A 230,686-nucleotide genomic window follows, 5' to 3' on the forward strand; every position below is an offset into this window, starting at 1 on the left:
ACCGCAGCCTTCTTCTTTTGGAGGATGCCCGACTGACAAATGATCTGCCAGCCGTGCCGTTCCGTTTGCCGATGCCGGTTTTCAGTGCAAAAACAGCTTCAGCAGTTTTAAGTTCAGATCCGTATAAGGCAGGTAACGGAACGGCAGGTCGATCCAGTTGTATTTCTTCAATATGCTTTTATAGTGGCTGAAGGTGTCGAAGCTGAATTTTCCGTGGTAGCTCCCCATTCCGCTGTTTCCCACACCGCCGAATCCCATATGGGAAGTCGCGAGATGGATGATGGTGTCGTTTACGCACCCGCCTCCGAACGAAAGCGAGGTGAGTACCCGTTTTTCGACCGCGCGGTCCGTGGTGAACAGGTAAAGGGCGAGGGGCTTTTCCCTGTTGCCGACGAATGAAATGACCTCCCCAATCTCGTCGAAGGTGAGGACCGGCAGAATGGGGCCGAAGATTTCTTCCCGCATGACCGGGGAGTCCCCGTCGACCCCGTCCAGCAAAGTCGGCGCGATCTGCTCCTGGCCGTTCGTCTCCCCGCCCGTTAAGATTTTGCCGTCGGCCATCAGCCCTTTTAAACGGTTGAAATGCTTTTCATTGATGATTTTCGGGTAGCTGTCGTTTTCAAGAGGATTGCTTCCGTAGAAAGCGCTGATCTCCTGTTTCAAGTATTCTATGATCTGATCCTTGACGCTGCGGTGGACGAAAAGATAATCGGGCGCCACGCAGGTCTGGCCGGCATTCAGAAATTTTCCGAACGCCAGGCGCCTGGCCGCGACTTTCAGATTTGCGGTCTTGTCGATGATGCAGGGGCTTTTCCCTCCCAGCTCAAGGCTGACGGGCGTGAGATTTTTGGCGGCGCTTTCCATGACCAGTTTTCCGACGGAAACGCTGCCGGTGAAGAAGATGTAGTCGAAACGCTGGTCCAGCAGATCCTGATTCTCCCTGCGCCCGCCCTGCACAACGGCGACGTAATTTTGAGGAAAGCAGTCCGCGATGATTTCAGAAATAATCTGAGAGGTTTTTGGAGCGTAGGCGGACGGTTTCAAAACCGCGCAGTTTCCCGCGGCGATGGCGCCGATCAGCGGTTCCAGGCACAGCATGAAAGGATAGTTCCATGGGGACATGATCAGGACCACTCCGTAGGGCTCCGGCATTTGGAAGCTCCTGGAATGAAACTGAGCCAGGGGAGTGTGGACCCTTCTGTTTTTCGCCCATCCCGGCGTATGTTTCGCGACAAACCGCAGTTCGTCCAAAACCATTCCAAGCTCGGTCATGTAAGTTTCAAATTCAGACTTGTTCAGATCGGACTTCATGGCGGCGTAAAGTTCCCGCTCTTTTTTGAGGATGGATGCCTTCAGTTTTTTCAGGGCGTCGATCCGGAACGGAACGGACTTGGTGGCGTTTGTAGCGAAGAAAGCCCGCTGCGCCTCCATCGTTTCTTCGATGTTCATTTTTTTCATCCCCGTTTAAAACGCTTTTTCCAGGATGTTCAGTACGTCCTGTTGGCCGACCTGCTTTGGGTTGACGATCATGGCGCCGTCCTTCAGGGCAGCCTGCGCCACTTTTTCAAAATCTTCCCGTCTGGCTTTTGTTTCGCTCAGGCGCATGGGCAGGCCGCAGCTTTCGTGGAATTCGGAAGTCATTTGCCGGATGAGGGATATGGTCCCGCGTCCTCTTTCTTCCCTGGGGGTGCCGGCGTAGATTTCATCGCCCGCAAGATAGAGAAGCAGCTTTCCGTACAAGCCTTCCAGCACGTCAAAGTTGTACTCCATGCAGTACGGCATCAGAATGGTCATCGCCTCGCCGTGGGGGACATGGCATACGCCCCCGAGGGCGTGCCCGATCGCGTGGATCATGCCGACCATGGAGTTGGAAAAGGCGGCTCCCGCCATGAATGCCGCGTTTGCCATGGCCTGACGGGCTTTCACGTCCTTCCCGTTGTTTACCGCGGTCCGCAGATGGTCCCTTATGATCTCGAGCGCGCCCGCCGCGAACGCGTCGCTGACCGGGTTTTTCTGAAGGCAGGTATAGGCTTCCAGCGCGTGGCAGAGCGCGTCCATTCCGGTGGAGGCCGTGATGCGCGGAGGAAGCGTAAGGGTCATGCGCGGGTCGAGAACGGCGACGTCGGGAAGAAGATGGTAGGAAATAAACTCCATTTTGATATTTTTGATCGGATCGAGAATGACGGCGACCATCGTGGATTCGGAGCCGGTTCCGGCTGTCGTGGGCACGGCGATGAAGGGAACCCGCTCCCCGCAGTCGATGGTTTCGCAGCCCATGACGTCCATGATGTTCCCAGCGTTCTGTGAGATCAGCATTCTCACGCCTTTGGCGGTGTCCAGCACGGAGCCGCCCCCGACCGCGATGATGCTGTCGCAGCCCAGGCTGCGGAACAGCGCCGCGATCTGGTTGACGACCAGCGAGGAGGAATCGGCGGGGATTTCCGTGAAGCTTCCGCCCGGAGTCATTCCGCCCGAAAGCAATGCGTCGGTTACAGTTTGCAGAGTTCCGATTTTTTTCAGTATCTGGTCGCTGAGCAAAAGAGGTTTTTTCGCCTTTAAATCCGCAAGCGCCCCCGGGATGTTCTCCAGCGCGAAATTCCCGGAAAGCAGCTTGGGCGGGTTGTAAAATTCATAATAATCCGGCAGCAAATCACGTCACCTCAAATATTCAATATCGCGTGCCAATAGACGGAAACAGGGGAAATCTCTTTTTTAGGCATCGCTTTTAAAATCTTTCTGGCGATAAATCCGGGGAAGAGGTATGCTTCGATGATTTCCACGCAATGGACGAAGGACATGCAGTCGGCGATGCTGCCCCGCAGGGTAAAGCGATGCTGGGAATACGCCTGCGCCACGCCGATCTGGCCGCTCAGGACCAAAAATGCCGCGTCGATGTTCCGGAATTCGATCGTCATGTCGGCCTCGGAAAATTTCTGCTTTCCCAGCCGCTCGATTCCCTTTTCCGTATGGCTCAGGCAGATTCCGGGACCCTGCCGCGTCGCGTTCATGCAAATTTTAAACCCGGCTTTCCAGCCGTCCACTTCCCGGCGGACCGTTTCATCGTACCGGTAGAGGACCTGAAAAGCCCGGTACAAGAAAAAAAGCACGACTCGTGAAATTCCCCGTTTCATGCTGTTGCCAATTCTTTTTGACGTACTGATTCTGAAGTTGATAAAGATCCCTCACTTTCTGCATGCTGTGAAAACATATTTAAAATCAGGCTTCAAGCCACAGGCGGATCGCACCGCTCCAGTGTTCCGGCGGCATTTCCATCCGATCTTCCCGGAAGGAAAAGAAATCATTTCCAATTACGATTGTATACCTTTTTCTGGACAGGAACAACCGTTACCTGCTGTCGGGATCAAATTTATTTGTACCTTTCGCCGGCCTCCCGCCCGGCCGCGCGGCAACCGATCGCGCGTTTGGCAGGGCCTGATGCGTACGAATGAATGCAGAAAATTTTTTGCGGGAGAAATGCACGGCTGCCGATCGGATTCACTCCGAACGGCTTTGCACTCCGATCATTTTTTGCTATAATTGAATCATGATCTTTGAGGGAGGGATAATTCGATGTCATCCGACGAAATGAATGAACTGATACAAAAGAGGCAAAAAGCCAGAATTGTTCAGAAGAAGAATCAGATTCCATACGCGGCGGTTCTGTTGGTTCTTGCGTGCGCGTGCGCGGGCTTCCTCTGGGTGGATGTCCGCGAAGATACGGTTTTCTGGGTTCTGGGCATCGCGTTCGGATTTGTGATGCGGGATTCCCGCTTCTGCTTCGCGTCGACTTTTCGGGACGTCTTCCTTGTCAGGAATACGAAGCTGATGCGCGCTCTGATCCTTTCGCTGATGGTCAGCACCGTGGGATTCGCCGTGATTCAATCCGGTTATCTGAGAAGCCACCCGGACGCGGGCTATTCCGACATCCCCGGGATTCTGAACTCCGTCGGGCCGCACACCGCGATCGGCGCGTTCCTTTTCGGCATCGGCATGGCACTGGCCGGCGGATGCGCGGCCAGTGTGCTGATGAGAATCGGAGAAGGCCATGTGCTGCCGCTGATTACCCTTCTGGGGTTTCTGATCGGCACTGTGATGGGGGCGAGGGATTACCCGTTCTGGTACGACCGTATCATTCAGAACTGCGCCGTCGTGTATTTCCCTGAATACATGGATTTTGGTACCGCCGTCATGCTGCAGATCGCCGTTCTGGCCGGCTTGTATGGCTTGGCTTCGTGGTACCAGAAAAGAATGACGGAGACGGAACGATAGGAGAGTGTTCATGGAAGTCAGAGATTTGGATTGTTTGTATGAGGTTTGTCCGATTCCTTTAATCAAAGCGGTCAAGGAACTGAAAAAAATGGTCTCCGGGGATATTCTGGTGGTTCATTCGGACGAAAGCTGCGTCGGGGTGATGATGGAAGAATGGGCGGAACAGAATCACTATTCCATCAAAATCGTGGAGCCGAAGGACGGCGAGTGGGAAATTTATCTTCAAAAGCCATAATTTTTGGAAAGGACGGGACAGAGCCGATGAAACGATGGCTGAAAACGGCTTGGCCGTACTGGGCGGGAGGAATTCTGCTCGGCGCGCTGAATGTTCTGCTGCTTGCTTCAAGCGGAACCGTGTGGCAGGTTTCCGGAGGTTACCTTCTCTGGGCGGGAGGAATCCTCGAGTGGTTCGGCGTCAAACCGTTCCAATGGGATTATTTTCGGCTTTACAATACGAGATACGATGAGATTATCTCCGGCAACTCCGCTTTTTTCAACCAATATACCCTCTTGAATCTGGGAGTCGTTTTCGGTGCGCTCATTGCGGCACTGCTGGCTTCCCAATTTAAGTTGGGAAAAATCAAAAACGGAAAACAGGCCGCGTATGCTCTTCTCGGAGGAATTCTGATGGGCTACGGCTCCAGGCTGACCGGGGGATGCAATATCGGCAGCTTTTTCAGCGGGATTCCGTCCTTTTCCCTGCACGCCTGGGTGTTCTGGATCTTTGTCTCCCTGGGCGCGTGGGCGGGGACGAAACTCCTGATCAAGATTGTGACATAGGCCGATTCAGCAAAACCCGCGCCGGTTGGAGTGGATGAATTCAATAAAATTCTTCTCCTGCCCGGACAAAACGGAATCCTTTCGGTAAGCCATATTGTAATTGAAAACAATTTTCAGCCGGTCGATTTCAATCTGCTCCAGAGTGCCCTCCTTCAGCTCTTTTTTAATCATCAGCTTCGGCAGAAACGAAAAACCGTTCCCCGCCGAAACGGAGGATTTGATCGCTCCGGGGGAGTCCAGATGATAAATTACATGCAGCTGATCCAAGCTGACGCTTTCTTTCTGCAGGGCCTTTTCCAGCAGATACCCGGTGCTGGAGGTCTTTTCCCGCAGAATCAGCGGCAGCCTTTTTAATTTCTCCAGGTCGATTTTCTTTTGACCGCCGCAAGAATGTCCGACAAGAACAAGCTCATCCGAAATGATCGTCCTGGCGATGACTTCGCCCATTCTGGGATGGTCCTGAATGATTCCCAGGCCGATGGTATGGTCCAGCAGCCTTTCAATCACCTCGGTGGAATTCATCAGTTTGACCTGGATATCGACATCATCGTAAAACTTTTTGAAAATATAGATGCTGCAGGGAAGGGCAAACTCTCCGACGGCATAACAGGAGCCGATGTTAAGCTTCGGATGGTTCTCCTGCAGGTTTTTCAAGTCCCTTTTAATATTGCCCTTCAGGGAGAGAATCGTGACCGCGTAGTTGTAGACGACTTTTCCCTCTTCCGTCAGCCGCACTCCTTTATTGCTGCGGTCCAACAGCTTGGTCCCCATCTCGTTTTCCAGACTTTTCAGCTGAAGGCTCAGCCCGGGCTGCGTCAGATGGAGGGCGACGGCGGCCTTGGAAATACTGTTGTATTTGACCGTGGTATAAAACGATTCCAGGTATTGGAAGTCCATATGTTTCACATCCAAATGAATAATCAACTCTATTGTAGCATTGCTTTCCGAAAAAAGAAAGGCCGGGGGAAAAGCGCCATAGTGAATTCTTATGCAGGATAACAAAGGCTTATTAGGAATCGGAGTAACTTTGTACTATAATTAACAGAGAGATTGAGATTAAATTAACAAGGGCTTTGACCCCCGTTGTTGATTCTTATGGATTTCGGCGGGCGGAGGGGTGGAGGCGGTGAAGATGTATTCGGATCGTAAGATTGCGTTTGAGAAGCTTCTGACGGCGGGTACGATCGCAGTCATTTTCGCGGTGTGGTTTACGGCGACCGGTTTCGGGTGGGTTGACCCAAAGCTGGTACCGCCGCCCCAGTCCGTCTGGAGCGCTTTTCTTGATATTGCGCAGAACGGCTACCGAAATCACACTCTTTTCCAGCACATTGGGGCCAGTCTGGGGAGACTGCTTACGGCGTTTCTGCTTGCCGCTGCCGCCGCCGTCCCGCTTGGGCTGGCAAGCGGGTTCCATTCCGGGATACGGGCCGCTCTGGAACCTGTGGTCGAATTTTACAGGCCGCTTCCGCCTCTCGCGTATTATACGATTCTGGTCCTTTGGCTGGGAATAGAGGACCAGTCCAAGGTTGCGCTTCTGTTTCTGGCCTGTTTTGCGCCGATCTATGTTTCCTGTGTTTCCGCAGTGCTTAAAATCAATGAGGATTATTTAAACTGCGCGTACGCGGCTGGCGCGAGCCGATGGCAGGTGTTTGTTCACGTTGTTTTTCCGGCCTGTCTGCCCGATGTGCTGACAGGGCTTCGCACGGCTCTCGGAGTCGGGTATACGACTCTGGTGTCGGCTGAAATGGTCGCCGCGACTTCCGGCCTGGGCTGGATGGTCCTGGATGCAAGCCGGATTCTAAGGAGCGATATCACCTTCCTGGGAATCATCATTATGGGAATCACAGGGATCCTGATGGACAGAGGGCTCAGGCTTTTGGAGCGGGGGCTGGTTCCCTGGAAAGGAAAGGAGTAAAAGCGTGCGGAACTATTTACTCAGCGCCGCCGCCGTTGCGCTTTCGGCGGTTTTGGCGTTTACAGGCTGTTCAAAAACGGAAAAACCGGCAGGGGGCGAAGCCGGGACGGATTCGCCCGGTCTGCCCGAAATCGTGACGATCGGGACACAGCAGATGCCGGACGATGAAGGCGTCGCCATCGCGAAGGGCTACTTTCAGAAAGAGCTCGGCGTAAAAGTGAATATTATGGAATTTCAGGCCGGGGACATCCGGAATGCCATGATCGCGAAAAACATTGATTTTGCCCTTCTGGGTTCTTCTTCGGCCGCCCTCGGGATCGCAAGCGGAATGGAGGTCGAACTGATTTGGGTCCACGAGGTTTTGGGGGACGCGGAACAACTGGTTGCCCGGGACGGCTCCGGCATCCGGTCTCTTCAGGACCTGAAGGGGAAAAAGGTCGCGACGGCTTTTACCTCGACTTCGCATTACAGCCTTTTAAGGGCGATGCAGAGGGACGGCATTTCGGAAAAAGACGTCACGCTGCTCGATATGCAGATGCCGGACATTTATGCGGCGTGGCAAAGGGGAAATATCGACGCGGCTTACGCCTGGGAACCAACGCTCTCCAAGCTTCTGGAAAGCGGTAAGACGATCCTTTCCAGCAAGGATATGGCGGCCAAAGGGGTCGTGACGTCAAATGTGGAGATCGTCCGAAAAGAATTTGCGCGGCGCTATCCCGAAATTGTCAAAAAATATATCAAAGCCCTGAATGAGGCGGTCGAACTGTACCGGCAGCATCCCGATGAAGCGGTTGGGGCCGTCTCAAAGGCTCTGAGTCTTTCCGAAGAAGAGGCGAAGAAACAGATGCAGGGATCCGTCTGGCTGGATGCCAAAGAGCAGCTCGCTCCCGAATATCTCGGAACAAGCACCCAAAAGGGCGGCATTGTAAATTCGATGAAGGATACGGCTGATTTCCTGTATGAACAGAAAAGCCTGGCCTCTGAACCGAAGACCGGGACGTTTGAACAGGCCGTCAACCCGTCCTATGTGGAACAGGCGTTGCAATAGGACACAGCGGGAGGATTCTGTGTGGATCGGATACAGTATGAGCGGACGGGACCGCTGCTTTCCCTGACCGGCGTGGGATTTCGCTATCCCGGCAAAAAAGACGAGGTCACGGCACTGCGGGAGATCAGTTTTACCATGGAAACGGGAGAGTTCCTGTGCGTGCTCGGTCCGTCCGGATGCGGAAAAAGCACCCTGCTGAAGCTGATCGCGGGGTTCCTGAAGCCGACCGAGGGGGAAATCCGGATGGAGGGTCGTCCGGTCCGGGGACCGGACTGGCACCGCGGAGTTGTTTTTCAGGTGCCTACCCTGTATTCCTGGCTGAACGTGAGGGACAACATCGCTTTCGGTCTTAAAATGAGAAGGCTTCCAAAAGAACAAATCCGAAATGCGGCGCAAAAGTATATCGGACTGGTCGGCCTGAAAGGATTTGAAGAGAAAAAGCCCTATGAGCTTTCCGGCGGCATGAAGCAGAGGGTATCGCTCGCGAGGGCTCTGGCGAACCAGCCGGAGATTCTGCTGATGGATGAGCCGCTCGGCGCGCTGGACGCGCTGACGAGGCAGAACATGCAGGCACTGGTCCGCAGGATCTGGCGGGAGACCGGCAACACCGTTCTTCTCATCACGCACGACGTGGACGAAGCGCTGGCTCTTGGCACGAGAATCATGGTTCTTTCCAGCAGGCCGGGCAGGATCCTGAATGAATTCCACCCGGATTTTACCCGCCGGTACCTCGGCGAAGACGGCGAGAAGATCAGATATCTGCCGGAGTACAGGGAACTCCGGGGGAGAATTCTGAGTGAAATCATCGGGGAAAACGGGACGGAATAAAGCGGTCCGGCCCCCAAAAATCAGGCAGGCCAGCATACAAATTGTTAATTTGTTAACGATATCAGCCATAAATTCTGCCGCGAAAGGATGTGATTGGGGGACAAATCACGGTAAGACTGTCGGCCATATGAAAAGTTAGGAGTGGTGTTATGAGCAAAAAGGAACAGGTTCTTGGAGTTGTGGTTTTGGTTTTGTCACTGCTGCTCGGCAAGGCATTTTTAAAGCCGGGGATGTTGCTTCGGCTTGTCATCGGCCTGGCGCTGGGCTATACTTTGATGAGGGCCTATACGGGTTTTGCGGGCAGCGTCAACCGCGCGTACCGGACCGGATCGACAAAGCTGATGAGGGCGCTGATGCTCATGTTCTTTGTTTCCAGCGTGCTGACGGCCGCGTTTTTGCTGAATTCGGATGCTTCAGCATTCAGCCTGTGGGTCAATCCGATCAATATCGGCCTGATGCTCGGCGGGGTCCTGTTCGGGTTCGGCATGGCGCTTTCGTCCTGCTGCGCCACGGGAGTGCTGACCGACCTGGTGGTGGGTCTGCCGCGGGCATTTATCACGCTGGTGTTTTTCGGACTGGGCGTTTACCTTGGGTTCCCGGTTCAGAATACCGCGGGGTGGGTTAAGAATTCCTGGTTCACTTCGGCTTCTGGCGGAAAATTTGCGGGCGGAGTCTTCCTTCCGGATCTGTTTTCATGGGACGGTCTCAACGGATACCTGGGAGCTCTGGTTCTGACGGCTCTGCTCTGCGGAATCGTCGTTTATCTTTCCTACCGGTACGAGAAGAGTCGCAAGGAAAAAAATACATACGTGGGCAATGAGACGGAGATCATGCAGGAGCAGCCGGATCTTTTTGACAGCAAGAGCTATCAGCTGTTCAGCGGGGCGACTTTCGACCGGGTCTTCGCCAAACCGTGGACTCTGGCGCAGGGGGCGGCCGTCCTCAGCGTGCTGTTCGCGGTGCTGATGGGCACGACGAAAGCGGGGTGGGGGGCCTCCACTCCCTACGGCGTCTGGTTCGGCAAGCTGCTGCTTGTCTTCGGAGTTTCTCCGGATGCCGTGGCGGGATTCGCGAGAATGAAGCCGGATTCCTTCGTGCAGCCCTTTTTCCAAAATGCAGTATCCGTACAGAATTTCGGTATCATTCTGGGAACGATCCTCTATCTTCTGGTTGCCGGTGTGCTTGTCAGGACGTTCCGCGAGGGTTTGCACATCACGTTCCGCGAAGGGCTCATCTTTGCGCTCGGCGGCCTTTCCATGGGGTTTGGAACAAGACTTTCAAACGGGTGCAATGTGGGCGCGCTCTACACCCCGATCGCGAATTTTTCCCTTTCCGGCTGGATCTTTCTGATCTTTTTGGTCGCGGGCGGCGTTCTGGGCAACCTGTTCGGCAAGGCGGCGTTTGCAAAGAAAAAAAGCGGCGGCCTGTTGGGCTAAAGGGAGGGCGGGTCCGAGGCGGAATCCTGATTCCGCCTCGGAAGCCGATTCCCGGGTTCGCCGGCTTGAAAATATGATGGAGGAAGGAAGGAGTCGAAGTCATGAGCAAAAGGATTTTGATCGTCGGAGGAGTGGCCGGAGGGGCTTCCGTTGCCGCGAGGGCGCGCAGGCTCGATGAGAAGGCGGAAATCATGATGTTTGAGAAGGGACCCCACGTCTCTTTTTCCAACTGTTCGCTGCCGTTTTACCTGAGCAGGGTCGTAGATGACAGCAATGCTTTGGTCCTGATGAGTCCGGAGCAGTTCCAGAAACAGTACCGGATTGAGGCCAGAGTCAACAGCGAAGTCACAAAAATCAATCGTAAAGAAAAGAAGATCACCGTTCGGAACCTGAACACGGGGGAAGAATATGAGGAAACTTACGACACGCTGGTCTTATCCCCCGGGGCGGTTCCGGTTCTTCCCAAAAGCATTGAAGGGATTGACCGTCCGAATGTTTTCACGGTCCGGAATGTTGTCGATATCCGGAAGCTCGACGAATATCTGTCGGAGCGCGGAATTCAGGATGTCGCGGTCGTCGGCGGCGGATTTATCGGCGTGGAGGTGACGGAAAACCTGCGCGTGGCCGGCAGGAACGTCAGCCTGGTCGAGGCGCTCGACCAGATTATGGCGCCCTTTGACTATGACATGGCGCAGATTCTGCACAAGGAGATGCTGGACCATGGAGTCAACCTGATTTTAAGCGACGGGGTAAAGAAAATCGGCGAAGATTCCATCGAACTGCAATCCGGCAGAAAAGTTGCGGCAGAGGCGGTTGTTATGGCAATCGGCGTTCGGCCCGAAACCGGCCTCGCAAAAGACGCGGGGCTTGAAATCGGGGAGACCGGCGGCATTCGGGTGAATCACGATTATCTGACCAGCGACCCGGATATCTATGCCGTCGGAGATGCGATCGAGGTCTATAACCGGCTGACCCGCAAACCGTCCCGGCTGGCCCTTGCGGGTCCGGCTCAGAGGCAGGCCCGGGCCGCGGCCGACCATATGTATGGAATTCCCCACAACAACAAAGGGGTCATCGGTTCCTCCGTCGTCCGGATTTTCGACCTGAACGCCGCGTCCACGGGATTGAATGAGAAGTCCGCGAAAGCGGCGGGAATTCCCTGCGACTTCGCGTATGTCATCCCGGCGGACAAGGTCGGCCTGATGCCCGGAAGCCACCCGCTGCACTTTAAACTCCTGTACGAATATCCGACCGGCAGAATCCTGGGCGCGCAGGCCGTCGGAAAGGGAGAGGCTGACAAGAGGATCGACGTAATAGCGGCCATGATCACCATGGGCGCGACACTGGAGGATTTAAAGGAACTGGAGCTGTGCTATGCGCCTCTGTTCGGCACGGCCAAGGACGCCGTCAATCACGCGGCGCTGGTCGGCCTGAATCTCCTGTACGGAAGATTCCGTCAGGTCCCTGTCACCAAAGTCCGGGAACTGGTCGAGAGAAACGAATTTATTGTCGATGTCAGGGAAAAGAACGAATTTGACCGGGGGCACCTGATTAACGCCGTCAATATTCCTCTCAGCGGGCTCAGAGACCGTCTGGATGAGATTCCGAAAGACAGGCCGGTCTATCTGCACTGCCGCAGCAGCCAGAGAAGCTACAACGCCGTGATGGCGCTGCAGAATCTGGGATATGACAATGTCGTCAATATCTCCGGCTCCTACCTTGGAATCTGCTGCTACGAATATTATCAGGACCGGGTGACCGGGAGAAAGAAGATTGTCACGGAATACAACTTTACCTGAAAAACAGCGGAATGAAAGATTAAAACCGGCCTGCCCGCGCTTTCTAAAGCGCGGGCAGGCCGGTTTTTCATGCGTCCGGGAGCTTGGCGTTATTTCAGCTTTTGCCTGATTTCAAAAAAATCCTTCCACGGATCGCTTTTCTCCATTCTTGCGAGCGCGTCCGTCATGCCGATTCCGTTGGGGGCGACCGTGTCGAGTTCTTCCCAGGCAATAGGCATGGAAACCCTGGCTCCCGCTCTCGCCCTCAGGGAATAGGGGGCGACGCTTGTGGCTCCCCTTCCGTTCCGGATCCAATCAATGAAAATCCTGTTTTTCCGTTTTTCTTTTCTGATGTTGCTCGTATAGCGGTCGGGCCACCGCTGCTCCATGACTTCGGCGACCCGTCTTGCAAAATCGTGAAACAGGTCCCAATCGGCGGACGGCTGGAAAGGCACGACCACATGATACCCTTTGCCTCCGCTGGTCTTGAGATACGAGGTCAAAGAGAGCTGTTCCAGGACGCTCTTGATCTCTTTGACGCCTTGGCGCACCCGCTCCAGATCCATTCCCTCGTCCGGGTCCAGGTCAAAAACCATCAGATCCGGCTTTTCCAGCGTTTCGATCCGGCTTCCCCAGGCGTGAAATTCCAGCGTGCCCATCTGGACTTCGGAAATCAGCCCGGCAGCGTTCTCAATATAAAAGTAGTCCTCCTTTTGCCCGTCGTTGTTCACGACCGGAATCGTGACGACGCCCTTGTGATCCGGGCCGGGATGCTTCTGATAAAAGCAGGAGGAGGAGATTCCCTTGGGACAGCGTACGATGCTGAGAATCCGGTTTCCCGCGTAGGGCAGCATTCGCTCCGTCGCTTTAGCGTAGTACCGGACCACATCCGCTTTTTTCACTTCGGGATCCGCAAAAACCAATTTGTCGGGATGGGTTATTTTGATTCCCTCGACCGTCATGCCGCTGTTTGTTTCCATTTGCACCTCCGGCTCCTCGGCGGGCGGCAGATCCTGATCCGCCTGTTTCTCATTGGCCGCATCCTCTCTTTTTACTTCCCCGGGGCTCTTGTCCGTACGCAGCCCTTTATAACTTGCCTGCCGAAGCAGATTCTCATTGGTCCATTCGGCAAATTTGATTTCCGCGACCAGTACGGGTTCAAGCCATGTGATTTTCTCGTTCGATCTCGCTTCCGGCGCCTGTTTGAAAGGAGCGTCTTCTCTCCGGATGCTTTCAAATTTTTGCCTGAGTTCCTCCATGTCGTGAGCGGTCAGGCCCGTTCCGGCCCGCCCGGCATAGACGAGTTCGTTTTCTTCATAGACGCCGAGGAGAAGGGAACTGACCCCGCTCGCTTTTTTATCGGACAGCGTGTATCCCCCGATGACGAATTCCTGCCGCTTGCCGCATTTTAGCTTGATCCAGTCTCCGTTTCTCGTTCCGCTGTAAACGGAATCGGCCTTTTTGCCGACGATTCCTTCCAGGTTCGCCTGGCAGGCGGCGGAGAAGCTTTCCACTCCCTTTCCCACGACGTGTTGGCTGTAGCAAAGATTTCCGGGAGCGCCTTTCATCAAGGCTTCCAATGTCTCTTTCCGGTCGATCAGGGGGCGTCCTCTCAGATCCTCCCCATTCAGGGCAAGGAGATCGAAAACGATGTAAGCGAGGTTTTTCCCCACAGGATTTCTCATATAGTTTTGCAGAGCCTGGAAATCCGTCCTTCCCTGTGCATCGGTGACGACCATCTCGCCGTCCAGAACCATGGATCTTCCTGCGGCCCAGCCGGTCAGGGAGTCGGCGACGTCCTGAAACCGCTCGGCGTAATCGTTGCCGTTTCTGGTGATGAGGCGGGCACCGCCCCCCTCCAGAAAGGAGAGGATCCGGTAACCGTCGTATTTCAGTTCATACAGCCAGCCGCTGCCGTCGGGAACCGCGGCGGCGAGCTTGGCGAGCTGTATGCCGGTTCTGTCGAAGGGATTTCGCGTGATTTTTTCATCCGCCCCCGCTTCAATTTCCTCCATGGTGCGTCCGGTGCGAACGCTGGTTGTGAATTCGGCGATACTGTCGCCGGCTTTGGCGTAATCGTCCCGCTCCTTCAGTAAAAGCCAGTTTTTCGCCTCTTCACCGGCTTTGGCCTTCATTCGGACCAGAGCCCAATTTCCTCTGAGCCGCCTTCCCTTCAGGATAAATTTTAACGAACCCTGACGAAGCCCCTGATCCACCTCGGTGAAAGGTTCCCAGAAGCCCTCGTCCCAGAGCATCACGACTCCGCCTCCATATTCCCCTTTGGGAATCGTTCCCTCGAAATTCCTGTAATCGAGCGGATGATCCTCCACCCGTACGGCGAGCCTTTTGTCACGGGTGTCAAGGGAGGGTCCCTTGGGTACCGCCCAGCTTAAAAGAGAACCGTTCCATTCGAGCCGGAAGTCAAAGTGATCCCTGCGGGCGATATGGTGCTGGACGACAAACCTCAGGCGGTTTTCAGACTTTTCCTCTCGGCCTTCCGGCTCTTCCGTGTTTTCAAAATTTCTTTTTCGGTTGTATTCATTCAGACCGGGCGACATTTTCATACCATATCCTTCGTATTTTAATCGTTTTTATTATCCGCCGATTCAACGGGGGTTATCCATGTTTGGCCGGGTGAGCTTTGCGTTCCAGTCTTACTTATATTTGCCGGCGCTCTGGCAAAGCTAGTCCGGGAGGTGCATGACTATGCCGGCAGCAGCTCATCGGTCCGTTATTTCGTTTGGACTCGTCGCGATTCCCGTGTCCATGTACACGTCAACCCAGGACAATGATATTCATTTTAATCAACTGCACAAAGAAGACCAAAGCCGGGTGCGGTACAGAAAGGTCTGCGCCCATTGCGGAAAAGAGCTGAAAAGCGAGGACATTATCAAGGGCTACGAGTATGATAAGGACCGTTATGTCGTCGTGACGGAGGATGAAATTGAAAAAATTAAAACTGAAAAGGAAAAATCAATCCAGATCCTGCATTTCGCACAGCTGAATCAGATTTCACCGGTCTACTATGACAAGACCTATCAGGCCGTTCCAGAAGCGGGAGGGGAAAAAGCGTTTGAACTTCTCCGATCCGCACTGATGAAAGAGCAGAAAATCGCGATCGGCAAGACCGTCATGGGGACGAAGGACACATTGATGGCGATTATTCCGCGTGAGAACGGAATGCTGATCTCGACCATGTATTATCAGGATGACGTCAGGGATCTCCAGAAATCCTATCAAATCCCTCAACTGTCGGAACAGGAACTGAAAATGGCGCAGGTTTTGATTAACTCCATGGATACACCCTTTGACCCGGCTCTATATAAAGACGAATATCAGGGCAAACTCAGGGAGCTTATCGAAGCTAAAATAGCCGGAAAGGATGTCGCCGCGGCCGTGCCGGAGCAGGCCGGAAATGTCATCAATCTGATGGATGCCCTGAAAGCGAGCATTGAAAGGCAGAGTGAAGGGAAAGCAAAAGATGAGAATAAACCTGTTTCCCCAAAAACAAACAAAGAGAAAGGTGCGTGAAGGCACCTTTCTCTTTGTTATGGCAGCTTTTTAGAATAAACGCAGGTCTGCCAACCGTATAAAAAACAAAAAGAGCATACAAAATCTACCGCGTTCACATGGAGATGCCGCCTTACATAAATGATTATTTCTGACCGGAAAGCGCAATTGCTTCATGCGGAAAATTCCCTTCGGAGGAAAGGCGTTTTAAATGTTTCCACAGCGTTGTACGGCTGACGCCCAGCTTTTCCGCCATGAGTGTCCGGTTTCCGCCACAGTGCCGTTCCAGGTCGCACAATTCCGAGCAGCTGATCCACCGTCCTGCTACCGAGATACCGGTATCCTGAACAGTAGGCAAAATGGCGGGAGAGGTTTCCGGGTCCTTCTGAAGACAGGAGAAAGGATTGCCGCCATATTGAATTCTAACAAAATTTGCGTTAATCCTGGAACTGCGTGTCAGAACGGTCAATCTTTGACAAAAACTGAACAGCTGGTCGAGATTGCCTTCCCAAGAAAGATTTTGTAGCACTTCAAGTGCTTCCGGAGAAAAGGAGATCTCTTTTCCGTGAAGCGAAGACGCCCGGTTTGCAGCGTACTGTGCAAAAGCGGGAATGTCGGCGCGGCGCTGCCTGAGGGAAGAAAGCGGCAGAGGCAGGGTATTCAGCGTATGGTACAGGCTCTGATTGAAACGGCCGCTGCCCGCGAATTCCGACAGGTCCCTGCTGGAAGATGCGATGATGCGCACGTCTGCTGAAACGGTCTCGCCCGCGTCTGGGAGAACCATCCTCTTTTCCTCAAGAAAATCGGCCATCAGCGCTTGCTCTTCAGGCGGCAGCCGCCATATCTCGGCAAAGTATGCGGTTCCGCCGTCAGCGCTTTGCAGCAGACGGGACAGCGTCCTGCCGGACGGCTGATTATGACGTGAAAGCATGGAACAGTCAATGGAAACAAAGGGAGAGGAAGACCGCCGGCTTGCGCTGTGAATACATTCCGCCCAGAACCTTTTTCCGGTCCCCGTCTCACCGATCAGCAAAACAGGCAGATCCCATTCCGAATATTCCCGGGCGGTATCCAGAATCTGACGGGCCTGTTCCGACTGCCCGATTGCATCCCCGAAAGATGCCGCCGGGCGATCGCTGCCTTTGGAGGAGGACTGTTTCTGAATTGATACGACAATGCCCCGCGCCTTTTGATTTACCAGGATCGGGTTGACCGAAAGCAAAAAGAGGTCCCCGTTCCGCTTTAGCAGAAAATCCGGAGGTTTTTCCCCGGTGGAAAGGGCGGAGGAAATCGGCTGGGAGTCTTCCTGATCCAGAAGCTCCGTGAAATGTTTTCCAACGACTTTGAACGGAACCGTATGTAAGTAGTCTGCGGCAACCTGGTTGATGGAGGTGACAATCCCTGATTCGTTTATACTGACGACACCGTTTACGGCGGTGTTCAATATCGTGTTTTTTTCCTGCAGCCTTTTTCTTTGCAGATTGATGTTTCGCTGGACTTCTCTTGCGCGATGGTACGCTTCCCGCACGGAAGCAAGGGAAGATTCCAGAAGAACGTGCTTGACGTGGATGCTCTCAAGAATCTGACAGGTGTAAACGCCGCCGATCAATACGTCGACCTGTTCTCTTTGGGCCCGGATGATGCTCTTTTCGATTTCGGCGGAGCTGTTGGCCTGGTACAGCCGGGCCTTGATTTTCAATGTCTCCAGAAAATGGCGGACGCTGCTGACTACGTCCTGAAGCCCGATATATCCCACGATGGGGTCCTCTTTTGCGGCACTTTCCCGCGCCTGCCGGACGGCGGCCAGTATTTCGGAGTCGGAGATCGGAATCGTTACGACGGGGGCTGAAATTTTTGCATCCCGCAGCAGCTTGGCGGTGTTTCCCCGGGCAATCACGACATCGATATCCCCGTCTTCTTTTTTTAACAGGCTTCTTACGTAATAAAGGGCCTGTTCCATATGAAGATTGATAATTTCAAAATCCGGCGGAAAATTCAGCTCACTTTGCAGCTGATAGGCGTATTTGGCAATGTTGTCTCCGGATGCGACCAGAAGAATTTTTCCCATTTTTACTCTCCGTACTGTTGCAAATTTGTTCATAAATCAAAACAAGAATAACATAAATCTAACAAATATTTAATACAAAAAAGATTAATCAATAAAAATGAATTTTGATGATTTACAAATTTAGACCATATAGGGTATCATTCCAGACGAAAGAAATCGAAGGAGGCCAAAAATGTTCGACTATCAGGACAAGCTTACATTTTCAAAAGCGATCTACTACAATTTTAATCCGATCCCGCTTCCCAGAACATTTAAGGATGCGACCGGAGGCTTCGGCAATTTTGCGCCTTTGCAGGGGTGGATCCGGATCTATGATTCGGAAGGGTGCTGCGGGGAAACGTTCTGTTCCAAGGGAATGGTGGAAAACGTTCTTCCGCTGATCCTGACGGGAGAGACCCGCACTTACACGGAATGGTACCGCTATCTGTACTGGTGTTTCCGCAATTTCGGGTTCCAGAGCGGGCAGATCTGCGACCTGGGACAATTTGACCTGATCATGCTGGATATTCTGGCGCGCCGGAAAAAGCAGCCGCTCCACCGGTTCCTCGGTGCGAAAAAAGACTGGGCGGCCGTATACAAGGGCGGCGGAGCCATCATTCTTGAGGACCAGGCCCTTGTGGACGATATGCTTCGCTATGTGGAGGAAGGCTACAAGACCGTCAAGTTCAAGGTCGGCAGCGACTGGGGCAAAAACATGGAGCGGGACGCGCACCGCATGGAACTTGTCCGCAAGGCGGTGGGAGATGACATCGCGGTCGCCGTGGACGGAAACCAGGTCTGGGACGTGGATGGCGCGCTGAAATTCGCCGACATGATCCGGCCGTACCGCCCGGCGTGGTTCGAAGAACCTGTGTTTTCTCAGGATATGAACGCGATCAAAGAGCTGAAAGAACGCGGCATCAACATGAAAATCGCATTTGGGGAATCCATGCGGAACTATTATGCGTTTGAAACCTATGTGGAAAAGGGCGTCGATCACCTGATGCCTCTTGTGGGACGCATGGGCAGCGTGAGAGAACTTGTCGCGATCCGCGACCTCGCCAAACGGAACGGCCTGGATTTTTCCTCGGGCGGAACCACTTTTGTCAACGCGGCGCTGGGCGCCCTGTATGAAGAGAACGAGATGCTGGAGTACCATGAGCCGATCACCTACACGCTTGGCGAATGCCTGGAGGTAAAGTGCGAGGAAAGGGACGGACGCTTCTATCTGCCCGACATAGAAGGGGCCCCGTACCGGATCAACCTGAAAAAACTGGAAGCCGACGGAGCTCTGGAAAGCAAAAAATATTTTTACAGCGAAAACGCAAAGCTGAAATTTGCCGTCCGGGGCGCGTACTGAACCGGATAGAAAAAAACTCACATCTCGAAAGGAGGGTCGGAAATGTCCGCATTGACTGGAATGCTGGAAGATTATCAGATCCCGAAAGTCGCGCGCATCAGGCAGCACTTTGACAGAACGGTTTTGGAAAACCCGAGGGAACATCTGCTGCGTCAGCTGTCCGGCGCCCATATCCCCGTCAAACGGGGGGACCGGATCGCGATCACCGGCGGCAGCCGGGGAATTGCGGAATATCGGACGGTGATGAAAGCCGTCGTGGATTATCTCAAGTCCGCCGGGGCCGTGCCGTTTATCGTCCCGGCGATGGGCAGCCACGGCGGCGCCACGGCCGAAGGTCAGAAAAAGATGCTGTGCAATCTGGGGATTTCAGAAGAAACCGTCGGCGCGCCGGTTCTGTCTTCCATGGAGACGGTCGAGGTCTCGCGCACGGATTTCGGGCTGCCGGTCTACATTGATAAAAACGCTTTTGAAGCGGACGGCATTGTCCTTTTAAACCGCGTAAAAACCCATACCTCGATTCGGGAGGAATACCAGAGCGGCCTTTTGAAGATGATGGCGATCGGCCTGGCCAAACACAAGGGCGCGGCAATGACGCACAGCCTGGGACCGGTCAACCTTGGCCCCAATATGGTCCGGGTGGGAAAGGAGGCGCTAAAGCATCTCAAAGTGGTCTGCGGTGTCGCGCTGATTGAAAACGGCTACGAGCAGCTGGCGGACACCTACGTCCTGCGCAAGGATCAGATTCTGGAGGAAGAGCCGAAGATTCTCAAACGTGCGATTTCCATGATTCCGCAGCTTCCTCTGCGCAGCCTGGACTGCCTGATCGTTTACGAGCTCGGGAAGGACGTGAGCGGAACGGGCATGGACCCCGCGATTATCGGCAGGCCGATCAACAGAAGGCCGAACGAGGGCCCCGAAATTAAAAAAATCGGCGTTCTCCGCATTACGCCGAAATCAAATGGGAATGCCAGCGGATGCGGTCTGGCCGACTTTATCAGCGAGCGCATGCGAAGACAGATCAATGAAGAAGCAACCATGATCAACTGTCTGACGGGAATGCACCCTTCGATTGCGAGAATTCCCGCGACCATGCCTACGGACAGACTCGTATTCCAGGGCTGCCTGAAAACCTGCGGAAAGCTTTCCACCGACGAGATCAGGCTCGCCATTGTTCAAAGCACGAAAGCCCTGGAAACGATCTATCTGTCCAAGGCGGCCGTCGAAGCGGTCGAAGACCGGTCAAAAATCGAACTTTGTTCCGATTTTGCCGGCGTCCCGTTTGACGATGCCGGAACTCTGCAGCTGTACGGTTTCTGAAGCCACCCAGTAATCGGCGGCAAGCCGGATGAATTCCTTCGCCGGTCTGCCAAGGTAGCTTTGGCTGCCGTAGCTTGCACATATTTTCCAGGTCGGGCGGCCGGGAAGATAGCAGTACCGGATCTTTTTTTCTTTGCCTTTTAAATAAAGATAGGGGATGATGCCGCAGCAGATGCCCGATTCGATGATCGTCACAATGGCGGGAATCTGGGAGGTTTCAAACAAAACCTTCGGGGAAAAGCCGGCTTTTTGAAAAATGCCGTCGATCAGCGGACGAAACGAGGATTCCTTGTACATTAAAACGAACGGCCTGTCCCGGAAAGGCGTAATGTTGCTGATTTCCTCCGGAAAGTTCACAAGATCCGCGAGCGGGTCGTTTTCCGGGACAGCCAGGCAGATGTCTTCCTCGCAGATGTCGATGTATCGGTTGGTGCTCTTTTTCTGATTGTCGCTCAGCGTTAAAAAGCCGAGATCCAGATCGCCGTTTTCAATCATGATCTGCTGCTTTTTCACGCTGGCTTCGACCGGGGTCACTACGATGTCGGGATATAATCCGTGAAATTTCGGATACACCCTCGTAAACATGGGAATGCCCCGCCCGGGAGTAAAGCCGACGGATAGATTTCCTTTTTTCGTTTCCGCGATATCGCTGATGATCCGATAGGTCTCCCTTTTGATCCGCAGCAGTTCCTTGGCGTTTTTTATATAGACTTCCCCCGCGGGGGTGAGGCGCCAGTTTGTTCTGGACCGGTAAAAAAGGGGAGTCTGCAATTCCCGCTCCAGCTTTAAAAGCTGCTGGTTCAGCGCCGACTGCGTGAGGAACAGCTTTTCCGCCGCTTTGGTGATATTGCACTCGTTGGCTATTTGTACAATATACTCTACCTGTTTTAAGTCCATTTGACCACAGATCCTTTCCACTGTTGGGAAAATTGTCTTAAATACACTTCTGAAAATGCATATCTCATAGCGCTATTATACAATGGCGTAATGAAAAAACGATGAACTATTAGAAATAATAAGAGTTTTCATAAATTTATTAATTTCAAAAAGATTTTAAATTATTGTATACTGTAAACAAATCTTAAATTTTGTTGAGGGAGGAAATAAAAATTGTTTAAGAAACTTTTGTCCGTACTTTTGTCCGCGATGCTGTTCGCTTCGGCGGTGGGCTGCTCTTCCGGCGGGGGAGCATCAAGTTCCGGGGCGGCGTCCGCCGGCGGCAACGCCTCGGGTTCCGCTTCTGAGGTGAAATGGCCCAAAAATGTTCAGATCATCGTTCCTGCGAGCGCGGGCGGAGACAGCGACTACAACGCAAGATTGTTTGCAAACAAACTGTCCAAGAAGTTCGGCTGCAACTTCGTCGTGTCGAATGTCAACGGCAACGGCGGCGCGACCGGCACCCGTCAGGTAAAGGATGCCGCGGCAGACGGCAGTTCCATCCTGTTCTACCACTCGGCGTTTGTTGTCAACCAGCTCAGCGGCACGACCGATTACGGCTTTGATTCCTATGATTTTGCCTGCATTCCCGCCCAGAGCCCCGGGAATGTGGTTACGGTCAGCTCCAAACTTGGCGTTAAATCGCTCCCGGAGCTGTTCGACTACGCGAAAGCGCATCCTGGCAAGCTGAAAATGGCGGCTCAAACCGGCGCGACTTCTTACGCGGTTGCCGTTCTGCTGAAACAGGCCGGACTTGACATCAACATTGTGGACGCGGGCAGCGCTTCCGACCGCCTTGCCGCCCTGGTGGGCGGGCACGTCGACATCATCCTTGCCGGCTACGGTTCCATCAAGGACTATGTCACAAAAGGCGATCTTGTGCCGCTTGCGATGGACGGCGGCAATGACCTGACTGTGGATGGGACGACCATCAAGGCCATCACGAATCAGGGATACGATATCAAGCTTCCTTTCTACTACTTCTTTGCGTTCCCCAAGGGGACGGATCCGAATATGGTTCAGGCCTTTGACGATGCGGTAGAAGACATTGTGAAGAACGACAAGGATTATCAGAACTCCATTGCCACTACTTATTTCCAGGTTCCGACCTTCTACAATTCGAAAGACGGGCTTGCAAAGTTTGACGAAGTGAACAGTATTCTGAAAAATGTTGATTTCAAGGGCTGACGGTTCGTATTGAAATGAGCCCGGCAGACGGCGTTCAGCACCATCCGCCGGGCTTATAGATTGGGGTACATACAATGGATATAAGAAAAAATTTGGGCAGCAATCTGTTTAACATCGTTCTGCTTCTTGTGGGGATCGCGCTGTTCTGTTCGGCTCAGACGATTCAGGCCGGAGCCGTTCTGGGGCAGGGTGCGGACTTCATGCCGAAGCTGATGTCCATCGCGTGGATCGTGCTGAGCGTGATGAATCTGCTCAACGGCTTGAGAGAACCGGAGGGCAAAAAAGAAAACGGCAGCATTAAGCGGTTCCTGCTGACCCTCGCCCTGCTGTTCGTTTACATTTATCTTCTGGATCCGATCGGATTCACGCTGGCATCCATTCTCTACGTTTTTGCTCAGACGCTTCTGTTCGTGCCGAAGGAGAAAAGGAGCGTTAAAAATTACGTTCTGTTCGCAGTTGTTTCCGTGGTGCTTCCGATTGCGATCAATCTTCTGTTCCAGAATGTGTTTTCTCTGATTCTGCCTGAGGGCATGCTTTTTAAGTAAGGGAGTGTTTGTGTGGTACAGGAAGGATTACTGTCCGTTCTGAATGTCAACTGTCTTGTCATCATTCTTCTCGGCGTCGTGGTTGGCATTATATTTGGTTCGATCCCGGGCCTGACTTCGACCATGGGCGTCGCGCTTTGCCTGCCCATCACGTTTTCCATGTCGGCGCTCAACGCGATCGCGCTGCTGGTCGCCGTCGACGTCGGAGGGACATCCGGCGGACTGATTTCGGCCATTCTGCTGAAAATTCCGGGTACGCCGTCCTCGGTGGCGACCGTGTTCGACGGTGCGCCGATGGCGGAGAAGGGTGAGGCCGGTAAAGCGCTGGGAATCGGGATCCTGTATTCGTTCATCGGCACGGTGCTTTCCATCATCGCGCTGATTTTCATCGCCCCGTCGCTGGCGAACGTCGCGCTGAAATTCGGACCGTACGAGCTCTTCGCCATCTGCCTGTTCGCATTGACTCTGATCAGCAGCATGGTCGGCGACAACGTCGTCAAGGGCCTGATCAGCGCCGTAATGGGCATCACGTTTTCCCTGGTCGGCTATGCATCCATCGGCGGGGCGAACCGCTTTACGTTCGGCAGCAAGAACCTTGCAAACGGTTTTGACATGCTCTCCGTGATGATCGGCCTGTTTGCCGTCGCGGAGATTCTCAAGGTCGGCTTTGAAGGGCTGGACGGCAAAAAAGCGATCCTGATGAAATATAAAATGAAGGGCTTCGGCGTTTCGATGCGGGAATTCAAGGAACAGTTCTGGAACATGCTCCGTTCCGCCCTGATCGGCATCGGCATCGGCATTCTGCCGGGAATCGGCGGAGCAACCTCCAACATTGTCGCCTATACGGCCGCCAAATCGCAGAGCAAGTATCCAGAGAAGTTCGGGACCGGCATCATTGACGGCGTCGTAGCGAGCGAGACCTCAAACAACGCTTCGATCGGCGGTTCGCTGATCCCGCTGCTGACGCTCGGCATCCCGGGCGATACGGTCACCGCCATGATGCTGGGAGGCTTGATGCTACACGGCATCACCCCGGGCCCGCTGCTGTTCCAGAACAGCGGCGTTCTGGTGTACGGCGTGTTTATGGCGTTTATCCTCGCTACAATTATGATGCTGGTTGTCGAATACAGCGGAATCCGCCTGTTTATCAAGGTCCTTTCCGTCCCGAAGTACATTCTGCTGCCGGTCATCCTGACCCTGTGCGTCGTTGGTACCTACGGCACAAACCACCGTCTGTTCGATGTCTGGACCGCGCTGCTGTTCGGTGTCCTCGGCTATTTCATGGCGAAATATAAATTCCCCCAGGCTCCGCTGATTCTCGGGTTTGTCCTCGGCTCGATCGTAGAGGAAAATCTCATCCGCGGCATGATGTATGCAAACAATAATTTCTGGGCGTTTTTCCAGTCGCCGATCGCCGCAGTTTTCATGGTCCTCTCCGTCGCGGCAGTTATCTATACGGTTATTAAAGGAGTCCGTTCACACAGCGGAAAAAAGTCGGCGGTCTCCAACGGTTAAGGAGTTCGTGATTTGGCTATGAAAGTGACAAAAGGTGGAAAGGTTTCGGAACTGCTCCAGGGCGTCCCGATTCCCAGGATGTTTCACGCTTCGCAGAAGTTTCCCCGCCCTGCGATTGAGCCGGAGGAAATTCCGGGTGTTATAGCAAAGGAGCTGGGTCAGGAACAGTTTTCATCCCTGATCCGCCCGAAAATGAGAATCGCGATCACTGCGGGCAGCCGGGGAATCCGCAATGTTGACCTCATCACGAAAGCCATCGTCGATTTTGTAAAGGCGAGGGGAGCTTTCCCCTACATTGTTCCCGCCATGGGAAGCCACGGCGGGGCGACCGCGGAGGGACAGCTGGAGATCCTGGCGAGCTACGGAATTACGGAGCGGACGATGGGCTGTCCGATCAAATCCTCCATGGAGGTCGTTCAGCTGGGGGTTTCAGAGCTGGGCCGGCCGGTTATGATCGACAGGAACGCCTACGAGGCGGACGGGATCATCCTGTCCTGCCGGATCAAACCGCACAATGCGTTCCGGGGGCCTTATGAAAGCGGTCCGTGCAAAATGATGGTGGTCGGGCTTGGCAAACAGGCCGGCGCGGAGCAGGTCCATGGAGACGGGATGAACGTTATCTCGAAAAATATTCCCACGATGGCGAAGGTCGTGCTTGAAAAGGCTCCGATTTTATTCGCGGTTCCCTGTGTCGAAAATGCATATGATGAGACATGCCGGATCGAGGCGATTCCGGCAAAGGACATCCTGGCCCGGGAGCCGGAACTTCTGAAATTTGCTTTTGAAAATATGCCGAAGTTGATCGTCGGCGAGTGCGACGTGCTCGCCGTCGACGAAATCGGCAAGAATTACAGCGGGACGGGCGTGGACCCGAACATTACGGGCACATTTTCCACGCCGTTCGCAACAGGCGGCATCAGGGTCCAGCGGACGTGCTTTTTAAACCTCAGCAAAGCGTCGCACGGCAACGCGCTGGGCACCGGCCTTGCCAATGCCATTACAAGAAAGATTTTCGACGAAATGGATGTCGAAAAAATGTATCCCAACTGCATTACCAGCACCGTTCTGGCTTCCGCGCGGATTCCCTGCGTCGTCGCGGACGACAGGGAAGCGTTTCAAATCTGCATTCGAACCTGTACCGGCGTGGATCGCGGCAAAATGCGCATCGTTTATATTGCCAACAGCCTGCATATCGACAGAATCATGCTCTCCGAGGCTTATTATCATGATGTTGTGGCAGGAAAATACCCCGGCTTGGCCGCGCTGGATGAACCTCAGGACCTGCTTTTTGACGAAAGCGGCAATGTCCTGACTAAAATATAAGCTAACTGAGGAGGCATGGAGCCTTGATAGGTCCCTTGTGCATCAAGATCAAAGATGTTGATAATGTCGCCATAGCAGTCAAAAACATAGTGGCCGGCACCACCGTAATGGACGGTGTGGCCGCCAATCAGGATATTCCGCAGGCCCACAAAATCGCTTTGTGCGACATTCCAAAGGGCGGAGAGATCATCCGATACGGCGTTGTGCTTGGGTACGCAGTCGATCCGATCCGCAAAGGGGACTGGGTCAATGAAAAAATGCTGGTACTCCCGACGCCCCCCGATGTGGACAATATGCAGTTTGGAACCAATATTGTTACAAACCTCCCGGAGCCGCCGGTGCGAACCTGGATGGGGTACCGCAATCCGGACGGGGGATACGCCGGGACGCGGAACATCCTGGGCATCAATACGACGGTGCAGTGCGTCACGGGCGTGCTGAATGTCGCCGTTGAAAGAATAAGAGCCGAGCTGCTGCCCCAATATCCGAATGTGGACGGCATTGTGCCGGTCAACCACTCCTACGGCTGCGGTGTGGCGATCAACGCGCCGGAGGCGAAAATCCCGATCCGCAGCCTGCGCAATCTGTCCAAACACCCGAATTTCGGCGGCCAGCTGATGGTTGTGGGGTTGGGCTGCGAAAAATTTACGCCGGCGATGCTGATGGACGAAAAAGACCTCTCGCCGGAAAACCTCATCATTCTTCAGGAATACAAGGGCTTTGACGCGATGGTCGCGGCCCTGATGGAAATGGCGGACAGAAAGCTGAAAATCCTGAACGAGCGCAGGCGGGAGGAGCTTCCTCTGTCGGAACTTGTCATCGGGATGCAGTGCGGCGGCAGCGACGCGTTTTCGGGCGTGACCGCGAACCCAACCGCCGGCTACGCCGCGGATATGCTGGTAAAAGGCGGCGCCACCGTGCTGTTCTCCGAAGTGACGGAGGTCCGCGACGGAGTGTATCTTCTCGGACAGCGGTGCATCAGTGAAGAAGTCGGCAGAAAACTGGCGGCCGAAATGAAGTGGTACGACAATTACCTGATCGAGGGCAATGTGGACCGCAGTGCGAATCCGACCCCGGGCAATAAAAAGGGAGGACTTTCCAACATTGTGGAGAAGTCGATGGGGTCCATTGCCAAGTCCGGCGCCTCGCCGATTGTGGAGGTTCTGTCACCGGGCGAGCGCCCGACGAAAAAAGGACTGATTTACGCAGCCACTCCCGCGAGCGACCTTGTGTGCGGCTCCTGCCAGCTTGCGTCCGGAATCGGAGCGCAGGTGTTTATGACGGGGCGCGGTACGCCGTACGGCCTTGCCGCGATTCCCGTAATTAAAGTGTGTTCCAGAAACGAGCTGAAGGAACAATGGCCCGATCTGATCGATTTTAACGCCGGTCCAATCGCAACTGGGGCCGCGACGATTCCGGAGATGGGCGAACTGCTGTTCCGGCAGATCCTCGATATTGCGGGCGGGAAAGAGAAGAGCTGCGCGGAAAAATATAAAATACATAACGACTTTTGCATTTTCAATCCGGCGCCGATTACCTAAGCCGGGTCCATCGAAAACTGTACCAATTCAAAAGGCCGCTGTAAAGCGGCCTTTTGTGCGTTATTTTGTCCTCTGACCGGCGGCATCTTCCCCAAAGCCGGCTTTTCGCCGGAGATGCTGTTTGAAACCTCCCGGGATCCCCGGGTGAAGGGACTATTTCAACCCAACCCGATACAGTTCCCACGCAATACGGGCGCTTTCCTCCAATTCCTCTAAACAGTAAAAAGCGTCCATGATCGTCTTACCCGGAACGACCGGCCCATGATTTTTCAGCAGGAACCCTTCACTTGCGTTGATTCGTGCACGAAATGCTGAAAAAAGCGCTTCGGAGCCGGGTTTCTCATAGGGGATTATCCCCACCGTTCCGAGTTTCATTTGTAGGTAGGGTGTGTGCCGGGGGATACAGTCTGTCTCGCAAAGAGAAGGGACAAAGCTCCACAGCACGCAGTGGATGCTGTGGGTGTGAATGACTGCGCCAATTTCCGGGGACTTTTCATAAAGCGTCAGGTGCAGCGGCCATTCCTTGCTGGGCTTTTGGGAAGAAAGAGGTGTTCCATCCAAAGAAAGCGGCACAAAATCATTTTCACTTATCTTTCCAAAACACGAGCCGCTGACGCTAATGTAAATCCGATCGTTATGCCGAAAACTCATGTTGGCCGAAGACCCGCTGGTTTTTCCCCGCTCAAACAGGCTGTGCGCCGCCCAAACGGCAGTCTGTCGTTTTTCCTGCAATATATCCATCATGTCCTCCTGTCTCAGACGGTTGTCTTCCGTCGGATTTTTCACTGCTTCGCTGTCATGGCCAGAGCACGCCCAAAGAAGTCCTCTTGACCGAAGTTTCCGCTTTTGAGGATCAGTCGTATGTCCGGCCGCTCAACTGGGACCATGATTGGTACTCCTGGCGCGACGCTTTGCCCCATCCAGTAAGAAGAAAAGCCAAGCTTCTTCGTAACCGCGCCCGAGGTTTCACCTCCTGCGGAGATGATCCTGGTATATCCCGCAGTCACCGCGCGAGCCGCCAGTGCGGCGATGAGGTTTTCTATCGCTGTGGCCACCGCTTCAATGCCCAGTTCCTGAGATTTTTTCACCTTTTCGGGCGTATCGGAGCTATACACCAGAACGGTATTTGTGTCGCTGCTATGTGCCTGAATAAATGTCCAGACATCTTCTATGGTTTGGCGACCTTCCAGCACTTTCCTGGGTTCGAGCTGACAACAGGGCTGTCCCTGCCGCCGATACCACGCGATCTGGCCAAGGGTAGCCTTTGAGCAGCTTCCCGCCAATAGCAGGGCCCGGCCTGCTGTCGTGTTCTCAGGTATTTTCGCTGGCAAAGAGAGCTTTTTCGTCCAGATCTTCGCCAATGGCTCCAGCAATCCGCTGCCGCCGGACAAAAAGGGCAGATGGCTGAATGCGGCGGCGATCTTTTCGCCGTCTTCATCAACTTTATAATCGGGGACCAGGTAGAACGGCCCCTTTGAGGGAGCTTTTTGCGCGAAATCAGTCAGTTGGTCCACTCTCAAAGAGACACAGGGATATTGGCTTTGCGGTTCCATCAGCTTGTCGATTCTGCAGTCCCACATGGGAGTGAGAGGGTGGTCCTTCATGTGACTTTCATGCAGAGGCACCCCATTCACCATCAGCTTCCCATCTTCCACCGTTCTTCCGTTGACCGGAAGCGCGGGGCACAGAAGGGTATAGGGAGCGTCCAGATACTGCATCAACGCATCGGCCACCGGTCCGATATTTCCCGCTGGTGTGGAGTCAAAGGTGGAACAATATTTGAAATAGATCTGATTCACGCCCTGCGAAAGTAAAAAACGTGCGGCCTCAAGGCTGTCGGCCACAGCGTCTTGCGTCTTCTGTGTTCTGGATTTCAGCGCGATAACCAATGCTTGTGTTTGATCCGGCTGCCCTTGTCTGTCGCATGTCTCTGGGAGACTTCCTCGTGGAACTCCGTTATAAAGCCGGACACTCATGCCTCCCTTTACCAGAAAAGAAGCCGCATCACTGGCGCCGGTAAAGTCGTCGGCGATGCATCCCAACACTGCCATCGTATTCCTCCTTTTCAAACAGCGGCTTCACGCGGAAAGCGCAGGAAAAGCCGATGGAAGCGCATCGGCTTTTCTGATTTTCCATACACTTTCGTTTCTATTTTAATCCTATGGGCGGAAACAGATCTTGACCGCGGTGTCATCCTTATCGGCCAGCTCGAATCCCTGCCGGATCTCATCCAGTTTAAATTCGTTTGTAATCAGCGGCTTAATCTGTATCATCCCTTGGGCGACCGGCCGCAGGGCCTCCGGTGTCCACACATAGCGCTGCTGCCAAGTATGATGCACCAGACAGGTGTTGATGAATTCCAGCCCGTCGTCATGCCAGCGGCTGATATTCAGCGTAATCGGCGTCGTAACCCAGCTGTAAAATACAAATTTCCCGTTGTGGCGAAGCATCTCGGTCGCCGCGTTAAAGGAATCTTCGCTTCCGGCGGCTTCTATCACAACGTCGGCACCGGTACCCCCCGTCATTTTTTTCACTCGGGCAACGGGGTCCTCATTGCCCAGCTGGATCACTTCGTCCGCCCCTAGCTTTTTTGCAAGGCGCAGCTTGCCCTCCAGAACATCGACGACAACCACGCAGGAGGCGCCCTTCTTTTTTGCGCACTGGGCGATGATCTGGCCCGCGAAGCCGCCGCCCATGACCACGACAAAATCCCCCAGGTTTACGCCGCAGTGCAAACCGGAATACATGGCGCATGCGACGGGTTCCCCCAACGAGGCGATGTCCATATCCAGATTGTAGGGGACCGGCTGGAGTTGGAAGCTTTTTGCGCGGAAATATTCGGCAAAATTATTGCACCAACCGAAGGCCATCACCCTGTCGCCCACGGCGAAATCGCTTACCCGGCTGCCTACGGCCGCCACGGTCCCCCCGCTTTCATGTCCCAACAGAAACGGGAACTTTGGGTCCTGGCGGAATTCCGCCGTCTTGGGCGGCAGTTTTCCCCTGTAGAAGCTTTTGTCGGAGCCGCAGATTCCCATGCGGTGGTTCTTCACGATAATATCGTCTTCCCCGCATTCCAACTCGCGCTCGATCAGTTCGATGTCATACGGTCCATTCAGACGGGCCGCATTTGTGATGAATTTTTCCATAGATAGTTTACAATGTCCTTTCTGTCTTAATTTGTGAGGACCTGCCTAAATGACTTTTGCAAAACTCAGGATACAAGTGACAACGGCACCGGTGAAACCTGCGACCGTAGAGGCCACCCCCACGCCGCGAAGCCCCTGTTTCACGTCCATGTTTGACATGGAGACCGTGACCCAGAATCCGGAGGAATTGGCGTGCTTGAACATCAGAGCGCCAGTCCCGCAGCCGAGGAACGCCGCCAACGGCGAAATTCCGAACGCCCCCAGCATCGGCTGCACCAGGGCCGCCGCCGTCATGACTCCAAGAGCGTTGGAACCGGTGATCACATGGATCAGCGCCGCGATCAGGATGGGAACCAGAATCGCCGGGAAAGAAGAGCCGGCGACCATTTTGGCGATCGAGTCCGCAACTTTGCTTTCTTTGACAAACCATGCGAGCGCTCCCCCCATGCCGGTCACGATAATCGGCATGGCCGCGCTCCTGCAGGCCGTCTCCACCCAGTCGTTCAATACTTCTTTCGTTTTCCATTTCTTTCCCGTCAGCACCAAGGAAAAAATGCAGCCGCTGAACAACGCGGCAAGCGGGCTTCCAATGAAGTCCATAACGTTTGTGAAGCGGGAGTCTTTCGCCACAATATTCGAGACGGTGTCGATTCCGATCAGAACCAGCGGAAGAAGGATCGGCAGAAGCGACATGCCAAGGCTGGGCAGGCTCTTCTCATCCGTCTCTTTTGCGGCGTTGACATATTCGGGCTTCGGCAGAACCGGCGTTTTCAGGGTTCTGCAATAGAGAATGGCGGCGATCGTGCTGGGAATTGCGACGATGGTGCCCCAGAGGATCGCTTGGCCGAGTGGAACCTTCAGCAGGGCCGCCGCCGAAACGGGACCGGGCGTGGGCGGTACTAAGGAAGCCGTAATCAGTGCGCCCATATACAGGGCGGTCCCGTAGCTCATCATGGATTTTTGGGTTTGGACGGCGAGCAGGGAAACGATCGGGATCAACAGAATGACGACGTCATCCGCAAAAATCGGAATTCCGAGGATGAACGAGCTTAGTCCGATTGCCCAGATAATGTTCTTCTCCCCGACGAGGTTGACCGCCCACTTGGTGATGCGGACCGCCGCGCCGGTCTTCTCCAGAATCGTGCCGAGAATGCAGCCGAGAAATATGACGATTGCAACGCTTTGAATGGTACCGGCAAAGCCGGTATTAATGTCATCTTCGATTTCAGACCAATTGTAACCCAGGCCGATCGCCAGAACGATGGCGGCGATCAGAATTCCGATTCCTGGATGGACGTGAAATCTTGAGATCAGGACAATCATCATGACAATGACAACTGCAAATACAATTAAGACATATGCGCTTGACATTTGCGATTCCTCCTCCAAAGTCTCCGGAAGACAAACGTCATTGGCCGAATTTCTGAGATTTCCTCTGAATGGAGGCGGGCCGGACATCCATAAAGGCGGAAAAGGTAGATTCAGCATTCTGCGCGATTGAATCCGGATGATTTCATAATGGGAGGAAAGCAAATTTCGTGCCATGTCATATCTAATTAGATGGAGAATTCGCCGCGGCGCCATTCAAAATTTCGTCTGCGGGGTTTTTCATATAATGTTTTAATAATAACAATAACAAAAAATAATAAAAATATAAAAAATTTTCCAACCCCAAGCCCTAATCTGCGAAAAGAGAACGAAGCGCCTCACCAATTTCATTTATTGGCCTGTGGACCGCCGGACGGTGTTGCAGAATCGACGATTTTCCATGTATGCAGCATACATGCAACAGCCTATTCCCCTGGATACAGGCCCGGGTACTTTTTCATTTTTCGCCAGAGAGTCGTGCGATCCCAGCCGAGCAGCTGGGCCGCCTGGGTTCGGTTTCCACCGCAATTTTGCAATGCCTTGCGAATCAAATCTTTCTCTTTCCCGGCAGACATCTTTATCCGGGGATTCCGATCTTGAGCGGTCCGTTCCGCTATCGCGGAGTCGACATCCGGCGGATACAATGCCTGTTCCAGATCATCACACGAGATGATTTCCTTCCCCAACGCCCCAACACGTTCCGCAATATTTGCAAGCTCGCGGACATTGCCCTGAAAGGGGTAATGATACAGGAGGCTGAACGCCTTTGGATTGACACAAGGTTCTTTTCCGCCCTGATATTTTTGCAGGAAATGCAAAAACAACAACTTTACGTCTTTTCCCCTGCTGCGGAGGGGCGGGACGAAAATGCGCAGGACATCCAGCCGATAAAGGAGATCCCGGCGAAAACGGCCCTTTTCCACTAAATCGTTCAAGTTCCTGTTGGTTGCGGATATAATGCGCACGTTGACGGAAATAACCTTGTCGTCTCCGATCCGCCGGACTTCCCGCTCTTGCAGGGCACGTAGTAATTTTGTTTGGACGGACAGGGAAATTTCCGAGATTTCATCCAGAAACAGGGTTCCATTATGGGCCTGCTCGAACAATCCCATTTTGCCACCCTTGTGCGTTCCCGTAAAAGCACCTTCCACATAGCCGAACAATTCGCTTTCCAGCAGATTTTCCGGGAGGGCGGCGCAGTTGACGGCTACGAATGGTCCGTTGCTGCGGGTGCTCGCATTATGGATGCTTTGGGCAAAAAGCTCTTTCCCTGTGCCAGTTTCCCCCACGAGAATAATATTAGATTCTGTCATGGCATAACGTTTCGCGGTCTGGATGGTCCTTTCGATGGAAAAGTCTTCATGAATAATATCCTGAAACGTGTACTTCGCACATAGCCCTTTGTCGCTCAGCTTCCTTCGGATCTGTCCCTCTAATCTCTGAATCCGGGTGATATCGGAAAGATTGATGACGACGCCCGTCACCTGCCCGTGGACTACAACAGGGATAAAACTGCACGCCACCGTGATTTCTTTTCCGGGAATCCGGTAGATCTCATCGATGGATTCCATGCCCGTTTTTAACACCTGTTGACAACTTTTGACCAGAAATGGGAAACTTTCCTGGAGCGGATGATTTAAAACCGGAATTTCATCTGCAAATTCACGCGCAACGTGGTTATACACATGGATAATCCCGTCCCGGCCGACATGAAGGATCCCTTCTTTGGAGGAATTAATGATGGTCCTGTAGGATTCTGCCCGCTGCCGCTCCGCCCGCATCAGATCCATTGTGTGAACGGCTTCATTGACCGCGCGGTTGATATTGTCCTCCCCCAAGCGGATAATGCTGGAAGGGATTTTCAAATCTTCCGCGGCCTGCTGGATAAAATAGCCGCCGATCACGGCCTGACAGCCAATCTCCTTCGCCTTGATGAGAATCTGGATCAGCTGCCTGTAATTTTGAGTCTGGTAGACTTCCGCTTCGCACCCGAACATCCGGGCGATTTCCTGTACCTCATACAGCTCCGTAAAAAAACCGCAGATCGCGACACGTTGCGGTTTGTATTTTTCCCGGCATTCCGCCAGTGCATGGACAATATCGTAGCCAGACATCGACAGTTCCACGATTGGAAGCTCGGGATACAGTTTTCTTACCCGGATCGCCGTATAACCGCGGGCGATGACGATGTCGTATTCCTTAGGGTCCACCATCGGAGTCTTATCCACTCGTGTCAGTTCCGTCGTAACGGACAGACGCGAGCTGTCCGGGTGCCGACTGATCACATTGACGACTTTTTCCTTGAGTTCCGGATAGGGAACAAAAAATAGAATGCGAATCAATCGATTGCCTCCTAAACGCAAAAGTTGTGATAACGTTGCAATGCTACACCCCTGCAACAGAAAAGTCAAGAAGGCTATTGTTTAAATTCATAAAATATGTTATTTGCAAAGCTGAAATTTGTAATTTATATGAATCCACACCTGGATGGTGATCCGATTTTGCTCTCGGAGCCCTTTGGCATAAATCTTGCTCAGAATAACTAATGCGGGCCAATTTAATTTTAAGATAAGGAGCGGGGACTCTGATGTGTCGACATCTTTTTTAAAAATTCCAGGGGCAAACCGTCTAGGCGGCCGCCATTGGAGCCGGCCATTTGGGGGCTGTGGCCGTAATCTGTCGGAGGGGTCCCCATTCTATTAGAAATCTCTTATCGCGGCCGACCGAAGTCCGGAAAATGCAAAAAGGCGTTTCAGCGTACCATCATCCGCTGAGGGCGGAGTTTCTGACCGGCGCTCAGAGGCCGGGCAGATTTTGCTATATTAAATAACTACTAAATAGGAGATAAATCATTTATGGATTATACGAATCTGTTTCACCGCAAAGACGGCAAAAAATCAAAGGTGGGCATTATCGGGGCGACCCGCGGATACGGCTACACATTGCTTGCCCAGATCCCAAAGGTCAGACTGATGGAACTACGTGTCATCTGCTCCAGACATTCCGATGAATGTCTGAACGTACTCAGGGAAATCGGATACGACGAGGACAAGATCGTTGTCTGTGAAGATAAAGCGCAGGTCGAGAGTGCTCGCGAGGATGCGATTCTCATCGTAAGCGATTACCGCTTTGTTATGGAGAGCGGCATCACGGCGCTTGTGGAGTGCACCGGAAATACTGCGGTCAGTTCTGATGCCGCCCTTGCGGCCCTGAGGAAGGGGATTAATGTCTATATGGTTTCGAAAGAAACCGACAGTGTATGCGGGCCGCTACTGAATCAGGTGGCCGCGCAAAGCGGAGCCGTATATGCCCTTGTCAACGGCGATCAACCACGCAACCTTCTGGATCTTTACTCCTGGGCTAGGCTGCTGGGTTTGGATGTGGTAGCGGCGGGAAAGTCTAGCGAATATGACTTTGTTTGGGACAGGGAAACCGGAGAGTTTACCTGCACGGATGGCAGCGGAATCAGTGAAAACCTTCCCGAAATGCTGGAGCATTGGCGCTATCGCGGTCCGGAAACGCTGAAGGCGCGCCACAAGCTATTGGAAAAGTTCACCGGAGTGGTTTCTGCCGATTTGTGCGAGATGAATTTGGTCTCTAATATCACCGGCATGGTGCCCGCTTCGCCGTTTTTGAGCTATCCTGTCGCCAAAATCAGCGAGCTTGCCAACATTTTCGTTCCCGAAGAGGATGGCGGTATTCTCAAGCGTACCGGCGTTGTAGATGTGTTTTACAATTTGAGAGGTACCGACGAAGCCAGCTTTTGTGGCGGAGAGTTTATCGTCGTCAGATGCGAGAACGACAGGATGTGGGAGATCCTCAGGAGCAAGGGGCACGTCATGAGCAGCAACGGTAAGTACGCCTGCATCTATTCCCCCTATCACTACATGGGGATGGAGACGCCAACTTCCATTTTATTGGGAGATTTGATGGGCATTGGCACTCATCCGGAGTGCCGTCAGGTGTCGGTATTGGCGGGTGTGGCGCAGAGGGATTTCCCCAAAGGCACTGTGCTTAAGGTCGAAGGACATCATCATGCGATTAAAGGACTTATTCCGCAGCTTATCGAAAGAAAATTGAGTGGGAATCTGGCGCCTTTCTATCTTCTCAACAACGCTGTCTTGCTCAATGATGTGAAGAAGGGCGAGCCGATTACGATTCATGATGTCGATTTATCGCAACTGGAAACTTATAAGCTATATATGCAAGGCCTGGGTTTATAACTCCGCTTTGGAGCATGTCAGACCGCACGGTCCACCGGTCGGAATCGCTATTCCCCGATCTTCGGGCGGTTTTCCTGTTCAAAATATTCCTTTGCCAGCTCGGTGAAGCGCTTTGCCGGATTGCTCAGGTAACGGTTTGCCCGGTAGCAGGCGCACAGGGCCCAGGAAGGGCGGTCGAACAGCCGAAAACACGCGACATCCCGCCTGTTCCTGACATAATAGTACGGCAGGATGGAACAGCTGAGGCCGTTTTTCACCATGGAGATATTGGCCCGGTTGCTGGCCGTCGTGAGAAATACTTTCAAATCGATTCCGTGCTTGACAAAAAGGGAATCGATCACTTTTCTCTGCGTGGATTCCTTGTACATCAGGCTGAATGTCAAGTCTTTCAGCCGCTCCACTTCCAGTACGGTCAAAGGCTTTCCGGGCGGGGCGGCCAGCTCGGAAAGCGGGTGTGACAGCGGCACGATGAAAACGAACTCCTCTTTTAAAAGTGGCTTCAGGACCAGTCCCGGAAGATTCTCCGCTGTCAGAGAGACAAAGCCCAGATCCAGCTCTTCGTTCTGCAGCATTTCCAGCTGCTTTTTTACCCCTATTTCCCTCGGGCGAACCACAACTTCCGGGTAAGCCTGATAGAACTCCGGATAAACGGACATAAACATCTCCATGCCGCGTTCGGGCGCGAAAGCCAGGGACAGCGTCCCTTTCTGGCGATCGGTCAGGTCCTGGATCTTGCTGTACGCTTCGTTCTTGAGGCTTAACATGCGTTTTGCGTATGCAACATAGACTTCCCCTGCTTTCGTGAGGAAAAAGTTATTGTGGGAGCGGACAAAAAGCTGAGTGCCAAGCTCGTTTTCCAGCTTCAGCAGCTGCTGATCCAGCGCGGACTGGCTGATAAAGAGCTTGTTGGCAGCCTTTGTAATCCCGCCTTCCTCCGCGATAGTGAGGATGAAGCTGATCTGTTTCGTATCCATGGCATCTCTCCGTTCCGTTTTGAGCTGTCGTATCCCGATTCTATTTTGCCCAATCGACGCAAAAAGCGCAATATAAAAATCAATCCCGGCCGGAGCGGTCCGAAAGTCCGCGGGTCGGGTGCAGTTCACAGAAAAAACGTCAGCGCCGGAATCGTGAAAAGGCTGAGCAGGGTCGTGACAAAGATGCATTTGGAAGCAAAGCAGGAGTCCGCCCCGTACTTTTCGCCGAGGATCGCCGTCGTGGAACCGATGGGCATACCGGTCAGAACAACCGCCACGGCGGTCGCCAGCTGATCAAACCCGATTGCTTTCAAGGCGATCAGCGCGCACCCCGGCAGAAAAATCAGGCGGATGAAGGAAAGAAGCAGAGCGTCTTTGCTGAAAATGGTTTTCAGGTCGACTTCCGCCAGAATGGACCCCACGACGATGATGGAGATTGCCGTTGTGCAGTTGCCCATGCTGGAAATAGCGGTATCCACAAAGCCCGGCAGGGGAATTTTCAGCAGCATGCGGAGAAGGCCGAGCTCCACCGCGATGATTCCCGGATTCAGCCAGACGTCGCGGACCCAGTTGCAGCTCTTTCCCTTTTGGAACATGGAAACTCCCGCGCTCCACATAAAAATGCGGTTCGGAATAATAAAAATGGACGCGTAAAACAGCCCGGTCGCGCCGTAGGCGCTCTGAATCACGGGCAGGCCGGCAAAGCCGGAATTTGCGATCAGAGTTCCGTAGCGCAGAATGCTCGCCTTTTCCTGCGGGTAGCGGCGATAGACCAGCCAGCCTGTAAACCACGCGAAAAAGCTAAGGGCAAACGCCACGGCCAGAATCGCGGCGGCGGAAATCAACTGTTGAGCGGAGATCTCCTGATGAAAGGAGTTGAACACCATGCAGGGCAGGAGGACCGTGACCAGCAAGTTGGAGATCCCGCCGCGCACGGGCTGTGTGATCACTCCGAGCTTCTGCATCAGATATCCCACGGCAAGATAGACGAACAGGGAGGCCTGAACCTCCGACATCACTAAAAATTGATTCATTTTATAATACGAAAAGGAACAGCCCGGCAGAGAAGCTCTTTGCAGGCTTTCTCAGGCTGTCCTTGGGATGGGACCCGGAAAGCGGGATGAGCCTTTCCCGGATCGTGAATGACGGCGGAAAGCCGCAACGGCATTCCGGCGGTGATGGATTACCGGCCTATGTAAGACCGCAGGAAAGCTCCTTCCGTCCCGCCGGCGGAGGGAGTTTCCGGTGTGAAGAACCGGTGAAAATATGCTGGCAAAAGGATGCCGGGATCGTTCCCGGACGTTATTGCTGCGCCTGTGAAGCGGCCTTCCTTTTGTCTTTTCGGTCGGAAACAACTGCATATGCGATAGAAAGAATAATAAACAGCCAAAGGACCCAGCAAATTGGCCCGCGGGTGAAGAAGATGGACAAACGGCCGCTGGAACCCTTGATTGCGTCCACGAAATATTTCTCTAGATCTCCGCCAAGAATGAATCCGATCAGGAACGGGGTGGTAGGCAGCTTCAGTTTATCGAAAACATATCCGAGGATTCCGAAGATAATGAGGCTCCACATGTCGAACGCAACGCCGTTGTTGCCCGCATAAGCGCCGATGATGCAGGCCAGAATGATCACCGGATAAAGCCGCTGCTTGGGGACATAGACGATCTTTGAAATATACTTGATGGGGAAGAACATGACGACAAACATATAAAGGTTGCACAGAAGCATTGCCCATAGAATCGCGTTCCAAAGTTCCGGGTTCTGCGAGATAAACAGGGGGCCAATCTGCATGCCCTGCAGGGCGAACGCGCCGATCAGCACCGCCGTGGTGGAGTCGCCCGGAATCCCCATGGAAAGGAGAGGGATCATTGCCCCGCCTGTCATCCCGTTATTCGCAGTTTCACTGGCGATCACCGCTTCCGGAAAGCCGGTCCCATATTTTTCAGGATGTTTGGAAAAGTTCTTGGCCTGGGAATAAGAAAGCAGACTGGCCGCGCTGCCCCCGACTCCGGGGAGGAGACCGGTGAAAGTACCCAGCAGGGCGGAGCGAAGCACGTTGACGGTTTGGCCCTTGAAATCGCGGAAACTGAACTTTATGGTATTTTGCATGACGGAATCATCAATGACGTTCTTCTTCATGCCGGTTTCCGCCTCGGCAAACATCTGCCCCAGGGCGAACAGCCCGATGATGACCGGGAGCAGTGAAAAGCCGTAAATCAGGGGTTCGCTCAGAAAACCGGGAACCATGCGCAGTTTGTTGTTGTCGTCGAAAGTGCCCATCAGCGCAATCAGCACGCCGAGAAAGCCCATGAACACGCCCACCAGCATCTGCCCCTTGGACAGTGCGGCGATGATGGTCAGGGCGAACAGAATCACCAGAAATTTCTCCACCGCAGAAAATTTCAGGGCGAGCGCCGCCAGCGGAGGAGTAAACAGGGCGAGGCAGATCAGGCTGATGAGGCCGCCGAGCAGCGAGGCGGTGATGCCGAGCTTCAGCGCGCGTTCCCCTTCTCCCCGGCGCGCCATCGGGTACCCGTCGAAGCAGGTGGTGATGGAGGCGGGCGTGCCCGGAATGTTGATCAGAATGGCGGGGATCAGGCCGCCGGAGATGCCGCCCACATAGAGGCCCAGCAGAAGGAACAGGGAGGTTTGTATGTCGTAGGCGTAAGTAAGAGGCAGAAAAATGGCGACGGCCATCGTCGCGGTCATCCCCGGGATGGCGCCGAACACGAGTCCGGCGACGACTCCCAGAAGGGCCATTGTGATATGAGTAAATGTAAATATTTCCAGCATGGCGTTCTCCTTTATAATATTAACATGATCTTAACCTATTTGCAATCACGGAAGAGTGATATTGAACAGGACGCCAAAGAGATACCACAGCCCGAAGACGGAAATAATTGTGCTGGCCGCTGAAATCAAAAGCGATTTTGGTTTAAAAGTCCCGCAAAACAAGACATTGAATCCGAAAATGCAGAGAAGGCTGGCTATGATAAAATGAATCTGCTCCAGCAAAAAAACATAAATAATTAAAAGCCCGATGGAGCCGAACAGCTTCAGTTTATCATAGTTCTCCACAAAGAAATGGCGGCCTTCCGCTACGAGCGGCTGTTTGGCGCGAACAGCCCTGACCACTTTTGGTATCACAATGCAGATTCCTAAAACAATCAGAAGGGTAATAATAATCTTTGGGAAAAACATCTCTGAAGTGGCAAAATTGTATTTGTAAAACTCTATCATATACTCTCCTTTTTCCGAACAGCCCCCCTGGGGGTTTTATCCAAACGGGCGGACGGTGTCCGGTCATTCCGGACACCGTCCGCTTCAGTGCGGCGCGAATTACCCCACCAGCGTATTAAAGTCCGGCGCATTTTTCACAATTTCACGGTATGTCTCGCGTTTATGCTTGATATAGGAGTTTGCCTCGCTGGAACTCTGGTACTGAGCTTTATATCCAAGCTTTTCCATGGCTGAGATATAATCGCTGCTGTTGCAGATATCTTTCATTGCGGCGTCCATGGCGGAAACAAACTCGCTTGGAACCTTCTTGCCGTAGAACACAAAATATTCTTTCGTGAATTCAAACGGCTTTCCGTTCAGAGAGATGCCCTGCTCCGCAAAGGTGGGCCAGTCGTGTCCGGTCAGGCGCTTGCCGGCCATCAGGCCGATGATATTAAGTTTCAGCTGGGCTTTTACACCGTCTTTCGTGTATTGCTCCACAGCGGAAGTCGCAGCGTAAACGCCCTGGCAGTTTCCGTCCCAGAGGGCCTGAAGCTTGTCCTGCGTAGAGCCTGTGACAAATGCCTTCAGATTGCCGGCAACCTTGTCGCCGTAGGTATCCTTCAGCCACAGGTAGATCGCATCAAAGCCAATCTGGGACACGCCGCCCGCTTCCACCGCAAGCTTGACGGTCTTAGTCGGATTCTCGCTCATCCACTTGCCCATTTCCGCAATGGTTTTGTAGGGCGCGGAGGCGGAAGCGGCGAAGCAGTCTCCCGGATTATAAGCAAAGCTGCCGCCGACAGTCATGTTTTCCAGTTTGTACTGGTCCTCCGAATAGGCGCCGAACAAAACACCGAGGTACGTCATGTCGTGAAATATCATAATGGTGTTCTCGTTTTTGGCCTTGACGATTTCCTGAAGGGCACGGCCGGCACCGATCGCGTCGACCTTCAGATTGCTGCCGTACTTCTGATTGATGGATCTGCAGAGAAGATCCGCCGTCAGATAGGTGTCTCCGGAAACCGATGTGGACCCAATCACAACCCGGATGTTTTTCCCTTTTAAGTAACTTGCGGGATCCACGTTGGAAGCTGATGAAGCGGTGGAGGCCTCCGGTTTGGAAGAGCTTCCGGCACCGCCGCTACAACCCGCGAATGCTGTGACCATGACTGCACAGGCCAAGATGAAAGACAAAAGCTTTTTCATAAATACAACCCCTTATCATAAAATAATTTACATGCCAATGTGTCCGAGATCCTTCAGATTGCCGTCTTCATCGAACGGCATGTGATAAGGCTCCGTTTCCACAGCCAGGCATGGGTGGCTTTGAGCCATTTCAAAATACTGCTCGGACAACAGAATATGCTCAACCTCCGTCGTGTTCGAGATCCGGATCATCCGGGGAGACTTGCCTCCCAGCCCGGTGCAGGTCTTCAGGCAGACCTGGATGGCTTCCCTGTCGTTTTTCAGCACCATCGGGATCCTTACGTTTTCAATCACCGTAGAGGTAATCACATTGGGATAGGTGAGCTCGAACTGCATTTTTTCAAAGAAACGCCGCGTGGTGGCGTGCGCCATACCGCAGCCGGTCCCGTTGTGGTGGCTTTCGCTGCTCAGGTCAAGGACTGCGACTCGCTGGGATTTCAGCCCGCCCGACGCGTAGGGCGTCACAAAGGTGCCTGAAATGTTGGCGTCCATTCCGCTGCCGCTGAAATTTTTTCCGATGGTGTCGCAGACGAGGACGTCGCATTCCGGAGGATAGATGCAGGGCAGCAGTTTTCTTGCTTCTTCCAGGCAGGCAGGCTCGCCGTCGTATATTTCTTCACGCCGGAAAGCCACGAATTTCGCCGTTTGATCGAAAGAGTTTTCCAGAATTCCAAGGCCGAACAGGATGGGGGCTTTTTCGATCATTGTCTTCCCAAACAGGCGGAGATTCTTCGCCATATTCTGAAAACCTTCCTTATGGCAGTGATCTGCGCCGATCTGTTTTCCCAGCCCGATGACCATCATTTTGATGAGGCCGCTTTCGGACGGCCCCCGAAAGCAGGTGTGCGGCTTGATACGGTTACAGACAATAATCCCGTCGGCCTCCGCCGCATCGCGGCTGAGCAGGACATCCCCGCCCTCCGCATTGGTTCCGATTTTCACAACTTCCATACTGCTCCGGATGGGGCAGCCCATGAATTCCTCCGTAATTCCAAGTCCGCGGAGGATTTCCCTCTGCCCTTCCGAGGTCGCCCCGCCGTGGCTTCCCATAGCGGCAACCAGGAACGGTTCTCCTCCGTGTTCTTTTACAAAATGAACCAGAGTTTTCAGAATCAGGGAAATGTTGTCGATTCCGCGGCTTCCCGCCGTAATTGCCACCCGCATCCCGGGCCGGATCTTTTTCTCCAGATCTTTTTCATTCAGCCGGGCAATGACTTCCTCCGGGATATGCTCGGGGGCGATGTTTTCCCCCGAAAAGATCTGTTTTACCCGGAACATTTTTGGAACCGGCACGTCCTTGAGCAAATTGCTTACGATACTATCCATTTCTCCACCTTTCGTTTCTTTATTTTTTATTCGCGCACCAGACAGGGGCGCTTCGCGTCGAATTTCCATCCCGGAATCAGGTACTGCATCCCGATGGAATCGTCGCGGCCGCCCAGGCAGTTTTCAAGATAGAGCTGATGTGCTTTTTCCAGCTGGCCGCGGTCGATCTCCACCCCAAGCCCCGGCACGTCCCGCGGCACGGCGACGCAGCCGTTCACGATTTCAGGGCTTTTTTTGCAGAGGCGTTCGCGGCCTTCCTGCCAGATCCAGTGGGTGTCGATCCCGTTCAGTTTTCCCGGGACGGCCGCGGCTGTGTGCGCCACCATCGCAAGGGAGATGTCGAAATGGTTGTTGGAATGGCATCCCCAGGTCAGTCCGAAATCGTTGCAGAGCTGACCCACGCGGACGCTGCCGGTCATTGTCCAGAAGTGGGGGTCGGCAAGGGGAATGTCCACGCTGCTCAGGGCAAAGCTGTGGGCCATCTGGCGCCAGTCGGTGGCGATCATATTGGTGGCCGTCGGCAGGCCCGTCGCACGGCGGAATTCCGCCATGATCTCACGGCCGCTGAAGCCCTCTTCGGCTCCGCAGGGGTCCTCGCAGTAGGTCAGAACGCCGTGCATGTCCCTGCAAAGCTCGATCGCATCCTTCAAGAACCAGCCGCCGTTGGGGTCCAATGTGATGCGGGCCTTCGGAAATTCCTTCTTCAGCGCCTTGACGCACGCGATTTCCTCTGCGCCCGCAAGTACGCCGCCCTTTAATTTAAAATCCTGAAATCCATATTTTTCATAGGCGGCCTTTGCCAGTTCAACAATCGCGCCGGAGGTCAGAGCCTCCTCGTCGCGCAGACGATACCACGCGCAGCTGCCGTCTTCTTCCTGATCATAGGGCAGGTCCGTTTTTCTGCGGTCGCCGATAAAGAAAAGATATCCAAGCATCCGCACGCTTTCCCTCTGCTGGCCGTCCCCAAGCAGCGACGCCACGGGTTCTCCCAGATATTTTCCCAACAAATCCAGAAGAGGGGTTTGAATGGCGGTCAGAACATGAACTCCCACTCTCAGGTCGAAGGTCTGCGCGCCGCGGACGTCTTTCTCATTCCTGGCGGAAAGATACCGGTTCACGGCCAAAATCGTATTTCTGTAATCGCCGACGCTGGTGCCCTCGACCATCGGCTTTACTTCCTCCAGCGCCGCGGCGATCTTTTCACCGCCCGGCACTTCCCCCACGCCGGTCCTTCCTTCCGAATCCGTCAGTACGACAATATTTCTCGTAAAGTAAGGAGCGTGAGCGCCGGAAAGATTCAGTTCCATGCTGTCTCTGCCCGCCACTGGGAATATCTCCATCTTTAACACATTTGGTGTCAACGTATTTCCCCCTAATGTAAAATAAAAGTGTTGTCAATCAGGTTTAAAATAATTTAGGCAATATGTATAAAATAAATCAAATCTTATTGACGTATTTATTATATCGTTTCTTGTTTATTAAGTCAAAACGGATAAACTTATTAATGAATTAGTTTTTTCGAACGTTCTCTTAAATTTGGTTTCAGTTTACTTTTCTGGCTGGCTAGGGGGAGAGCCGGAATTTTAAGCGTGTGTTGACAGATGAAAAAAGGAATGCTATACTACTGATATACCAGATATCAGAAAAGAGATGCGCATGAAGGAGATTGTTGATTCCGTTCCGTTAAGGGATCAGATTGTTGATATTATGCATCAGATGATCCTGAACGGCGAACTGAAAAGCAACGAAAAGATCAGCGAAAGAAAAATCAGCTCCATGCTGAAAGTGAGCACTACTCCTGTCAAAGAGGCCTTCCGGATTTTGCAGGTGGAGGGGCTGATCGTCAGTTCACCCCGCAAAGGCTCTTTCGTTTCTGCGGATGTCGTTGAACACCTGAAACAAATCGCCTATCTGAGAAGCGCAATCGACGGGGTAGCCGCCCATTTCGCCGCCCGGTTTGCGACGGACGATGAAATTCAGAGGATGCAGAGTCTTCTGGATTGTGTGGAACCGTTGATCGCGTCACAGAAGAACGCGGATTTAATCAGCAAGAAGAATGATGAGTTTCATCAGGTGCTGCGGCATGCCTCGCATAACGGGTACGTCGTCAATCTGGGGGAAAATCTCCGTTCCATCGACAACTCCATACGAAGTGTGATCAACAAGGTTGACTTTCAGAATATCAAGGACAGGCACGAAGAGCATAAGGCGATTTTAAGAGCCGTAAAAAACAGGAAGGGCGATCTGGCGGAAAGGCTGATGGTCCAGCATGTCAGAGAGGCGCCCGTTGTGATAGACCATAAAGACTCGGATTCTGAGTAAACCAAACCTGTAAAAGGAGTACTGTAAATGGACAAAAACCTGGATTTCATGAAAGGCGTCATCGTACCGATCCTGACCCCGATTGACGAGGAGGAAAAGATCGATGAAGCGAAGCTGCGCGAGCAGGTCGATTTCGTGATCGGCGGCGGGGTCCTTGGCGTTCTGGCCTTCGGCAGCAACGGCGAATTCTACATGGTGGAAGAGGACGAGTACATTCGCGCCACAAAAATCATGGTGGAACAGGCAGCCGGCAGAGTTCCCGTCTACATGGGGATCGGGGCGATCAACACCCTGAAATGCATTCGTCTGGCGAAAAAGGCGAAGGAACTGGGTGTGGCCGGAATCTCTGTTCTGCAGCCCATGTTTCTCAAACCCACGGAGGAAGAATTATACGGACATTTTAAAGCCATTGCCGATTCGGTCCCGGACCTCCCCATGCTGCTTTATAACAATCCCGGACGCACCGGCTACACGATGAGCGGCAACCTGGTGGAGAAACTGGCCCATGAAGTCGACAATATCGTTGGGATGAAGGATTCTTCCGGCGATATGACACAGACGGAGGAATTTATCCGGCGCACGCGCGATGTGGATTTCCGCGTGTTCGGGGGCAAGGATACCCTGATTTTCAGCGCAATGATGCTCGGAGCGGCCGGCTGTGTGGCAACCACGGCAAATTTTGTTCCCGAACTGGTCGCCTCCATTTACGATAAAGTTCAGGCGGGCGATATCGACGGGGCGCGCGAGGCGCAGTTTAAATTGAATCCCCTGCGTCTGTCGATGGACAAAGCCAGCTTCCCGGTGGCGACCAAGGACCTTGCCAACCTGATCGGCCGAGACATCGGCAAGCCTTACACTCCTAATCTTCCGTCGTCGGGAAAGGTTCTCGAGGTGATGAAGTCGGAGCTGTCAAAAATCAACTAAGTGCAGTTGGCAATATCAAATGAATGATAGAATTCAGAAAGGAAGATTTGAATGAAAATCGGATTTATCGGACTTGGAATTATGGGTAAGCCCATGGTGCGCAATTTGCTGAAAGCCGGCCATGAAGTAATTGTTTATGATATCATTCCGGCTAACGTAGAGGACGCTGTAAAATCAGGAGCGGTTGCGGCCGCTTCCGCGAAGAATGTTGCGGAACAGTGCAAAACAATCATCACCATGCTTCCCAATTCTCCCCATGTCAAGACGGTCGTCATGGGAGAAGGCGGCGTTCTGGAAGGCGCCCAGGAGGGTTCCACGCTGATCGACATGAGCTCGATCGCTCCCGCCGCATCCCAGGAGGTTTCCAAAGCATGCGCCGCCAAGGGCGTTAAAATGCTGGATGCCCCCGTTTCCGGCGGAGAACCGAAAGCGATCGACGGGACTATGTCCGTCATGGTCGGCGGCGACAAGGCCCTTTTCGACAAGAACTACGATTTGCTGAAAACCATGGGCGGCAGCGTCGTCTACTGTGGACCTATCGGCGCGGGCAATACGACGAAACTTGCGAATCAGATCGTCGTGGCGTGCAACATTGCGGCGTGCGCGGAGGCTTTCACTCTTGCAAGGAAATCCGGCGTTGATCCCGCCGTCGTTTTCCAGGCGATCCGCGGAGGCCTGGCGGGTTCCACTGTCATGGACGCCAAGGTTCCCATGATGCTGGACGGCAACTTCAAGCCCGGGTTCAAAATCGACCTGCACATCAAGGACCTGAACAACGCCCTTGAGACCGGACATACCTTTGGTTCTCCCCTGCCGCTGACCGCGGAGGTCATGGAAATGATGCAGACCCTGCACGCGGATGGGCGCGGCCAGGAAGATCACAGCAGCCTTGCGAATTACTACGCCAAAGTTTCCGGCACAAAAATCGGCAAGTAAATTTTTAATTCCGCTAAAGTCACAGAGCATTTCAATGGAATTCCTGCAAAGCGCGCGGCAGCCGATTCCATTGGGAGTGCTCTGATTTTATAAACAGACTGAATCGGCTGGCCGAAAAACTGCCGGAAAGTCCGGCAGCCTGTTTTTTTGCACCCGTATCTGCATGGGTTCGGTGCAAAAAACGGCGTACATGAAAAAAATCTAAATCTGTCGAAGAGGAGGACGGAGCGATTGAAAAAATATGTCTTGATTCCCGATTCCTTTAAAGGGACCATGAGTTCGAAAGAGATCTGCGAGATTATGAGCCGGTCCATCCATCGTTTTGATCCTGAAGCGCAAACCGTTTCCATTCCGGTAGCGGACGGAGGCGAGGGAAGCGTGGATGCTTATTTGTCCGCCATGGACGGCCAAAAAGTTTATACGACGGTAAAAGGCCCCTATGGGGAAGATATGCAGGGCTTTTACGGCGTAGTGGACGGGGGGAAAACAGCGATTATTGAAATGGCTGTTTGTGCCGGCCTGCCCCTGGTGGGGGACCGGCTCCATCCGGACCAAACGACCACATACGGCGTGGGGCAGCTGATGGTCCACGCTGCCGAGCACGGATGCCGGAAGATGATCCTTGCCCTGGGGGGGAGCTGCACCAACGATGCCGGTGCCGGCGCGGCCGCGGCCGCCGGAACCAGATTCCTCGACGCGCAGGGCAATTCTTTTGTCCCGGTGGGGGCTACCCTTTCCAATGTTGCGAAAATTGATGATTCGGCGTTTTCCCCTTCTCTCCGCGAAGTTGAAATCCATGCCATGTGCGATATCGACAATCCGCTGTTTGGAGAGAACGGCGCCGCTTATGTGTTCGGCCCGCAAAAGGGAGCGGACCAGAACATGGTGCAGCTTCTGGACGAGGGCCTGAGGCATCTGTCCGAAATGATTTCAAAACAGCTTCATCTGGATATCTCTCAGATTCCGGGAGCCGGCGCTGCGGGCGGCATGGGCGGCGGCGCGGTCGCCTTTTTCGGAGCGCGTCTTCAAATGGGGATTGACGTGCTTCTGGATACGGTGAATTTTGAAAGCCTGGCTGAAAAAGCCGACTTCATCTTTACCGGGGAAGGGCGTCTGGATACGCAAAGCCTCAGGGGCAAGGTCGTGGTCGGAGTCGCCCGCAGGGCCAAGAAACAAAATATTCCGGTTCTCGCTGTTGTCGGGGATGTTGGCGATTCCATCGACTCCGTCTATGATATGGGGGTCTCCGCCGTATTCAGCATCAACCGCGTTGCGGTTGATTTTAAAAAAGCCAAACTCCGCAGCAAAGACGATTTGAGTAAGACAATGGATAATATTATGAGGCTGATTCAATTGGAGAGTTAAAAGAAAACCTCAACAATTTTTCTTTATAGCTGTTTTTGTCGGGCGGTTGCATACCGCCCGATTTTTTTATCTAAAAGGAGGCGCAGCGTCCATGAGAACCCAATCCCCGGCGTGACGGAACGAGGTCATTCGGTGGAATTTGGAGTTGCTTTAGGTACGGCGCTGTACGGAATTCTCAAATATTTCTCTCGTTATTTTGAGAAAAGATCCTGACAAAAGGGAATATTCAGATATATATAGAACATATATGATAACTATATTTAAGAAGGGAGAGAATCCGGCGATGAAAACTCCGATTCATTACAGCGGCAAAATGGATGGCATGATGTGTTTAATGTGCATCATGTGCTGTGGTATGCCCAAAATGAAACATGGCCGCTTCCTTCTGCTGTTTGGAATATATTCAGGCGCATGAGACGCCGCATTCAAACCAACAAAAGGGCTGTCAGGCCGTGAACCTGACGGCCCTTTTTATACCGGTTTTTCCTATTTATATCACGGCCCCCATTATAGGTGGAACTGTCGTAAAGAGGAACGGCCGCAGCGAAATTGATATGAAGGTTTCCCCTTTTTCATGCGCGGCTGGAAGGCCGGGCTCCTCTGATGCCCTCCACTCGCATGAAAAGCCGTGATAAATTCAATTTATTGTCAAGATAAGATATCAATATTTTACATCTGATGAGGATCGGTATATATTAAACACAATAAAGAAAGAAAACATCTAAATTATATGCACTATGGATACATGTGAAAGGAGCATATCCTTATGAAAATCTCTGAGATCAAGATACTTCCGGCAAACCGCTATCTGTTTGTACAGGTTTTTACCGACAACGGCCTGGTCGGCGTGGGGGAATCGGGCGCCTGGGGGTTCCTGGACGCGTCGAGAGAAGCGATTGAGACGTTAAAGACCTATTTGATCGGGCAGGATCCCCTAAGAATAGAGCATCACTGGCAGTACATGTACCGCTGCTGGCACTTTCGCGGCGCCGCCATTATGGGTGCGATCAGTGCGATCGACATTGCGCTGTGGGATATCGCCGGCAAATATTTCAACACACCCGTCTACAATCTGCTGGGGGGAAAATGCCGGGAGAAAGCCCGCGTATATTATCATGTCGGAGGCTCGACAACGGAGGAAATGATTGAAAACCTGAAAGAAGCGAAGAAGCTGGGGTATAACGCCGTCGGACATTTGTCTCCGTTCCTTGATGAGCCCAGAAGCAAACCGTACTTTGAAACGTATTCGGGGAAAATCGGAAACGCGGTCGGCAGGGTGGCGGCTTACCGGGAGGCGGTGGGGGACAACGTCGATTTATGCATTGAACTTCACCGGAGGCTGAGGCCGGCGGAAGCGATCAGCTTTGGGCGCGAAATTGAAAAATACCGTCCCATGTTCATGGAGGATCCGACGACTCCGGACAATTTCGATTCCATGGAATGGATCGCCAGGAATGTCCCGGTCCCGATCGCAACGGGAGAAAGATTGAACAATCCGCAGGAATTTGCGCAGATCATACGAAAAGACGCCGTTTCCTATGTCAGGCCGGACGTCTGCGCATGCGGTGGAATCACCGGGACGAAAAAAATAGCGGCCATTGCGGAGGCCAATGACGTCATGGTTGTACCGCATAATCCTCTGAGTCCGGTTTCAACAGCCGCCTGTTTGCAGATTGCGGCCTGCATTCCTAATTTTGCACTTTTGGAATACCCCGGAGACGACCGCCCCGCACTTTCTGAAAAGTTTGGGGCAACCGATGTGGAGAGAGGCGTTTATAAAAAGGACGTCGTCAAAAGGACCTTCTCCTGCAGCAACGGGTTCATGGAGATCCCCGAAGAACCGGGGATCGGTACGGAACTGACCGATCACGTGGAGGAAAAGTATCCGTACATCAGGCGTCCGGTTGTGACCCGGCTCCAGACAGACGGTTCCGTCGTAGACCAGTAATCCCGATTGAACATTCGGGTTCGGTGGGAAGCAGGCAAAATTTATTGATAAGAAAAATCCACATATCAACGGCCGAAAGGATTTATGGAACCCGCATGAATCCAATTTATAGAGACGAAGGAGTGAAAACAGGTTTTTCAGGGGTAAGAGGCTTTCACATTGAGAGGATGGATTGTAATGAAAAAGAAACTTTTCGTAAGATTAGCATCTGTATTGTGCGTTTCAACTTTGTTGCTGACGGCCTGCTCAGCGGGCAATTCCTCCGGCGGAAAATCCAGCGGAGCGGGTGCGCAGAGCGCCTCTTCAGCCGTGGATTACCCGACGAAACCCATCGAACTGGTCGTTCCGTACGCAGCCGGCGGGAATGTCGATCTTTCCTGCCGCATCCTTGCCTCCGAGGTTGGAAAGGAGCTGGGACAGTCCATAACGGTAATGAACAAAGAGGGCGGAGGAGCCGTGATCGGCCAGACCTACGTCATTAATTCAAAAGCGGACGGCTATACCCTGCTGGCGCAAACATCCGCGTATGTTTCCAATATTATCAGCGGCGACGCTTCTTTTAAAATGGACGCCATCAAGCCGATCTGCATGTACTGCTTCGACCCGGAGCTGGTGGTCTGTTCCGCCTCATCGGATATCAAGACCGTTGAAGATCTGATTTCCAAAGGGAAAAAAGAAACGCTGCTGAACTCCACTCCGGGTGCGGGAACGTCCCACCATATCGCCAGCATTCTGTTTTCACAGAAGACGGGTGCCCAGTTTAAATATATGCACACGAACGGTTCCGCCGAGCAGACGGTTCAACTGGCCGGCGGGCACGCCGAGGTAGGGATGACTACATATGCCGGAGCCCAGTCGCTGATCAAAGACGGGAAAATCCGGGTCCTGGCGGCCTGCGCCGACGAAAGAATCTCCGATTTGCCTGACGTCCCCACCCTGAAAGAAAAGGGAATTGATTTCACGTACGGGGCCTATCGGGGAATCGGCGTTCCGGCGGATACTCCCGACGGCGTCGTCAAGATTTTGCAGGACGCTTTTCAGAAGGCAATGGAATCCGATACGGTAAAACAGCAGTTCGTGAATTCCGGGTTCCCGATCACTTATAAAAACAGCCAGGAGTTCGAAACATACATGGAAGACGACTATAAAAGCCTTGAGTCCATCAAAGACCTGATTACGACCGGCAAATAGGCGGGGGGAAAATCGCTCATGAAAATGAAATTGCTCCTGAAAAAGAAAGATTCCGTTTTAGGCCTTTTCTGCGTCCTGCTCGGCATCATTGTTTTTGCCGGGTCGTTATCCCTGTCGTCGGGCGCGGCTTTTTTTCCAAAGATTACAGCGGCTGTCATCGCCGTTCTTGGGGTGCTGATTTTTGCCGACGCCCTCAAAGAGGGGGAAGTGCAGCCCGCCGCGGCTGAGGCGAAAGTTCCCGGCGTGAAGGAGGAAAAGAAGGCGGCCGCCCCCGAATACAAAAAGGTCGCCCTGATTCTTGGGTTGCTGTTCGCGTACTGTGCGGCGCTGCAATGGGTCGGTTATATCATTCCCACCATCCTGTTTGTCCTTGCGTGCTCTTTTACCCTGAACTACAGGAAAGTCAAAGTCATTCTCATTGCCGCCGCCTGCTTGAGCATCGGGCTTTACTTCATGTTTTCGATGGGGTTCAACGTCAGATTTCCCGGACTGTTTTAGGAAGGGAGGAACGTAAATTTGATCCAGAATATTTTACAGGGATTTGCAGGACTTCTTGATGTCAACCTGATTCTTATGCTCCTTTTAGGAACTCTTTTCGGACTGATTATCGGCGCATTGCCCGGATTGACCGGAAATATGGCAATTGCTTTGATGGTGCCGATCACCTTTGTCATGGAACCGGCGGCGGGGCTCGCGCTTCTCGCAGCGATCTACTGTTCCTCGATCTACGGCGGCTCCATCTCCGCGATTCTTCTGAATATACCCGGGACGGTATCCTCTTTCTGCACGACCTTCGACGGGTACCCGATGGCGAAAAAAGGAAGGGCGGGAGAGGCCCTTGGCATCTCCACCCTCAGCTCCGCGTTCGGCGGCCTTTTCAGCACGCTGGTGCTGATGTTCTTTACGCCTTTCCTCGCAGAGCAGGCGCTGAAATTCGGGCCGGGAGAATATTTCGCCGTGGCCGTCCTCGGCCTTTCCTGCATCGCCGGGCTGGGGGATTCACCCAAGAAGGGCCTGCTGTCCGGCGCGCTGGGGCTGCTGCTGGGAATGATCGGCATGGATCCCCAGAGCGGGCGCCCGAGGTTCACATTCGGTTCGGTCGAGCTGATGAACGGCATCGGGCTGGTCCCCTCCCTGATCGGAATCTTCGGGGTCGTCGCCGTCCTGAAGACGGCGGAGCGGGCGAGCCGCATTTCCAAGGTGGGAGCCATGCCGGAAGTCGGCTCCGTATGGATCGGATGGAAGAGCTGCAAAAGGCTTCTTCCCACATGGCTTCGCGGTTCCGTCCTGGGCACGATCGTGGGGATCATTCCGGGAACCGGGACCAATGTCGCGACTTTTATGTCTTACGACCTTGAGAAAAAGCTTTCGAAACACAGCGAAGAGTTCGGGCACGGCGCGCCGGAGGGCGTCGCCGCACCGGAATCCTCCAACAACGCGGTGACAGGAGGCTCGATGGTGCCTCTGATCGCGCTTGGCATACCCGGGAACGCAACGTCGGCTCTGTTCCTCGGAGCCATTATGATCCACGGCTTTCAGACGGGACCGGTTTTTATGTCGGAACACCCGGACGTGGTGTATTCTTTGTTCGCGGCGTTTTTTGTCGCCAATCTCATCATGGTGCCGCTTGGGCTTCTCGTGATGCGGTGGATGAAAAAGATTCTCTCCGTGCCGGAAAATCTTCTGGGAGGAATTATTCTGGTTTTCTGCGCGACCGGGGTCTATTCTCTGCGCGGCGACGCGTTCGATGTTCTGGTCATGATCGTTTTCGGTATGATCGGCTATGCTTTCTACAAATTCAAGATTCCGACCGCGCCGCTGATCGTTGCGCTGGTGCTGGAATCCATGACGGAAAGCAGCCTCCGGCAGGCCCTTGTCGCCAGCGACGGCTCCTGCGATTTTATGTGGACCAGCCCGCTGACCTGTGTCATTCTGATTGTGTCCCTGCTCAGTCTGTTCAGCCCGCTGATCATGAAGGCCTTCCGCTTCGCCGGGCGCAAAAAGGCAGGTGCGTGAAAAAAGAATGGGATATACTTACGAACTGTGCCGCTTTCTCTGCGGCCTGACTTCTGAAGCCGTTACGGATACCGTCCGGAACGATGTGGGAATGAAAACCCTGGACTGGCTGGGATGCGCCGTCGGCGCGCTGCGTTTGCCGGCCGCCCGCTCTTTGATGGAAGTCCTTTCAGACGTCGCCGGCGAAAAAGGATGCACCGCCGTCGGGCTCGGCGGGAAAGTGCCCGCGCCGTACGCGGCCTTTTCCAATGGGGCAGTCGGGCATGCGCTGGAGTACGACGATGTCAACAAGGTTTCCATCACCCATCCGGGCGCGGTTGTGATTCCGGCGGCTTTTGCCGCGGCGGAGAAATATGACCGCACCTATGAGGAATATGTCCTGGCCGTCGTTTCCGGATACGAGGCGATGATCCGCCTGGGGGCTTCCCTGAATCCCTCCCACTATGAATACTGGCACACCACCGGCACCTGCGGCGCGTTCGCGGCGGCCGCGGCGGCGGGGAAGCTTTTGAACCTTGACACGGAGGGGATGCAGAGGGCGTTCGGCATCGCGGCGACGATGGCGTCCGGGCTGGTTGCGGTCTTTGGAACGGACGCCAAGATTGTCAATGTCGGCAACGCCGCCCAGAACGGGCTGACCGCCGCCGAACTGGCCTCAAAGGGATTCACTGCCCCGACCGACGTGTTCGAGCGGAAAAAGGGATATGCTCAGGCGGCTTCCGGACCCGCTTCCGTTTCGTTCCGCGGCGGGGCCCTTGGGAAAAAGCTGATGATCGAGGACAGCTATTACAAAATTCATGCCTCCTGCGGGCATACGCATTCCGCCTTGGACGCCCTGTTCTCGCTGATGAAAACTTCGGATTTCAAGGCGGAGGACGTTCAGAAAATTGAGATCAGGGCGTATCGGAAGGCGGTCGAACTGACGGGGGAGTTTCGCAATGCCTCCGAAACGGAAGCGAAGTTTTCCATGCCCTACTGCATCGCGGCGGGGCTCCTGAGGGGAAAGGTCACTTTGGAAGAGTTTTCGCCGGAGCTTCTTCACTCCCCGGAAGTCGAATCCCTGCGGAAAAAAATCATTGTCCGGGAAGACTCGGACTATACCCGCCTGTATCCTGAAAAAAGAAAAGAATCCGTCAGGATTCTGCTTCCCGGACGGACTCTGTATCAGGAGGTCGACCTGCCGGACGGCAAGCCGACCCGGGAATTTCTGGTCAAAAAATTCAGGTCTCTGGCAGAGAGAAATCTCAGTGAAAAAAAAGCGGAAAATATTTTGCACTCCGTATGGTCCATGACGCCGGAAACCCCCGTCGGGGAACTTGGCGAAGCGATTACGGAAAACTGCGCGATTTAAGAAAGGAGATCAAATATTATGGCTTGCAATATGTTGGATTCTTTACTGTTCCGGAATGTTTTCAGCACACCGACCATGCGGAAGATCTTCGACGACAAGGCGATTCTGCAGAACTGGCTCGATATCGAGGCGGCTCTGGCGCAGACGCAGGCGGAGCTGGACATCATCCCGAAGGAGGCGGCGGAGGAAATCACGCGGAAAGCGAAAGTCGAGAATTTGAATATCAGCGAGATCGAAGAGGGGATCAATGCGATCGGGCATTCGCTGGTTCCGACGCTTCGAAATCTGCAGAAGGTCTGCGACGGAAATTACGGGGAATATATTCATTTGGGCGCAACCACGCAGGACATCATCGACACGGGTTTTATGATGGCAATCAAGCGCGGCTTTCAGGTGATTTATCAGGATCTTCGCGATGTGGAGGAAGCCGTTCTTCAGTTGACGGACCAATACGCGGATACCGTCATGGCGGGCAGGACCCACAGCCAGCAGGCGATCCCGATCACGTTCGGTTACAAGACGGCGGTCTGGGCCAGCGAGATCCGGCGCGACATCGAGCGAATGAAAGAGTGCCGCAAACGAGATTTTGTCGGAGAACTGGCCGGTGCCGTCGGAACCATGGCGGGGTTCGGGGACAGGGCGGTCGAAGTCAGCGACCGCACGATCTTAAGGCTGGGACTGGATATCCCTGAAATCGCGTGGCATTCAAGCCGGGACCGGATGGCGGAGATCGTCAGCGTCCTGGGGATGGTCAGCTGTACGCTTGGCAAAATAGGAAACGAGGTCGCCAGCCTTCAGCAGACGGAAACCGCGGAACTGGCGGAAAAGTTCAAAAAGGGCGCGGTGGGCAGCAGCACCATGCCGCATAAGCGGAACCCCGTGATTCCGGAAACATTACATACTCTTGCGAGGCTCGCAAAGTCCAGCATGTCGGCTTCTTTTGAATCCATGTTCTCCGAACATGAGCGCGACGGAGCCCTTTGGAAAATTGAATGGAAATCGGTCAATGAGGTCGTCATCCTGACCGGCGCCATTGCGGCGAAAGCAAAAAAACTGCTTGGCAATCTGACTGTCGACCCCGAAAGGATGCGCCGGAATCTTGATCTTTTAAAGGGGCTGATGATGTCCGAACCGGTGATGCTGAAACTGGGCGAAAAGGTGGGCAAGCAAACCGCTCATGAAATCATTTATGAAATCTCGATGGACACGTTTGAAGAAAACGCCGACTTCTTCGATAAGCTGAAAGAGAATAAAATCGTTTCCGACAACATTTCGGGAAAGGAACTGAAAGAACTGCTGGACCCGACGGCGTATACCGGAAAGAGCTCTTATTTCGCCCATCGGGTTTCCGAAAACATCAAAAGGGCGCGGCTGAACGATGAGAGCGCCTGAGGGAACCGCGATGAAATTCAGAATGGAACATGATACCCTGGGGGAAGTCCAGGTTCCCGGGGACTGCTACTGGGGGGCGCAGACGCAGCGCAGCTACAACAACTTTAAAATCGGATCGGAAAAAATGCCGGCCGAAATCATCCGGGCCTTTGCGGTGATGAAAAAAGCCGCCGCGGCAGCAAATGAAAAGCTCGGGATCCTGGATCCCAAGAGGGCGAAGACCATTCGCGATGTCTGCGACGAGATATTGGAGGGAAAATTGGACGATCAGTTTCCTCTGGCGGTCTGGCAGACGGGAAGCGGCACGCAGTCGAACATGAATATCAACGAGGTCATCGCCAACCGGGGAAATGAAATTCTGGGTGAAAAGCTTCTTCACCCAAACGACCATGTCAACAAATCGCAGAGCTCGAACGACACGTTTCCCACGGCGATGCACATTTCCGCTTTGGTCAGCATTGAGGACCGGCTCCTCCCCGCGGTCAGGATGCTGGAGGAAACGTTCCATGACCTGTCGGTCCGGTATCAATCGGTCATCAAGACCGGGCGGACTCATCTGCAGGATGCGACCCCGCTTACTCTGGGGCAGGAAATCAGCGGATGGGAAGAAATGATGCGGAAGAACGGTCAAATGATTCATTCCGCCGCGGAAAACCTGAAGGAGCTTGCCTTGGGAGGAACGGCGGTCGGAACCGGGCTGAACGCGCCGAAGGAATTCGGGACTCTCGCAGCGGAGGAAATTTCCAGACTGACCGGAAAAGAATTCATCTCCGCCCCCAATAAATTTCACTCTCTTACCAGCAAAGACGAACTCGTATTCACTCACGGAGCCTTAAAGGCGCTTGCGGCAAACCTGATGAAGATTGCGAACGATGTGCGGTGGCTTTCCAGCGGCCCGCGGTGCGGCATCGGAGAATTGACCATACCCGCCAATGAGCCCGGGAGTTCCATTATGCCGGGCAAAGTAAATCCGACTCAATGCGAAGCCCTTACCATGGTTTCAGTCCAGGTGATGGCAAACGATGTCGCCGTCGGAATGGCGGCCTCCCAGGGAAACTTTGAATTGAATGTCTTTATGCCCGTCTGCATCTACAATTTTTTACAGTCGGTTGTCCTGCTGACCGATTCCATCCTCTCGTTCCGGGATCACTGCGCGGTGGGAATCCAGCCGAATCTTACAAAGATCAATGAAAACCTGGACCGCTCCCTCATGCTGGTCACCGCGCTGAGCCCGCACATCGGCTATGAGAATGCCGCCAAAATCGCGCAGACCGCACAGCGGGAGGGCACCACTTTAAAGCAGGCGGCAGTGGAACTGGAGATGCTTTCGGCTGACCGCTTTGATGAACTCGTCCGGCCGGAAAAAATGGTGGCGCCCTTCTGAAAAGGTCCGGCGGCGTGTTTTTTCTCGAATTTTATAGATGAACAGGGGGTCCTTTTTTTGGATTATGCGAAAGAATCGCTCAGGCTTCACGCTTTCTGGAAAGGCAAGTTGGAGGTCGTTTCGAAAGTCCCCGTCACCAACAGCCGGGAACTGGCGCTGGCCTATACTCCCGGCGTGGCACAGCCATGCCTTGAGATTCAAAAGGACATTGGCAAAAGCTTTGACCTGACGGGACGATGGAACACGATTGCCGTTGTGACCGACGGCTCCGCGGTCCTCGGGCTGGGGGACATCGGGCCGGAGGCGGGAATGCCCGTCATGGAGGGCAAATGCGTGCTGTTCAAAGCCTTTGGCGGCGTGGATGCCTTTCCGCTCTGCGTCAGGACCAAGGACGTGGATGAATTCGTCAATACCGTCTATCTGATCTCCGGCTCCTTCGGCGGCATCAACCTGGAGGACATCTCCGCGCCGCGCTGTTTCGAGATCGAGCGCAAGCTGAAAGAGAAATGCGATATCCCGATTTTCCACGACGACCAGCACGGCACTGCGGTCATCACGCTGGCCGGGCTGACCAACGCGCTGAAAGTGGTGGGCAAGAAGAAGGAGAACGTGCGCATCGTCACCTCCGGCGCCGGCGCCGCGGCCGTTTCCATCGTCCGGCTGCTGCTGTCCGCCGGTTTCCGGGACATCACGATGTGCGACCGGTCCGGAGCGATTTACAAGGGCAGGGAAAAGGGAATGAACTGGATCAAGGAAGAGATGGCCGGAATCACCAATCCGGACCGCAGGGCCGGCTCCCTGGCCGACATGCTGAAGGGGGCGGACGTATTCATCGGCGTGTCCGCCCCCGGCCTCGTCACTGCGGAAATGGTCAAAACCATGAACCGGGACGCCGTCATCTTCGCCTGTGCCAACCCCACGCCGGAAATTTTCCCCGACGAGGCGAAAGCGGGCGGCGCGCGGGTCGTTTCGACCGGCCGCAGCGACTTCCCGAACCAGATCAACAACGTCCTTGCTTTCCCCGGCATTTTCCGGGGCGCGCTGGATGTCCGGGCTTCCGACATCAATGAAAAAATGAAGCTCGCGGCGGCGGATGCGCTGTCCGGGCTGGTTGGGGAGAAAGAGCTGAAAGCGGACTATATCATTCCTCAGGCGTTTGATCCGAGAGTGAAGGACGCGGTCTCAAGGGCGGTCGCAAAGGCCGCGAGGGAGTCCGGGGCGGCCGGAAGGTAGCCGTTCATGCAGACGGTTCCATTTCGCCGAAGGAAGGCTTTGTCGGACCTTGAGTCTTTTGAGGAATCATTTTGATGAACTGATTCAGTGTCAGGCTTCTTCTGTTCTTTTTGTCGTAGACGATGGCGAAAGTCCGCACGGCCCTTTGCGAATTGATCGAATAGTAAACGGGCCGCTGGTCGTGCGGGCATAAGGACTCAATCGCAATCGGAAGAAAGCCGACCCCCATTCCCTGTGTAATCATCGCGTTAATTGCTTCGCAGCTTTGCGTTTCAAAGACGATGTTGGGGGAAAATCCGGCTTCCCGGCAGAGCTGCAGGCTTGCTTTTCGCATCCTCCGGCCCGGCTTATACATAATGTACGGCTCGTCTTTAAAAAGGGCAAGGTCTATGGGCGGATTCTTTTTCCCGCCTTCGCCGGAGCCAAGACGGGTCGACCAGTGGCAAGGGGGAACGGCCAAAACGATTTTTTCTTTGAAAATAGGTACGAAAGATAAAGAGGGAACCGTCAGAGGCAGAGTCATAATACAAAGATCGAGTTTCCCCGCTTTCACCAGCTGCTCCAGTTCGTAGGTGTAATTTTCAATGACGCGGATATCAATGTCGGAATACTGCTTCTTAAATTCCGGAAGAATTTGCGAAAGGTAATATTTTTCATAAAACGGCGATACGCCGATGGAAAGCTTCTGGTTTTTCAACTGATCCGTTTCCTGAACGTTTCTTTTCATTTGCTTTGTCAGTTCCAGTATTTTCTTTCCATCCCTGCAGAAAGTTTCCCCCGCGGGCGTCAAGGCAACCTGGTGATGGCTGCGCTGAAACAGGCAGGTGCCCAGCTCGTGTTCCAGGCGCTGAATCGATTGGCTGAGCGCCGGCTGACTGACGAATAGATTGTTGGCCGCCTGCGTGAAATTTTTTGTTTCAGCGACATTTAAGACGTATAGAATATCTCGAAATTCCATATGAAATTTCTCCTTTCCAATAAGCCGCAGCCGAAATCTCGATGAAAAAGAACTTTCATAAAAACGAATCGTTTTGCGAATTGCTTGGCGAAATATTCGGTCATCATCAGGCGGGTAAAAATTCATCCGGTGATCAAAGCGAGTTTAATAAATTCTATCAGTGTTTAAAATTATTTATATTTTATAATGAACCTCTTTTCGAATTCTGTCTAATATGAATCATTTTATATATTTTTAATTCCGTACTTTGATTCAAAGGTGGGATAATCATTTTGAAAACAATTCAATTGCCGTATGGCAGATCAACGCTTGACCTTCACGTGGAAGAGCGGAATCTTGCGGCGGTCATAACGGCGCCGATGCACGGGTTTCGCGCGGAGAAAAGCGAACGGGAAATCATCCGCGACGCGCTGGACCATCCGATTGGTTCAAGGAGCCTGCGCGAACTGGCGGAAGGAAAGAAGAAAGTGGTGATCGTCACCAGCGACCATACGAGGGCGGTGCCCAGCAAAATCACTTTGCCGATTCTTCTTTCCGAGATCCGCGCGGGCAATCCGGAGGCCGATATCACAATCCTCATCGCGACCGGCCTGCACAGGCCCACAACAGAGGAAGAGCAGAGAAAAATGTTCGGCGATGAAATCGTGGACCATGAAAAGATCACCGTCAACAACGCGTTTCAGCCCGGCGATTTCGTGTCCGTGCGCAAGCTTCCGTCCGGCGCCGATTTTAAGGTCCATCACCTCGCGGCCGAATGCGATCTGCTCGTGACGGAAGGCTTTATCGAACCGCATTTCTTCGCCGGGTTTTCCGGAGGGCGCAAAAGCATTCTGCCGGGCATCTGCTCTCAGGAAACCGTCAACGAGAACCACAGCTTTCAGGCGATCGCAAGCCCCTGCGCCAAGGCGGGTGTGCTGGAGCGCAACCCTATCCACGAAGACATGGTCTGCGCGGCGCGCGCGGTCAACGTCCAGTTCATTCTGAACGTCGCGCTGGACGGTGAGAAAAAGGTCATCGCGGCGTTTGCGGGCGACCTGGAGCAGGCTCATGAAAAAGGCTGCGATTTCATCCGGAAGCTTTCTCAGTGTCCGGCCGTCACGGGGGATATCGTCGTCACAAGCAACGGCGGGTATCCTCTGGACCAGAACCTGTACCAGGCCCCGAAGGCCGTCGCGACCGCCGAGGCCTGCGCCGAGGAAGACGGAGTCATTGTCATGTGCGCCTCCTGCGTCGACGGCATGGGCGGCACCCATTTTGAAAAATTGATCGTTTCCGGAACCGCGGAAGAAATCGAGGACCGCCTTTCGAAAATCCCGCCGAAGGAGACCATCCCCGAACAGTGGTGTGCGCAGATTTATGCCCGCATCCTGAAAAAGCATAAAATCATTCTTGTCACCACCTATCTGGACCATAACCTGGTCCGGAAGGCCAACATGATCCCGGCCTCCAGCCCGGACGAAGCGCTCGCCATCGCGTACGGCATCAAGGGGAAGGACGCAAGGGTTGTGGTCATTCCGGACGGCGTTTCCGTGCTGGCGGTCAAGTGACAATACCGCGAAGGGGGAATCTGAAATGAGCGTGAAGCTGGCTTTGAAAATCAACGACCGGGACAACGTGGCGACAATTTTTGCCGATGGAATCGTTTCAGGCAGCGAGGTGGAGGTGCGCGACAAACAGGGAAATGCCGAACGAATCAAGGTCGGGGGCGACATCCCCTACGGCCACAAAATCGCGCTGAAGGACATCCATCCGGGCGAGAAAATTTTTAAGTACGGCGAAGAGATCGGGGTTGCGACCAAAGAAATTGAAAAGGGAGAGTATGTCCACGTCCACAATCTGGACAGCATGCGGGGACGCGGCGACCTGGAAGGAGAAGCGGTCAAATGAAGTTTATGGGATATGTGAGGCCGGACGGCAGAGTCGGCGCGAGAAATCATGTGGCCGTCATCCCGAGCGTGATCTGCGCCAACGACGTGGCGCAGGCCGTCGTCGGCCAGGTGCAGGGCACGGTCGGCTTTTTCCACCATCAGGGATGCTGCCAGCTTCCCCCGGACCTTGAACGCGTCACGGATACCCTGATCGGTCTGGGGTGCAGCCCGAACGTCGGCGCGGTGCTGATCGTCAGCCTCGGGTGCGAGGGCACCGACCATGAGCGGATGATGGAAACCATCGCCAAGACAGGCAAGCCGGTCAAGATCATCCGGATTCAGGAGCTCGGCGGGGCGAGCCGCGCGATTCAGGCCGGAATCGACGCGGCACAGGAACTGGCCGGGCGGATTTCCGGGCTGCAGCGCGAACCGGCCGATCTGTCCAATGCGGTCATGGCAATCAAATGCGGCGCCTCCGACACGACGAGCGGAATGGCCTCCAACTGCGTGGTCGGCTATGTCGCGGATAAAATGGTGGACCTCGGCGCGACCGTAGTCTTTGGGGAAACGACCGAGTTCATCGGCGCGGAGCATATTCTGGCCCGCAGGGCCGTCAACAGGGAAGTGGCCGACAGGATTTATGAAATCGTCGACCGAATGGAAACGAGGGCGAAGTCCCTCGGCTGCGACATGAGAAAAGGGCAGCCGACCCCGGGAAACATCGCCGGTGGATTATCCTCCATCGAGGAAAAGTCTCTGGGAGCCATCGTCAAGTCCGGGAACAGGCCGATTCAGGGCGTTCTGGAATATCCGGAAATGGTGACGACGCAGAAGGGCCTGTGGATCAAGGACACCCCGGGCCGCGAACCGGAGATCCTCACGGGGATGGCCTGCACGGGGGCGCAGTTCATGATGTTTTCCACCGGGCGCGGGGCGCCGCAGGGCTTTCCAAGCATGCCGGTCGTCAAAATCTGCGGCAACCCGAACACCTACGAGCGCATGAGCCATGACATGGACCTGAACGCCGGCCTGATTATCAAAGGCGAAAAAACCATCGAGCAGGTCGGGGAGGAAGCTTTTCAGAAGGCCCTTTGCGTTCTGAACGGTGAAATGACAAAAAACGAAGCGATCAGATATTTCAATTCCATCGACATCCACACGCTGGGGCCCGTGATCTGAGCCGCCCGGAAAGCTGAAAATGGCACTATGCGAGAAAAACAGTGTGGGCCATCCCTTTGGAGATGGCCCACACTGTTTTTGATAAGTTGATTTCCTGCCGCGCCGCGGAGGAATCAAAGGGGATTTCGACCGCTACTTTCCCGCAAGCCGGGCCCCCATTTCAAACGCTTTCCGGCAATCGATGGGGAACTGTTCCGCTCTTACCTGAGCCTTGTGCTTTTCGTTGAACATGGAAGCCTCATAGAGGGAATAATCGTCAAACTGATAGGTGTCGTTGCTGACGAGAATTTCCGAGGGACCGCCCAAACGTTCCAAAAGGGATTGATAATGGTCGAACAGCGCGCGGTATCCGAGCTTCTCCATTGCGTCCGCCGGAACGTTCATCGTGTAGATGAACGCGGACGAAATCTTTCCCGGGAAAGTGCAGCGTTCCCCGATGTTGTAGGTCATGCTCGAAAACAGCAGGCGCTCAAGAAAAGAGAGCATTTCTCCGGTGATATTTGAAAAATAGATCGGCGTGCCCAGCAAGAGGACGTCGCAGCGGGTGATTTTTTCCAGAACGTCCGTCAGTTCGTCCCGCATGGCGCAGTGCCCTGGGATACCGTCTTTTCGTTTGCAGGCAAAGCAGCTGGTGCAACCCCTGTATTTCAGGTCATACAGGTGAATCAATTCTGTTTCGGCCCCGGCGGAAGCCGCGCCGTCCAGCGCTTTCTGAAGTAGGGTCGCCGTGTTCCAGCTTTTTCTCGGACTCCCGTTTACAGCAATCACTTTCATGAAAATCATCCTTTCCTGTTCCGTTTATCCAAAATGAACCTGCCGTCCGTTGACCGGCCCGGCAAACCTTTTTTCAGCCGTCACCTGACGATATGGACCGTATTCGGCTTGCGCGCCGGCGGTGCGGATGCCTTGCCGATCTGCCCGATTGCGGCCGCCGAGCAAATGGTGTGCTCTTTCGGGATGCCCAGCTCAAAGAGATAAATCCGAACGCCCGGGTCGTCCCTCAGCCAGTGAAGCTGGTTGAGATAGCAGCTGCCCAGTCCCATCGACTGCGCCGCAAGAAAGATGTTTTCAAGGCCGAGCGAACAGTCGGCCATCGCGTTTTCGTAGTCCGGCTTGTTCGAGGCGATGATGACGGTGGGCGCATGGTAGTAAAAATTGTAGCTTTCCTTTTGCGAAGCGGTTTTGGCTGCAAGCTTGCCGGGGTAGCTGTCATCCGGCGCCCAATGCCGGAAGCCCTCGCGCACCAGTTCATTGAGCCTTAGAAGAGCTTCCCTGTCCTGGACGGCGGTGAACAGCCAGCTCTGGTTGTTGCCCCCGCTTGGAGCCCAAACCGCGGCGTCGAGCAGTGTTTCAAGCTGCTCCGTTCCGATCTGCTCCCCGGTGAAACTGCGGGTGCTCCGGCGCGAATGGATCGCGTCCAGCACTTCGTTTTGAATCATGGCGTTTCCTCCTGTTCTGCGTTTGGCTTCCTTCCCGCGGCGCGGCTCTTTTCCCGGCGAGAGCTTTTCAGCCGGAACGTTTGGCGGAAAGAAGGTGACTTTGCAAAGTGATGCGCGGCGCTTTACATTTGCCGTGCGATTGATTATACTCAAGTATAGGATGCAAGGGACAAATTAACAAGTACGCACATTTTTGTGCCTTAAATCAGGAGGCAGTATGGGAAAGGAATGCGGAAAGTCAAAGACGGTCCACGCAAAGAAATGCGCGGTCACGCGGGCGCTGGAGGTCATTGGCGGCAAGTGGCGGCTGCCGATCATTTGGGAGCTGTCCGCTCAGGAAAGCATGCGCTATAACGAGCTCAGGCGGCATCTGGACGGAATCACGAACATTATGCTGACCAGGGCGCTGCAGGGACTCGAAAAGAACGGGCTGGTCCAGCGGGTGGAACTGGAACGGATCCCTCCCCATGTGGAATACTCTCTAACCGAAAGCTGCAAGCAGCTGCTTCCGGCGCTGGAGATCATCAACGAGTGGGGAAAGAGCCGGATGCTCGACGCCGGATGTGAGGAGACCGGCTCGGACAAAAATTTAATTCATACAGATATAAAATAAGAAGACAGGAATGAGCAGAAATATGATGAATGAAAAAGAGATCGCAGAAATCCGCCGCCGTTTTCGTCCGGATAAGAGCAACATCAATCGAATTCGGGGCTGTTACGTCAATGACCAGAAGGAAATCGTCTCTGAGTTCCGCCAGTCTCTCGGGCTGATGCCTCAGGAAGAGAGCGAAGAACTGTTGACGATTCTGAAAAAGACCCTGTCCGGCGCTGTCGGAAAGAATCTGATCGATATCGAGTTCACGACTCAGCAGGTGCTGGAAGGCGGGGAACACAAGCTGCTGATGCGGCTCAGGGATTCCTCTCTGGAAGATGACGCCGCCGTTCGTCAGTTCTATGAAAATGCGATTCAAACGCTCGACGTGGAGGGCAATTACCTCATTCTCTTAGCTTACGACAAATATGACGTGCCTTTCTATTCAAAGGACGGAGAAAAACAGGAGGATTCGTCGGAAGTGTTTTCGTACTTCCTGTGCAGCATTTGTCCCGTGAAGATGTTAAAGCCTTCGCTGGGCTTTTATGTATCCGAAAATGAATTCCGCAACATTACATCGGATTGGATCGTATCGCCTCCCGAACTTGGGTTTATGTTTCCGGCTTTCAGCGATCGCAGCGCCAATCTGTATAATGCTGTCTATTACACCCGCAACCTTGCGGAAAACCATAAGGAATTCGTGGAAGCTGTGTTCAAAAGCGAAATTCCCATGCCCGCTGCCGCCCAGAAGGAAACATTCGAATCCATTTTGGGCGATGCGGTTGCTGACGACTGCAGCATCGACGTGGTGCAGACAGTCCATGAACAGTTGTCCGAAATGATCGAGGAGCACAAAGCGAACAAAGAAGATCCATTGTTGATTTCCAAAGAAACAGTAAAGGGAATTCTGCAGTCCTGTGGTGTTTCGGATTCCCATATGGCCCAATTTGGCGAAAAGTACGATTCCGAATTCGGTGCCGGCACGGAAGTCTGTCCGCAGAATATTATCGATCATAAACAATTCGAGATTCGAACCCCCGACGTCACGGTCCGCGTGAACCCGGAGCGAAGCGACCTGGTGGAAACAAGAGTCATTGATGGCACGAAATACATCCTGATTCGTGCGGATGAGGGCATTGAGGTAAACGGCGTGAATATAAATATTTCATAACGGCGCGTTTCCTTTCCGGCATCCTGCGCAGTCTGTAGATATCGGTACATCGATAGACTTCCTATCGCGATATTCTGCGAGTGTCCGGCTGCTCGGATACAAGCCTAATCTCCTGCGTACTTTATAAATTGATTCTGCAATCAGAATTCCAGTTTCATGCGAAGTTTCAGAGAGCCATCTGAACTTCGCATTTTTCGTGCATAAATAAAAAAATGCCCTCGCTCGTACATGCCCCCGGACGGGCATGCCTTAGAACCGGAGAGGGATCATTCTCATATTTTGTACTGATGCTTTTCTGAGGCGGCCCAATTGGCCGGAAGGCACAATTCTGTGAATCGCGGTATATCTTCGTATAAAGGAGGTCCTTCTTTTTGAACTATAATCTCTGCGGCCTTACCGGCCGCGTTGTCATACCGGAAGATCCCAGCTATGACGAAGCGAGGCAGAACTACAATCAGGCCATTCAGCAGTACCCGCTGATCATCAATTACTGCCGCGATAAATGGGATGTCGCCAACGCCGTGATCTGGTCGGAAAAATATCATGTGCCGATTCGGATCCGCAACGGCGGCCACAATTATGAAGGCTACTCGAACGGCGACGGCGTTCTGATCATCGACGTGAGCGAAATGATTGACATGGACCTGGATGAGAACAAAAATCTTCTGTATGTTCAGGGCGGCGTGACCAATGGACTGGTGTATGAATTCGTATCCTCTAGAGGATATCCTTTTCCCGGCGGCACCTGCCCGACGGTTGGAGTCGGCGGCTACGCTCTGGGGGGAGGATGGGGACTCTCCTGCCGGCTTCTGGGGCTCGGATGCGACAGCCTTGAGGAGATTGAGCTTGTAAATTACAAGGGTGACATCATCAAGGCGAACCGGACCTGCAACGAGGACCTGTTTTGGGCCTGCCGGGGGGCCGGAGGCGGAAATTTCGGTGTTGTCGTGTCGATGACATTCAGGCTTCCTCCCAAGACGGGGAACGTAACCCTGATCGAAATCGACTACCTTCATGTAACCTCTGGAGAGCAGGAGGAATTTCTTGGGATCTGGCAGGAATGGCTGAAAAGCGCCGACCCCAGGATTACGCTGATTGCAAGAGTGTATCACTCCGTCAACGACGGCCTTGCGATGCTGGCGAGGGGCATCTTTTACGGCGGGCCGGACGAGGCAAGGCAAATGATGAAGCCGTTTCTCGAACTTGCCGGGGCGGAATCCAGCTTTGAGTTTGTAACGTTTCTTGAAGCGGTTACCATGATCGGGAACACTTATCCGCCTTTTGAAAAATTCCAGTCTGCCAGCCGTTTTGTGCTTCAGGATTTCAGCAGGCGGGAGATTTCAGGGCTCGTAGGGTTGATCCGCAGCCGTGCGGAAGGCTCCGTCTTTGCGGGTTTGTCCCTGTATGCGCTCGGCGGCAGAGTCCGCGAAATTTCGACGGACGAGACGGCCTTTTTTTACCGAAAGGCGCACTTTATCATCTGGTTGGAAACCGTTTGGGAGGAAAACCGGTTTGCCAATGAGAACAGGAGCTGGGTAAACGACCGTTTCCCTGCTCTCGCGTTCGTGACAACGGGCTCCTATGTCAATTTTCCTTACAGCAGACTGCCAAACTATCTGGAAGAGTATTATGGAACGCATGTCCGCAGGCTGGAATGGATCAAAAAGAAATACGACCCGGATCATGTTTTCTCATTCCCGCAGGACCTCCGGGGCGAGCCGCCGTTCCAGGCGCGGATCCCCGAAAATCACAGGGATGAGGTCCCGGCGAAAGCGCCGGGTGACGCGGCTTATCGCGGTTTTCGTTATGTTGGGAACCACACCGGCTGAAAGCCGTTTGCCGCGGCCATCCGCCAGTGCTCCGAGCGGGCCGGCGTGAAGGTTCAACGCGGAGCTGCCGATCCCCGAAAATCCCGGCAAGTCCCGTTTTAAACCGCAGAGTACAGCCAGTGCCCGCCGGGCCCCGGCACACATCGGGCTTTTCCCTTGTGAACAAGGTAATCCAAGTGGGATTTTGCTTCCCCCAGGGCGAACATTTTCTGCGCGGGCGGAAAATCGGCCCAGCTTTTCGCCCTGATCTTCCACGACATCTGAGAGGCGGTTTCATAACAGGTCTGTTGAGGCCGGCGGACGAGAATGGAGTGCGTTTCTTCCAGCCGTTTTTCATGATGTGCCAGAAGCTGCTCCACGCGGGCAGCCATGGACATACCTCTGGTTGTGCGGTGGCCTGGAAGGGGGATCCGCACGTCGTAAGCGGCGATTTTTCTCAGGCTTTCCAGATAGTCTCCAAGGCTGTCCTCCACTCCCGGCCAACAGGTGATATTTGGAGTGATGTCAAAAAGGACATGGTCGCCCAGGAACATCAGCCGATTCGCGGCATTGTAAAGGCAGAGATGGCCCGGCGTATGGCCGGGCGTGGAAATACAGGTGAACTGATAACCGCCATAGAAAAGCGAATCGCCGTCCTGAAGCAACTCGGCCCGAAAAGGGGGAGAAATATATTTCCACGCGGGCGTGCTGGCCATGATGGCTTCCATTTCCTCATCGGAAGCGCCCAGGCCGACGTACTCCGGGAAACATTCGCGCCATGTCTTGTCATGCCTGTAATTCTGCTGCAGGCTGTAATCTGTTTTTCCCATAAGGATATGAGCGCCGGCAGCCCCAAAATCCGCGGCGAGGCCGCTGTGGTCGGAATGCATGTGGGTCAGATAAAGGTCGGTTTTGGACACGTCCGCGTTCAGTTCCCTGAGCCCGTCCCGCAAATCAGACCGGCATTCGTCCATGTTGAATCCGGTGTCGATGAGCAGATTCCGCTCATCACCCCGTCCGCGGATGAAATAACTGTTCAGGACCCTGAGCGGATTTCGTGGCAGATTGACCGGAATACGATAGATTCCGTCGAATACTTTGGCGATCATGTTTATGTTTCCAGCTTTCATTTCATGCTGTGGCGCCTGATGCGCAGGCTCCGATGAAAAAGAAGGGATACCCCGGATCTTCATCACGGGATACCCCGACGGAAAAAAGACATGCCAGTTTTTTCCGGAGTTGCGGTCTGTTCCGGATCAGGACGGAGAAAATGGCGACGCTTCCAAGCTCATCAGACGGAGGGTTCCGGAATATTGAAATCCTTGGGTGATTTGGTGGTGGCTCCCGCGCGGTACAGGGTCCAGCAGGTCATGGACTGCCATTTTTCGATGAACGTGTCCGCCTCGTCGCCGGTATAACCCAGAGGCTGCAGGGAGAGGTTCTGACAGAATTTCTGGAAGGTATCGGTTTGATAAGCCTTGTAGAAAGCGTCCTGAAGTGCTTTCACTACGGTGTCCGGAGTCCCCTCCTTGACGAACGCTCCATAGAATGGCCCCCAGTTGTCCAGCATTCCTTTATACTTGCTGTTGCATTCCTCCAGGGTCGGAACGTCGGTAAGCTCTTTGTTTGCACAGCGTTTGTTGGTATAGACTCCGAGGGCTTTCATCTTCCCGGTAGCGATGTACTGGATGGCGGCGGACTGCGCGATCACAGAAGCGTCCACTTCGCCGCTGATCAGAGCGGGCTGCAGCGTGCCGTCTCCATCATAGGTAATGGAGTTGTATTTAATCCCCTCGACCATGCAGGTCAGCGCAAAGCAGTTAAAAGGCAGGCCGCCCACACCGGTCGTTCCGACGTTCAGTTTGCCCGGATTGGCCTTGGCGTAGTCGATCAGGTCCTGGTAGGAGTTAAACTTCGAGTCGGCCGGAACGACTAAAATCCCCACGTTTTTTGCCAAAACGATAACGGGAATATAATTGCTGTAGTCGATGTCACCCAGATTGAGCAATTTATAGAGGGGCGGATTCTCCGCGTTCAGCAGAAGGTTGTATCCGTCGGCAGGCTGGTCGTGGACATATTTTGTCGCGATATAGCCGGTGCCGCCGGTCTTGTTGGTAAGAACAATGGTCGTGCCGAGGTTCTTCGCCGCCAGCGGGCAAATGGTGCGCATGACGTTGTCGGTACCGCCGCCGGCTGCCCAGGCGATGAACCCGTTGATGCTTTTGCCTTTATCGGGATAGGTGCTGTTTCCGCCCGCTGCGTTGCCCCCGCCCGTTGTGCCGCTGCAGCCCGTCGCAAGAATAAGGATTGTCATGGATGCCAGAATGATGGACAAGATTCTTTTCATATTTTACCCCTCCTAAAGTTTCACCGGTTCAGTAAAGGATTGCGGGCCGGTCCCGCCGCCCTCTTCCGCCTTTCAGCTTTCTGTGGCGCTTTTTTTGCGGAATAGGGCCAAAAACCGCTGCTTAGTGCTTTTGGGAATCGCTATAAAAATAACGAACAGAAGAAGAATCAGGGAAATCGGATGAGTAAAGAAACCGGCGACGAATTCACCCAACTGGCCGTGTGCGATATTCATGGCCCTGCGCCAGTTGGTGTCGAGAATGTTGGACAGGATAATGCCGAGCACCATCGTTGCGACGGGAAAATCGTGCATTTTAAAGAGATATCCGAGGATTCCGAAGAAAAACATCCAGTAGATGTCCGTGACGCTGTTGTTGATGGAGTAGCTGCCGATCACCGACAGAATTACAATGACGGGAATAATGACATGCTTCGGCACCTCGACCACTTTGCAGAAAAGATGGATGCCCGTCAGGCCGAGAACAAGCAGGAAACAGTTCGCGAGAATCAGAGCGCCGACGATCGTCCAGAAGAACTCCGGCTGATCCTGCATCAGGAGCGGACCCGGGCGGATGCCGTGGATGGTCAGGGCGCCGATCAGGATCGCCGTGACCGAGTCGCCGGGGATCCCGAGCGTCATCATGGGGATAAACGCGCCGCCGATGGCGGCATTATTGGCGCTTTCCGGAGCGATCACACCGGCATAGGCCCCTTCGCCGAAGGGGCGGTTGGGATTCTTTACCGAGCGCTTGGCGTGATCGTAGGCGATCAGGGCCGCAATGTCCCCGCCGGTGCCGGGCAGCGCCCCCACGAGCGTTCCGAGCGCGGAGCAGCGCATCGCAAGGGGCATATAATGTTTCATGATTTTCCAGTCCGGCAGAATTCTCTGAATCTGCTGCTTCACCGGCTTCAGGTTAAAATGCAGCTGGTACAGGGCCTCGGACATGCCGAACAGGCCGATCATGACCACGACAAAATTGATGCCGGCCAGGAGGCTGGGGATGCCGAACGTCAGCCGGGGCTGGGCCGTGACGGAGTCCATTCCGATCATTCCGACCACCACGCCGAAAAAGGCGGTGATCAGCGCCTTCGGCAGGGATCCCTTGCTCAGGGAGCCAACCAGGAACAGCGCCATGATCGCCAGCAGCAAATAATCGCGGGCGGCGAAATTGATGGCGAGGCGGCCGATCAGGGGAGAGAGCAGCGTCAGGCACAGCAGTCCGACGAATCCGCCCAGCACCGATTCGGTGGTGCTCAGTCCCATCGCGGTCCCCGCCTCTCCCTTCTGGGCCAGCGGATATCCGTCGAAGCCCGTCGCCACAGCCGCGGGGGCCCCGGGGATGTTCAGCAGGATCGCGGAGCGGCTCCCGCCGTATACGCCGCCGGTGAAGACGCCGATCATCAGCGCCAGGGCCGGATTGGTATCCCAGGAAAAGGTAAAGGAGATCAGCAGTGAGACCGCCATCGTCACGGAGAGTCCGGGAATCGCGCCGATGTAAATTCCAAGGAAAACGCCCACTGCAATCCAGAGAATCATCGTGATGGAAGTGTAAGCTGTAAAAAATCCACCAAAGCCGTTGAAATAACCGGAGAATAAAGATGCCAGAGATGCCATGGACGCATCGCTCCTTTCCAAAATTAAGGCAGAACGACCTGCATGAGATAGTGGAAGATCACCAGGATGGCCGCTACCACGCCCACGGAAATAAAAACCTTATGAAGCGGTTTTCTGCGGTCGAGCAGGTACATCGTGCCGAAAAGAAAGACCAAAGAGGTCACGGTAAAATGCGCAAACGGCAGCAGCACCCCATAGGCCAGAACCATAGCCAGCAGGACGATCACGTCTCTGGAAACCACATGCCTGACGGCCTCTTTCAATCCCCGCTCCCTGAATTTATCCCGGAACAGGATTCCGCACGTCACCAGGATAATCAGGAAGAATATCGCCAAAATGAAGAGCTGAGGCAGGGAATTGGGGTTCGTCAGGCCGGTAAAAATGCCCTCCAGCTTCAGCGAATCGGCAAACAGCGCCAAAGTGATGAGAAACATCAGTCCCAGAAGCCAAATTTCACCCGGAGCATGCTTTGGGGTGCCCTCGTCACCCGGCTTGACTGCGGCGCTGTCCTTTTCCCGCTCCGCGGCCTCCGCTTCTATTTCCTTGTTTTCCATGATACTCCTCCCTTCTTTTAAAACCTTCCCCGGCAGCTTGAAAGTTCTATGTATGCTTCCGCGCTATATTGTTTCCAAGAAAGCGCGTACCGATTCAAACATGCCGGATCAGGTGTGGTCCGGGGCCAGAAATCCGAGCCGTTCCAATGTCAGCAGGACGTTGCGCCCCGCCTGAACGCCGCTGATGATCTGGCCGGCCTTCAGACTGTCGCCAATATTGAGAATTTCCACGGAGCCGGAAAAATCAGAGCGAAGCCCGTCCAGTACCGGCGCATAAGGGCGCATTCCCAGACAGATGAATCCATAATCCAGCGGAAGCGCAGACTGCTTCCCATCCGTTTCCACAAGAAACTGCGTTTTCCGGACCTCCAAAAGTCTGGTGCCGGTCAGCTGCCGCACTTTATATTTTTCCATCATGTTACTGTCGCATACCTTGGTGATCGGATCAAGGTCGCTGCCAAGGGCGGGCAGCAGTTCCACAACCGTCACCTCGGCGCCGCGCTGCGCGAAGAATTCCATCATATCCAATCCGACCGCTCCGCCGCCGGCAATCACGACCTTTTTCCCGGTCATATCCGCCGGATAGCTGTCCACATGGTCGATCATGGAGAAAACCGTATGGATCGGACTGCCCTCCTGATCGGTCGTTTCACGCAGGCCCGGGATATTCGGCAGGACCGGAACGGAGCCGGTGGCGTTGACAATGACGTCCGGCCGCAGATCACGGATCTTTCCGGTGCTTGCCGGAGTGTTCAGGAGCACGGTCAGATTTTTGAGATTGGAAGCCCGGCGGATCAGATAGGCTGTAAAGTCGCCGATCCTCGCCTTATCCGGCAGCCGGACAAGGTCCGTCGTGTGGCCTCCGAGATGATCGGACTGCTCCAGAAGAGAAACGGTGCAGCCGACTTCGGCGGCAGTGCAGGCGGCTTCCAGCCCGGCCGTGCCGCCGCCGGCCACGACAACGTTGCATGGGCGTGAGACCTTCCGGCTGCGGTAGGCGTCCCCCTCCACGACCGCCGGATTGACCGTGCAGCGCAGAGGGCGGTTCTTTCCGATCCGGTTTCCCGCGCAGCCGATATTGCAGGAAATGCATTTGCGAATCTCATCCTTTTTCCCGTTTTTCGCTTTCCAGGCCCAATCGGGGTCTGCGATCAGGCAGCGGCCCAGTCCGATCAGGTCTGCGTCGCCCCGCTCCAGAATATCCTCCGCCACATGGGGATCACGGATGTTGCCCATGGTGATTGTGGGTTTTCCAAAGCGGTCCCGGACCGCGCGCGCCATGTAGGAGCGCCAGCCGTCGGGCCGGAAGCAGGAATCGATCTGATATTCCAAAGAGTCGTTCAGGCCGCAGGATACATTGAATACATCCACCAGGCCGGCGACATACTTTAGGTATTCCAAAGTGTCGTCCAGAGTGTTTCCGCCCGGGACAAATTCGTCCGCAGACAGCCGGAGCATGACCGGGAAATTCGGGCCGACCTGGCTGCGGATCTCTTCGGCGGCCTCGCGGAGGAATCGGGCCCGGTTTTCGGGAGTGCCTCCGTATTGATCCGTGCGGCCGTTGGTGGTGGGAGAGAGAAATTGGCTGAGCAGATAGGAATGCCCGCCGTGAATCTCCACGCTGTCGAATCCCGCAATCTGCGCCCGTTTCGCAGCCGCGCCGAAATCCTTCACGATTTTCTGAATCTCTTCCACAGTCAGGGGACGGGGGATTTCATTCCCCCGCTTGCTGGGGCGGCTGGATGCGGAAACAGGCTGCATTCCGATCCGGGAAGAGCGGGCGGAAGCGCCCGCGTGATTGAGCTGAATGGAAACGGCGCAGCCCTGGGCGTGAAGGGCTTCGCACAGTTCAAAGAAGCCGGGAATGAAACGATCCTCGTCCAAACGGAGCTGGGTTGTTCCGTTGGAGCCGGCGGGGAAGGAGACATTGGCGTTCTCGACAATGATCAGTCCGGTGCCTCCCCTGGCTCTTTGAATATAGTAACGCATGTGTTCCCGGCTGATAGAGCCATCCGCACAGGCAAAATTTGTTCCCATAGGCATCATAACAGTGCGGTTCTGAATCGTCAAGTTTTTTATCTTAAGAGGTGAGAAAAGGACCGGAAAGGAACAACCTTCCATGACAACGGCATCTCCTAATTTTAAAAATCATGAAACCTGGAAATAGTACGGGATGGTGTGCTGATAGGCCTGATTACTTCTTTTCAAGGATTTTGGCGATGGTCATCCGCTGGATCTGATTGGTGCCCTCGAAGATCTGGAAGATCTTGGCGTCGCGCATCAGTTTTTCCACCGGATATTCGCGGCTGTAGCCGTAGCCCCCAAAAATCTGAACCGCATTGGAGGTAACCTCCTGCGCCGCGTCGGTTACAAATGTCTTGGTAATGGAACCTTCCATGCGCAGGTCGCGGTGTTCGTCCTTGTCCAGCAGACGCATGGTATTGTTGACCAGGACACGGGAGGCTTCGGTCTTGATGGCCATATCCGCCAGCATGGACTGCACCATTTGGAATTTGATGATAGGCTGCCCGAACTGTTTGCGCTCCTTGGCGTAGGCCACGGATTCGTCCAGAGCGCGTTGCATGATGCCCACGGCCAGCGTAGCGACGAAAGCGCGCGAGATGTTCAGGGCGCCGAGGGCGACTTTAAGGCCTTTGCCTTTTTCACCGACAATGTTCGTTGCGGGAACGCGGACGTTGTCGAAGATCAGTTCGGTGGTGTTGGAAAGGCGGAACCCCATCTTTTTCTCGTGGGCGCCGACGGAAAAACCCGGAGTGTCACGGTCGATCAGGAAAGCCGTAATGCCCTCTTCCGTCCGGAAAAAGCTGACATACAGGGAAGCGCAGGCGCCGTTGGTGGCAAAGGTCTTGGTGCCGTTCAGGATGTAGTCGTTTCCCTCTTTGGCCGCGGTTGCGCGCAGGGCGCCCGCGTCCGAACCGGCGCCGGGCTCCGTGATGGCGAAGCAGGCGAACTTTCCAGAGGAAAGCACATCGGCGAAATACTGCGCTTGCTCTTTGGTTCCATAGAGCATAACGTTTCGGAACGCTACGAAATTCGTTACAAGAGTGTCGGCATAACCGGCGTCGACTTTGGCCAGCTCCTCGAAAAGCATTGCGGTCGTTTCAAAGTCGAGGCCCATTCCGCCGTACTCCTCTGGGATTTCCGCCATATGCAGACCCATATCGAGAGCGGGCTGAAACAGTTCGACGGGGCATTCGCCCTTTTCGTCACATTCCGCGACATGAGGTTTGACCGCCTTTTCCGCCAGGTCGCGGACCATTTCAATCAGTTCAGTTTGCTCATCAGTATAAAGCAGAGCCATTTTGATAACATCCTTTCCTAAAAAAACTAAAGCGATGGGAAATAGACAATTCGTACAAAGCGGGCGCAGTAAAACCGGTTTTTTTTGGACCTGCTGGACTTTGTTTATAATATAACACGTTTCATTGGTTTCAACAATTGAAAACGGGTAGCGATAGATAAGTCCTATAGGTTCCTACTAAAGCGCAGGATTTTCCGATTAGTATTTTAGAAGAATTGATGCTACAATAAACAAAAAATCAGGTGCTACAGCTTACAGAATCAGCATTTTAACAACACTGTATGCCTGCTTTTTTGATCAAAGCATGGGTTGCGGTGAGCGCAGTCCATACGCACACACCTTTGGGTTAAAATTTTCACATTCATTTTAGGAGGTAAAAAATGAGCAAATTGAGCGATGAGCAATTTCAGGCGTACCTAAAGCAGATTCGTGAATTGGCCGAGGGCCCGTTCGACGAGATGCAGAAAGAAATCGAGGTCACGAACAAGTTCCCTCAGGAATTTTACGATCTTGCAATCAAAAATGATCTGTACCGTTTTGCACTGCCCGAAAAATACGGCGGGTTCGGCCTGACCGAGAAGCAGATCCTGATGGTACAGGAAGAGTTTTCCCGCGGCCCCGGCGGCATGCGCATGCATCTTCATCATGCGGCCGACCTCGACTGGCGCATTCTGGACGACTTTGGCAGCGATGAACTGAAAGCCCAGTATATGGACAAATTTCAGGATAAGACCGTTTACTCCAACTTCGCCCTGACGGAAAAAACCGGCGGAACCGGCGCCGACGTTCATACCACCGCGATCAAAGACGGCGACTACTACGTCATTAACGGGGAAAAGACCCTGATTTCCCATACGGACTGCTCCGATTTTACCTATCTCATTGTGAGTACGGACCCCACCTCCGACAAAGACAGCCGTCTGTCCGCGTTCTTTGTGGATGTTCATACCCCCGGCTACGAGATCGTCCCGATGCCCCATATGATGGGCTGCCGCGGCGCCGGCCATGCCGGGCTGCGCTTCACCAACATGCGCGTCCACAAGAAATTTCTGCTGGGCAAAGAGGGTATGGGCCTTGAGATTGCGATGCACTCGCTCGCTGTTTCCCGCGCGCATATCGCCGTCAGCAACCTTGGCATGGCGCAGAGAATGCTGGAAATGACGATCAAACGCGCAAAAGACCGCGTCACGTTCGGCAAGCCCCTGATCAAGCGCCAGGCGATCCAGCAGACCATTGCCGACATGGGAACCGAAATTCATGCCCTCCGCCTGATGATTTATGATTTCGCCGAGGACTACGAGGCCGGCCGCGACATTGAAATGAAGGCCGCAATGTGCAAACTGCACAGCATCAACACCGTGAAGATGGTTTCCGACGCCATGCTGGAAATCTTCGGCGGCATCGGCTACTTCGAGGACTGCGAGTACGGCCCCACCGAGCGCCTGTACCGCGACTGCCGCGCCATGTGGCTGGAGGAAGGCCCGCGCACGGTCCAGCGCCTGACTGCATTCCGCGGCCTGGAGAAGAACGGCGGCGTTATTTCCTACAAGGACAACGGATACCGGACCGTCTGAGCTTCGGGGACGCCGCCCTGGGCGGCGTCCCGCATCTGGGCAAACAACAAAGAAAGAAAGTGATTCCATTGAAGCCTTTGGAAGGAGTCAGGGTTGTTGATCTGACGACGTTTCTGGCTGCGCCGACCACTGCCCGCGTGCTTGGCGAGTGGGGAGCGGACGTGGTCAAGGTGGAGTCGCCCAAGGGCGACCCCGGACGCACGCAGGGCGCGGTGTTCGGAATGCCGTATGAGGACGATGAGAACCTCGGCTTTGACATGTCCAATATGAACAAGCGCTTCATCACCCTGAATCTTAAGACCGAAAAGGGCCTTGAAGTCATGCACAGGCTCCTTGCGGACGCCGATGTGTTCATCACAAATATCCGAAGCAAGTCTCTGGCCAAGCTGGGTCTGGACTATGAGACGCTGAGCGCAAAATATCCGAAACTCGTTTGGGCGCAGTGCCTCGGTTACGGTGAGAAGGGTCCTGAAAAGGATTCCGCCGGATTCGACGTGACCTGCTATATGGCCCGCGGCGGCGTTTTCGGAACAACTGTGAACAAGGGCGACGCCCCCATGATTCCCACCAACGGCTACGGCGATTTTCAGGTTTCCATGTGCGTTGCCTCCGGCATCAGTGCGGCGCTGTTCAACCGGACCCGCACCGGCCGGGGCGAAAAGGTTACGGTCAGCCTGCATCACGCGGCCGTCTTCATGCTGAGCACCGCCGTCGTTTCCGCCCAGTATGGCAACAAATACCCCAAAAGCCGTTTTGAGGTCATTTGCCCCACAAACAATGTCTACCGCACCAAAGATGACAAGCTGATCGCGATGTGCGCCCCCGAGTACGACCGGGACTACAACAAGGTTATGAAGCTCATCGGCCGCGGGGATCTTGTCGGCCATCCGGATTATTCGAATTGCGACCACATGAATGCTTTACATAAGAACGCAGAGGTCGTAAAGATTTTTGATGAGGCGATCGGTCAGTTTAACCGCGCCGAGATCCTGAAAATCTTTAAGGAGAATGACGTTCCCTGCGAAGCATGCTACGAGCCTCTCGATATGTACGAAGATGAGCAGGTCTGGGCGAACGGGGTTATGACGAAGCTGGACTGCCCGTCCGGCGAGCGCTGCATTGCGACCAACCCGGTTAAATTCGGCTCTTACGCCGAACCGAGCTACAAAGTTTCTTCCGCGCAGGGGACCGATACCGTGGAAGTGATGAAAGGAATCGGGTACAGCGAAAGCGAAATCAGGGAATACCTGACCGAAGGCGCCGTTCAAGGCAAGAAGGCGCTGAAATAACCGCTGGAATTACCGACGATTTTTAATTTTGAAGAGGAGTATGAGAACGTGAAAGCAAAAAAGTACTTGTGGGTTTTAGCTACCGTTTATTTGGCTTACTTTACCCAAGGCATCCAGGCTTTGGTTCTTAGTCAAAACAAGGTTTCATTTTATACTCAATGGGGATTCACAAACGCCGATGCCGGTGCGGCGGCAGTCAGCGCAGCCATCGCTTTCACCGGTCTCGGCAAGTTCGTATCCGTATGGGTTTGCGGTGAAATTTCAGACAGGATCGGCCGCAAACCGATGGTATTTGTCGGCGCCCTGGCCTATGTGCTCAGTTTCTTAGGCCTGCTGGTTACTTCCAACGTTGTGGTTGCTAACGTCTGTGCCTTCGGTTTGGGTGCCGCAACTTCCTGCTTTGACGGAGCCAGCTATCCCGCCGTGCAGGAAAGCTGGGTAAAGGCCCCCGGCACCGCGCTGATCCTGATCAAAGGGTTTATCTCCGTGTCGGGCCTGATGTACCCGCTTCTGGTCGTTTCCCTGACGCAGGCCGGTAATTGGAAGATGGGAATCATTATTCCACTTATTTTGTCTGTTCTTACTTTCCTTATCGCAATTATTACCCCGTTCTCTTATGATGAGGAAATGAAACGTCGCAAAACGGATCCGGCAGCCAAAGCTGCTTATGAAAAGGAGCTTGCCGAAAAGAAGCACGTTCTCGATGCGGATGCCAAGAAGGCCGCTGCCCGCTTCAAATCCACCCCGCCCAAATTCGTCGTTGTCGGCTGCGCTGTTTATGGATTTATCGCTATGGCTACCATGTACTCTGCACAGCAATACATCAAGGCGTTCGGCAAGGTTGTTGTCGGAATGAGCGACATGAGCGCCGCCGGGCTGACCAGTGTCTATACCGCCGGTTCACTGATTGCTGTCATTGTCTGGGGCTTCTTTATGGCAAAATTACGTTGGCGCACTTTGAAAGTTTTGCTGATTGATCTTGCCGGTTCTGTGCTGGGTTATGGCCTGGTCTGTATCGTCCGCGTTCCCGCCATGGTTTACCTTGCCACCTTCATGATCGGCCTGTTTGCTGCCGGCGGCGCCCTGCAGTGCGGCGTTTCCCTCATGCAGGAATTCCATCCCGGCAACAAGGGCAGAAACCTCGGTATTTACTACACATTTATGGGAGCTGCATCCTACGCTATTCCCTATATTCAATCTTGGCTGATTGGTTCAAGCTCCGAGGCCTCTGCTACGGTATCCTGCTTACTGCTCAATCTCGGCATGGCTGTTGTCGGACTCTTCTTCATGATCTATCTGAGTGTTAACTATAAGAAGTGGTTCGGCGTCAGCGTCATGTCAAAAGCCGGCGGAGACGATTAATTTCGATCAGCTTTCTTTTCGCGATAGCGGTTTGGGTCTGGTCGGAAATTGACGTTTCTCGTTAAAATTTGAAGAATTCCAACGAAAGGCATAAAATCTCAGGGGAAGCTTCCCTGGGATTTTATGCCGTCATTACAGAACGTGCTAAGAAAGATTTTCCTCGACTTTTGCCGCAAAAAGGCCGGAATCTGTAAGTTGTTCTCAGCAAAAACAAGACATAGCTTAAATACTTCAAAATCTGTTTTATTAAAGAGAGGAGAAGATATATCATGGCAGAAAGAATTACCGGACATACGGAACTGATTGGTCTGATCGCTTATCCGATCCGCCATTCCAGTTCTCCGAAAATGCACAACGAAGCATTTGCAAAATTAGGTCTAGATTATGCCTACCTGGCGTTTGAGGTGGACAACGATACTCTGGAGGATACTGTGAAGGGCCTTCGCGCGATGAAAGTACGCGGCTTTAACGTATCGATGCCAAACAAGACGGTTATTTCCAAATATCTCGACAAACTGACTCCTGCCGCCGAAATGTGCGGAGCGGTTAATACCGTCATCAACGACAATGGCGTATTGACGGGAACAATCACAGACGGTATCGGTTATATGACCGCGCTCAAAGACGCCGGCATCGATATCATAGGAAAGAAGATGACGATTGTCGGAGCCGGCGGCGCGGCAACTGCGGTCGAGGTGCAGGCTGCGCTCGACGGCGTGTCTGAGATGTCCATTTTCAATGCAAACGATAAATTCTGGCCGAGAGCCGAGCATAATGTTCAAACAATCAATGAGAAAACGAAATGTAAGGCAACACTGCACAGGCTGGAGGACCTTGACGATCTAAAAGCCGAAATTGCGTCGAGCCCCCTGTTTGCCAATGCGACAGGCGTAGGTATGAAGCCGCTGGAAGGCCGGACTTATATCCCGGATCAGTCTTTCCTGCGCCCTGACCTGATCGTTACCGATGTTGTTTACGCTCCGACAGAAACCGCGCTTTTGAAAATGGCGAAAGAGGTCGGATGCAAAACAATGAACGGCCTGGGAATGATGTTATATCAGGGTGCCGCCGCGTTCAAGCTTTGGACCGGGAAAGAAATGCCGATCGATTATATAAAAGAAGTCCTCAATATCCATTATTAAGCTGCGGCTGATTGCTGTCAATCCTAGCCAAAATGGTGAAAGGATGAGTAAGCCATATGAAAACAGTTACTGTAAAAAACGTTGTTCTCGGTGATGGAATCCCGAAAATCTGTATCCCGATCGTCGCAAGGACCAAAAAGGATATTGTCGAGGAAATCAAAGGTCTCAAGCAGTACCATGCGGACCTTGTCGAATGGCGCGTGGACTGGTTTGAAGACGCCGACGATATCGAAAAGATCAAAGAAGTACTGCGAGAGCTTGCTCCTGTTGTTCAAGAGCTTCCCCTTCTGTTTACATTCCGTACCGCAGAGGAAGGCGGAAACCGGCCGGTCGACCCGGAGTCCTATGTCAGGATCAATCAGGAAGCAGCGGCGAGCGGAGTTGTAGATCTGATCGACGTCGAGTTGTTCAAGGGCGATGAAGTGATGAAAAAACTTGTCGAAAGCGCTCACCGCTCAGGCGTGAAAGTCGTGGCTTCCAGCCATGATTTTGAAAAAACTCCGCCGAAAGATGAAATCCTCTACCGGTTAAGAAAAATGCAGGATCTGGGGGCCGATATCCCAAAGATAGCGGTTATGCCCAAATCCAAACTGGACGTTCTGGAACTGCTTGAGGCCACCGCCGTTATGTCGGAGAAATATGCCGACAGGCCAATTATCACGATGTCCATGTCCGGCCCTGGTGTGATTTCACGCCTGTCAGGGGAACTTTTTGGCTCCGCGCTGACTTTCGGCGCAACCAAAACAGCCTCGGCGCCAGGTCAGATCGGCGCAGAGGATCTTTACGGAGCCCTGCACCTCCTGCACAACAGCCTGTAAGGGCCCCGATGACGGGGGTTCATTTCCTGAGAGCTAGAGTATCGCTTTTACGGAGGAGCCCGTTTCGTCTTTTATCCTGGGTGCTGGTGGGATAGTCTGCGGCTTTGCGTCTATTTTACCAGCGTCAGGGCAAATGCGGGAATATAAAAAATTACGCATAAAGGAGATTTTCCATCATGGGAGACTGGATTGACGGCCATACAGTGCCATTCGGGCTGCTCGGCTCGCCGGTGGGACACTCGGGTTCGCCGGCCATGTATAATTATTGTTTTGAGAAAGACGGGTTAAACTGCGTTTATCTCGCGTTCGATATCGACCTCAATACGCTGGACGCCGGAATGAGCGCGGTCAAGGCCCTTCATTTCAAAGGAATCAACGTCACGATGCCGTGCAAGAGCGCCGCGTTGAAATATGCGGACGAGTGCACCAAAGCCGTTCAGCTGATCGGCGCAACCAACTGCATGGTATGCGAAGATGGAAAATGGATCGCACACAATACCGATGGGATCGGTTATGTGAACAATCTGAAGGCGCACGGCGTCGATGTCGCGGAAAAGAAAATCACGCTGATCGGCGGCGGCGGGGTCGGCATGGCAATCCTGGTCCAGTGCGCGCTCTCCGGCGCAAAGGAAATCTCCGTCTTCAACATCAGGGATTCTTTCATGGGAAATCTGGAGAAGCACGCGGAGCTGGTCAACCGCGAAGTTCCCGGCTGCACCGTCCGCGTCCTTGATCTGGCGGATAAGGATAAACTGAGCGCGGAGATCGCAAGCAGCCAGATCCTGACAAACGCTACCCGCGTCGGCATGGCCCCGCAGGAACAGTCCACGCCGATCCCGGATGCCGGCGTATTCCACAAAAGCCTTACAGTTGCGGATACGGTATACAATCCGCGTGAGACCCGGCTGATCCGGGAAGCAAAAGCCGCCGGCTGTCTTGGAATCGGCGGGATCGGCATGCTTGTCCGCCAGGGTGAAGCGGCGTACCGGATCTTCACCGGAAAAGCTATGCCCGTCGAGGAAATTCAGAAAAAATTCTTCGACAACTGACCAATGCCCCTATCCAAATATTATCTAAGTTAAGATCGGCTCATTGTAAAAATCACCTCTATTTGTTATAATAAATAGAGATGATTTTTATCATGTAGAGATTATTTCTATTTTTCGGGTGTTTAGCGTGGTGACGGGAAGAGGGACTTTTATGAATTTGTCTCAACTGTATTATTTTAAGAAGCTTGCAGAGGTTCAGCACTATACAAAGGCTGCAAAGGAACTCTATATCACGCAGCCCAGCCTGAGCGAGGCAATCTCTTCCCTGGAATCGGAGCTTGGCGTCCGGCTGTTTTTGAAGAACGGGCGCAATATCAGGCTGACCCAATACGGACAGGAGTTTTATCAATACGTTTCAGCGTCGCTCAACGAACTTGACAAGGGCGTCAATGTAATCCAGGAACAGGTTAAGGATATCGGAGGGACGATTGAAATCGGCTGTATCGCCACGCTGCTGGTTGGATTCATGGCGCGCGCGATGTATTCCTATCGCGAGTCTGTGAGCGAAAAGACGGTTTTCCACGTTTTTGAAACCCCCACCGCGGTGGCGATTGAAGGCCTGAAGTCGGAAATCTACGATATCGCTTTCTGCTCGAAGGTGGAAGATCCCGATCTGCGGTTTACTCCGATTCTGGAGCAGGAGATCCTGGCGCTGGTGAATCAACAGCATCCGCTGGCAAAATGCGAAACGATCACGCTCAGGGATCTGGCGGGCTATAATCTGATCACTTATCGCCCGGATATTCAGATCGGCAGGGATGTGGGCACACTCCTGGCTGAAAACGGCCTGAAGGCGGAACAGCCTTTTATGGAGGAAGGCTCCATAGGAGCCAGCGTGCAAATGAATCCGATCGTTGGCATCGTTGCCAACACCGTCTGGCTCAGCCAGTATCCGAATCTGGTGAGGATCCATTTCTCCGATGTTCCAAGGGGGTTCCGGAAAGTCTGCATGGCGTATAATTCAAAGCACTTTATCAACCGGCCGACGGAGCGCTTTATGGACTTTGTGCTGTCCCACCTTGATACGCTGGTGTCGGAGGAATACAGGCTTGAGAACGGCTGAGGTTACGGCGACTTTCTGCTGCCCTGGGGAGCCGGCGCTTTCATCTTATCCATGGGAACCTGCAACAGCCCGAGTTCTCTGTTCCAGGCGAAGAGAGCGAAGCCGCGCTTGCAGCGAAACGTGCATTCCAGACAGGGGTCCTCGTCGCAGTAGCAATAGGCGTCGGTGTCGGCAAGGGCGAACACAATGGAATGCTTGGACGGCGGGATGTATTTCAGCTGCCCGCCGGTAAAAGTCTTCAGGCAGATCCATTCGGGCGCGAGCGCGTCCGTGCTGGAGTACCAGGTCACTTTGACGGCATTTTCATTGAACCCGCCGACAATCTCATAATCGATCATCAGACCGCAGCCGGCTTCCAATGGGACCGGCTGCAGTTTTTTCATCGGCGCGGAACAGCACCGCACCTCCGCGTCCGCGGTTCCGATCAGTTGAAAGACGCTGCCGCATGACTCGCAGAGAAAAAACTGCGGATCGCCGCAGATCGGTTCCGGCTTTCTGGTTTCCCGAGCACGCCTCGGCCCAAATCTCTTATCCGGCATCGTTTGAACTCCTTGCCTGCATCTGCCCGTGGGAATCCCGCCCCGTTCGGCGGGCCAGTTCCTGCGCGAGCAGATACTTTTTTATCTTTCCCGATTCCGTCATTGGAATCGCGTCTATATTTTCTACCCGTTCTGGCCAGGCATACTTGGAGACGTTGGATTTGCGCAGGAAATCCGTCAGCATTTGCAGTGTGACCGGCTTGGCCGGATCGGATGGCACCACAAATGCGCAGATCCTTTCTCCGAGCCGGGGGTCCGGCATACCGATCACGGCGGAGTCCCGGACGGCCGGACAGCGGAGCACGTTTTCGTTTAGGGAATTTGCGTTCAGGTTCACTCCTCCGCGGATGATGACGTCTTTCATTCTGCCCACGACCCGGATATTCCCTTCCGGATCGCGCGTGCAGATGTCTCCGCTGTGAAACCAACCCTCGTCGTCCAGAACCTTTTCTGTGGCGGCGGGATCGTTCATGTAGCCGACAAAAACGTTGGGACCGCGGGACCATTCCTCCCCTTCGGTGCCGTCCGCGGCGTCCCTTCCGTCCCGGCCGATGATGCGGACTTCAATTCCGTCGATCGGTCGGCCGGCGGAGGGCTTGATCTCTGCGGACCATTCGGCCGGCCGGATCAATGTGTGTGGAATACTCTCCGTGGAGCCGTAGCATTCACACAGGCGGATCCCATATTCAGATGCTTCCCTGACAAGATAGGACGGCACGGGGGCGCCTCCGCACATAAATAGCCGAAGAGTCGGCATTTGCTTCCTGGTTGACTGGAGATACTTGAGGATATCGTATACGAACGTGGTGGTTCCCATGGAATAGGTACAGCGCTCGCGGTTGATCAGCCCGACGGCATCATCGGCGGAAAACTTCTTTTCGAGCACAAGCCCTGCGCCCGCAAGCATGGTTGCCAGCACGCCGTGCGCAAAACCGGTGGCGTGGTACAATGGAGCCGGCATAAACATAATATCCTCCGGAGTGACCCCGACCGCCCGGTTGAACCCCTGTTCGCAGAAGATCAGGTTATTGTGGGTCAGCATGGCGCATTTTTTGGCGCCGGCCGTACCGGACGTGCAGATCACCGCAGCGACCGATTCGCTTCCAACGGGACCGGCGCCGCGCAGCGTGTCCATGTTCTGGGGAACATCGACAATTTTTCGAAGGGTTGGGTAACCGGCAGCGGCCGTCCCCTGAGTTTCCTCCACCTGGATCACGGCGCGGATGCCCGGATGCCGGGAGTACATCTGCCGCGCAAGTACCGTGTAATCCACGCCTTTATAGGCCGTGGGGCAGAAGTATGCCCTGGTTCCAACGCGGTCAAAGATCTCAGATAGCTCTTCCGCCTGAAACGAAGGGGACAGAGGGTTTGCAATTGCGCCGATCTTCAGGCAGGCGACCGTGATGATGACGAATTCGCTCCAAACGGGAATCTGGAAGGAAACGGCATCCCCGGGGCAGATGCCGGCGGAGAGAAGGTATGCCGCCAGTCTGCCGCTTTTCTCATCCAACGCTCGGTATGTGTACCGAAACCCGCGGTCGTCTGCAATGTATTCACGATCCCCGAATCTAACAACGGCGTCGTTCCAACAGTCCAGCAGCGTCCGCGCGGTCCAGTACCCCTTTTTGTAGTAGAGTTCTTTCTGACGGCCGTTGACCTTTCCCTTGTCTGTCATCTATTTCCGCCGCTCCTCTCTGGGCATTTTAAACTGTTATCATTATACAATAAGATGTACAAAATACACAATGATCATGGTGAAAATAATGTATCGTTTTGTGCTATTTATATCGAAGCAAGCATAGGGAAAAACTATCATTTCTGCGGTAGATCGATTTGCTTCCGGTTATCCGGAACTTGAGGAAGATGATGCCGTATACTATATATAGAAGAAGAGCACTGCATGATTGTGCAGTACTCTCTCTTAACCTTCCGGACCCGGCGCGATGACGCCTCATTTCAAGCCGGGGTGATTTCGATCCGGTCCAGAACATACAGCAGAACGCTGGCCACAGTGACGACCGTGTCGGACTCGTCCCGGATGACCGCCCGCACGTTGCACAGAGTTTTTCCAACCTTTTCAGGCGTTGCGGTGCAAATGAGCCTGTCGCCGCCGGCCGGCCGGAAAAACTGAAGATTCATGGTTGCCGTGGTCACGTCGAGCCCGCGGCTGAAGCAGGAGAACGCCGAAATCACATCGACGAGAGTGCTGAGCGCTCCGCCATGGCAGAACCCGTGCAGGTTCCGGTTCTTATTGGAGAGGAGAATCTCGCCCTCTGCCATGCCGTCGCCGAGGCGGGTCAGGTTGATATCGGAGAGAAGGGGGTAGTTTTCTTCCGTGTTGAATTTTTGATGAAGATACCGGTCCCAGGATTCTTTCGTCCAGGGTTTGCCGCCGTTTGTTCTGTCAAAAGCCATCATCAGTCATCCTTTTCTGCATTTGGCAATTCGCTGTTGATTAGAAGCGTGGATTTATAAATTATTCTATAATAAAACACGGGAATAAAGCAAGCGGCAAATGATCGGAGTTTTTGCGCATTGTAAAAATAGCTATAATTTTTCCCTATGAGTCCGGTTTTATAGCCTTTTAATTTCAAAATCTTGTCGCTGCATTCCGAAATTGCGGCTGCAATCCTTCTTAAGGACCTGTTGTGGCCCGCGGCGGGTGGAATTTGTCGGTTTCTTAAAAATAAGACGCAATTGACTGAGGATAATTGGATGTTTCAACAATTGAATTTAACAATTTAAAGTGCTATATTATATGTAATCTAAAACTAAAAAGGAGGCCCCCGAAAATGCGCGGCAATTTTTCCTCCAAAGTTATCGCTGACGATGTTCGCACAAAGGCGGGCCGATTTTATTATGCCTATTATTACTTTTTTACTTTTGCAAAACATAATAGGCATGCCATTACGGGACGATAGTCTCTTCTATATTTTCAGAGAAACAGTGGCTTGTCTTAAAAAGGCAGGCCACTGTTTTTATATTTAAATGGATTGACAAGAAAGAGGGATAACATGAGAAAGAGAATTCCGGCATTCCTGTTGGCCGCAGTGATGGCGCTGTCGCTGACGGCGTGCGGAGGCGCTCCAAATTCTTCCAAAGCGGACTCGTCGCCGGCGGCTTCCGATGGATCCGCGCCGGCCGCATCCAAGCAGTCGGAAGCAAAAAGCTATACCGTTGGAATCTGCCAGCTGGTGCAGCATCCTGCCCTTGACGCGGCAACAAAGGGCTTTCAGCAGGCGCTGACCGACAAGCTGGGAAGCAAAGTCACCTTCGATGTGCAGAATGCGTCCGGGGACACGGCTACCTGTGCCGTTATCAGCAATCAGTTCGTTTCTTCCAATGTAGACCTTATTATGGCAAATGCCACGCCGGCCCTTCAGGCTGCCCAGACGGCGACAAGCAAAATTCCGATCCTCGGCACTTCTGTCACCGATTACGGCACTGCTCTCGGCATTGACAACTGGACCGGCGCGAGCGGAAAGAATGTCTCCGGTACCTCCGATCTGGCTCCTCTCGACCAGCAGGCGAAAATGTTGAATGAGCTTTTTCCAAAGGCTAAAAAAGTCGGCATCCTTTACTGTTCCGCGGAGCCGAACTCCAAGTATCAGGCCAAGGTGATTACGGAAGAGCTTTCAAAGATGGGTTATACCTGCAAAGAATATACCTTCTCCGACTCTAACGATGTGCAGTCCGTCACCAAGACGGCGGCTTCCGAAAGCGACGTGCTGTATCTTCCCACGGACAACACCGTCGCTTCAAATACCGGAATCATCAAAAACGTCTGCCTTCCTGCGAAAATCCCGGTGATTGCCGGAGAGGAGGGCATCTGCTCCGGCTGCGGTATCGCGACGCTTTCCATCAGCTATTATGATTTGGGGTACACGACGGGTGAGATGGCCTATGACATTCTTGTCAACGGTGCGGATCCTTCCACGATGAAAGTAAAGTACGCTCCCAAATTCACAAAAGAGTATAACCCCGATATCTGCAAGGAGATGGGGATTACTCCCCCCAGCGGCTACCAGGCGATCCAGAAAGCGTCCTGACGAGTTTACGCGAATTGAAGTCTGCGGTGTCTCCGAACGGAGGCACCGCTTTGCCCTTTTGATTTCTCGGCACAAAGAAAGGAAAACGCTATGGAACCAATGGCCTATCTCTCCTCTCTCGACCCCATGAATTTTCTCACAGCCGTTCCGGGCAATGTCGCGCAGGGCATTATTTGGGGGATCATGGCTCTGGGGGTATTCATCACGTTCCGGCTGCTGAATTTCGCGGATCTGACGGTGGACGGCACCTTTGCAACAGGCGGCGCCGTGGCGGTCGTTCTGATTCTTGCGGACCTGCCGGTTCCGCTGGCTCTCGCCGCCGCTGTGGCCGCGGGGTTTGCCGCGGGGCTTGTCACCGGCCTGCTCAACACCGTTCTGGGAATTCCGGACATCCTCGCGGGGATTCTGACTCAGATTTCGCTCTGGTCGGTGAACCTGGTTGTCCTGAGCGGCGCAAACAAGGCGGTAAACGTGGATAAATATCCGTTGATCGTGACACTGCGGAATGTTGAAAGCTCCATTGTCACAGCGCTTGTTTTCGCGGCGGTTTTGATCTGCGTCCTGTACTGGTATTTCGGCACAGAGCAGGGAAGCGCCATCCGGGCCACCGGCAGCAACCCTCAGATGGCAAAGGCGCAGGGAATCAATATTGATTTTATGAAAGTGCTTGCAATCAGCTTATCCAACGGGCTGGTCGGGCTTTCCGGCGGACTCCTGGCACAGTATCAGGGATTCGCTGACATCAAAATGGGGCAGGGGTCCATCGTTATCGGGCTGGCCGCCGTCATTATCGGGGAGGTCCTGGGGGACGCGCTTCTCGGCAAACACATGAATTTCGCTTACCGCCTGATTTTTGTCGTGTTCGGCGGAGTCGTTTACTATCTGGTCATCGGCCTTGTCATGTGGCTGAAAATGCCGACGGACCTGCTCAAACTGCTTACGGCCGTGATTGTGGCGATTTTTTTGGCTGTCCCGTATCTCAGGGCAAAGTCGAAAAATTCTTTTGCCCTTGCCGGCAGGAGGGGAGCGCGGAAAAATGCTTGAGTTATGTAAGGTCTGCAAAACATTCAACATTGGCACGGTCAATGAAAAAACAGCTCTCTGCGGAGTTGATCTCCATCTGGACGAAGGGGATTTTGTCACCGTGATCGGGGGCAACGGCGCGGGGAAATCCACTTTGCTGAACGCCATCGCAGGGGTCTGGCCCGTGGACGAAGGGACCATTTCCATTGGCGGCGCGGACGTGACCGGCCTGCCGGAATATAAGCGCGCGCCGTACATTGGCCGGGTTTTTCAGGACCCGATGATGGGGACGGCCGCCAATATGGAAATCGAGGAAAATCTGGCTCTGGCTTTTCGCCGCGGCAGCAGGCGCGCATTGCGGTGGGGAGTCACCAGATCCGAGCGCGAACAATATCACGAAGCGCTGAAAAAACTCGGGCTTGGGCTGGAGGAACACATGACCGCCAAAGTAGGACTGCTTTCCGGCGGCCAGCGACAGGCTCTCACGCTGCTGATGGCTACGCTGCAAAAGCCGAGGCTTTTGCTCCTCGATGAGCACACTGCGGCGCTGGATCCCGCGACTGCCGCGAAAGTACTGGAGCTTTCCGATCAGTTTGTCGCGGAAAACAATTTAACGGCTATGATGATCACCCACAATATGACGGATGCCATCCGTCACGGAAATCGGCTGCTGATGATGAATGCGGGAAAAATTATCCTTGATATTTCCGGAGAGGAGAAAAAGAAGCTGAAAAAGGCCGATCTGCTCCAAAAATTTGCGGAGATTGCCGGTGTGCAGGAAGAGACGGACGAAGTCCTTTTGTCATAACGGTGCATGGAACACTGGTAACGGGAAACACGGCAGCTGATGCATCAAAAACAACAGTCGAAAGCAAATTATACCCAATCCATATGGGGATGGACAAGCCAGCAAACGGATTGCGGATATTTTGGACCGATGAAAAAGACCCTTTCCCAAATGACTGGCTTAACCAGCGTTTTGGGAAAGGGCCTTTTTTACTTGACTTAGTTTACCGGCATGTGATGTGAAGGTGTATGATCTGATCCTTTTCTACCGTACTTCGAGACGCCTTTCAAACTTTCCAAGGATCATGTTCGGAGAAACAACAAAAGCGAAAACCTTCGGATCTTCCTGAAGAAGGAATCTTTTCAGAAACTGCCATTCGTATTTGTTGATGACCATCATATGAACCAGCTGTCCCTGCCGGGTAAATTCTCCCCAGCCGCTCCAGCTGGTCATTCCTCTGCCCGTAAAATCTATCAGCTTTTTGCCGAGCTCCGGACTTTTGGATATGATGAACACCGTAAGCTTGATGTTTTGGTCGTGCACTTTATCCATGACGACAGCCGCGATGAATGAAAATACAAGCGAATAAGCGGCTGTCTCCAGATTGAGCTTCACAGCCGCGAAGAGATAGACACAGATGTTTATGATGAGACCGATCTTTCCAACGCTGAAACCAGGATACTTCTTGGAGCAGACCATTCCCACCACATCTGTCCCGCCTCCGGAACCACCTTCCCTGAGCGACAGGCCCACGCCATAGCCGGAGATGGCCCCGCCGATCACGCTGTTTAGCAGGGCGTCTGAAAACAGAGGCGCCGGCGGAGACGGAAGCACCGTCATCAGGAAGGACTGAACGCACACGGCGATGATCGTGCGAATAATGAATTTGCGTCCCACCACGCTCAGGCCCATGAATACCAGCGGAATATTCATCAGCCAGACGATAATGCCCACGATATCGATATTTGCGGGCACGGGAATCCCGCACATATCGGAGATCACCCACTTGATTATCTGCGCGATTCCGGTAAAGCCCCCGCTGTAGAGTCCTGCGGGAACTAAAAAGAACCTGTAAGCCGCGGAAAACAAGGCTACGCCGGCTAAGACATACAGCATATGTAACCATTCCTTGTTTTGCGCTGCTTTTTTCATGTTTTTTATGTCAGCCTTTTCCAAATATTTATTTAGAGATATCCGTCTTCCTCACGGCAAGATTTTAGGCCTTCAAATTCTCTGCTTGTATAGAAAAAACAAGGATTAGTATTCCAGTTTCCACATGTATCTTCTCATGGTCAGCGGATGGCTGCGGGCAATCGCGATCTGTTCCGCATATACTCTCATCACGGCGCTCAGCACCATGGGGTTAAAATACTCCGCTACGGACGGCGGAAGAGATCCCACTCCGAAATCCTTCCCGTCCACGATAGTCGCCTTGGCCTGAAAGCGGAGAAGAAATTCCATGGCGCGTGCGTCCAGGGCGCGCGTGCGGCCTTCGTTCATCAGCAGGATGAAAGGAACGTCCTTATCCACGATTTCGAACGGGCCGTGGAAAAATTCTCCGTCGTGGAAACAGCCGGAGTTGATCCACTGCATTTCCATCATCAGGCACAGAGAGAACGTATATGCCACGCACTGTGTCGCGCCCGAGCTCATCACATATACGACCGGGGCGTCCTTGTAATCTTCCGCGAACTTCTTTGCGGCGGGGACAACAAAGGAAACGGCGTTTTCGATCATGCCATAGATCTTGCCGAAAGCCGTCTGCATATCCTCGTAATGTTCATATCCCTCATACTGATTTAAGATTTCCACGGAGAGATCGAGCACATTTACCATCTTTTCCAGTTTTGCCGCGTAGCTCTTTTCAAAACCATGCACGATCACATAATCCGCGTTCTTCGCGAGGGGTGAATCCGCCTTGTGGGTAACCGCTATGACTTTAGCGCCCTTTTCCATCGCCAGCCTGGACGCGGCTACGGTCTCCGGCGTGTTTCCGCCGAGGGAACAGGTGATTACAATAGCGGTACTGTCCACGGCGGCCGGTGTTGCGTGTACAAATTCATTGGCCGTAAAATGACCGATGCGAAGCGCTTTTGAGTTTTCCTCAAGAAAGTATTTCCCGGGATAGAGCTCCGCTTTCGATGCGCCGCAACCCACATAATACACGGACTTGATGTCCGGGGTCTCTTTTTTAATTTCCGAAATAATTTTTTTTGCTTCCATTTTTATCCCTCTCAGTATTTTGTGGTCTACCCGCCCGGCAGACGCAACAATGGTATTATTTTGTTATAACTATTATAATACAATTGATGGCACATGTCAAACATTACTGCGCGCTTTTTTCTTTCCGCTCTTTGCTCATCAGCGGAATCGCGTCCGCGACAGAGGCGATCTCAACGTCCGCTTTTCTGCGGTCGAACGGAAACCGGTGGTCGATCAGCGCCGCTACCCTTGTCCCCGCCTGGTTTGCGGCTTCTATTCCGACGGTGGAATCCTCAATGACCAGGCATTCTTCCGGAGCTACCCTCAGCCTTTTGGCCGTCTCAAGATAGACGTCCGGATACGGCTTCGGCCTGATGCAGTCCTCGCCGCTGACGACCACATCCAGGCTGTCAAAGATCCCCACTTCCGTAAGGATCGCTTTCACTTTTTTATATTCCGTTGAAGAGGCCACCGCCGTTCTGATGCCGTTTGTCCGGGCATAGGAAAGCACGTCCCTGACAGCCGGCCTGAAGAGCTTCAGATAGTCGATGTTTTCACAGTGGCGGGGGATCCACTGGAGGCGGTACTCTTCTTTCATTTCTTCCGCGCTTTTCCCGGATCCGGATACCTTCGCAACGATATCCCAGACCTCTTTCGTCCCTCTCCCTACGATATCGTTCAAATCCTCCTCTTTTGCCGAAGAATTGAATTTCCGGACATATTGAAGAATGCGCTGCTGATTCACAGGCTCCGTATCCACAATCACGCCGTCCATATCGAAAATTACCGCCTTCATCCTCATCAGCCTTTCACCGCTCCGGCGGTAAGCCCGCGTACGAATTGCTTCGACATGCAAAAGAACAGGATGATTAACGGCAGCGATGCGATAATCAGGCCGGCCAGCGTCGTCGTGTAGTCGATTTTCAGGTCTCCTCTAAATGTCATCAGGCCGATTGGGATCGTCTGTATTGCCTTATTGTTCAGGAATACATTCGCAAAGAGGAATTCATTCCATACGAAATTCAGGTTTACGATGGCGCAGGAGGCAAAGATCGGCTTGCTGATCGGAACGATGATCTTTGTGAATATCTGGAAGCTGTTGTACCCGTCCACAATCGCCGCCTCTTCCAATTCGGCCGGGATCGATATGAAATAAGCGCGCATCAGGAACACGGTGAATGGAATCCGGAATGCGATATACGGCAAAATGACCGCAAAATAGGTATCGTAGATTTGCAGCGCTTTCAGCATTTTATACAGCGGAACCAGCGCCACCTGCTCGGAAAGCGCCATTCCGCCGAGCACGATGATGAAGATGATTCCGACTCCTTTGGCTTTGAACCTTGTGAGTCCGTAAGCGAGAAGTGAAGAGAAAATGAGGATTGCGCAGAGCGAGATCGAGCTTACCAGGACCGAGTTGCCGAAATATTTGTACAGGCCCAGCTTCCACGCTTTGGCATAATTGTCGAATCTCCATACCTGCGGCAGGGAAAGGGAGTTCTTGAATAGTTCCTGATTGGTTTTCAAGGAGTTCAGAATGATCCAGAAAAGAGGAGCAAAGATCACGACGCACAGGAGGATGCAAAGCAGATTGAGAAGAACTTTGGATGTGAAATGATGATTCATAGTTTTCATATCTCTTTTGCCACCTTCAGTCCTTTCCCGATCTCGTTACTTTTAACTGCAGCACGGAAAGCACGACTGTGATCACAAAGATGAATACGCCGGTCACGGCGGCCATTCCGAGGTCGTCATGCAGGAAAGCCTGCTGATACAGGAACAGTCCGAGAACCTGGGAACTGTTTCCGGGCCCGCCGCTCGTTGTGGAGTAAACTTCCGTGTACAGCTTAAACGCGCCGATAACCGTAATGATGGAGCATACCAAAAGCTGTTCCTTGGCCTGGGGGATCAGGATGCTGACCGCTCTTCTCACCGGACCCGCCCCGTCGATCGCGGCCGCTTCGGCGTAATCCTCCGGGACGTTTTGAAAAGCGACGGCCATCAGCAGGGTGATATATCCTGTAAACTGCCACTGGCTCATGGCGATGATGCAGTAAATCGCAAGCTTGGAATCACCCAGCCATGCTTTCCCGGGCAAGTGCATTGCTTTCAGCAGAGAGTTTATGAAGCCGACGTTGGGCTCGTAGATAAACGTAAACATCAGGCCTACCGCCACCAGCGAGATAAGCGACGGCATAAAATAAATATTGCGGAAAATGCCTCTCATTTTTTTCCCGATCGCGGAGCCTTCCAGGATCAGCGCCATGACCGTTCCGAACCCGACCTGAACGATCAGGGAAATGATGCAGTACAGCCCGTTGTTTTTAAGCATGACGGGAAAGGTATCGTCTGTAAAAAATCTCCGGTAATTGTCCAGACCGACAAAGGTCGCCCCGGCGGAATAGGAGGAAAGCCGGAAAAAGCTGTATCCTATATTCATGAGAACCGGGATATAGACAAAGAACAGAACCATGATGAGTCCGGGAAACATGTAGAGATATGGGACATATTTCCTTGTTTTCAAATTCTTCACCTGCTTTTTTGAAATACGGGCAGGTCTCCTTGAGGAAGCCTGCCCGCAGTTGCTTTATATCAGGGGGTTACAGCTGTTTTTCGTTTTATTTTAATGACACATACTTCACGCCGGGAATACCGGGCATTCCAGAGACATACGCCGGAAACTTGTGTTTACTGGCTTGAGCTTCCGGTTTGAACCAGTTTCTGCGCTTCTTTCGCCTTATCCTGGATCTTTTTCAACGCGTTTTCCGGTGTGACGGAACCGTTTGAAAGGTTGGATACTTCCTCCTGGTACTCTTCGGATACGGTGGAGTACAGCGCATTGTCGAGCCACTCGCTCATGTCTTTCGCTTCGCTTACGACCTGATAGCCATCGATCAAAGACTGATCCTTCAGCCCGTTCGTCGTGTCCTTCGCAGCGTTGAACCAGCCGATCTTCTGGCATTGCTCGGTGCCTACGTCTTTCCCGAGGAACCACTTTAAGAATTCCACGCACTCGTCCGGGTACTTGGTTTTTGAAGAGATGACGAATCCTTCGGGGGCGCCCGTCAGAATATCCTGGTTGCCCTTTGCGCCGGCGATCTGCGGGAATTTGAACATGCCGAATTTCAGATCCGGGCCGTCGGTCTTGATATACGGAATTTCAATCAGCTCTCCGTAATAGATGGCCGCCTGACCCATAGCGAACATGGATCTTGCCATATCCGGCTTTACGCCGTCCGGATTCTCCGTCATGTATGGAAGGAGCTTCTGGTAATACTGCATGGCCTGGACATAGCCGGGGTCCGTGAATTTACCGGATGCAGGCTCATAGTCCTTCGCTCTGATCTCGTCCGGAACGAAAATCTGGTTCAAGGTTCCAATGTAGTGGAGACCCGCCCATGGCTCGGAATTGCCGTATGCGATCGGCGTTACGCCGGCCGTCTTCAGCTTCGCGCAGGCAGCGAGCAGATCGTCGAAAGTCTTCGGAGCTTCGACCCCGTTCTTCGAAAAGAGCTCCGTATTGTAGAAGAAGAGCTTGCAGTCAAGACGGAACGGAATGCCGTACACCATACCGTCTTTATTCGTATAGATACTCATTTGGTTCGCAAGCAGTGAATTCTTCCACTCCGCGTCTTTATCCAGATAAGGCGTCAGATCCAGGATCAGTTTTTCACGAATAAATCTCTCCGTGAAATCACCCGCCCAGCTGAAGAAGATATCCGGCGTGTCATCGCCACCCACGACGACTTTGATCTTTTCCTTGTAATCCTGGTTCTGCGCGCTTGAGATCTCGAACTTGATGTCGGGATGAGACGCTTCATACTCGTGAAGCTTGCCTTCAATGAAACTGTTGTAGGGCTCGTCCGGGAAACGATGGAAGAACTTGATCACTTTTTTTCCGCCCGTGGAAGCCGTGCTTGCCGCCGAGCTTCCGCCGGCCGATGCGGTTCCGGAGCCAGAGCTTCCGCCGCATGCGGCAAAGGAAATTGCCATAATACAGGCCATGGTTAATCCGACTGCTTTTTTCAGTATCCCTTTTTTCATACTTACCTCTCCTTTCGGGTCCTTACTTTGAATATCCCTTTATTCTCACACGCTCTCCTTTTTCATGACCTTTCTATCTTCTTCCGTCAAATCGATCTGTTTTCCGAATCCGAAGGAACCGTCTCTCTGACATTGAGCGGAAGAAAAAACCGAAGCCCTGTAAAGGCTTGAGCGTATCAGACAATCCTTATATTCTGCGGCGGTCGTGATTCCCCGGTTTCCGGAATCCGGGCCGAAATCAACAGCATCTTTGATTCCATCGATATAATTTGTCAGGAAACATGCGATAAAGGCATCTCCGGCCCCCATGGTATCCCTGGCCTTGACCAGGAGGGGGGACTGCTCATAGAAATTGCCGTCGACCTGAACAAACGCGCCTTTCGAACCCCGTGTTGCGATGACGATATGTCCGCATCCGAAATCCATGATTTTTTTCATTGCAGCCCGGATCCCGGCTTCATCCTGATCGCCGCAGGAAATCTCCGCGCAGTCGATATAGGGACAGCAGCCGCGCAGGTAGTTGTCGTCCGTCCGATTGGAAAAATCCATGGATACGAACTTCGCCGCCCTCCGGATCGCCGGCAGCTGAGGCTCCAGATAGCTGTACACGCTCGTATGGACCAGATCGAATCCGCTGATGTACTCCTCGTCCATCTCCGTCAGCGCCGGAGGCTTCTCTCTGGAGATTCCGCCATGATTGCCCGTCAGGAATACGCGGTCCCCGTTAACCAGCTGGACGCGGGCACAGCCGTTGTTTCCATGCTCGAAGCGGCAGTGCGAAAGATCAAGGCCGATTTCCGCCGCGGTCTCGTAGACATGCTTTCCGACCATGTCGTCCCCGAAGGTCCCGAGGTATGCTGCCTGTGCGCCGAACATTCTGCTGAATACCGCCACGTTCAGGGCGTTGCCGCCCGGATAGATGGTTGAGATATGAAGATATTTATCGCAGACGTTATCACCGATCCCCAAAGTTCTGATCATAGTAGAAACTTCCTTATGACATATTATAATGTATTGCTAATTCATTTTATATTGTTATATCATATATATAATAAATTGACAATAGCTATTCAACCGCCGGAAGAAAAATTGTTAATTTGTTAAGCTTGTACATGGAATTTTTGTTGGATATTGCCTGAGGGCTACTTTGAAATTAAAGGAAAAAGCTGCCGCACACTTTGTTCTATGGACTTCCAGGGCTCCATATAATACCTCCCGTCGGTAATCTCGAGGGAGAGATATCCTTCGTAGCCGTATTCCTCCAGTTCGGACAGATACTTCTTCCCATCCAGAATTCCGTCGCCCCAGGCCAGATGCCCTCTGGGCGCGCCGTCAATAAAATGGATATGTAAAAGTTTTTTGCCAAGCGCCTGAAGGTACATGGCGGGCGTTTCTCCCGCCAGGGCCATCGGAATGGTGTCGACCATCCCGCACACGGAATCCATATTGATTTCGGAAAGCATTTTGCTGAGTGTTTTAAGGTCGTAGACCAGATTGCTCTCGTCGTGCCGGAGCACCTCAAGCGCCAGCCTGAGGCCGTAGTCTTTCGCCATTTCTCCCAGCATGGAGAGATTTTCTTCGGCGTATTTCCAGGCGTTTTTCAGGTCGCTTCCGTCAAAATAGCCGGTCCCGGAAGTGACAAGCACCTTGTCGCTTCCCAGCTCCGCCGCGACGCGGATCGCGTCTTCAAAGAATTTAAGGCTCCGCCGGCGCTCCGCTTCATACGGCGCCGCCAGGTTGATGGGATATACACACTGTTCCGGGGTATAACAGACCAGCTTTAACGCGCGGCTTTCGATTTCTTTTCTGACGTTTTTGACATCGCGGTAGGTCATGTCCTCCGGATGGAAATGCGGAGCCGCGCCCCACAGCTCGATGCAGGACAGGCCGGAACGGACCGTGTCGTCCAAAAAACGTGTCAGCGGATAATACTTATACTGGATATTCATGGCGGAAATCTGTTCTCGCCTGATTTTGTTCATTATTTTTCATCCTCGTCCACATTCAGTTGCAGGATATAGGTGTAGCGGTCGGCGTTAATGATATTCTTGCCGTAATAGATGGGGCTTCCCTCGGTATCGGAGCAGGTATCCCTCATATAAAGAAGGGCCTCGTTTTCCTTTACGCCCAATTCCTGTGCCTCTTCCTTCCTCGCGTAACAGATCCCTATTTTTTTGGTTCCGGTTTTCATGATAACATGATGCGCCGCAAGCGTGCTGAACAGCGGCTGGTTCAGGTCCTCCGAAAGGAGGAAGGCAAACTTTCTCGGGAAATGGTTTTCCTCCAGCATGACCGGCACGTCGTTGCAGTAGCGCAGCCGGCGGATCCGTATGACTTTTTCGCCTTTTTGGAGGCTCAGGAATTTCACATCGTTGGGCATCGCATTGACGATATCCGCGGACAGAAATTTTGTTCCCGGCTTCTCTCCGTTTTGAATGCAGTTTTGGGAAAAACTCATAAGCGTATTCAGGCTCCTGACCAGTTTCTTGCCGGTCACGAACGTGCCCATTCCCTGCTTTCTGGTGAGCAGATCTTCATCCGAAAGAATTTCCAGCGCTTTCCTCACGGTGATCCTGCTGACGTCGTACTTCGCGCTCAGCTCCTTTTCCGTAAGGATCTTCTCATTCTCCTTCAGGATTCCTTCTTCAATCTGCCCTCTCAGTTCGTCTGCCAGCTGCAGATAAAGCGGTGTGCCGTTCTCTCTTATCAGTTCCCCCATACTTTCTCCTTTTTTCTTTTCGGGAATCAGTAATCCAGTCTCCGGTAGTATCTTCTGATTCCGAGCGGATGTCTTCTGCAGTGTTCCAGATGCACGTTTACTCTCTGGAATGCGGAGCGCATCACGATCGGCGCCAGAATCCACCGAAACTCGTCGCGGATTCCGTTTAATTTGAATTTCTTCGTGTCAAATACAATCACTTTCGCGCTGATTTGGTTCACAAAGCTCTCGACGCGGTCCATCTCGGGACGGGTCTTGTCTTCACCCTTGATCAGAATGACCGGAATATCTCTTTCAATCACTTCCAGCGTTCCATGAAAGAAATTAGCCGCCGATACCGGCCTTGTGCGCATCCACTGCATTTCCTCCATAATACACATTCCGTGGCAGGTGGCCCAATCCTCAAGGTTTCCGGAACCGATCAGGTATGTAAGCGGTTCATCGCAATATTTCTCGGCGTATGCCTTTGCGTCCTCATCCGCATCCTTGTAGATCTGAACGGCGTTCTCAGGCATATTCACAATCTCGGAGAAAAAATTGTCATATGCGTCAAACTGTCCGGCATTCTTAAGAAAACGGAGCGTCACGGTGTACCAGAAGTAATAAGCGGCCCCGGTTGTATTAATAACATTATCACACATTTTAAATAGGATAGAATCTTTTTTCTCAATATATCCGATAATTTCCGCCCCGATTTTGTGGACTTTTTCCATGGCCTCTACAATTTCTTTTGTATCCCCGGAGACAGATTCGATCACCACCACGGAATCTTTGTTCAGAAAAGGGTTTCCTTCCAGGCAGAAGTCAGCGGCGTTCTCCAGGTAAAACGGAACCGTGGCCCCAAGCTCTTTTACGATATGCATCATCTGTCCGGCATACAGCACGGTCCCGCCGATCCCGATATAGAAGATGTTGGAATATCCTCTTTTACAGATCCGGTCCACAATCTCCTCGGTCTGTGGAATCAGTTCGATTCCATTTTTATGGTCCTGCAACACTTTTGCCTCATCGAAATTGATCATATTGCCCCTCCTGTAATGTTATATAATTGTAATATATTATATCATGACATTACATGACTTTCAATAGGGCGCCGGATTAAAAACTGAATGGGAACGATTTCCGCCTTTCGTGAAGGCTGGGAAAAGATCCGCTCCTATTATTGCGAAAATATTCCCGGAATCCTTGACTTCCGCGTTGGACAAGCATAGAATACAGATATAGACAATTGTCTAAAAAGGAGATCAATGCCATGAATCAGCTGAAAAGGCTGCCGGACACAGAGTTCGAGATCATGAAGGTGGTTTGGGCGAACGAGCCGCCCATCACGACCAATATGGTTATGGAGCGGCTGGGCAACGAGCGGGGGTGGAAAGTTCCGACCGTTATCTCGCTGATGAACCGGCTGGTCAAAAAAAGCTTTCTGAGGACGGAAAAAAACGGCAAGGAACGGACCTATTTTCCGATGGTGGCGAAAGAGGACTATCTGGAATTTGAAACGGGCAATTTCATGAAGCTGTATCATGAAAATTCGTTTCTCAACCTGGTCAATACCCTGTATGAAGGGAAGAGGCTCAGCAACAGCGATGTTGAGGAGCTGCTGAAGTGGGTGAAAGAACGGAGGAACTGATATGCGCGAATTTTTAACGGCGCTGATTGAATGCTCCGTTTCCATGTCGGCGCTTGCGCTTGTCTTTATGGCCCTGATCCCGACGCTGTCAAAACGGTATGCCGCAAAATGGATTTATTACGCATGGCTGGTCATCGTGATTGGGCTGATCGTTCCGTTCCGGGTCCGTTTTCACACAGTATTCATCCGGGCGGATGCCATTCCGTCCCCGCTCCGGCAGGTTCTTCCCCGGACTGCCGGAAACGCCGCTGCCGCCCAAGTTGTGACGGCAAACCAGGGTTTTCCGGCGGTCCCCTGGGTTCCGGCCGTTCTTGCCCTGTGGCTGGCGGGTGCCGCCGCTTTCCTCCTGTACCACGGATTGAGGCATGCGCGTTTTCTCATGATGGTAAAACGATGGAGTGAACCGGCTGACGATCCGCAGATGCTCGAAGCGCTGGAGAGCATTAAAAGGGATATGGGGATCGCAGGGCGGGTGAGATTGCAGCTATGCCCCTGCGTTTCCACCCCGATGATGACGGGATTCCGGGATCCCGTCCTTTTGCTGCCCCGGTCCCGCTTTTCTATGGACGAGCTGCCGTATATTCTCAGGCATGAGATGGTGCATTTCAAGCGGAAAGACCTATGGTTCAAGAGCCTGGTGATTCTTGCAACCGCACTTCACTGGTTTAACCCTGTGGTTTACTTAGTGGCGAGGGCCGTCGCGTTGCAGTGCGAAATCTCATGCGATGCGGAAGTCGTGAGCGGAATTGGTTTGGACGGCAGGCGGCGATACAGTGAAACCATACTGGGCGCAATCAAAAGGCAGTCAAACCTGCAGACGGTGTTCTCAACCAACTTTTACAGCGGCAAGGCAGGGATGAGGAAAAGGATTTTCTCCATTATGGATACAAAAAAGAAAAAAGTCGGAGTTGTTGTTCTTTGCTTGATCCTCATAGGAACTTTGGGAACCGGGGCGGCGCTTGCCGCAGGTAATCAGGGAGAGAGCGAACCCGGTTCATCCCGGCAGGGCTCCGTGAGCTCGATCCAGACGATTGCCGGGAAATGGGCGGAGGCGGTTAAAAAGCGCGACGGAAAAGCACAATACGACCTGCTGAGTCCGAAGTGCCAGTCCGCCGTTTATGACGCATACGATTCAAACGGCTGGACCACCGGCACATCCAGCCCGTGGGTGGAAAGCTATGAGGTTTCAGCGTATCAAAACGGCGCCACGGTTACGTATCAATATGCCACCTCGACCGGCTTTGCAGGCGCTTACGAACAGGCCCTGTCCTTTGTAAATCAAAACGGTAAGCTCTGCATCGACGGTTTCTCCGATCCGGAGGAAGTCCCTCAGGCTGGATCAAACGCCGCGTCCGATCCGAAAGGAAAAGCGTTTTTGGACAGCGCAGACGGAAGCAGTTTCCAGCAAACCGCAAACAGATTTGTAAAAGCCTATCTGATCGGGGATGTCAGGGAAATGAAAAGGAATCTCTCCGATCCGGGAAGCAATCAGAACGATTTCAGTATGGACGGCAAAACCGTGAATTGGAAGTCGCTGACCTTAAAACTTGATTCAAAAGAGATTGGAGAAAACACGGTATCCGCAGAATATGAAATTGCTTTGGCCGAAACCGGCGGTTTTCAGAAACTCTATTTAAATATGGGGAAAATCCATAACGAATGGAAAATAAACTCTTATAAGATTGAAAAATAGATGAATATTTTCAAAACGATTGACTTCTTTTTAGGCAGGCGTATAATATGAATATAGGCAATTGCCTAACATATTCCGGTCACTGTGTTTCATTGATCGGAAGAGATCCCCTGATCTAATTTCAACTGCGCGTCTTGAAACAGACTCAGGGGGAAACGGGGGGTGAGTCAAATGACCGCATGAGAGAGGGACAGACTCCTCTCTCCCGTTTTTCCGCACGTAAATCTGTGACCGGGTCCGGAAAATTGGACCAAAGGAGGAAATGGCAGTGGTTCGTAATTATAAAAAATTCGTCAGTATCGTTCTGGTCTTGGCGCTCTCCGCAGTTGTTTCTCCGCCGGCATTTGCAGAACAGATTAATTCCCCGGCCTCCCCGGCTGCCGCGCCGGGAGAAAGCGCGAAGGCCAATCCCCTCGACACGGGAAAAAATATTCTTTATTACCTGTTTTGGACGAAAGACGCTAAATTGGAGAGCGATCTCGCAAATCTTCAAAAGAGCCTGGATCTGTCGTCCAAACAGATGGCCGAACTGGAAGCAGTCGGGCTAAGTCAATTTCAAGCGACAAGAAGCCCGGGCAATTCTGCGAAAAGCGGCGATGTCAAAGCGTTCAACGCTTCTGTCGAGGCGCAGGCCGCCAAAACGAATCAAGAGATTCAATCGGCTTTGAAAGACAGCTATCCGGGTTTCAGAAATTGGATTAAGGCATGGTGGCAGGGCGAAAGGGATTACAGGAACAACGCCGTTGAAAGCGCCATGAAGCCGGACGCCGGGATTACTACGCATACGATATACGCAACACAATATGTGCCGGATACATCAGGGGCAACAGAAGTCGCTTTGCCGGACAAATATATTAAATCCGCCAACCTTGGCTCGTCAAGCCCCTATAAGAATCCGCCATATACCGTAACGGTACGCTCATCCGCGGCGACCCTTTCAAACGTGAGGGTGGAGGAAGCGGGTCCATGGAACGAAAATGATAACTATTGGGACACAGCGAGAAGGACCTGGAATGGTCGGCTCACTCTGGGGACGCCGGAAGCATATGCCGCATTTTATGATAACTTTAACAATGGGAAGGACGAATTCGGAGATACGGTATTAAACCCTGCGGGTATTGATCTTTCCACCGCGGCGGCGCGGGCGATTGGACTGGGCGCCAATAAAAGCGGCTGGATAGTTGTAACCTTCAGCGACCTCCCGTAACCAAATCAAAGCCGCAGGGGGGACCGCTATATATGGAAATGACAGCGGCCGCGTCCCAACGGCGCAGGATGGATCGGCGGCAAGGCGAACGAAGCATGCGCGGTTGAGCAGCAGATATGAGAACGGCTATGTCAACATACATAGATATTTTTATGTTTAGGGCCGTTCATATTTAGTTTAAGATCAACGACGCTGATGGAATGGCTGGAGGAATTACTGTATGAAAAAATTGAGTACAGAGAGGGTTGTACTCTCTATACTGGTCTTGCTGATCGCCTTGATTCTGGTCTTTCTGATTGCGCTGTTGGACGGAGAAATCGGAATTTCGGTCAGACAAAGCGGCAATGGAGGAGATCAGTCCTATTCATTTATTACAATGAATAGCGGACCCGGTGTAATGAGCGAGTTTGAACCCATTTTCCAAAAGACATCGGGTGAGGCGGTTTTAAATACAGCCATTCTGAAAAGACAATATCGGCGGTTGGTCTGAACCTGCGAAATCCGAAAAGCCCGACTGAACTCCGGTTGGGAGGTCAAGCCAGTCGGGGGTTCCGGAAAAGGGTGGCGGGTATGTTATAACAAGGCGAAGCCCTACACGCAATTTTTAATTTTTAATTTCGCTATTTTTTTATAAAGAGCGCTCCGGTGGATCCCCATCTCCTCGGCCGCCAGCCTACAGTTGTTGTTCTTTTCCCGCAAAATCTGCCGGATGAGCTGCCGTTCATAGTCGTCCACCAGATCGGACAGCTTCTTGCCGCCGTGCACCGCCTGGCCGGACCTTTGCCTGGCAGCCATCTTTGCCGGCAGGTCGGTCAGGTCGATCGAGAGCCGGTCGCAAATCGCGTAGGCCCCCATAATCACATTGTTCAGCTCCCGGACATTGCCCGGCCAGGGATAATTGTAAAAGCAGCGCTTCACATCGCCGGACAGAACGATGGACTGATTGTACTGCCGGTTGAGCTTGGCAAGAAAATATTTCGCCAGATCCAAAATATCTTCCCGGCGCTGGCGGAGAGGCGGCAGCTCGATGTTGACCACGTTGAGGCGGTAATAGAGGTCCTCGCGAAATTCCCCGGTTTCGATCATCTTGTTCAGATCTTTCCGGGTGGCCGCAATTACCCGTACATCCACTTTTTCGGGCCCGGACCCGCCCAGGGGCTCCACCTCCTCCTCCTGAAGGACCCGTAGGATTTTTGCCTGCATGCAAAGGGGCATATCGCCGATCTCATCCAGAAAAATCGTACCGCTGTTCGCCAATTGGAATTTTCCCTTTTTCCCGCCTTTTTTGGCGCCGGTGAAGGCCCCCTCGTCATAGCCGAAAAGCTCGCTCTCCAGCAATTCCGCGGGGATGGCCGCGCAGTTGATGCTCACCATCGGTTTGTCCTTCCGGCTGCTGGCGTTGTGGATCGCCCTGGCGAAGACCTCTTTCCCGGTCCCGGTTTCTCCGGTCAAAAGCACGGCGAAATCGGTCTGGGCCGCCTTGATGCCGGCCCTCTTTTTTTCCACGAAGCATTCGCTGCCGCCCACGATGGAATCAAACGTGTAGGCATTTTCCGTGCTTTTGCGATACTCTTCCCGATAGAACTCCAATTCGGCGTATTCGTTCATCATTCTCTTTGCCGAGGCCAGGGCCTGAAGGCGGAACTTCACCTGCGCCACGCCGGCCACCACCTCGCCCTGGTCGTTATATACACAGGAGCGGCTGACCAGGACGAAGGTGTTGTCGTTTTCCTTGGTGTCTCCGCTCACATATTTATGAAGCGCCAGCTCTTCGCTGTACAGGTTCGTCACGATATCCGGCATTTTTGAGTTTTTAATGGTTTTCTTGATCGGGTAGCCCACGATCTCCGATTTGGGCTTTCCCAGAAAATCGCAGTACTGATCGTTGATGTCGGTAACCACGCCGTTTTTGTCCACCACGATAAACCCGTCGTCCGTGATTTTGAGGACCTCGTTGAAAATATACTTATATCTTTCGCTTTCGGCCGAATCACCCGCCATTGCATATCCACCCCTTCCTGTGCAGTCTGCCTTGTTTTCCTCTTGGTTACGCGGTTTCCATGTGTTAATTATACTATGGCGGAGCAGGAAATAAAAGAGAATCGAGGGGCTTCCGGTCCCCGCGTTCCCCGTTTCCGCCCGCGCGCGGAACGGGGAACAGGGCGCGGCAGACGCCGCGCCCTGAACGATCGCGAGCAGCCTGGACCGGTTACTTCATGGCTTCCCTGGCGATCACCAGCTTCTGGATCTCGGAGGTTCCCTCATACAGGGGGATGATGCGCGCGTCCCGGTACATGCGCTCAATGGGATAATCCTTCATATAGCCGTAGCCGCCGTGAATCTGGAGGGCTTTGTTGGTAACCCAGACGGCATTTTCCGAGGCGAAGTATTTCGCCATGGAGGCCAGCTTGCTGACCGGCAGCCCGCGGTCGTACAGGTCGGCCGCCTCCATGATCAGGGCCCTGGCCGCCTCGGTGCGGGTAGCCATGTCCGCGATATACCACTGCAGGCCCTGGAGCGCGGCGATGGGTCTGCCGAACTGGACCCGCTGCTTCATATAGGAAGCGGAGGCCGCGATGGCCTCGTCGCAGATTCCCAGCGCCTGAGCCGCCATGCCGATGCGTCCGCCGTCCAGCCCGATCATAGCGATCTTGAAGCCCTCGCCTTCCGCGCCCAGCCGGTTTGCCTTGGGAACGCGGCAGTCCTCGAAGATCAGCTCGGAAACCGACGCGGCCCGGATGCCCATTTTATCCTCCGTCTTTCCCAGGGAAAAGCCCGGGGTCCCCCGGTCCACCAGGATGGCGGACATGCCCTTTACGCCCTTGCCCGGATCCGTCAGCGCGACGAGCACGACGAAATCGCCCTCCTCGGGCCCCATGTTGCTGATGAAGCATTTGGTGCCGTTGATGACGTAGTCGTCCCCGTCGGAAACCGCCTTGGTCTTGGCGGAGGCGGCGTCGGAGCCGGCGCCCGGTTCCGTAAGGGCAAAGGCCCCGATCTTGCCGGAGGCCGCGGCGGTCAGATATTTTTTCTTCTGGGCTTCGTTTCCGAATTTCCGCAGGATGTCGGAAACCATCGTATGCACGGCCAGAACCTCGGCGGTGCTGGCGCATTTCCGGGCCAGCTCGGAGACGACGAGCACCTTGCAGACCGCGTCCATATCCGCGCCGCCGTAGGCCTCCGGGACATTGATTCCCATAAAGCCGCTGTCCGCCATCTCCGCAATGATCTCTTTGGGAAAACGGCCGGTCCGATCCAGCTCGGCCGCGATGGGAGCCAGCTTGGCCCCGGCGAAGTCCCGGGCCATCTGCTGAATCATCTGCTGTTCGTCGGTGAATTGAAAGTTCATGATTTCCCGCCCTTCCTCTTTTTCATTGAATAATTTAATACCGGTCCACCGTGATGACGTTCTCCTTCAACAGTCCGGCGACCTCGGAGTCGGAATAGCCGCACTCTTTCAGGATTTCCACGGAGTGTTCGCCGACCAGGGGCGCATGGCACCTCACGGTGGGTTCAATATCGTCCGCGGAAGCCGGTTCCTCGGCGGCAAAGCGGACAGGGGTCATCGCCTGCTTGGTCACGCTCCCGTCCAGGTTGGCCACCGGGACGATGTATTTGTTTTCCAGCGCCTGCGGGTCGTCCAGGACATCCTTCACATGCTGGATCCGCTCGTGGGCGATATCGGCGGAGGTGAGCAGCTTGACCATCTCGTCCTGGGTATGCTTGATGAATTCGCCGCCGATCACCTCGATGAGCGCGGGGCCGTTCTGTTTGCCGGCCGCCGCAGTGCAGAATCTGGGGTCGTCCACCAGGTCGTCTCTTCCCAAAACCTTCATCAGCGTATTGTAATATCTGTCATGCTCCAGAATGCTCAGGAAGATCCACTGGCCGTCCGAACACTGGTAGGAGTTGATGACGGGGGACACGGCGTTTTTCCTCGTTTTGGGATACTCGTCGCCGTACTGGGTGGACACCACCTCGGCGCTGGTGTTCCAGATCGCCTGAGCGAACAGGGAAACCATGACCTTGCAGCCCTTGCCGGTTTTGGCCTTCTGATACAGCGCGGCGCAGATGCCGCCGCTGAGGGAGCAGCTGGTGGCGGCGTCGCCGAAGCCGATGGGGGGATTGATCGTAGTGCCGCGCTCGGCCACGTCGATCATGCAGCCCGACCTCGCCCAGAACGCGACGGTATCAAAGCCGGCGTTGTCCCGGGCGGGGCCGAAATCGCCGAAGCCGTTGATCTGCGCCCAGATGATGTGGGGATGCTTCCGATGGAGGGTCTCGTAATCCAGCCCCATTTTCCTCAGGGCGCCCGTCCGGTAGCTGGACAGAAAAATGTCGGACTTTTCCAGCAGCCGGTCCAGAATTTTGAGGCCCTTTTCGCTTTTCAGATTCAGCGAAAGGTCCCGTTTGTTTGCGTTGTAAGCGGTGTACCAGGGGTTGCACCCCCGTTCGATGGGCGCCGACATGGTGCCGCCGGTGCCCCGGCCCGGATCGCCGAAGCTGGGCTCCACTTTAACGACATCCGCGCCCCAGTCGGCCAGGATCTTCGCCGTGCCGGGGCCGGCGACAAAATAGGTCAGGTCCAGGACCTTAACGCCTTCCAGCGGTAAAAACATAACGATTCCTTCTTTCATTTTCATCGGTTGGCCGCCGCCTGCGGCCCGTTGCTGCGCGGCGGCGGCAATTCGTGGATCGGCATCTCTTCGGTTACGGCCCGCCTACGGCAGATTGGGGAACAGCGTGAACAGTACGACCCCCACCAGAGAGCCCAGCAAGGGGATCACCACGGTCAGCCAGAAAGTCAGCGGATAGGAGTCGCGGTGCGTCTCGTGGCACAGGCCGTTGGTGACGGTGACGATATAGCCGTTGTGGGGCAGGGAATCCAGGGCGGAAGAGGCCAGCGCCATGATGCGGTGCACCGTGGCGGCCGAGATGCCCTGCGCCACATAGACCGGGCCCAGAATCGGCACCGCGATGCCCAGGCCGCCGGAAGCGCTGCCGCAGATGCCGGCAATGACCGTGGTCCCGACGACCAGGCCCAGAAGCTTCGGGCCAGGGATGTTCACCATCGCGTTGGTGATAATGGAGAACACGGGGCTGTTGGTGGCGACGCCGCCGAAGCCGTTGACGGCGCAGGTGTTCGTAATGGCGAAAAGGGCCATCGCGGCGCCGTCCGCAAAATGTTTGGGCAACTCCTTGGCATTGATGAACTTCCACATCAGAAGAACGGCCGAGACGGCACCGCCCAGGACGCCGGTCTCGACTTTGGCGATATTGACGCCGTTGATCTTGAAATTGACCAGGAAAATGGTGATGACAAGCGGGATCAGGGCCACAACAGGATTCGGCAGGTTCTCGTTGGGGTCCTCATTGATTTCGTCGCCTTCTTTAGCGAGGAAGTGCTCCCCGCGGGTTTTTGCCTTCTGCAGCCAGATGCGCAGCAGGGCGATACCCGCCACCAGCATGAATCCGCAGGAGATGAAACCGTTGACGGCGCCCGCCATAAACGAGGTGCCCAGAATGGTGGACGGCACCGCGTTATGGATCTGCACGGCGCCCGGCGCGATCATCGCAAAGGTGGAACATCCGAAGCACAGCGCGCCGGGGATATAGTTGCGGGGCAGGTCCGCGGCGTGAAAAACCTGCAGCGCGATGGGGAACACGCAGAAGGAGCACACGAAAGCGGACACGCCGCCGTAGCACAGCACGCCGCAGGCCAGAGGCACGGACACAAACGCCCACTCGGTGCCCATGATCTTGATGATGAACTTTGCGATGGACTTCGCGCCGCCGGTGATCTCCATGGCCTTGGCCATCAGAGTCCCCGTCAGGAAAATCAGGTAATAGTTTTTAAAAAACGTGGTGAAGCCGGTCATGAAATAATCCTTGTACGCATCGTACACATTCATCCGGCTGGTCAGGGCCACCACAAGCGTGCAGCAGAAAACCGTCAGATAGATGTTGAACCCTTTCATGATCATATACATGAGCAGCGCAAACGCGAGGATGATGCCAATAATGCCGAAAGCGGTCATTGATACTCCTCCTCATTTGATCCTTTTCATCCTTTTCAGGCAGACGGGGAATGGAAATCGGAGAATTCGTGAATTCTGCCCTGCGCTCAAAAAAGCGGGGACGCGAAAAACCTGAATGGATCTTATTTATTTTTAAACACCGGCGGGCGCTTTTCCAGAAAGGCGTCCATGCCCTCCTGCTTATCTTCGCTTCCGAAGGTGATGGCGCAGACGTCCTTTTCCAGCTCCAGCCCGGTTTTCAGGTCCACTTCCATCCCGCGGTTGATGGCCACTTTCGCATAGCGGACGGCGATGGGGGCCATCGCCAGAATCTGTTTCATCACGGCTTTGGCTTCCTCCAGCAGGGCATCTCTGGGGACCACCTTGTTGACCAGACCAAGGGCGCAGGCCTCCTGGGCCTTTACCTGCCTTCCCGTGTAAATAAGCTCTTTGGCCCGGCCTGTGCCGATGATTCTGGGCAGGCGCTGGGTGCCGCCAAAGCAGGGGATCACCCCAAGTTTTACCTCGGGCTGGCCGAAAACGGCGTTTTCCGAGGCAATGCGGAAGTCGCAGCTCATGGCCAGCTCGTTGCCCCCGCCGAGCGCAAAGCCGTTCACCGCGGCGATGACCGGCTTTTCAAGCGCCTCGATGTGATTGAAAACGCCCTGGGCATAGGCGGAGTAATTTCTGCCCTCTTCCGATTTGTAGTAATGCATCTGCACAATGTCCGCTCCGGCGGCAAACGCTTTTCCCGCGCCTGTCAGAATCACTCCGAAAATGTCGTTTTCCCGTCCGAGGCAGCCGAACAGCGCGTCCAGTTCCCCCAGAGTCCGGTTGTTCAGCGCGTTGAGCGCCTGGGGCCGGTTCATGGTGACCAGCGCAATTCCGTCTTCCGCTTCGACGGTTATATTTTCGAATCCGGCTTTTAATTTTTCTAAGGTTTCGCCCATGTTGATTCCTCCTTACGATCTGTACCACCGTGTGATGGTTTTTTACGGCAGTGACCCGCCGGCCGGTCAAGTCACTTACTTTCTGTTTACCCATGAGCAATCACGATACCAATTTTGTACGCGCGGACATTTTTGTGCATACCTGTCAATGCCAGGCATGGATTTTTATCCGTAATGGATAAAATTCCTTTCAGAATCCCATCGCCCTTTTCATCCCCACCACGTTTTTGTCTCCATTTTTATATATCTGCCTCCATTTGGAGACAATCGGCTTTTCGGAGGCTTCGCAGCGAGGAAAATGCGTATTTCTGATTTCCGCTTGTCTCCATTCGGAGACTCGACAGGAGCAGTTCTTTCGGCAGCTCAGATTGAGCATGACTCACAGCGCCGAGCGCAGAAAGACGCGGGATGTGGATTACACCCCGCGTCTTTCTAATGCCTATCGGATTTCAATGATGATTGTACCGGCGAGCTTGCATTTTTTCAGGTTTTGCCTCGACGTGCAAACGATTCTTCCTCTTTCACATAACCGGTCAAATCGGCTGCGGGAAATGCCGAGCTTATTTCGGACGGCTGTTGCCGTCTTGTATTCGGAGGGCCATTCGGCAGTCAGCTCGATGCAGACTGGTTCTGTGAAATCAACAGTATCGCCCAGAATTTCAATTTCCGGGATTCCCGGTTCAGCGCCATTCCTTTTGAGCAGCGCCGCATCCGTCGCATAGCGCATTGCCAGTTCCCCGTCATTTGCGTGAAATCCTTGAAGCAAATCCGGCGGCAGCGAGCGCGGATTAACGCGGGACATAATTGTACAATTCCATGTCGTATCGCAGTTCCAACACTTGAAAATCAGCCAGACGTCCAGAGCTTTCTGTTGAGCGTTCACCCGAAAAAGACCGCTGGAGGCAAAGGCGGTCTTGGCGCCGCAATGCTTGCAGTACCTAACCGCTGTCGGCGCACTGAGATAATGCGCCGTCCATGTTGCTTTTTTCAAATATGATTTTCCTTCCTGTAATGAGCGTTTTAATCAGGAAGGAACAAAAAGGCGGACTGTAAACATGAAGATTTCTCATAAGTTTTCCCCCTGCACACAGAAAAAGCCGCGTCAAGGCATAGATACCCTGGCGCGGCTTTCCGGTTTTTCAAAATTACAGCCATAACGGCGTTGAATCCAAACCAAAAATCCGGCGATATCCATTAACCCTTAAAATCGCCTGACACAAAACAGGCCGCGCAACACGCAGCAAGTTTTACAAAGCGAATTTCTTTGATTAACGGATTGTAGACATTGGCAGTCTCCCATCGGTTTGGATTCTGAATACCAGTATATATCCGGAAAGATTTATCGTCAACCGTTTTTGAGACGATTTCATGGCTTGTGTGAACGTACATTTGTCTAGAGTTAAGCTTTATCGCCCCCCGGTGCGGCTTGCAGCCTTTTCACCGCGGATTATTTAATGATTCGTGCAATATGGGCTGTCAAATAGAGCATTTCTTCGCTGCTTAACTCAAATTTGTACTTTTCTGATACGAACTGTTTGATCTTTTCAACACACTGGTATGCGCTTTTATGCTTGTGTTTTATAACCTCCAGCAAGTCCGTGCTGTCGTCATCGTAGTGGGTATTATTTAAAAGCCGTTGTGCGAAAAACTTGAGATGCGTAATAAACCGGTAATAGTTCAGAGAGTTCTCATCAAATTCAATCATAAAATACTGTCGGACAATCTCGCTGATCTCCTGCATGATGCGCGTAATGTCATACATGTTGGAGATATCTCCGTTTAATTCAGCGTTGACGAAATGTAAGGCGATAAATGCGGCTTCATCATCTAGAAAATGGAGCCCGGTTTCTTCCCCTATCATCTGGTTTGCTTTGAGGCCGACTTCGTACTCGTCTTTGTAGAACCGCTTAACATCCCAGAATAAAGGATTTTTAATCGCGCAGTTGTCTTGATAGCGCTGAATGGCCCCTGAAATATGGTCGGGAAGTGTGACGTAGATGCTGTCGTTGAGTTTTTTCCCCAGCTTGATTTTCGCATAGTTGATAATGCGTTCGGATAAAAGGATATGCTCCATCGGGATGCTTTCCAGAAGCTCCTGAAAGCGCGAGAAAGCTCCTTTATCCGACAGGGTAAACGTCTTGTCGATTTTAGAAGCGTCCAACTCATCGCCGATTCGGCGCTGAAAAGCAAGCCCTCGTCCCATGACGATGGTTTCCTTTCCCCTTTCGTTTGTAGTAATCGCCACATTGTTATTCAGGATTTTTGTAATTTTCACGGCAATCACCTCATCAAAACAAAAAGGCAAAACCACAGCCTCAAACGGCTTGGTTTTGCCTGCATGACCAGTCACAATCCATTGATTTAGTTTTATTTAGTAAATGATAGCAAAAAATTCACGTGGAGTCTATAGCCAAACCTTACGATAACGAAACTAAAATATTGTATAATTTACTTAATTCCACGCTGGACATCCTCCCGGCTGTAAAAAATCGCAAAAGCAATATTCACAAAAAGCTGGCATGACGCGGGCTGCCATTATAATTTCATCAACAGCAGCCTGGTCCTTCGCAAAGGCCCGTCTTTCTGCAAATATAGGTATTGTACGAAAAAATCGTTTCATATTTGTAAATCTTGGCGTGTTGACAATAAAACCGGATAGAGATAAAATAAGAGCCAATCTAATACGCGTATGGATTGTGACTGGAAACAGGCAAAACCACGAAGTACTGGTAAGTATTGTGTGGTTTTGCCTTATTTTTATGCTTTTTTGAAATGGAAGGAGGAATTCTGAATTGGAACAATTTCCCAAGGATTTTTTGTGGGGAGGGGCCACGGCGGATTTTCAGTATGAGGGGGGATACGGAGAAGGTGGAAGAGGGCTTCTCAGCCATGATTTTGAGACAAAAGGCAGCGTGACGCAGACCCGTCAGATCACGCTGAAACTCCGCGACGGAGGCCGCGGAAGCGTCGGCTGCCGGGCTTCGCTTCCGGATGGAGCGGAAGCGTGCCTTTACGGTGATGTCTATTATCCGAGCCATAAGGCCACGGATTTTTATCACCACTGGAAAGAAGACATATCCCTGATGGCTGAAATGGGTTTCAAAACCTATCGTTTTTCTATTTGCTGGTCAAGAATTTTTCCCACAGGTGACGAATCGGCACCCAATGAAGAAGGTCTGAAGTTTTATGAGAATGTTATTGATGATTTGATTAGCCGCGGGATTGAGCCGCTTGTCACAATCTGCCATGATGAGCTTCCCTATTATCTTTGCGAAACATATGATGGCTGGAGCAGCAGACATACGATTGATTGCTATGTAAAGTATGCCGGAGCCTTGTTTGAGAGATTCCGAGGGAAAGTAAAATACTGGCTGACTTTTAACGAGATCAATGCGGTCGGCGGCTATGCCCAGATCGGTACGCACAAGCAGGACCATCAGACACATTATCAAGCGGTTCATCATATGTTTGTGGCCAGCGCAAGGGCAATTCAGTTAGCGAGGAAAATCATTCCGGAAGCAAAATTTGGAACGATGTTTGCCCTGAGCGAGATCTATCCGGCGACCTGCAAACCCGAAGACATTTTTGCCGCATATCAAAAAAGGAGAGAATCGCTATTTTTTGCAGATGTGATGTCGAGAGGGTATTATCCAGGGTATTCACATGAGATCTTCCAGCGCAAGAAGGTGGTGATTCACAAAGAACCTGGTGATGACGAGCTGCTCAAAAACGATACGTTGGACTACATTTCGTTCAGCTATTATCGCTCCGCAATTGCGGATGTATCTTCGGAATTCGACATCATGGGGGGTGACCCAAATCCATATCTTGAGAAAACCCCATGGGGATGGCCGATTGATCCATTAGGGCTTCGCTATTGTCTCAACGAACTGTACGACCGCTATCAAAAGCCGCTCTTTGTCATCGAAAATGGCCTTGGGGCGGTTGACACGCTGGAGAAAGACGGAACGGTTCATGATTCTTACCGCATCAGGTATCTCAGGGATCATTTAGCCCAGATCAGAGATGCCATCAACATTGATCACATTCCTTGTTTTGGCTATACCATGTGGGGATGTACGGATGTAGTGTCTTTAAGCACAGGCGAGATGAAAAAGCGCTATGGGTTCGTTTATGTGGATATGGATGATGACGGACAGGGTTCATTAAAGCGTTACAAAAAGGATTCTTTTTACTGGTACAAAAAAGTAATCGAAGAAAACGGCGGCAACCTGGACGAATAGCGATATGCTGACACCGATGCCACAGGCTTCAAATCGCATGAAACAATCTTTTTGGGTGAGTTGTGTGAAAAATGTAAAGAAGGAAATCGAGAGGGTGTATTATGGATTATATTAAAATTGCCAACGAAATTGTAGAGGCGGTAGGCGGAAGCGGGAATGTCCTCTCTGTAACGCATTGCATGACGCGTCTTCGCTTTACGCTGAAGGATAAGAACCTTGCAAATGTAGAGGCAATCAAAAAAATAGAAGGCGTCCTTGGCAATACCTTTAGTGCCGGGCAGATGCAAATTATTCTGGGCAAGAACCTGCTTCCAACATTTGAAGAGATTGTGAAGAACAATCGCTTTGAAGTCGGTGAAACGGTAGACGAAAATCTGGACAATATTGATCCGGGCAAAGGAAACGAAGAGAAAAAGCCGAAGGATCTATTGAAAAAATTCGGTTCCGGAATATTGAATTATATCGTTTCTTCCATTACTCCAATGATTCCGGGCTTGATCGCGGGCGGCATGCTGAAGGTTTTCCTGCTGATTTTTTCCCTGATCTGGCCGTTTATTACGAAAACTCAAAGTTACCAACTGATCAATTTTCTTTCGACGGTTCCGTTTTATTTCATGCCGATTTTCGTCGCTTTCGGCGGGTCGAAAAAAATGGGCTCCACGCCTGTTTACGCCATGATTGTTGCCGCGGGGCTTATATATCCTGATTTTGTAGCTTTGGTCACGGCGGGCAAGCCGATTACTCTTTTTGGGATGCCTGTCATGCTGGTGAAATATTCCAGCTCGTTGTTGCCGGCGTTGCTTTCTACCTATGCCGTTGCAAAGCTGGAGAAGCTCTTCAATAAAATTATTCCGGGGATTTTCAAAGCCATATTTGTTGGAATGCTTACCATAACCGTAGGTATGGTATTGACTTTAGTCGTACTAGGGCCTCTCGGCACTTTTGTCGGCAATTATGTGGTCGCGTTTCTCCTTTGGCTCCAAACGGTAATTGGGCCGGTCGCCTTGGCGTTGGTTGCGGCAATCTTGCCTTATATGATTATGACTGGCATGCATAACCTTTTCAGCCCGGTTATGGTTCAGCTCCTTTCATCAACCGGGTACGACTCCCTTTTCCGGCCTGCGTTAATCCTTCATAATATGTCCGAGGGCGGAGCTTGCTTTGCTGTTGCGTTGAAGACAAAGAGTAAAGACCTACGCTCTGAAGCTGTGAGCTGTGGAATAGGCTGTATTTTTGCCGGTGTTACCGAACCTGCGATATATGGTATCACTCTCCGGCTGAAAAAGCCTCTTTTCGGAGTGTCGGCCGGCGGCGCTGCAGGAGGTCTGGTCGCAGGTGCTTTGGGTGCAAAGGCTTTTGTTATGGGATATTCGACCATTCTTGCGGTGCCTATATTTGAGAACACCATTACCGCAATTCTCCTTGGAATCGCGACTGCGATTGTAGTTTCCGGCGTGGTTACATATATTCTTGGATTTGAGGACATCAAAAAATAGCAGCCTTTGGGATAAAGCGATTCACCGGTTGCCAAAGTGCATTTAAGTCGTAATAACAGCTTAGATACGCAAAAACTCATACACCCAATATGGCGGGAAAGGATTTTATTTTGTTTAATTTGTTTTCAAGAGAAAAAAGGAGATATAAAGATTTCTTACCTTGCAATGCACTTTTGGCGGTTGCAGATGGTTATTTGGTTCCAATGGAAAAAGTCCCGGACGAAGTCTTTTCCCAGAAGATTTTGGGCGACGGAGTCGCGATTCAAATTTCCAGCCAGACGATTTGTTCCCCTGCCAACGGGATGATCGATACCCTGGCACCTCATGCCTTCGGGTTGGTATTGCCGAATAAGATTGAAGTCATGGTGCACATTGGGGTGGATACCGTTTCCATGGGGGGGAAAGGATTCAAAGTTCTGGCGGCTGAAAAGTCGCAGGTGAAACAAGGTGATCCGGTCATCCGGGTCGATAAAGACTTCCTGGAGAACAAAGGATTCAATCTCATTACTATGGTAGTAGTGACAGATGCGCGGGATTTTCAATTCCGATATTCCGCGGAAGGAACCGTTCAAGCGGGGAAAAGCGTGCTTGCCACTTACGAAAAATGCGTATAATGCCGTCTTCACACGTTGCGACAGTCCAGGCCTACCCGTTTATCGGAACGCACAGTAAAATGCTGTGCGTTCCGAAATGTTACAGGAGTTCACTTTAATATAATAAAGGAGGCGAGTGATGATGAAAGAATTTGAATATGTCATCAAAAATGAAAGTGGAATCCACGCAAGACCCGCAGGCCTTCTTGTCAAACAGGCACAGCGGTTTCAGTCACAGGTGACGGTTATGAGAGGTTCAAAAAATGCCGATGCGAAAAAATTGTTTCCTTTGATGGGCTTATGCATAAAAGGAGGAGATAAAGTTAAAGTCAAGGCCAATGGGCCGGACGAGACAGAAGCCATACAGGTCTTGGAAGACTTTTTCAAAAATAATCTTTGAATACCGAGGAAATAAGGATGTTTGTTTTAAGTGGGAAAAATGCCTGCGGCGGAATCGTATCCGGTAAAATCCTTTTTTATAGGAATGATTCGATTGAAATCCGCAAGTATCAGATTACAAATACCGGAAATGAAATTGCGCGGTATAAACAGGCGTCTGAAAGAGCTATCAGCGAACTTGAAGAACTATATGAACAAGCACTGCATGAAACCGGAGAGGCAGCTGCGCAAATTTTTCAGATCCATCAAATGATGCTGGAAGATGACGATTACCGCGATTCCGTTGAAGCGATCATCAGGACACAGAAGGTAAACGCCGAGTATGCCGTTCGGGTAACAAGCGAGAGCTTTGCAAAATTGTTTTCCAGCATGGACGACGATTACATGAAAGGCAGAGCCATGGATGTAAAGGATATTTCGGAGCGGTTGGTTGCTGCTTTATCCGGTATAGCGCAGAGATCCATTTCGTCTGACTCGCCCGTTATCCTTGCCGCAGATGATTTGGCACCCAGCGAAACGGTGCAGTTGGACAAAACCAAAATACTGGCATTTGTTATGAAAAACGGCTCAGTCAATTCCCATACGGCTATTCTCGCGCGGACCATGAATATTCCCGCAATCGTAGGAGTCGGCGAAGAGCTGCAGCCGGAATATGACGGCATGGATGCGATTGTTGACGGATTTACCGGAAAAGTCTACATTGAGCCGGACAAAGAGACTTCAGAAGCTTTCGAGAAAAAGCTCAGTCAGGAGAATGAAAAAAAGAAGCTGGTCGAGCAGTTTAAGGGAAAGGACAATATAACTCTGGATGGACGGCATATTGATATCTACGCCAATATCGGAAGCCCGGATGACCTTGGCAAAGTATTGTTAAATGACGCCGGAGGAATTGGTTTATTCCGAAGCGAATTTCTGTTTCTGAAAAATCAAACGTACCCCACCGAAGATGAGCAGTTTTCAGCCTACAAAGCGGCGGCAGAAAGTATGGGTGGAAAGCAGGTTGTTATTCGGACCTTGGACATCGGCGCGGATAAGCAGGTGAGTTATTTTAATTTACCCAAAGAAGAAAATCCTGCAATGGGGCTGCGGGCCATCCGCATCTGCCTGACGCAGGTTGACATTTTTAAAACGCAGCTGAGGGCTTTATATAGAGCTTCCGCATTCGGCAAAATAGCCATCATGTTCCCTATGATCACTTCAGTGGAGGAGATCGTAAAGATCAAAAGAATTGTGGATGAAGTCAAAAAAGAATTGAATGAAGGAAATTATGCTTATGACGGTGACGTACAGCTTGGCATTATGATTGAAACTCCTGCTGCCGCCATGATCAGCGATAAGCTTGCAAAGGAAGTGGATTTTTTCAGCATCGGCACGAATGATCTGACGCAATACTCCTTAGCGATGGACCGTCAGAATGAAAATCTGGGTGAATTTTTTAATCCACATCATTTGGCGGTCTTGCGCTTTATAAAAATGGCGATTGACAATGCCCACAAGAATGGGATCCGGGCGGGAATCTGCGGGGAACTTGGCGCCGATTTGGACCTGACAGAAATATTTCTGGCACTCGGTGTGGATGAGCTGTCTGTATCGCCCTCGATGATTTTGAGGCTTCGTAAAAAAATCAGAGAAACGGACACAACCCAGATTGATGATAAAATTCTGATTGATTTAGACATGAATTAGAAGATGAGGATGGAACTTTTCGCTGTCTGGTCTGCTCAATGTCCAGGGCAATAAACAGATCTATTTTCATTAGTCGCGGTCGATTGGTTAATAATAAATTTAAATCTGAAAAGCAGTTCTATCCTTAACGGCTCATTTGATTTTTGGAATACATAGTTTCAGCTTTAATTGGATTCGTTTTTGCCGTCATCGAAAAAACAGGCCCGCCGGGATTTATTCCCGGCGGGCCTGTTTTTTATGATGGCCGCTTTTTAAGGAGGGAGATAGGGCGGGGTAGCATTTAGCCAAATCCATAGGATCTACCGGTTTAGGTGTGGGAAAGAAGCGGCTGCGTTAAGTTTTATGGATCATACCTTCGGCGAATGATTTAAGCTGTGAAAGAGACTCGAATTTGACTCCGCTTTGTTCGATGGATTCCTGAACAATCGAAGGCAGAGAAGAAAAATACTGTTTCATATCCGGATCCGTAAATGGATTCTGTTCGTTTTGCATGGAGATCACCTCATGAAAAGTATCTGCCTTAATTTATCGATTATGCATTCGCGGAAAGAGCGGGAAGAGTCTCTCGGCCCAACCTATTGGCGTGTCGCTTTTAGTCGGAGGCAAAACCGGAAACGGCTGCGCTTTCAATCCTCCATTGGATTTTTGCCGAAATTCTTGAAAAATTCATCAATAAAGTAAAGCGAAGCGCCCGTAGCTACGGATTCAACTTTGTTTTTGCAGGGCAGTAAAAATTCATGGGCATTTTCTCCAAACGGATTTTTTGCATTGACTCGCTCACATAATAAATCCATATAGTCCTTCATGTAAGCGCCTACGTAACCGCCCAGGATGATCTTACAGCCGAACAGCATCCGGATATCATGCACTGCGATGGCGAGATAATCCAAATATTCATTCCACACCTTCTGAAGCATTTCATCCCCTTGTTTGAGTCGGAGGAAAAACAGGCCCAGGTCGTCGTTGGAGTAATTCGCCAGCCTTTCCGCGTTGCAGTACGCGTCAAAACACCCCCGCTGCCCGCAATAGCATGGCTTGCCGTTTGGAACCAGATTCATATGCCCGACTTCTCCGCTGTACAGTCCGTCTCCCATATATACTTTATCGTTCACAAGCACGGAACCGCCGATGCTGTTGCACAGGCTGATGTAAAATGCGTTGTGGATCTCGGGCGACATCCATATTTCGGAAAAGCCGGAAGCGTTGGAGTCATGGACCAGTTTGGTGGGATAAGGAATGTACTTTACAAAGTCTTTATTGCTTATGCCCGTATTGGAAATGACCCTGCCGTCGACGACAAGGCCCTGCTCTTCATTGATCAGGCCCGGCATGGCGATCCCTATTCCCAATAATTTCTGCCGGTCCAGATGGATGTTGTCAATCATGTTCTCTACAAGATTTCCCAATAAGATGAAATATTCGCCGTTGTTTCGGAAATCCCGCTTCAGGAAAATACGGTTGATGACATTGCCCATCAGGTCCATGACCACACCGTTAATGCTGTGCTTGGTTATATCCAACCCGATGGCGACCTTTGCATCGGCAATGTAGGAATAGGCGATCGGATTTCTGCCGCCTGATTTTGTCGACAGTTTCTGGTTGGAGCCGATCAGCTTGGCTTTGCATAAATACTCCAAATTCTGTGTGACTGTCGGCAGGCTCAGCTGCAGGTCGTAAGCAATATCCTGCTTTGTTGCAAAATTGTTCTCGCGTATGTAAAAATAGATTTTTTTCCTGTTGTTTTGTTTGATATCAACGATATTCATACGTCTTTTTTTCTCCCGTTTTTATTTCTTTCATAAAGCCGCCGGCGTTTTCGGGGGTGTGCTTCAAACCTGCGTAATGATTGCCTAAAACTCAAATGATTGATTCATATCAATTTTACTCCTTCTAAGAAAAAAGCCAACACTTGGGCGAATTTTATTTTCATGGCTAGACCTACGCAGCGAAGTTAGCTGTTCATCCTTTCAGCTTTCCGTGTTGGTGATACTTTTGCGCGTCGTACTCGTTTATTAGCATAGAAGAAAAATGATGTGCGATGTGGAGACTGATTCATGGGTGGTGTGAAAATCTTTGTTTATATGTAATAAAAATCTTGACAAAGGAAAAGGATAGCGTATAATATAAATACATTTTGTAAATAGTTTTTATAAAATGTATTATAGCACATCACCACAATATTATGCAACAAAAGGAGAAAAAACAATGAAGAACGATCTTTTTTCACTCGGTGGAAAAGTCGCGGTGGTAACCGGCGGCAATCAGGGGATTGGGAAAGTCGTTGCCGGGTTTATCGCAGATGCCGGGGCCGACGTCGTTATCATTGACTTAAACGATGCCACGAAAGTTGCGAGGGATATCGCCGAAGAATATGGAGTGCGGACGGCGGCGGTCGCCTGTGATGTTACAAAGCCTCAGGAAGTTGAAAAAGCGATAGAGGAAGCAGCCCGTAAAATGGGAACGCTGGACTTGCTGTTTAACAATGCGGGGATCTGTTTACATAAAGATGCGCTGGACTGCACCCCTCAGGACTGGCTGAAGGTCGTTGACGTCAATTTGAATGGGATCTTTTTTGTTGCGCAGGCCTTCGGAAAATATCTTGTCCGCAACGGCAAAAAAGGAAACATCGTGAATACGGCTTCGATGTCCGCCACCATTGTTAATATTCCGCAGGGCCAGGCGTCTTATAACTCGTCGAAGGCCGGCGTCGCGCATTTGACAAAATCCCTGGCCGTCGAATGGGCCGGGAAAGGGATACGCGTCAACTCGATCAGCCCGGGGTATATCATGACGGAAATGACCGGAAACGTCAGAAAGGATTGGCAGGAGCTCTGGGTAAACTCGATTCCGTTTAAACGGATGGGCAGACCGGAAGAGCTGGCTGGAGCGGTTATCTACTTCCTGTCCGATGCATCCACTTACACTTCCGGCTGCGATATGCTGATTGACGGATGCTTCACGGTTGTTTAAGATTGTCTGTATGAGCGCAAAGTTTTTGGGATTGCTGGATTAATGCTGCATCCGGCCTGCTGAATCAAAATCTTGCCAGGATGCGGCCGATCATATCCTTAATATTCGAGAAAAAGGGGTGATTTAAAAATTTGTTTTGTCTGAGGTTTATATTGGTTGGACTTCAGGCAGAAAGAATGCAGGCAGCAGTCTAAACATTTTGAAAATGAGAGTTTGGGAGGAAAAAAGATGAAGAAAAGGTGCTTAGCGATTTTACTGGCAGTAAGCATGGTGGTACCGCTTGCGGCGTGCAGTTCTCAGAATTCATCTTCCACAACGTCCGGCGCGGCAGCCAATACGGCTTCCACTGCGGAGACATCCGGCGGCGCCGCTGCGGCGAACGGCGGCAGCAACGAGATTTGGTATTCCACAAAAAACTCCACGGAAACGGTGCATGTCGCAATGGCGAAGGGCGTTACCGACGCCGCCAAGATGCTCGGCTATGACGGAAAAGTCACGGTAGCGGAATCGGATGCGGCCAAGCAAAACGACCAGATGAACAATCTGATCGACAATGTCAAGCCGAAGGCGATCATCCTGAATCCTTACGACAGCGACAGTGTCTCGGACGTCATTACAAAATGCAACAACGCAAAGATTCCGCTCGCCGTAATCGACAACCAGGCGAACAATGCGAATGTCGCAGTCTCCGTTTTGTTTGACAGCATTGCTTCCGGCAAGGCTGCGGCGGAGGAAGCGATCCGTTTGCTTACCCAAAAGTATGGCAAGCCCAAGGGTGTTGTAGTGGATCTGTACGGCGAAGTCGTTTCTCAGGTGTTTAAAGACAGGGCAAAAGGATTTGAAGACGAAATCAAGAAATATTCCGACATCAAGCTGATTTCCGTGCTCGGCGCGCCTCAGGCGGATGTGGCCACAAGCGCTTTGAACAACATTATAGCGGATTCAAAGTCCCGCAATGAGACGATCGACCTGATCAATACGCCGACCGACACCGCAACTCTCGGCGCGGTCGAAGCGCTGAAAACCAACGACATGTGGTATCCGATCGGAAACGACAAGCATGTTTTTGTTATCTCCCACGACGGCGCGTCGCAAATTCTTGACGATATCCGCGACAATTATGTGGATTCTGAAATCGTTATCGATGTCCTGGGCGTCGGCGGCATTGCCGCGGAAGTATTGAACGAGTATACGGTGAAGGGAAAAGAAATTCCCACATCCGGAACATTTGAACCCCGGGGGAAATACCTTAACAAAAAAGTTGAGTTCTCAAAGGGGAACTGCGGCCCGACGATCGTGCTGGCTCCTCTGAAAGTAACGAAGACGAATGCGGACGATCCGCTCATCTGGGGAAATGTCGTCAAATAGAAAAGCCCTGCGTTTCCCTTGATGTCCCTGGCAAGACCGAACAGTTTTCCAGAGCAGTGCAAGTGTATGGCGAGCGGTGGATAAATCCGGTACCCGGCTGGCCGAAACGGCGCTTTTAAAGGAAGCCCGGTGAGGAAGGTCAGCTGCGGGCCATTGGTTTGAGGTTTTACATAACGGCCAGCTCATTTAGGTGATGATTTGTTCTTGAAAATGCCTTTTTGAGTTGGCTGTTTTGTTATTGGATGAGTTGATACACGTTGGGAAACGGTTTTTATATGGAAAATGAGAAGGTGAAATAAGTTTGGATGATGATATTCTTCTTGACATAAAAAAGATATCGAAGTTTTTCGGGACCACCCAAGTTCTCAAGGACATCTCCATTCAAATAAAAAGTGGAAGGATCCATTCGTTTTTAGGACGGAACGGTGCCGGAAAATCCACATTGGTAAACATTATCGCGGGGGTATATCCCCAAACCTCCGGCGAAGTGTTTTTTGAGGGCGAAAATGTAACCTTACCGTGGCGGAAAACATATTTGTCGGCTTGCTGCCGAAGTCCAAGCGGGGAATGGTGGATTGGAAGGCGATGAACAAGGCCGCCGGAGAAGAACTGGCAGGGTATGGCCTGGACATTTCGCCGGCGGAAATGGTCCGCAATCTCAGGTCGATCGATGTAAGAAAACTGAACATCATTCGCGCGATGCACAAGGGCGCAAAGCTGATTATCCTGGATGAACCCACTACGGCGCTCACCAACAGGGAACGGGATGAGCTGTTTGCGTTTATCAGGAAGCTGAAAGAGGGAGGAATCGCTTTCATCTTCATTTCGCATTATCTGGGCGAGGTAAAAGAACTTTCGGACGAGATCACGGTACTGAGAGACGGATGTATGTATCCCGTGGAAAATCCAAAAGAAGTTACGGAGGAATACCTTTCAAGACTGGTTGCGGGCGAAAAAGTACAGCTGACGCAGAGACAGAACAAAACGGATTTTGAGGATGAGAACAAACTGTTTGAATGCAGGCATCTGACTGCCAAAGGGCTTGACGATGTGTCGGTTGATATTTATAGGGGAGAGATTCTGGGGATCATAGGTTTTCCAGGGTCCGGCGCGCGTGAGATGTGCCGCACTCTGTTTGGCGCCAACAAGCTCTCAAAGGGCGAAATATTGTATCTGGGAAAGAAATTGTCCATTAAAAGCCCCAAAGAGGCGATCCGAAACGGCTTAGCCTATGTTTCCTATGACAGGCAAAGGGAAGGCCTGATCCCTCAGTTTACGGTAAATTATAATATCGGCATGAGCGTGCTTCACAGCAAGCTGAAGAAACCGTTTGGGTTTATCAATATGAAAAAGGAGCGCGAGATATCGGATCATTATAAAGACGTACTCAACCTGAAGTGCAATGGGATCGATGACCCGATCAGCAGCCTGTCCGGCGGAAATCAACAAAAAGTGGTAGTAGGCCGTGCTTTGGCCGCGGAACCGAAGCTGCTGGTATTGGATGAGCCCACGATTGGAATCGACATTAAGAGCAGGGAAGAAATCATCGCCACCATCGACAAAATGACGCAGTCCGGCGTAAGCGTTCTGTACCTGACAAACGACTATGAAGAGCTGCTTCGGGTGGCGGACAGACTGATATTCTTCAAAGATTCGAAGATTGTGGCGCAGATGGACAATAAAGACCTGGACGTCGTTCGCGTTACGGAGATAAGGGATCATGCGAAAGGGGAAATTTAAGTGAAAGCAAATGGCCTTCAAAAAAGAAGCACTGTATTGGATATTTGCATGAATAATATCGTATGGATCCTGCTGGTTGTATCCATACTGATTATGGGAATGTTCCAGTCTTCGTTTTACTCATTCGGAATCTTATCGAACATTCTGGTTCAGGGCACGGTTTTAGGCATGCTGGCGCTTGCCGTGGCGATGGTAGTGCTGCTGGGAGACATCAATCTGTGTACGGTGGGAACAGCGGGATTTTCAGCGCTGATCGGTGTAATGGCAATGAAAAGGGGGTTCCCGATTCCTCTTTCCGTCCTTGTCATTCTCCTTGTAGGCGGCGCGGTCGGTTTTATCAACGGACTGATCGTGACCAGGCTGAAGGCGAATGCTTTCATTGAAACCCTTGCGATGAATCTGGTCCTGGAAGGTGCGCTGCTCGCCATTACAAACGGAACCACCATTTCGCAGCTGCCGGATTCCTATAAATACATAAGTCAGGGTAAGATCGGAATCTTTCCCGCCCTTCCGCTGGTCCTGTTCGGCATCTTCATCATCTTTTATTTTCTATGGAATAAGACTTCCTTTGGAAGAAGCGTGTTTGCGGTCGGAGGAAATTCGCTGAGCGCCTACATCGCCGGAATCAATGTGCGAACCGTCAAAGTCGGAGCGTATGTGCTTTCCGGTTTTCTGTCAGGGCTTGCGGGATACCTGCTTTCCGGATATATGGGCGCCGTGACGTCTTCCTTCGGAAGCTCTTATGAAAACCTGTGCATCGCGGCGGCGGTCATCGGCGGCGTCAGTCTGACCGGCGGCAAAGGCTCCATCGTGGGCGTCCTGGGGGGCACTTTACTGCTGACGGTGATTCAAGTCGGCCTTGCGATTCTGGGAATTCCTTCGACAATGATAACGCTGGCAGGCGGCGTGATGATTTTTGTCGCCGTCATTATCGACTCGATCCGCAATATCTACCAGACCGGGAGATAGAGGCCGGCCTGGATGGAGCAGGGATGGAGTCTCGGACTGTTTTACTCAAAGTGGCGCTGCAAAATTTCAAAAGTAATTCGAACATGATGGGCGGGGGAATAAGGATGAACTATTTGATCGGAACGGACATTGGAACTTCCGGCACAAAAACAATCGTGATGGATACGCGGGGAAACCTGATCGCATCCGACCTTGAGGAATATGATGTGTTGACTCCGCATGCTTTGTGGGCGGAACAGTGGCCGGACGTATGGGTGAGCGCAACGGAGCGTTCCATCCGCCGCGCCTTCGAGAAGGCGGCAATCAGGGCCGGAGAGGTAAAGGGCATCTGCGTCAGCGGGCTTTACGGGGGAAGCGGGATTCCGCTGGACCGTAATATGGAACCCGTGCGCCCGTGCCTCATCTGGATGGACCGCCGCGCGGGAAAGCAGCAGCAGTGGGTGCTGGAGCATATTGGAGCGCAAAAGATCCATGAGGTTTCCCATAACGGGACGGACCCCTATTACGGGTATACGAAAATCCTGTGGATAAAAGATAACGAACCGGAAAACTGGGCAAAAACGAAATTATTCTTACCGCCCAATGCTTATGTTATTTATAAGCTTACCGGAAAGGTGGCCGTTGATTACTCCTCCGCGGGAAACATCGGCGGAATTTTCGATGAGGAAAAGAGATGCTGGTCCACAGAGATGCTGGATGCCATGGGGATTCCACGCAGCATGATGCCGGAGCAAATCGTGGAATCGAGTGCGGTGGTGGGCGGTTTGACGGAATCGGCCGCCTCTAAGCTGGGGCTTTGCTCAGGGACGCCCGTCTGCGCGGGAGGGGTCGACTGCGTCGTCGCAACGCTCGGACTCGGGGTGTTTGAACCGGGCCGTTATGTTGCGGCAATCGGAACCAGCATGTGCGCCGCGCTGGTGCATGACCAGCCTCTTCACGCAAAAGGGCTGATTGAAATGCCTTATACCTTTGATTCAAAGCACCTGTCCTATTCCTTTGGCGGAGCGGCGACCGCCGGCGCGCTTGTGAAATGGTTCCGCGACAATTTCGCTCAAACGGAAAAACAGGCGGAAGAACAAGGCGGCGAAAGCGCCTATAAGGTTCTCGACCTTGAAGCGGAAAAGCTTAACCCGGGGAGCGGCGGGCTGATTGTTCTTCCCTATTTTATGGGCGAGCGCAGCCCCGTGTGGGATACAAATGCGCGCGGTCTTGTTCTGGGCCTGTCTCTCAATCATACAAGAGCCCATGTTTACCGTGCCTTTTTGGAAGCAATCGCCTATTCTCTGCGCCATTCGATGGAGAGTACGAACACAGACCTTGGCGATCAGATCATTGTGGCGGGCGGTGTGACGAGATCCCGAATCTGGAGGCAGATCATTGCCGATGTGACGGGGCATACGATTGTATGTCCTGCCAATGATGTCGAAGCGAATCTTGGCGATGTCATTCTCGCAGGCCTAGGTACCGGCTGTCTGACTTCCGACGAGGTAAAAAAATGGCAGACAATGGGGAAGGAGATTCCCTGCAACAAAGAGCGTCATGAAATTTACAACAAATACTATGCCGTTTATCGTTCGGTTTACGAGGACCTGAAAGGCGACATGGCTCGAATGGCGGCTTTCGACCAGTAAAAAGAACAGAGGGCAAAAGGAATCTCCCCGTCCGGCGGACACCGGACGGGGAGATTCCTTTCTATCCGATTGAAAAATTCCCCGGTATTGCCGGAGGAACCCGGCTGGCCGGGGAATTGATTTTGCACGATACTTGTCGTATTCCAATCCGGTTTCCCGGAAAATGGTCGGAATAAGAATTTTCAGTTTTGCTTTTTGTACAGATCGTCATAGTAGCTGATGCGGTCAACCTTAGGCTGGGAGCGGCCCCCGGAGAAATCAGAAGCCAGCCAGATGTCGGCAAGCTGCTTGGCGAGCTCCAGACCGATGACGCGCGCGCCCATGCATAGGATCTGCGCGTTGTTGCTCTTTCTTGCCCGCTCCGCCGAATAGCAGTCGTGGCACACCGCCGCGCGGATCCCCGGCACCTTGTTGGCGGAGATCGACATCCCGATCCCCGTGCCGCACATCAGGATGCCCCGGTCCGCTTCGCCGTCCGCGACGGCCTGGGCGACTTTTACGGCAATGTCCGGGTACAGGACCGGCCGGCCGTCATAAGTCCCTTTATCCACGATTTCATAGCCTTCCGAAATCAGGTACTCCTTGATCTTTTCCTTGAAGTCATACGCGGCTTCGTCGCTTCCAACGATCAGCTTCATAACAGCGCCTCGATTCCGTCCGCCATCGCTTTCAAAAGAATACAGCAGGATACCGCGCCCGCGTCCAGAACGCCCCGGGAGCGTTCGCCCAGCCGACTGGAACGGCCGAACCGGGCGACCAGATTTTTGGTGGAATTCATCCCGTCCTCCGCGGCTGTTTTCATTTTTTCAAGGGCCGCTTTGAACTCCTCGCCCTCCTGGGCGGATTTTTTCAGGGAATCGCCCGCGGGGCCGAGGGTATCCACCAGCGTCTTATCCCCGACCTGCGCCTGAACGATTTCCCGCAGCCCGGAGAGACCCTCTTCGACCATTCCGGAAAAATCACGGAGGGAAATCTCCGTCAGATCCCGGCCCCTTTCCGCCATACCCGCAAAAATCGTGCCGTAAATCGGCCCCATGGACCCGCCGATCTCCGTCATCAGAACCGTACTCAGTTCGTCCAGGCCCTCCGCAAAAGAAATGTCACGGTCCGCGATCCGCTGACCGAACAGGGTAAAGCCTTTATTCATATTCATTCCGTGATCGCCGTCCCCAATCAGGCCGTCGATGTCGCCGAGATACTTTTTATTTTCCTGAATCGCCTTGACCATCCCGAGAAGAATGCTTTTCCCCTCCGCATTTTGAAAGGTTGACATGTTTTTCCTCCCTTAACGCCAGCCGATGGATTCCCTGCCTGCCGCCTTCTTCCGCCCGCGGCCGGAGGGAATCGTGCGCGCCAAAAGTTTTTGGGTTAAAACTGCTTCAGGCCCACGGTATTGACTGGCAGATCCATCAGCGTTTTTAATTCGTCGTCCAGCTTCATCACCGACAGCGTCGCACCCATCATCTCCATGGAGGTAAAGTAGTTGCCGACATACGCGCGGTGGACCTTCAGCCCCTCGGCGTTCAGGATTTTTTCAATCTCGCCGTACAGGACGTAAAGCTCCATGACCGGGGTGGCGCCGAGGCCGGAGACCAGAACCGCCACTTCGTCGCCGGCTGTGAACGGATAATCCGGCAGAACGACTCCCGTCATGCGTTTCGCCATCTGCGAGGCCGTTTCCAGTTTGCAGACTTCGATTCCGGGCTCGCCGTGGTGGCCGATGCCGACTTCCATGGTCCCGTCTTCAATCGTGAAATTGGGGTGCCCGACGGCGGGAAGCGTGCAGGGGGTCAGCCCGATCCCAACGCTTCTGGTGTTGTCGATCGCCTTCTGCGCGGCCGCGATGACTTCCTCCAGCGACGCCCCGGTCGCCGCTTTCGCTCCCCCGGCCTTCCACATGAAAATCTCGCCCGCAACGCCGCGCCGTTTTTCCCTCTGATCCTTTGGAGCCGAGGCCACGTCGTCGTTCGCCACGACCGTTTTGACCTCAAGGCCCTCCTTCTTCGCCATTCTGACGGCCATTTTGACGTTCATGTTGTCTCCCGAATAATTGCCGTACAGGCAGGCGACGCCTTTCTTTCCATCCGCCGCGCGGAAGGCGTCCAGAAACGCGACCGCCGTCGGCGAAGAGCAGATTTCCCCGACCGCCACCGCGTCGACCATGTTTTTTCCGCAGTAGCCGATGAACGCGGGATCGTGCCCGGAGCCTCCGCCCGTCACGACGCCGACCCGGCCGCCCGTAAATCCCGCATACCGGATCGCCCTCCGATTCTCCGTCCCCGCGATCAGATCCGCATGCGCTTTCAGAAACCCTTCCAGTTCTTCGTTTACAATATCGTCGGGATTGTTTAAAATTCGCTGCATAGTGATCCCTCTTTGTTACTTAATCGTGTAGCCGCCGTCAACCAACAGGTTGTGGCCGGTTATCATTCCGGCCGCGCCGCTGCAAAGAAACGCGATGACCCCCGCAATCTCGTCTGTTTCGGCGAAACGGCCGGAGGGCATTTCTTTTTTCAGCGCATCGCCGACCGGACCTTCCCAGGCCTTTTTGCCGAGGGCCGTCATGACGACCGTGGGAGAGACGGCGTTGACGCGGATACCGTATTTGCCCCATTCGTATGCCAGTACTTTTGTCATGGCAATGATGCCGCCCTTGCTTGCGGCATAGGCAACGTGTTTGTCAAGGGCGATGACGCCGGCCTGTGAGGCCATGTTCACGATCGAGCCGGGCCGTTTCGCATCAATCAGGTATTTTCCGACGGCCTGTGCCATTTTGAAGGATGCCGAAAGGTTGATGCTGATGGTCTTTTCCCAGTAATCATCACTGAGGGTTTCCGCCTTTTCCAGCGCGACGATTCCGGCACAGTTGACCAGAATATCGATTGCGCCGAATTCCGTGACTGCCTTTGCAACAACGGCCGCCCGGTACTTCGCGTCCGTAATGTCTCCGGCAATGCCGATGCAGTTTCTGCCTGTTTTTTCGGCAATTTCATTCACATCCGGATTCAGGTCCGCCAGAACGCAGTTCACGCCTTTTTTTGCCAGAAACTGCGCGGTCGCGTTCCCGATTCCTGCCGCTCCGCCGGTAATGACGGCCGTCTGGCCCTCCAGAGAATAATTGACATCCGCTCCGCTGTATTTCAGCATGGTAATACCTCCATTGATCAGATTGCACCGCAGCGCGGGTAGCTGCAGGGAACAGCCTGCAGTTACGGCCGCTGTGATGCATTGGATATGATTTCGAATTCCCGCTATTGTTCAGGAAGATATCTCACTGTGTTCTCTTAAAGTAATCGGCGACATTGTCCTGGGTCACTTTTTCAAAGTCGATCCAGTATTCCTTCTCAACGGTTTCGCCCTTCACCTTCTGAACGGCCACATCCAATGCCTTGGTACCCTGCCCGGCGCCGTCCTGGAAGATCGTTGCGATCAGGGTTCCGCTTTGTACCGCTTTCAATCCGTCCGTAATCCCGTCGACGCCGATGCAGGGGATCGTCTTGTCCTTGGATTTAACTGCTTGCATCGCGCCTAGGGCCATCTCGTCGTTTTCACCGACAATCGCGTCGATCTTATCGAAGGACTGCAGCCAGTTCTCCATAACCGTCATCGCTTCCGAACGGGACCAGTTCGCGGTTTTTTCCGCGAGGATTTTGATATCCGGGTATTTTCCCAGAATGTCTTTAATCCCTTTGCTGCGCTCGAGCTGAGCGGACTGCCCGAGGGGTCCGTCGAGGACGACGATATTACCTTTTCCGCCGATCTTGTCCGCGATTGCCTGCATCTCAAGCTGGCCGGCGTATTCGTCTTTTGAGCCGACGTAGCTGGTGAGCTTGTCGCTGTCGACACGGGTGTTGACGCCGATGACCGGTATGTTTTTCGCCACCGCCTTATCGACGCAGACCGCACAGGCCTTTGCATCCTGCGGATTGAGGATAATCGCGTCCACTCCGTCGGAAATCATGGTTTCCACCTGGTTGATCTGGGTGTTCGGGTCGTAGTTGCCGTCGTAGATTTTCAGTTCGACGCCCAATTTTTCCGCTTCTTTTTTGGCTGCATTTGAAAGACGGACCGTGAATTCGTTCTTGAGGCTGTACAGTGTCATACCAACGACAATCTTTTTATTGCCTGTGGCGTTGGAAGTTTCCGCTGCCGAATTGGCGGCGGATGCGCCTGAGGCCGCGGGTGCGCTGGATGAAGTGCCGGAAGAACAGGCCGCCGTTGTCAGGGCCATTGTCCCCGTCAGGATGAGCGCCAGTAGTTTGTTTACCCTTTTCAAATAACTCACTCCTTATAAATTTGTAATGCGTAAAGCCGGCAATCGGCTTTATTCTTTAGAACTGTTGACGCTGTCCACGATAACGGCGGCAACGATGATAATACCTTTGATAATCAGCTGCCAGTAGGAGGAGACCGCCAGCATATCCAGCCCGTTATTCAGGACCGCGATGACCATCACGCCGACAATGGTCCCCCAAAGCCTGCCCTTGCCGCCCGAAAGGCTTGTGCCGCCCATTACGACCGCCGCAATGGCGTCCGTTTCATAGTTCTGGCCGGCCTGTGCGAGTCCGGACGATACGCGCGATGTCAGGACCACACCGGCAAGCCCGGCCAAAACCCCTGAGAGCATATATACGGACCAGATAATATACCTCACGTTAATGCCGGAGACTTTCGCCGCACTGATATTGCCGCCCACGCCGAATACGTACCTGCCGTACTTTATCCGGTACAGAAGGAGGTAGCAGATGAGAAACGCCGCCGCCACGATAAAAACCGGGATCGGAACGATGCCGACGTTCCCTCCGCCAATCTGCAGAAAGTCGTCTCCCAGCCCCGGAACCGGCTGTGCGTCGCTGGCCAGATAGGTGATGCCTCTTGCGACGCTCAGCATGCCGAGCGTCGCAACAAACGCGGGGACGTTCAAGAACGAGATGACAATGCCGTTGATACTGCCGAGGAGAAGCCCGATCCCGAGCCCCACCAGCACGGGAACAAACCACGGAAGCGCGTGGTTCTGGGCGACCAAAGCGGCAAAAATACCGGAGGCGCCCAGAATGGAGCCCACCGAAAGATCAATGCCGGCCGTTAAAACGACGAAGGTCATTCCCAGGGCAAGCAGCCCGTTGATAGAAGCCTGACGCATGATGTTGAAGACATTGTCGATGTCCAAGAACTTCGGCTTGATGACGCCGAAAATCAGAATAAGCGTCAGCAGGCCGATCAATGTCGCAAAGTTCATCAGGTAATACTGCATAGTCAAACTGCGCCTTTTTTGTAACCTTTCCATTTGATTCATTACCCCGTTTCGAAAAATATTACAGCTTAGATACGGCAAGGCGCATGATCGATTCCTGATTGAATTCACCGCGTATCAATTCGCCTGCGAGCGTGCGGTTGCTGAACACCATAATCCGGTCCGACATCCCCATAACCTCCGGCATTTCGGAAGACACCATGATGATTGCATTGCCCTTCGAGACGAAATCGCCCATCAGTTTGTAGATTTCCGTTTTTGCTCCGACGTCGATTCCTCTCGTGGGTTCATCCAGAATCAAAAGCTTCGGCGCTTTAATCAACCATTTTGCCAGCACGACTTTCTGCTGATTGCCGCCGGAAAGGGAGAGTACCTTTTGCTTCGGAGAGGAGGTCTTAATCCTTAACGACTCGATTTGTTTATCGATGGTTTCCGCCTCGCGTTTCCGGTTGACGAACCCGCGGCTGGTGAACATTTTCATGGAAGCGAGCGAAATGTTCTGCAGGACGCTCATCTGCGGAATGATTCCTTCGCCCTTTCGGTCTTCCGTTACGTAGGCAAGTCCGCACTTGATCGCGTCGATCGGTTTGTGCGGATGGATGCGTTTGCCGTTCAGAATGATTTCCCCCGTATCCGCGGGCGTGATACCGAACAGCGCCTTCATCACTTCGGTTCTTCCCGCGCCGACCAGCCCCGCAATTCCCAGAATTTCCCCTGCTTTTACCTCGAAGCTGATATCAGAAAACTGATTTTCCAGAGAAAGGTTCTTGACTTCCAGAATCTTGTCGCCGATGGGTACCGGCATTTTGGGGTAGTAATCGTCCAGCTTTCTGCCGACCATGCTGGTAATCAAGACATCCGCCGTAATATCAGCGGTTTTCCATGTGTTCACAAAGACGCCGTCTCTCAGCACTGTAACCGTGTCCGAAATTTTAATGACCTCGTCGATCTTATGTGAGATATAGATAATGCCTTTTCCATCCTTTTTCAGGTTTTCTATGATCTCAAACAGGTTTTCCGCATCCTTATCCGTAATGGCGGAAGTGGGTTCGTCCATCACGATGATTTCTGCATTCCGAGAGACGACCTTCGCAATTTCGATCAGCTGCTGATCGGCGACTTTCAATTTTTTCATCTTTGATTTTGGGTCGATATGGATATGAAGGCCGTTTAGTATCTCTTTTGTTTCTGAAAACATTCTGTCGTAGTCCAGAAAGTGATTCCTGCAATATTCCCGGCCGAAAAAGATATTTTCCGCCACGGTCAATTCCGGTATTGGCGACAGCTCCTGATGGATCATTGCGATTCCGCTGTTCTGTGCTTCAAAAGGAGAGCTGATCTCCACCCGGCTGCCGTGTACCGTAATTTCTCCCTCGTCGCATTTATGTATGCCACATAAAATATTCATGAGCGTTGATTTTCCGGCGCCGTTTTCTCCCATCAGTGCATGAACGGAACCTTTTTCCAGGACCAGGTTTACACCCTCCAGAACGCTTACGCCGTTAAAACTTTTTTTGATGTTTTTCATCTCCAGCAGGCTCACGAATAGGCACCTCTCCTTCTATTATTTTCACGCAGCATATTTCCGCAAGCGGGATGCGCTTCTTTCAGTTTTTATTATACTTGAAATGATTTGTAAAAATAGGTTTAATTTTTTTAAAAACGGTATGATTTTTCATGTACTTTTTCTATAATTGCCTATCCGAACCAATGATTGCGTATTTAGTATTAAGGTGAAGAAAATACAAAGCAATGAAAGTGATAGAGATTTATGGTGAAACATTTTTGGGAAGGTTTCCGAAAAAGAAGTATTGTGTGGCAGGTGACGGTCGTCTTTTCTTTGATTACGCTGATTCCCTCTATCGCCATCACAATTTCCTATTTTCACATTATTCAGAATTCCATTTTGGAGGAATCTCAGAAAAACCTGAAACAGTATCTGAAAAAAATGAGTTCCAATATGTCTGCAAACATTAACATCGCGAATTACACGTTCAAGGATCTGAACTTCAGCCAGGAATTCACCTATTATCTCGACCCGGGCAATCTTCTGAGCAACCGTGAAAAGAACCATTATATAAACAGCATTCAAGTCGAATTGTTAAATATTCATAACATGTATCCGAATAAATTCAGCAGTATCCTTATTTATTCGAAAAACAAACAGATTTCGCAGATCGGCGGGTGGTCCTACCCCTTGGAATCCCTGTATAAAACGGATTATTACCATGAGATTACGGACAATAGCGGCGATATTATTTACGGGAATATCCGGATTTACGACAATGCATACGGGAACCTGGCAAAGTACCCAAATCTGGAAAATGAAAAAGAACAGGTGCTTCCTGTTTACAATAAGATTTACAATATCAGCACCGGCGAATTCATAGGAATGGTGGAATTGGATATTTCGCTGAAAAGGCTAATTGATATCGAGTCACTTGCCACGGAAAATCCGTCGATCACCTATATGCTGTTTAACGATAAAAATAAGCTCTTATATTCCAACAATAAAATTGACCCCAAAGACTGCAGCTCTCTGTCTTTTCCGGGTAACTCCGGCCTCAGCAATGAGGTCCTGAATCATACGAATTACATGGTCGCTTATGATAGAGATGCCGAAACCGGCCTGATGCGCGTGGTTGTCATAAACGAAAAGGAGGTTTATTCAACCTCAAAAGGCATAAAATTAGCGCTTGTACTGATCGCCGTCATCTGCCTGATCTGCATTATTTTGCTGACGAGCCTGACCGCGCATATCATGTTTCGCAGGCTGAAAGATATGATGAAAATGATTTCACAAATCGAATCCGGAAAATTTGACGTGCGGATTGAAACCTGCGGCTTTAAAGAAATTTCCTCAATTGCGGAAAGCTTTAACCATATGGCGAAAACCCTGCAAACGACGATTCAGTCCATGATCGAAAGGGAAAAGGCACAGAAGGAGGCTGAACTTTACGCGCTGCAGGTACAGATTAATCCCCATTTTCTATATAACACTTTGGACAGTATGAGAATGAAGTGCGAGATCGATTCCAATTACCAGATGGCGAACAGCATTCAGATCTTGGGAAGCCTGCTGCACTACAGCCTGAACTGGGAATCGAAAAGTGTTCCGCTTAAGGAAGAAATGCAAAATGTCCGCAATTACATTCAGATTATGAGAATGCGGTTTCGAAATAAATTCCAATATGAAATAGAATGCGAGCCGGGCTGCATGGAAAATTTAGTTCCCAAATTCATCCTTCAGCCGCTCGTGGAAAATTGTTTCAGCCACGCTTTTTCGGACATGAACCCTCCCTGGAACATTCTGGTGAAGGCTGTGGGAAACGAAAATCGGCTGATTATTAAAATTATCGACAACGGAATAGGAATCGAGCCCTGCAGGCTTGCGCAGATCAACGAATTCCTGAACGGCGATCAACCGAATATCGGGAACCGGAAATCCCGGCATTCTATCGGGATCGCAAACGTCAGGCAACGGATCGAGCTTTTATGTAAGGAAGGGAGCAAGCTCACGATCAGCTCGGAATTAGGCCGCGGCACGCAGATTACAATCATAATTATTCTTGAAGAAAAGGTTGATTGATTATGATTACGATTTTAATAGCTGATGATGAAGAACTCATCCGAAAAGGCCTCATTTCGATTTTAACGAAAGCGATTAAAACCGATGTCACGTATCTGGAAGCGGAAAACGGTCTGGAGGCCCTGAAGATCTGCAGGGAACAGTACCCAGAGATTATTGTCAGCGATATCCGTATGCCGTTCTGCAGCGGATTAAAATTTATTGAAAAGGTTAAGGGGTTCGGGTATTCTCCGACTTTCATCATCATCTCAGGCTACAGTGAATTTGAATATGCGAAACAGGCAATAAAATGCGGGGTAAAGGAATATGTTCTGAAACCGATCCAAAAAAAACAGTTCGTTCGTTTAATTAAATCCTGCATCGATGAAATAATGAAAAAGAAAGCCGCGATGCATGACGAGTTTGTAAACACCCGGACCAACGTCAAAACGATCAAAGCGATCAGGAAAAAACTTTTGATTGATTTGCTGAATTGCAATGATGAAAAAAAGATCCATGATATTAACAATATCGAAACCTACGAATTCTCATTGGATCGCGGATTCTCGTTGTGCTGCGTGATTCAATACAAGATCGACAAGGGCAATCTCGATTATATCGATCTTGCAATCATAAATATTATTGAAGAAATTTTGGGCCGGGAAAACCTTTTGCGAAACGCGACGATAGAAACCTATTCCAACGGCCAGATTGTCCTTGTTTTTGAGGAGTGCAATCAGGAAACGATGCTGAATTCCATCGTTTCCGCCATTTCAAAAGCTTTTCATTTGATAGAAATCTATCTGAAGATTGATGTTTTTGCCGGAATCGGCGATATTCAGTTTGGCTCTAATCGGTTGTACAAATCGTTTTGCCATGCCTGTGAGGCTGCAAATTGCAAGCTTTATCAGCTGGGAAACAGCATTCAGCGATATGCGAAAGAAAGTTCCGCGGAAGACGATTCTCTCCATTTTGAAACGACTCTGCTCAGTCCGGATGATCTGGACCCGGTGGAAATTATTCATCTGTTCGATCCTATCATTCGCAGAACACCTTCTATTCAGTCGGTGAATGCCGTCGAAAAGAGCTACCGGAACTTGATGGAAACCGTACGGGAACAGTTTGGAAAATATGGTGCCGGCGCGGACCAGGATCTGCCTGAGCCAACCCCTTTCTGTAATTATTGGAGTTTCATTCAGATGAAGCATGGGATGGAAAGTTATCTCACCCAGGTCAGGGCATTAATAAATAAATCAAGCTCTGATGGTCCGAACAATAAATTGATTCAGTGCATGATCCAATATATCAGGGACAGTGCTTTCGACGACATCAATCTTAACTCCGTAGCAAGTCATTTTTCTTACACGCCTGCCTATATCAGTTTTCTATTCAAGAAACAGATCGGCGTCGGTTTTAATGAATTTGTAACAAAGACCAAAATGGAAATGGCAAAGAACATGCTGAAGAATACGGAAATCCCGATCGGTGAAATCAGCAGATTGTGCGGATACGGAAATTCCAAATATTTCGCCACAAGTTTTAAAAAAAGCTTCGGGATGAGCCCTTCCGTCTTTCGGCAGAATTAGAAGTTCCTAAAATATTATATTTTTCATGGTTATTTAGTTATTGTCAAAATGATTTAATTGAAAAGCATAAAAAAGCCGCATAAATACCGAACTTTCAGCATTCATGCGGCTGTCTGACGCAGCTTTAACGCAATCATTATGGATTCCATGTCGCAAATCAATCTGAATAGCAATAAACAAAGACCACGGTCCGTCTGGATGCAATGGATCGGGCGGCAGGACAAACAGCTTGAAAGCCTCGACAAAAGGCTTGCCACGGGTATTGCCGGAGCAATCTCAGGCATGATCTTTGTTAAATGGATGAGTAGCGATAGAAGAAGCAGTACAACGCATCAACGTGCAATTTTTAGAAATTATATAACATCTATGACACTGACGAGAAAAACCGCAAAGCTTAGTGCTCATGCGGCTTTTTGGGAAGTTCGGTTATAAAAGATGCAGGCAAAAGGAATGTGCCCCTTAACTGCTTTGGGATTGCGGTTTTTCATATCATAGGGGCAGCATACTTTCAACCGCTGTCCGCTTGTCAAACAGGACACAGCCGCCGGTGTGTCCTTCCGTTTGGATGCCGCTTTGTCGGATTCTCTGGAACAGTGCGGAGTCGAGCGCCTGCCTGATGCTTCCGACTTTGAGATTTGTATCGGTATACGGCGAGAACGGGCATGGCTCCGCCCCGCCGAAAGGGTTGATATGGAAGAAACCCCGCCCGGCGGCCAGACATCCTCCCATTTGTTTTTCGTCGCCGGGGAAGGAAATAAACATGATATCCGTAAAGCGCATGCGAAGCGTCTCCTGGCGTTCGGCCAGGACCCTGTGTTCTTCTTCCCCGGGTTCCAGCCCCCTGTTGCCATCGACAGGCACATATTCCACAAACACAACCACATTGCATCCTTTTTCCCGAAGTCCCGCAATAAACCCTTCGTTTGTCACGGCAGGCAGGTTCTCTTTGGTTACCGTGATGGAGACACCGTAAAAGATGCCGCGGCGTTTCATCTCATCCATCGCCCGCGCGATCAGCCGGAAGGTCCCTTCCCCGCGCCTGCTGTCTGTCTGAAGGCGATCGCCCTCGATACTGACAATCGGATACAGATTCCGATTGCGGTCAAATTGCCCGAGCGCTTTCTCGGTGAACAGCGTCCCGTTCGTGAAAACGGGAAAAATCAATCCGCGCGTCTTCGCCGCCTTGTCGAGAACCTCGGGCCTTTCCAGAGGTTCCCCGCCCGCCAGCAGAATGAAAGATACGCCAAGCGTTTCGGCCTCCGCGAAGAGCTCCCCCCACCGCGCCGCACTCAGCTCCTCGGCTGCCGCCGCATCTGCACAGACGTGGTTCGCCCGGGCGTAACACCCTGCGCAATGTAAATTGCATCGGGTCGCAATGCTTGCAATCAAAAAAGGGGGAATCGGGTCGCCCTCCCGTTCCGACTGAAGGCGTCTTTCGGCGGCTTTTCCTTGTAATATCATGGCCCGAATCAGAAAACTGCTTTCCCTTGCATTGGTAAGGGAACAACGCAGGGCCTGCCGAAAAATCCTGTCGATAGAGATGTTGAGATATTCCGTCAGATTCACGATTTCTTTACCTCCGGCAAAAAGAGTTCCAGTTCCCAGTCAATCAGCCAATTGGATGCGTTTTCGTCCGACAGGTTCATGCCTACGTAGCGCAGGAATGCATCAGAGCGGTAAAATGCCAGCTGCAAAAAGGAGATCATTTCGTAGGCGATGACGCGGCATTCCATGTCACTCCGGCGATTCCCGAAATGCTCCCGGATTTCGGGAAACACATACAGGGGCAGGCTGATCTCATCCTCCAGCAGAAGGTGGGGCACGTAGATTTTGGTGTATCGCTGGTATTTCAAAACGACCCGGCAGATTTGTTTGAGGATTTGCCGCAGCCGTTCTTTGGGTGGGTCGGATGGATTGGGAGGCATTTGAAAGATTTTTGCCGCCTCGTCAAGAATTTTTTCAACGGCCTGGGATTCCAAGTCTTTCTTGGACCTAAAGTAGTAATTAATCATGGCGGTGTTCACGCCGGCACAGGCAGCTATTTGACGTGACGTGATTGCCTCCGGCCGATCGGACTTTTTCAGAAGCTCCACGGTCGCATTCAGCAGAGCCTCTTTTTTGTTTTCTTCCACAGATTTTCATCCTTTATTAAACGCGTATTAAACATGTTTAATTATACGCTTTCTAACTTTTTTGTCAATGGAATCGCGAAAATATTCTGCTCGCTTAAGGCACCTGAGTTCGGAAGCGTCTGGACCTGGTCTGGTGCGCGGTGTTATATACGGCGTATCTTAAAATCTGGCATAAAAAAGACAAACCCACTTTTAACTATCGTTAAAAATAGGTTTGTCTAGTTTGGCAAAGGACACGAGTTTGATACAAAATGCACCCACCCCCGGACTTCCGTTTGAGGTGTGTGCATTTTTGACTTGTTTCCGTTTGTTTTGTGCGTTTTCCATTTGTCGAGTGAACACACCCCTGTACATTTAGTGTTTGCTGTATGATGTGATTAATAATTGCTCATTGCGGGATTATCGCCTTCGAAAATAGCGGGCTTACCAATATTTCACTGCATCAGCTTAGGAAACACTTTATTTTGATACCATCCACTTTTTTACCCCTTGCGCAGTTTCTTCCCCAACTTTACAACCTCGTACCAAAACACTGCGATAACTGCAATAATAACAGCCTTTAATAACAGAGAAGCAGAAAGTGGCGCCAACTTTAATAAGCCATTGAGTGGCGAATACAAAACAATGCCAAGCATAGCCAGTGTACCAAGGTTAACTGCCCACATCACTTTGTCTTTCACAAGGCGCTTTATCGACTGAAAAGCAAAATCGTGATCAGAACTATTGACTTGTACAAGAAACAAGTTGGACAGCATGATAATTGCAAGCCCCATTGCCCGGGCAACTGGTGCATTATCAACATTTCCATCGAGGATTACGTAATACGTTCCAAAAGAGGCCGCAAAAATGATAAGTCCCTGCAAAATGCTTTTGGCTAGAGTTTTTGCGGTCAACAGTTTTTCTTTTGGATTTCGAGGGCTGCGCTCCATAATGTCTGCTTCGGCAGGCTGACGCTCCAGTACAATCGAGCAGGTAGGGTCAATGAGTAGCTCGAGCAAAACAACGTGGAGAGGAAGTAAAAGCAGTGCTGAAGGGGCAATGCCAAGGATTGGTGCAAGTAAGGAGGCAAAGGCAATGGGAATGTGAATAGTGAATACATAGCCTACAGCTTTGCGAATGTTATCATAAATACGGCGACCGTCTTTTACCGTTTCTACAATAGTAGTAAAATTGTCGTCCATTAAAATAAGGTCTGCTGCTTCACGGGAAACTTCGCTGCCGCGTTTACCCATTGCAATGCCAATATCGGCATATTTGAGAGCGGGTGCATCGTTCACGCCATCACCGGTCATCGCGACAATTTCACCGTTATCTTTTAATGCTTTTACAATACGCATTTTATGTTCAGGAATGACACGAGAAAAAATGCTGACATCCTTCACTTTTTCACGCAGTTCTTCATCGGTCATTTCGTTTAGCATATCGCCAGTAATGATATGGTCGCTGTTTTGCATACCGATTTTCTTTGCGATGGATGCAGCGGTGATGCCATTATCTCCTGTAATCATAACAACACGAATACCGGCCTTGTTGCAAACGGCAATATCTGCTTTTACACTTTCACGAGGTGGATCGGCAAGCCCGATCAGTCCGCAGAGTGTTAAACGGCAGTCTGTAATCTGAGCAGGAACTTCAGCTTCACTTTGTGGTTTTGCAGTGGCAACTGCAATTACACGCAAGCCTTGCTTTGACATTTCGGTGATCTTCTGTTCTGCTACTTGCTTCTCTAAATTTGTAAGCTCACAAATGGCCAAAATACGTTCAGGAGAACCTTTTGCTGCAATAGTTATTCCGTCATCCCTGCGCCAAATATGTCCCATCATTTTCAACTCATTTGTGAAGGCATATTCGCGAATCATCTCTCCGCCAAAAAGATATTCATTTGAAAACCCAAGGATTTTACAATGCTTGAGCATTGCCTTTTCCATGGGGTCATAGGCATCGGTCTCACAGCCCATACCCATTACTTCACAAAGTGCTTTGGTGTTGCCATCAGTAGCCCACGTATCCTGCACGGTCATCTGATTCATCGTGATGGTACCTGTTTTATCTACGCATAGCACAGATACGGCGCCAAGCGTTTCCACTGAAGGCAGCTTGCGCACCAGTGACTGCTTTTTGGCAAGCCGCCAAGCTCCCATTGATAAAAATACCGTGAGGATGACAGGAAACTCTTCTGGAATCATTGCCATGGCAAGGGTTATGCCCGACAAAATGCTCTCAATCAGCCTGTCGCCAAAGCTGTGGTCAGGAATATTCAGCCATGTGAATATTCCCACAAGGGCAAACAAGACTGCAGCAATTCCTGCGCATAGTTTAACAAGACTTCCGGTTTGCTTTTGTAGGGGTGTGGGTTCCTCCGGTGCGGATGCAACATTGACTCCGATTTTTCCATACTCAGTGGTGTTGCCAATTTTATCTACCAGTACCGTTGCTGTGCCCTGTGTAACCAGCGTGCCGGCATAACAATAATCACGCCGCCAATAGTCGCTTGTTGACTCTGCACTCTCAGTGTTGATTTTCCACACACCTTCCGCTTCGCCGGTCAACGAAGATTCATCGACACACAGGTCGTTACATTTTATTACAACTCCATCTGCCGGGATCTTGACGCCCTCATAAATCATCATTAAGTCACCGGGCACAAGGTCGGCACTAGCAATAGTCCGCTCCTTTCCATTACGAATAACAGTGATATGCGGGGCAGATAAATCTTTCAGGGCATTTAAGGTTTTATCGGTTTTCCATTCTTGAATTACATCAATGCTGATTATGCCCACCACAAAAACCAGCATAATTGCACCATCTCTGGGCTCTCCCAGAATAAAATAAATGGTTGCGGCGACAATGAGCAGTAAAAACATTGGTTCACAGATAATATGCAGAAGTTTTTTGAAAAAGCTCTCTTTCTTCTGTGTGGTCAATTCGTTTTTACCATATTGCTCCTGCAATCGTTTTGCTTCGGTGGCAGTTAAGCCAGCCATGTTTTGCTTTTTGTCTGTCATAAAAGTTACCTCCGTTTTAGCCTTTCGGCAATCGTTTGATAGCTCTATGGCACTCCATTTCGGGGTCATGTGTTCCATTGGGGGTATAAAAAAGCACGCCTATGGAACATACTACTGTCCCACAGATGTGCTCAAATTGCAATCTGTTGCCGCTCATTGGGCGACCCGGCCCCACACCCTTGCGGGCATCGCCTGCTCAGTTTGTACTGTTGATCTCGCATTCATGCTGAATGTAATGCAGTGCAAAGAGATTCTGTATATTATATGCTGGAGATGCATGTTTGTCAAGCGCTTATAAAAATTTGTTATGATAACGGTTGTTGTTTTACAATCTCACTTCCGACCTTAAATTTGAAGCATAGTCTTACCGTCTCGGTAAACCGGCTGTGTCAAGGAGTGTAATCCAATGCGCATTGCGTGCTTTTGATTCCGTTTCATGGCAATTCTTCTGTGCTACGGCATAGGTTATTTTTTCTCAAGATGGATGTTTCTTTTGCAATACCCTTTCCGGATTTCTCTGCCTTTCTTATTTACGATTGTCCTACCCGAGAGAAGTAAAGCTCGCAATTCACCATCGAATGAAAATGTTTTCAAACACATTGACAAAGCTTGATTTGACGCATATAATAATGATATATCGAATATTCTTGATATGAGGTGAAGAATTGGTAGCGGCTTATGAGGAACACGCAAAGGTGTTCAAAGCATTTTGCGATGAAAAACGTCTGAGGATACTCGGGCTTCTGCGCGGCGGCGAAAAATGCGCCTGCGTTTTGTTGGAGCAGCTGGACTTGGGACAATCGGGGCTTTCCTACCACATGAAAATTCTGGTTGAGTCAGGCATTGTGGAGAGTCGGCAGGAAGGCAAATGGACGCATTACAAAATTAGTGAAAAAGGCAGTGCTAATGCCTGTGCTCTATTAAAGAAACTGACAACGCCGGACTTGGTTAGAGAAGAAGGTAATTGTTGCGAAAGATAAAAGCCATCTGAAGGATGGCTTTTAACAGGCACAATACATCAAAATTTATTGATATGATTGTCCTATTTTGAAAGTGAGGTTCATTGGTGTGCAGCTATTAAAAGCAATCTGGGATTTCTTTCAAGGCCAAATACTTGGAATGAAGTGGTTGAATAGTATCATCGGCAACGGTTTATCGGCCTTGGGACTGGACCTAAACAACCGCTGGATTGGGAGCATTCAATTTTTTATTTATGACGTTATAAAGATTGTACTTCTTTTATGCTTCCTAATTTTTATTATTAGCTATATTCAGAGCTATTTTCCTCCTGAGCGAAGCAAGAAGATATTGGGTCGTTTTCATGGGATTGGGGCGAACTCGGCGGCGGCGCTGCTCGGGACGGTGACACCGTTCTGTTCATGTTCATCAATACCGCTTTTCATAGGTTTTACATCTGCAGGTCTGCCTTTGGGAGTAACTTTTTCATTTCTTATATCCTCTCCGATGGTAGACCTTGGCTCCCTTGTCCTTTTGATGAGTATCTTTGGCGCAAAGGTAGCTAGCTTTCATCGGAAAGAGGGCTGATCGTGAGTTTACTCATCGACAGCCACCTCCGTATATTTCATCGTGACACCGTCACGGATAACAGAGACGGCATCGGCGCTGGCGACTTGCTCGATATACCGCTTTACAATGACATCGCAGTATTTTTCATCAAGCTCAATAGTGAAACAAATCCTGTCGGATTGCTCACAGGCGATGAGTGTAGAACCGCTGCCGCCGAAAGGGTCGAGCACGATGCAGTTTGTTAGACTGCTATTCATGATCGGATATGCCAGCAACGCAATCGGCTTCATGGTCGGATGGTCAGCGTTTTTCTTTGACTTTTCGAACTCCCAAATGGTGGTCTGCTTGCGGTCTGTGTACCAGTTGTGCTTACCTTTTTTCTTCCAGCCGAACAACACAGGCTCGTGCTGCCACTGGTATGGGGAGCGCCCAAGCACCAGCGACGGCTTTTTCCAGATGCAGCACCCGGAAAGCTGAAAACCTACGTCCGAGAATGCCTTTCTGAAATTCAAACCTTCGGTGTCGGCATGAAACACATAAATGGAAGCGTCCTGCGCCATCGCCGCTTCGGTGTTCGTAAACGCCGCAAGCAGGAAGTCATAGAACGCTTGGTTGCCCATGTTATCGTTTTTGATTTTACCTGCGGCACCTTCATAATTGACGTTGTATGGCGGGTCGGTCACCACCAGATTGGCGAGCTTCCCATCCATCAGAGCGGTAAAGGTGCCGGCTTTGGTGGAATTACCGCAGACCAGCCGATGTCGACCGAGCAGCCACACATCGCTCGGCTTGGTCATGGTGGGCTTTTGTAGTTCTGCGTCCACATCAAAATCATCGTCGTGGATACCATCTTTTAAGCTGTCCTTGAACAGGTCGTCAATCTCTCCGGGGTCGAAGCCCGTGAGTGAAACATCGAAGTCCGCACCCTGCAAATCCGCAATGAGTAGAGCCAGCTTGTCTTTGTCCCAGTCACCGGATATTTTATTGAGCGCAACATTGAGCGCCTTTTCCTTTTCGGCGTCCATCTCAACGACCACACACTCGACTTCGGTAATGCCCATGCCGAGTAATACTTTCAACCGCTGGTGGCCGCCGACGACATGGCTTGTGGTCTTATTCCATATAACGGGTTCAACATAACCGAACTGCTCGATGGAGCGTTTCAGCTTTTCATATTCTGGGTCACCCGGCTTGAGGTCTTTTCTGGGGTTATAGTCGGCGGGGATGAGCCGCTCAATCTGAATTTTTTCTATCAACATATTTCTCCGCCGCCTTTCTCAGTTCTTTGTAATGCTCACTGCCGTCCTCCCACGGGAATAGACAGGAATTGAAGTGTCCGTAGGCCGCCGTGTCCTTATAGATGACATTGCGCAGTCGTAGCTTTTCGATGATTGCCGCCGGGCGCAGATTGAACACAGACAGCACGATTTCACGCAGTTCATCATTGGTGAGGGCGTTCGTACCAAAAGCGTCGATGTCTACTGCCACAGGATCGGCCTTGCTGATGGCATAAGAAAGAGCGACCTCGCATCTCTCAGCCAAGTCGCTCCATACGATATTTTTTGCGATGTACCGTGCCATGTAAGCGCCGCTGCGGTCCACCTTTGTGGGGTCTTTGCCGGAAAACGCTCCGCCGCCGTGAAGAGCAAGCCCTCCGTAGGTGTCCACCATCATCTTTCTGCCCGTCAAGCCTGTGTCGGCGGCGGGACCGCCCTCGACAAATCTGCCGGAGGGATTGATAAGGATTTCGGTGTCATCGTCAAAGGGAAAGTCCTCAAAGCACTGCCAGAGCACGTTTTGCTTGATGTCGGAGTAAAGCTGCTCCTGTGTTTTATCCTTGTCGTGCTGAACGGAAACCACGATAGTCTTTATGCGCTTGGGCTTGCCGCCCTCATATTCAACCGTGACCTGCGCTTTGCCGTCCGGCAGAATACCTTTCACGATTTTATCCTTGCGGACGGTATCCACACGCTTGACGATGCGGTGCGCCAGCACCAGCGGGAGTGGAAGCATCTCACGGGTTTCATTGGTTGCATAACCGTAAACCGTGCCTTGGTCGCCGGCACCCATGGAAGCATAGCGTTCCTCACTGCCGTTTCGGGCTTCAAGAGCGGTGGTCACTCCGGCGTCGATATCCTTGCTCTGTTTATGGACGAATACAAAAATCGTAAACTTCCACGGATTGTAGCCGACCTTGCGGAGGACTTCACGCACCTCCAAGCGGATGTCAACTTTGCCGTCGCAGGTGATCTCGCCCGCAACGATGATTTTTCCTTTTGTCGCCATGACTTCGCAGGCAACACGGGAGGACTTGTCTTTGCGCAGACAGGCATCAAGGATGCTGTCGGCAATGAGATCGCACAGTTTATCCGGGTGTCCGGCACAGACGCTTTCTGCTGTTTTATAAGTAATCATAGTTTATTTTCCTTTCCGAGCGGAGAGAAGCCGCTCCATCACATCGTCCTGCGGATTGGCTCCGTTGTATTCGCCGGTGCAGTTTTCCTTTACGATCTGAAATATTTCCATCCACAGGCGGTTGGTCTGGTTCATATAGTTCTGGCCCATCGCCACATAGGGGCTTTGGATAGCGTTGCCGGTGGTAGGGTGCTTTGCTAAAAACCCGTACTCTGTCACGGCCTCCTCACATTGAATCCATCGGGCCACGCTCATGGCATAGCGTTCCAGAAGCTGCGGAGAGACAAGCGTCGAGCAGCCCCGCTCGTTCAGCCATACCCATGTGGATTTATATATTTCACTTGCGACGAGCGTCTTGCCGTCCTTCTGCACAGCTTCAAGCATCTTGTTAGGCTCGGGCATCGTCTGACCCTGCAAGTCCGCCGTATCTGAAAACTCCATCACAGTCAATTTTCTGCCGCCGGGGTTACCGGCTGATATTTTGTCGGCGAGTGGTTTCTTTTTTGCACCCGCACCGACACGAGCGCCACCTCTGTTGGTGCCGTCTTTCGCCATATTCATCACACTCCTTTTGGGCTGGGTCTATTCCCTTGTCTGATTGTGCGTTTTTCAACACGAAGCCCCACGCCGCTGTCCGTAAAAATTAGTTGTAGAGATTTGATTACCCCCTGGGATGTCTTGTGCGTTTGTGCTTTCTGTATTTATTGCATTCAATTGCACATACTATTAACAATAACTAGAGAAAACTCACGATTAGGAGAATTATGAATTTTATTGTAATATGCGCAACAAGCATCTTTTCTTATTTGTCACTCTTTATCTTGACCAAGCTGATGGGGCACAAGCAAATCTCACAGCTTGACTTTTTTGATTATATTACCGGCATTACCATTGGATCAATAGCCGCGGAGCTTGCGACAGATTTGGAAGAGCCCTGGAAACCTCTTTTGGCTATGATAATATACGCAATGGTCACGCTCTTGCTCAGTGTTATAGCAAGAAAGTTTCCACGAACCCGCAAATACCTCAATGGAACGTCTGTAATAATCATGGATAACGGGAAACTGAACCGAGAGAGCCTCAAGAAAGTGAAGTTAGACGTCAATGAATTTCTAGTAATGTGCCGGGAGCAAGGGTATTTTGATCTAAGCAGTATTCAGACGGCATTGTTTGAATACAACGGTAAATTGACTATTTTACCTATAAGCTCACGCCGTCCGACAATACCGGAGGATTTTCAATTAAATCCGAAACAAGAAACCTTATTTGCAGAAGTAATTATGGACGGGAGGATAATTCAGAAAAACCTGCAACAAATCGGTTTTGATCTTAATTGGCTTTCAAAACAATTAAATCAGCATGGGATCCGTTCTTACGAAGACGTATTTTTAGCTGTGTGTGATAGAAATCAAAATATTTCCTTTTATAAGAAAGAAGACAAATAACAACTCACCACCGGTCACCGCTCTCGGCTGTGATTCGGGAGTGACAGGATTTGCAGAGAGCCATGAGGTTACTCTTCTCATTGCCTCCACCCTTGGAGAGCGGGAGGATGTGGTGTACCTCCTCGGCAGGCGTGAGCTTACCTTGCTTTTGGCACTCCTCGCACAGTGGGTGCGCTTTAATGTAGCGGTCACGGATACGCTTCCATGCACGACCGTATCGCTTGTTGGAAGCAGGGTCGCGTTCGTACTGGTTGTATTGTTTTGTGACAACCTTTTGATGTTCGGCACAGTATTGCTCGCATTCAGCAAGCCGACCGCAGCCGGGGTAGGCACAGGGACGTTTGGGTTTGTATGGCATGGGGCACCTCCTTTGGGCATAAGAAAAGCCCCCAAGGATTGCTCCCTGAAGGCTCATCTCTATTCTTCTTCGCCATTATAATACTATCATAAGAAACAGGTGTCTTTCAGTGTCTTTTCGTGTCCACTTCAGAAGAAGCAGGGACTTTGCATTCCTCCAGCGCCCGAATGTGGAGCTTGTGAGTGTAGCGTAGGTCGTAACCCATGTCCACAGCAATCTTCTCCCAAGAGAGGAAGCAAAGGTAGCGTTTCTCCAAAAGGGTCTGATGCTCCGGGTTGGCCACAGCTTTTACAACACCCATGATTTCTTTTTTGAGGTCAACAAGCGTGTCAATATCGCGGTTGATTTCGTTTTGCAGGTCGACAATCTTACAAATGGCATCAGCCATACGAGAGGTAGAAGCACTGGGGTTCCTGGGCATACCTGTCAGGACGGATGTGCAGTTCGTTGCCAGCTCGTTCAGAGAATCAACCTGCTGGAGCTTAGATTTGATACGCATATCCAGATAACGCGCTTGAGAAAGGTAGGTTTTAGTATTCATAGCGCACCTTTTCCTTTCTCAGCTTGGCGATAAGCATTTCCGGATCGATATTCGTCAGGACGCCAAACCAGCCGGAACGGAAGAAGCGCTCGATGCTGGCAAGCTCTTTTTCATCGTCATGCAGCCGATAGTCTTTGACCGCCTGCAGTACGATGGCATTTGCCAATTCTTCATAAGGATTCATAATCTGTACCTCCGATATTTTTAGTTCCCTCGGATCGGATTGGCACGGATTGTCGTATGTTGTCAAAGATTGTCTTAGATTTTCAAGTCCGCTTTTACTGCATCAATTAATGCGGACTGTGTTTTGTCCTTCTTGGATAGCACTTTCAGAATCCGCTCGTCGATGGTGCCTTTGGTAACGATGTGCTGCACAACAACCGTAGAAGCCGTTTGTCCTTGCCGCCACAAGCGGGCGTTAGTCTGCTGATATAATTCCAATGACCAGGTCAGCCCGAACCAGACGATGCAGGACCCTCCGTTTTGAAGGTTCAGGCCATGACCGGCAGAGGCAGGGTGAATCAGCGCCACGGGAAGCTCTCCAGTGTTCCACCTACGGATACTGTCGGTGCTGTCCAGCTTGGAAAACGGGACATGGAGCTTTTGTAGGCGCTCCGTGATGCGGGCAAGGTCATGCTTGAACCAGTAGGCTACAAGAATCGGCTTGCCACCGGCGGCCTCGATGATATCCTCCAGTGCATCCAGCTTCCGGTCATGAAGATTGATGATGCCGCCGTCGTCTGTGTAGATAGCGCCGTTTGCCATCTGGCAGAGCTTTCCGGAGAGCGCGGCTGCGTTGGCGGCGGTGATCTCGCCATCGGGAAGCTGCAGCACGAGATCTTGCTTCAAACCGTCGTAACGCTGTCGCTCCTCGTCGGAGAGCCGGACGGTGAATTCGCTGCTGATCAGCTCCGGCATTTTCAGAAGGTCGGAAGACTTCATGGAGATGGTGATGTCGCTTATCTTGTCATAGATCCGCTGTTCTGCTCCGGGTAGCGGCTTGTAACTGAAGATGACTTGCCCGTTGCGCTTGTCCGGCTGGAAATAGTCAAGCCGGTAGTGGCTGATAAACCGTCCGAGCCGAGCGCCCATATCCAGCAGCCGGAACTCTGCCCATAAATCCATGAGGCCATTTGCGGAAGGGGTCCCAGTAAGGCCGATGATGCGTTTGACTTTGGGCCGTACTTTCATCAGCGCCCGGAAGCGCTTTGCCTGGTAATTCTTGAAGGAGGACAGCTCGTCAACCACAACGGTGTCGAAGTCAAACGGTAGCTTGCTGTCCTCAATCAACCACTGGACATTTTCACGGTTAATGATGTAGATATCGGCGGGCTTCATCAGCGCCGCACGGCGCTCCGTTTCGGTGCCGACCGCCACGGAGCAGATGAGGTTCTGAAGGTGATCCCACTTATCCGCTTCAGCCGTCCATGTGTCCCGTGCCACTCGAAGCGGCGCAATCACCAGAATGCGGTGTGCCGCGAAGCTGTCAAACAGCAGGTCGTTCAGTGCCGTCAGTGTAATGCTCGTTTTGCCAAGCCCCATATCCAAGAGGATAGCGGAGATGGGGTGCTCCTCGATGTAGCGGGTAGCGTAGGTTTGGTAGTTATGTGGCTCGTATTTCATTAAGAATCCCTCCAATCTGCTGCTCATCGTCCAGCACATATACTTGAAAACCCAACCGACGAAGCATTCCATGCCTTGCAAGCTGCAAAGGTCTCGGTTTACATCCCGTTGCCTTGACTTCAACGAAAGCGATGCGACCGCCCGGTAAAAGAACGATGCGGTCGGGCATTCCGTCAAAGCCAGGGCTTGTGAACTTCGGCGCGATGCCTCCCATGTTTTTTGTAGCTCTCACGAGCTTTTGCTCGATCTGTTTTTCTCTCATGTGCTTACCCCCATTGGACAAGAGGACTGATTTTTGCTCTCAATGTCAGAAAAATCACTCCTGTCGAACACAGTATAAATGCCTTGGAAGATTTGTACAGCACGGCGAACAGTGATGGCGGCCGTTCTTATCCGAAATTCAGATTGATTGGCGAACCAAGCAAACTGGCCGAGTTTTCCAATGCTTTTGCTCTCTTGGGACAGCCCATCACAAGCAGCAGCGATACGGAATTTGCCAGATTCGTTAAGGCAATGAATGCCGCATCGTGGGTCACTCAAGGTCATGAGCATTATCCGAATACGCCGGATGGAAAATGCCCGTATTGCCAGCAGCCGCTACCTTCGGACATTGAAGAAAAAATTGCATCGTGCTTTGACGAGCAATATCAGGCCGATTTAGCCTCACTGAATCAGCTTCTCTCCGTTTACACGGAAGAGATGAACGCCAACATTGCCGTTTTAGACAATAATCTTCAAATGGACTTGTATTCCAAGATAGACACGGAAGCATACAAAACGAAAGTTGAGTTGCTTAAGCGGATAGTCGAAGGAAATATAAAGAAAATCTCCGAAAAAATAAAGGAGCCGTCCTCCGTGGTTACGCTTGACGGCATCCAAACTATCCGTAACGAAATCAATGTGCTCATTGCAGAATTTAATAATCTGATTGAAGCCAACAATGCCATCATCGCGGACAGACCGACTAAGCAGAAGGCTTGCACCGATGAGGTATGGGAACTAATTGCATTCACGCTTGCCAGCGAGGTTTCGGATTACAACGCAAGGAATGTCGCTCTCTCCGGGGAAATCACACGGTTTGAGGGTGAAATCACAACGGCAAAAGATGCCTCAGATAAGTTGGCAGATGATATAACCGAACTGAGCCGTCATACCGTCAGTACCCAGCCGACAATTAAGGGCGTCAACAACACCCTGCGCGATGCGGGTTTTCAGGGCTTCACGCTGCACGAAAAGGATGGTCATCCGAATGTTTATGAGGTGCGTCGGCAGAACGGTGACATTGCCGAAAACCTGAGCGAGGGCGAACTGAACTTCATTGCGTTCCTGTATTTCTACCATCTGGTTCGCGGCAGCCTTGATGACAGCGGCGTAAGAAAAGACAGAATCGTAGTCATCGATGACCCGGTATCAAGCATGGACAGCGGTTCGCTGTTTATCATAAGCGCCTTGGTGCGGGATATGATTCAAGTTTGCCGCCACTACATACATCCCGAAGACGGAAGCGTTGGCGGAGAGTTTATTCGGCAGATTTTCGTCCTAACTCATAACACCTATTTTTTCAAAGAAATAAGCTACAATCAGGTCAGATATTATGATTCGGTGTCATTCTTCCTGATAAGCAAAACAAATAACATTTCTGCGGTAATTGAATGCACCCGCCCGGCGCAAAACGAAACCGCCGAAAGAGAGAATTACACGCCCGTTCAAAACTCATATGCGGCACTGTGGAGCGAGTTCAGAGAAGTTTCAACTGTAATACCAACCTTGAGCGTTATCCGCAGAATATTGGAATATTACTGCATCCAGCTTTGCGGGTACGATGGTAACGAGCTTCGTGATACCGTCCTCAAGGAAAACCTCCCCCGCTTGGTGGACAACCCCGAGGATGAAAAGGCCGACCGATCAAGATATCACCTCGCCGATTCCATGCTTGCGTATTTGAGCACCCAGTCCCTCGGTTATAATGACGGAATGCACTTCGTGGAAATCGCCGGTGATGCGCAACAGTGCAAAGATGTATTCAAGCTGCTCTTTGAATGCCTCGGTCAAGATCAGCATTACAGGAAAATGATGGATGAGGAGCGATGCTGTACATAAAAGAGAGGATAAAATTTATGGCTATTTTTTATAAATTTACATATTGGGGAGGAAACCGCTAAAATGTCTCTCGATATTTTGATGTAATGGATTTTCGCGTTTTCTCTGGAATGATGGGAGATATCTCTCGGCTGAAGCCAAGAGGACGGGGCGCAGCCGCTTTTGCATTCCGTTCAACCGTCAGGAACTTGCAGACTATCTTTCTCCGTCGAGCGCAGCGCTAACACAAAAAAGAAAAGGTCAAATCGTGTATATCGATGACTCAGTTGCAAAGACCTTCTGGACCCGCTTATCAAACAGGACATTTTCCGAGTGTCTTATCACAAGACCATATACAACACCGTCAAATCAAAGATTTGCATAACTAAGCTATAACTCATATTGCCCAAAGAAAATCAAAAAAAGTGGAAGCGCAAAAGCCGCAAGGCCAATAATTGCCGAACCTATTGCCGCAAGCCGATTCTTTTTTACCCAGTTATATTTAGCGAAACTTAACAGATAAATCAATTCGGCAAACAGAAGCACAACTATAATATACTTCATCTAATTCACTCCTATCGGATCTTTTATAGGGTAGCTTTTTATTTGCGTTCCAGTCCTACGGATAGCAAAGTTGACATCGACAATCACTTCAGCTTCTTTAAAATGTCTGTTCCAATCATAGCTTTCAAATGCATCAATGGTTAAAAAGTTTTTCGCGGCATAGTCACCAAAATGAAAAACATCAGTATTTAAACCCTGGCATTTTTTTATAAGCATTGTGATTCCTTCTTCTACGCTTTTCTTAAAGGTCTCTTCCAATAGTGACTGAAGTTCTGGTTGTTCGTAATTTATCATGCTCTGTACGGCAAGTAAATCCGCATCCAGTTGAACCTTGAGCCGAATAACAGGCTTTTTATCTTTAATATCTATATCAATTTGGGGCTTTTTAGAGACTCTAACATCCAAAGGTATAATCAGTTCGGGTTTTTGGGGGTCTTGCATTGTAAAGGAGCCTTGCTTGAACTCGCCTCGTATCATGAGCAAAAACCGGGTCTCATCCCCGTTCAGTTCACCCACCATCTTATCGCCGTTAAATAATGCAGTACCCCATACCTCAATTTTATTTTGGCCGGTTCGCGGAAGCTGGCCTGCAAAATAGTCTCCTCCTGTTTTAAATTTTGTCCCCCAAGGTTCACCGTTCTCAGCAAAACTTTTTGAATCATTTACCGAGGCCATAGCTGCAATGGCCTGACCGCAGGGGGACTTGAGAGCTTCATAGAAGTTCTCAAGTGTAATGTTTGGGAAATAACCGATATTTTCACTTGTATGTGCAAGCACTTGAAAACTTTTTGATATAGTCGTCCCAATCACAGGCTTATTCTCCTTTATAAAATCTATTGCGTTCCCCTTCACAACAAATACACGGGCGCTTCTGCGTATCTCACGGAATCTGCTTAAGGGCGCTATATATTCCCCGATCAGCCCTTCTTTAGCCAACTCTTCAGAAAACACAATGATCTGCGCATGTGAGAAATTAAGCTTTCTTGGCAAGGAGGCATTTAACATGTCGATGCCTGTAAAAAACGAAGGCGCGTCAATAGAAGCATAACTGTGTCCGCTCTGCTCATCTCCGCCGCTGCCGGATTGTGACTGCCCGCCGCCGCCACTGCCGGATTGTGTCTGTCCTCCGCCTTCTTTCATGGTGGGAAACTGTATCGTTAATCGCCATTTGTCGGATATCCCCTTATCTACTCCTATGGAAACAACATACAGCATATCGTCCATTTCGTGAGCATCATAGCAAGCTGTTAAACTTAGCAGAAAAGTGCCTAAAATCAATATGATGATTACTTTACGCATTCAAATTGCCTCCTTTTTTCCTGATCAATGCTGCAATCAAGGCTATCAAGGGCAATACAAATAGCGGCAATGAACCAAAATTTCTTATCAGCACAACGTACCCCAAAATTATGGATATGATATCCTTGTGCATTAAAGCGGTTGCATAAAGGATAGTACAACTGCCGATTATGATTGGCTTTTTGTCCTGTATTCTAAATGTTTTACAGAATATCCATATGAATGAATAGAAAACCAAGGTTGCCGATATAAAACTACCGATAATCCATACATACAAAAATAATGGCTCAACTCTCTGCACAAACCTTCCATAATCAATAAGTGTTGACATCGCATACATAGGCGCGGTTATTTCTTGGACTACGTAATACGGAAAAGTCAATGAATAAGAAAGAACCGATACAGAAATAATCGCAGCAGACAGCAAAATACCGGTTATGCCCTCTTTTTTTATAAACTTAACACCCTGAAAGGATTTAGCAAATATCGCGAGTATAATCACTTCACCGTAAACAGAACTTCTTACAATACCTTGAAAAGCAATTTTATCTAATCCATATCCAAAGATGGGGAACAAGTTATTAATATTATAATTCTGTATACCCAGAAGCAGTACGACTAAAAAACCGGCTAACAAGGCATATATTAAAAGCTTTGAAAGCCTTGCAATACTCTCTAAGCCCAACAAAGAAAGAGTAAAAATGCAGGCAATAAAAATACCGATAATGAGCCAGTTGGGACTTAGAGGAATAACGTAAACCTTAAGAAATTCCGATAATTCATTTACTCTGGTAACAGAAATAAAAAGCATGTATATTCCTAATATACCCGAAAAGATAAATCCAACAACTCGTCCTAAGGCTATATCAAATATTTCCACGATGTCTTTGCCCGGGAAACGCTTCAATAGTAAATAAATAAAGCAGAAACCTGCAAGAGCAACTGCAGCTGAAATTAAGGTAGTATACCAGCCTGCGTTGCCTATAAGTCCTGCAATTATTGCCGGGCTTGAGAAAAAAACTTTAGAAGTTATTGTTACCGTGATAAGGCATACGGCTTCCTGAGCACCGAATTTCCCCTCTTTAATCATTTGCCGTTACCTCTGTTAGCTTGCTGTATCCAACCCCGCACTGTGCCGCTCGTTCTTTTTCTGTTGTTTGTATTAAGAAAGTCCGGTCTTTCTTTGAGCGTCCAAGGAGGTGCCATGATACCAATATCATGATTTGCTTTCGTTTTAGGTGCAACAGGACTGAAGTATGGCACACCAAAGGATTTCATGGAGCAGGCAAGGCCGCCAAAAATGATAATACCCGCCGCAATACCGTAAAAGCCTGCAATCGCACCAAAGAAAATAAATATAAACCTCATTATCCTGACCCCAAATGCTATGCTATAATTAGGAATTGCAAAGCTGCACAATCCGGTAATTGAGACAACCATAATTAATATAGGGCTCACAATACCTGCGGCAACAGCCGCCGAACCCAGGATAATAGCGCCGATAATGCCTAAGGTTTGGCCAATAGCCCCAGGTAACCGTACACCTGCTTCCCGCATAAGCTCGAAGAATAACTCCATGACCAGAAGTTCCAATATTGTAGGGATGGGGATATTTTCTCTTGCCTTCGAAAGTGAAAATAGAAGTTCGGTGGGAATCATCTCCTGATGATATAAAGTAAGGGCAATAAAAAGCCCGGGTAAAAATGTTGCCAAAAAGGCGGCAACCATTCTAATAAGCCTCAAAAATGTACCAAATTGCCAACGAAGGGTTGTATCCTCAGAGGTGTGGAAAAAACGAAAAAATGTTATCGGGGCTATACTTGCATATGGTGAGCCATCACAGATAATGGCGACCTTTCCATCTATTAAAAAGGATGCCGTTTTATCGGGTCGCTCGGTGCTTAATATTTGAGGAAACAGAGAAAAGGGGTGATCCTCAATCAACTGGTCTAATCCACCATCCCCCGCTATAAAATCAATATCAATGCTGCTGATCCTTCTCTTTACTTCCTGCACAATTTTGGGATTGGTGATACCCTTAATATGCATAATCGCGCAGGTTGTATTTTCTGCCTTTCCAATAGGCATCATCTCGGTAACAAGGTCTTTATTTTTAATGATTTTACGCACTAATGTCAAATTGGTGCGCAGATTCTCAGTAAATGCCTCTTGGGGCCCCTTGATTACCGATTCATCTAACGGCGTGGAAACACTTCTTTTTTCATATCCGCGGCTTTCGATGAGAACACATTCTTGATTACCTTCAACAAAAAGTGCGGTAAGGCCGTTTAGTATCTGCTTGATAATTTCCTCATAATCTGTCTGCCTAATAACCTGATTAATTGCAAGAAGATTATCTGTGATATAATCAACACTTATTTTCGTGTTTTTGTTGTTTTTTTGCTCTGCCATCAATTGACGCAGAATATAATCGTTTATGGTGTTCTTATCGACCATACCATCAACATAAACGATAAAAGCATTAATTTTCTGCATGATTTTAAATTCTCTGATGACAATATCCTGATTGGTGGGGACATGAAATTCCTGCTTAACCTTTTGCATGTTATTCTTTAATTCTTTGCATATATGATTGACATCATCTTTATTTTGGTCCGATTTCACGTCGGTTGTTACTTTTGAACGATCCTTCGGTTCTCCAGTTTTTATTAGTCCTCTAATTAGCTTCTTAAACTGTTTAGGAGGAGACCCGGCGCTATCTTTCTCATCGCTATTACAGTTAGAATCGGTTGCCTCCGGTGTTTCAGCAGGCTTGCTTATCTCCATATCCTCTTTTTCGTCTTCAAGCAATTCAAACCTTTGGTTATTTTTTGGTTCTTTATATATGATAATATTTTTAACAGCGAAAAGAAGATTCATCTACTCACAACCTTTGCACTTTTGGTTTATTTTACCCTGGATCGTCATTATCATACTGAAAAAGGCGCCAATCCTTTTTATCATTTTAGGCTATCCCGTTAACTCCGCAGCGCCAAATTCCTGAAAAAATGACAGTTCCCATGCCTGACTATGAGTCAGAAACGATGGGAAAGGTGGAGAGGCTATAGACGGAACTTCCCATTAAGTTGCTGAAAAGCCCCGTCTACACCATACTATTTATATTTTTCTTACTCTCCGGCTACCATCAGCGCTTTGACCCTTCGCGCTTGACGAGTCGCCCGTCGATAAACTCCGTGCCGATAAAGCCTGTTACACCATTAACGGCATATTTCTCATGTAGGGCTTTCAATGCAATACCACCACGCTCGATAAGCCAGTAGAAGCTGAAATCCCCGAACGCGATGGGCTTGCTCTCAGCTTCCATTCCCGGCATATAAAGCGATGTATACACAAGCTTGCCAAGGACGGTATGAAGCTATAGAACGCACAAAGAATACTTTCGGAAACAAGTCCGGTGTGTTTGAAGCCCAGAAGAATAAAGGCAATTTAATTATTTGTAAAGTGGCAAGAAGCTCAAAATGCAATGTTAGCAAAGGATCAGAAATCTCAGATAAAAGCAGAAAAAGCCGCCGTAGATAAGCCTAAGACACCTAAAGATCGTACAATAATTCAGATATCTGATGATATGACCGTCATAAAGGTATTCCATTCGTTAACAGAGGCTGTAAAAGAAACAGGAATAAACTCGATGAGTATTCGAGATGCCTCAAATGGTGTCCAGAAGAACGCAGGTGGATATGTGTTGAAATACGCGGATACTGAGGAAGTCCAAGACGAATTGAATTAGCCGCTACTCACAGTAACGATCAACTGGCGATATTGCTTCCGTTTGTCGAGTGAACACAGTGTTCAAATTCGATTTCTTTCCGTTTGTTGTGTGAACACCCCACCAGTATCCGTTTGTCGAGTGCAAGGCAAAATCAGCTAGTACACTTCGCAAACGGGTATTTTCATTCTCACTCGACAAACGGCAGAAAGCAAAAAAGCCGTCAAAAAGCCTTGAAATCAAGACCTTTTGACGGCGGGTGTGTGCAAAATAAGAACGCTAATGTTGACACTCTTCGTATCAATATTAGCGTTCTTATATGGCGGAGAAAGAGGGATTTGAACCCTCGCGCCGGTTACCCGACCTACTCCCTTAGCAGGGGAGCCCCTTCACCACTTGGGTATTTCTCCTCATATGGTGAAATTAATTGTAATTGATTGGCGGAGAGGAAGAGATTCGAACTCTTGGTCCCTTGCGGGATCACTAGTTTTCAAGACTAGCTCCATAAACCACTCGGACACCTCTCCATAATAGGAATTTATGCCCGTTAAGTGCGAACCTAATCATAACATAACATGGTGCGGGATGTCAAGAAAAACTGAAAAAATACAGGAAACCGCGTCGCTGGAAAGGAATTTCCCGACGCGGTTTCGCTAATTCTTTATTCTTTCTGAAACTTTTGCAGTAAGCTGGTCATATAAACCGCAAAGCTGCATGGCCGGTATGGTGATGATGCTCCATAAGAGTGAAAACGGCACGCATATCTGTCCCATGAAATTCATCGGAAGCTGAGAATAGTCCCAGACGTTCAACTTCAGTACAAGGTTGACCAAGATGCCGGTTATAAACTCTACGGTTGTAATGATCATCGAGCCGGCCGCGCATTTAACCGCCAAAGGCCGGAATTTAAGGCGGCAGTTACAGAATTTATCGATCATGCATAAACAGACGCCTCCTGCGACCGCCATTGAGAAGTCACTGTGGCCGCGGCAAATAATTTCCAGAAAAGGATAAATCACTCCTCCTGTGATAAATAGTGATATCTTTTTCTTCATAATTCCGCCTCCCGCAAAAATTGTTTGCAGCAGGACAGATTTTATTCGAAATTACATTTTGTTTTATTTTTCCAATTATTATGACAAAAAATGTATTTATATTTTTATAGGATCATTATATATTTCTAAATCATGTATAATAAAAAGAAATACCGGTTGGTAAGGGTGATGATATGTTTTTTCAAAAAAATAAAACTCTCTTTTCCATAGCAGCCGTTGTAATGCTTTTTTTAGGCTTTGGTATTTTTTTTATGTTTCATCTTTACGGAGTCTTGTCGAGGGAAAGCACTGATTCTTTGAAAAAAGTGACAGAGCAAGGAGCATCGGCAATTTCTATTGAAATTTCAGCCGGCCTGGACTCTCTGAACGCGCTGTCAGACCAGAAGGTTTTTTCCGGCGGGGCAAATTCCGCCGATGTCGTCAGCGTCCTCTCTCAGGAAGCGAAAAAACAACATTTTCATTCTGTGATATACTCCGATCCATCAGGTTCCGGAATATCGGATACAGGAAGGCGTCTGTCCGCCGCGGACGAACCTTATTTCATACAGGCCATGAAGGGAATTCCCAATATCTCAGGCAGCCAGGAGACATCCGGGCCGGCCGGGAAAATTGTTTTGGCCGCACCGATTTTACGCGGGGATTCCATAAAGGGCGTGCTGATTGCCTTTTTAAACGGGATTGATCAACTGCGGCTGACCGGCGGCATCCTAACCGGAGAAACGGATTATTTCTGTGTTTTGAAAAAAGACGGAGCAATCCTGTCCGGAAACCTTTCTGGAGAGGATAACCTTTTTAGCCTTTTGCAGCCTGACGGACAGGAAGAGAATCTGAACAGCCTCAGGGCGGATTTCAAGGATGGCACCTCCGGAATCAGCGAACTGCGGATAGAAAATTCATCTATCTTTGCAGCGTATTCCGAGATTCAGGGCACGGATGGCTGGATCTTCCTCACAGCGGACGATTACGGCCGCATTTTTTCGCGGGCAAACAGCATCCTTTTGCCAAGCGCAGTTCTCTTTTTGCTCCTGACCGCGGCGCTTTTTTTGGCTTTCTTTTATCTTTTCAAATTGAAGAAATTAAATAACGAAACGAACATCCGCAATGAAGAGCAAAAAAAATATTTTACTTTTTTTGATCCCCTCACCAATCTGCCGAATCGAAAGGGCATTATCAGGGAGTTTGACGATTGGGTTGAGAAATGCCGGAAAGACAGCCGGAACGGCGGCGTGCTGTTTTTAGACGTCGATAACCTTCGCTCCATGAACAACACTTTCGGACATGATGCCGGAGACAAGCTGCTCTGTGAGTCGGCGGCGCGGCTGAAGAAAACCGTGGGAAGTCAGGATCTGGTGGGGCGTACGGGCAGCGACGAATTCGTCGTTCTGGTCCATGGGCTGAATACGGAAGACAGCCTTGAGTTTTTCGCGAAAAAGATTGTCAGGATCTTTCGCGAGCCGTATTTGGTGAATGGCATGGTTATACAGCTTTCCTGCAGCGTCGGAGCGCTTTTGCTTCCCCAACGGAAAGAAAGTCAGATGGCCCAGCAGTTTGAAGATATCCTCGGCAGAGGGGAATTTATTTTGAACAAAGCAAAACAGACCCGCAAGGGGAGCTACATCCTTTTTAATGAAGACTACGGGAACCTGATCGACCGGCAGCTTCGCCTGGAGCGTGCTTTAAAATTTTCCATTGAGAATAACGAGCTGGCATGTTATTTTCAACCCCAATTTAACTGCCTCACCAAAACCATTACAGGATTTGAGACCCTGGCGCGGTGGAAAAGCTCGGAATTCGGAACGATTTCTCCTGTCCAGTTCATTCCGATGGCGGAGAAATCCGGATTTATCAAAGAGATCGGCCGCCATGTCGTCGAAGAGGCGTTCTCTTTTGCGAAAAGCATGGAAGGCCGCAAGGTGACGGTTTCCTTCAACGCTTCGCCCATGGAACTGCTGGAGGCAAATTACGCCGACTACATTATCAGCAGATTCCAATATTATGGACTGGCTCCGAACAGCGTTGCGGTCGAGGTTACCGAATCCAGCCTGATCGAATCCTTTGAGAAGGTTACAAAAAAGCTGCAGATGTTGAAGCGGCATGGCATTTTAGTTTATCTGGATGATTTCGGAACGGGATTTTCCTCCCTGACCTACCTGAAGGACCTCCCGATCAACGCGGTGAAAATCGACAAAAGCTTCATTGATGAAATCGTGACGAAAGATGTCGAGAAAGACATTGTGCGCATGATCATCAAGCTTGCCTACAGACTGAACCTGGAAGTCATTGCGGAGGGGGTTGAGACCGAAGACCAGATCCGCTGTGTTTTGGGAGCGGGGGGCCATTTGGTGCAGGGATATTTCATCAGCCGCCCCGTTCCGCGGGAAGAAGTTCCTCTGCTTTTTGCCCAAATGGAAAAACAGGAGGACGACACTGCCGGCGGGGGGAAAGGCACCCCGAAAAAAGGGCCGAACATTCACCGGATTTCGCCTTTGCCGCAGTAGAATATAAGTTTTCAATCCTTAACCAAAACGTGTTTTTTTGATGCGCCCCCTGTGATATAATGAAAAAAATGACAGAATAAACAAGGAGGTTTGATTTTATGATATTTGGAACCGAAATTCTAAAATACCGGGAAGCAATTCTGAAAGATTTAGCCGACCTGGTCGCGGTTCCCTCCGTGCGGGGAGCGGCGCGGGAAGGCATGCCTTTTGGGCCGGAACCGGCCAGGGCGCTGTGCCTGATCCTTGACAAAGCGGAGAAAATGGGGTTCGCCGTGAGAAATGTGGAAAATTACGCGGGCCATGCGGAGTTTGGCTCCGGTGACGATCTGGCGGCCGTGGCCGCCCACGTTGACGTCGTTCCGGCCGGGGAGGGCTGGGACACGGACCCGTTCACGCTGACGCGGAAAGGAAATCTTTATTTCGGGCGTGGAGCGGCGGACGACAAGGGAGCGGCCGTGGTCGCCCTTTACTGCCTGAAGGCGATAAAAGACGCGGGGATCAGGGGAAACCGGCGTCTGCGCGTGATTTTCGGCGCGGGGGAGGAGACCGGCATGGAGGACCTGGACTATTACTTCCGGAAGGAAGAGATGCCGTCCATGGGTTTCACCCCGGACTCAGACTACGGAATCTGCAACCGGGAAAAGGGTATCCTCCGTCTGGATCTTCTTTCAGGTGAAAAAAATGAAAGCGTCGTTAAGGAATTTCAGGCCGGGGCCGTTTATAATGCCGTGCCGGACCATGCGGAAGCCGTTCTGAGCTGTTCCGCGAAGACCGCGGACGCGCTGCGAAAGGCGGCCCGGACGGCGGAGGGCGGCTTTGCCTTTGAACCGGTTCCGGAAGGAATCCGGGTGACCTCGAAAGGAAAAGCCTCTCACGCGATGCAGCCGCAGGAAGGATTCAATGCGGCCGCCGCTCTGATCCGCCTGCTTTCCGCAGTGTTTTCCCGCGAGGAACTCGGCGGCTTCTTTTCCTTCCTTGACCAAAGCGTCGGCTTCCGCTACGACGGATCGGGGATCGGTGTCCGGCAGAGCGACGAGGAATCCGGTCCGCTCACGCTGAATCTCGGGATCCTCCGCGTGAAAGACGGGAGCGTCAGGGCGGGAATCGACATCCGTTACCCTGTTACCTCCGACGGGGATAAAATCTTCGGTGAAATCAGGCGCCGCGCGGAAGAAGCCGGTTTTTCCGCAGAGCTTCTCGAGGACTCCAAGCCGCTTTATCTTCCGGGGGACAGCCGCCTGATTTCAATCCTTCGGGACTCTTATTCCGAGATAATGGGCAAACCCGCGGAACTGTACGCCACGGGCGGGGGGACTTACGCGCGGGCCATGAAGGGAAATGCGGTCGCGTTCGGACCGTTTTTCCCGGATGAGCCCGACCGCAGGCTGCACAATACCAATGAAAGCATCGACATCGAACGGTTTATGGTTCACGCACAGATCTGCCTGGAAGCAATGTACCGCATTTTTACGGCCTGACGGAGGAAATAAATGCCGAATTACAACCACATCACATTTGAGGACATTCTGAAAAACGAGGAGATCAAGGCCTATATCGAAACAGGGAACCGCAATCTCGGCGAGATCGGATTTACCGAACACGGCTTTCCTCACGCGAAACGCTCGGCAAATTATGCAGGGAACATCCTGCAGCAGCTTGGATTTGACGACCGCACCTGCGAACTGGCGCGAATCGCCGGATATATGCACGATATCGGAAACGTGGTAAACCGCTACAATCATGCGCACAGCGGCGCGCTGATGGCATTCAATATTCTGAACCGGCTGAACATGCCTCCGGAGGAAGTCGCCCTGATTTCAGCCGCGATCGGGAATCATGACGAAGAGACGGCGGCCGCGGTCAGCCCGATCGCGGCCGCTCTGATTCTGTCCGACAAGGGGGATGTCCGGCGCACCCGCGTCCGCGACCGGGAAACCGTCACCGCGGACATCCACGACCGCGTCAACTACGCTGTGGAGCACGCCGCGACGGTAATCAACCTTGAACGGAAAACCGCGACGCTGGACATCACCATCGACACCAGCATCTGCCCCGTGATGGAGTATTTTGAAATTTTCATGACGCGTATGGTGCTGTGCCGCCAGGCGGCGCAGTACCTCGGTCTGCAGTTTGAATTGATTATCAATGAGACCCGGCTGCTCTGACATTCACTCCACAGCGACCGCCTGACAGGAAAGCTGGCGGTACCGCCTTTCGAACAGCTTGAAGTCGCAGCGGACCGTGCCCTGCGGATCAAGCGGGTCGCTCAGCACCACGTCGCTTCCGGAATATCCGATCAGAACGAGGCAGTGTTCCTGCGCGGGCCACCGAAAATATTCGCCGGTGTCCTCTAAAAACCATCCGTCGCCCGCATAAGGCTCTTTCATGGAGATGGTGGCCCAGACGATCACCGGAATTCCCGCGTCGATGAAAGGAATCAGGCCGGATGCTTTGGTTCCGCTCAGATTGATCGCTTTCAGCCACCAGCCCGCGGAGGAAGCGTATCGGTTCACCGCCAGCGTCACAACGGGCGCAAAGCAGCCGTAGCCGCTGGCGGTGGGACTTCCGGCGAAGACCTTCCACGGGTCCGGCCCGACCATTTTTCCGCCCGATCGGCGGGGCATCCCGCCGACCGGAAAATAGCCCGCCAGTTCCGTCTTGCTGATTCCGCAGCCGAAATAATTCAGGACCATCGCCGTCGACGTGATTTCACAGCCGGACGGCTGCTCCGGCAGCTGCTGAATGTTTCCGACCGGCAGAATTTTATCCCCTTTCCATGGCGCGCCGGCCGTTACCGCCTCTTCCGTCAGCGCGTTTTGCCGGCATCCAGAGGCGAAAAGCAGGAGAAAGAAAAAAATGGACAGCAGGGCTAAGGAAATCGCCCGCCGATGCCAGTACTTTTGCAACCGGTCCCGCCCCCGTTTCCCATCAGGTTTATTCAACAGTATTACGGGGAAAATGTTTTTATGACACGGAACCGGGGGCCGGTGCTCCAAACTGCTGAAAACCCCTTCCGCTGGACGACGCGGAGGGGGTTTTCAGTTTTGCGGTTTTTCGGGTTTTGCGGCAGAAATTACTTTGTGATGAGCGGAAGAGTCTTTTTTCTCAGCCATTCCAGCGTTTCGCCGGACAGCAGGGGAGACAGCGTCCGGTATACGCGGCTGTGATACTCGTTCAGCCAGGCGATTTCTTCCTTTGTCAGCAGTTCGGGCAGAATGGGCTCCTTGTCGATCGGGAAGCAGGTCAGAATCTCAAACCGGAGAAAACGCCCGTATTCGTTCTCCATCGCGTCGGTGACCAGCATCAGGTTTTCGGTGCGGATCCCATGCTTTCCCTCTTCGTAAATGCCGGGTTCGTTGGTGACGTTCATGCCGCTGCGCAGAATCACATCGTTTTTCGTGCGGATGCTCTGCGGGCCCTCATGCACGCCTCCGAACATCCCCACGCCATGGCCGGTCCCGCAGCGGTAATCGATGCCGTGCTTCTGAATCTGCCCCCGGCAGACCATGTCGAGGTTTCCTCCGGTCGTTCCCTCAAGAAAGACGGCCGTGGCCAGCGCGATATGGGCCTTCAAAACCCAGGTGTAGTGCTTTTTTTCTTCCTGTGTGACCGGCCCCAGCGCAAACGTGCGCGTGATGTCGGTGGTTCCTTCCGGGTACTGTCCGCCGCTGTCGATCAGAAGCAGGCCGCTTTGTTCCAGCGTTTTGCAGGTGTCCGGTTTCGGGGAGTAGTGCATCATCGCCGCGTTTTCACGGTAGGCCGCGATGGTCGCGAAGCTCTCCCCCCGGTTGCTTTCCTGACGGGCCCTCGCTTCCCGCAGCAGATCGCAGACCGTGCATTCCGTCACCGTCTCTCCCTGTTTCAGCCTCTTTTCCAGGTCGGCGCAGAACTCGGCCATCGCGCACCCGTCGCGGACGTGGGCTTTCCGGAAGTTCTCAATTTCCGTCCTGTTTTTTACCGCTTTCAGGCCGATGACAAGATCGGCGCCTTTTTTCACCTTGCAGGATGGGTTTTCTTTTAAAATGCGGTAAAGTTCATAATTCGTGCCTTCCGGGTCGACCAGGACGGTCTTTTCTCCGGTCAGATTTTTCAGAAAGGGTTCGATTTCCCCATATTCCCGGAGGGTCACGCCGTTCTTTTCCAGATACTCCCGCACGCCGGGCCGGAGGCGCGGGGCGTCGAGAAACAGGACGGCGCGGTCCATGAAAACCGCGGCGTAGGAAACCGCCACTGGGGTGTATTCGATGTCGGACGCGCGGATGTTGCACAGCCAGGCGACGCATTCGAGCCGGGAATAGATCTGGCAGTCCGCCCCGTCCTTTTTCAGTCCCGCACGGACCTGTCCCAGCTTCTGCGCGCAGGAGAGGCCGGCGTATTCGTCCCCGTGGAGATAGACCGCCGTCGCCGGGGGGAGAGGGCGGTTTTTCCACAGCGGAGTGATCAGGTCGGCGGAGCGGACGCCGATCCCCTTCTCTTCAAATTTCTCTTTCATGGATTCCACGTCCGCGGCCGAGAGCATGCGGCCGTCAAAGCCGGCCGTGTCGCCTTTCCGGAGGGATTCCGCCAGAAATTCGGAGCAGGCGGGCACGCCGCGGACCCCCATGCGGAACAGTTCGATCCCGCTTCCCGCGAGCTGATGCTCCGCCTGGATGAAATACCGGCCGTCCGTCCAAAGGCCGCATCGGTCCCGCAGGACCGCCAGCGTCCCCGCGGACCCCGTGAATCCGGAGAAATAGCTTCGTGCCTGCCAGAAATCCGGAACGTATTCTCCCATATGCGGGTCGGAGGAGGGAATGAGATAAGCCGAGAGGCCGTTCCGCTCCATTTCCGCCCGCAGCGCTGAAATCCTTTCTGTTACTTTCTGCATTTGTCCGATCGCTCCCCGTTTCTCAAGATTAAAAAAAGTATAGGCTCTGTGCAGCCGGATGTCAAGGAATGCGGCGTTGACGCTTGTTATTTAATGTTTTGAATGATATAATGAAAACTGCAATTCCATGGACGGGAGGGTCTGGATTGAGAATACAGGAATCCGGAGAAAATTATCTTGAGACCATTCTGATTTTGAAACACCGGAACGGATATGTCCGCTCAATCGACGTCGCGAACGAGCTGGGATTTTCCAAGGCGAGCGTCAGCCGCGCCATGAGCATCCTGAAGGAAGCCGGCCTTCTTGTCATGGAACAGAACGGAAACCTTGTTCTGACCGATTCGGGCCTGCAGCGGGCCGACGCCGTTTATGAACGCCACACCCTGATCGCGGAGTTTCTGGAGCAGACGCTGGGTGTCGACCACGAAACGGCGGTGGGAGACTCCTGCAGGATGGAACATATTATCAGTGAAAAAAGTTTTCAGCGGATGAAGGAGTATGTCGGAAGCCATTGCGAAGACTCGTGAGCCTTGAAGGACGGGGGGATTTTTAAAATGAGCGGACGTGCCCTGCGCTGCCCGCATTGCGGCAAAGAGTTCCAGATTTCCGAGGATGCGGGAGAAAAGGTCTTCTGCCCGTACTGCGCGCAGCCGCAGGAGCCGGGTGTGCCCGCGGTTTCCTCCGTGCCTTTGGGCGGGGCGGCGCACCTGCTTCCGCCGGAGGCGTTCTCCGCCGTGATCCAATTTGACCGGCTGAACGCGAGCCATTACGCCGAAAGTTTTGAGTCTTACCGCCGGGCGGTTCTTCCGGCCCTTCAGGCTTATCTGCGGGAAGAAGCCGCTTACGGGGACAAGGCCGCGGAGCTTTTTTCCGGCGCCCTGTTTGACGGCTTTGCAGGGGAGGAAAAGTCCGCCCGGAAAAAATCGGTGCGGGAGTTCGACCTGCGGATTTCCATCACGACTCTGGCGATTCCCGCAATCCTTGACCTGAACACGGCGGCCGCGGACCGCTTGGCGGATCTTTTTCTGCAAAAGTGGAACGCCGTTCACAAGGAGCCGCTTGGCAGGGCAACCTACTCCGAAATTCAGAAAGGATTCCGGAAAAAGCTCTGCTTTATCACGACGGCTGTTTGCGCCGAGCTCGGAAAAGGCGACGACTGTGGGGAACTGCAGGCGCTCCGGGCGTTCCGGGACGGATACCTGTCCAGGACCCCCCTGGGGCGGAAAAAGATCGGCGAGTACTATCTGTTTGCCCCGCTGATCGTGAGCTCCGTGGAATCTTCCGGTAAGGCGGAAGCGGAATGGAACCGGGTTTATCGGGACTACCTCTCTCCCTGCCTTGCGGCGCTGAAATGCCGCAGACCGGAAAAATGTGAACGGATCTACGAAACGATGATGTCGGAACTGGAACAAAAATGGCTGTAGGGCGGGGCAATTGCCGGGACTTCTTTTTTGTTCGCCCCGCTTTCAGGCAAAGAACGAATCGAGGATAATCATCCAGGGGAAACTGTATGGAACGGACGATTCTGCACTGTGACTGCAACGGATTTTTCGCATCCGTGGAATGTATGCTTCGCCCCGAGCTGCGGGAGGTCCCAATGGCAGTCTGCGGCGACCCCGACAGCCGGCACGGAATCATCCTGGCGAAAAACGAGCCGGCCAAGGCCTATGGAATCCATACCGCCGAAACCATCTGGCAGGCGAAGCGGAAATGCCCGCAGCTGATTCTGGCCGCGCCGCGGTTTCGGGAGTATCAGCTTGTTTCCCGACGGATCAACGAGATTTACCGCCGGTTTACCGATCTGGTGGAGCCGTTCAGCATCGATGAAAGCTGGCTGGACGTTACGGGCAGCCGGGCGCTGTTCGGCAGCGGCGAAGAGATCGCGAACACCCTGCGCGAAACGGTCCGCAGTGAAATCGGCATCACGATTTCCGTGGGGGTTTCGTTCAACAAGATCTTCGCAAAGCTTGGGAGCGATTATAAGAAACCGGATGCGACGACGGTCATCAGCCGTGAAAATTACCGGGACATCGTCTGGCCGCTGCCGACCGATACTCTGATGTTCTGCGGGAAGAAAGCGGCGCAGACCCTGGCGGGGCTTGGGATCCACACCATCGGCGACATGGCGGGCAGCGGCCCGGAATTTCTGTCCTCCAGGCTGGGGAAAATGGGTTTGCAGCTATATGAATACGCGAACGGCCGGGACGATTCCCCGGTCTCAGACGGCCGGACCATGCGGGGGGTCAAAAGCGTCGGCAACAGCGTGACGTTCCGCCGAGACCTGAGCGGCCCGGAGGACGTCCACAAGGCCGTGCAGGCCCTTGCGGACAGCGTATCCTCCCGCATGCGCGGGCAGAAGCTGAAATGCTGGGTGGTGCAGGTCGGAATCAAGGACCCTTCGTTCCGCTACATCACCCGTCAGAAGACGCTTGCCGCTCCCACCCATCGATCGAGATTACTGGCCGCGGCGGGGGAAGAGCTGATCAAAGCCTGCTGGAACCCCGGAGTGCCGATCCGGATGCTTTCGCTTTCCGGCTCCGGCCTGGTGCCCAACGACGCGCCGGGAGGCCAGCTCTGCTTTTTCGGCGGGGAGAGCGGGGCGGACGAGGAGAGGGAAGAGCGGCTGGAGACCGCGATGGATTCCATCCGCGGCCGGTTCGGCAGCGGAGCGGTCACATTCGGCGGGCTGCTGAAAGAAGATATCGGCCTTGACGGCCTCCATCGAAAATAAAACTGCAAAGAGGTTGATTCGAATGAAATGTAAAAAAATCGGGAATACACTGGTTCTTCGCGCCGACCGGGGAGAAGAACTCCTGAAGGCGATTCAAAGCGCCTGTGAGCAGGAAAACGTGAAACTTGGCTTCGTTACGGGCCTGGGCGCCGTCGATCACGCCGTGGTCGGGCTTTACCGTGTTGCGGAACAGAAATATTATTCCAACACCTTCGATGGGGAAATGGAACTGACCTCACTGATGGGAAACGTAACCGAAATGAACGGCAAGGTTTATCTTCATCTGCATGCGAACCTTGCAAAAGCCGACGGTCAGGTGATCGGCGGGCATCTGAATGAAGCCGTCATCAGCGGAACCGGTGAAATCTTCATTCACATTCTGGATGGCAGCGTGGGCCGCCGCCGCGATGAAGTGACCGGCCTGAACCTATTTGACCTTTAAAGGAGACAGAGCAATGATCAGGCATCTTGTCCTATGGACCCTGAAACCGGAGGAAAAAGCCCGTGCGGACCGCATCGCGGCGGAGCTCAGACAAAGATTTCAGGCGCTGCTCGGCGTGGTGGATGGGCTGGAAAGCGTTGAGCTCGGCCGGAATTACGCCGGCGGCGACTATGATCTCGTCCTGAACTGCGCGTTTTCCACAAGGGAGGCGGCGCAGGCCTATCAGACTCACCCCGCTCACCTTGCCGTCAAATCGTTGGTTCATGCGGTGATCTGCGGAAGAACGAGCGCGGACTATGAAATCTGATGACAGCGGGCTGGACCGGCGCGGGGATCACCCGCGCCGGAATCTGTCTGAAGGGGTCCGCGTCGGGCGGTTCCCCCTGCCTTTTTCGAGGTGGATATGAAAATTGCCGTTTTGGGATACAGCGGGAGCGGAAAATCAACTTTGGCCGGGAAACTGGCGGGATATTACCGGATCCCTGTCCTGTTCCTCGACACCGTCCAGTTTCTGCCCGGCTGGGCGGAGCGCGGCCGGGAGGAGGGGCGCTCTATCGTATCCGATTTTTTGAAAAAGAACGATTCCTGGGTGATCGACGGAAATTACGAATGCTTTCTTCAAAAAGAACGCCTGGAACAGGCGGACCGGATCATCCTTCTCTGCTTTCCCCGAAGGGTCTGCCTTTACAGAGCGGTTAAAAGATATCTGAGGTTTCGGGGAAAATGCCGGGAAAGCATGGCGGCCGGCTGCGCCGAGAAATTCGACTTGGAATTCCTATGGTGGATCCTGCGGGAGGGAAGGACCGGGCAAAGGCGCGGCCATTACCGGGAGATCGCTTCGCGCTATCGGGAAAAGACGGTGGTTCTGAAAAAGCCAGGCCAGTCTGATGAATTTCTGAAGCGGATTCTCAAAAACTGATGTGCCGAAGCGGTTGGCGTGGGGAGAATATCCTTTTGCATAGTAAGCATAGTTAAAAACTATTACAATGAATAGAAAGAAAGTATTTTTTAAGTCTCCTGTGAACGTTTATACTGAAGATGAAACGGTTCAAATGAAATACCGAGATTCAGGAAGGAACGTGATTACTATGGCGAAACGGAACACGGCGCCTTTTCGCGCGGACATTGTGGGGAGCTTTCTGCGCCCTGCGGAACTGAAAAGAGTCCGGGAGGCTTACGGGCGCGGTGAAATCGGCCCGGAGCAGCTCAAAGAGGCGGAGGACGGCGCGATCCGGGCACTGGTGGAACAGGAGAAGAAGGCCGGCCTGCAGGCGGTAACCGACGGGGAATTCCGGCGCCGATACTGGCATCTGGATTTTCTGGCGGCTTTGAAAGGGGTCAACGAGGTCAAAGCCGAGCACTGGTCGGTCGCATTCAAAGAACGCCAGCCTAAAGCCGCCACCTTGGAAATCGTCGGGAAGGTGGATTTCGGGGACCATCCCTTCGTCGGGCATTTTGAATACCTCCGCTCCGTGGCCGGCGGTACGCTGTGCAAAATGACCATCCCCTCCCCCTCGATGCTGCATCTGATCTGCTGCGTCAGAGCCGAAAACTACCGGCCGATCCCGGAATATGAAGACCCTCGGAAGCTGTACCGTGATATTGCAGGGGCTTATCAAAAGGCGATCCGCGCGTTTTATGACGCCGGATGCCGCTACCTGCAGTTTGACGACACATCCTGGGGCGAATTCTGCGATCCTCAGAAGCGCCGGGCTTACGCGGAACGGGGCCTGAATCTGGATGAAATCGAAAAAGAGTACGTCGCTATGATTAATCTGGCTTTGGAAGCCAAACCGAAGGACATGGTGATCACCATGCATATCTGCAGGGGGAATTTCCGTTCTACATGGTTCTCTTCCGGGGGGTATGAAGCGGTGGCGGAGATCCTGTTTGGAAACTGCCATGTTGACGGATTCTTTCTTGAATACGATTCCGACAGGGCGGGAGGTTTTGAACCGCTCCGCCATATTCGTAACCAGCAGGTCGTGCTCGGTCTGATTACTTCAAAATTTCCGCAGCTTGAAAAAGAAGAATTTGTCAGGAAGAGAATCGAAGAAGCAGCCGGGTATGTGCCGCTGGAACAGCTTTGCCTGAGTCCGCAGTGCGGTTTTTCTTCCACGGAGGAAGGAAATATCATGACGGAGCAGCAGCAATGGGACAAAATCCGGCTGTTGCAAAAAATCGCGGAGGATGTCTGGGGCTGAAATCCGCTTCATTTGGTGCTTTTGTTATACGAGGACGAGGATGGTGCCTCTTCGGGGCGTCTGATTTCGCCCCTTGTCTTTTTTGAAGTGTGAATGATTCCCATTGCGGACGAAGGAGCCGTGGAATATAATACAGATAAGATGCCGATTCGGGTGCGCGGTTTATATCCGGCGGTAAAAAATCATGAAAGGGAAACAGCAGGGGAATTTAGGATATGGGATGCCTTGGAAATGTGATCTGGTTTCTTTTGGGCGGATGTGTGATGGGTCTGAGCTGGCTGGTGCTCGGCGTTCTTTGGTGCTTGACGGTCGCCGGGATTCCGGTCGGCGTTCAGTGCTTTAAATTTTCGGAGCTGGCGTTCTTCCCATTCGGGAAGGAAGTCCGGTTCGGCGGCGGCGCGGGGTCCGTGCTGCTGAATCTGCTCTGGCTGATTTTCGGGGGCCTCGCGCTTGCAGCGGAGGCGGCTGTCATCGGAGTGCTGTTCTGCGTTACGGTGATCGGAATCCCCTTTGGAATCCAGTGTTTTAAGATTGCGAAACTCGCGCTCATGCCTTTTGGAGCAGACATTTTTTGAATGAATACACAAAAAATATGCAGAAAATTTAAAAAAGTACTGCATTCTGGGATTTTTTTGCTTGACTGAAAAGGAGAAATGATTTATTCTGTATGTTAGTTCAGCAGGGTTGTTTCCTTGTCTGAAAAAGGTAGTACGCTTGTAAGCGTTATTTTTTTTTAAAGAGGTATCTTTCATGAACGAGACCGTCTATATCACCGGACATAAAAATCCTGATACAGACTCCATCTGTTCTTCCATCGCTTATGCCGAACTGAAAAAGAGGCTGGGGGTCAAGGCGGTGCCGGTCCGGATCGGCAGCATCAATAAGGAAACGGCGTTTGTGTTGGACTACTTTGGAGTCAAGGAACCGGAATATCTGGAAACTGTCAAAACTCAGGTCTCCGATCTGGATCTGGATGTCATTCCTCCTGTATCGGAGGACATCTCCATCAAAACGGCTTGGAACATCATGCAGAAGAACAATAAGCAGGTCCTGCCGGTTACCGACGACGGGGGAAAATTGCTCGGAATCATCTCGCTCTCCGACATCACCAACAGCTATATGGCTTCCCAGGGGAACAACGTGCTGTCCAAAAGCCACACGCCGCTGCGCAATGTGACAGAGACCCTGAACGCGAAACTGGTTTATGGAAATATAGATGATGTGTTCCGGTCCGCGGGTAAGGTAGTGATTGCGACCATGGCTCCCGACAGCCTGGAGCCGTTTGTGGAGAAGAACGATATCGTATTGGTCGGCAACCGGAAAGACAGCCAGATGAAGGTGCTGAAAGCCGGAGTCGGCTGTATGATCGCCACCTGCGGCGGGCGGGTGGACAAAGACGTTCTGGAGCTCGCGGAGCAGGAAAAATGCATCGTGATGGAGACAAACCACGATACGTTCACCGCCGCGCGGCTGATCAACCAGAGCATTCCCGTAGGTTACGTAATGACCAGGAACAACCTGATCTGCTTTAACCTTCATGATTTTATTGATTCCATCCGGGACAAGATGCTTCAGACGCGGTTCCGCAGTTATCCGATCGTCGACGACGACGGAATGGTCAAGGGATTTGTGTACCGTTACCATTTGATCTCCCCGCGGAAAAAGAAGGTCATTCTCCTGGACCACAATGAGAAGTCCCAAACGGTGGACGGGATCGACCAGGCTGAAATCATGGAAATCATCGATCATCACCGCATCGGAGACATCCAGACGGGGTCGCCCGTCTATTTTCGCAACGATACGGTGGGAAGCACGGCGACACTGATTGCGAACATGTATGTGGAAAACGGAATCCGGCCGATGAAGGAAATCGCGGGAATCCTCTGCTCGGCGATTCTTTCCGATACCCTGAACCTGAAATCGCCCACGACCACTTATCTGGACCGCGAAACGGTCTCTCAGCTGGCCGAAATCGCCGGATTGGACGCGGATTCCTTTGCGGCCGAAATGTTTCAGGCAGGTTCTTCCCTCGCGGATATGAGCCCGAATCAGATCCTTTACAGCGACTTCAAGGATTACAACCTGGGCCGGTATAAAATCGGGATCGGACAGATCAACGCCGGGGACCCCGGAAACGCGAAGGATCTGAAAAACAGTCTTTTAAAACGCATGGAAGAAGTGCAGCAACAAAAGGGCTACAGCCTGTTGCTGCTGATGATGACGGATATCGTCAGGGAAAGCTCCCACCTGCTGTATTCCGGGAAAGAGGAGGAACTGATCCGGGATGCCTTCGGGGCGGAGCCGAAGGACAGCGAAGTGTATCTTGACGGCGTGGTCTCCCGAAAAAAACAGGTGGTTCCGCTTTTAACCAATGCGATTCAAAATATTCCCTGAGAGAAACTCAGAAAGCCGCCGGCCCGAATTCGGGCCGGCGGCTTTCTCATTTGGGGGGCTGCCCCGGTTTTTTGCCGGGCGCCGCAGTGTCATTTACTGAAGCGCTTATTTAGCGCTGCGAGCGATTTCTTTTCGATACGCGATACATAGGAGCGGGAAATGCCGAGCTTCTGAGCCACCTCCCGCTGGGTCAGCGGCTCAATGCCGTCCAGGCCGTACCGGAGGCGGATAATGGTCCTCTCGCGGGGGGACAGCACATTGTCTATGTATTTTTTCAGCTGTTCGGACTTCATCTTGTAATCCAGATTGTCAAGGATATTGTCTTCCGTCGCCATAATGTCGATCAGAGTAAGGGTGTTGCCGTCTTTGTCGGTGTCGATCGGTTCGTTGATGGAAATATCCTGCGCGCTTTTTTTGGAGGAACGAAAATACATCAGGACTTCATTTGCTATTCTCCCGCTGTGGAATCTCCGCCGTCGGCAGTGGCCTCGGGGCCGGCGCCGAACAGACAGATGCTGACCGTTTCCCCGTCCCAGACAACGCGGTCGATCAGGGAGCGCAGCGCGCAGCGCTTTTCATCGACGGTCATGGAGCCGAAAGCTGACGAAAAGGAACGAAGCGCGTCCGCTGCCATTTCAATTTGTTCGTCCGGCAGAAAGCGGATTTCCGCCCGGTCTTTCAACTGCTGAATTCCCGCTTCAAGGGAATCTTCTTTTTCCTTCCATTCGTCGATCTGCCTGATGATGTACCGGCTTGCGGCGCTGCTTCGGCCTTCCGCGAGAGCGGAGACGAGGTTTGAAATTGCTTTTTCCGCGTTTTGGATGGACTGGTTCAGCCGTTCCAGCTCTGTGTCCAGATCATCCCTGTCCTCCTTCAGGGCCTGACAGCAGGCTTTCAAATGCTGAAGAAAAGCGGAGCCGTCCTCCGGAAGGCTGATGATTTCGGAGCAGACGGCCTGATCGAGAGAATTGCCGTTGATATTCGGAACGGAACATTTCCGGCCCCGGCTTTTTTCCTTGAGCTCGCACAGGTAGGTGTAGACCGGCTCTCCATCCCGATTTTTCCGCCGGGTCAGCTTGGGACGCAGGTAGGAGCCGCATCTCCCGCATCGAAGCAGCCCGGAAAGCAGAGCGGTGTTGTTCTTTGGTTTGCGGTAGGATTTCGACTTATTCCGTTCCAGCATCTTCTGCACGCGGATCCAGTCCTCCCCGGACAGGATCCCCTGGTGCCTGCCGATGGCGACGATCCAGTTGGACATTTCCCGCGCCCGGTTCGCTTTGCCGTGCTGCTGAAGCGTCTTATTGTAGGCCATGATGCCGTGACTGCCGTCAAAGTCTTTCTCCGCCGCGCAGAGCTCGGCGCCGGAACCTGCAAAATAGCGATAGGCGTCCGGATCGGCGGCCATGTAAACGGGGTTCTCCAGAATGTTTTTGATTGCGAACCGGGTATATCGCTTCCCGGTTTTTGACGGAATGCTGTTTTGGATCAGGAACGTTTCCACCTGGGTCAGGGAATCCGTTTCCAGGAATTTCTGAAAGATCAGCCGGACCGTTTTGATTTCGTCGGGCTGAAAGACCAGCCGAAAGGCCCTGCGGGTCTTTCCATCTGAGGCGGCCTTCTCGATTGGCTGGGACCGGTATCCCGTCGGCGTTGTTCCTCCCAGCCAGCGGCCGGTCTTGGCAAGTTCCCGCATGTTGTCCCGGATCCGCTCCGCCGTTGTTTCCCGCTCCAGCTGTGAAAACACGGAAGCGATATACATCATGGCGCGCCCCATGGGCGAAGCGGTGTCAAATTGCTCCCGGATGGAAACAAAGGAGATCGACAGGGAACCCAGTTCTTCGATCAGTCTGGCGAAATCTCCGATATTGCGGCTGATCCGGTCAAGACGGTAGCAGACAAGGATGGAGAATTTTTTCCCCCTGGCATCCGCCATCATTTTTTTAAACTGCGGACGGTCCGTGCTGCCGCCGGAGAAACCCTCGTCCTCATAGACGAGGAGGCTGTCTTCCGCCGCGCCGTAATCCTGCGCGATATACTGCCGGCAGAGCTCGATCTGGTTTTCAATGCTCTCGCCTTTTCCTGTAAACCTCGACTTGCGCGAATAGATCGCGATCCGCGTTTGAACCTGCTTTTCCATCTCTCCCCAACCTCGCCCGTTCCGTACTTTATTCCAGTATATCACGGCCCGAAGTCACAGCCGGTCGAGAAACGGGGACGGCTGACGGGCGGAAATCCGCACGGAGAAGGGGGGAGGGCGCCGCCCCAACCGGCTTCGTTGCCGGTTGGATCAGGAAATTTCCTTCATGAGGATGTGGCAGATCATGTCGGACGCTTCGTCGATCCGGTCCGCACAATTGCTCAGGTGCCGGTACAGCTCGCGCATTTTCAGGATATATTTGATATCGTCCCCCATCAGCAGAGCGGCCACGGAGTGGCGGTAGATGGATTCCACCTTGTTTTCACACTTTTTCGCTTTGACGGCGCACTGAACCGCCGCTTTCGGCTTTTTTTCCATGCAGCACACCGCGTTGTGAATGTTCACGCTCGCATCCTTTAAAACGGCGATGAATTCGGCCAGTTCAGGACTTTGGCCGATCTGATAGATTTCCATTTCCTTTACGGTCGTCTTGTAATAGTCGAGAATGTCGTCCAGCGATTTGGAGAGCATGTAGATGTCCTCCCGGTCGTAGGGGGTGATAAAGGTGCTGTCCAGGCCCTGCACCAGCTCGAATCGTTTCCGGTCCGCCTGCTCCTCCAGGGATTTGACCTCATCCGCATCGTCGGGGTTGAGGCTCTGCACATAGGAGTCAAGCGCACGCACGGCTTTCAGGATATACTCCGACTGCTCCCGGAGCAGTTGGAAAAAATCGACGTTGCAGCCGAAGATCTTCAATAATTTCATGTGCGTTTACCCTCCTATTCTGTGAATGATCCAGTAAAACACGGAAGAAATGAAAAAGGAAGCTGGAATCGTGATCAGCCACGCGGTCAGCATGTCTTTCGCGTAGAGCCAGCCGACCGCGTTGGGCCGGTCGGCCGCGCCGACGCCGAAAATGGAGGAATTCACGATTTGCGTTCCGCTTACGGGAAAACCCATGACCGACGCCCCGGTGATGACGAACAGGGATGAAATCTGGGCGCTCAGGGAGTGCAGCGACTTGACGTTGTAGATTTTCGTTCCAACGCTGTTGATCATTTTCATCCCGCCAAGCACCAGGCCGAGAGAGATGGTCAAAGCCGAGAGCAGCATGACGTTCTGTGACGCCCTGAATTCGGAGGAGCCGGAAAAGGCCATCAAAAGCAGGGCAAGAACTCCAATCCCCTTCTGGGCGTCGTTTGAACCCTGAAAGGCGTTGCTCAGAATGCAGGTGCTGGCCTGCATTCCTTGAAACATCTTTTTGATTTGTACGCCGCGGCCTTCAAAAATCACTTTATTCAGCTTGAAAATAAAATATCCGAAAATAAATCCGATGATCGGCGATGTGAACAGGGGGAGAAGCACGCTGAGCAGAAGCCCCCTGACATTGATCACGGAAAACCCGAACTTCATCACAAACGGCCCCAGCATCCCGCCGACGATCGCATGGGACGAGCTGGAGGGGATTCTTATGATCCATGTGACGATATTCCAGACGATTGCCCCCAGCATTGCCGCGGAGATCATTTCCGCGGTCCCGCCCGGGTTTTTCAGAATCGGGTCGACATGGAACAGGCCGAACACCGTGCTTTCCGCGACCTTCGTTCCCAGCAGGGCGGTGCCGAAAAACTGGGAAAGAAAAGCGAGCGCGAAAATAAACGGGACGTTCAGCGAACGCGAGGCGATGATGGTGGCGATCAGATTTCCCTCGTCGTGAAAGCCGGTGATGAAGATATAGAGAAAAATCAGGAATACGGCGCTATAAAAAAATACAATGATAATCGCCTCCTAAAAATATTTCATCTGACAGTCCCGCCTGCAGAAGAATCCCATCCGGGGGGTGGAGCGGATGGCCGGAGGGCCGTCATTCGACGTCCTTTGTCGCGACCAGATCCACGCCGGTTCCGGCGACGTCCGGCCGTATGACATCGCCGATATGGACAGGCGCGGGTATCGTGATGTCCTTTATGCCGCGGATCACCTCGAAAATTTTCTGTTTCGGGACGTCCGTCCGGGTCTTGCAGGAGACGGTCGCCGCGCCGGTGATGCTTCCGGAAACCCGGACCGTGCTGGTCACGATGCGGGTCGGGTTTGTCACTTCCTTGCGGGCGTAGGCATCGCCGCGCGGGCAGGTGTTTCCTGTGACGGAAACGATGTTCCGGCCGTCCAGCTCCACCGTGACCGGGCAGCCCAGCGGACAGCCAATGCAGATCAAATTGCGCTTTTCCATGATAAAATCACACACTTTCCACGCAGATCCTGATCTTGGAAAGACCGGGGTGGTCTTCGAAATTTTTTCTGGTCAGTACAATTTCCTCCATCTCGCCGGGGGCCATTACGGGGCGCCTGCGGTGAATGATGCGGTCCTCTCCGAAGTAGACGCTGACGGCCTTGTCTTTGATGACGCCGCCGACCCGGAAGCGGACCGTGAGTTTTTCCGGCATGCGGGAGGGGTCGATGGTGCAGGGCACGGTATAGCGGGGGCCTCCTGAGGTTTCGATCGGGATTTCCCGGCGAACAGCCTCCGCTCCGCCCGCAGCCGCGTATCCGGCCGCGGCCTTGCCCGCGGCTGCGGCCTCTTCACTGACATAGTCCACCAGGTCGTGAACGTGCAGTACGTTTCCGGCGGCGAACACGCCGGGGATGCTGGTCTCCAGGCTCTCGTTGACGCACGGGCCGTTTGTGACGGAATTGATTTGCACGCCCATTCCCCGGCTCAGCTCGTTTTCGGGAATCAGGCCGCAGCTCAGCAGCAGCGTGTCGCAGTCGTAATGCTCTTCCGTGCCCGGGATGGGTCTGTGGTTTTCGTCCACCTTGGCCAGCGTGATTCCGCTGACGCGCTCCTTCCCTTCGATATCCACGACGGTGGTGCTCAGCTTCAGCGGGATATGAAAGTCGTCCAGGCATTGGACGATGTTGCGCTTCAAACCGCCGGAATACGGCATTAGTTCCGCCACGGCCAGAACTTTCGCACCCTCCAGCGTCATGCGCCGCGCCATGATCAGGCCGATGTCGCCGCTGCCGAGGATGATCGCGCGGCGGCCGGGCAGGTAGCCCTCGACGTTGACCAGGCGCTGCGCCGTGCCGGCGCTGTAGATGCCCGCGGGGCGGTAGCCCGGGATGTTCAGCGCGCCGCGGCTGCGCTCCCGGCAGCCCATGGCCAGGATAACGGCTTTTGCCTGAATGTCGATCAGGCCGTCGGAGGGGTTCACGGCGGTCACCACCTTTTCGCGGGTGATGCCGACCACCATCGTGCCGAGCTTATATTCGATCTTCCTTTTGCGGACCTCGTCGGCGAACCGTTGGGCGTATTCCGGGCCGGTCAGCTCTTCATGGAAGGTGTGCAGGCCGAAACCGTTGTGAATGCACTGGTTCAGAATGCCCCCCAGCCGGGAGTCGCGCTCCAGGATCAGAATGCCGCGCGCGCCGGCGTCGCGGGCGGAAACTGCCGCGGCGAGGCCGGCGGGGCCGCCGCCGATGATGACGATATCGTATTGTTTCATTTGGCATTCCTCCTCACAGTACATCCTTGTTGGCGCCTACGATCAGGTTGGACGCGCCGCCGCATTTTGTAATTTCGGGCTGGGGGATTCCCAGCTCGCGGGCGAGAATTTCCATGGTGCGCGGGGTGCAGAACCCCGCCTGGCACCGGCCCATCCCGGCCCGGGTGCGGCGCTTGACCCCGTCCAGGCTTCTGGCGCCCAGCGGGCGGTGGATCGCGTCCAGAATCTCCCCCTCGGTGATCATTTCGCATCGGCAGATTAGATTGCCGTACTCCGGCTTTTCCCGGATGAGCTGCTCATATTCCTCACGGCTGAGCCTGCCGGGGTCCAGAACGCCCTTGCGCACGCCGTTAAAATCAGGATTCGGCTGTAGCTCCAGCTTGCCGCGCAGCAGGTTCGCCACCATTTCGCCGATCGCGGGCGAAGAGGTCAGCCCCGGGGACTCGATGCCCGCGCAGTTGATGAAGCCCGGCGCGTCCGGGGCCTCGCCGATGATGAATTCATGGCGGTCCTCGTGCGCCCGCAGGCCCGCAAAGCTGGTGATGACCTGGCGGATCGGCAGATTTTTGACCATTCTACCGGCTTTCCCGATCAGTTCCTGCAAACCCTCGGCGGTCGTGTTGTTCCCTTCGCGGTCGGAAATATCGAAGGCGGTCGGGCCGATAATCGTATTCCCGTGCACGGTGGGGCTGACCAGAACGCCCTTGCCGTATTTTCCCGGAAGCTGAAAAACCGTGTGCCTGACAAAGCCGCCGGTTGATTTGTCAAGCAGGCAGTAGTCGCCGCGCCGCGGCGTAATATGGATTTTGACCCCGCTGACCAGATTGTTGAAAATATCGGCGTAAACGCCGGCGGCGTTTACGATATATTTCGCCGCCAGCGGCCCCTTGGAGGTGCTCAGTTCCCAACCTCCCTTGACGGGCCGCAGATTTTTCACTTCCGTATTGAACCGGAATTCCACGCCGTTCGTGCAGGCGTTTTCCGCCAGAGCGATCGTCAGTCCGAAGGGACACACGATGCCGCCGGTCGGAGCGTAAAGAGCGGCGACCGCTTCCGGCGCGACATTGGGCTCCATGGCGCGCAGTTCTTCCCGGTCCAGGATCCTCATTCCCTTAACGCCGTTTGCAAGGCCGTTCCGGTACAGCTCGGTCAGGCTGGGCCGGTCTTCCCCGCGCAGCGCGGTGACAAGGGAACCGTTGCGGCGGAAGAGAAAATCCAGTTCCCTGGAAAGCGGCTCCATCATTTCGTTTCCGCGCACATTCAGCTTTGCCATCAGGCTGCCTGCCGCTGCGTCAAAGCCGGCGTGAACGATCGCGCTGTTTGCCTTGGATGTGCCGCAGCAGACATCCTCGCATTTTTCAACGACACAAATTTCGGCGCGATAGCGTGAAAGTTCCCTCGCTATGGAGCAGCCGGATACGCCGGCTCCGATAATTACAATATCGTACACAAAATGACAGCTCCTTTTCCTGCAAATTACAAGGCCATGGATGGCGGATAATAAAAGAACCGAACAGATTCCGCCGCCCCGTATGAAGCGCAGCGGAATCCATTCGGTTCACGCATTTCTCCAGCTCGTCGTGAGACCGGTATCGAATTGAAATCCCGAAAATACTTACATTTCCCAGATTGCCTGATTGGTTGTTGAAATGGCTACGGCGCCGGCTTCCAATGCGGCAATGACGTCCTCCTTGTCGGCGATCAGCCCGCCGGTCAGAACCGGCACGGAAACAATGGAACAGACCTTGCGGATCGTTTTCGGCATGGTTCCCGGCAATACGTCGATAAAATCCGGATGGGCGGATTCCAGCTTTTCCAGGCTGGAAAGAGCGATGGAGTCCAATACGAATACGCGCAGGATGGAATTCATATCAAGCTCTTTCGCGCGGTGAATAAAGGTCTGCCGTGTGGAAATGATTCCGTCCGCCTGCGTGCTGTGGTGAATGAAATCGACGGCCACTTCCTTATTGGAAAGCCCGATGATCAGGTCGACATGCACAACCGCAATTTTGCCGGCGGCTTTTAAGCGGCGGACGATCCCGGGAATATTGCAGATATCCCCGTAAAGGACAAAGACAATTCGGATATTATCGCAGACAAGGCATTTTTCCAGGCCGTCGTCATCTTTAATTGCCGCGATGATCGGGTTGGCAACGACAGCGTTCACAAAGGCGGCGGTATCCAATCCGTTCAGAACTCCTCCCCTGGAACCAGCCGCAGCGAAGAACCAGAAAACAAAAAAGAGTAACGCAAACGAACCGAATTTACATTCCGTTTGCTTTACCCCTGCTCTGATCTCTGAGGCTGTGCTGGCACGAATTATGTACTGCATATTTTAATTGATTTCTGTCATTTATCCTAACACTTTCCTTTGGGAAAATCAACCGATAAAAATAAAATCATCAAATAGCACAATGAAACGGAAAATAGTTTGTAAAATTTAACAAAATTTTTCATGAAAACAAATTTTTATTTGACAAATACACCATGGAGGTGTTAAAGTACTGACAGCGCCGTAAATATCGGGCAACAGAATGCGCCTTAAGAGAAAAGAGCAGGGGCGACAGGATCAGGGAGAAATCCCTCAAATTCTGTCAACCTCTGCTTTTTGTTTACCCTTTTCCCCGCCGGAAAAGGCGGTCGCGCCGGTTCCGGCTTCGGACTATTCCTGCATGCCGCAAAACAGGGAAGGAGGAACATGTTTGGAGAACAGGATGGAGCTGCTGCGGAGCACGCGGCTGTTCGTGCTTGATCTGGACGGCACATTTTATCTTGGTGGCCGGATCCTTCCCGGCGCGGCGGATTTTCTGCGGGCGGTGAAACGGACGGGAAGGGATTATTTGTTCTTTACCAATAATTCGTCGCGTTCTCCCGGGGACTATATCCGCAAACTCGCCGGGATGGGCTGTCCCATCACAAGAGAACAGATTATGACCAGCGGCGACGTGACGATCCGTTACCTGAGGACGCATTATCCCGGCAGGACGGTTTATCTGGTGGGCACGCCGCCTCTGATCGAGAGCTTCCGGGAAGCGGGGATCCCGCTCACGCAGGAGCAGCCGGATCTTGTCGTTATGGCGTTTGACACCACACTGACCTATGAGAAACTTTCCAACGCCTGCACTTATATCCGCAACGGAGCTTTGTTCCTTGCAACGCATCTGGATATCAACTGTCCCACGGAGACGGGATTTATCCCTGACTGCGGCAGCTTCTGCGCGGCCGTCAGCCTTTCCACCGGGAAGAAGCCGAAATATCTGGGCAAACCGTTCGCGGAGACCGTCGAAATGATTCTGGATCAAACGGGTTATGCTCCTCCACAAATCGCTTTTGTCGGCGACCGGCTTTATACCGACGTGGCGACGGGCGTTCAGAACGGGGCGAAAGGGATCCTGGTGATGACCGGCGAAACCCGGCCCGAGGACCTGACAAAATCAAAAGTTATTCCGGACGGTGTATATGCTTCATTGGGAGAGATGGGGCAAATTCTTCTGAAGCTCTAAGATTTTTGGCAACATAAACATATTTCGTTATTTTTTATAAAAAATTATATAAATTATGTGTAATCTTGTGCCTTGCTATCGCAGGAAGATTATGGTATTCTAAATTTGGTAGTTTTGGAAACTGAATATGCAGAATGCTTTAAGAGCTATGAGTAAAAAGCAGAATGCGACGGGGGCAGGGTATGTCCTCATTCGCAGGATGCTTTTTTTTAATGCTCATAAGGGCTTTTTGCGGTGTCAGCTTCTTGAACCGTGCAGGTTATAAGCGCAACAAGATTTAGGAAAGGAATGATTTCGTTATGAAAAAAGCAAGAATCTCTTTTCGCAGCCTGCTGAAAACGGCTGTGAGCGGTGTTCTGGGCATGGCGCTGATTCTGGGTACAATGAGCGGATGCGGCGGATCTTCGACCAGCACAGGAGGCGGAGCCGCCTCGGCCGGCAGTTCCGCGGCGGCCGGCAAGTCGGATGATGATAATTTTCACATTACGATCAAGCTGAGCCATGTGTTCCAGCCGCAGGAGCAGGTTTATAAAACCATGGAGGCGATCGGAAAAAGCGTAACGGAAAAAACGCAGGGGCACATAACAATCCAGGTTTTCGGCCAGGGACAGCTTTCCGTTTATAACGACAGCATGGAGCAGGTGAAGCGCGGGGCGAACTGGATCGCCGTCGAAGAGCCCTCCTACCTGGGCGATTATGTTCCCGATTTCGCCGCGCTGGTCGGCCCGATGCTTTATCAGAACAACGACGAGTGGGAGAAAATGCAGGACACGGACCTCTACAAGGAGATGCAGAAAAAGGCCGAGGATCTTGGATTCCATTTCCTTTCGATGAATTATGAATTCGGATTCCGCAGCCTCTGCACAAACAAGGACGTCAAGACTCCGGACGATTTAAAGGGCATGAAACTGCGCAGCACGGAGAGCCCACTGTTTGTCAAGACGATCGAGGCCATGGGTGCCGCCGCCACTCCGATGGCGTTTACCGAGTGCATATCGGCGATTCAGACCGGCACGGTCAACGGATTTGAAGGTTCCGAATCCACCCTGCTTGGCACCGGCGCTTACGAGGTCGTCAAGAAAGTCGCTTTGACCCGCCATTTTATCGCGACCCGCGGCGCGTTTATCAATACCAAGGTTTACGACAGCATTCCTGAAAAATACCGCAAGATTCTTGACGAAGAGTTTGCTCAGGGCGCCAAGGACTGCCGCGCCGCGTCGGAGAAGGACGAGGCGGGGACCGTCGAAAAGCTGAAGAGCCTTGGCGTCACATTCAACGATGTCGATATGGACGCCTTCACAAAATCCTGCGACAAGGTTTATGACTGGCTGGTTTCCGACAAGAAATGTTCGCCGGACATCCATGAAAGGCTGCTGGCCGAACTCAAGAAAATGCGCGGCTGATTTTCATGAAAAGTTCCGTACGCAACCCGATACATAACAACTGAGAAGGAAACTTATGAAAGCTAAACTGAAACTGTTTTTGTACAATCTGGACTCCATTATCACCGGCGCGGCGATGATCGGAATGACGCTGGTTGTTTTGCTCAACGTGTTCTGCCGCTATTTTGCAAACAAACCGCTGGTTTGGGGCGAAGAAGTTGCGACGACGCTCTTTGTCTGGAGCATTTTTGCGGGCGGCGAGGTCTGTTTTCGCCAGGGAACGCACCTGGGCGTGGACTTTCTGGTGAGGCTTCTGCCGGATCGGATTCGCTCCGCTTTCGCCTGCGTGATCAACGCCGTCGTCATTCTGATCATCGGGACTCTTGCCGTGGTTAGTCTGACCTATATGTGGAATTCCCGCATGAATCTTTCCAAGGTCATGCAGGTAACCGTCCTGTGGAACACCGTGCCGGTAGCCGTCAGCTTTGTGGTTTCGCTGGTGTGGGCCATCCTGTTTTTTATCCGGGATTTAAGAACGATGACATCTTTTGGAAAGGAGGCTGAGCAGCTGTGAGTTCTTTGGCATTCCTGCCGATTTTGCTGGTGTTTGTCCTGTATTTTGCCGGCATCCCGATTGTGTACGCCCTGCTCGGCTCCACTTTTTTCTACTTCGCGTTTATCGATACGACATCCCCGATGGATCTGATCCTGCAGAAGGTGCTGACAAGCTCGCAGTCTTTTAACCTGCTGGCGATTCCGTTCTTCGTCATGGCCGGGTCGATCATGAACTATTCGGGCATCAGCGAGAAGATGATGGATTTCGCGGAGGTGCTGACCGGGCATATGCGCGGAGGGCTCGCGCAGGTCAACGTTCTGCTGAGCATGCTGATGGGCGGCTGCTCCGGCTCCGCGAACGCGGACGCCGCGATGGAAGCAAAGATGCTTGAGCCGCAGATGGAGGAACGCGGGTATTCCAAGGCGTTTTCGACTGCAATCACCGCCGCCTCGTCCGCTGCAACGCCGGTGATCCCGCCCGGAGTCAACCTGATCGTCTACGCCGTGCTTGCAAGCTGCTCGCTGGGCCGCATGTTTGCCGCCGGGTATATTCCGGGGATCCTGATGGGCCTGTCCCTGATGGTGGCGGTGGCTTATATCTCCAAAAAGCGCAATTATCAGCCGAGCCGTGGAAAGCGCGCGACTTTGGGGGAAATCGGCCGCCAGGCGCTGGTTTCCTTCTGGGGACTGTTTTTTCCGTTCGGCATCATCCTCGGCATGCGGGCCGGCATGTTCACGCCGTCCGAAGGCGGCGCGATCGCGGTTCTGTACGCCGTGATCATCGGCAAATTCGTGTACAAGAAACTCAACTTCAGAAGGGACTTCATCCCCATCATGAAGGAATCGATCGCGGGCAGCGCGGCGGTCGTCATGATCATGGTATCAGCCAGCGTGTTCGGCTATTACCTGACCTGGGTGGGCATTCCCCAGATGGTGGCCGTCGGGATGACCACGCTGACCCAGAACAAGTACGTCATGCTGCTGCTGTGCAATCTGATCCTGCTGATCATGGGCATGTTCCTCGAAGGCGGAGCCGCGCTGATGATCATCGCGCCCCTGCTGGTGCCCGTGGTCACGGCGATGGGGGTCGACCCGGTCCATTTCGGCATGATCTGCATCGTGAACATCATGCTCGGGGGCCTGACGCCTCCGTTTGGTTCCATGATGTTCACCACCTGCGGCATTACGGGATGCAAGATCAGCGATTTCGTGCGCGAGTGCTGGATCTTCATGTTTGCGCTGCTTGTTGTGCTGATCATTATCACCTTTGTCCCATTCCTGAGCCTGGTCCTGCCAAACCTGATTTACGGCGTGCAGGGCTGAAAATTTGCAACCGGCCGGTTGCCTGTCTGCCTCCCTTGATTGTCTGCGCGGGCCGAACTCCTGCGGACGATCAAGGGAGGTTTCTGTTCCCTGATTTCGGTATCAAATGGACCCTGGAATCTGCAAAGAGCCTTTCCGTTACATAAAATATTTCGGAGAAGAATATAAATGCTCTGGAATTTATGCAATGGAGGGGAGCGGTTGAATATCCTTGTTTACTATCCGGCCGAAGGGGAAAAACAGAAGGAACTGCAAAGAAGGGTCGCCGCGGTCCACAGCAGCGCGATTGCGAAGTACATAGAGCGGATTCACTGTCCGGTGGAACAAAAGAAAGAGATCGCAACTCGGATTCTTCGGGAACGGCAAAAAGAGGGGACGGCGTAGCAGCCGCCCCTCTTTTTGCCGCGTCACCGGTGTCCGAAATGATAGAATAGCATTTTCAATACATCTTGCCGCGTAGCTGGAAAGCCGGATTCCCTTGGAACTGTCAAAGGTATTCACCGCTTTAATCAGCCCGATGGTGCCAATGGAAATCAGGTCGTCCTGTTCGCTGGAACTGGAGTAATACTTTTTGATGATGTGTGCGACCAGTCTGAGATTATGTTCGATCAGTGCTGCTTTTGCTTTCGGATCCCCGTTCTTCATTTTTTCCAGGCATTCCTTCTCCTCCTGCGCGGTTAACGGCCGGGGAAAAGACCCGGAGCCCGCGACGTGAAGCACGAAAAAGAGGAAGCCGGAAAGAGCCAGGCTCAAAAGTGCTTCGAACAAGATGTTCGCCCCCTTGGAATCATGTATCTTCAGTATATGCGGGACATCCCCGGCTTGTTGCAAGTCCGACGGGGTTTCCGCCGCCGGGAAAGGATTGGCCGCCCAGTGCCGCCCCGTATATTTTCATTTGCATGGTTGTAAGTTTCGCCGGAATCAGATAAAATAAGAGAGAATTTAAAGGAGGGTAACCCATTTGGAAGAAAATCGGCAAAATAAGATGGGCACCATGCCCATTTTTCGTTTGATTGTCACGATGTCTATTCCGGCCGTCCTGTCCATGATGGTCCAGGCGCTGTACAATATCGTGGACAGCTATTTTGTTGCACAGATCAGTGAAAACGCGCTGACCTCCGTGTCGCTGGTGTTTCCGGTTCAGACCCTGCTGATTGCGGTGGCGGTCGGGACCGGGGTCGGCCTGAACTCGCTGATCGCACGCCGACTGGGAGAAAACCGCAGGGAAGAGGCCGACCAGGCGGCAACCCATGGGCTTCTTCTTGGGCTTGCAAACGGTTTGCTGTTTTTTGTTATCGGCCTGTTTTGTTCGGGCCCGTTTCTGAGAGCCTTTACCTCGGACCCCGAGATTGTTTCGATGGGTTCCGCCTACATGAGCACCGTTTGTATGTTTTCCTTCGGAGCATGCGTTGAAATCAACATTGAGAAAATATTGCAGGCCACCGGGAATATGGTCTTTCCCATGATCTTTCAGCTGATTGGCGCCGTGGGCAACATGCTGCTTGACCCGGTTTTTATTTTTGGGCTTTTTGGGGTGCCTGCCATGGGAGTCAGGGGCGCCGCGATCGCCACGGTGATCGCTCAGATTCTGTCTATGGTGGTTGCCTTGTTGGTTTTGCTTTTCAGAGAACATGAAGTGAAAGTGGATTTTCACTTTTTCCGCGTCAACTGGCGCACGGTACAGAATATTTATGCCGTGGGGCTGCCCGCCATTGTCATGCAGTCGACCGGTTCCGTCATGGTGGTCGGCATGAACGCGATTTTAATCGGTTTCACCGGTACGGCAGTCGCCGTCTTCGGCGTCTATTTCAAACTTCAGTCTTTTGTTTTTATGCCGGTCTTTGGGCTGAATCAGGGGCTGATGCCCGTAATGGGATACAATTACGGAGCGAGAAAGATCAGCCGTCTGCTCAGCGCGGTCAAAATCGGCTGCGCGATTGCGGCGGTCATCATGGGAATCGGCATGGCGGGGTTCTGGCTGATACCGGACAAGCTTCTGCTGATTTTCAACGCATCCGGCCGTATGCTCCAGATCGGGGTCCCGGCGCTTCGCACCATCTCGCTCTGCTTTTTGCCCGCCGCGTTCGGCATCGTTTTTTCCACAACCTTTCAGGCGGTCGGCGACGGGGTGAAAAGCCTGATTATTTCGCTCCTGCGACAGCTTGTCATATTGCTTCCGTGCGCGTACCTGCTGTCTAAAATCGGGCTGGACGCGGTCTGGTTCGCGTTTCCGGCCGCGGAGAGCGTATCGCTTGCCGCAAGCATTTTCTTTTACTGTTCGGTGAGAAGGACCACCATTCAGACAGGCGCATAGGCAAAATCAAATCTGTTTTCCGGACGATGAATTCCCGCAATTGACGCCAATTGGACAATTCTGTCTCCTAATATCATCCAGGAAGGGATTTTTAACTTGTTTCAGTGCCCACGGGTCGACTGAAATCGTATATAATAATAAAAATCCTAAATTATGGAAAGTGAAAGGTAATGCTGAATACGAATTACAAAGGAAAACTTTCACCCGCTCAGATTTTGATTTCTCTGGATGCAAAGCCGGACGCTGGGATGGCCGGATGCCTTTTCAGCGGATACTACCGCAGGGCTTTTGCTTTTAAAAGCGAAACGGAACTTCTGTTTGCGATAGACCAGCTGTGTGACAGTATGCAATTTCCCCAGGCATCGTCCCAAAGCCGAAGTTTTGAATCCAAGTATACAAAAACGATCGTCAGGAAGGTGGAAAACTTCATGGAACCGGACATTGAAACAGCTTTAAAGCAGGACCGCGCTACTTTTCTGGTGCACATCAAATTCCGTCAGAATGCGACCTGGCAGGGAAGCATCACTTGGGTGGAGCAGGAAAAGACACAGAGTTTCCGCAGCGCGCTTGAAATGCTGAAATTGATGGAAGAGGCTCGGGTTCCGTCGGCGAAGGAAGTTGTGGACTGGGAGGATACCCCTTGAAAGCATCCCGACGGCGGGCGGTGAAACAGCAAAAGTCCCCTGTTCAGATAAAAGCTGAACAGGGGACTTTTGCTGTCCCTCTTTTTTGTGACTTCTCAGCGGCGCTGTGCCGCAAACAGCTTTCCAATTTTTGGACAGCCCTCTTTCGCGTCGGGCGAGTCCGGATTGATTCCATGTTTTTGGGTATAGTACACAATTGTTTTTTTAATTTGATTGGAAAACCTATAAAATTAAAATGTTGACCCTCCGGCGAAGCAGGCGTATAATTAGGAAACCAAATAGATAGAAATCCTAATTAATTTTGAAAGAAGGTTGCCGGATGCCAGAAGAAGGACGCACCGGAGAGGCAACAAAAAGATTGTTGGACGCCATGGTCCAGTTCCGCCGGCTGCGCGACATCCCATACCGCGGGAAGCACCCGCAAAGCCATGAATGCAGGCACAGCGACATGATGATCCTGTTTGCCCTGAAACAGTTGGAACCCGATTTCCCAGAGGGCGTCAGCATCAAGGAACTGAGCCGCTGTTTGAACCTGAAATCTCCGACTGTGACTCCCGCCGCTTATCATCTGGAAAAAATGGATCTGGTGGAGCGCAGCACCGACGACAGGGACAGGCGGATTAACCGCATCCGGCTGACCGAGGGAGGCCGCCGGCTTCTCCTAGCCCACAGGAGACGGCTGGCCGCCCATATCCATGGACTGGTCCTCTACCTCGGAGCGGAAAAGAGTTTAATGCTGGCGGAGCTTCTCGATGAAGCGTTCCGCTACGAATTTGGCCAGATCCAGCAAAAAAACAATCTTGAGGCTCATCACCCGGGAGGTCTATGAATGCTGAAAATTTATCGGAACCTGAAGCCGTTTGCAGCTTCGATCATCACGATCCTGCTTCTTCTGTTTCTTCAGGTGATGTCCGACCTTTATCTGCCGACCCTGATGTCGGATATCGTCAACAGCGGTATCATGGCCGGAGACATCGGCTATATCTGGAAAACCGGCGAAATCATGCTCCTGATTGCCGCGGGCGGCGTGATCTGTGCTGTGGCGGCGGGCTATCTCGGTTCAAGAGTTGCCCTCGGATTGGGCAGAAACCTGAGAAACCAGGTTTTCCGCCGTGTGGAAAACTTTTCTTTGCACGAGTTTGATAAATTCGGGTCGTCGACCCTGATTACGCGGACGACCAACGATATTATCCAGATACAGACGGTCACGATCATGATCATCAATATGATGGTTCGTGCGCCGCTGACCTGTATCGGAGGGATCATGCAGGCCTATCATCAGGACCGGACGCTGACGATTGTCCTTGCCGTGGCGCTTCCCATTTTGATTCTGGTCATCTGGCTCGTGACCTCGAGGGTCATTCCATTGTTCCGCCAGGTGCAGAAAAAGCTGGACCGGATCAATCTGATCCTTCGGGAGAATCTGACCGGGATCCGGGTCATCCGGGCCTTTGACAAGATCGGCCATGAAAAGGCTAGGTTTGAAGACGCCAACCGGGATCTGACCGACACTTATATCCGTGTCAACCGCATTATGGCGTTTCTGATGCCGATGATGATGATGATTATGAATCTGGTCTCGACAAGCATCCTCTGGTTCGGGAGCAAGAGGATCGACACCGGGGAAATGAATATCGGCGCGCTGATGGCGTTTACCCAGTACGCGATGCAGATCATGTTTTCGCTTTTGATGTTTGTCATGATGTTTGTCATGATTCCCCGCGCGCAGGCCGCCGCCGACCGCATCAGCGCGGTTCTGGAGACAACCCCCGAAATCGTCGATCCGGATCAGCCGGAAGCTGCGGAAGAGGAAAGGGGCTATGTCGAATTCCGGAACGTCACCTTCCGTTACCACGGGGCGGAACAGCCCGCGATCCGCAATGTCTCTTTTTCCGTCAGGCCGGGGGAGACCACGGCCATCATCGGGGGGACCGGCAGCGGCAAGAGCACGCTGATCAATCTGATTCCCCGCTTTTACGATGTGGATGAGGGGGAGATCCTGGTCGACGGCACGAATGTGAAGGCGATGACGCAGGAGGACCTGAGAAAACGGATCGGCTTTGTCCCCCAGAAGGCCAGCCTTTTCACGGGCACCGTCAAAGAGAACCTGCTGTACGGCAGGGAGGACGCCACGGAGGAGGAGATCCGCCACGCCGCGCAGGTGGCGCAGGCCTCCGAATTTATCACCGGGATGCCGGACGGGTACGATTCCCTGCTTGCCGAAAGCGGCCGGAACCTCTCCGGCGGGCAGAAGCAGCGCCTTTCCATCGCAAGGGCTTTGGTCAGGCGCCCGGAGATCTATGTATTTGACGACAGCTTTTCCGCGCTCGACTTTAAAACGGACGCGAGGCTTCGCGCAGCCCTGAAAAAGGATACGGCGGATGCCACCGTGATTATTGTTGCACAGCGCGTCGGAACCGTGATGGACGCCGACAGAATCATTGTTCTGGACGAAGGTTCGGTCGCCGGGATCGGGACCCACAGGGAACTGCTGAAAGAATGCGAAATATACCGCGAGATTGTGGAGTCGCAGCTTTCCGAGGAGGAATTGGCATGAGCGAAAATCAGCATAGAACCGGCTCTGCCGGCGGAGCGAGGCGTGGCGGACCGGGCGGAGGTCCGGGAGGGGCCATTGGCAGGCCCGTGGAAAAGGCCAAGGATTTCAAAGGGACGCTCCGGCGCCTGACCGGGTATTTGAAACCGCAGAGTTGGAAGCTTGCGTTCGTCCTTGTTTTTACGCTTTTCTCGACCGCATTTACCGTCCTGGCGCCGAGAATCAGCGGCAATGCGATCAACCAGATGACGGACGGCTTTATTGCGAAACGAATCGTTTCCGAGGTGAGCAAGGCGCAGGACTCCGTCGGTCCCGCCCTGACCGCGCAGCTGAAACAGATCGATTCCGGACGCGCTCAGGCGGAGGAGCAGGCCAAGTCGGCCGCCCGCGCCGCGTTGGAAAAGCAGGGAGCCTCCGAGGCACAGATCGCCGCGGCGGAGCAGCAGGCGGCGGCAGCCGCGGACAAAGCGTTCTCTGAAAAGCTCGCCCAGACGGTTTCGCCGGAACAGCTGGATGCCATGCGCGAACTTGCCAAGCTGCCGCGCGTCAGCGACGTTTCCGGCGCGGAGGAAAAGGCGAAGGCCGTCGGGCAGTTTGTTTCTTTGACGAAGAAAATGCCCCAGTCCGGCCAGAGCGGACAGTCGTTCCAAATCAGCGAGGAAGACCTGCAAAAATATCTGGGGGATATCCGGGAAACGGGAGGGGCGATCCCGTTCGGCGCCATTGCCAAAACCCTTCTGTTCCTGCTGGGAATCTATCTTCTAAGCTCCTTGTTCTCGTTCCTGACGCAGTACATGATGTCGGGAGTTGCCCAGCTGACGGTTTACAGCCTGAGGAAAGATCTGAACGACAAGCTTTCGCGGCTGCCGCTCAAATACTATGACGGGCATACGAGCGGCGATATCCTCAGCCGCATGACCAATGACATCGACACCATTTCCGGTACGCTGCAGCAGAGCCTGACGCAGTTGATCCAGTCCGTGTGCCAGATTCTCGGTTATGTCATTATGATGCTGCTTTACAGCCCGATCCTGACGCTGATCGTTCTGTGCACCCTGCCGCTTTACATCGGCGTCACCATGCTGATTGCTTCCCACTCCCAGAAATACTACAAGGCGCAGCAGAAGCATCTCGGCAATCTCAGCGGGCACACCGAGGAAATGTTCACCGGCCACATTATTGTGAAGGCGTTCGGCCGCGAACAGGAATCGATCGAAACCTTTGAGCAAATCAACGACGACCTCTACGCCGCCGGATGGAAAGCCCAGTTTATGAGCGGCGTCATGTACCCGCTGATGAATTTCGTGAGCAATATCGGCTATGTGCTGATTTCGGTGGTCGGCGGAATTTTCGTGACGAAAAGCATGCTGAACATCGGGGATATCACGGCGTTCATCCAATACTCCAGGTCGTTTTCCATGCCGATCATCCAGACCGCCAACATCGCGAATATCATCCAGTCCACCCTCGCCTGCGCCGAGCGCGTTTTTGAAGTCCTCGACGAGGAGGAGGATATCCCGGACGCGGCGGACGCCGTGAAAATGGAAGACCCCCAGGGAAATATCCGCTTCGACCACGTGAAATTCGGCTACTCGGAATCCGCGCCGCTGATGGAAGACATGAATCTTGATTTCAAGCGGGGCGAGACCGTTGCCATCGTGGGGCCGACCGGAGCGGGAAAGACCACCCTGGTCAATCTTCTGATGCGGTTCTATGAGATCAACGGCGGCGCCATTACCTTCGACGGAGTGGATATCCGGAACATCGCCCGGGGAAATCTGCGCACCATGTTCGGCATGGTGCTTCAGGACACCTGGCTTTTCAACGGGACGATCGAGGAAAACATCGCCTACGGAAAGGAAAACGCGACGCATGAGCAGATCGTGGCCGCGGCGAAGGCCGCTCACGCGGACCACTTTGTCCGATCCCTGCCCGACGGGTACCAGACCGTTCTGAACGAGGAGGCGTCCAACATCTCGCAGGGGCAGAAGCAGCTTCTGACCATCGCCCGCGCGATCCTGGCGGACCCGGCCGTGCTGATTCTGGACGAAGCGACCAGCAGCGTCGACACCCGCACCGAAGTCCTGATTCAGAAGGCGATGAGCGTGCTGATGAGGGGAAGGACCAATTTCGTCATCGCACACCGGCTTTCCACGATCCGCGACGCCCATCTGATCCTCGTGATGAATCACGGGACGATTGTCGAAGCGGGGAACCACCGGGAACTGATGGCGAAAAACGGGTTTTACGCCGACCTTTACAACAGCCAGTTTGCCGGGGCGAATCTGTAATCATCAGATGGAACAGCGGCGCGGAGCAAAAGCTCCGCGCCGCTGTTCGCTACCATGCCGCCACCTGTCCGTCCGCCCGCGATTCGCTGCCTCCCGTGAGAACTCCTTCCGCGTTTTTCCAGATGATCTGCCCTCTGCCGAAATCGTCCGTGACGGTGGAGATGCTGATTTCGTGGCCGCGGTCCTGGAGCTCCCGGACCAGATGGGCGGGGAACTCGGGCTCCACCTCGATCCGCTTTCCGCCAACCCAGCGCCAGCGCGGCGCGTCAAGACTCTGCTGGGCGTTCAGGCCGAAGTCCACCGTGTTCGTCACGACCTGCAGGTGTCCCTGCGGCTGCATAAAACCGCCCATCACCCCGAACGGCCCGACCGGGGCGCCGTCTTTTGAGAGGAATGCGGGGATGATCGTATGATAGGACCGTCTGCCGGGTCCGATGAAGTTCCCGGATTCCGGATTCATGGAAAAATTCATCCCCCGGTTTTGGAGGGAAATGCCGGTTCCCGGCACTACCAGCCCGGAGCCGAAGCTGCAGTAGCTGCTCTGGATGTAGGAAACCATGTTTCCATCGGCGTCCGCCGTGCAGAGGTAGACCGTGCCGCCTTTTTCGGGCTGTCCCGCCTTTGGAAGGACTGCCCGGTCCCCGATCAGGCTGCGCCGTTCCTCGGCGTAGGATTCGCTCAAAAGGGCTTCGGCGGAAACTTTCATCGTTGCCGGGTCGCCGACATATTCCCTGCCGTCTTCATAAGCCAGTTTCAGGGATTCGATCATGCGGTGAATGCTGAGCGGACTGTCCCTGCTTTCCATCGGGAATCCCTTTAAAATGTTCAGCGCCATCAGCGCCACGATTCCGTGCCCGTTCGGCGGAAGTTCTGAAATCTCGTATCCGCGGTAGCGGACGTGAAGAGGCCGGACCCAGTCCGACGAATGCCGCTCCAGGTCGCTTTTCCGGAGCAGACCGCCTGTTGCGCGGGAAAACCGGTCGATTTTTTCCGCCAGCCCGCCGCGATAGAAGCTTTCGCAGTTGGTTACAGCCAGCTCTTTCAGCGTTTCGGCAAGCTCCGGCAGACGGAACAATTCTCCCGCGAGGGGTGCGCGTCCCGACGGGAAAAAGGTGTCCCGGAGCGGTTCGTATTCCGGTCCGGTCAGCCCTCCGAGGAACTCTTCCTCGAACCGTTTCCAGGCGGCCGCGGTCACCGGACCGACCGGCCAGCCGTCTTCGGCGCAGATGATAGCGGGTTCCAGCGTCCGCGTCAGAGGAAGCCGGCCGAAGGTTTTGGAAAGTTCCGCCCAGGCGGCCGGAATGCCGGGAACGGTGACAGGCAGCCACCCAAAGCGCGGAACCTCCGAAAAACCGCAGCTCCGCACGGCTTCGGCGTTCAGCAGGGCCGGCGATCGCCCGCTGGAATTCAGGCCGTGCAGCCGGCCGCCGGCCCAGACCAGTGCGAACGCGTCCCCGCCCACGCCGTTGGACATCGGCTCCGTCACGGTCAGTACGGCCGCCGCCGCGACGGCGGCGTCGACGGCATTGCCCCCCTGTTTCAAAATATCCAGCCCGGCCTGCGCGGCAAGCGGCTGCGATGTCGCGACCATTCCCTTTGTTCCGAATACCACTTTGCGGGTGGACGGGTATCGGTAGGATAAATTCCGGTCCATGTTCCATGCCTCCCGTTTATGTTCTGATTTGCATTAAAGTCCCGTGCGGTACAGCGGAATGACGTTGATGACTGGCACCTCGTAGGGGTGCGCCGCTTTGACCGCCCGGATGGTTTCCTCCACGCTGTCTTTTTTGCAGAGAACCTCCACTTTATATTCTTCTCCAACACAAATTCGGCTTTGTTCGCCGTCGTAAGGATGGCTTCCCTCCAGCGGGCGCCAGCACCCTGTGACCTCGCTGTAGGAAAGACAACTGTCGTAATTTCCGATATGCCCAGCGTCCGCGCTTTGCAGCGCCCTGCGAATGGCTTCCAGGTGCGATTTTGGAACGAAGATTTCCATTTTGCAGAATTCAAAGTCCATGTGCTGTTCCCTCCCGTTTTTCTGCATTATAGCGAAAAGCGTCATCTTTGTAAAGAGAAAAAATAATAATAGTTATTATTTTTTAAACAAAAATTTGTTCCGTCCGCCCCTGTGTTTCTCTGTTTTTGCGGTGGATTTTACCAATCAAATCGGTTATGATAAAAATAGAAAAAGAATCGGTGAAAGGGAGGATTCGATATGAAGGAAAATTTTTTAAAGGCGCTCGAAAGCCGCCGCTCGATCTATTCCATCGGGAGGAACTCCGCCGTGACGGAAGATGAAATCCTTTCGATTGTCCGCCGTGCGGTCAGCGCGTCGCCAAGTGCGTTTAATTCTCAAAGCTCCCGTGTCATTGTCCTGTTTGGGAAAAATCATGACCGCTTATGGGACGACCTCAAGGGAATCCTGAAAGGCATGGTCCAGGCGGACCGTTTCGCCAAGACGGAGGAAAAGATCGACTCGTTTCGCAGCGGGTACGGGACCGTTCTTTATTTTGAAGATCAGGACGTCGTCACCGGTCTGCAGAATCAATTCCCGCCCTACAAAGACAATTTCCCGCTCTGGTCGCTTCAGTCCTCCGGCATGCTGCAGCTTGCCGTATGGGCGGCGCTGGAGGAAGCGGGCTTGGGGGCAAGCCTGCAACACTACAATCCGCTGATCGACGAAAAGGTGAGGGAGAACTGGGGCGCCCCCAAGAGCTGGAAGCTGCTGGCTCAGATGCCGTTCGGCAGCGTGGAGGGCAAACCGGAGAGCAAGGATACGGGGAACGTTGACGAACGGGTCAAGGCGTTCCGGTAGAAACGGGGGAGCTCCATGAAACTGGTATTGCTTCGGCACGGGGAGAGCGAATGGAACAAAAAGGACCTGTTTACCGGCTGGACGGACGTGGACCTGTCCGACAACGGCAGGGAAGAGGCGCGAAACGCGGGGGCTCTGCTTCGGCAAAACGGCTTTGACTTCGACCTGTGTTACACCTCCTGCCTGAAGCGAGCCATCCATACGCTGAATCTAGCTTTAGAGCAGATGGACCGGGAATGGCTTCCGGTCGTGAAAAGCTGGAAGCTGAACGAACGCCACTACGGCGCGCTGCAGGGGCTGAACAAGGCGGAAACCTCGCAAAAATACGGCGAAGAGCAGGTACAGATGTGGCGGCGCTCCTTTGACGTCCGTCCGCCCCTGCTGGACGAAGGCGACGGGAGGAATCCCCGCCTTCAGGCCCAGTACCGGGAGGTGCCGGCGCGGGAGCTGCCGCGGGGTGAAAGTCTGGCGGATACCATCGCAAGGGTCGTTCCTTATTTTGAGCGGAACATCCGAAAAGAGATGGAAAGCGGAAAGCGTGTTCTCATCGCGGCTCACGGAAATTCCCTGCGCGCGCTGATTTACTGGTTTGAAAAGCTCTCGAAGGAGGAAATCACGGGGGTCAATCTCCCGACCGGCGTGCCTCTGGTCTATACGCTTGATGAAAAGTGGAACGTCACCGGCAAAGAATACCTTGGCGATCCGGAATTGATCCGGGCCAAAATCCAAAGCGTTGCCGATCAGGGAAAGACGAAGGAATCATGATCTGATAGAAACCTCCCCGCCGCACATACTAAGCGGGGAGGTGATTTTTTTGTCTAAGGCCAGCGTCTATTTCAGCCTGAAGCATCAGGAAGACCAGCGAGACTGCGAAGAAATCAAGCGCCGCCTCGACTCGATTCCGGGCGTTCTCTCCGTCAGCATCAGCAGGGACCGCGACAGGGTGGCCGTCGACTACGATACAACGGGAACCGGGCCGGATCAGCTCCGCGGCAAGCTGGACGAGTGCGGGTGCGCCGTCGAAGCCGAGCACTGGCAGGAGCATAGAATGTAAAAACAGGCCGCGCGGCTTTTTTCGGGCCGCGCGGCCGTTTTTTGTTTCACGGAAGAATTCGCCTTGAAAAGCGGTGCGGAAAACGGTAAAATAAAATCACATTTGATTGGAAGGAAGAATGTGGCAATGAATCGGGAACGATTGGAAAAAGTGATTACATATATGCGAAAGGAAGACCTGAACCAGATTCTGGTGACGGCCACTCCGTCCGTCTATTATCTGACCGGGGTCTGGGTGGAACCTTTCGAGCGCATGCTCGTTCTCTATCTTCGGAGCGACGGAACCGTCAAGCTGTTCGGCAACGAGTTGTTCTGCCTGAAGCCGCAGGCGGGGGTGGAACTGATTTTGCACAAAGATGGAGAGAACCCCGTGCAGGCTCTTGCCGACGCCCTGCTGCCGGGCAAAATCGGTATTGACAAAACGTGGAGGTCCGGGTTTCTGGTCGGCCTTCTGCAGAGCAGGAGCGACCTTGTGCCTGTGGAAGGTTCCGCCCCGGTCGATCTTGCCCGCATGCGGAAGGACGAAGAGGAAATCGCGTCGATGCGGCAAGCGTCGCAGGTCAACGACAAAGTTATGGCGTTTGCCGTCGGCATGGTGAAGGAAGGAGCGCGTGAAAATGAAATCGCGCTCGCCGTACAGAACCTGTATGCCCAAAACGGCGGGGACCATTCGCCTGAGATCGAGATCGCTTCGTTCGGAGCCAACGCCGCCGACCCGCATCACGAACCCTCGGACGCGGTGATCCGGGAAGGGGACTGCGTCGTCCTCGACCTGTTCAATCCGATCCGCCGCTACTGGTGCGATATGACGCGCACGGTGTTTTTCCGCCGCGCCGGTGACCGGCAGAGGGAAGTGTACGACGCCGTGAAACGAGCAAATCTTGCGGCGGAGGCGATGATCCGCCCGGGCGTACAGATGTGCGAGATCGACCGCGCTGCAAGAAGCGTGCTGGAGCAGGCGGGATACGGCAGGTATTTTACACACCGCCTCGGTCACGGCTGCGGGCTCGACTGTCACGAAGCGCCGGAGAACGGTCCGGCAAGTCTGACTGTCGCGCAGCCCGGCATGGTGTTCTCCGTTGAACCGGGGTCCTATCTGCGGGGGGAATTCGGCGTGCGGATCGAGGACCTGGTACTGGTGACGGAATCCGGCTGCGAGGTGCTGAACCATTACACCAAAGAACTGACCATCGTCTGAACAGGCGAATTGTCCCCGAAAACGGGCAATGAATCAATACGGTATGTAATATTCTGATTCGTTTATACAGAAATCCCGTCGCGTGACGGGATTTCTGCGGTTTATTAAAAGTCCCGGGTGAAAATGTCGCTGTGTTCCAGCAGACTTTCGACCGTGTCGAATCCAAGACGATGCAGCAGCTCAATGACGAAAGGATTGTCGATCGGCGTGGGATAAGCCGCTTCGTCCCCGTAGCGGCGGACATTCTTCCGGCCTTCCTCCGCGGGAATCAGGGCCCTGGGACCGCCGACGCAGCCGCCGACACACCCCATGCCTTCGATAAAATTCGCGGTGACATGACCCGCCAGCACGTCGCTCAGCATTTTTTTGCAGCCGGGCACGCCGTCCGCGTGCGCGGCTTTTACGGTGATCTTTCGGTCCGGGTTCAGCCGTTCGACGGTTTTCTGTACCGCCTCGCTCACTCCGCCGGTGCTGGCGTAGATTCTGCCCGCCCTGGAGGAATGGTCCCGCTCATCCTCCGGCATCTTTGCCGGGTCGATTCCGGCAAAATCAAAAATATCCCGCATTTCCCGAAAGGTGAGGACGTGGTCGGTCGAATCCGCCACGTCCTTTTCGCGCGCCTCCGCCTTTTTGGCGAGGCACGGCCCGATAAAGACGGTCACGGCTTTCGGGTAAAGAGTCTTGATCGATCGGCCGCAGGCGACCATCGGTGAAACGGCGCCCGGAACGTGGGGAATCAGCTCATGATAGACCCGTCGGATCATCGAAATCCACATCGGGCAGCAGCAGCTGGTCAGCTGATAATCTTCTTCCTTTAAAATATTGCGGTCGAATTCCAGCGCTTCTTTAAGGGTCAGGATGTCCGCGAAGAGGGCAACCTCCACCATGCCGGCAAAGCCGATGCGCTTAAACGCGGAGCGCAGCTTGCCCGGCGTGACTTCGCTGCTGAACTGGTTGATGAACGCCGGGGCGATCATCGCGTAGACCGGGGCATCGGCATGATGGATCGCTTCGAGCGCCGGCAGGATGTCGCGGCTTTCCGTCAGCTTGTGCGCCTTGCAGTTTTCAACGCAGTCCTCACACCCGACGCAAAGCTCCGGATCGACGACCAGGTTGCCCTTTTCATCCCGGTACAAGGCGTCGAACAGGCATTTTCCCGCGCAGGCCGCCCGTTCGTCTTCCGAACAGGCACAGTCTCCGATCCGGATCACCGGCGGATGTTTTTCCGGATTCAGCAGGCAGTCCAGCTGGTGCGGGTCATACTTTTCTTTTCTGACCTGTTCCAGTTCTTCCGGCAGCCTGTTCTGCACGGAGGCCTTGACGAGCCTGCCGTAAAGTTCTTCAAATGTCGTCATGAAAGTCGCCTCTTTCTTCGCCGTTCGCCTTGGGGGTCTGTGTTTCGTTATTTTACGCTGGCGGAGGATTCCCTATACGGCCGGATGGGAATCCATCGGCAGGAGGAAACATCTGTATGAATACGGATGTTACAAATTTGTTCATTGATTTTGAAGAAAAATGAGAATAAAATGAAAATTGTAATATTTTAGCAAATTTCCGGCAGCTAAAGGGGGATTTCATGGACATGATCAGCATCCGCGACATTCGGAAAGTGTATCATATCGGCACTGAAAAAATCGTCGCGCTGGGACGCATCAGCCTAAGCGTCGCACAGGGGGAAATCTGCTGCGTTCTGGGGACCTCCGGCTCCGGAAAATCCACTTTGCTCAATATCATGGCCGGGCTGGAGCGTCCTTCGCGGGGCAGCGTCGTGATCGGCGGGACCGATGTGACAGACTACAGCGAAAAGCAATGGGCGCTGTTCCGGCAGAAAAACATCGGGTTTATCTTTCAGTCCTACAATCTTATGCCGACCATGACCGCGGTCGAAAATGTGGCGCTGCCGCTTGCGTTCCGCGGAGTCGGGAAGGAGATCCGGACCCGGAAGGCGGTCAAAATGCTCCGGGCGGTCCGGCTCGGCGACCGGCTGATGCACAAACCGACGCAGATGAGCGGGGGACAGCAGCAGCGCGTCGGCATTGCGCGCGCTTTTGTCGCGAGGCCGAAGCTGATTTTTGCCGACGAGCCGACCGGAAACCTGGACAGCAGGACCGGCCGGGAGGTCATGGAGCTGATGGTCTCGATGGCCGGAAAATACGGGGAAACCCTCATTATTGTAACACACGATCCGGAGATTGCAAGGTACGCCGGGCGCGTTATTACGATCCACGACGGGTGCAAGGTTTCGGATGAAAACAGTCCCGCCGCGGTGGAAAAAGAGGAGGAGCAAAAAGAATGAGACATAAAAAGAGCCGGACAGCCGCATTGTTTCTTGCGGCTTCGCTGGCGTTTTCGGCCGCTTTCGGGGCCGCGGCTCCGGCGCGGGCCAACGTAAAGGAAATTCAGGACCCGCGCGTGACCTCCGCGACGGTCACCCCCGCCGCGCCGGGAGTGGGCAGCCCGTTTGACGTGGACCTGACCTTTACGCAGACGTTTGATACGAAGGGTTCCGACTCATCGCAAATTTTTAACGCGCTTAATATCAGCGAGGCAAGATACGCGGTTTTTGATATCGGAGCGGAAACCGGCTCCGTTTCCGTCAGCAAATCCGATTTTTCGGCGAAAATCGAAACGTCCAACAGTGATGACGATGATTCCTACCCGGAGGATACCGGAATTGTGACGTATCATCTTTACCTCCCGCAGCGGTATCTGAAACGCATGGGAAGCGGCTACGGCGTTTTAAAGTTTAAAATCACCTATTGTGAAGACGCGAAAGGAAACGACGTCGTAACTTATGATAATAACAAAGTGCCATCCTACACCGTCGAATATCTGGTGTTCAGCAAGCTGGATTCCAGTTCCGACACGGAGGATCAGGGACAGCTGACGGTCAGTTCCTACAAGCTGGACCATTCGCCGGTGAGGGAAGGGGAGACCTTCGGGCTGACCCTGACCGTGAAGAACACGGGTTCCGCCGCCTGCGCCAACGTCCTCTCCGTCCTGGACCTTTCCGGCGCGGAGGGCGTGAGCATCCGGGGGGAGACGGATACCAAAACGCTGGGAAACCTGAGTCCCGGAGCGTCGGCAACCGTCAACTACCCTCTCGCGTGTCTTTCCAAAATGGAGACGGGCAGCTACCCGGTGGGCATCTCGCTCTCCGCTGACGATACCGACAAGTCCGCGTCGAAGATCTACCTTCCGATCACCGGGACAAAAACCGGGAAGGACGACACCGGCGAGGTTGGAGACAGCAAGCCTCAGCTTATTATTGAAAGCTACGATTTCGGCGGCAAGGCCGTGACCGGCGGGCAGGAGTTCAATCTGGTGATGAACGTGCGGAACACCGGCTCGGCCGCCATTGACAACTGCAAAATGACGGTCGGCTCCGACACGGGGGATTCGGACTCCGACAAGGCGCCCACCACGGGCAGCGTTTTCACGCCTTCCCAGTCCTCGAACACGTTTTTTATCCCGAAGCTCAGCGCGGGAGCAACCGTGAAAAAGACAATCGCGCTGCTGCCGAAAGCGGACGCCGCTCCGAATTCCTACGGCGTGATCGTCAACTTCAGCTACGACGCGGTCGTGGACGGCAAGCGCCAGACCCTGACCTCCCAGGAGACGATCACCATCCCGCTTTCGCAGCCCATCCGGTTCGAGATCGGCGAGCCGGCGCTGAGCAGCCCTTTTTTTGCGGGGGAGGCCGGGCAGGTCAGCGTCGACTATGTCAACAAGGGAAAAAGCAAGGTCTATAACGTCTCCGTCGAACTGGCGGGAAACTTCGGCACCGAAGAGGGCGCTCAGTACATCGGCAACGTGGATTCCGGGGCGAGCGACACGCTGCAGGCGGCGCTGACGCCGCAGAAGGAGGGGACTCTCTCCGGGACGGCGACGTTCAATTATGAGGACGCCTCCGGGAAGGTTACGACGGTTGTTAAGAAGTTTTCCACGGAGGTTCAGGCCGCGGAAGTCCCGGCAGCGGGAGGGCCGGACGGCGTGAATCCGGACGGGACGCCGGGAACCGGGCCGCAGAAGGGCGGGTCGGGCTGGAAGCTGTGGGCCGGCGTCGCCGCGGGGGTTATTGCCATTGCGGCCGGGACCGCCGTATTTTTAAAAAAACGGAAGGCGAAAAAGCTGCGTCTGCTGGAGGAGTCGGACGACTACGACGAGCCCGGCGGAGGAGCCTGAGATGAAGTTCCGCGACATGATTGCAATGGCCCTTTCCAACCTGTTTCACCGGCGCGTCCGCACGGCGCTGACCGTGATGGGCGTCGTGATCGGCACCTGCGCGATCATCGTCATGCTTTCCCTTGGGTTCGGGATGCGGCAGAGCATGGAGGACACGATGGAAAGCATGGGCGACCTGACCGTCGTCACCGTATACGGCGGGGGAGGAGGTTCCAAAGGTTCCTCCGGAGGGCTGGATGAGAAAGCGCTCAAAGAAATCCAGAAGCTGCCGCATCTAGCCGCCGTAACGCCGGTCTATTTTCTGGATTCCTCCTGTGTCACCGTAAAATGCCGGAAATACCAGTTTCAGGGCATGATCTACGGGGTTGCGATGGACACGCTGGAAACCTTCGGTTTTCAGGCGGAGACCGGAAGCCTTCCCGGGTCCGATTTCCAGAAGACGGATATTCTGTTCGGCAGCCAGTCTGCCTATGATTTTGTAGACGGCAACAAAAAAGACGATAACTATGTCGACCGGACGCCCGACAAAAACGGAAATCTGCCGGAGCCCTTTGTGGACCTGACAAAGGATAAATTCACGCTGAACGTCAATCCTCCGGAGGATTCCACGGCGAAGCAGAAGGAAGTAAAACTCCATGTGCTCGGCACGCTGGCGGAGGATTACAGCAAAAATCCGAGTCCCAGCGACTGCATCTTCATGGATCTTTCCTACGCGAAGGAGCTGCGGGAAAAGTACGACAAGCTGAACAATGTCAAAAAGGGCGATGCGCAGGATTCCTACGGTCAGATCGTCCTCAAAATGGACTCGATCGACGCGGTGCCGGACGCGGTGGAGCAGATCACCGGCCTCGGCTACCAGTCGTACAGCATGGAGAGCCAGCGCGACGCGATGGAAAAACAGCTCCGCACCGTGCAGATGATCCTGGGCGGGCTGGGCGCGATCTCTCTGCTTGTGGCGGCGCTCGGCATTACCAACACCATGGTGATGTCGATTTATGAGCGCACCCGGGAGATCGGAATCATGAAGGTCCTAGGATGCGTCGTATGGAACATCCGGGCCATGTTCCTGATGGAGGCCGGAGCGATCGGTTTTCTCGGCGGCGCGGCCGGAATCGGGATCAGCTATGGAATATCGGCCTTCCTCAATTCGCTGGCCGCCCGCATGGCGTCCTCCGGCGGCGGGGACGGCGTCCTAGGGATGGGCGGAGCTATTTCGATCATCCCGGTCTGGCTGGTGTTCGCCTCCCTCGCCTTCTCCACCCTGGTCGGGGTGACGTCGGGAATTCTGCCCGCAAACCGGGCGATGAAGATCAGCGCGCTGACCGCGATCAAACAGGAATAGCGCTCTTCGGTTTTATGTTTTCCAGCCGGACGGCCATTTTTGCTGCCCGCCCGCCGGCGTTTGGCAAGATGCGGCTGGGAGTTATGAAAAAGATTGCGCCCTCCCCCGGCTTTTTTAGGGAACAATTTCACTTGAAAAACTTAAACTGGTATTGTATGATAGGTCAAGGCTTTCAAACGGAATCAGAAGCGCCAGAACTCGCGCGGCCCTTCCAGCGCGAGTTGACGAGGACAAGGAAAATCGAAACTTCGGCGGATGCCTTGCGGTATGGTACTACCGGAAATGCTGAAAAAAACAGGGAGTGATCCCCGAACAAATTCAGCAGGGTACCTGAAAGCCTGAATACTTTTTTGAAAGGCAGGCTAAAAACATGTGTGGAATCGTCGGTTACATCGGAGACCGGGAGGCTCAGCCGATTCTTCTGAGCGGACTGTGCAGACTGGAATACCGCGGGTATGACTCCGCCGGAATCGCGGTGTTGAATCAAAAGGGAGAAATGAGCCTTGCGAAGAGCAAGGGGAGGCTGGCGAGCCTTGAGAAGAAACTGAAGGCGGCGGCGCTGCCGGGCACCGTCGGCATCGGCCACACCCGCTGGGCGACGCACGGGGAGCCTTCGGAAACGAACTGCCACCCTCACACGAACGGGAAAAGAACCGTCAGCGTCATTCACAACGGGATTATCGAGAACTATCAGCATCTGCGGGAATTTCTGATCGGAAAGGGATATCATTTTTATTCCGAAACGGACACGGAGGTCATCCCGAATCTGATCGATTATTATTACAGCGGAGATTTGCTGGAAGCGGTAATGAAAACTGTCTCCAAGCTGGAGGGCAGTTATGCTCTGGGCATTTTGTCCGTCTATGAGCCGGACCGGCTCATTGCGGTGAGAAAAGACAGCCCGCTGGTCATCGGCGTCGGCAGGGGAGAAAACTTCATCGCGTCGGATGTCCCCGCCGTGCTGAATTATACGAGGGATTTCATCTACCTGGGAGACAAGGAATTCGCCGTCATCCGGAAGGACTCGGTGGAGGTATACACTCCGGAGGGCGAGAGAGCCGAGAAACCGGTCAAACACGTCACCTGGAACGCGGACGCCGCGGAAAAGGGCGGGTATGAGCACTTTATGCTGAAAGAGATCTGCGAGCAGCCGGGCGCCATCAAGGCGACCATGACCTCCCGCATCCTGCCCGGCCAGCCCGTCAGGCTGGACGACATCTCGTTTACGGAGCGGGAGATCAAGGACATCGAAAAAATCTATATTGTGGCCTGCGGGACCGCTTACCACGCGGGAATTGTCGGAAAATACGTCATTGAAAAGCTGGCGCGGATTCCGGTGGAGGTCGATATCGCGTCGGAATTCCGCTATCGCGATCCGCTCCTGACGGATAAAATGCTTCTGATCGTCGTCAGCCAGTCCGGAGAGACGGCGGATACGCTCGCCGCGCTGCGCGAGGCGAAGAGCCGGGGAGTCAAAGTGCTGGCCGTCACAAACGTCGTGGGCAGCTCCGTTGCGCGCGAGGCGGACGACGTCCTTTACACCTGGGCGGGGCCCGAGATCGCGGTCGCTTCGACCAAAGCTTACACCACCCAGCTGATCGCCATGTATATTCTGGCGCTGTATTTTGCCCAGCACCGGGGCACCATGACAAACGAGGAAATGGAAACCATGAAAAGCGATATGCTGACCCTGCCGCAGAAGGCGGAACAGATGCTCGATCACAGGGAAACGCTTCAGAAATTTGCCTCCAATAACTATATGCATCGGAATATGTTCTTTCTCGGCAGGGGCATCGACTATGCCGTCGCCATGGAGGGAGCGCTGAAGCTGAAAGAAATTTCCTATATCCATTCCGAGGCTTATGCCGGAGGGGAATTAAAACACGGAACCATCGCCCTGATCGAAGACGGGACGGTCGTCATCGCGCTCGCGACGCAAAGCGGGCTGTATGACAAAATGATCAGCAATATCCGGGAGGTCACCACCAGGGGCGCGAATGTTCTCGGCCTGGCGATGGAAGGGAACACAGGCATCGAGAAGGTAGCCGAAGCTGCCCTGTATATCCCCGCCGTTCAGGATGTTCTGGCTCCGGTGCTCGCCGTCATTCCGCTTCAGCTTTTGGCCTATTACACCGCCGTGCAGAAGGGCTGCGATGTGGATAAGCCGAGAAATCTGGCGAAATCCGTCACAGTGGAATAGTCCGCGGCACTTCCGCCGCATCCCTGAATGTAAGAGAAGACCCACACGGTCCGGTGGACCGTGTGGGTCTTTGATTGGGGAAAGGCCGTTTTCCTTGCGTCAGCTTTCGAGTTTATGCTATAATTTACAAGCAAAAGCACCATAAAATCCAGTTACAGAGAGTTACAATAAACCGATGGCAATGACACTGCGCGATTCGGAGAAGGTTATTGACATGGCGGAGAAGTAAGAGGAGATTGCGTGAAAGGGCTTGGGACGATTTTCAATACGATTGCCGTCATTGCCGGAAGCGGCATCGGGCTGTTCCTGAGGAACGGAATGAAACAGAAAACACAGGATATGCTGATGCAGACCTGTGGGGTTGCGGTAATTTTTATCGGCGCGGCGGGGACCCTTCAGGGGATGATTACGGTCGTCGACGGAAGGATACAAACCCAAGGCGTCATGCTGTTGATCTTCTCGCTGGTGATCGGGGGCCTGATCGGGCAGGCGGCAGATATTGAACACTCCCTTGACGCCTTAGGAGAAAAGCTCAAAACTTTGGCAAAGGTGGAAGAGGACAATCGGTTTGTGGAAGGCTTCGTGAATTCGTCGTTGATTATTTGCGTGGGCGCTATGGCGATCATCGGTTCGATCCAGGATGGTTTAAAAGGAGACTACTCCATGTTGGCGGCCAAATCCATTCTGGATTTTGTCATCGTTTTGGCCTTTGCCTCCAGTTACGGATTGGGAGTCATGTTCTCGGCTGTTCCGATTCTTGTGTATGAGGGCGGCATTACGCTTCTCACGGTTTTTATCGGCCCCTTTTTGGGGCAGACGCTGATCGATAATCTGTCTTATGTGGGCTCGTCGCTTATTTTTTGTGTAGGTGCGAACATCGCGTTTGGGAAAAAATTCAAAGTGGGAAATATGCTGCCGGCCCTTTTGGTTCCGGCTGCATATGAGCTGATTTTGCGTTTTATCGGGTAAACGGTCTGGGAATACCGTTCCGATTGCATTTGAAAGAACAGCATCTGCCATCTCATGAGGTTGTCTGCCGTGGCTGCGATTATTTAAAAAACAATATCCCGCCCATCGCAGCAGTCATCAGGAAAAGCACCGGCTGAAGGATCTTCTCCAGCTGTTTTTGGTCCATCCGTCTGAGGAGGAGTGGACCGATCAAGGCCCCGCACGTGGTGCCGGAAGCCAGGAGCCCGACAAGTTTCCAATCGATATCGCCTAGGCCGAGGTGCATGGCAAAACCGGTAACTGCCATGCCCAGCAGTACAAGAACCGAAGTCCCCACCGTTTCGAGCGCTCCGCATCCCAAAATCATGAGTCCCGCGACGATCGGGCCGCCGCCGCTTAAGCCGACCAGCCCGGACATGATTCCCCCGAGCAGTCCGAAGCACACCGCCTGAATGAAGCCGTTCCGCCCAGGTCGATTGCCATCCGTGTGGCCGGTGCTTTCGTTCGTTTTCCTTTTTCCGTTGGAAAGAAGCATCTGTAAGGCCAGCAATACCAGGATGGTTCCGGTCAGTTTATTGTACAGATTCTGCGGCAGCATTCCGGAGCACAGGGAACCTGCGACGGAGCCGGCAACACCGCCGCACAGCATCGTGAGTCCAAAGCGCAGATTGATATTTCCAGCTTTCCAGTGGCTGAATGTCCCCGCCGCAGTGGTGGGGATTGTGGTCGCAAGGGAAGTTGACGCCGCCACAGCGGGCGGAACATGAAAGATGGCGGTCAGAATTCCCACATAGACGGCTCCGCCGCCGCCCCCGAAGGAAACAATCAGCATACCCACCAGAAATCCTACGATGGGCAAGGCGAAAAATTCAAGCATGCCTGACATCTTCTCCCGTATTTATGAAACGCGAAACAAGCCGTTCAAAGCTTTCGTCCACATCGGCTTCGGTCCCCATGAAAAAACCTGCCTCTTCCAGAGAGACAAATCCGTGAAGCGCGCTTCGGAACCCCCGGGCAAAATGGATGGTTTCCTCTTTGCCGCAGCAATACGGCTCCATCACCTGATACAGGATGCGGACGACGGCGTGGCCGGTCTCTCGAATGCCGCTGTCTTTGAAGTCCGGGAATCTCAAAATTGACTTGTACAGCTCCGGATTTTCTTTTGCAAATTTGCGGTAAGCCAGAGCGATTGCCATCAATGCGTCGTCCTTTGACCGGCCGACCGCCGCGTCGCGGATGGCATTTTCAAGTCTGCCGATTGCAAGTTTTGCCATTTCCAGCGAAAGTTCTTTCAGCCCTCTAAAATGGTTGTAGAGAGAAGGCGATTTTATTCCCAGCTTTTCCGCTACCTGGAGCAAAGAGACGTTTTCGATCCCTTTTTCCTCCGCCAGCTCCGCCGCGGCATTCAGGATTGCTTGCGTGCTTAGTCCTCTTCTTGTGCCCATGCCGGTCCTCCTTCTAAACTATAACAATGTCATTATAAACTAACACAATTAGTTTGTCAATCGGAGATAACCTTTACTGCGGGTCCGAATACCCAGACGACGTTTTGTCTCCTTCCTGATTTGTTTTAAAAAAGAACTTTCTTACAAGTTCACTCATATAATAAGCTGAAATCAAATCGGGAAGGGAGCAGAAAGGATGCCTGAAGAATATAAAGATTATGGACCGGTTCCCATCGTAGTTAACATTGAGCAAGCCACCAGAGGGAATGATACCTTTCGTACCGCGCTGTGGACGGGAAGCCATCTCCAGCTCACATTGATGAGCATCAATGCCAATGATGATATCGGCGTGGAGATGCATCCGAACACAGATCAGTTCATCAGGATTGAGCAAGGCGAAGGGCTGGTAAGAATCGGAGACCGCAAAGATGATTTAAGCTTTCAAAAAAAAGTCGGGCCAAGCGATGCGATTGTCATTCCGGCCGGGACGTGGCACGATGTGACCAACGTCGGCACGGCGCCGTTGAAATTGTATTCGGTTTACGCTCCGCCGCAGCACCCCCGGGGAACGGTTCAAAAAACGAAAGCGGACGCGATGGCGGCAGAGGAGTAATTTTCTCGGAATCGCGCGGGGCCGGAGGCGCTTGGACTTATAACGTCCGGATGGTAAAGGAAACGGGCATGCACTCTGTCCTAAAAGACCGGGTGCGACGCCCGTTCGGATTTTTTCGGAGAATACAGGGAAGCGTCGTGTGGACGATCATAAGCTGATCTCCCCATTTGGCCTTAAAACAATTTCTCCATCCGCGTGGAAAGCCTTAGCTTTTTCTTCGTCAAACAAAGCGCCGGGCTTCATATGGATGGGAATGCTGTGTTTCGCGCCGATTATTTTTGCGCACAAGGAGGCTCCCTCAGGACCCATGTTGTATACGCCGTCTATTGGTAAGAGGGCATAATCTATTATTTCACCCGCCAGACGGTCTGTCATGTAGTCCGTTTTTGAGGTATCGCCGGCCGCGTAAATCTTGATGTGATCCACAGTAATCAGAAATCCGACACATTCGTTCTTTGAATGATTTTTGTTAAAAGCAGGCGTGGCTTCAATCTTTACATCTTTATAAATGACCGATTGATATTTGCCTCCTTTCAACAGGTCAGAGCTTCTATAAATTCTCCCATCCTTTTTCAGCTTTACCAATTCGACATGGTTGTGATCAGAATGCTCATGTGAAACCAATACCAGATCGGCCGGAGCATCGTAGCCTTTCCCCGCAAAGGGGTCAATATAGATCACAGAATTTTGGTTTGTGGTAATTTTGTAACTACCGTGTCCCTGATAAAGTAATTTAGCCATTTTCCCTCCTGCAAAATCAACGAAATCAAGAGAATATTGAATCGATAGCCGCTGCAGATTGATAATAACCATGATGCTGGTTTCTTTTGACGATCAATGAAATATCCATTATTTTACTTTGATTATAGTTCATGTGTGCAAATATTTCAATTAATATACAGATAATATTTTTTAGTGTACAAAGAGCGACAATTCAAGAAAAAAAGACTTGACATTTCTTTTGGGGGATGGTATTATATTTAGGCACTCTAAATGAGGCGTGTATGTTAGCTTTAAAAGGTAAATATCGCGGAGTGGAGCAGTCCGGTAGCTCGTCGGGCTCATAACCCGAAGGTCGTAGGTTCAAATCCTGCCTCCGCAACCAACTGTGATTAAACCATCGGAATTTGTTCCGGTGGTTTTTTCCTTTTCCGTGAACTTTCCTACAAGAGAGGGAAGCGCCCCGGACAGGTCCGCCGTGGAGTGGATTTTAATTGCATCGTCGAAAACGTCGATTGAAACAATGTATTTTCGTATCAATTCGCGGATACAGGACGGATTATGTTGCAGAGCGGTCACGTCGTGGGAAAGCTCATTAATTAGGTATTCGCGCGAGAGCGTCGGTTTCGGCTGAAGCTCTTTTATTTTTTGCTTAAGCACTATCTTGTTCCCCTCAAGGTCGGTGAGCCGAGATTGCACAGCGGGACTATTCAGGCCACCTGCCAAGGCATCAATCAGATTGTTTATTTGCGCATCGAGCGTCGAGAGTTCCTTTTTTAGGTTGGAAAGCTCGGAACGGCTATTCTTTCCGCTGCCGGCTGCAAGTATCGCATCGGCTGTTGCCTCAATCATGGAACCGTCGAGGACGGAGCGACGTAGCAGAGCGACGACGAGCGGCTCGATTTCGTTGGCCGCAAGGTTTTTAGCCTTGCAGGTTCTTTTCCGATATTTGTCCCCGCAGGCGTAAAATTTATATTCATACCCTTTTTTGTTTTGCGTGGTGACACCGACAAAGGCCGCGCCGCAGTACCCGCAGCGTAGCAGTCCACTTAGAAGATAGTCCCGATGTCTACGGCTTTTATTGAGCATGTTATGCTTGTTTGCCTCCATACGCTTTTGCACCCTTTCCCATGTTACCGCGTCAATGAGTGGCGGAATTGCGTTTTCGATGGTGACGGCGCGCTCGCTGGGGCCGCCGCCCGCCCATTCAGACATGTATTTGACTTTGCGCTTGCACCAAGTGTATTTCCCGGTGTACCGTTCATTTTTCAAGATTTCATGCAGCGAGTTTTTGCCGAGGGGCTTCCCCGCTTCCCGCATAGTCCTACGGGCAGAGCGGCAATTATCTCGGCATAGCTGCGGCCAGAAGCATACATGGTAAAGATTTTCCGCACATACTCGGACTCCTGCGGGTCAATCAGGGATTGGCCGTCTTCGATATGATATCCTAGAGGGGCATAACCGCCGAGGAACTTTCCCTGTTTTGCCAGAAAATCTATTTTATCCATAGATTTCAACCTCGACGTAAGAACATGAGTCTGCCCCATGCCAACGGTGACAAGCTCGGTCAGAAAGTCGGTCGGGTTGTCTAGGTCGCCAAGCCGGTCCATTACGGAATGAACCTCAATGCCGAGAATCTTCATATCCTTGCGAAATTTAAACCAGTCCACGACATCGCGGCTGCCACGCGTCAGATCGTACAGGACGACACAATCGAATTCGTGATTTTCGGCGGCATGTAGAAGGTCATGAAAGCCTTTCCTTCGCCGGGTACGAATCCCGGTCATTGCCTCGTCCTCGTACATTTGGTAGGGTGACAGGTCAAGCTTCTGTGCCTCACAGTATTGCCGAATCATTGCAAACTGGACCTCTATGCTACATTGCCGATCTGTTGAATATCTGGCGTATGCCGCAGCATTCATAATATATACCTTCTATCCGCTGCCCGCTTTGCGTTTACCACGCAGGGCGGGATTTTTTATTCTTCATGGTTTATCTTGACAGAGGTAAGCCAAAGAGTATAAAGGTACTTTTCATCAAACCATTGCTTATACTTTAGGCTTACTTTTTACTATATCGCAAGAGTCGTTTTCAGAAAGGCTTAAAAGATCATCAGATATAGCCATATCATCTTGAATGGGGCGACATTCAGGGACGCACAAAAGCCTATCCACTGCCTTCTTAACTTGTTCAGGCTGCGATTTATAGGCGGATAATACGGACTTGTCCCTTCTTCTGGGGCCTCGGCCAGCGAACCGCTGACCACTGTTTCTAAGCCGACGTCCGCACCGCTGAAACCGACGCCGCCCGCAAGCTCGGCGTTGACGGATAAAAGCAAAAAGCCAACCTATTCCAGCAAGCCGACCGTCTCAAAAAGCAGCGCTTCAAGATCCGGAGGAAAGGCTGGAGAGATCTACGTTCCCGGTTTTGGATGGCAGAAGCCGACAGGCGGACAAGGAACAACCGTAGGAAATCCTGGGGATCAATTAACTGGAGATAAAGTCGGCACTATGGATTGATTTGATTGAGATAACAGAATATTTATAACACAGTTTGCTTTTTGGCAAACTGTGTTTTTTTGTGTCAGGAGGACAGATATGAAACGATTTCTTGCAATCACTCTTTTTGTTTTCATACTTGCATTTAGCGCGAATATTACCGCTTATGCCGGCGACGGCGAAGGAAACATGAGCGGCGGCGGGGGCGGAATGGGCGGCGGAACCGCCGAGAATGTTTGGCACAATGGCGATGATGGCGTCCGCGTTACGGTGATCCGGACCAGCGACAATAAGCCGGTAACGACACCGATTGATTTGACAAACAAAAAGGAAAATGATATCGTTGCACATTTTGGTAAAGTATGTAAACTGCAATATAAGAACGGGGCTTCCCTGACCTCTTCGCAGTCTAAATACACGTATAAAAATCCAGCACAGTCCCTCCCAACGATCATTACAGGCAACAGCAGCAACAATATTGCAGCGATTAAAAGCTATTTCACTGACAAGTTGATTGTCCAATATATTGCAACATTGACGGGGATTGCTTACGACAAGCTGACTGACGGCACCTACAAGCTCCTTTTGGAACCTCTCGCCTATTTCACGTTTGAGGGCTTCAAAATGGCCATGACAGCCACGGAAGCCGCAAAGTACGACCAAATGTTGAGCGGAGGACTTCGGAGCAAGATGGTTTCCCTCTCGCATCAAAATCTGCCGCTTTCCATGTTCCTGCAAACGGCGGATATGGGATATCCTGCTTTCCCCGGCAAGGGTGAATCAACTAGCAAGCCGCAGTCTGACACCACCATCATTAATAAGCTGGGCCTCGGCATCGTCAAATTTAAGGATGACGGCGGCTCTGAACCAACGCCCCCGTCCAGTTCCACGGCAACCTACCGAGCCAACACGGACGTGATTACCGCCGTTACGCTCAGCACGGACGATGAAATTGATCCGGATCATACGGCTAAGGTTACATTCCATATCAGCGGCGGCAGTTTTACCATGTCCAGCATTGTCATTCCGGAGGGAGAAAGTCAACTGGTGTGGTGCAAGTGGAAAACGCCGTCCACACCGCAGACGATCAACATTTCCGTGTCGGCCTCGAAAGGTTCTCTCGACGTTAACAGCATTAAGGCCAACATTGTCTCTGTTGACGGCCACGAGCCGCCCGATCCGACCGCCAGTGACCGCAACGACAGCTTTACCACACCGACCGTTCCTTCCCCCACGGTTACGACGTCCAACAGCTGGGGCGTGTGGTCCGGTTACTGGGTTCCCAATTGGGTATGGCATGAAGATTGGCATTGGGTATCCGATTCCAGTTCACCGACCGGAGGCCACTGGAAAGACAAGGGCAAATGGGTGGATGAGGGTTCCTGGCATTATGACTTTACGTCTTATCACGCAAAGCTCTCGGCCAACATGTCGCTGATGCCCAGCTCACACGATTGGAGCGCCAAAGGGAAAGAAATGAAATCCGGGTATGGAATAACCGTCAGCGTCAACGGTGTCAACGGTTCCAACGCGCCCCTGTCCCATGTCACCGCGCCGCAAACCGGCCTGACCTACTTCCCAGAATTTGATTATAAGACGTACTGGCGCCATCTGGACTGCACAGCTTCCGGTACATCGGCGGCATTGGAATTTGCTAAAAATAAATACTCGACCTATGAAGATCGGGTACAGTTTACACCGCTCTGGTTCCCTGATGGGACGTACACCGTATACACGTATCTGGAAGACGCATGGACCCCGGCAGGAATGCTTTCCGAGAACCTCACGGACTATGTAAAGATCAAAGGAAACGTTTATCAGGACTGGCATATTGGTCCGCAGATGGTGGATTGAACAGGAAGGAGAGAAAAATAATGGTAGAGAAAACGGGCGATTTGATGACTTTCGGGGAACGCGTAGTTTATGCCAGAAATAAAAAAGGACTAAACCAGAAACAGCTTGCGAAATTAATCGGTGTGAGAAGTACCAGATTATGCAGTTGGGAAAAGGGAAGACGAGACCCTACTGCATCCATGATTCAGAAGATAGCAAAAGCTTTGGAAGTATCGGAAGACTGGTTAATGGGGAATGACGATCATTTCAGCATGAAAAATTTAGCTGAAAGTCCGCAATACGGTAGTCTTACCAATGAACAGCAGCAACTCGTAATTGAAAATGAAAAGGTAATTGGCGCTGCGTTCAAATTTGTTGCTCACACATTTTATACATATAAATCACATCTGAAATACGATGACATCTATGGCGATGCCGCGATTGGCCTGTGCAGGGCTGCAAAAATTTACGGTGCAAACGGTGACCACTCATCCTCGTTTTTTTCGTTTGCTTTTAATTTCGTCGAGAGTGCCATATTAAATTCTTGCAGAAAGGCAACGGCAGATTCAAACCGTACCATAAGCTTAAATAAAATAGTTTGTGGAGATGAGGACGGGAATGATGCGGAACTTGGCTCACGAATCCCGGCACCTGATGAATGGGATCCACTCGAATATAAAGTCTTAGTTGAATCCGTTTGTCAAAAAGTTGAACCCGTTTTATCAACTAAGGAAAAGGAGTCATTTAGACTTTGGTTACATGGAATGAGCAGTGATGAAATTGCAAAAACAATAGGAGTTTCAACATTTGCAGTAAGGGATAGGACGGCAAAAGCAAGAAGAAAATGCAGAGCTTGTTTTGATCCCGAAGAAATGTTCGCGTAGGAGATGATCACTTGATGATTTTTGAAGATGAACCGGAGCTTACAATGATCTTCGCCCTCATGACCAAACAGGAGAAAGTCGAATTTCTTGAGAAAGCAATACGCGACACAATGAATCCTGATTCAGAAAAAATGTTTCAGTATCTCCTAAGGGAGGTGAAAAAGAACGGGTGACAGGGACCGTGTTGTTTTTTCTCTGCTTTACGCGCTTCCAGCCAGGATTAAAACACGAGGTGAAATGATATGAAAATAATCGTCGTGAAACTGGAATTCAATCCGGAAAAGTATGCAGTCGTGCAGCAGATCATGAAGCCCCCGCGGTGTCAGAAAAGGGAAACGGGTGATGTTCCAGATGCGGAGGACAGCATGATCCTGAACCGATTCCAAGGCGTTGGGAGCGCCTTTATTTAGATAAAGCAGCGTTCTAATTCAGAATCATAATCCGTTCAAAATGCCCGGTTTTCTTTTTGCAGGATAAAGGAGTACACGCACGAGGCGTGTACTCCGGTCCACAAAGCCCCGCAGTGCGGGGCTTTACCCTAATAATATCGTACATGCAAATTTTGACCTTTGCATGTACTTCTTCAATCAAAATGAACCAATATCTCAAAATAACCCCGTTGTGATCGTAAAATACAGTACATGCATATGTACAGGTACGCTAATTTAATGAAAAGGATGATGTTCCGTGAAAAAGTCAGCCAACAAGACACTTCTCAAGGATAAGACGGTCAGCGAAAATGAAAAATTAAAACTCTCTCTTTACATAGAGAAAGAAGCAATAATCAAAGCCGACACTCTGATAGAACTGACGAACAGCATTTCCCGCAACGACGTCATAGAAAAAGCCGTTGATTTTTATTTCGGCCATATCACGTCGCAGCTCAGTCAGGATTATCTTTGCTCTGTGTTCGGCCAGAAGATGGAAGGGCTTGTCGGCGGTTTGGGAACGCGAGTTGCGCGCGGCAACTTCCGGTATGCCGTCGAGATGGATATTTTATCAAAAATGGTTGCGTCAGTTCTTCATCTCACCGGCGATCAATACAGTAAGCTCCGCAAGAAATCCATCGACGAAGTAAAGCGCACGAATGGAACCGTCGATATTATGAGATCCATGAGTGAAAATGAATTAGACAGCACTCCAGAATAATATTCAGCAACTATTAATCAAATTCGCAAACGCTTGCGAATTTGAAATCTGAGGTTTGCCCATAGATGTCTACAAAACCCGTAACGTCAAATTTATGGACAACCAGTGAAGTTACACTCCAACAGATAAAATGCCGCAGACGGAAGCGCAGACATAATAAAATGCCCCATGCAAACATGAAAACGGCTTGCATGGGGTATCTTTATTTTTGAGCCTTTGCTCCAAAATATCCGTAACAGCAAAACATCACCTTGAACTCAATTATTTTGAGAAATGCAAAAAATTATATTGCATTTATTGTTAAAACGTTTATAATAAAAATATCCATTAGGGATATTTCTCAATGGGGTATTAGCTCAGTTGGTAGAGCAGCCGCCTTATAAGCGGAAAGTCGCGGGTTCGAATCCCGCATGCTAAAATCTAGAAAGTATTATAATACTTTCTAAAAATAGTAGTAAAAAGCAGCGTTACATAAATTAACGCTGCTTTTTGTTTTCGGAAATATCACCTAAATTTTAATCCTGAGGTGCTTCTTCCGACTTTACTATCATACTTAAAGTATTCAATAGCTCTTCAAATCTGCTAAAATCAATTTTTTCATAATTAGCAGCAATATATGTCGAAAAGATCTCTTTGCCATAATATTTCTTTTTATCATAGTTATCTTTCCTGGTAAAAGTTCTCCCGTCCACTTTGTGCTTCAGCACTTCATCAGGAAATAAGTCTTCAATTTCGCATTCTAGCTTATCCGAGACTAAAGGAGTAGTCGCTAGAAATAGTTTGCTCTCCGGAATGAGTCTTATATGTAAATTCTGCTCAAGCTGTTTCTTATCTTCATCATTTATCTTATTCTCGCAAAGAAACTTCTTGAGCGGTCGCGAACTTTCTGTTTCATTGTCAAATAGCAGTATAACTGGTTTTCGTGGACTACATTTGCAAAGCTTTCGAAAACGCGTCAAATAATCAGGCGCATCATTTTTCGACGTGAAAAAGTGATACAGATTCTTCATTGTGTCTGCTCCATCCAAACCAATACCGAAAAAGTATCTCCACCTTTCGGATCTTTTAAAGAATGATATTTTGAATACATATTTTCCTTTAGAATCTTTTTCAATTAAGTTTGGATATTTGGCATGAAGATTCTTTAATGCAGACTTCAGATAGCAAATATCAGTTTTCCCCTCTGTTACAATAAGTGGTCGATCGTTTGCAAAGAAATATTTATAATAAAGAAAAGCCTGATACTCTTTTTCTCTCCCATTTAAAGTATGAGGGTTGTGTGTCCCTCCATCGAGCTTGTTATTATAATGAACTAACTGATCAATAAATGAAAATCTTCCCTCAAGTTGTTGCATTGTGGCTGATTGCTTGTTTATTTCAAATTCTCCTTGCGTATAGAGCCGATGTGCCATGGCCTTGGTTTCCTTATAGTAGTTCCTATCAACGCTTATTTTTTTGTTTACAATTAGGCCTGTTACTTCTTGCTTAGAATCTCTGAATATCAATCTTGTTTTCTTATGGTTAATGGTAAAACCTGCTTTTCTTATCTCCAAGGCTACCTCGGTAAGGAATTTTTCATGATTGTCCATAAAAAAGCGATTATTGGTTGAAAACGTTAAATCATCTGCGTATCGAGTATAGTCTAGCTTGTATTTTTTGGCAATCTTTAAAAGCCGAGTATCGAGAATTTGACAAATAAGATTTGTAATTATTGGAGAACTTGGGGCTCCCTGCGGCAGAACCCCCTTATAACATGCTATCTGCGCAATGGCAACCGCTGCTTTGTGTGGTAACATAAAATTGTAGTTTTTTTCAAAGAATCCTTGTACTCGCCCAAAATGAAACGTATTGAAAAAGTTCTCTAAATCAAGATTTAAAATAAATCGTTTGTTTCTATGTATTCTTGCATTTGTTATGATACTTTTACCTTTTTCAAACGCATGCGATATGTTTGGGTGGATTTTTCTATCCGCCCAAATACTTTTTTGATATTCCCATAACGCTTCTGCTAACTTGCTTTGAATACTTTTCAGACTACCGGAAGGAGCACATATTTCTCTTGTGCCTCCGCTCTTTTTCGGTATTTCAAATGTTTTATAATCATTCTCTGGTTTTTCAATATATAACAAATGAGTCAGCTTGCTTCTTGGAATTTTTAAAAAGTCTGCTAATTCATTTCTCGTTTGAATATCACAAAATTTCTCCATACTTATTCTCCATATAAAAAGCGTGTGGCAACTCATTATGCGGGATGATGCATGATGTACAGCGATACTATCAGCGTACAACATGTAGAAATAGAGTGATAAGCAAACGTGCCTACCATTTTTATCAACGCTTGCGAGACACAAGCACAAAATCTTGCCACACGCTAATTATATTGTAAAACGTATTTTTACAAATTTCAACATTAATTTCTATTAGTGATTCCAACGACCTCTGCAACCGCAGAAAGCGGCTTGTAAGCTAAATTTCAAGTTGCTTTCCTTTGTTCAATAACGGATTGACGATTAACAAGAACCGAGTCTTATTTCGCCGTTGATCTAATGTGTGGTCATATCCCCAAAGCATACCTGCGCCATCAGGCTCATCGGAGATATTGCAAGGCCAAGCCAAGTTTCTGAAATTTTGAGTGTTGGGATTAAACGGGAGCGGAAGCACTTCCACTTTTTTGAAGCGGACGTGTATTAGTCAACGTTGTGGGCGCAACTCCAGCCAATTTCGGATACGCGTCTGATTGTTAAACAAAAGCCCTCAGAGATCCGGGAGCTTTTTGCTCATCATTTTAGCAACACTAAAATTATCGACGGTTTACAGTGCTTGCTTACTTGACAAAATTAGATTAATACTGTAAAATACTTTACAATGATTGAAACATGGGGGTGCAAAATTTGAATTCGCTTTTTGATAGAATCCCAGATGTATTGATTAGAGGGATTGGAAATGGATGTGTTTTTGGAGACAAGGCATTTAGTCAAATACATCAAAGCGAACCTCGCTTTTTTGACAGCGCTTATTCTTATGGACTGCGATCTAGAATTCATGATAAAGCCATCCAGTTTTATTTGGATGAAAGATTAGCTGATAATGCTTTTATTCAAATAGACAAAAAAGATGTGGGCTTTGGTAACCGAGTTTTGTTTATTTCGGGAAAAGATTATTTGATTACTCCTTGCCATGTATCTCAACTTGATGTTTTACCTTGTCCAGCAAAATATAAGAAAAATGCGGCAACAGGTAATCCAGGCAATGAATTATATCAATTGAGCCTATTCACGCCTCCAGTTTCAAAAACATTTACAAACGTATATTTTGTGTTGTCAACTTATTTTGACGGGAATAATACGATTCCTAAACTAGTAATGCCAAATAATAATTTTACGGAGATATTGGACAGTAGGCCCATTTTTTCAGAATTCGTGTCAGAAGATGAGACTACATATCAAGAAAGAATTATGCCAAAACTAATCTCCGAGGTGGAAAAAGAGCATGAGCAGGGTAATGGATGAGCCTAGGTTAATCCCGCAACGTATGAAAGAAGCAAGAGAATATAGATTTTTAAGCGTAACAGATCTAGCTGATAAAATTGGAAAGACCAAACAAGCTGTTTCTCAATACGAAAAAGGTACTACAAAACCGACTCCAGAAATTTTGTCACTTATTGCAAATGTTACGGGGTTTCCAATACAGTATTTTTTCAAGGAAATACATCCCAAAAGTGCAGCATCATCTGAAATCCCTCTATATAGAGGATCTGTTTCAAAAACAAAAAGTCTAAAAAGGTCTTATCAAATTGCGGTAGATTGGTCTAATGATATTATATCCTTTCTAAGCAAATACTTTATATTGAATAACGTTAATTTGCCCGACAACGTTAATTTCGATTATACTTGTGAAATTGATGAAATGGTAATAAGTAAAATTGAAAGAATAGCAGAAGATATACGAAACTCTTGGTCTTTAGGAAAAGGTCCAATCAATGACATTGTGGGCATTTTAGAGAACAATGGATTTATTATTTCTAAAATACCACATAAAGCCAAAGAGGTTGAGGCTTTTTCTCTTTGGTATGAAAAAGTCCCTCGTATTTTTTACGAAGGAAACCGCGATACGGCAGTAAGTTATTCTTTTAGTATTTGCCATGAATTAGGGCACTTAATCTTGCATCAAGATTTGACAGAAAAAGAGGCTATTAATGCCATCCTCTTAAAGTCACTTGAAAAACAGGCAAATATTTTTGCCGGGGCGTTCTTGATGCCGGCGGAATCCTTTGGAAATGAATATATAACCAGTAGTCTGGACTCATTTATCGCGCTAAAAAGAAAATGGAAGGTTTCTCTTTCTGCGATGATTATGCGTGCAAATATTCTTGGCATAATAGATGAACAACAAAAATCCTACCTATTTAGGCAATTATCATCGCGGGGATATAGAAAACATGAGCCTTATGACGGAGAAATCAGATTTGAAGGTCCGACATTAATATATAATTCTATAAAAACAATGTTGGAAAATCATATAATTAATCTCCAAGATTTTATTAGCACTATTGCTATTCCATTAAACGAGCTTGAATCAATATGCTCATTTCCGGAAGGGTTCATTAAATCAAATTTAGTTCTTCAAAGGGACGTCCCACATTTAAAGCTTATTACTAACTGATGTCTTGGGCCCATCAGATTGATTTCCAGTTGGCTATTTTCAGGTTGAAACCGGAAGCGGAAGCACTTCCGATTTTGTGGAGTTTCGGGCTAAATTGGGGCCACCATAGCAGTTTCTACGCCTACCGCAACTGCATAGGCTGAAAATCTACCAACATAACACAATGTCCCCTGCAGGCCATCAAAAGCCTGTAAGGAGCATTGTGCTTTTACCGCTTGTTATGCGGCCTTTGAACGATTAATGCGAACCAATTCATCGTCATTTTTATGAACTCTATGCCAAAGATTATCCTCATCGCTACGCTTATACAAACTTCCATTTAATGACATAGGATCATCAGGATTAGGACTTTCATTTTGAGGATTTTGGTCAAAAAAATCTTCGTCAGTATAAGTTTCTTGTGGATGATCGGCATCATATTGATCCCAAAAATCATTGTCATGTGATTTACACATTAAAACGTCCCCTTTCAAGTTTTTGTTTATCTTCTTATAATACACGCTTAATTATTTGTCGAGTATAAAGTTGAATTGTGTCACTAGGGTATACGGACTATCGTCATCTCCTGCGGACGCGACACAGATCAAAACCGGACGTATAGTTCGGCCAGCTTCAAACAAACAGCTTCTGTAAGGTTTTTTGCCCTTTGCCCTCTAAATGTCTGCATGCAAGGATGGAATATGGCCGGAATTTTTAGAAAATTTGAGAATAATTCATGCCTAATGTATTTACAATAGACATGAATTAGCATATACTATAAGTGAACAAAAACAAGGAAAGGAGCTTGCATCATGTCTGTAAAATCCGATACCAGCATGACGATCAGAATGAACAAGGATGTAAAACAGCAGGCCCAACAGATTTTTTCAGAGCTGGGTTTGGATATGACTACCGCCGTCAATGTGTTTCTGCGTCAAGCTATCCGTTATCACGGGTTTCCGTTCGATGTGACGCTGGACACCCCAAACGAGGTTACGCTGGCCGCTATGGATGACTCGGAGAAGGGCAGAGATGTTCATGGTCCCTTTGACAGTGTGTCGGCGCTGATGGAGGACTTGAATGCTTAAGATCGAATATCAAGGGCAATTCAAAAAAGACTACAAAGAGGCAATAAAGAGGGGATACAACCCGGAGCTGCTGGCCGAAGTGGTTTCCATACTGGCGAACGAACAGCCCCTTCCTCCGAAGTACAAAGACCACAACCTGACGAACTCCCGGAACTACAAGGGCATGAGAGAGTGTCATATTCAACCTGACTGGCTGCTTGTCTATCAGATCAGCAAGAAGGTCCTTATTTTGCGGCTGATTAGAACAGGCAGCCATAGTGATTTATTTTAGGAAACGTGGAAGCCTAAATCGGACGTACGTCCAGCCCCCGCAACGGCCGCAACTCTGAGTCGGAACCAGGACCGGAAGTGCTTTATTTTCAAGGTCGAATCTGACTACTTTTTGACTACACACTCTTACAAAATCAATCGGTATCGAGAAATTATAAAACACTGATAAATGGCTATGCTATACGGGCTTTTGCTTAAGTTTAGTCCGCTAAATTAGACATAAAAACAGACTGGGGGTCTAGAGGCCGCAAGTTCAAGTCTTGCCACTCGGACCAACAAAAGACCGACGATTTTGAATCGTCGGTCTTTTGTTTTGCCTGTAGCCATGCGAGTTTGCGAGAAGCAAGTCCTATAAGGACACTCGCGAGTAAAATAGGATGACAGGATTTTCCTTGCAAAATTTTTATAATTTGCTATAATTTTATAAAAGTGAAACTTATAAAAAACTACTATCGGTGAGAGAGGGAATAGATTATGTCATTATTTAATTTATTTTGGAATCTCTCTCTCGGAATTGTCGGTGGTATCGTTTCAAGTGTAGTTGTTTCCAGAGTCTTCTTAATTCAGAGTAATTATAAAAGTCAGGTAACACAATTTGAAAAGTTACTGCGAAAACTCGGTTACATAGACGGCATGTTCTTTGGCATTAAAACGGTTTTGGAATTTTCTTATGATGCCGATACAAAAATGGAACAGGAAATGAAACGCTGTGGTTATAAGACCGAGGATGAATACTACGCAGCTCACAAAGAATGTCGATGGATTTCCAAAGAGGACTTATTGAAAAACTTGCTTAGTGAAATTCAGAAAATGGCAAACACTACTGATAAAGAACTGATGAATAACCAAATTACAGAAGATGGGTTACGCAAAATTACAAATCACCTATCGGATTACGTTAGAGATGTAGCTAAGTTGAAAGAATGTTCTTTTACTTCAATACATGAGTTAGAAGCAAAAAGTGAATCCATTCAAAAGGAGTTTGAGAATTATAAAAAAGACTCCACCAAGTTATTACTGAAAATGATTCTAAAAGACAAACTTATGATAATCCTCTATATTTTTATGGCCTTAATCTTTTTAAGTGCAATTCTAGCCTATCATTATGGCGTTTAAAATGATTTCATTATAAATATCGTTTTTGTACTGCTTGCTGATTGCCCGCAAACCATTGATATTACTGGATTTCTCCAAGTCCTATAATTTCACTCCGACCATAAGAAGTCCCCTGCAAACTCAACCGGCTCGCAGGGGGCTCATTTTGTTTTTATGCAGCGATTCTCAGCAATGACCTGGGTATTAATAATTCAAACACGGCAACTTGCGGGCCTCCGCAACCAAACAAAACCCAGTAGCCATGCGGCTTCTGGGCTTTTTCTTTTTTTCTTAAGCTGTCAACGTGTTAATTTTGACAGCTTAATTGACAGCCATTTGACAGTCAAACGTTTTTTTCCGTTTTGAATAATTATAACTGAGAATGAACCCTTTATCCTGCTCCTGCTGCTGCTTTACGGTTGAGATCGGCGTGGAGTACAGGCTGCTGATCTTCTGTATGCTATCCTTTTTATGCTCGGTCAGTACATGGCCGTAAAGGTTCGGCGTGGTGGATGGTTTGGCATGGCCGAGAATTTTAGAAAGGACCAGGATATCCATACCGTTTTCGATAGACCGCGTTGCGAAGGTATGGCGCAGGCAGTGAAAATTCGCATCTTTGATCCCGGCCGCTTTGATTTCCCGGTAGAATAAATCCTCGAACGTTCGAGGATCGAACCGATTTCCTTCGGCGGTTATGAATACATAACCTTGCGGATTGTAGCCCGGAAATTCGTCGGCTATCCGGTCCTGTTGTTTTTTATGTGCGAGTAGGTCTGCATGCAGTTCCTGAATAATATCAATGGTCCGCGCCTTGCGTCTTTCGTTTTTGGTGTCCTTAGCTCGAGAGTTGTGGCGGTCGGACAGGTATCCAATGACAACACATAAAAATCGCATATCTTCTGTCTGATATCTTCCCGTTGGCACCGCGGTTTCACTTACCTTTGCATCAAGTAATATTCGCCTTCGTAGCGATGGTGCTTTTTGGATTCTTTGTCATAGGGGTACAAACTGTAGACTGGTGTTTGGTGTAGAAGCATCTTACCCTGCGTCGGAAGGTACATCAGAGGGTATTCTGCAGATGTTGGGAAATGCCGGAAGCATTGTTATTCTTGTTTTCATACAACTGGTACAAAACAATCAACAGTGTGGAATGATATTAATGGTTGCTCTTTTGCTTCTGTCCGCTGTCCCCATGTTTATTGTAAAGGAGGGTTCTGCTAAGGAGAGATTTCTTGAGATCTAAAGTAGGTAGCATCCCGGTTTGTTTAAGGGTTTACTTCATCAAAACCGAACTGGTCCTGACTTAGCTGAGAAGTGTTAAGCAGGCAGTTACCTGTCGTTGAAGCCTGCAGGTAAAATTTGTATGGAGGTTGTATTATGGAAAACACAGTCGATGCGCAATACAGAGTTTATAAGCGTCGGTGGCTTGTTCTCTCAGTGTATGTACTCGTTGACGCGATCATGCAGCTCCTTTGGGCGACGTTCTTTTCAATAACGACAGAAGCCTGGCATTTTTATGGCTTTAAAGATCAGGCGTCGGGTGAAACGGCCATGAGCAATCTCTCGATGATCGTTATGCTGGGTATGGTGTTTCTGTCATTTTTCTCAATCTGGGCATACGACAAATTCGGGTGGTACAAAACAGTGGGAGCCGCTGCGATTATTATGGCGATTTCTGCCTTGTTCAGGGGCTTCTATGGCGAAAGTTACAGCGCGGTATTTATTTGTACAATAGGCATTTCGATAGCTCAGCCGTTTATTCTGAATTCCTTTGGCATCCTGGCTACCAAATGGTTTCCGCCTAAGGAACGCGCTACGGTAAACGGAAAAGCTGTTATCCCAATAGTACTCGCGGGATCTAATGATATTATCCAGAGTGTCAGAAACATTGTGGGTGCTACTGAGCCGTCGAAAGCGGAACATGGGACAATCAGAGGGGACTTGGGGAAGGGTGACAATTATGAGAAAGCAGATTTAGAACATCGCCTAGTGGCTAATCTCATCCATGCGTCAGATAGCGAAATGGCGGTAAAGCGTGAAATTGGAATTTGGTTGCCAGACTTTCACTTTGACAGTTGTGAGAAAGAAGCAAGGCAATACCTATAAAATCCGCTGCTGCAAGCCGGTCGACAATGTTTTGCAGTACAGCTCTTACAGCGACGAGCTCAACGGTTACACCAATCCCGACGCTGACAGCGGCTCCCCTGTGTTTACGGAGCAGCCGGAAAACGCCGACGTGCGCAGCGGCGCGACCGCGGTCTTTGCCGTTTCCGTCAAGCCGGGCGACGGGCAGGATGTCAGCTACCAGTGGCAGTCCTGCTCCGGCAGCGGCTGGAAAGATATTTCCGGCGCGGAGGATTCCAGTTACTCCGTCCCCGTTGCATCCGACACACAGGATGGAGACAGCTACCGATGCTGTGTCACCCAGATGGTGAATAACCAGTTTTTCTCCATTGTTTCCCAATCCGCATCCATCCGGGTGGGTAAAGGCGCGACCGGGCTGGATCTGGATCCGGTGGGCGCGGCGACCGTGTTTGACGACGTCACGCTGAAAGCGGCGGTAACCGAAGAATTCAGCGGCGCGGACGAAATCACTCCTTCCGGCACGGTCACCTTTACCGCTGTAAATGATTTGACCGGTGACAGCGAAACAATCGGCAGGAAGGACCTGGAAGCCGATTGGACGGCGAGCCTGAACTGGAAGCCCGATTCGGCGGGCAGCTATCATATTACCGCGTCTTATGGCGGGGACAGTCATTTGGAGGAGTGCTCCGGCAGTCTCGAAAGCGTCGCGGTCGGTCCGAAGGTGACCGACTTTACGGTTCAGCAGCCCCAGAATTATCAGTACACGGGCAAAGAGGTCAAACCGGACGATTTCGGCGTTTATGACGATGCGGCCAGCACCACAAAGCCGCTGAAAAAAGACACGGATTATATCCTTTCCTACAGCGACGACTGTACGGATGCCGGAACCGTGAAGATCACCGTGACCGGCGTGGGCAATTACGAGGGCAGCAGCGGCAGCACGGAGTTTGCTATTGTCCCGATTGAACTCCGGCTGGATTTGTCGGCGGACATCCGCGGCAACTCCGACGGAGGCAAGAACCTTCTGTTAAAGGCAAAAGCCGCCAATGCGGTGGACGCCCCGAAAGGCACGGTCGCCTTCCAGCGGGGCGATACGGTCATCGCCGAAAATATACCCTTGAAAGACGGTACCGCCAGTTATCAGTGGGATGATGTGCCGAACGGCAGCTATGATCTGTCAGCCGTATATCTTCCCTCCGACCAGGATAATTACTCCTTTGAGGAAACCGACGGCTCAAAAACAACAGCTACGGTGGAGATACCGGCGGACGGAGTCAAACTGAATCGCTCCGCCCTGACCCTGAAGGCCGGAGGCGCGGCCGCGGCTCTGACCGCTGAGGTGTCTCCTCCCGGCTCTGACCAGACGGTAAGCTGGTCGTCCAATGATCCCGGGATTGCCGATGTGGATGACGACGGGGTTGTGACACCTGTCGCTGTGGGCAAGGCCAAAATTACCGTCACAACGGAAGACGGCGGCTTTACGGATATCTGCAGCGTGACCGTGCAGGAGGAAGACGTGGCGGCAACCGGAGTCAGGCTGAACCGTTCTTCCCTGACTTTGAAAGCCGGAGGAGCTCCGGCGGCCCTGACGGCGGCGATTTCCCCGTCCGATGCGACCGATCAGAATGTAAGCTGGTCCTCCGATGCTCCCGACATCGCGGATGTGGACGATAATGGATTGGTGACTCCCGTTGCCGCAGGCAAGGCCGAAATCACCGTTACGACGGAGGACGGCGGCTTTACGGATGCCTGCAGCGTGACTGTTCAGGACGGCGACATTCCTGTAACCGGAGTCAAGCTGGACCGCTCTGTCATGACGCTGAAAGCCGGGGGTGATACGGAAACCTTGACCGCAACGGTCTCCCCGTTTAATGCGGCCAATCCGGATGTAAACTGGTCGTCCGACGATCCCGGTGTCGCGGATGTGGATGACGACGGCGTGGTGACGCCCGTTGCCGCAGGCAAGGCCAAAATCACCGTCACGACGGACGACGGCAGCCTGACGGATACCTGTGATGTGACGGTGCGGGACGGCACCTGGGTTACCGGGGTCAAGCTGAGCCCCTCCCTTCTGACCCTGACGGCGGGAGGCGCGGCCGCAAGGCTGACCGCGGCGGTATCGCCTTCCGATGCGGCCAATCAAAACGTAATCTGGTCGTCGGATCACCCGAACATTGCGAGCGTGAAAGACGGAACCGTGACGCCGAAAAGCGCCGGGTCCGCGGTGATTACCGTCACGACGGAGGACGGCGGCTATGCGGATACCTGTCAGGTAACCGTGGAAAAAAGCCTGGATCACTCCGATGATTCCGGTCATTCTTCTTCAGGATCACATTCTTCCTCCACGTCATCCTCCAATCCCGCACCCGCACCCGCTGCCCCGTCCGATTTGACGGACGCGGGTACAAACGCCGCCGCGGATCTGACCGGAGCCACGATGCCTGCCGGCGTGTCGCGGGTTACATTTTCAGCGGAACGGGAGCCGGTCGACGGAGGTACGGGCCAAGGCTCCGATTCGCAGGGCGAAAACCTCTTTAAGATTGTTGAGTCGGATTCGAATCTGGATGTAATCGGAGACCCGGTGATTTACAATTTAAAGCTCCTCGACCAGAACGGCGTCCCGATTTCGGGATTCAGCGGCAAAGTCACCGTCAGAATCCCGCTCCCGGAGGGACTTCGCGGCACGCCGCATGTTTACCGTTATGAGGAAAGCACCGGAACGTTCACCGACATGAATACAGCCGTCGAAAACGGGTTCCTTGTCTTTGAAACCGACCATTTCAGCAGTTACGCGATTGCGGGTGTCGGCGACTCGGTCACGCTGGATACAACAAGCTACCAGATGGCGGTCGGCGGACGGTATCAGATCGGCGTGAGGCTGACCGGGTCCAAAGCTGCGTCTGTGAAATTCCATTCCACCGATGACCGGATCGCCTCCGTATCGAAGCTGGCTAACGGAAATTATCAGGTGGACGGAAAAGGAAACGGCGCCGCGTACATCATGTTCGATGTATACGACGGAAAAAACAATCTGCTGACTCATGCGTCGGTTCGGATCGACGTAAAACCGGGAGTCAGGCCCGGGGGCAATCCCGCAAGGCAGTACGGAGTTTATTGACAGAAAAAATCA

At 52.0% G+C, this 230,686-nt stretch carries 204 protein-coding genes, 3 tRNA genes, 3 pseudogenes and 1 riboswitch; of the genes and pseudogenes, 113 read left to right on the top strand and 97 right to left on the bottom strand.

The genetic code is table 11. From position 1 onward, the window contains the following. Window positions 1-81 precede the first annotated feature (81 nt). Genes EQM14_RS03370 through EQM14_RS03380 form a run of 3 tightly spaced genes read right to left on the bottom strand, consistent with a single transcriptional unit; the run spans window position 82 to window position 3,107 of the window. A complete protein-coding gene (locus EQM14_RS03370) occupies window positions 82-1,449 on the bottom strand; it encodes an aldehyde dehydrogenase (protein WP_128741624.1) in 1,368 nt (455 codons plus the stop codon). A gap of 15 nt (window positions 1,450-1,464) precedes the next feature. Further along, complete coding sequence (locus tag EQM14_RS03375) at window positions 1,465-2,649, bottom strand: iron-containing alcohol dehydrogenase (RefSeq protein ID WP_128741625.1); 1,185 nt, start codon at window positions 2,647-2,649, stop codon at window positions 1,465-1,467. An 11-nt stretch (window positions 2,650-2,660) separates the two neighbouring features. Then, a complete protein-coding gene (locus tag EQM14_RS03380) occupies window positions 2,661-3,107 on the bottom strand; it encodes a hypothetical protein (protein ID WP_128741626.1) in 447 nt (148 codons plus the stop codon). Window positions 3,108-3,570: 463 nt separating this feature from the next. Here EQM14_RS03380 and EQM14_RS03385 point away from each other — a divergent pair, with 463 nt between their 5' ends. Genes EQM14_RS03385 through EQM14_RS03395 form a run of 3 tightly spaced genes read left to right on the top strand, consistent with a single transcriptional unit; the run spans window position 3,571 to window position 5,049 of the window. Then, complete coding sequence (locus EQM14_RS03385) at window positions 3,571-4,269, top strand: YeeE/YedE thiosulfate transporter family protein (protein WP_128741627.1); 699 nt, start codon at window positions 3,571-3,573, stop codon at window positions 4,267-4,269. 10 nt (window positions 4,270-4,279) lie between these two features. Then, window positions 4,280-4,504: a sulfurtransferase TusA family protein gene (locus EQM14_RS03390; protein WP_128741628.1), complete on the top strand. Its 225-nt coding sequence runs from the start codon at window positions 4,280-4,282 to the stop codon at window positions 4,502-4,504. Window positions 4,505-4,530: 26 nt separating this feature from the next. Further along, on the top strand, window positions 4,531-5,049 hold the full coding sequence (locus tag EQM14_RS03395; protein ID WP_128741629.1) for a YeeE/YedE thiosulfate transporter family protein: 519 nt from the start codon (window positions 4,531-4,533) through the stop codon (window positions 5,047-5,049). Between the two features lie 6 nt (window positions 5,050-5,055). Here EQM14_RS03395 and EQM14_RS03400 read toward each other — a convergent pair whose 3' ends face one another. Further along, window positions 5,056-5,946, bottom strand: coding sequence for a LysR family transcriptional regulator (locus tag EQM14_RS03400; protein ID WP_128741630.1), 891 nt, complete (start codon window positions 5,944-5,946; stop codon window positions 5,056-5,058). A gap of 235 nt (window positions 5,947-6,181) precedes the next feature. Here EQM14_RS03400 and EQM14_RS03405 point away from each other — a divergent pair, with 235 nt between their 5' ends. From EQM14_RS03405 to EQM14_RS03425, 5 genes are all read left to right on the top strand, one after another. Beyond that, window positions 6,182-6,964 carry an ABC transporter permease subunit gene (locus tag EQM14_RS03405; RefSeq protein WP_128741631.1) on the top strand — a complete coding sequence of 261 codons (783 nt, stop codon included), beginning with the start codon at window positions 6,182-6,184 and terminating at the stop codon, window positions 6,962-6,964. A gap of 4 nt (window positions 6,965-6,968) precedes the next feature. Next, the gene (locus EQM14_RS03410) at window positions 6,969-8,012 is read left to right on the top strand and encodes a taurine ABC transporter substrate-binding protein (RefSeq protein ID WP_128741632.1); all 1,044 of its coding nucleotides are present in this window, start codon (window positions 6,969-6,971) and stop codon (window positions 8,010-8,012) included. Between the two features lie 21 nt (window positions 8,013-8,033). Beyond that, window positions 8,034-8,840, top strand: coding sequence for an ABC transporter ATP-binding protein (locus tag EQM14_RS03415; protein WP_128741633.1), 807 nt, complete (start codon window positions 8,034-8,036; stop codon window positions 8,838-8,840). Window positions 8,841-8,989: 149 nt separating this feature from the next. Beyond that, window positions 8,990-10,276 carry a YeeE/YedE family protein gene (locus EQM14_RS03420; protein WP_128741634.1) on the top strand — a complete coding sequence of 429 codons (1,287 nt, stop codon included), beginning with the start codon at window positions 8,990-8,992 and terminating at the stop codon, window positions 10,274-10,276. 101 nt (window positions 10,277-10,377) lie between these two features. After that, window positions 10,378-12,075 carry an FAD-dependent oxidoreductase gene (locus EQM14_RS03425; protein ID WP_128741635.1) on the top strand — a complete coding sequence of 566 codons (1,698 nt, stop codon included), beginning with the start codon at window positions 10,378-10,380 and terminating at the stop codon, window positions 12,073-12,075. 89 nt (window positions 12,076-12,164) lie between these two features. Here the strand turns inward: EQM14_RS03425 and ligD are convergent, their stop codons facing one another. Further along, window positions 12,165-14,612 carry a DNA ligase D gene (gene ligD / locus EQM14_RS03430; protein WP_128744215.1) on the bottom strand — a complete coding sequence of 816 codons (2,448 nt, stop codon included), beginning with the start codon at window positions 14,610-14,612 and terminating at the stop codon, window positions 12,165-12,167. Window positions 14,613-14,760: 148 nt separating this feature from the next. Here ligD and ku point away from each other — a divergent pair, with 148 nt between their 5' ends. After that, window positions 14,761-15,585 carry a non-homologous end joining protein Ku gene (ku, locus tag EQM14_RS03435; RefSeq protein WP_128741636.1) on the top strand — a complete coding sequence of 275 codons (825 nt, stop codon included), beginning with the start codon at window positions 14,761-14,763 and terminating at the stop codon, window positions 15,583-15,585. A gap of 124 nt (window positions 15,586-15,709) precedes the next feature. Here ku and EQM14_RS03440 read toward each other — a convergent pair whose 3' ends face one another. Further along, window positions 15,710-17,632: a sigma-54-dependent Fis family transcriptional regulator gene (locus EQM14_RS03440; RefSeq protein WP_164918948.1), complete on the bottom strand. Its 1,923-nt coding sequence runs from the start codon at window positions 17,630-17,632 to the stop codon at window positions 15,710-15,712. Window positions 17,633-17,804: 172 nt separating this feature from the next. Between EQM14_RS03440 and EQM14_RS03445 the strand changes: the two genes are divergently transcribed. Further along, window positions 17,805-18,971: an enolase C-terminal domain-like protein gene (locus tag EQM14_RS03445; protein ID WP_128741638.1), complete on the top strand. Its 1,167-nt coding sequence runs from the start codon at window positions 17,805-17,807 to the stop codon at window positions 18,969-18,971. A gap of 42 nt (window positions 18,972-19,013) precedes the next feature. Then, on the top strand, window positions 19,014-20,288 hold the full coding sequence (locus tag EQM14_RS03450) for a lactate racemase domain-containing protein (protein ID WP_128741639.1): 1,275 nt from the start codon (window positions 19,014-19,016) through the stop codon (window positions 20,286-20,288). Here the strand turns inward: EQM14_RS03450 and EQM14_RS03455 are convergent. Further along, window positions 20,211-21,185 (bottom strand): LysR family transcriptional regulator, encoded by a 975-nt coding sequence (locus EQM14_RS03455; protein ID WP_128741640.1) that lies wholly within the window; start codon window positions 21,183-21,185, stop codon window positions 20,211-20,213. The genes EQM14_RS03450 and EQM14_RS03455 overlap by 78 nt on opposite strands. Window positions 21,186-21,398: 213 nt before the next feature. Here EQM14_RS03455 and EQM14_RS03460 point away from each other — a divergent pair, with 213 nt between their 5' ends. The 5 genes from EQM14_RS03460 to garD all read left to right on the top strand — a co-directional run bounded on the left by EQM14_RS03460 (window position 21,399) and on the right by garD (window position 27,336). Further along, complete coding sequence (locus EQM14_RS03460) at window positions 21,399-22,412, top strand: tripartite tricarboxylate transporter substrate binding protein (RefSeq protein ID WP_205703196.1); 1,014 nt, start codon at window positions 21,399-21,401, stop codon at window positions 22,410-22,412. 74 nt (window positions 22,413-22,486) lie between these two features. Beyond that, window positions 22,487-22,957, top strand: coding sequence for a tripartite tricarboxylate transporter TctB family protein (locus EQM14_RS03465; protein ID WP_128741641.1), 471 nt, complete (start codon window positions 22,487-22,489; stop codon window positions 22,955-22,957). A 12-nt stretch (window positions 22,958-22,969) separates the two neighbouring features. Then, window positions 22,970-24,472, top strand: a complete 1,503-nt coding sequence (locus tag EQM14_RS03470; RefSeq protein ID WP_128741642.1) for a tripartite tricarboxylate transporter permease — start codon at window positions 22,970-22,972, stop codon at window positions 24,470-24,472. Between the two features lie 18 nt (window positions 24,473-24,490). Next, window positions 24,491-25,795 carry a lactate racemase domain-containing protein gene (locus tag EQM14_RS03475; protein WP_128741643.1) on the top strand — a complete coding sequence of 435 codons (1,305 nt, stop codon included), beginning with the start codon at window positions 24,491-24,493 and terminating at the stop codon, window positions 25,793-25,795. Window positions 25,796-25,818: 23 nt separating this feature from the next. Then, the gene (gene garD / locus EQM14_RS03480; protein WP_128741644.1) at window positions 25,819-27,336 is read left to right on the top strand and encodes a galactarate dehydratase; all 1,518 of its coding nucleotides are present in this window, start codon (window positions 25,819-25,821) and stop codon (window positions 27,334-27,336) included. 153 nt (window positions 27,337-27,489) lie between these two features. Here garD and EQM14_RS03485 read toward each other — a convergent pair whose 3' ends face one another. From EQM14_RS03485 to EQM14_RS03505, 5 genes are all read right to left on the bottom strand, one after another. Next, a complete protein-coding gene (locus tag EQM14_RS03485; protein ID WP_128741645.1) occupies window positions 27,490-28,080 on the bottom strand; it encodes a class II aldolase/adducin family protein in 591 nt (196 codons plus the stop codon). A gap of 38 nt (window positions 28,081-28,118) precedes the next feature. Next, the gene (otnK, locus tag EQM14_RS03490) at window positions 28,119-29,387 is read right to left on the bottom strand and encodes a 3-oxo-tetronate kinase (protein ID WP_128741646.1); all 1,269 of its coding nucleotides are present in this window, start codon (window positions 29,385-29,387) and stop codon (window positions 28,119-28,121) included. 108 nt (window positions 29,388-29,495) lie between these two features. Beyond that, window positions 29,496-30,485, bottom strand: a complete 990-nt coding sequence (locus tag EQM14_RS03495; RefSeq protein ID WP_128741647.1) for a zinc-dependent alcohol dehydrogenase — start codon at window positions 30,483-30,485, stop codon at window positions 29,496-29,498. 45 nt (window positions 30,486-30,530) lie between these two features. Further along, on the bottom strand, window positions 30,531-31,856 hold the full coding sequence (locus EQM14_RS03500) for a GntP family permease (RefSeq protein WP_128741648.1): 1,326 nt from the start codon (window positions 31,854-31,856) through the stop codon (window positions 30,531-30,533). 422 nt (window positions 31,857-32,278) lie between these two features. Next, a complete protein-coding gene (locus EQM14_RS03505; protein WP_128741649.1) occupies window positions 32,279-34,195 on the bottom strand; it encodes a sigma 54-interacting transcriptional regulator in 1,917 nt (638 codons plus the stop codon). A 513-nt stretch (window positions 34,196-34,708) separates the two neighbouring features. On the opposite strand from EQM14_RS03505, the gene EQM14_RS03510 reads away from it, so the two are divergent. After that, a complete protein-coding gene (locus tag EQM14_RS03510; protein ID WP_128741650.1) occupies window positions 34,709-36,076 on the top strand; it encodes an NAD(P)H-dependent oxidoreductase in 1,368 nt (455 codons plus the stop codon). A 47-nt stretch (window positions 36,077-36,123) separates the two neighbouring features. On the opposite strand, the gene EQM14_RS03515 is transcribed toward EQM14_RS03510, so the two are convergent. The 7 genes from EQM14_RS03515 to EQM14_RS03545 form a co-directional block, all read right to left on the bottom strand. Beyond that, window positions 36,124-37,050, bottom strand: a complete 927-nt coding sequence (locus EQM14_RS03515; protein WP_128741651.1) for a LysR family transcriptional regulator — start codon at window positions 37,048-37,050, stop codon at window positions 36,124-36,126. Window positions 37,051-37,175: 125 nt separating this feature from the next. Beyond that, window positions 37,176-38,084: an AEC family transporter gene (locus EQM14_RS03520; RefSeq protein ID WP_128741652.1), complete on the bottom strand. Its 909-nt coding sequence runs from the start codon at window positions 38,082-38,084 to the stop codon at window positions 37,176-37,178. 268 nt (window positions 38,085-38,352) lie between these two features. Beyond that, the gene (locus EQM14_RS03525) at window positions 38,353-39,846 is read right to left on the bottom strand and encodes a tripartite tricarboxylate transporter permease (protein ID WP_128741653.1); all 1,494 of its coding nucleotides are present in this window, start codon (window positions 39,844-39,846) and stop codon (window positions 38,353-38,355) included. Between the two features lie 45 nt (window positions 39,847-39,891). Further along, entirely contained in the window at window positions 39,892-40,293 is a 402-nt protein-coding gene (locus tag EQM14_RS03530) for a tripartite tricarboxylate transporter TctB family protein (protein WP_128741654.1), read from the bottom strand. A gap of 99 nt (window positions 40,294-40,392) precedes the next feature. Next, entirely contained in the window at window positions 40,393-41,481 is a 1,089-nt protein-coding gene (locus tag EQM14_RS03535; protein WP_128741655.1) for a tripartite tricarboxylate transporter substrate-binding protein, read from the bottom strand. 27 nt (window positions 41,482-41,508) lie between these two features. Further along, complete coding sequence (locus EQM14_RS03540; protein ID WP_128741656.1) at window positions 41,509-42,807, bottom strand: lactate racemase domain-containing protein; 1,299 nt, start codon at window positions 42,805-42,807, stop codon at window positions 41,509-41,511. 26 nt (window positions 42,808-42,833) lie between these two features. Continuing rightward, entirely contained in the window at window positions 42,834-44,132 is a 1,299-nt protein-coding gene (locus EQM14_RS03545; protein ID WP_442861469.1) for an enolase C-terminal domain-like protein, read from the bottom strand. Window positions 44,133-44,463: 331 nt separating this feature from the next. Here EQM14_RS03545 and EQM14_RS03550 point away from each other — a divergent pair, with 331 nt between their 5' ends. The 12 genes from EQM14_RS03550 to EQM14_RS03605 all read left to right on the top strand — a co-directional run bounded on the left by EQM14_RS03550 (window position 44,464) and on the right by EQM14_RS03605 (window position 58,869). Next, entirely contained in the window at window positions 44,464-45,129 is a 666-nt protein-coding gene (locus EQM14_RS03550; protein WP_164918949.1) for a GntR family transcriptional regulator, read from the top strand. A gap of 27 nt (window positions 45,130-45,156) precedes the next feature. Next, entirely contained in the window at window positions 45,157-46,053 is an 897-nt protein-coding gene (locus EQM14_RS03555; RefSeq protein WP_128741659.1) for a dihydrodipicolinate synthase family protein, read from the top strand. 51 nt (window positions 46,054-46,104) lie between these two features. Beyond that, complete coding sequence (gene garR / locus EQM14_RS03560; protein ID WP_128741660.1) at window positions 46,105-46,989, top strand: 2-hydroxy-3-oxopropionate reductase; 885 nt, start codon at window positions 46,105-46,107, stop codon at window positions 46,987-46,989. 231 nt (window positions 46,990-47,220) lie between these two features. Beyond that, a complete protein-coding gene (locus EQM14_RS03565; RefSeq protein ID WP_128741661.1) occupies window positions 47,221-48,354 on the top strand; it encodes a glycerate kinase family protein in 1,134 nt (377 codons plus the stop codon). 766 nt (window positions 48,355-49,120) lie between these two features. Next, window positions 49,121-50,302: a galactonate dehydratase gene (dgoD, locus tag EQM14_RS03570; RefSeq protein ID WP_128741662.1), complete on the top strand. Its 1,182-nt coding sequence runs from the start codon at window positions 49,121-49,123 to the stop codon at window positions 50,300-50,302. Window positions 50,303-50,479: 177 nt separating this feature from the next. Continuing rightward, complete coding sequence (locus EQM14_RS03575; RefSeq protein WP_128741663.1) at window positions 50,480-51,493, top strand: tripartite tricarboxylate transporter substrate binding protein; 1,014 nt, start codon at window positions 50,480-50,482, stop codon at window positions 51,491-51,493. An 18-nt stretch (window positions 51,494-51,511) separates the two neighbouring features. After that, on the top strand, window positions 51,512-51,991 hold the full coding sequence (locus EQM14_RS03580) for a tripartite tricarboxylate transporter TctB family protein (RefSeq protein WP_128741664.1): 480 nt from the start codon (window positions 51,512-51,514) through the stop codon (window positions 51,989-51,991). Window positions 51,992-52,009: 18 nt separating this feature from the next. Further along, a complete protein-coding gene (locus tag EQM14_RS03585; RefSeq protein ID WP_128741665.1) occupies window positions 52,010-53,509 on the top strand; it encodes a tripartite tricarboxylate transporter permease in 1,500 nt (499 codons plus the stop codon). A gap of 7 nt (window positions 53,510-53,516) precedes the next feature. Continuing rightward, a complete protein-coding gene (locus tag EQM14_RS03590; RefSeq protein WP_128741666.1) occupies window positions 53,517-54,860 on the top strand; it encodes an MmgE/PrpD family protein in 1,344 nt (447 codons plus the stop codon). An 18-nt stretch (window positions 54,861-54,878) separates the two neighbouring features. Continuing rightward, on the top strand, window positions 54,879-56,252 hold the full coding sequence (gene purB / locus EQM14_RS03595) for an adenylosuccinate lyase (protein ID WP_128741667.1): 1,374 nt from the start codon (window positions 54,879-54,881) through the stop codon (window positions 56,250-56,252). A gap of 10 nt (window positions 56,253-56,262) precedes the next feature. Then, the gene (gene fumC / locus EQM14_RS03600) at window positions 56,263-57,636 is read left to right on the top strand and encodes a class II fumarate hydratase (RefSeq protein ID WP_128741668.1); all 1,374 of its coding nucleotides are present in this window, start codon (window positions 56,263-56,265) and stop codon (window positions 57,634-57,636) included. Between the two features lie 57 nt (window positions 57,637-57,693). Then, on the top strand, window positions 57,694-58,869 hold the full coding sequence (locus EQM14_RS03605; protein ID WP_128741669.1) for an NAD(P)-dependent malic enzyme: 1,176 nt from the start codon (window positions 57,694-57,696) through the stop codon (window positions 58,867-58,869). Between the two features lie 4 nt (window positions 58,870-58,873). Here EQM14_RS03605 and EQM14_RS03610 read toward each other — a convergent pair whose 3' ends face one another. After that, window positions 58,874-59,827 (bottom strand): LysR family transcriptional regulator, encoded by a 954-nt coding sequence (locus EQM14_RS03610; RefSeq protein ID WP_164918950.1) that lies wholly within the window; start codon window positions 59,825-59,827, stop codon window positions 58,874-58,876. Between the two features lie 272 nt (window positions 59,828-60,099). On the opposite strand from EQM14_RS03610, the gene larA reads away from it, so the two are divergent. Genes larA through EQM14_RS03625 form a run of 3 tightly spaced genes read left to right on the top strand, consistent with a single transcriptional unit; the run spans window position 60,100 to window position 62,874 of the window. Beyond that, window positions 60,100-61,374 (top strand): nickel-dependent lactate racemase, encoded by a 1,275-nt coding sequence (gene larA, locus EQM14_RS03615; protein ID WP_128741671.1) that lies wholly within the window; start codon window positions 60,100-60,102, stop codon window positions 61,372-61,374. A 25-nt stretch (window positions 61,375-61,399) separates the two neighbouring features. Then, window positions 61,400-61,714, top strand: coding sequence for a UxaA family hydrolase (locus EQM14_RS03620; RefSeq protein ID WP_128741672.1), 315 nt, complete (start codon window positions 61,400-61,402; stop codon window positions 61,712-61,714). Beyond that, the gene (locus EQM14_RS03625) at window positions 61,711-62,874 is read left to right on the top strand and encodes a UxaA family hydrolase (protein WP_128741673.1); all 1,164 of its coding nucleotides are present in this window, start codon (window positions 61,711-61,713) and stop codon (window positions 62,872-62,874) included. Before EQM14_RS03620 ends, EQM14_RS03625 begins: the two co-directional genes overlap by 4 nt. 132 nt (window positions 62,875-63,006) lie before the next feature. Here EQM14_RS03625 and EQM14_RS03630 read toward each other — a convergent pair whose 3' ends face one another. Then, window positions 63,007-63,648, bottom strand: a complete 642-nt coding sequence (locus EQM14_RS03630; RefSeq protein WP_128741674.1) for a flavodoxin family protein — start codon at window positions 63,646-63,648, stop codon at window positions 63,007-63,009. Window positions 63,649-63,728: 80 nt separating this feature from the next. Next, entirely contained in the window at window positions 63,729-64,313 is a 585-nt protein-coding gene (locus tag EQM14_RS03635; RefSeq protein ID WP_128741675.1) for a nitroreductase family protein, read from the bottom strand. Between the two features lie 217 nt (window positions 64,314-64,530). Here EQM14_RS03635 and EQM14_RS03640 point away from each other — a divergent pair, with 217 nt between their 5' ends. The 3 genes from EQM14_RS03640 to EQM14_RS03650 all read left to right on the top strand — a co-directional run bounded on the left by EQM14_RS03640 (window position 64,531) and on the right by EQM14_RS03650 (window position 67,905). Next, a complete protein-coding gene (locus EQM14_RS03640; protein ID WP_128741676.1) occupies window positions 64,531-64,926 on the top strand; it encodes a winged helix-turn-helix transcriptional regulator in 396 nt (131 codons plus the stop codon). 10 nt (window positions 64,927-64,936) lie between these two features. Beyond that, window positions 64,937-66,076: a DUF4317 domain-containing protein gene (locus EQM14_RS03645; protein WP_326975181.1), complete on the top strand. Its 1,140-nt coding sequence runs from the start codon at window positions 64,937-64,939 to the stop codon at window positions 66,074-66,076. Between the two features lie 371 nt (window positions 66,077-66,447). Continuing rightward, window positions 66,448-67,905: an FAD-binding oxidoreductase gene (locus EQM14_RS03650; RefSeq protein WP_243112604.1), complete on the top strand. Its 1,458-nt coding sequence runs from the start codon at window positions 66,448-66,450 to the stop codon at window positions 67,903-67,905. Window positions 67,906-68,003: 98 nt separating this feature from the next. On the opposite strand, the gene EQM14_RS03655 is transcribed toward EQM14_RS03650, so the two are convergent. The 6 genes from EQM14_RS03655 to EQM14_RS03680 form a co-directional block, all read right to left on the bottom strand. Further along, window positions 68,004-68,993: an MBL fold metallo-hydrolase gene (locus tag EQM14_RS03655; RefSeq protein WP_164918951.1), complete on the bottom strand. Its 990-nt coding sequence runs from the start codon at window positions 68,991-68,993 to the stop codon at window positions 68,004-68,006. 182 nt (window positions 68,994-69,175) lie between these two features. After that, window positions 69,176-70,231, bottom strand: coding sequence for a Bug family tripartite tricarboxylate transporter substrate binding protein (locus EQM14_RS03660; protein ID WP_128741678.1), 1,056 nt, complete (start codon window positions 70,229-70,231; stop codon window positions 69,176-69,178). 72 nt (window positions 70,232-70,303) lie between these two features. Beyond that, window positions 70,304-71,845 carry a tripartite tricarboxylate transporter permease gene (locus tag EQM14_RS03665; RefSeq protein WP_205703197.1) on the bottom strand — a complete coding sequence of 514 codons (1,542 nt, stop codon included), beginning with the start codon at window positions 71,843-71,845 and terminating at the stop codon, window positions 70,304-70,306. A 23-nt stretch (window positions 71,846-71,868) separates the two neighbouring features. Then, complete coding sequence (locus tag EQM14_RS03670) at window positions 71,869-72,399, bottom strand: tripartite tricarboxylate transporter TctB family protein (RefSeq protein ID WP_128741679.1); 531 nt, start codon at window positions 72,397-72,399, stop codon at window positions 71,869-71,871. 108 nt (window positions 72,400-72,507) lie between these two features. After that, the gene (locus EQM14_RS03675; protein WP_128741680.1) at window positions 72,508-74,520 is read right to left on the bottom strand and encodes an NAD(P)/FAD-dependent oxidoreductase; all 2,013 of its coding nucleotides are present in this window, start codon (window positions 74,518-74,520) and stop codon (window positions 72,508-72,510) included. A 73-nt stretch (window positions 74,521-74,593) separates the two neighbouring features. After that, a complete protein-coding gene (locus EQM14_RS03680; RefSeq protein WP_128741681.1) occupies window positions 74,594-75,721 on the bottom strand; it encodes an acyl-CoA dehydrogenase family protein in 1,128 nt (375 codons plus the stop codon). Window positions 75,722-76,101: 380 nt separating this feature from the next. Between EQM14_RS03680 and EQM14_RS03685 the strand changes: the two genes are divergently transcribed. The 7 genes from EQM14_RS03685 to EQM14_RS03715 all read left to right on the top strand — a co-directional run bounded on the left by EQM14_RS03685 (window position 76,102) and on the right by EQM14_RS03715 (window position 84,018). Next, window positions 76,102-77,295, top strand: coding sequence for an acyl-CoA dehydrogenase family protein (locus tag EQM14_RS03685; protein WP_128741682.1), 1,194 nt, complete (start codon window positions 76,102-76,104; stop codon window positions 77,293-77,295). Window positions 77,296-77,363: 68 nt separating this feature from the next. Beyond that, window positions 77,364-78,584: a CaiB/BaiF CoA transferase family protein gene (locus EQM14_RS03690; RefSeq protein WP_128741683.1), complete on the top strand. Its 1,221-nt coding sequence runs from the start codon at window positions 77,364-77,366 to the stop codon at window positions 78,582-78,584. Between the two features lie 48 nt (window positions 78,585-78,632). Beyond that, the gene (locus tag EQM14_RS03695; RefSeq protein WP_128741684.1) at window positions 78,633-79,946 is read left to right on the top strand and encodes an MFS transporter; all 1,314 of its coding nucleotides are present in this window, start codon (window positions 78,633-78,635) and stop codon (window positions 79,944-79,946) included. Window positions 79,947-80,215: 269 nt separating this feature from the next. After that, window positions 80,216-81,088 carry a shikimate dehydrogenase gene (locus EQM14_RS03700; RefSeq protein WP_128741685.1) on the top strand — a complete coding sequence of 291 codons (873 nt, stop codon included), beginning with the start codon at window positions 80,216-80,218 and terminating at the stop codon, window positions 81,086-81,088. Between the two features lie 56 nt (window positions 81,089-81,144). Continuing rightward, window positions 81,145-81,906 (top strand): type I 3-dehydroquinate dehydratase, encoded by a 762-nt coding sequence (aroD, locus tag EQM14_RS03705; protein ID WP_128741686.1) that lies wholly within the window; start codon window positions 81,145-81,147, stop codon window positions 81,904-81,906. A 176-nt stretch (window positions 81,907-82,082) separates the two neighbouring features. Further along, window positions 82,083-82,955, top strand: a complete 873-nt coding sequence (locus tag EQM14_RS03710; RefSeq protein ID WP_128741687.1) for a shikimate dehydrogenase — start codon at window positions 82,083-82,085, stop codon at window positions 82,953-82,955. A gap of 151 nt (window positions 82,956-83,106) precedes the next feature. After that, complete coding sequence (locus tag EQM14_RS03715; protein ID WP_128741688.1) at window positions 83,107-84,018, top strand: LysR family transcriptional regulator; 912 nt, start codon at window positions 83,107-83,109, stop codon at window positions 84,016-84,018. Window positions 84,019-84,020: 2 nt separating this feature from the next. On the opposite strand, the gene EQM14_RS03720 is transcribed toward EQM14_RS03715, so the two are convergent. The 3 genes from EQM14_RS03720 to EQM14_RS03730 form a co-directional block, all read right to left on the bottom strand. Beyond that, entirely contained in the window at window positions 84,021-84,557 is a 537-nt protein-coding gene (locus EQM14_RS03720; protein ID WP_128741689.1) for a hypothetical protein, read from the bottom strand. Further along, entirely contained in the window at window positions 84,547-86,232 is a 1,686-nt protein-coding gene (locus EQM14_RS03725; protein WP_128741690.1) for an AMP-binding protein, read from the bottom strand. Before EQM14_RS03725 ends, EQM14_RS03720 begins: the two co-directional genes overlap by 11 nt. 281 nt (window positions 86,233-86,513) lie before the next feature. Further along, window positions 86,514-86,975, bottom strand: a complete 462-nt coding sequence (locus EQM14_RS03730) for a PaaI family thioesterase (protein WP_128741691.1) — start codon at window positions 86,973-86,975, stop codon at window positions 86,514-86,516. 596 nt (window positions 86,976-87,571) lie between these two features. Between EQM14_RS03730 and EQM14_RS03735 the strand changes: the two genes are divergently transcribed. The 3 genes from EQM14_RS03735 to EQM14_RS03745 all read left to right on the top strand — a co-directional run bounded on the left by EQM14_RS03735 (window position 87,572) and on the right by EQM14_RS03745 (window position 90,437). Beyond that, window positions 87,572-88,606, top strand: coding sequence for an ABC transporter substrate-binding protein (locus tag EQM14_RS03735; protein ID WP_128741692.1), 1,035 nt, complete (start codon window positions 87,572-87,574; stop codon window positions 88,604-88,606). Between the two features lie 90 nt (window positions 88,607-88,696). After that, window positions 88,697-89,650 carry an ABC transporter permease gene (locus tag EQM14_RS03740; RefSeq protein WP_442861470.1) on the top strand — a complete coding sequence of 318 codons (954 nt, stop codon included), beginning with the start codon at window positions 88,697-88,699 and terminating at the stop codon, window positions 89,648-89,650. Beyond that, the gene (locus EQM14_RS03745; protein ID WP_128741693.1) at window positions 89,643-90,437 is read left to right on the top strand and encodes an ABC transporter ATP-binding protein; all 795 of its coding nucleotides are present in this window, start codon (window positions 89,643-89,645) and stop codon (window positions 90,435-90,437) included. Before EQM14_RS03740 ends, EQM14_RS03745 begins: the two co-directional genes overlap by 8 nt. A 243-nt stretch (window positions 90,438-90,680) precedes the next feature. On the opposite strand, the gene EQM14_RS03750 is transcribed toward EQM14_RS03745, so the two are convergent. The 10 genes from EQM14_RS03750 to EQM14_RS03795 form a co-directional block, all read right to left on the bottom strand. After that, window positions 90,681-91,532, bottom strand: a complete 852-nt coding sequence (locus tag EQM14_RS03750; RefSeq protein ID WP_164918953.1) for a YitT family protein — start codon at window positions 91,530-91,532, stop codon at window positions 90,681-90,683. 141 nt (window positions 91,533-91,673) lie between these two features. Beyond that, on the bottom strand, window positions 91,674-92,639 hold the full coding sequence (locus tag EQM14_RS03755; RefSeq protein WP_128741695.1) for an SIS domain-containing protein: 966 nt from the start codon (window positions 92,637-92,639) through the stop codon (window positions 91,674-91,676). 103 nt (window positions 92,640-92,742) lie between these two features. Further along, entirely contained in the window at window positions 92,743-93,414 is a 672-nt protein-coding gene (locus EQM14_RS03760; RefSeq protein ID WP_164918954.1) for an HAD family hydrolase, read from the bottom strand. Between the two features lie 5 nt (window positions 93,415-93,419). Next, complete coding sequence (locus tag EQM14_RS03765; protein ID WP_243112606.1) at window positions 93,420-94,253, bottom strand: carbohydrate ABC transporter permease; 834 nt, start codon at window positions 94,251-94,253, stop codon at window positions 93,420-93,422. A gap of 16 nt (window positions 94,254-94,269) precedes the next feature. Continuing rightward, a complete protein-coding gene (locus EQM14_RS03770; RefSeq protein WP_128741697.1) occupies window positions 94,270-95,142 on the bottom strand; it encodes a carbohydrate ABC transporter permease in 873 nt (290 codons plus the stop codon). Window positions 95,143-95,306: 164 nt separating this feature from the next. After that, window positions 95,307-96,662, bottom strand: a complete 1,356-nt coding sequence (locus tag EQM14_RS03775; protein WP_128741698.1) for an ABC transporter substrate-binding protein — start codon at window positions 96,660-96,662, stop codon at window positions 95,307-95,309. A gap of 45 nt (window positions 96,663-96,707) precedes the next feature. Beyond that, window positions 96,708-97,643, bottom strand: coding sequence for a PfkB family carbohydrate kinase (locus EQM14_RS03780; protein ID WP_128741699.1), 936 nt, complete (start codon window positions 97,641-97,643; stop codon window positions 96,708-96,710). A gap of 161 nt (window positions 97,644-97,804) precedes the next feature. Then, window positions 97,805-98,644, bottom strand: a complete 840-nt coding sequence (locus EQM14_RS03785; RefSeq protein WP_128741700.1) for a sugar phosphate isomerase/epimerase family protein — start codon at window positions 98,642-98,644, stop codon at window positions 97,805-97,807. After that, on the bottom strand, window positions 98,644-99,381 hold the full coding sequence (locus EQM14_RS03790; protein WP_128741701.1) for a GntR family transcriptional regulator: 738 nt from the start codon (window positions 99,379-99,381) through the stop codon (window positions 98,644-98,646). The genes EQM14_RS03785 and EQM14_RS03790 overlap by 1 nt, the downstream gene beginning before the upstream one ends. A gap of 26 nt (window positions 99,382-99,407) precedes the next feature. Next, window positions 99,408-100,403: an SIS domain-containing protein gene (locus EQM14_RS03795; protein WP_128741702.1), complete on the bottom strand. Its 996-nt coding sequence runs from the start codon at window positions 100,401-100,403 to the stop codon at window positions 99,408-99,410. A 230-nt stretch (window positions 100,404-100,633) separates the two neighbouring features. Here EQM14_RS03795 and EQM14_RS03800 point away from each other — a divergent pair, with 230 nt between their 5' ends. From EQM14_RS03800 to EQM14_RS03815, 4 genes are all read left to right on the top strand, one after another. Beyond that, window positions 100,634-101,011, top strand: a complete 378-nt coding sequence (locus tag EQM14_RS03800; protein ID WP_128741703.1) for a BlaI/MecI/CopY family transcriptional regulator — start codon at window positions 100,634-100,636, stop codon at window positions 101,009-101,011. A 1-nt stretch (window position 101,012) separates the two neighbouring features. After that, window positions 101,013-102,704, top strand: a complete 1,692-nt coding sequence (locus EQM14_RS03805; RefSeq protein WP_128741704.1) for a M56 family metallopeptidase — start codon at window positions 101,013-101,015, stop codon at window positions 102,702-102,704. A gap of 310 nt (window positions 102,705-103,014) precedes the next feature. Beyond that, window positions 103,015-103,911, top strand: a complete 897-nt coding sequence (locus EQM14_RS03810; RefSeq protein ID WP_128741705.1) for a hypothetical protein — start codon at window positions 103,015-103,017, stop codon at window positions 103,909-103,911. Between the two features lie 220 nt (window positions 103,912-104,131). Beyond that, window positions 104,132-104,401: a hypothetical protein gene (locus tag EQM14_RS03815; RefSeq protein WP_128741706.1), complete on the top strand. Its 270-nt coding sequence runs from the start codon at window positions 104,132-104,134 to the stop codon at window positions 104,399-104,401. Window positions 104,402-104,502: 101 nt separating this feature from the next. Here the strand turns inward: EQM14_RS03815 and EQM14_RS03820 are convergent, their stop codons facing one another. The 7 genes from EQM14_RS03820 to licT all read right to left on the bottom strand — a co-directional run bounded on the left by EQM14_RS03820 (window position 104,503) and on the right by licT (window position 113,153). Further along, entirely contained in the window at window positions 104,503-105,912 is a 1,410-nt protein-coding gene (locus EQM14_RS03820) for a sigma-54 interaction domain-containing protein (RefSeq protein ID WP_128741707.1), read from the bottom strand. Between the two features lie 208 nt (window positions 105,913-106,120). Then, window positions 106,121-107,260: an acyl-CoA dehydrogenase family protein gene (locus tag EQM14_RS03825; RefSeq protein WP_128741708.1), complete on the bottom strand. Its 1,140-nt coding sequence runs from the start codon at window positions 107,258-107,260 to the stop codon at window positions 106,121-106,123. A 34-nt stretch (window positions 107,261-107,294) separates the two neighbouring features. Continuing rightward, window positions 107,295-108,554, bottom strand: coding sequence for a CaiB/BaiF CoA transferase family protein (locus EQM14_RS03830; protein ID WP_243112609.1), 1,260 nt, complete (start codon window positions 108,552-108,554; stop codon window positions 107,295-107,297). Window positions 108,555-108,632: 78 nt separating this feature from the next. Then, complete coding sequence (locus tag EQM14_RS03835; RefSeq protein WP_128741709.1) at window positions 108,633-109,949, bottom strand: GntP family permease; 1,317 nt, start codon at window positions 109,947-109,949, stop codon at window positions 108,633-108,635. Between the two features lie 122 nt (window positions 109,950-110,071). Then, entirely contained in the window at window positions 110,072-110,878 is an 807-nt protein-coding gene (locus EQM14_RS03840; RefSeq protein WP_128741710.1) for an enoyl-CoA hydratase-related protein, read from the bottom strand. Window positions 110,879-111,317: 439 nt separating this feature from the next. After that, window positions 111,318-111,869: a DUF1062 domain-containing protein gene (locus EQM14_RS03845; RefSeq protein WP_128741711.1), complete on the bottom strand. Its 552-nt coding sequence runs from the start codon at window positions 111,867-111,869 to the stop codon at window positions 111,318-111,320. 456 nt (window positions 111,870-112,325) lie between these two features. Continuing rightward, window positions 112,326-113,153 (bottom strand): BglG family transcription antiterminator LicT, encoded by an 828-nt coding sequence (gene licT / locus EQM14_RS03850; RefSeq protein WP_128741712.1) that lies wholly within the window; start codon window positions 113,151-113,153, stop codon window positions 112,326-112,328. 517 nt (window positions 113,154-113,670) lie between these two features. Between licT and EQM14_RS03855 the strand changes: the two genes are divergently transcribed. The 5 genes from EQM14_RS03855 (at window position 113,671) to ptsP (ending at window position 119,296) form a co-directional block, all read left to right on the top strand. Beyond that, entirely contained in the window at window positions 113,671-115,122 is a 1,452-nt protein-coding gene (locus tag EQM14_RS03855) for a glycoside hydrolase family 1 protein (protein WP_128741713.1), read from the top strand. Between the two features lie 101 nt (window positions 115,123-115,223). Further along, complete coding sequence (locus tag EQM14_RS03860) at window positions 115,224-116,618, top strand: PTS transporter subunit EIIC (protein ID WP_128741714.1); 1,395 nt, start codon at window positions 115,224-115,226, stop codon at window positions 116,616-116,618. A 110-nt stretch (window positions 116,619-116,728) separates the two neighbouring features. Further along, on the top strand, window positions 116,729-117,232 hold the full coding sequence (locus EQM14_RS03865) for a PTS sugar transporter subunit IIA (protein ID WP_164918955.1): 504 nt from the start codon (window positions 116,729-116,731) through the stop codon (window positions 117,230-117,232). A gap of 118 nt (window positions 117,233-117,350) precedes the next feature. Continuing rightward, entirely contained in the window at window positions 117,351-117,611 is a 261-nt protein-coding gene (locus EQM14_RS03870; RefSeq protein ID WP_442861471.1) for an HPr family phosphocarrier protein, read from the top strand. 17 nt (window positions 117,612-117,628) lie between these two features. Continuing rightward, a complete protein-coding gene (gene ptsP / locus EQM14_RS03875; protein ID WP_128741716.1) occupies window positions 117,629-119,296 on the top strand; it encodes a phosphoenolpyruvate--protein phosphotransferase in 1,668 nt (555 codons plus the stop codon). A 626-nt stretch (window positions 119,297-119,922) separates the two neighbouring features. Here ptsP and EQM14_RS03880 read toward each other — a convergent pair. Then, a complete protein-coding gene (locus EQM14_RS03880) occupies window positions 119,923-121,062 on the bottom strand; it encodes an ROK family protein (protein WP_128741717.1) in 1,140 nt (379 codons plus the stop codon). A 439-nt stretch (window positions 121,063-121,501) separates the two neighbouring features. Here EQM14_RS03880 and EQM14_RS03885 point away from each other — a divergent pair, with 439 nt between their 5' ends. The 6 genes from EQM14_RS03885 (at window position 121,502) to EQM14_RS03910 (ending at window position 127,974) form a co-directional block, all read left to right on the top strand. Then, complete coding sequence (locus EQM14_RS03885; protein WP_205703198.1) at window positions 121,502-122,266, top strand: SDR family oxidoreductase; 765 nt, start codon at window positions 121,502-121,504, stop codon at window positions 122,264-122,266. Window positions 122,267-122,494: 228 nt separating this feature from the next. Beyond that, window positions 122,495-123,634, top strand: coding sequence for a sugar ABC transporter substrate-binding protein (locus tag EQM14_RS03890; RefSeq protein ID WP_128741719.1), 1,140 nt, complete (start codon window positions 122,495-122,497; stop codon window positions 123,632-123,634). Between the two features lie 301 nt (window positions 123,635-123,935). Then, on the top strand, window positions 123,936-124,223 hold the full coding sequence (locus tag EQM14_RS16945) for an ATP-binding cassette domain-containing protein (RefSeq protein WP_164918956.1): 288 nt from the start codon (window positions 123,936-123,938) through the stop codon (window positions 124,221-124,223). Further along, the gene (locus EQM14_RS03900; RefSeq protein ID WP_128741720.1) at window positions 124,154-125,374 is read left to right on the top strand and encodes a sugar ABC transporter ATP-binding protein; all 1,221 of its coding nucleotides are present in this window, start codon (window positions 124,154-124,156) and stop codon (window positions 125,372-125,374) included. Before EQM14_RS16945 ends, EQM14_RS03900 begins: the two co-directional genes overlap by 70 nt. A 48-nt stretch (window positions 125,375-125,422) precedes the next feature. Next, window positions 125,423-126,343: an ABC transporter permease gene (locus EQM14_RS03905; RefSeq protein ID WP_128741721.1), complete on the top strand. Its 921-nt coding sequence runs from the start codon at window positions 125,423-125,425 to the stop codon at window positions 126,341-126,343. A gap of 104 nt (window positions 126,344-126,447) precedes the next feature. Further along, window positions 126,448-127,974, top strand: a complete 1,527-nt coding sequence (locus tag EQM14_RS03910) for an FGGY-family carbohydrate kinase (protein WP_128741722.1) — start codon at window positions 126,448-126,450, stop codon at window positions 127,972-127,974. A gap of 182 nt (window positions 127,975-128,156) precedes the next feature. On the opposite strand, the gene rpiB is transcribed toward EQM14_RS03910, so the two are convergent. From rpiB to EQM14_RS03945, 7 genes are all read right to left on the bottom strand, one after another. Then, window positions 128,157-128,612, bottom strand: a complete 456-nt coding sequence (gene rpiB / locus EQM14_RS03915) for a ribose 5-phosphate isomerase B (protein ID WP_128741723.1) — start codon at window positions 128,610-128,612, stop codon at window positions 128,157-128,159. Beyond that, complete coding sequence (gene dhaL / locus EQM14_RS03920; protein WP_128741724.1) at window positions 128,609-129,247, bottom strand: dihydroxyacetone kinase subunit DhaL; 639 nt, start codon at window positions 129,245-129,247, stop codon at window positions 128,609-128,611. The genes rpiB and dhaL overlap by 4 nt, the downstream gene beginning before the upstream one ends. A gap of 95 nt (window positions 129,248-129,342) precedes the next feature. Beyond that, entirely contained in the window at window positions 129,343-130,338 is a 996-nt protein-coding gene (locus EQM14_RS03925; protein WP_128741725.1) for a dihydroxyacetone kinase subunit DhaK, read from the bottom strand. A gap of 15 nt (window positions 130,339-130,353) precedes the next feature. Next, window positions 130,354-131,121 carry a GolD/DthD family dehydrogenase gene (locus EQM14_RS03930; protein WP_128741726.1) on the bottom strand — a complete coding sequence of 256 codons (768 nt, stop codon included), beginning with the start codon at window positions 131,119-131,121 and terminating at the stop codon, window positions 130,354-130,356. A 124-nt stretch (window positions 131,122-131,245) separates the two neighbouring features. Next, complete coding sequence (locus tag EQM14_RS03935; protein WP_128741727.1) at window positions 131,246-132,250, bottom strand: substrate-binding domain-containing protein; 1,005 nt, start codon at window positions 132,248-132,250, stop codon at window positions 131,246-131,248. Between the two features lie 48 nt (window positions 132,251-132,298). Then, window positions 132,299-133,228, bottom strand: a complete 930-nt coding sequence (locus tag EQM14_RS03940) for an ABC transporter permease (protein ID WP_243112744.1) — start codon at window positions 133,226-133,228, stop codon at window positions 132,299-132,301. A 61-nt stretch (window positions 133,229-133,289) separates the two neighbouring features. Continuing rightward, window positions 133,290-134,771, bottom strand: a complete 1,482-nt coding sequence (locus EQM14_RS03945) for a sugar ABC transporter ATP-binding protein (RefSeq protein ID WP_128741729.1) — start codon at window positions 134,769-134,771, stop codon at window positions 133,290-133,292. Between the two features lie 228 nt (window positions 134,772-134,999). Between EQM14_RS03945 and EQM14_RS03950 the strand changes: the two genes are divergently transcribed. Together EQM14_RS03950 and EQM14_RS03955 are read left to right on the top strand one after the other, a co-directional pair. Next, a complete protein-coding gene (locus EQM14_RS03950) occupies window positions 135,000-136,817 on the top strand; it encodes a sensor histidine kinase (RefSeq protein WP_128741730.1) in 1,818 nt (605 codons plus the stop codon). Window positions 136,818-136,819: 2 nt separating this feature from the next. Further along, the gene (locus EQM14_RS03955; protein ID WP_128741731.1) at window positions 136,820-138,382 is read left to right on the top strand and encodes a response regulator transcription factor; all 1,563 of its coding nucleotides are present in this window, start codon (window positions 136,820-136,822) and stop codon (window positions 138,380-138,382) included. Between the two features lie 489 nt (window positions 138,383-138,871). Here EQM14_RS03955 and EQM14_RS03960 read toward each other — a convergent pair whose 3' ends face one another. The 3 genes from EQM14_RS03960 to EQM14_RS03970 all read right to left on the bottom strand — a co-directional run bounded on the left by EQM14_RS03960 (window position 138,872) and on the right by EQM14_RS03970 (window position 143,519). Further along, window positions 138,872-139,948 carry a radical SAM/SPASM domain-containing protein gene (locus tag EQM14_RS03960; RefSeq protein ID WP_128741732.1) on the bottom strand — a complete coding sequence of 359 codons (1,077 nt, stop codon included), beginning with the start codon at window positions 139,946-139,948 and terminating at the stop codon, window positions 138,872-138,874. After that, complete coding sequence (locus EQM14_RS03965) at window positions 139,945-140,514, bottom strand: TetR/AcrR family transcriptional regulator (protein ID WP_128741733.1); 570 nt, start codon at window positions 140,512-140,514, stop codon at window positions 139,945-139,947. The genes EQM14_RS03960 and EQM14_RS03965 overlap by 4 nt, the downstream gene beginning before the upstream one ends. A 482-nt stretch (window positions 140,515-140,996) precedes the next feature. Continuing rightward, window positions 140,997-143,519 (bottom strand): cation-translocating P-type ATPase, encoded by a 2,523-nt coding sequence (locus EQM14_RS03970; RefSeq protein WP_128741734.1) that lies wholly within the window; start codon window positions 143,517-143,519, stop codon window positions 140,997-140,999. 112 nt (window positions 143,520-143,631) lie between these two features. After that, window positions 143,632-143,729: riboswitch (NiCo riboswitch) on the bottom strand. 455 nt (window positions 143,730-144,184) lie between these two features. On the opposite strand from EQM14_RS03970, the gene EQM14_RS03975 reads away from it, so the two are divergent. Beyond that, window positions 144,185-144,499, top strand: coding sequence for an ArsR/SmtB family transcription factor (locus EQM14_RS03975; protein WP_128741735.1), 315 nt, complete (start codon window positions 144,185-144,187; stop codon window positions 144,497-144,499). 88 nt (window positions 144,500-144,587) lie between these two features. Beyond that, window positions 144,588-145,040 (top strand): annotated as a pseudogene (locus EQM14_RS03980) (permease); the annotation flags it as partial. Between the two features lie 32 nt (window positions 145,041-145,072). Here EQM14_RS03980 and EQM14_RS03985 read toward each other — a convergent pair. Genes EQM14_RS03985 through EQM14_RS03995 form a run of 3 tightly spaced genes read right to left on the bottom strand, consistent with a single transcriptional unit; the run spans window position 145,073 to window position 148,016 of the window. After that, window positions 145,073-146,305 carry a site-specific DNA-methyltransferase gene (locus tag EQM14_RS03985; RefSeq protein ID WP_128741736.1) on the bottom strand — a complete coding sequence of 411 codons (1,233 nt, stop codon included), beginning with the start codon at window positions 146,303-146,305 and terminating at the stop codon, window positions 145,073-145,075. Beyond that, complete coding sequence (metK, locus tag EQM14_RS03990; RefSeq protein ID WP_128741737.1) at window positions 146,280-147,461, bottom strand: methionine adenosyltransferase; 1,182 nt, start codon at window positions 147,459-147,461, stop codon at window positions 146,280-146,282. Before metK ends, EQM14_RS03985 begins: the two co-directional genes overlap by 26 nt. 3 nt (window positions 147,462-147,464) lie before the next feature. Then, window positions 147,465-148,016 carry a P27 family phage terminase small subunit gene (locus EQM14_RS03995; RefSeq protein ID WP_128741738.1) on the bottom strand — a complete coding sequence of 184 codons (552 nt, stop codon included), beginning with the start codon at window positions 148,014-148,016 and terminating at the stop codon, window positions 147,465-147,467. 209 nt (window positions 148,017-148,225) lie between these two features. On the opposite strand from EQM14_RS03995, the gene EQM14_RS04000 reads away from it, so the two are divergent. Then, window positions 148,226-148,906, top strand: a complete 681-nt coding sequence (locus EQM14_RS04000; protein ID WP_128741739.1) for a YetF domain-containing protein — start codon at window positions 148,226-148,228, stop codon at window positions 148,904-148,906. A 4-nt stretch (window positions 148,907-148,910) separates the two neighbouring features. Here the strand turns inward: EQM14_RS04000 and EQM14_RS04005 are convergent, their stop codons facing one another. The 5 genes from EQM14_RS04005 to EQM14_RS16510 form a co-directional block, all read right to left on the bottom strand. Continuing rightward, on the bottom strand, window positions 148,911-149,264 hold the full coding sequence (locus EQM14_RS04005) for an HNH endonuclease (protein WP_128741740.1): 354 nt from the start codon (window positions 149,262-149,264) through the stop codon (window positions 148,911-148,913). A gap of 106 nt (window positions 149,265-149,370) precedes the next feature. Then, window positions 149,371-149,805, bottom strand: a complete 435-nt coding sequence (locus tag EQM14_RS04010) for a hypothetical protein (RefSeq protein WP_128741741.1) — start codon at window positions 149,803-149,805, stop codon at window positions 149,371-149,373. Beyond that, window positions 149,795-149,989 carry a hypothetical protein gene (locus EQM14_RS04015; RefSeq protein ID WP_128741742.1) on the bottom strand — a complete coding sequence of 65 codons (195 nt, stop codon included), beginning with the start codon at window positions 149,987-149,989 and terminating at the stop codon, window positions 149,795-149,797. Before EQM14_RS04015 ends, EQM14_RS04010 begins: the two co-directional genes overlap by 11 nt. A 74-nt stretch (window positions 149,990-150,063) precedes the next feature. Next, entirely contained in the window at window positions 150,064-151,428 is a 1,365-nt protein-coding gene (locus EQM14_RS04020) for a DEAD/DEAH box helicase (RefSeq protein WP_243112612.1), read from the bottom strand. After that, window positions 151,409-151,690 (bottom strand): VRR-NUC domain-containing protein, encoded by a 282-nt coding sequence (locus EQM14_RS16510; protein WP_205703200.1) that lies wholly within the window; start codon window positions 151,688-151,690, stop codon window positions 151,409-151,411. Before EQM14_RS16510 ends, EQM14_RS04020 begins: the two co-directional genes overlap by 20 nt. 83 nt (window positions 151,691-151,773) lie before the next feature. Between EQM14_RS16510 and EQM14_RS04025 the strand changes: the two genes are divergently transcribed. Further along, window positions 151,774-153,528 carry an AAA family ATPase gene (locus EQM14_RS04025; protein WP_164918958.1) on the top strand — a complete coding sequence of 585 codons (1,755 nt, stop codon included), beginning with the start codon at window positions 151,774-151,776 and terminating at the stop codon, window positions 153,526-153,528. Between the two features lie 369 nt (window positions 153,529-153,897). Here the strand turns inward: EQM14_RS04025 and EQM14_RS16275 are convergent, their stop codons facing one another. The 5 genes and pseudogenes from EQM14_RS16275 to EQM14_RS04050 form a co-directional block, all read right to left on the bottom strand. Further along, entirely contained in the window at window positions 153,898-154,071 is a 174-nt protein-coding gene (locus EQM14_RS16275; RefSeq protein ID WP_164918959.1) for a hypothetical protein, read from the bottom strand. Then, the gene (locus EQM14_RS04035) at window positions 154,072-155,370 is read right to left on the bottom strand and encodes a Ger(x)C family spore germination protein (RefSeq protein WP_128741745.1); all 1,299 of its coding nucleotides are present in this window, start codon (window positions 155,368-155,370) and stop codon (window positions 154,072-154,074) included. It lies immediately after the preceding gene. Then, window positions 155,363-156,460 (bottom strand): GerAB/ArcD/ProY family transporter, encoded by a 1,098-nt coding sequence (locus EQM14_RS04040; protein ID WP_128741746.1) that lies wholly within the window; start codon window positions 156,458-156,460, stop codon window positions 155,363-155,365. Before EQM14_RS04040 ends, EQM14_RS04035 begins: the two co-directional genes overlap by 8 nt. Then, complete coding sequence (locus EQM14_RS04045; RefSeq protein WP_128741747.1) at window positions 156,457-158,250, bottom strand: spore germination protein; 1,794 nt, start codon at window positions 158,248-158,250, stop codon at window positions 156,457-156,459. The genes EQM14_RS04040 and EQM14_RS04045 overlap by 4 nt, the downstream gene beginning before the upstream one ends. A gap of 265 nt (window positions 158,251-158,515) precedes the next feature. Then, window positions 158,516-158,728: pseudogene (locus tag EQM14_RS04050) on the bottom strand (phage major capsid protein); the annotation flags it as partial. Between the two features lie 126 nt (window positions 158,729-158,854). On the opposite strand from EQM14_RS04050, the gene EQM14_RS04055 reads away from it, so the two are divergent. Beyond that, a complete protein-coding gene (locus EQM14_RS04055) occupies window positions 158,855-159,118 on the top strand; it encodes a hypothetical protein (RefSeq protein WP_128741749.1) in 264 nt (87 codons plus the stop codon). 299 nt (window positions 159,119-159,417) lie between these two features. On the opposite strand, the gene EQM14_RS04060 is transcribed toward EQM14_RS04055, so the two are convergent. The 3 genes from EQM14_RS04060 to EQM14_RS04070 all read right to left on the bottom strand — a co-directional run bounded on the left by EQM14_RS04060 (window position 159,418) and on the right by EQM14_RS04070 (window position 160,152). After that, window positions 159,418-159,507, bottom strand: a tRNA-Ser gene (locus tag EQM14_RS04060). Window positions 159,508-159,535: 28 nt separating this feature from the next. Next, a tRNA-Ser gene (locus EQM14_RS04065) sits at window positions 159,536-159,624 on the bottom strand. 126 nt (window positions 159,625-159,750) lie between these two features. After that, complete coding sequence (locus EQM14_RS04070; protein WP_128741750.1) at window positions 159,751-160,152, bottom strand: putative ABC transporter permease; 402 nt, start codon at window positions 160,150-160,152, stop codon at window positions 159,751-159,753. 305 nt (window positions 160,153-160,457) lie between these two features. On the opposite strand from EQM14_RS04070, the gene EQM14_RS04075 reads away from it, so the two are divergent. The 3 genes from EQM14_RS04075 (at window position 160,458) to EQM14_RS04085 (ending at window position 164,815) form a co-directional block, all read left to right on the top strand. Continuing rightward, on the top strand, window positions 160,458-162,650 hold the full coding sequence (locus EQM14_RS04075; protein WP_243112746.1) for a putative bifunctional diguanylate cyclase/phosphodiesterase: 2,193 nt from the start codon (window positions 160,458-160,460) through the stop codon (window positions 162,648-162,650). A 98-nt stretch (window positions 162,651-162,748) separates the two neighbouring features. Continuing rightward, a complete protein-coding gene (locus EQM14_RS04080; protein ID WP_128741752.1) occupies window positions 162,749-164,128 on the top strand; it encodes a Sapep family Mn(2+)-dependent dipeptidase in 1,380 nt (459 codons plus the stop codon). 12 nt (window positions 164,129-164,140) lie between these two features. Beyond that, window positions 164,141-164,815 (top strand): HD domain-containing protein, encoded by a 675-nt coding sequence (locus tag EQM14_RS04085; RefSeq protein ID WP_128741753.1) that lies wholly within the window; start codon window positions 164,141-164,143, stop codon window positions 164,813-164,815. Window positions 164,816-164,818: 3 nt separating this feature from the next. Here EQM14_RS04085 and EQM14_RS04090 read toward each other — a convergent pair whose 3' ends face one another. Continuing rightward, window positions 164,819-165,556: a C39 family peptidase gene (locus EQM14_RS04090; protein ID WP_164918961.1), complete on the bottom strand. Its 738-nt coding sequence runs from the start codon at window positions 165,554-165,556 to the stop codon at window positions 164,819-164,821. A 167-nt stretch (window positions 165,557-165,723) separates the two neighbouring features. Next, window positions 165,724-167,517 (bottom strand): aminopeptidase P family protein, encoded by a 1,794-nt coding sequence (locus EQM14_RS04095; RefSeq protein WP_128741755.1) that lies wholly within the window; start codon window positions 167,515-167,517, stop codon window positions 165,724-165,726. 146 nt (window positions 167,518-167,663) lie between these two features. Here EQM14_RS04095 and EQM14_RS04100 point away from each other — a divergent pair, with 146 nt between their 5' ends. The 9 genes from EQM14_RS04100 (at window position 167,664) to EQM14_RS04140 (ending at window position 175,288) form a co-directional block, all read left to right on the top strand. Then, entirely contained in the window at window positions 167,664-168,044 is a 381-nt protein-coding gene (locus EQM14_RS04100; RefSeq protein WP_128741756.1) for a metal-dependent transcriptional regulator, read from the top strand. Between the two features lie 27 nt (window positions 168,045-168,071). Next, window positions 168,072-168,941, top strand: coding sequence for a CFI-box-CTERM domain-containing protein (locus EQM14_RS04105; RefSeq protein ID WP_128741757.1), 870 nt, complete (start codon window positions 168,072-168,074; stop codon window positions 168,939-168,941). Between the two features lie 86 nt (window positions 168,942-169,027). Further along, a complete protein-coding gene (gene dinB, locus EQM14_RS04110; RefSeq protein ID WP_128741758.1) occupies window positions 169,028-170,248 on the top strand; it encodes a DNA polymerase IV in 1,221 nt (406 codons plus the stop codon). Between the two features lie 22 nt (window positions 170,249-170,270). Next, window positions 170,271-170,690, top strand: a complete 420-nt coding sequence (locus EQM14_RS04115) for a PPC domain-containing DNA-binding protein (protein ID WP_128741759.1) — start codon at window positions 170,271-170,273, stop codon at window positions 170,688-170,690. 13 nt (window positions 170,691-170,703) lie between these two features. Then, window positions 170,704-170,997 (top strand): Dabb family protein, encoded by a 294-nt coding sequence (locus EQM14_RS04120; RefSeq protein WP_128741760.1) that lies wholly within the window; start codon window positions 170,704-170,706, stop codon window positions 170,995-170,997. A 96-nt stretch (window positions 170,998-171,093) separates the two neighbouring features. Beyond that, window positions 171,094-171,609, top strand: coding sequence for a DNA topology modulation protein FlaR (locus EQM14_RS04125; protein WP_128741761.1), 516 nt, complete (start codon window positions 171,094-171,096; stop codon window positions 171,607-171,609). A 169-nt stretch (window positions 171,610-171,778) separates the two neighbouring features. Then, entirely contained in the window at window positions 171,779-172,894 is a 1,116-nt protein-coding gene (locus tag EQM14_RS04130) for a 5-methyltetrahydropteroyltriglutamate--homocysteine S-methyltransferase (RefSeq protein WP_128741762.1), read from the top strand. A gap of 215 nt (window positions 172,895-173,109) precedes the next feature. Then, window positions 173,110-173,469: a YccF domain-containing protein gene (locus EQM14_RS04135; protein ID WP_128741763.1), complete on the top strand. Its 360-nt coding sequence runs from the start codon at window positions 173,110-173,112 to the stop codon at window positions 173,467-173,469. A 175-nt stretch (window positions 173,470-173,644) separates the two neighbouring features. Beyond that, complete coding sequence (locus tag EQM14_RS04140) at window positions 173,645-175,288, top strand: putative manganese-dependent inorganic diphosphatase (protein ID WP_128741764.1); 1,644 nt, start codon at window positions 173,645-173,647, stop codon at window positions 175,286-175,288. A gap of 89 nt (window positions 175,289-175,377) precedes the next feature. Here EQM14_RS04140 and EQM14_RS04145 read toward each other — a convergent pair whose 3' ends face one another. From EQM14_RS04145 to EQM14_RS04180, 8 genes are all read right to left on the bottom strand, one after another. Further along, the gene (locus EQM14_RS04145; RefSeq protein ID WP_128741765.1) at window positions 175,378-175,722 is read right to left on the bottom strand and encodes a sigma-70 family RNA polymerase sigma factor; all 345 of its coding nucleotides are present in this window, start codon (window positions 175,720-175,722) and stop codon (window positions 175,378-175,380) included. A gap of 14 nt (window positions 175,723-175,736) precedes the next feature. Beyond that, window positions 175,737-177,425, bottom strand: a complete 1,689-nt coding sequence (locus tag EQM14_RS04150; RefSeq protein ID WP_128741766.1) for a recombinase family protein — start codon at window positions 177,423-177,425, stop codon at window positions 175,737-175,739. A gap of 150 nt (window positions 177,426-177,575) precedes the next feature. Then, a complete protein-coding gene (locus EQM14_RS04155; protein WP_128741767.1) occupies window positions 177,576-178,190 on the bottom strand; it encodes a DUF47 domain-containing protein in 615 nt (204 codons plus the stop codon). Between the two features lie 6 nt (window positions 178,191-178,196). After that, window positions 178,197-179,207 (bottom strand): inorganic phosphate transporter, encoded by a 1,011-nt coding sequence (locus EQM14_RS04160; protein ID WP_128741768.1) that lies wholly within the window; start codon window positions 179,205-179,207, stop codon window positions 178,197-178,199. Between the two features lie 82 nt (window positions 179,208-179,289). Next, window positions 179,290-179,655 carry a DUF1667 domain-containing protein gene (locus tag EQM14_RS04165; protein WP_128741769.1) on the bottom strand — a complete coding sequence of 122 codons (366 nt, stop codon included), beginning with the start codon at window positions 179,653-179,655 and terminating at the stop codon, window positions 179,290-179,292. 7 nt (window positions 179,656-179,662) lie between these two features. Beyond that, window positions 179,663-180,928 (bottom strand): NAD(P)/FAD-dependent oxidoreductase, encoded by a 1,266-nt coding sequence (locus tag EQM14_RS04170; RefSeq protein WP_128741770.1) that lies wholly within the window; start codon window positions 180,926-180,928, stop codon window positions 179,663-179,665. A gap of 13 nt (window positions 180,929-180,941) precedes the next feature. Beyond that, window positions 180,942-182,378 (bottom strand): NAD(P)/FAD-dependent oxidoreductase, encoded by a 1,437-nt coding sequence (locus tag EQM14_RS04175; protein WP_128741771.1) that lies wholly within the window; start codon window positions 182,376-182,378, stop codon window positions 180,942-180,944. 165 nt (window positions 182,379-182,543) lie between these two features. Further along, window positions 182,544-183,113: a glycerol-3-phosphate responsive antiterminator gene (locus EQM14_RS04180; protein WP_243112615.1), complete on the bottom strand. Its 570-nt coding sequence runs from the start codon at window positions 183,111-183,113 to the stop codon at window positions 182,544-182,546. 517 nt (window positions 183,114-183,630) lie between these two features. On the opposite strand from EQM14_RS04180, the gene EQM14_RS04185 reads away from it, so the two are divergent. The 4 genes from EQM14_RS04185 to EQM14_RS04200 all read left to right on the top strand — a co-directional run bounded on the left by EQM14_RS04185 (window position 183,631) and on the right by EQM14_RS04200 (window position 187,691). Continuing rightward, the gene (locus EQM14_RS04185) at window positions 183,631-184,431 is read left to right on the top strand and encodes an HAD-IIA family hydrolase (protein WP_442861472.1); all 801 of its coding nucleotides are present in this window, start codon (window positions 183,631-183,633) and stop codon (window positions 184,429-184,431) included. A gap of 299 nt (window positions 184,432-184,730) precedes the next feature. Continuing rightward, entirely contained in the window at window positions 184,731-185,834 is a 1,104-nt protein-coding gene (locus EQM14_RS04190) for a C4-dicarboxylate TRAP transporter substrate-binding protein (protein ID WP_128741773.1), read from the top strand. 55 nt (window positions 185,835-185,889) lie between these two features. Continuing rightward, on the top strand, window positions 185,890-186,387 hold the full coding sequence (locus tag EQM14_RS04195; protein ID WP_128741774.1) for a TRAP transporter small permease: 498 nt from the start codon (window positions 185,890-185,892) through the stop codon (window positions 186,385-186,387). Further along, window positions 186,384-187,691 carry a TRAP transporter large permease gene (locus EQM14_RS04200; protein WP_243112616.1) on the top strand — a complete coding sequence of 436 codons (1,308 nt, stop codon included), beginning with the start codon at window positions 186,384-186,386 and terminating at the stop codon, window positions 187,689-187,691. Before EQM14_RS04195 ends, EQM14_RS04200 begins: the two co-directional genes overlap by 4 nt. Window positions 187,692-187,871: 180 nt before the next feature. Here the strand turns inward: EQM14_RS04200 and EQM14_RS04205 are convergent, their stop codons facing one another. Beyond that, on the bottom strand, window positions 187,872-188,459 hold the full coding sequence (locus EQM14_RS04205; RefSeq protein WP_128741775.1) for a sigma-70 family RNA polymerase sigma factor: 588 nt from the start codon (window positions 188,457-188,459) through the stop codon (window positions 187,872-187,874). Window positions 188,460-188,652: 193 nt separating this feature from the next. On the opposite strand from EQM14_RS04205, the gene EQM14_RS04210 reads away from it, so the two are divergent. The 6 genes from EQM14_RS04210 to EQM14_RS04235 all read left to right on the top strand — a co-directional run bounded on the left by EQM14_RS04210 (window position 188,653) and on the right by EQM14_RS04235 (window position 195,494). Beyond that, window positions 188,653-190,005 (top strand): MATE family efflux transporter, encoded by a 1,353-nt coding sequence (locus tag EQM14_RS04210; protein WP_128741776.1) that lies wholly within the window; start codon window positions 188,653-188,655, stop codon window positions 190,003-190,005. A 170-nt stretch (window positions 190,006-190,175) separates the two neighbouring features. Next, a complete protein-coding gene (locus EQM14_RS16620; RefSeq protein ID WP_243112618.1) occupies window positions 190,176-190,649 on the top strand; it encodes a hypothetical protein in 474 nt (157 codons plus the stop codon). Then, a complete protein-coding gene (locus EQM14_RS04220; protein WP_128741777.1) occupies window positions 190,646-190,891 on the top strand; it encodes a hypothetical protein in 246 nt (81 codons plus the stop codon). Before EQM14_RS16620 ends, EQM14_RS04220 begins: the two co-directional genes overlap by 4 nt. 77 nt (window positions 190,892-190,968) lie before the next feature. After that, the gene (locus EQM14_RS04225; RefSeq protein ID WP_128741778.1) at window positions 190,969-191,478 is read left to right on the top strand and encodes a MarR family transcriptional regulator; all 510 of its coding nucleotides are present in this window, start codon (window positions 190,969-190,971) and stop codon (window positions 191,476-191,478) included. Next, entirely contained in the window at window positions 191,479-193,206 is a 1,728-nt protein-coding gene (locus EQM14_RS04230; protein WP_128741779.1) for an ABC transporter ATP-binding protein, read from the top strand. Then, window positions 193,203-195,494 carry an ABC transporter ATP-binding protein gene (locus tag EQM14_RS04235; protein WP_128741780.1) on the top strand — a complete coding sequence of 764 codons (2,292 nt, stop codon included), beginning with the start codon at window positions 193,203-193,205 and terminating at the stop codon, window positions 195,492-195,494. The genes EQM14_RS04230 and EQM14_RS04235 overlap by 4 nt, the downstream gene beginning before the upstream one ends. A 49-nt stretch (window positions 195,495-195,543) precedes the next feature. On the opposite strand, the gene EQM14_RS04240 is transcribed toward EQM14_RS04235, so the two are convergent. Together EQM14_RS04240 and cutA are read right to left on the bottom strand one after the other, a co-directional pair. Continuing rightward, the gene (locus tag EQM14_RS04240; protein ID WP_128741781.1) at window positions 195,544-197,148 is read right to left on the bottom strand and encodes a gamma-glutamyltransferase family protein; all 1,605 of its coding nucleotides are present in this window, start codon (window positions 197,146-197,148) and stop codon (window positions 195,544-195,546) included. Window positions 197,149-197,181: 33 nt separating this feature from the next. Continuing rightward, window positions 197,182-197,511 carry a divalent cation tolerance protein CutA gene (gene cutA / locus EQM14_RS04245; RefSeq protein ID WP_128741782.1) on the bottom strand — a complete coding sequence of 110 codons (330 nt, stop codon included), beginning with the start codon at window positions 197,509-197,511 and terminating at the stop codon, window positions 197,182-197,184. A 198-nt stretch (window positions 197,512-197,709) separates the two neighbouring features. Between cutA and EQM14_RS04250 the strand changes: the two genes are divergently transcribed. From EQM14_RS04250 to EQM14_RS04265, 4 genes are all read left to right on the top strand, one after another. After that, window positions 197,710-198,309 (top strand): nitroreductase family protein, encoded by a 600-nt coding sequence (locus EQM14_RS04250; protein WP_128741783.1) that lies wholly within the window; start codon window positions 197,710-197,712, stop codon window positions 198,307-198,309. 15 nt (window positions 198,310-198,324) lie between these two features. Beyond that, window positions 198,325-199,074 (top strand): 2,3-diphosphoglycerate-dependent phosphoglycerate mutase, encoded by a 750-nt coding sequence (gene gpmA / locus EQM14_RS04255; RefSeq protein WP_128741784.1) that lies wholly within the window; start codon window positions 198,325-198,327, stop codon window positions 199,072-199,074. 49 nt (window positions 199,075-199,123) lie between these two features. Beyond that, on the top strand, window positions 199,124-199,363 hold the full coding sequence (locus EQM14_RS04260; RefSeq protein ID WP_164918962.1) for a heavy-metal-associated domain-containing protein: 240 nt from the start codon (window positions 199,124-199,126) through the stop codon (window positions 199,361-199,363). A gap of 126 nt (window positions 199,364-199,489) precedes the next feature. Next, window positions 199,490-200,560: a M24 family metallopeptidase gene (locus tag EQM14_RS04265; protein ID WP_128741786.1), complete on the top strand. Its 1,071-nt coding sequence runs from the start codon at window positions 199,490-199,492 to the stop codon at window positions 200,558-200,560. A 104-nt stretch (window positions 200,561-200,664) separates the two neighbouring features. On the opposite strand, the gene EQM14_RS04270 is transcribed toward EQM14_RS04265, so the two are convergent. Next, window positions 200,665-201,915, bottom strand: a complete 1,251-nt coding sequence (locus EQM14_RS04270; RefSeq protein WP_128741787.1) for a [Fe-Fe] hydrogenase large subunit C-terminal domain-containing protein — start codon at window positions 201,913-201,915, stop codon at window positions 200,665-200,667. 221 nt (window positions 201,916-202,136) lie between these two features. Here EQM14_RS04270 and EQM14_RS04275 point away from each other — a divergent pair, with 221 nt between their 5' ends. The 5 genes from EQM14_RS04275 to EQM14_RS04295 all read left to right on the top strand — a co-directional run bounded on the left by EQM14_RS04275 (window position 202,137) and on the right by EQM14_RS04295 (window position 209,256). Further along, on the top strand, window positions 202,137-202,856 hold the full coding sequence (locus tag EQM14_RS04275) for an ABC transporter ATP-binding protein (protein WP_128741788.1): 720 nt from the start codon (window positions 202,137-202,139) through the stop codon (window positions 202,854-202,856). After that, window positions 202,853-204,745, top strand: coding sequence for a COG1361 S-layer family protein (locus tag EQM14_RS04280; protein WP_128741789.1), 1,893 nt, complete (start codon window positions 202,853-202,855; stop codon window positions 204,743-204,745). Before EQM14_RS04275 ends, EQM14_RS04280 begins: the two co-directional genes overlap by 4 nt. Window position 204,746: 1 nt before the next feature. After that, complete coding sequence (locus EQM14_RS04285) at window positions 204,747-206,087, top strand: ABC transporter permease (RefSeq protein WP_128741790.1); 1,341 nt, start codon at window positions 204,747-204,749, stop codon at window positions 206,085-206,087. Between the two features lie 370 nt (window positions 206,088-206,457). Next, complete coding sequence (gene glmS, locus EQM14_RS04290; RefSeq protein WP_128741791.1) at window positions 206,458-208,287, top strand: glutamine--fructose-6-phosphate transaminase (isomerizing); 1,830 nt, start codon at window positions 206,458-206,460, stop codon at window positions 208,285-208,287. Window positions 208,288-208,527: 240 nt separating this feature from the next. After that, window positions 208,528-209,256 (top strand): DUF554 domain-containing protein, encoded by a 729-nt coding sequence (locus EQM14_RS04295; RefSeq protein WP_128741792.1) that lies wholly within the window; start codon window positions 208,528-208,530, stop codon window positions 209,254-209,256. A gap of 79 nt (window positions 209,257-209,335) precedes the next feature. On the opposite strand, the gene EQM14_RS04300 is transcribed toward EQM14_RS04295, so the two are convergent. Together EQM14_RS04300 and EQM14_RS04305 are read right to left on the bottom strand one after the other, a co-directional pair. Then, window positions 209,336-210,112, bottom strand: a complete 777-nt coding sequence (locus tag EQM14_RS04300) for a sulfite exporter TauE/SafE family protein (protein ID WP_128741793.1) — start codon at window positions 210,110-210,112, stop codon at window positions 209,336-209,338. Next, the gene (locus EQM14_RS04305) at window positions 210,105-210,680 is read right to left on the bottom strand and encodes a TetR/AcrR family transcriptional regulator (RefSeq protein ID WP_128741794.1); all 576 of its coding nucleotides are present in this window, start codon (window positions 210,678-210,680) and stop codon (window positions 210,105-210,107) included. The genes EQM14_RS04300 and EQM14_RS04305 overlap by 8 nt, the downstream gene beginning before the upstream one ends. Before the next feature lie 199 nt (window positions 210,681-210,879). On the opposite strand from EQM14_RS04305, the pseudogene EQM14_RS04310 reads away from it, so the two are divergent. Beyond that, window positions 210,880-211,293: pseudogene (locus EQM14_RS04310) on the top strand (cupin domain-containing protein); the annotation flags it as partial. A 147-nt stretch (window positions 211,294-211,440) separates the two neighbouring features. On the opposite strand, the gene EQM14_RS04315 reads toward EQM14_RS04310, so the two are convergent. Then, window positions 211,441-212,106 (bottom strand): MBL fold metallo-hydrolase, encoded by a 666-nt coding sequence (locus EQM14_RS04315; RefSeq protein ID WP_243112620.1) that lies wholly within the window; start codon window positions 212,104-212,106, stop codon window positions 211,441-211,443. Window positions 212,107-212,321: 215 nt separating this feature from the next. Between EQM14_RS04315 and EQM14_RS04320 the strand changes: the two genes are divergently transcribed. Then, a tRNA-Met gene (locus tag EQM14_RS04320) sits at window positions 212,322-212,398 on the top strand. Here the strand turns inward: EQM14_RS04320 and EQM14_RS04325 are convergent. After that, window positions 212,377-213,333 carry a recombinase family protein gene (locus tag EQM14_RS04325; RefSeq protein ID WP_128741796.1) on the bottom strand — a complete coding sequence of 319 codons (957 nt, stop codon included), beginning with the start codon at window positions 213,331-213,333 and terminating at the stop codon, window positions 212,377-212,379. The genes EQM14_RS04320 and EQM14_RS04325 overlap by 22 nt on opposite strands. After that, window positions 213,282-213,935, bottom strand: coding sequence for a recombinase family protein (locus EQM14_RS04330; RefSeq protein ID WP_128741797.1), 654 nt, complete (start codon window positions 213,933-213,935; stop codon window positions 213,282-213,284). The genes EQM14_RS04325 and EQM14_RS04330 overlap by 52 nt, the downstream gene beginning before the upstream one ends. A gap of 369 nt (window positions 213,936-214,304) precedes the next feature. Here EQM14_RS04330 and EQM14_RS16865 point away from each other — a divergent pair, with 369 nt between their 5' ends. The 6 genes from EQM14_RS16865 to EQM14_RS04350 all read left to right on the top strand — a co-directional run bounded on the left by EQM14_RS16865 (window position 214,305) and on the right by EQM14_RS04350 (window position 218,377). Continuing rightward, window positions 214,305-214,532, top strand: a complete 228-nt coding sequence (locus tag EQM14_RS16865; protein WP_326975666.1) for a DUF6550 family protein — start codon at window positions 214,305-214,307, stop codon at window positions 214,530-214,532. Window positions 214,533-214,610: 78 nt separating this feature from the next. Further along, window positions 214,611-216,365 carry a hypothetical protein gene (locus tag EQM14_RS04340; protein ID WP_128741799.1) on the top strand — a complete coding sequence of 585 codons (1,755 nt, stop codon included), beginning with the start codon at window positions 214,611-214,613 and terminating at the stop codon, window positions 216,363-216,365. 20 nt (window positions 216,366-216,385) lie between these two features. Beyond that, entirely contained in the window at window positions 216,386-217,228 is an 843-nt protein-coding gene (locus EQM14_RS04345; protein WP_164918963.1) for a sigma-70 family RNA polymerase sigma factor, read from the top strand. Between the two features lie 11 nt (window positions 217,229-217,239). After that, window positions 217,240-217,401 (top strand): hypothetical protein, encoded by a 162-nt coding sequence (locus EQM14_RS16280; protein ID WP_164918964.1) that lies wholly within the window; start codon window positions 217,240-217,242, stop codon window positions 217,399-217,401. A gap of 69 nt (window positions 217,402-217,470) precedes the next feature. Continuing rightward, on the top strand, window positions 217,471-217,638 hold the full coding sequence (locus EQM14_RS16285; protein WP_164918965.1) for a hypothetical protein: 168 nt from the start codon (window positions 217,471-217,473) through the stop codon (window positions 217,636-217,638). A 277-nt stretch (window positions 217,639-217,915) separates the two neighbouring features. Continuing rightward, window positions 217,916-218,377, top strand: coding sequence for a hypothetical protein (locus EQM14_RS04350; protein WP_128741801.1), 462 nt, complete (start codon window positions 217,916-217,918; stop codon window positions 218,375-218,377). 515 nt (window positions 218,378-218,892) lie between these two features. Here the strand turns inward: EQM14_RS04350 and EQM14_RS04360 are convergent. After that, on the bottom strand, window positions 218,893-220,584 hold the full coding sequence (locus EQM14_RS04360; RefSeq protein ID WP_128741802.1) for a retron Ec67 family RNA-directed DNA polymerase/endonuclease: 1,692 nt from the start codon (window positions 220,582-220,584) through the stop codon (window positions 218,893-218,895). A gap of 684 nt (window positions 220,585-221,268) precedes the next feature. Between EQM14_RS04360 and EQM14_RS04365 the strand changes: the two genes are divergently transcribed. Continuing rightward, on the top strand, window positions 221,269-221,886 hold the full coding sequence (locus EQM14_RS04365) for a hypothetical protein (protein ID WP_128741803.1): 618 nt from the start codon (window positions 221,269-221,271) through the stop codon (window positions 221,884-221,886). Continuing rightward, on the top strand, window positions 221,867-223,039 hold the full coding sequence (locus tag EQM14_RS04370) for a helix-turn-helix domain-containing protein (RefSeq protein WP_128741804.1): 1,173 nt from the start codon (window positions 221,867-221,869) through the stop codon (window positions 223,037-223,039). Before EQM14_RS04365 ends, EQM14_RS04370 begins: the two co-directional genes overlap by 20 nt. Window positions 223,040-223,257: 218 nt before the next feature. Here the strand turns inward: EQM14_RS04370 and EQM14_RS04375 are convergent, their stop codons facing one another. Next, on the bottom strand, window positions 223,258-223,494 hold the full coding sequence (locus EQM14_RS04375; RefSeq protein ID WP_128741805.1) for a hypothetical protein: 237 nt from the start codon (window positions 223,492-223,494) through the stop codon (window positions 223,258-223,260). 336 nt (window positions 223,495-223,830) lie between these two features. Here EQM14_RS04375 and EQM14_RS04380 point away from each other — a divergent pair, with 336 nt between their 5' ends. The 3 genes from EQM14_RS04380 (at window position 223,831) to EQM14_RS04390 (ending at window position 225,492) form a co-directional block, all read left to right on the top strand. Further along, window positions 223,831-224,106, top strand: coding sequence for a type II toxin-antitoxin system RelB/DinJ family antitoxin (locus EQM14_RS04380; RefSeq protein WP_128741806.1), 276 nt, complete (start codon window positions 223,831-223,833; stop codon window positions 224,104-224,106). After that, on the top strand, window positions 224,099-224,377 hold the full coding sequence (locus EQM14_RS04385; RefSeq protein WP_128741807.1) for a type II toxin-antitoxin system YafQ family toxin: 279 nt from the start codon (window positions 224,099-224,101) through the stop codon (window positions 224,375-224,377). Before EQM14_RS04380 ends, EQM14_RS04385 begins: the two co-directional genes overlap by 8 nt. Window positions 224,378-224,850: 473 nt before the next feature. Then, window positions 224,851-225,492, top strand: a complete 642-nt coding sequence (locus EQM14_RS04390) for a hypothetical protein (protein WP_128741808.1) — start codon at window positions 224,851-224,853, stop codon at window positions 225,490-225,492. A 300-nt stretch (window positions 225,493-225,792) separates the two neighbouring features. On the opposite strand, the gene EQM14_RS04395 is transcribed toward EQM14_RS04390, so the two are convergent. Continuing rightward, window positions 225,793-226,395, bottom strand: a complete 603-nt coding sequence (locus EQM14_RS04395; protein ID WP_128741809.1) for a tyrosine-type recombinase/integrase — start codon at window positions 226,393-226,395, stop codon at window positions 225,793-225,795. A gap of 453 nt (window positions 226,396-226,848) precedes the next feature. Here EQM14_RS04395 and EQM14_RS04400 point away from each other — a divergent pair, with 453 nt between their 5' ends. Next, window positions 226,849-227,577 (top strand): nucleoside-diphosphate kinase, encoded by a 729-nt coding sequence (locus EQM14_RS04400; RefSeq protein ID WP_128741810.1) that lies wholly within the window; start codon window positions 226,849-226,851, stop codon window positions 227,575-227,577. After that, a complete protein-coding gene (locus EQM14_RS04405; protein ID WP_128741811.1) occupies window positions 227,507-230,674 on the top strand; it encodes an Ig-like domain-containing protein in 3,168 nt (1,055 codons plus the stop codon). The genes EQM14_RS04400 and EQM14_RS04405 overlap by 71 nt, the downstream gene beginning before the upstream one ends. The last annotated feature ends 12 nt before the right edge of the window (window positions 230,675-230,686 follow it).

Origin of the sequence: Caproiciproducens sp. NJN-50, assembly GCF_004103755.1 — a bacterium.
In the GTDB taxonomy this organism is placed as follows: Bacteria; Bacillota; Clostridia; order Oscillospirales; family Acutalibacteraceae; genus Caproicibacter.

Coding starts and splice junctions, on each gene's coding strand:
- EQM14_RS04145 (WP_128741765.1), bottom strand. CDS start 175,722: ATGTATTTTCGTTCCTCCAAAAAAAGCGCGCAGGATATTTCCATCAAC.
- EQM14_RS03540 (WP_128741656.1), bottom strand. CDS start 42,807: ATGGATAGTATCGTAAGCAATTTGCTCAAGGACGTGCCGGTTCCAAAA.
- EQM14_RS03890 (WP_128741719.1), top strand. CDS start 122,495: ATGAAGAAAAGGTGCTTAGCGATTTTACTGGCAGTAAGCATGGTGGTA.
- EQM14_RS04095 (WP_128741755.1), bottom strand. CDS start 167,517: ATGCAGAAAGTAACAGAAAGGATTTCAGCGCTGCGGGCGGAAATGGAG.
- EQM14_RS04195 (WP_128741774.1), top strand. CDS start 185,890: ATGAAAGCTAAACTGAAACTGTTTTTGTACAATCTGGACTCCATTATC.
- EQM14_RS04390 (WP_128741808.1), top strand. CDS start 224,851: ATGTCATTATTTAATTTATTTTGGAATCTCTCTCTCGGAATTGTCGGT.
- EQM14_RS04340 (WP_128741799.1), top strand. CDS start 214,611: ATGAAACGATTTCTTGCAATCACTCTTTTTGTTTTCATACTTGCATTT.
- EQM14_RS04130 (WP_128741762.1), top strand. CDS start 171,779: ATGGCGAAACGGAACACGGCGCCTTTTCGCGCGGACATTGTGGGGAGC.
- EQM14_RS03500 (WP_128741648.1), bottom strand. CDS start 31,856: ATGTCAAGCGCATATGTCTTAATTGTATTTGCAGTTGTCATTGTCATG.
- metK (WP_128741737.1), bottom strand. CDS start 147,461: ATGATTACTTATAAAACAGCAGAAAGCGTCTGTGCCGGACACCCGGAT.
- EQM14_RS03925 (WP_128741725.1), bottom strand. CDS start 130,338: ATGCAGCGAATTTTAAACAATCCCGACGATATTGTAAACGAAGAACTG.
- EQM14_RS03830 (WP_243112609.1), bottom strand. CDS start 108,554: ATGAAAATGAAAGAAGGAATCGTTATGTTTTTACCGCTGGAAGGCGTT.
- dgoD (WP_128741662.1), top strand. CDS start 49,121: ATGAAAATCTCTGAGATCAAGATACTTCCGGCAAACCGCTATCTGTTT.
- EQM14_RS04115 (WP_128741759.1), top strand. CDS start 170,271: ATGAAATGTAAAAAAATCGGGAATACACTGGTTCTTCGCGCCGACCGG.
- EQM14_RS03645 (WP_326975181.1), top strand. CDS start 64,937: ATGAGCAGAAATATGATGAATGAAAAAGAGATCGCAGAAATCCGCCGC.
- EQM14_RS03745 (WP_128741693.1), top strand. CDS start 89,643: ATGCTTGAGTTATGTAAGGTCTGCAAAACATTCAACATTGGCACGGTC.
- EQM14_RS04400 (WP_128741810.1), top strand. CDS start 226,849: ATGGAAAACACAGTCGATGCGCAATACAGAGTTTATAAGCGTCGGTGG.
- EQM14_RS04325 (WP_128741796.1), bottom strand. CDS start 213,333: ATGCGGGAAGCGGGGAAGCCCCTCGGCAAAAACTCGCTGCATGAAATC.
- EQM14_RS03765 (WP_243112606.1), bottom strand. CDS start 94,253: ATGAAAACTATGAATCATCATTTCACATCCAAAGTTCTTCTCAATCTG.
- EQM14_RS03835 (WP_128741709.1), bottom strand. CDS start 109,949: ATGACCGCTTTCGGCATTATTGGCATCATCCTCGCGTTTGCGCTGCTC.
- EQM14_RS16275 (WP_164918959.1), bottom strand. CDS start 154,071: ATGAAGTATATTATAGTTGTGCTTCTGTTTGCCGAATTGATTTATCTG.
- EQM14_RS16285 (WP_164918965.1), top strand. CDS start 217,471: ATGAAAATAATCGTCGTGAAACTGGAATTCAATCCGGAAAAGTATGCA.
- EQM14_RS03510 (WP_128741650.1), top strand. CDS start 34,709: ATGGATTATACGAATCTGTTTCACCGCAAAGACGGCAAAAAATCAAAG.
- cutA (WP_128741782.1), bottom strand. CDS start 197,511: ATGGACTTTGAATTCTGCAAAATGGAAATCTTCGTTCCAAAATCGCAC.
- EQM14_RS03720 (WP_128741689.1), bottom strand. CDS start 84,557: ATGCCGGATAAGAGATTTGGGCCGAGGCGTGCTCGGGAAACCAGAAAG.
- EQM14_RS03930 (WP_128741726.1), bottom strand. CDS start 131,121: ATGCTGAAATACAGCGGAGCGGATGTCAATTATTCTCTGGAGGGCCAG.
- EQM14_RS04380 (WP_128741806.1), top strand. CDS start 223,831: ATGTCTGTAAAATCCGATACCAGCATGACGATCAGAATGAACAAGGAT.
- EQM14_RS03530 (WP_128741654.1), bottom strand. CDS start 40,293: ATGATAGAGTTTTACAAATACAATTTTGCCACTTCAGAGATGTTTTTC.
- EQM14_RS03630 (WP_128741674.1), bottom strand. CDS start 63,648: ATGAAAGTGATTGCTGTAAACGGGAGTCCGAGAAAAAGCTGGAACACG.
- EQM14_RS03475 (WP_128741643.1), top strand. CDS start 24,491: ATGAAAGTGACAAAAGGTGGAAAGGTTTCGGAACTGCTCCAGGGCGTC.
- EQM14_RS03520 (WP_128741652.1), bottom strand. CDS start 38,084: ATGAATCAATTTTTAGTGATGTCGGAGGTTCAGGCCTCCCTGTTCGTC.
- EQM14_RS04360 (WP_128741802.1), bottom strand. CDS start 220,584: ATGGAGAAATTTTGTGATATTCAAACGAGAAATGAATTAGCAGACTTT.
- EQM14_RS03860 (WP_128741714.1), top strand. CDS start 115,224: ATGGATTATATTAAAATTGCCAACGAAATTGTAGAGGCGGTAGGCGGA.
- EQM14_RS03590 (WP_128741666.1), top strand. CDS start 53,517: ATGGGATATACTTACGAACTGTGCCGCTTTCTCTGCGGCCTGACTTCT.
- EQM14_RS03405 (WP_128741631.1), top strand. CDS start 6,182: ATGTATTCGGATCGTAAGATTGCGTTTGAGAAGCTTCTGACGGCGGGT.
- EQM14_RS04375 (WP_128741805.1), bottom strand. CDS start 223,494: ATGTGTAAATCACATGACAATGATTTTTGGGATCAATATGATGCCGAT.
- EQM14_RS03685 (WP_128741682.1), top strand. CDS start 76,102: ATGAGCAAATTGAGCGATGAGCAATTTCAGGCGTACCTAAAGCAGATT.
- EQM14_RS03445 (WP_128741638.1), top strand. CDS start 17,805: ATGTTCGACTATCAGGACAAGCTTACATTTTCAAAAGCGATCTACTAC.
- EQM14_RS03885 (WP_205703198.1), top strand. CDS start 121,502: ATGAAGAACGATCTTTTTTCACTCGGTGGAAAAGTCGCGGTGGTAACC.
- EQM14_RS03700 (WP_128741685.1), top strand. CDS start 80,216: ATGGCAGAAAGAATTACCGGACATACGGAACTGATTGGTCTGATCGCT.
- purB (WP_128741667.1), top strand. CDS start 54,879: ATGGCTTGCAATATGTTGGATTCTTTACTGTTCCGGAATGTTTTCAGC.
- EQM14_RS04020 (WP_243112612.1), bottom strand. CDS start 151,428: ATGAAATACGAGCCACATAACTACCAAACCTACGCTACCCGCTACATC.
- EQM14_RS03580 (WP_128741664.1), top strand. CDS start 51,512: ATGAAAATGAAATTGCTCCTGAAAAAGAAAGATTCCGTTTTAGGCCTT.
- EQM14_RS03795 (WP_128741702.1), bottom strand. CDS start 100,403: ATGATCAATTTCGATGAGGCAAAAGTGTTGCAGGACCATAAAAATGGA.
- EQM14_RS03815 (WP_128741706.1), top strand. CDS start 104,132: ATGAAAAAATTGAGTACAGAGAGGGTTGTACTCTCTATACTGGTCTTG.
- EQM14_RS04015 (WP_128741742.1), bottom strand. CDS start 149,989: ATGAATCCTTATGAAGAATTGGCAAATGCCATCGTACTGCAGGCGGTC.
- EQM14_RS04170 (WP_128741770.1), bottom strand. CDS start 180,928: ATGAAACAATACGATATCGTCATCATCGGCGGCGGCCCCGCCGGCCTC.
- EQM14_RS03525 (WP_128741653.1), bottom strand. CDS start 39,846: ATGCTGGAAATATTTACATTTACTCATATCACAATGGCCCTTCTGGGA.
- EQM14_RS03450 (WP_128741639.1), top strand. CDS start 19,014: ATGTCCGCATTGACTGGAATGCTGGAAGATTATCAGATCCCGAAAGTC.
- EQM14_RS04045 (WP_128741747.1), bottom strand. CDS start 158,250: ATGAATCTTCTTTTCGCTGTTAAAAATATTATCATATATAAAGAACCA.
- EQM14_RS03740 (WP_442861470.1), top strand. CDS start 88,697: ATGGAACCAATGGCCTATCTCTCCTCTCTCGACCCCATGAATTTTCTC.
- EQM14_RS03940 (WP_243112744.1), bottom strand. CDS start 133,228: ATGCAGTATTACCTGATGAACTTTGCGACATTGATCGGCCTGCTGACG.
- EQM14_RS03905 (WP_128741721.1), top strand. CDS start 125,423: ATGAATAATATCGTATGGATCCTGCTGGTTGTATCCATACTGATTATG.
- ptsP (WP_128741716.1), top strand. CDS start 117,629: ATGTTTGTTTTAAGTGGGAAAAATGCCTGCGGCGGAATCGTATCCGGT.
- garR (WP_128741660.1), top strand. CDS start 46,105: ATGAAAATCGGATTTATCGGACTTGGAATTATGGGTAAGCCCATGGTG.
- rpiB (WP_128741723.1), bottom strand. CDS start 128,612: ATGAAGCTGATCGTTGGAAGCGACGAAGCCGCGTATGACTTCAAGGAA.
- EQM14_RS03710 (WP_128741687.1), top strand. CDS start 82,083: ATGGGAGACTGGATTGACGGCCATACAGTGCCATTCGGGCTGCTCGGC.
- EQM14_RS04370 (WP_128741804.1), top strand. CDS start 221,867: ATGAGCAGGGTAATGGATGAGCCTAGGTTAATCCCGCAACGTATGAAA.
- EQM14_RS04010 (WP_128741741.1), bottom strand. CDS start 149,805: ATGAATACTAAAACCTACCTTTCTCAAGCGCGTTATCTGGATATGCGT.
- EQM14_RS03640 (WP_128741676.1), top strand. CDS start 64,531: ATGGGAAAGGAATGCGGAAAGTCAAAGACGGTCCACGCAAAGAAATGC.
- EQM14_RS04005 (WP_128741740.1), bottom strand. CDS start 149,264: ATGCCATACAAACCCAAACGTCCCTGTGCCTACCCCGGCTGCGGTCGG.
- EQM14_RS03400 (WP_128741630.1), bottom strand. CDS start 5,946: ATGGACTTCCAATACCTGGAATCGTTTTATACCACGGTCAAATACAAC.
- EQM14_RS04035 (WP_128741745.1), bottom strand. CDS start 155,370: ATGCGTAAAGTAATCATCATATTGATTTTAGGCACTTTTCTGCTAAGT.
- EQM14_RS03670 (WP_128741679.1), bottom strand. CDS start 72,399: ATGGAAAACAAGGAAATAGAAGCGGAGGCCGCGGAGCGGGAAAAGGAC.
- EQM14_RS04155 (WP_128741767.1), bottom strand. CDS start 178,190: ATGAAATTATTGAAGATCTTCGGCTGCAACGTCGATTTTTTCCAACTG.
- EQM14_RS04235 (WP_128741780.1), top strand. CDS start 193,203: ATGAGCGAAAATCAGCATAGAACCGGCTCTGCCGGCGGAGCGAGGCGT.
- EQM14_RS03495 (WP_128741647.1), bottom strand. CDS start 30,485: ATGGAAAAATTCATCACAAATGCGGCCCGTCTGAATGGACCGTATGAC.
- otnK (WP_128741646.1), bottom strand. CDS start 29,387: ATGGCAGTGTTGGGATGCATCGCCGACGACTTTACCGGCGCCAGTGAT.
- EQM14_RS03550 (WP_164918949.1), top strand. CDS start 44,464: ATGAAGGAGATTGTTGATTCCGTTCCGTTAAGGGATCAGATTGTTGAT.
- EQM14_RS04265 (WP_128741786.1), top strand. CDS start 199,490: ATGAATCGGGAACGATTGGAAAAAGTGATTACATATATGCGAAAGGAA.
- ku (WP_128741636.1), top strand. CDS start 14,761: ATGCCGGCAGCAGCTCATCGGTCCGTTATTTCGTTTGGACTCGTCGCG.
- EQM14_RS03535 (WP_128741655.1), bottom strand. CDS start 41,481: ATGAAAAAGCTTTTGTCTTTCATCTTGGCCTGTGCAGTCATGGTCACA.
- EQM14_RS04085 (WP_128741753.1), top strand. CDS start 164,141: ATGCCGAATTACAACCACATCACATTTGAGGACATTCTGAAAAACGAG.
- EQM14_RS04120 (WP_128741760.1), top strand. CDS start 170,704: ATGATCAGGCATCTTGTCCTATGGACCCTGAAACCGGAGGAAAAAGCC.
- EQM14_RS03660 (WP_128741678.1), bottom strand. CDS start 70,231: ATGAAAAGAATCTTGTCCATCATTCTGGCATCCATGACAATCCTTATT.
- EQM14_RS04330 (WP_128741797.1), bottom strand. CDS start 213,935: ATGAATGCTGCGGCATACGCCAGATATTCAACAGATCGGCAATGTAGC.
- EQM14_RS03675 (WP_128741680.1), bottom strand. CDS start 74,520: ATGGAAGGTTGTTCCTTTCCGGTCCTTTTCTCACCTCTTAAGATAAAA.
- EQM14_RS03395 (WP_128741629.1), top strand. CDS start 4,531: ATGAAACGATGGCTGAAAACGGCTTGGCCGTACTGGGCGGGAGGAATT.
- EQM14_RS04300 (WP_128741793.1), bottom strand. CDS start 210,112: ATGCTTGAATTTTTCGCCTTGCCCATCGTAGGATTTCTGGTGGGTATG.
- EQM14_RS03625 (WP_128741673.1), top strand. CDS start 61,711: ATGAAGTTTATGGGATATGTGAGGCCGGACGGCAGAGTCGGCGCGAGA.
- EQM14_RS04345 (WP_164918963.1), top strand. CDS start 216,386: ATGGTAGAGAAAACGGGCGATTTGATGACTTTCGGGGAACGCGTAGTT.
- dinB (WP_128741758.1), top strand. CDS start 169,028: ATGGAACGGACGATTCTGCACTGTGACTGCAACGGATTTTTCGCATCC.
- EQM14_RS04230 (WP_128741779.1), top strand. CDS start 191,479: ATGCTGAAAATTTATCGGAACCTGAAGCCGTTTGCAGCTTCGATCATC.
- EQM14_RS03840 (WP_128741710.1), bottom strand. CDS start 110,878: ATGGGCGAAACCTTAGAAAAATTAAAAGCCGGATTCGAAAATATAACC.
- fumC (WP_128741668.1), top strand. CDS start 56,263: ATGAAATTCAGAATGGAACATGATACCCTGGGGGAAGTCCAGGTTCCC.
- EQM14_RS03485 (WP_128741645.1), bottom strand. CDS start 28,080: ATGATGGATATATTGCAGGAAAAACGACAGACTGCCGTTTGGGCGGCG.
- EQM14_RS03760 (WP_164918954.1), bottom strand. CDS start 93,414: ATGAAGGCGGTAATTTTCGATATGGACGGCGTGATTGTGGATACGGAG.
- gpmA (WP_128741784.1), top strand. CDS start 198,325: ATGAAACTGGTATTGCTTCGGCACGGGGAGAGCGAATGGAACAAAAAG.
- EQM14_RS03870 (WP_442861471.1), top strand. CDS start 117,351: ATGATGAAAGAATTTGAATATGTCATCAAAAATGAAAGTGGAATCCAC.
- EQM14_RS04240 (WP_128741781.1), bottom strand. CDS start 197,148: ATGGACCGGAATTTATCCTACCGATACCCGTCCACCCGCAAAGTGGTA.
- EQM14_RS04305 (WP_128741794.1), bottom strand. CDS start 210,680: ATGGGCACAAGAAGAGGACTAAGCACGCAAGCAATCCTGAATGCCGCG.
- EQM14_RS04040 (WP_128741746.1), bottom strand. CDS start 156,460: ATGATTAAAGAGGGGAAATTCGGTGCTCAGGAAGCCGTATGCCTTATC.
- EQM14_RS04125 (WP_128741761.1), top strand. CDS start 171,094: ATGAAAATTGCCGTTTTGGGATACAGCGGGAGCGGAAAATCAACTTTG.
- EQM14_RS04165 (WP_128741769.1), bottom strand. CDS start 179,655: ATGGAAAAGCGCAATTTGATCTGCATTGGCTGTCCGCTGGGCTGCCCG.
- EQM14_RS03680 (WP_128741681.1), bottom strand. CDS start 75,721: ATGGCTCTGCTTTATACTGATGAGCAAACTGAACTGATTGAAATGGTC.
- EQM14_RS04080 (WP_128741752.1), top strand. CDS start 162,749: ATGATATTTGGAACCGAAATTCTAAAATACCGGGAAGCAATTCTGAAA.
- EQM14_RS04150 (WP_128741766.1), bottom strand. CDS start 177,425: ATGGAAAAGCAGGTTCAAACGCGGATCGCGATCTATTCGCGCAAGTCG.
- EQM14_RS04000 (WP_128741739.1), top strand. CDS start 148,226: ATGAATTTTATTGTAATATGCGCAACAAGCATCTTTTCTTATTTGTCA.
- EQM14_RS04385 (WP_128741807.1), top strand. CDS start 224,099: ATGCTTAAGATCGAATATCAAGGGCAATTCAAAAAAGACTACAAAGAG.
- EQM14_RS03620 (WP_128741672.1), top strand. CDS start 61,400: ATGAGCGTGAAGCTGGCTTTGAAAATCAACGACCGGGACAACGTGGCG.
- EQM14_RS04315 (WP_243112620.1), bottom strand. CDS start 212,106: ATGGTTATTATCAATCTGCAGCGGCTATCGATTCAATATTCTCTTGAT.
- EQM14_RS03635 (WP_128741675.1), bottom strand. CDS start 64,313: ATGATTCAAAACGAAGTGCTGGACGCGATCCATTCGCGCCGGAGCACC.
- EQM14_RS03750 (WP_164918953.1), bottom strand. CDS start 91,532: ATGCTGTATGTCTTAGCCGGCGTAGCCTTGTTTTCCGCGGCTTACAGG.
- EQM14_RS16510 (WP_205703200.1), bottom strand. CDS start 151,690: ATGAGAGAAAAACAGATCGAGCAAAAGCTCGTGAGAGCTACAAAAAAC.
- EQM14_RS03515 (WP_128741651.1), bottom strand. CDS start 37,050: ATGGATACGAAACAGATCAGCTTCATCCTCACTATCGCGGAGGAAGGC.
- EQM14_RS03665 (WP_205703197.1), bottom strand. CDS start 71,845: ATGGCATCTCTGGCATCTTTATTCTCCGGTTATTTCAACGGCTTTGGT.
- EQM14_RS03825 (WP_128741708.1), bottom strand. CDS start 107,260: ATGAACTTTCAATTCACCGACGAACAGCAGATGATTCAGCAGATGGCC.
- ligD (WP_128744215.1), bottom strand. CDS start 14,612: ATGTCGCCCGGTCTGAATGAATACAACCGAAAAAGAAATTTTGAAAAC.
- EQM14_RS03730 (WP_128741691.1), bottom strand. CDS start 86,975: ATGATGGCTTTTGACAGAACAAACGGCGGCAAACCCTGGACGAAAGAA.
- EQM14_RS04105 (WP_128741757.1), top strand. CDS start 168,072: ATGAGCGGACGTGCCCTGCGCTGCCCGCATTGCGGCAAAGAGTTCCAG.
- EQM14_RS04280 (WP_128741789.1), top strand. CDS start 202,853: ATGAGACATAAAAAGAGCCGGACAGCCGCATTGTTTCTTGCGGCTTCG.
- EQM14_RS03655 (WP_164918951.1), bottom strand. CDS start 68,993: ATGATCGCCAAAGTATTCGACGGAATCTATCGTATTCCGGTCAATCTG.
- EQM14_RS03880 (WP_128741717.1), bottom strand. CDS start 121,062: ATGAATATCGTTGATATCAAACAAAACAACAGGAAAAAAATCTATTTT.
- EQM14_RS03970 (WP_128741734.1), bottom strand. CDS start 143,519: ATGACAGACAAAAAGCAAAACATGGCTGGCTTAACTGCCACCGAAGCA.
- EQM14_RS04225 (WP_128741778.1), top strand. CDS start 190,969: ATGCCAGAAGAAGGACGCACCGGAGAGGCAACAAAAAGATTGTTGGAC.
- EQM14_RS03910 (WP_128741722.1), top strand. CDS start 126,448: ATGAACTATTTGATCGGAACGGACATTGGAACTTCCGGCACAAAAACA.
- EQM14_RS04190 (WP_128741773.1), top strand. CDS start 184,731: ATGAAAAAAGCAAGAATCTCTTTTCGCAGCCTGCTGAAAACGGCTGTG.
- EQM14_RS04250 (WP_128741783.1), top strand. CDS start 197,710: ATGAAGGAAAATTTTTTAAAGGCGCTCGAAAGCCGCCGCTCGATCTAT.
- EQM14_RS16620 (WP_243112618.1), top strand. CDS start 190,176: ATGCTGAATACGAATTACAAAGGAAAACTTTCACCCGCTCAGATTTTG.
- EQM14_RS04140 (WP_128741764.1), top strand. CDS start 173,645: ATGAACGAGACCGTCTATATCACCGGACATAAAAATCCTGATACAGAC.
- EQM14_RS04275 (WP_128741788.1), top strand. CDS start 202,137: ATGGACATGATCAGCATCCGCGACATTCGGAAAGTGTATCATATCGGC.
- EQM14_RS03955 (WP_128741731.1), top strand. CDS start 136,820: ATGATTACGATTTTAATAGCTGATGATGAAGAACTCATCCGAAAAGGC.
- EQM14_RS03985 (WP_128741736.1), bottom strand. CDS start 146,305: ATGTTGATAGAAAAAATTCAGATTGAGCGGCTCATCCCCGCCGACTAT.
- EQM14_RS04055 (WP_128741749.1), top strand. CDS start 158,855: ATGTTAGCAAAGGATCAGAAATCTCAGATAAAAGCAGAAAAAGCCGCC.
- EQM14_RS03425 (WP_128741635.1), top strand. CDS start 10,378: ATGAGCAAAAGGATTTTGATCGTCGGAGGAGTGGCCGGAGGGGCTTCC.
- EQM14_RS03780 (WP_128741699.1), bottom strand. CDS start 97,643: ATGATCAGAACTTTGGGGATCGGTGATAACGTCTGCGATAAATATCTT.
- EQM14_RS03455 (WP_128741640.1), bottom strand. CDS start 21,185: ATGGACTTAAAACAGGTAGAGTATATTGTACAAATAGCCAACGAGTGC.
- EQM14_RS04070 (WP_128741750.1), bottom strand. CDS start 160,152: ATGAAGAAAAAGATATCACTATTTATCACAGGAGGAGTGATTTATCCT.
- EQM14_RS03755 (WP_128741695.1), bottom strand. CDS start 92,639: ATGGAAGCAAAAAAAATTATTTCGGAAATTAAAAAAGAGACCCCGGAC.
- EQM14_RS03555 (WP_128741659.1), top strand. CDS start 45,157: ATGGACAAAAACCTGGATTTCATGAAAGGCGTCATCGTACCGATCCTG.
- EQM14_RS03735 (WP_128741692.1), top strand. CDS start 87,572: ATGAGAAAGAGAATTCCGGCATTCCTGTTGGCCGCAGTGATGGCGCTG.
- EQM14_RS03420 (WP_128741634.1), top strand. CDS start 8,990: ATGAGCAAAAAGGAACAGGTTCTTGGAGTTGTGGTTTTGGTTTTGTCA.
- EQM14_RS03790 (WP_128741701.1), bottom strand. CDS start 99,381: ATGGGGGAACTGATAAGAGAGAACGGCACACCGCTTTATCTGCAGCTG.
- EQM14_RS03800 (WP_128741703.1), top strand. CDS start 100,634: ATGAATCAGCTGAAAAGGCTGCCGGACACAGAGTTCGAGATCATGAAG.
- EQM14_RS03820 (WP_128741707.1), bottom strand. CDS start 105,912: ATGGCGGGTGATTCGGCCGAAAGCGAAAGATATAAGTATATTTTCAAC.
- EQM14_RS04135 (WP_128741763.1), top strand. CDS start 173,110: ATGGGATGCCTTGGAAATGTGATCTGGTTTCTTTTGGGCGGATGTGTG.
- EQM14_RS03775 (WP_128741698.1), bottom strand. CDS start 96,662: ATGAAAAAAGGGATACTGAAAAAAGCAGTCGGATTAACCATGGCCTGT.
- EQM14_RS03465 (WP_128741641.1), top strand. CDS start 22,487: ATGGATATAAGAAAAAATTTGGGCAGCAATCTGTTTAACATCGTTCTG.
- EQM14_RS03785 (WP_128741700.1), bottom strand. CDS start 98,644: ATGAACAAAATCAGGCGAGAACAGATTTCCGCCATGAATATCCAGTAT.
- EQM14_RS03725 (WP_128741690.1), bottom strand. CDS start 86,232: ATGACAGACAAGGGAAAGGTCAACGGCCGTCAGAAAGAACTCTACTAC.
- EQM14_RS04285 (WP_128741790.1), top strand. CDS start 204,747: ATGAAGTTCCGCGACATGATTGCAATGGCCCTTTCCAACCTGTTTCAC.
- aroD (WP_128741686.1), top strand. CDS start 81,145: ATGAAAACAGTTACTGTAAAAAACGTTGTTCTCGGTGATGGAATCCCG.
- EQM14_RS03805 (WP_128741704.1), top strand. CDS start 101,013: ATGCGCGAATTTTTAACGGCGCTGATTGAATGCTCCGTTTCCATGTCG.
- EQM14_RS03385 (WP_128741627.1), top strand. CDS start 3,571: ATGTCATCCGACGAAATGAATGAACTGATACAAAAGAGGCAAAAAGCC.
- EQM14_RS04270 (WP_128741787.1), bottom strand. CDS start 201,915: ATGACGACATTTGAAGAACTTTACGGCAGGCTCGTCAAGGCCTCCGTG.
- EQM14_RS03575 (WP_128741663.1), top strand. CDS start 50,480: ATGAAAAAGAAACTTTTCGTAAGATTAGCATCTGTATTGTGCGTTTCA.
- EQM14_RS03715 (WP_128741688.1), top strand. CDS start 83,107: ATGAATTTGTCTCAACTGTATTATTTTAAGAAGCTTGCAGAGGTTCAG.
- EQM14_RS03370 (WP_128741624.1), bottom strand. CDS start 1,449: ATGAACATCGAAGAAACGATGGAGGCGCAGCGGGCTTTCTTCGCTACA.
- EQM14_RS03995 (WP_128741738.1), bottom strand. CDS start 148,016: ATGGCGAAAGACGGCACCAACAGAGGTGGCGCTCGTGTCGGTGCGGGT.
- EQM14_RS03950 (WP_128741730.1), top strand. CDS start 135,000: ATGGTGAAACATTTTTGGGAAGGTTTCCGAAAAAGAAGTATTGTGTGG.
- EQM14_RS03390 (WP_128741628.1), top strand. CDS start 4,280: ATGGAAGTCAGAGATTTGGATTGTTTGTATGAGGTTTGTCCGATTCCT.
- EQM14_RS03610 (WP_164918950.1), bottom strand. CDS start 59,827: ATGGAATTTCGAGATATTCTATACGTCTTAAATGTCGCTGAAACAAAA.
- glmS (WP_128741791.1), top strand. CDS start 206,458: ATGTGTGGAATCGTCGGTTACATCGGAGACCGGGAGGCTCAGCCGATT.
- EQM14_RS03440 (WP_164918948.1), bottom strand. CDS start 17,632: ATGGGAAAAATTCTTCTGGTCGCATCCGGAGACAACATTGCCAAATAC.
- dhaL (WP_128741724.1), bottom strand. CDS start 129,247: ATGTCAACCTTTCAAAATGCGGAGGGGAAAAGCATTCTTCTCGGGATG.